The following is a 230,686-nucleotide window of genomic DNA, read 5'->3' as shown; positions in this document are numbered from 1 at the left end:
GCGAGCTGATTTGATTACCCGAATCAATACTAATGCCTTATCTTTTATTCTTCAGAAAAACGAATTAAAAATCAATAAACTTCCTTTAAAATTCACTGGTTTTTTCACCATTTTAAGAGATGGATATAAAATAAATATCAAAGCAGCCTCAGAAAACACAACGGTAAAAGATTTATTTTCTGTGATGCCTCCTGAATATTTAACCTGGATGGATGAAACTGAAATTTCAGGTAAAAGTGATTTGCTTTTTACTTTTAGGGGAAATTATAACGTATCAAAAAATCAAAAACCAGATTTGGCATTTAATTTAAAAATTGATGAAGGTGCAATCAACTATCAGAATGCTCCTGCTCCATTGAAGGATTTTCAAATGAATTTAAATGCTGTTCTGCCTTCGCTTGATGTCGAAAAATTGTTGATTAATTTAAGAACCTTAAAATTTAAAGTGGGTGAAAAGGATTATTTTAATGCTTATTTACACAGTAAAGGCTTCAACGAAATGACCGTAGATGCAAGCGTAAAAGGTGCTTTGGATTTGGCAACCGTCGATGCGGCCTTAGGTTTGACCTCAATTGAATTAAAAGGAATTCTGAAAACCAATATTCAGGCAAAAGGTGTTTTTAGTACGTCAAAAAAATTATTTCCAAAGACAATTGGCGGAATTTCTTTACACCAGGGCTGGCTTAAAACGGACTCCTATCCTAACCCAATTACCGATATTACTTTTGTTGCCAATGTATTGAATAAAGCCGGAACTTTTAAGGATTTGATTATTGCCGTTGCCCCTGCATCTTTTGTTTTTGAAGGAAATCCGATGTATGTCAATGCAACTTTATCCGATTTTGGCGATCTGGCTTATAATGCCAAAATAAAAGGCGAATTGAATGTGGGCCGAATCTATCAGGTGTTTTCTCAAAAAGGACTTGATGTTACCGGTTATGCAAAAGCAGATCTTTCATTAAAAGGAAAACAAAGTTATGCCACCAACGGAGAGTATGATAAATTGGATAATCGAGGAACTCTTTTGCTGAGAAATATCAAAGCAACATCAGAGCTATTTCCAAAGTCTTTCTTTATCAAAGAGGGAAATTTCCGTTTCCAAAATGAAAAAATGTGGTTTGAAAAATTCTATGCTTCTTATGGAAAATCGGATTTTGATATTAACGGATATCTTTTAAACACCATAAATTACTTTCTGGAATCGCAAGGAACTTTGAACGGAAACTTCAACATGAAATCAAAATTGATTAATGTAGATGAATTTATGGCACTTGAAAAAGGCGAAAATAAAGATCGAAATATTGAAGTACAATACGCCAAAGAAGATCATCCAAAAATGAGTGGTGTTGTTATTATTCCAAAAAACTTAAATGTGGCCCTTACCGCAAATGCGGATAAAGTAGAATATAACGGACTGGTTTTTCACAAACTTTCCGGTAAGGTCGGCATTGCAAAAGGCGGTTTGTTTTTAGAAAATACTACTTTTAATATCATCGATTGTATTTTAGGTATTGCTGCTTCATACAAAGATGAAACGCCAACATCTGCCCATTTTAATGCTCATTTTACAGCAAAAGATTTTAGTGTACAAAGAGCCTACAAAGAAATTCCGATGTTTCATGATATGGTAACTGCAGCTGAAAAAGCACAAGGAATCATTTCTGTTGATTATAACGTAAAAGGAGATTTAAACGGAAATATGGGACCTATTTACGAATCTCTTGAAGGTGGCGGAACTATAACTTTGCGCGATGTACAAGTTAAAGGCCTTAAATTATTTGATGGAATTAGTTCACAAACCGGACAAAAGGTTTTAAATAACCCCGATATGAAGGGAATCGTAATTAACTCGACAATTGACAATAATTTAATTCATATTGAACCTTTTACATTTAGTGTAGCAAGTTTTAGGCCTACCATAAAAGGCACAACAAGCTTTGACGGATTATTAGATTTAAGAATGCGATTAGGTTTGCCACCTGGCGGACTTGTCGGTTTTCCAATTGTAATTACGGGAACGCATGAAGAACCGAAAATCAAAATTTTCAGTAAAACAGGACAAAAAATATATGACGCCATTTATGATGAAAAAAATAATAAAGTGGTTCGGGAAGAAAAAGTAAGCAAACGAAAAAGTTAAAGAAGATGGATAAGAAAAAAACTAAAGGCAATAGTGCCTTCGAAAAATTTGCTACGCATGTCTCTAAAGCTGCCGGAAGTACAACCGCTTTTATTGGCGCCTTTTTAATTGTTGTGGCCTGGGCAGTTTCAGGTCCGGTTTTCGATTATTCTGAAACTTGGCAATTGGTAATCAATACCGGAACAACGATTATTACCTTTTTGATGGTTTTTTTAATTCAGAAAGCCCAAAATAAAGATTCGCTTGCTATTCAATTAAAGTTAAACGAATTAGTTGCCTCAAATGAACTATCAAGTAATAGTTTAGTTGATATCGAAAGCATGACGGAAGAAGAAATGATTATCGTGCAAAAATATTATCAAAGACTAAGTGAATTGGCAAAAAAAGAGGAAAGCATCAGAACTTCGCATTCCATTGCTGAAGCACAAGATCAACACGAACGAAAAGGTAAAAACAGAAGCCAACAAAAATCCGCCAGAAAACCTGCTGAGACTGTAAAAACTATTAAAGCTGCAAAAAAACCAACTAAGAAATGAAACTCCGGTCAACAGAAACCTTCTGGCCTTTAAAAAGTGCCATGAGATACAGTTATCCGTCGATCGACCAAGATGTAAACACCGAAATTTTAATTATTGGCAGTGGTATAACGGGCGCCCTTATTGCGTATAAATTAATAAATGAAGGTAAAAAAGTTGTACTTGTAGACCGTAGAGACATCTGTAACGGAAGTACAGCTGCAAGTACCGCATTACTTCAATATGAAATTGATGTCCCATTACATGAACTCATTACATTAAGAGGACTGGAATGTGCTGTTGATAGTTATAAAAATGGAAAACAAGCCATTTTTGATTTGCGAACGATAATAGATGATATTAAAAGCGACTGCCAGTTCGAATTCAAGAAAAGTATTTATTACTGTTCTTTTAAAAAAGATATCCCATATCTAAAATATGAATTCAAAACCCGAAAACAATATGGATTCAATGTCAATTGGCTTGAAGAATCAGATTTAAAAAAAATGGGGTTACACGCTATGGCGGCCATAGAATCTAATACTGCCGCTGTGATGGATCCGTATCGTCTGGCAAATGATCTACTCCATTATTGCCAACAAAAAGGAATGCAGATTTATGACCGTACCAATATTACTTCCATCCAAAATCAAAAGAGAAAACTTATTGCCCATACTGAAAACAGGCATCTGATTACTGCAAATCACATTATACACTGCAGCGGTTACGAAAGCACCGAAACGCTAACCGAAAAAGTGGTAGATCTTAAAAGTACATACGTTATTGCTTCTGAAGCCTTACCGGATGTTCCAAATTCTTTTAAAAATGCTATTTTTTGGGATACCTCAAAACCCTATTTTTATTTTCGCGTCACCGAAGATAACCGAATTATTATGGGTGGCGGCGACGAAGAATTTAAAGACCCTGTTAAACGAGACAAATTATTACCAAAAAAAGAGCAGTTTCTCTTAAGACAATTCCAGAAAAAATTCCCCGATATTAATTTCAAAATAGATTATTCCTGGGCAGGAACTTTTGGGGAAACAAAAGACGGATTACCTTATTTCGGAAAACCAAATCCCCACAAAAACGAACATTATGTTTTAGGTTTTGGCGGCAACGGAATCACCTTTAGCGTTTTGGGAATGAATTCTATTTTGGATTCGATTAATAATAAGAAGAATAAGGATTTGGAGTATTACAGGTTTGGAAGGTGAATTTTAAGGTGCTGAGATTCTAAGATTCTAAGGTGCTGAGAGAAAAACTTAGGGCCTTAGAATCTTAGAATCCTAGCAACTTATCCTATGCAGTAATTGCCAAAGGATTCAAATTAAATTTATACTCTTTTGGACTACAATTGAATTTTTGTTTAAAGATTTTTGAGAAGTAGCTTCTGCTTGTAAAACCTATGCAGTATACAATTTCAGAGATATTTAAGTCGGAAGTTCTAATTAACAGCTCGGCTTTTAAAACTCTCATATGGGTGATATAATCGTTTACGGTGCGATTGTGGATCATTTTAAAGCCTTCCTGTAATTTATTTGGAGACAAACCTGATTTTTTGCTTAATGATTTAATGGTAAAAGGTTCTTCCGGAGAATTTTTTATAAATTCAGAAAGTTCTTTTATTTGTTCCATTTCTCTCAAAGTAAGGCAATTTGCATCTTTTGAAAAAGCATTCAAATCGTCGGTATGTTGTTGAATTTCCATTGCCAGAATAATCCTTAAAATACCTTCTTTCAATAATTTTTTAACAATTCCGGTTTGCGATACCGCGCTTAATTGTTCAATTTTTTCAGCAATTTGAAGGTTGTAAGAACCTAAATAAAAGAAATCCTGGATATTATTATTTTCAAAAAAGGTCTCTTTTACTTTATCGCTCAAAGAATTATCCAGAGCATAAAGTTGGTTTTCAGTGGCCTGAGTTCCAACAATAATTAAAGTGAATTTTGTGTTTTTTTCTTTCTCAAAAAACAAAACATTATCCTGATTTGCTTTTGAAATTGCAATAGCTGTCTGAAAGGTTTTAAAAGTTCTCTCTTCACCCAAAACTCCAAAACTATGCGACAAACTTCCCTGAGAACAATACGCAAAATAAATTGGTGCCGATTGTACATTAGTAATATCAATTCGAACATCAACAGCAAAATTCATGTCGAATTGCACGTACGAAATATTGTCATTAAAAGAAGCTCCAATAATAGATCCTCTTGCAGTACTATTATTAATTTCTAAAGTAAATTCATCTAAATCAGAAGTTACTTTACCACCAAAACCGGCGTGTAACTGTTCAAAAATAGCGCTTATTTTTTCTGTATTAATAGTAACTGTTTTCATTTGCCTGTAATTAAAATTGAGATTCTACGTTGATAGATTTCCGTTGATAGATTTCCAATAAAGCGAATTCTTGTAAGGAAGCAGAATTCTAAAAATCTACGATTCAAAGTTCGTCACACAATAGCCAAATGCGTTATATAATTTTTCGTTTTTGTTTTATAATTCCCTATAAATGATTATTTTAACATTTACTAATCTTGATTAAATCAAAATCCTTAAAGCATGAAAAGTTTTTCATTTGCCCCGATCACTTCACAGAACGCTAACATTTTGATTTTAGGCACAATGCCTGGAACAAAATCGCTAGAACTAAATCAGTATTACGGACACAATCAGAATAATTTCTGGAAATTTATGTTTCTTATTCTGAAAGAAGATTTCTCAAATGATTACCAAACCAGAAAAGCACTTTTACAAAAAAACAACATTGCGTTATGGGATGTACTTCAGTTCTGCGATCGCGTAGGAAGTCTGGATAGCGCCATAAAAAATGAAATAGCCAATGATTTCGAAACATTCTTAGAAGAACATTCAAACATAAAAACAATCCTTTTCAACGGTCAAAAAGCCGCCGCCTTTTTCAAAAAATATGTTCATCTAAAAAAAGAATATCAGCTGAGAACTTTACCATCAACAAGTCCGGCAAACGCAGGAAAATCGCTTCAATCAAAACTTGAAGAATGGGAAAAAGCTGTAAGCCATAAGCTTTAGGTTATAAGCTTTTCTCTTTCATCTTGCTTCTTGCGTCTTTTTCAACTTATAACGCAAAACTCATAATTATATAACAATATCCTCTTAAAATATAACGAGAAACTATGCCAATCAATCTAATTTTACTTTAAAGAAATAAAGCCATTTGAAACTGATACATGCAATTGAGGCTTTTTTAAAAATACAGATATCACTAAGAAACTCCAAAGAAAATCTTTCGGGTTTATATATATAGAAACATTGGTTATGTTAGTTTATTTTGAAAAAAAAGCTATTCTATTCATAGGGTAGCTTTTTCTTTTTTAACTTTAAACCTAAATACAAAAACTATGAAAATTCAAACCTATTACAACCACATACGTTTTTACACTCCTCACCATTTTGTTTATTATCCCATTTTAATTATTTTTTTAATTGCCAGTATTTACTTTGCGTTCAATACAGATCAGCCCTTAATTTGGTCCTTTATAAGCGTTGCTTTTATTTTTCTATTTTGTCTTGCCTATATGTTGCGCCAGCATTATGCCTTAACATTGCAAAACCGAATCGTAAGACTAGAACTTCGCTATCGCTATTTCACCCTAACGGGAAAAAGATTCGAAGAATTCGAATACAAATTAACAGACGATCAAATATTCGCCCTGCGATTCGCACCCGATAACGAATTGCTCCCTCTTATAGAAGACACCTTAAAAAACAGCTTAACAGGCGATGCTATAAAAAAAGCAATCGTTCATTGGAAAGCGGATTATAATAGAGTTTAAAAAAAGTTATGAGTTATGAATTATGAGTTATTCAAAACTCATAATTCATAACTCAATCGGGGCGATCCAGTTTTCATAAGTACAATCATTGATTTATAAATTTCAAGATCATTTTAATTACAAAAAAAAGACGCACTGCTTGTGCCTCTACGTGTACCTTATGTAATATCTGAACAGTTAATTTGGCTAGAGCCCTCAAATATCTTCTTATATAACGCCAGCTAAAGCCGAAGGCAATTCAAAAAACCTTTGCCCCTTTGTCCCTATGAACCTTTGAACCTTCAAAAAAAACCTTAGAATCTCAGAACCTCAGAGCCTTTACTTAACACTTTCAAACCCCTCCTTAACAATCTCCTTCTCCACCTTATCAATTAACTTATTTGTTTTTCCGGTTAAGCGTTCTTTTTTCCAGTCCCCTTTTGCATAAATAATTAAAGTAATCAATCCCGTTAAAACAGATGAAATAGGAAAAGCCCACCAAATTCCGATTTTACCAAGCGAGGTATTATGTGATAAAATATAAGCCAGGGGAAACTGAATTACCCATTGCGAAACCAAAGTCAAAATCATTGGGAGCGTTGTATTTCCAACTGCTCTGAAAACTCCGGTCAGACAAAGCTGCAAACCAAGAAATCCCCAGGAGAGACAAGTGATTCTTAACAGCTGAGTTCCGCCTTCTATTACGGCAGGATCATTCGGAACAAAAAATGCAATTAAAAACGGTGCAAAAGCGTAGGCAATAATTCCAAGTCCGCTAAGCAAACCGAAACCTAAATAACCTCCCAGTTTTCCAATTTGTGCCGCACGGGCAATATTTCCGGCACCAATATTTTGACCCACCAATGTCGCGATCGCCATAGAAAGCCCCAAGGCCGGAATCAAAATCAACTGAATTAAATTAGATCCTGCTCCGTACGAAGCAACCGTTGTCGTTCCGAAATGCACAATTAAAAAAGTAATCGCCATCATTCCAATTGCACGCATCGATTGCTCAATTGAAGATGGAAAACCAATTTTAAAAGCTTTTTTAATATGTTTATAATCGGGTTTAAAATCTTTTAGTTGTAAATGAATTCCGTGTTTTCCTCTGAACAAAATGAAAAAACCAATCACTATCGCTAAACTTTGAGTGGATAGGGTCGCCAAAGCCGCACCTTTTACTCCCATTGCCGGAATAAAATTCCATCCAAAAATAAACAACGGATCTAAAGCAAAATTCAGAATCACAGTTCCCAAAACAATATAAACCGGTAAAGTCACACGCCCCACCCCACGCATCACCGACTGGAAAATCATAAAACTAAAACTAAAAACCAGACCAATAAAAGCGATGCGCATAAAACCCAATGCATCTTTATAGACCTCTGGCGTTACATTTAGGACATGCAAAAAGTACGGACTCAGCCAATACCCAATAATCGATAAAACAACCGAAACGGTAATCACCATCAGTAAAGTTTGCGCCGCCACATGATTGACCATTTCCTGTTGTCCGGCGCCAAAATACTGTGCAATTAAAATAGAACCTGCAATAGCAAGACCCGTTCCTAAAGCAATCGTTAAAAATATAACCGGTGTGCTCACAGATACTGCTGCCACAGCATCTCCACCCAAACGACCTACCCAAAAAGCATCAACCAATTGATAAGCTGCCTGCAAAAGATTGGCAATCATTATAGGCACAGCCAATTTTAATAACGAGGAAAGTATGGGCCCTTCTAATAATTCTTTTTTATTCATTTGTCTATTTTATAATTTGTTTTGCCATAGATTAAAAAGATTTTCACTGTGAAAAATTTTTGAAAATCCGTTTATCTCCAGCTTTCTTCTTTCTTCTATGTGTTCTATATTCTCTCCAATCTATCAGCATAACTTTTTATAGTTTCCAAAGCCTGAATTCTTTCTGTAGCAGAAAAAACAGAAAGCACCTCATCTTCGGACTTTTTCATTAAAGAGCGAATGTTTTTAGCTAACACAATTCCTTCTTCCGTAAGGCTTACTACATTTTTTCGCTTATCGGTTTTATCTTTTCTGACCACAAGCAAGCTCTTTTTTTCTAAAGCATTAATACTTCTTAAAATAGACGATTTGTCACGCATTGTTTTATCAGAAAGCTCTCTTTGAGAAAGTTCTTTATGTTGCAAAATCATGATTAACGGCAATTGTTCTAACTGCAGCGTAATTCCTGCTTCGCTCATTAAAGCATTCGTACGACGAAACAGCGCTTTTTTAATTCGGTGTATCTGAAATAAAAAACTGTCTGCAATTTCAGCACTAAAAGCTTTATCAAATGGTTCTGAATTTGTATTTGTATCTGTCATGATGCAAAATTACAAAAAAGAGTGACATGTCAACTAAATCTACATCAAAAAAAACGTACTCACTTGATAATCAGAATGATTATTAACAATAAAACGAAGAAAAAAAAGAAATGAATGATTTTTTTTGTTAACTTTAATGTTAAAATCAGCTAACAAAATCTAAAAATAAATCTTATGAAAAAATTATTTTTATTGATTATTTCCCTTTTTTGGTTTTCAGCACAATCACAGACTACAGCTGAAATCTCTTCTGAGAATACTTTACCTGCTGTAGAAAATAATTCTGATCGACCTCAGGATTACCCTGAAGATCTTCCCTGGCACGCAAGACGTTTTAAAGTTAGTGCCGGCGTATTTTTCCCTTTAATAATACAGAAGTGGAATACGGTACTAATAATGGTCAATTTGGAGATTTAATTGATTTTGAGAAAGATCTTGGATTTGATAAAAATAGTACATCATTTGCAGGTGCATTTGAATGGAGAATTTCAAGAAGATCAAGACTTGGGGGTGAATTTTTCTACTTAAAAAGAACCTCAAGTAAAACCCTACAGAGAGATATAGAATTTGGCGATCATACTTATCCTGTAGATGCGCGAATTTCAGCTTTTGCAGACAATCAAATTATTCGAATTACATACGGTTATGCTTTTATCTCAAAGCCAACATATGAAATTGGAGCTCTTATAGGAAGCCATGTTTTATTGGGAGATATGGGTATAAAACTTGAAGCGGGAACTGCACAAGCTGAATATAGAGATAATTTTGATTTTACCGCACCATTACCAGATCTGGGACTTTGGGGAGAATTTGTATTAGGAAAAAAAGTAGGGCTGTATGTTAATGCCAATTATTTTGCTCTTAAAGTCGATAATATTGATGGGCGAATATTAAGCTATAACCTTTCTGTTTTATATAATGTTTACAAAAATTTCAGTCTGACAGCCGGATATACCGGATTAAACATAAGAGTAGATGTTGAAGAAGAGAGACTGAAAGGCTTTTTAAAATGGGGATATAATGGCCCAAGTTTAACTGCCACTTATTCTTTTGGAAATCATGTTAAGCTTTATAAACATTAGAAAATTTCAATTTTTTAAATTGCAAATTCCAATTCTACACAATACTGTCATTTCGAGGTAAGGAGAAATCACAAAAAACACGTGAATATCTTACTACCCATCTTATATGATCTAAAAGATTCAGCATTCACAATCAGACTAAAATGAGCTTATATCACTTATATGGTAAAAAATTAACAAGCCCGATACCTTTACAGCTATCGGGCTCATCAGTCCAAACTTAACTTAAAATAAACTTCAACTAACTCAATTATTTCTGTATTGGAGAGAATTTTATTGCTGTTCCTCCGCCAGCTGCGAGTTTGATATCTAAAACTGTTTTGCTGTTTACTTTTTGTTTAGAAATGGTTACCGGATATGGATTTGTTTTGTAATTCGCTCCTGCTCCATCAGCATAAATTTGGGCTTCGTATTCTTTTCCTACATCCAAAAATGACAACTGAACTTTAAGGTTTCTTGATTCTTTATTTGTAATTGAACCTAAATACCAATTTTTCTCGTCCCAGTCTTTACGAACAATGGTGGTATATTCTCCAATTTCAGAATCTAAAATTTTGGTATCAGACCACGTACACGGCACCTCTTTTATAAATTGAAATTCCGGTTTGCCAACATAGTTTTCAGGCAAATCGGAAGCCATTTGCAACGGACTGAAAATAATGACATATAAGGCCAATTGATTCGCCAAAGTCGTTTGTACTCTCGCTCCCGAAGGGGTTTTATAATCAAAATTGAAATTCCCCGGTGTATAATCAAAAGGGCCTGATAACATTCTTGTAAAAGGCAAAGTTGTCAAATGTTCCGGAGTATTTCCGCCATCAACAGACCAGGCGTTATACTCTTGACCTCTTCCGCCTTCCTGAGTCATAAAGTTCGGATATGTACGTTGAATTCCGGTTCCTTTCATAGGCTCGTGGTTATCAATCATAATATGATATTTAGCCGCTGTTTCAATTACTTTTCTGTAATGACGTGCTCCATACTGGCTGTCGTGCCATTCTTTTTTGTCTAAATATTTATTTACATAACCTGTTTTAACCGAATTCACGCCCATTTTCTGATAGAGTTTAAAAGCATCTTCCAATTGGCTTTCATAGTTTTTCGTAGCCCCTGCCGTTTCATGATGCCCAATTAAACGAACATTTTTAATGGCCGCATATTTGGTTATTTCTTCCAGATTAAAATCGGGATAGGCTTTTACAAAACTAAAGGCGCTTCCATCGGCAGTCCAGTCGCCGTCCCAGCCCTCATTCCAGCCTTCTACCAGAACGCCGTCAAAATTGTTTTTAGCAGCAAAATCAATGTATTCTTTTGTATTCTTAGTTGTAGCCCCATGTTTTGCACCTTTCCCCCAGGTGAATTTCTCCAAATGCATTCCCCACCAAATTCCGATATATTTAGAAGGTGTAATCCAGGAAAGGTCTTCAATTTTTGAAGGTTCGTTCAGATTCAGCATTATGGTAGAAGTGGCAACATCACCAGGCGTTTCCCCAACAACAATAGTTCTCCATGGCGTTTGAAAAGGCGCTTCAGCATATACTTTTACCCCATCTGCCCAGGGCACCAACTCGCTTTTGTATTGTTTGGAACTTGCTTTTAAAAGTGTCATAGAGGCAAAATCAGTTAAATTGGCTTCGTGAATGGCAACGTACAATTTCTCTTTGGTTTCAAAAGTGGCCGGAGTATTGATTGTGTCGGTTTTACTGATTGGCGTTTTGCGATAGGTACTTTCGTAATAACTATTTTCGCGATGCACCGGAATCCACCAAACATCATTATCAGACTTAAAAGTGAACTCTGTAATTTCATTTGAGATTTTCACTTTACCCAAATGAGGTTGTTTCGGAAAAGAATATCTAAAACCTACTCCCTCATCAAAAACCCTGAAAATAATATCAACCAAACGCTCATCTCCTTTTGCTTCTTTCAAATGAACTATCAATTCGTTGTGATGATCTCTCACTTTTTTAAATTCGCCCCAAGGCTGTTCCCATGTTTTATCTGATGTTTTTTCTTCGGTGGAAACCACTTCAAAACCCTCTGTCATTTTTTGGATTCCCTGAAATTCAAATCCCATCAAAGAAGGTTCGATAACCGATTTCCCGCTAGAGGTAAAACTGTATTGGGGCTGACCTGAAGCTGTTAATTCAAAAACTAATTGGGTGTTTTTCCCCGGAGAGCTGATTTTGTATGTTTTTTTAGTACTGGCACTGCAGGCGTAAATCAAAATCGATGCAAAAAGAATCAGACAGTAGCTATATTTTATGTTTTTCATTATTTAATTGTATTAATTACAACTCTTATTTTATTTCGCTTATTACTTGTTTTGCTTTTGCAGGCTGCATAGAAACAAAATAATTAAAAGCCTTGTCTAATTTTTTCTGGGCATCGGTATTGCCTTTCTTTTCTACTCGCAGATTGTACATTTTGCTAATCTCCGGAAAAACAGGTTCGGTATTTTTTACACCGGCAAAGGCTTTCACTTTTTCGATGTATGTATATCCAAATTCTACTGTTGGCTCGAACATGGTTCCTTCACCAAAGTCATTCCATGTGATGAGTTGCAGGTAACTCAGATTGGCATTTTTAGCCAGTGCAAGTGTTTCATCAAGTGTAACTCCATTGTTATGTTCAATTGTCCAGCCGATGGCGGAACCGCCTCCGCCTTCGGCATAAAAATCTTTAAAACCAGGATAAGCACTTCCCATGGCAACAGAAAGTTTTGGTTTTGTATTGGTATAAAAATTAGTCAGATAGGTACTGTTTTTATATACCCAGGCATATTCACCCGAAGCATTTGCACCAGCCTCAACAGATTGATCCCAAAGGGTTAAAAAAGTAGGTTTTGCCCTCAGCGTGCCAAAAACATTGGCCCATTCGGCTGGCGTCTGCAAAACAATTGGTCCGAAGTTCAACAACAATGGTTTTCCATTTATTTTGATATAATTGGCATCATCAAAATAATTTTTCTCCATATACGCCAAATCGGTTTTGGCTGCGCTGGTTACCGAAATTGCTTTTCCGGCATTGACCACATTGGTTGTTACTCTGTCCTCATAAACAATGGCGTAGTCCAGTCCCACTTTGTCTAACATGGCAATCAATTGCTCTGTGTTTTCTTTTACCATTCTGTAATCATTCACATCATAAGTGCCATACCAATCGATCAAAACACCATCAATTCCTGAATATTTCATCAATAATAAATGATTTTCAATCACATTTTTATCGCCTGAATGATAAGGACCAATTAGTGGGTAATAATACGATGCGATTTCTCTTCTATTGTTGGCGCCTATTGTATTGGGATTTTTGTTTGCCATTGTCCAGTGATAGCCCCATTTTTTATCGGCACTGCTTTCGTTGGTTTCAAACCAGGGCATGTAATGCACATAAATTTTGGAGCTATTTGTTTTTTCAATCGCAACAGGCTGAATTGTTTCTGGTTCTGTGGGTTGATCTGCACCCTTGTCGTCACTGCTGCAGCCAGCGGCGACTAAAACATTCATGACACCAAAAAACAATAATGTGATGTATCTTTTCATATAGATTTATTTATTTTTTATAGAATAGGAATGTTTTTCCAATTCACTATGTGCAATTATTAAACACATAGAAGCATAGTTTACATAGCCAAAAAGGCGTTTCACTTGCATCAAAACACATAGCTATGTGTGAGAAACTAGTTTCTTTTTATTCTCTTTTTTATTAATTTTTAAATATAAAATCTATGTTTCTATATGTTTAAAATAAACATAAAACATGTCAGCCTTCCGCCACTAACCAACATGAAAGACTGAACATCCAATAACCTAATACCCGGGATTCTGTACCAGGTTTTTATTTGTAGTTAAAACACTGCTTGGAATAGGGAATATTGCTCTGTATTTTTCTGTTGTTCCTTTTTCCCACCATGGCAGGAAGAATGTTCCAAAACGAATGTTATCCGTTCTTCTTCTTCCCTCAAAAGTGAATTCTTTAAGCAGTTCTTTATCAATAAAATTAAGATCTATCGTTGCAGGCATTTCTTCTCCGGCACGCGCTGTTATTTGTTGTATAAATGGTTTTGCCAAATCTGCAGATCCCAAACGAACGTAACATTCTGCCTGCATCATTAAAATTTCAGCATAACGAATCACAACTAAGTCATGATCACGCTCCCATTGCTCTCCCGCTTTCATTTCATATTTACCTAAACGTACGCCCTGATTTTCTTTTGCATCGGCAACACTATTTACTTCTTCAGTATAAGTCAAAGGTTCTCCGCTATCCATTATGATAACCTGCCCGTTTGCTAAATTGATCTGATCTCCGGCAATCATACATTTCTTTCTTTTGTCTGTGTCTGCAAAAGCAGAATAAACTCCGGGCTGTGCGCACATTCCGTTAGCACTCCAAGGATAATCTCCAACTGGCGAAAGCGTTAGTTTATGCAAGTAATGACAGGACATGGATGACATATAGTTTCCTACTGTTCCTGCTTTTGAATCGTATGGAATGGCAAAAATGATTTCAGGTGATTTCTGATTTTCAGTTGCAAAATTGGCAAAGAAATCAGGCGATAACGTATAACCTGTTACCTTCTGACACATATTAATACAATCCTGCCAACGCGCCGTTCCGATAAAAGCCTGAGAATTTAGATACAATCTTGCCAATAATGAATAGGCCACATTTTTTGTGAATTTAGAATACACCACATTTGCCGTTAAGTGCGGAATAGCATCCAGCAATTCTTTCTCCACAAAATCATAAACTTGTTTACGGGTAGAATTGGATGGCAATGCCGTATCTTCAAAATTGGTTACGATTGGCACATTTCCGAATAAATCCAAAAGATTATAATAGTAATACGCTCTTAAGGCTTTTAATTCGGCATAAATTGGAGCTTTTGCAGCAGCTGTCAAAGATGATTTGTCTATTTGATAAATGATCGAGTTGATCTTTGCAATTCCGGTGTAATTGTAACGCCAGGCCGAAAGAATCATACGGTTATCTGCTTTCCAGGTGTGTTTTTGCGCATCCTGGTATTGACCTCCATCGTACCAGTTTGTTCCTCTGGTAGGAATTGTAGCTTCATCAGAAACCGTTTCGTTTAAAAAGAATACATACTCGCAGGTTGGATAATTATTGGATATCGCATCTGCAAATCCTCTTAATGAAGAATACGCGCCCCCAACTAATGCATCAATTTCTTTGGGTGTATTTCCAAAATCCCCGTCTTCTACCCTATCATATAATTGTTCATCCAAATTGGTACATGATATCGTAAAAAGCATGCTTATTAATAGTGCTGCTGTTATTTTGATTTTCATTTGTTCTATTTTTGAGTTAATCGCTTAGTTATTAAACGTAAAATTTAATCCAACAGAAATCGTTGTTGGTCTAGGATAATTATTATACTTATCGATTCCCGGTGCTGCCAATCCGGTTTGATCGACACCATCTTGTGCATTTAAACCAATTTCCGGATCAACCCCTTTATAACCTGTAATTACAAACAGATTCTCTGCCATAGCATACACTCTGAATTTGGAAGATTTAGATTTCAAAGGCAAAGTATAACCAACTGACAGTGTCTGAAGTCTGAAGAAAGAGGCGTCTTCTATCCAGTAATCTGAGTATTTTGGAGCTGAAGTAATGCCGCTGTTTAAGAAATCATCCGGAACATTGTACGCTGGTAATCTGTTAGGATCGTTCAGCATCATATTGGTTGCATTTAATGCTTTTTGACCAAACATTCCGTAACCCGAAATTCCTAAATCAAAATTTCCGTAGGTAAAGTTCATACCGATTCCTAAAGTCAAATCTGGCTGAATATTTCCTAAATCTGTTTTATCTGCATCTACTAAAGCGTTTTCTGCCACTACAGCTCCAGCTGCATTGTAGTACTGAATTTTTCCTTCAGCGTCAAGACCTGCGTTTTTAAATCCCCAGAAAGTTCCCACTGGATATCCCTCAGCAATAATTTGAGCATATTGTCCTGACATACCCGCTAATCCGTGTAAAGATCCACTGTAAATTACATCTGTCTCATAAGTTGTATTAGACAGTTTTTCGATTTTCTGAATGTTGTGTCCTAAAGTTAAATTGGCATTCCATGAAAATTTATCTCCTTTAATGATGTCAGCATTCAGGGTAAGCTCAACTCCTTTGTTTGACATTTCACCAACGTTTGCCAACATATTCCCTACTAAATACGGAGGCTGAGGCACTTCATACGTGTACAATAAATCTTCTGTGTTTTTTGAATAATACTCGAATGAACCTGTGATTCTGTCAAACAAAGTAAAGTCAACACCAATATTCAATTGTTTTGTAGATTCCCATTTTAAGTCAGGATTCGGATTTTGTTTTGGGGAATAGGCCAAACTCCAGGTTTGGGTAACCGGATCGTAATAACTATCATTTCCAACTCCTAAGATGGATAGCGATTTGTATTCGCCAATCCCATCCTGATTTCCTGTAACTCCATACCCTACTCTTAATTTTAAATTACCCAGCCAGCCTTTTGTAGCACTCATAAAATCTTCGTTAGAAATTCTCCATGCTGCAGAAGCCGATGGAAAAGTTCCCCATTTATTGTTTTCTCCAAAACGGCTTGACCCGTCTCGTCTTACTGTTGCAGTAAATAAATATTTGCTGTCAAAACTATAATTAGCACGGGCATAAAAAGAAACTAAATTTGATTTTCCTTTATAAGAATACACGTCTCCCAAACGGTAATTGTATCCGGCCCCTAAATTATTATAGCTAAAAGCATCGGTTACAAAACCACTTCTTTGTGCACCAAAACCTTCGTAAATATTCTCTAAATAAGAATATCCGCCTAAAGCACTAAGAGTATGTTTTCCAAAAGTTTTATTGTAATTCACATAAAGTTCTCCCTGGGCGTTGGTGTATTCTGCATATGTTTTTTGCGCATAACCATCTTCTGTTCTTCCTTCCATAACCGCGTAACTTGGTTTGTAGGTATTGCCCTGAACCGCATTATGTTCTAATGAAATATTAGCAACAGCAGTAAAATCATTTAAAAACTTAACCTCTGTTTTAAAATATCCTAAAAGTCTGTGTCTTTCGTTATCAGTTGTTCTGTTGGTTAAAATTTCTACCGGATTCTCATAAATTGTTCCTCCAACCGATGTAAATTCACCATTGGCATCGTATACCGGAATCGTTGGGTTTAAATTATAGGCACGCTCAAAAATTCTGTAATCCAGCGGATGCCATTTGTCGATATTGGCAAATAAACCCATATCAAATTTCACCTCTTTATTATCTCCAAGATATTGATAGCCACTAACGTTTCCGCTCAATCTTTCAAGACCTGTCGTTTTGATCACCCCTTCATTGTTTAAGTAGGAAAGTGATGCCCTGAAACCGCTGTCTGTTTTACCAGAATTAATACTTAATGTATGTGATTGTGAAATAGCCGTTTGTTCGATTGCTTTTTGCCAGTCTGTAGTGCCACCGTAATCAATGGCGTCCTGATTTCCGGTTTTACGCACATAACCTCTCCATTGATTGGCTGATAAAAGATCTAAATTATCGTTTACATATCCAATGCTGGATAATCCGCTATAGGTAACCGAAACACCTTTTGTACCCGATTTTGTTGTAATAATGATAACTCCATTTGCTCCTCTTGATCCATATATGGCTGTCGCCGAAGCATCTTTTAAAACGTCTATCGATTTAATATCAGAAGGCTGAACGACATTGATATCAACACCCGCAATTCCATCCACCACAATAAGCGGACTGTTGCTTGCTGTTAATGAAGTTCCTCCACGCAAACGTAAACTAGAACCCGCTGCAGGATCGCCCGAAGGACGAATAACATTCAAACCCGCAACTTTTCCCTGCAAAACCTGTTCTGTAGAGGAGATTGTTCCTTTTACTAAATCTTCTGCTCTAACAGTGGAGATTGCTCCTGTTAAATCTGATTTCTTTTGGGTTCCGTATCCAACAGCTACAACCTGAACTTCTGCCAACTGGTAACCATCGTTTTGCAGGCGAACATCTATATTAGATTTGGTTGCTGATGTGATCTGTACTTTTTGAGTTGTTGATCCTATAAATGAAACTTCAATCGAACCTCCTACGGCTACAGACAAAGTAAATTTTCCGTCAAAATCTGTTGTGGTGGCATTTTTAGTTCCAGCCTCAATAACTGATGCACCCGGCAATACAGTTCCTGTATTGTCATAAACGGTACCCGATACCTGCTTTTTTTCCTGAGCAAACATTCCTGCCGAAAGAAAAAGCATGAAAATCATGTATACCACAGTTTTAGTAGTCCACAGATGCTGCAGGACTATTTTTTTATTTTTACTGTTCATTAGAATTGATGTTTTAATATGATAGTGAATTATTTGTCTAAAGTTTTAAGAGGAATTGTGGTATCCGAAATTGTTTTGTCCTTATTGTCTTTTACCAAAACATGAATTTCAGTTAAACCGGGAATTCCGTTTAATTCAGTAACTAAATTGACAAATCCTTTTATCTCGGCAGTTCCACCGGCAAATTCACCCGAAATTACTTTACTGCCCGCATTAATTGTATAAATTAATTTATTTACACCCGGCTCGTTATTTTTGCGTGACATTCCCAGAAAATCTTTCTGACTGATTTGTAAAGGGAAAAATCCAAATACCGGTGGCGGTGGCGGGATATATTCTCCTGCATATAAAACCTGATCTGCAATAGTTCCGGCCCAATCGTCTTTCACCATCAGGAAAACCAGATTTTCCATTACATAACCCTCCGGTGCATTGTAATACTCTTTTGGAACCAGATCCATTTTATAAAAACCGTTTCCTAAATCTTTTAGTTTTGTTTTTTCTACGATATCCGGAAGCCAGGATTGGTATTCTTGTTTAATATCCCAATTGTTTAAACCACTATGCATGTGAACGCTTGTCGCGCCTGCAAAACCCGGAGCTAAATTGGCATTAAACAAAATACTAACTCCTTTGTCGATTGTTGGTTTTGTAGGATAGGCTCTGATCAACTCATTTGCCGTATAAAAAGAAGAGAAATCAGTATACGCTACATTAGCAACACCACTTTGCTTTGATCCGGTTTTGTTTTTTAAACGAAACCAAAATCCCGCGCTTGCCGCAATTTCAGCTGGTGTTTTAGAAAAATAAGTAGTTGGAGTTAAAGTAAAACTCCAGATTTTGTCCTTTACGTGAGTTAGTTTTGCAAAATCTGATGAGTTTTCCCAATGCCCGGCATCTGGTTCAGATGGGGACCAAATCCAGATATAAAGATCTTCATTTTTAGCAAATGTGGTTTCAGAAAGATCAAAGTACCAGGTTACTTTTTCATCGTATTTGTACACGACAGGAAATGACGTTATACTGCCTACAGCTCCGGCTTCTTCCTGAGCCTGAATAAAATTGGGAGCCATCAAAAGGGCAAATAAAATTGTATATATAAACTTTTTCATATGTATTTAATATTTGTTTTTTATCGGAATATGGTATCGCCATTCTTTGTTCCTGTTTATTAATTGGAATCATGGCGATTTCATATTACTTAATTAATAGCATTTAATTTGAATACATAAGACACAAAAGGAGTTCCCCCGGAAGAATGCACCAACTGAAATTCCATTTCGTCACTACTTCCCGGAACTGATGTTAATCGAAGTTCATCTGTTTTTTGTGTTTTTTGAGCATCGCTGTACAGATAAATCCTTACAGCACTTGCATTTGTCTGCTGAAAATCGGAGCTTAATTTCCAATATCCTTTTGGAGCAAATAAGGGAGGAACATTGCCCATAACCTCGTAACTTGTTGGCTGATTCTTTTCGTCTACGCTGAATCTGATTTTAAAATCCTCGTAGTTAAAATACGTGCTCAGGTTTTCTTCGTGTGGCTCAATGGCATTTGCTTTCGCAGATTCATCTACCATTTTCAAATTTGTTAATCCCCAATCTCCATTTACTTTCTCATAAATGGTAATCGGATCAACATAGCTTCCGTCATCAATAGTGTCACAGCCAATGGCAACCAGACACATCATAACAGCTAACCAATAAATACTTTTACATCTCATAAATTTGTGGTTTGTTTGTTAGTTTTTCATCCCTTAAAAGGACAAGGCGAAGCTAGATGTTAAAAAAACCTAAAAAAAAATATCTGATAAAAATCAAGATGCAATTCAAATATTTTCACAATCAATTAATTGACAATCAAATATTTAAAACATTTTTATAAATGCAAAAATCAAGGTGTTGTTTAGATGAAAATTGACATCTAAATAATAGAATTTATGATAATATGTAAATTAAAGTCTATATTTTTTTCACTATACATACACATCATTGCTTTTTATTGTATAATTGCAAATTATTAGACTACATTTAACATTTAGATCTTATTTTTGTTTGATGCTCTAAATTTTACAGCTTTGTTATGAAGAGAATTACCAAAATCTAAAAGCTATTTAATGATCATCTATTATCATTTTGTCCTGAAATTAAAAAACGAATTAACTCAAACTCACCAAAACTTTTTTACCTTAAACCAAAAACAAAACCATGCGAAGAATCTACATTCTGTTTTTTTTTATTGCAGGTTTTTCTCTCACTGCCAAAGAGACAAGTCCTGTTCTGGAAGAATTAGATAAAGTGCTTCTTAAAAAAGATATTTACTTAAAACAGAAGTATCGAAAAATAGAAGTTTTAAAAAAAGATATATCAAAATTTACCGTTAGTCAAAACAACGAACAACTCTACAATACATACATGTCATTGTTTGATGAGTACAAGTCATTCAAATATGATTCGGCTTATTATTATTTGGAAGAAGCCAAAGCCAAAGCAATTGTTTTAAAAAAGCCTGAATATCTGGCCAAAAGCCGGATTAAGGAAGGTTTTGTGTTGCTTTCTTCCGGACTCTTTAAAGAAGCCATTGATACCCTGAATGTAATTGATGACAAAAAGCTCGATCAAAAGAATAAATTCGAGTATTATTCTATAAAAGCCCGGGCTTATTATGATTTAAGCGATTATAATAAAGATCAGCGTTTTAGTATTCATTATGTACAACAGGGAAATCATTTCCTGAAAAAGGCATTGGAATTGATTGGAACCAATACCAATGAATATTGGGCCGCCGAAAGTTTAAAAAGATTTAAGCAATTGGATTGGCGAGGCGCCGAATTTGCCTTCAGCTACTGGATTAACAATTACAAATTACCGCCTGATTATTATGGAATTGCAACTTCAAGTCTCGGTTATATTTATTCGGAAAGAGGATATACAAAAAAAGCCATTTATTACCTGGCACTTGCCGCTATTGCAGATGTTAAAAATGCGACCAAAGAAACAGTTGCACTTCGGAATTTAGCCAATGAACTCTTTAAAATGGGTTACTTGGATAAAGCCAACGAATACATCAATATCGCGATGGATGATGCGACTTTCTATAACGCCAGACATCGAAAAATTGAGATTTCGTCCATCTTGCCGATTATCGAAAAAGCACAATTAAACAATGTAAAAGAGAAAAATGATAAACTCGAAAGAATCATTATTTTATTGACCATTCTTACCATAATCATTATTTTGTTTTTAATTATCATCTTCAAACAATTAAAAGAAAGAAACAAAGCCAGAAAAATAATGGCTTCGTCATACGCGCAGCTTCAGGAAATGAATATTAGCCTGAGTGAAGCCAATGCCATTAAAGAAGAATATATTACGTATTTCATTAAGGCAACATCGGCTTTCATTAATAGAATTGATCATATTCAGAAAACTACGCTTCATAAAATTATTACCAAAAAAACTGATGAAGTTATTGCGAGTTTAAAACGCTATAATGTAAAGGAAGAACGCGAGAATCTTTTCCATCAATTTGATGAAATCTTCCTGAAATTATTCCCCACTTTTGTGAGCGATTTTAATCATTTATTCCCGAATGATCATAAATGCATCGTTAAAAAAGGGGAACTTTTAAACACAGAACTTAGGATTTTTGCCTTGTACCGATTAGGAATTCAGGACAGCAATCAAATGGCAGAATTCCTGGAACTTTCTGTAGCTACCATTTATACGTATAAAACAAGAATCAAAAGCAAATCTGATTTTAAAGATACTTTTGAGGAGAAAATTATGGCTATTAAGACGATTTAGTAAAAAAAATAGCCACGAATTCACGAATTATTATTCTCATTTGGTAAATAAAAATTCGTGAATTCGTGGCGGAAAACTTTTATTCAGATTCTAATTGCAATATCACATTCTGATAACGTTTACTAAGCGAAAACAACTGCTCGGCAAAAATCATAATCGCTAAGGGAACAAAGAAAAATACCGTCAAATCTTCTTCATATAAAAAGTAAGTTGTGACCATAAAAATTCTGCCATATTCCAAATAGTAAATCCATTTTCGCTGTTCTAATAATGCTCCGCAATTAATTAAAGTTATCAGAATAAAAGCTAATACAAAAACTTTATCTAAATCATTTAAATACTCAAAATAATAAGTGAAAACGGTTAAAAACAAAGTGCAAACTCCTAATTGAATATAAAGATAGTTTCTGAATCGAAGTCGTTGATGTGGGTTCTGCTTGTCTTGCAAAAAACGTTTTTCTAATGTTGGCCGAATATCCTGATCCATATGAGCGGGACTTCCAAAAACGGCTTTCCATTTGGCTTTAAATCCAAGGGAGCGTCTCCATAATTCATAAATCTCAAAATAATAATGAAAGTGCTGCCAAAGAAAACTGTAGCTTTTTAACGGATGCGTTAATCCGTATTTTGGTTTCTCTTCTTCTTGCTGGAAAGTTCCAAAAAGACGATCCCAAAAAGTGAACATATCTCCGTAATTTTTATCCAGGTATTTTTCATCAGAAGCATGATGGATACCATGAACCGAAGGCGTAACAAAAACATATTCCAGCCATTTTATTCTGCCAATAAGCTGTGTATGCGTAAAAAAGGAATATGCTCCATGAACAATGAGCATTGTATTTACCATGGTTGGATGAAACCCAACAAATGGCAAAACACACCAAAATCCCGTTCGAATAACTGCCTGAAAAGTAGTAATTCTGGCCGCAGCCGTAAAATTAAATTCTTCGCTATGATGGTGCACGATATGTGCGGCCCAGAAAAAATTGACCTCGTGACCTAATCTGTGGTACCAATACCAGACAAAATCGGTAGCGAGAATTAAGGCAAACCAAATAAAAATGTTACTTGGAATATTAAAAAGCCTGTAGTTGTCATAAATCAAATAATACAGTTGATAAAAACTGGCTGCGATAAAAAGATTAATTAATCTTTCGGCAATACCAATGCTAATGTTTGAAACAGAACTTTCGTAATTGAAAATCTCCGGTCTTTTTTTGCGTTGTGCCAGCTTATATTCCAGAAATAAAAAAAGAAAAAAAGCAGGCATTGCGAAAGCTAGAAAATTAATATGTCTCATTTTAAAGATTACTTTATAGTGATTTGATACAAAACGAAAAAAGAGGTTTTCATCAATCAAAAAATTGCACTCGCAAGTTTGTAACTGATGAAAATAATCTTAATCTTATTAGAAAAATTTAATTCTGCTTGAATTTTGGTTCTTCCAATGCTACCTCTTTTACAGCTTGTGTATCAGCCACTTTTTGTAGAGCAATAATATAGGCTGCGATTCTTGGCGTTACGTTATGTTTTAGGGCAGTTCTGAAAACAGTTTCAAAACCTTTTTCCAGAATATCTTCCAAACGTGTATTGATCTGATGAATTCTCCAGGACTCTAAAAGCGAATTCTGAAGCCATTCAAAATAAGAAACCGTTACACCACCGGCATTTGCCAGAATATCCGGAACAACCAAAACATTATTGTTGTGCAGTATTTGATCTGCATCTGAAGAAACAGGTCCGTTAGCGCCTTCCACGATGATTTTGGCTCGAATATCTTTTGCATTCTTTTGTGTAATTACATCTTCTTTAGCAGCCGGAATCAATACATCAACATCTAAGAGCAATAAGTCTTCGTGTTTAATAGCAACCGAATTCGGATATCCTTTGATGTTTTTATTGTTCAGGTTGTAATACAGGATTAACTCTGGAATATTAAGTCCGTCAGGATTATAAAAAGCTTCTGAAACATCACTAACTGCCACAATTTTTAATCCTTTTTCATATAAAAACAAGGCCGAATGCAATCCTACATTTCCGAATCCCTGAATCGCAGCGGTAGATCTTGCAGGCCTTAATTTTAATTTTTGAAGAGCCAATAAGGTAATAATACTCACTCCCCTTCCGGTTGCTTCTACTCTTCCTAAAGAACCGCCGGAATGTAAATGTTTCCCAGTTACCACGGCATGAATTGGTTTGCCGTGAAGTAATGAAAATTCATCCATGAGCCAGCCCATTTCGTCAGGGCCTGTTCCCATGTCTGGTGCCGGAACATCTTTATTCGGTCCAAAAATATCAGCTAATGCCTTGGTATATCCTCTGGTAATTTTCTCTAATTCTATCGTAGAATGTTTTCTCGGATCACAAATAATACCGCCTTTTGCTCCCCCAAAAGGAATTCCCGTTACGGCAGATTTCCAGGTCATCCAGGCTGCAAGTGCCTTAACTTCATCCAGATTTACGGCTGTATCATAACGAATTCCACCTTTTGATGGGCCTAAAGCTGTATTGTGAATCACGCGATATCCTTCAAAATTTTGCGTTTTTCCGCTGTCTAGCACAATTGAGAAATTAACGACAATTTGTTTTTCTGGACGTTGCAATTTTTCTCTGATCGATTCTTCTAAATTAAGAATATCAGCCGCTGCATTAAAACGGTCAATCATCGATTGAAAGGGGTTCTGTTTAATTATTTCTGCGCTCATAGTATATATCTTTTAAAATTTGAATATTTGATTTTGTATTTTTTTCTCATTAAAATGCCTTTTCATTCTTTACGAAAAGCATTTATTTATTCCACATGCACATTCGACAACATGGAATTTTTATCAGACAACACTGCATCATAATATTCGTATTTCTATTTGATCTCATTTTCTTTATTTTTTAATAGTTCTAAAAAAAGCCTTTCATGGTGCATGAAAGGCTAAAAAAAAAAATAACTAACAAGTGATTTTCTATTAACGCCATTTCACTGCATAGTTCAACATGCAACACAACGTGGTGCTACACATGAGCTGAATGATATATTGACTAGAGTATTTCATTGTTGGGACAAATTTATAAATATATTTCTTAAATTCTATAGAATTAGTAGAGTTTATTTTAAATAATTTTAAACTTAACATTGAAGAACCTGTAAATTAACGAATTATGCTACAGAAAAAATTTACTTAAATTGTGAAATAACGATAAGAACAATAGCAATTAAGGCTAAAAAGAGGCCTATGAAATTAATTTTGGATAATTTTTCCCTGAAAAAAAGCAAGCCAACAAGACTTCCTAAAATAATAACACCCATATTCATTCCGGCAAAAACAGTTGACGGATTATCTGAAAATGCTTTATGCGCTTTTAGGTAAAACAATATATTTCCGAAATTAAAAAGTCCGACCAAACCTCCTAAAAGAATATTTTTAGCTTCCAATTTTACCTTTTTCAAGACGGTTTCATAAACAACAACCAATAAGGAAATGGCCAAAGAAATATCAAAAACTACAAATAATGAAGTGGTATAAGGCAAAGTGGTATAAAGCGCAATTTGCTTAAAAAGAATATCAATCACACCAAAACCAAGTAAAACAATCGCTGGATAAATCCACTTGTTTGCTGTGTTTGCTGATTGCTTTTTGAGAATGAATAAAAGGGCAACAAAGCCTATTAAGAGTCCAATAACCTTATAAGAATTAAATTCTTCTTTAAAAATAAACCAGGCAGCCAATATCGGAATAAAAAGAGACAAACGCTGTGCAGCATCTGTTTTTACGATTCCCATATGTTTAATGGAAGCAATTAAAAACAGGAAAACGATTGGTAATAAAATACCAATGGCAATGTAAATATTCCACGGAGCACTTCCATCCACCTGAGCTATATCAGGTTTAAAAGTAAAATAACAAAGCAGTAAGGCAAATACGTAATTGAAAGCTACAATTTGAATGGGATTAGCATTGTATTTTCTGGTGATTTTGAATATCACACCAACAATCACACTGCAAAGTATACTTAAGATAAGGAATAACATAAGCTCAAATTTTGAATGCAAAAATAAGGTTTATCTACTTCTTATTATTCCTGCTCATTATATTTCTTGAGATGATGTCTAAATTCCGTTTGCATTAATTCAGATGAAACTCCGGAAAATTCGATTTTAAATTCATCTGAATCCATTCCTTCAATTGCTCCTCCCCAACCCTGCAATTGATTTCCATTTTGCAAAAACACTTTTAATTGAGGAATTATATAAGTAGCAATTAATTGATCCTTTGGTAAATCAGCAGTTATTTCAACATTAAACTTTTTACAGTGATTTTTAAAAAGGTCATACGGAGAGTCAATCTCCTCAAATATTATTTTTCCATGCACTACTCCCATTGGTGGGTCTGCATATTCAAATTCTGTATAACCTATTTTCACACCGTCGAGTTCTAAAATATATTTGATTCTCATTTTTTCATTTTTATAAAAAATCAAAAATAACATTTATAAATTTAATCACTTTTCAACCAACCCGTAATACTCATTCTGGTATTTTGAGTAACCAAAACTTCATGAACCAATTCATTACTTTTAAAAAAAACGGTTTTGCCCTGAGTAGGTGAAATTTTTTGATTATTATTTTCCTGATGAATCATTAATTCACCACCATCGCTTTCCTGCCAATTATTGTTGAGATAACTGATCATAGAATATTTCCGACTTGGATTATTCTTGAATTGATCTAAATGTTTCAGGTAAAAATCACCTTTTTCATATAATGAATAATGGAATTCGTAACCCGTGATTCCGGCGTAACAGCTTTCGTTTAAATAAAGAATGAAGGCCTCAATTTGAGCGAAAAAGGCATTTTCAAAAACATTATTATGCTTTTTATCCAGCCAATAAATAGAATCGCTCCTAACTGCACCATCATACGAGAGTTTCTCCGAATTCCCTATTCCGGCTTCTGACAATAAACTTCTCTGATTTAAATCAAGTAGATTTTGTTTAAGATTATCTGCCAATTCCCTGCTTAAAAAATGCTCCGAAATACCTACTTTATTTTCAATAAAACTTGCAATCAAATCTTCAAAACCATCTTCCATTTTGTTTTTGGGAAACTGCAAATACAGCCAACGGAGCAAGGTAGAAGAAATAAAACTGGTAATGGCTTTATATTCAACAAATAAAAAACAAAAATTTATTAATAGAGGTAGAAACTACTAATAAAACTTTTATTTCCTTTTTCTGCTTTATAATAATAAAATCCAATTACAAATTTAGTGTTATCAACGACTTGATTTTTTACTTGTAATTGACTATTACTTGACCATTTAGTGTTTTTTAAAATAGCAACAAGTTCTTCATCAATAGGATTATCAAATCCACTAATTTCTTTAACTTCTTTAATTTCTAAATTTGAAGCAAAAGTTATTTCATAAATACCATAACTCTTTTTAAGTTGAATTCCTTTATATTTTTCCAGCTCAAGACTTGAATTACTTATTTCACGATACTTAGTTTTATCTGTGAAATTTATTCTTTCTAATTTAAAAGTTTTTAGTATATCTAGTTCAGGATTTGGTTTTACTCCTTTTTTATTCAAATAAAAAAGTCCTGAACACATACCTACCTCATAAAAACCTTCTTGGTTTTTATGAGCATAGGCTATTAATTTTGTATTCACTGGAATAAAGATATCACAAGATGTCCCCATACCTCCATCACTTCTTCCATTAACATATATGGACTTTAGTTTAACACCTTTAAATAGTTCATTTATTTTTATATCTGCTTTATAACGATATGAATTCTTATCATTTGGATAGATTTTAATAATCGTAATATTTGCAACAAAATCAGATTCAATGTATTTTTCAGTAATGTTTTGAGATGCACAAACACATGCAAATGAACTGAATGTCAAAAAGAAAATAAGGAATGAAAGAAGATTTTTTTTCATAGTAAGAAATTATAGTTTACTAATATAACTTCCGTACATATCTTTAAACTGATGCCCTTGCGCAAAACGATCTTTGCTTAATTTTTTATATTCGACCAGAGCCCATAAAATAAATTCTTTCATGAAATAGTGGTCTTTTTTATCTAATTGAGGCTGATATTTTTTCAATAAAGTATCTAACGGCGTTACTTCATCTAAAATATTTTGATATTCTGCATCCGAAGCATCGTCTAACAATTCGAAACCGCTTTCTGCAAAAAACCATTCTATCAAATCAGAATAAGGCGTTTTTTCTCCCGGTTTTTCCAATTTTTCAATTTTCGGAAACAAATCCGGAAACAAAGTTCGAATCGCAGAACCAATTAAATTTTGTGCCACAGCAGCCGCTCCCTCCTGCTCTCCTTCATAAACCAATTCTACTTTTCCAGTAATTGCCGGGATAATTCCGATGAAATCAGACAAACGTAAAATCGTATGATCCACTCCGGCTTTCAAGGCACGACGCTCTGACGTACTGATTAAATTCTCAAAAGCCGTGATGCTCATTCTGGCACTTACACCGCTTTTATTATCTATATATTCGCTGTCTCGTGCTTCGAAACTAATTTGCTCTAAAATATCTTTAGCCAGACTTGGCACATAAACAATTTCACTTTGCGTTTCATCCAGTTTCGCTTCCTGCTCTGTAATAGTTCGTGCAATGGCAACACTCTCGGGATAATGCGTTAGGATTTGAGAACCAATTCTATCTTTAAGAGGCGTTACAATACTTCCTCTATTGGTATAATCTTCCGGATTGGCTGTAAATACAAATTGCATATCCAGCGGCATTCTCAACTTAAATCCTCTAATCTGAATATCACCTTCCTGTAAAATATTAAATAAAGCCACCTGAATTCTGGCTTGTAAATCGGGTAATTCGTTGATTACAAAAATAGAACGATTCGCTCGTGGAATCATCCCGAAGTGAATCACACGATCGTCAGCGTACGACAATTTTAGATTCGCTGCTTTTATTGGATCTACATCTCCAATTAAATCGGCCACCGTTACATCTGGCGTGGCTAATTTTTCGAAGAAACGTTCGCTTCTGTGCAACCATGAAATTGGCATTTCATCTCCTTTTTCAACAATCAAATCTTTTGCAAAACGCGAAATCGGGTTTAATGGATCGTCATTAATTTCTGAACCCGTAACAAACGGAATATATTCATCTAATAATTCGATCATTTTACGCGCCAAACGGGTTTTCGCCTGACCTCGAAGTCCCAATAAATTGATGTTATGACGAGATAAAATAGCGCGTTCCAATTCTGGAATTACCGTGTTTTCAAAACCATGAACACCTTCAAAAATGGGCGTTCCAGATTTGATTTTTTCACGAAGATTATTTCGCAATTCATCTTTAATGCTAATGCTCTTATATCCTGAAGCCTTTAATTGACCGAGTGTTTTTATATTATTTATTTCCATTTTTATGAAATATCTGTTTGTTGTTTGTTTTATTTTTTTCTTTAGAAGAAGCTAAGCATTGAGTCATTATTGTGTGTAGACGCACCGCTGTGCTCCTCTACACCGAGACTGCGACTGAAAACTACCTCACTCTCTTTTTTCTATTTGTTTCATAATCTTCAAAAATCATTTCACCCAAACCTTTCAGTCCGGTATAAAATGCTTTTCCCTGGTTGGCTTCTGTAAAATGATTCACAAAACGCTGTAAATAAGGATCGTTTGCAATCATAAAAGTCGTAATTGGAATATGTAATTTTCTGGCTTGCTGTGCCTGTGTGTAACATTTATCGACTATATACTCGTCAAGTCCGTTACTGTTCATGTAATAGGAACCGTCGCGTTCGCGCACGCAACTTGGTTTTCCGTCGGTAATCATAAAAATTTGTTTGTTGGTATTTCGCTTTCTGCGCAAAATATCCATCGCTAATTGAAGTCCGGCAACCGTATTGGTATGATAAGGACCAACTTGTAAATAAGGCAAATCCTTAATTGGAATCGTCCAGGCATCGTTTCCGAAAACCAAAATATCCAATGTATCTTTTGGATAACGTGTTGTGATTAATTCGGCCAAAGCCATAGCCACTTTTTTGGCCGGCGTGATTCGGTCTTCGCCGTACAAAATCATACTGTGGCTAATATCAATCATCAAAACCGTGCTCATTTGAGCTTTGTATTGCGTTTCCTCTACAACCAAATCATTTTCGGTCAGCATAAAACTTTCTACGCCATTGTTGATCTGTGCATTACGCAAACTTTCAGTTAACGCAATACGCTCTAAACCGTCGCCAAAATTAAACTCACGAAATTCTCCGGTATGTTCATCGCCATTTCCGGCATGTTTGGTTTTATGATTTCCATTTCCGGAGCGTTTCAAATTGCCGAAAATCTGATCCAGGGCTTGTTGTCTGATCGCTCTTTCTGTTTTAGCAGTAATTCCAAAACCAGACGTGCCATCGGGTTTTGCTTCATCTTTTATGTAACCTTTCTTTTTTAAATCTTCGATAAAATCATCGATACTGTAGTTCTCATCGGTCAGTTTATATTCCTTATCTAACTCCCGAAGCCAATCTATAGCTTCATCAAAATCGCCCGAAGTATGGGTGATAAGCTCTTTGAAAATGCCAAAAAGTTTTTCAAACGGAGACTGAAATGGGGCTTCGTACGACTTAAAATAAAAACCTTTTTTAAATTCGTTTTTCATAATTCTAAAATTACACTATTTTAGAATTACGAAAAAAGAAACGTTTATTAATTTTTAGTTAAAATATTGGGGAAAAAGCAGTTAAAACCGAGGCAAATTCTGTCAATTATTCAAACTTTCCATCAACATAATACCATGCATTATTCTCCTGTTTAAAAGTCGAAAATTCATAATGCGTTTGAGGTCTTCCATTTGAATCTAAAAAATAAGCTTTAAACTCCACTGTATTTTCGCTAAAACTTAGAACTTCTAGTTTTTGCCATTTATTGGAAGTTGCCCATTTTAGAATTTCTGTTTTTGAATAATATGGTCTTTCTGAAATATGAGTTGTTTCGAGAAGGTAATCGGCATTATGAGTGGCATACGCCGAATAGCGAGAACGCATCAATGCCAATGCAGTTGGTGCTTTTTGATTATTTTGAAGATACAATCCACAACAATTGTCAAACAACAAACCAGTATCGCAAAAACACTTTTTATTCTCCATCAACTGCCTCTTCTCCATTTATCTTAACATGCAGCTGATTCAATAAAACCTGATATCTGCTGATTTCCCTTAATTCTTCATCTTCTTCGGCATGATCCAGCATTTCGTCTAAAACATCGCTCACATCAAGCAATTTATTATTAGCTTCCCTGTCTTGTTTTGCAGCGATTAAATCAATGATTTCCTGCACACTTACTTTTAAATTTTCAAATTTCATATATATTGTTATTTTTTGTTTCAGGTTTCAGGTTTCAAGTTTGCTTTACCAATTCAGCTAAAGACTCGTATCAGGTTTCAGGTTTCCACAACTTGAAACTTGAAACAAAGAAAACTTGATACTTTTTTATTCTTGCGCTTTATCTTCGTTGAACTTTTTTATAATTTCTTTCAGCTTTTCTTTACGTGCAATTTCAGCCTGTTTTACTTTGTTTTGGGCTTTGTGCAATTTGTCGTTGTGTTTCTTGATATTTCTTTCGTTGTTGCGTCCCATTATATTTTTCTTTTAATTTCTTCTAAAGTTTTCTCGGTATAAATCAATTCCGTAATAATCGTTCTCCTCAAAACATCAATATCTTCATCAAAATGTTTTGCCCAGGAAGTTAATTGCTGCAAATTCCGAATTTGCTTAATGCGTTTTGTGGTTTCAAAACTTGTTCTCAGAATTGCTTTATTATCATAGAGCGGATTATCTTTATGCTGATAGAGTACCGTGTTTTTATCAAAATCAGCTTCAATATAATATAATTTTTCTTCGGCATTATCCGGATGAAATTCGCTCCAGGCTGCAAAACCAATTTTAGTTTTCGAAGGAGTTTCAGGTTCCATGGCAACCAAACGCCATTTACTGTTGGCTAATCTTCCCCAATGATTCGAAACCCGATACATTCCTGCCTCAGTATAATAATAGGCACTTCCCGCTTTACTTTCGAACTGTTTTTTTAAACCGGCAATTTCATCTGGAAGCACTTCATGAAAAACACAAAAGGTATTTTTAAATGAATTTGGATGTGGCTTAAAGTTTTTTTGCATATGCAAATATACTGAGATTGTCGCGAACTCCCTAAAACAAACATAAAATGCTTAACTTTGCTGCATCAATTTAAATTTTAAAAGTTATGTCTAAAGATTCACAAGAAAAAATGCCTCAAAAAGGAGTGTATACCGGTATCATCGAAAAAGATGAAAACAACAATTATTTTTGTGGGGAATATCTTTTAGATTATAAAATGGCGCATTCCAATTTTAATCTTGGAGACTGGGTTACCATTAAATCGGTAATCGAAAACCCAAGTGATATCAGTTATGATAAATATCCAAAGAAGTCTAAAAACTTCGATAAGGCCAATCATAAACCGGAAAATAAGTAAATTTTGTTTCAGGTTTTTCTTTTCATGTTCAAGTTGAAATGTGAACAAATTTAACCACAAAGAACACAAAGGTTTACGCAAAGTTCGCAAAGCTTACCATACAGCTTTGCGAACTTTTTGATTTATGAAACATTACAAAAGCAAAAAAACTTTGCGCACTTTGCGGTAAAATCAACACGCATACTTTATTTTTTTGAATATTTTTTGCTTCAAAAGTAAAAAGTTAAAAAAAAGTGTACCTTTGCAAAAAATTTGTCGTTTTGAAGTATAAAACACTCATTTCAAACTAATAGACAATACGTTACCTTTTATTTATGAAAAAAATAGTTGAATACCGCAAGTTACTAAACGTAGAAAAAACTGCTGAGTTAAAAGATTTAAAAACCATTTACCGTAATGCAATGAAAGAATCTCATCCTGATAAATTTCAAGGTGATGATGCTGGTTTGAAAGCAGCTGAAGAAAAAAGTAAAGCGATTATTGAAGCTTATCACTTTTTGGTAAGTATTAATCCTGAAACGATTAAAGCAAATTTACCTGAATATACAGAAACGATTTCAACTTGTTCAATTACTGATTATAAATTTGTTGAAGGCCGTTTAATTATCGATTTCTCTAACGGAAGTGTTTATGAATACATCAGTGTTCCTAAAGCAACTTACGTAAAAATGGTTAACGCTGACTCTCCTGGAAGATTCGCAAAAAGACACATTTTGAACTCTTTTACCTGGAGAAAGAAAACAAATCAAGAATAGTTTTTTACTATTATATACCCAAAAGCACTCTGATAATAGAGTGCTTTTTTTATGCCTAAAAATTAAGAAATCGTCGGTTTTTTATCAAAATAAAAATATATTTAATAGTTTTAAATGGAACAAAACAAACAAATCCCTTGATATTAGGGACATTAAGGTCATAAAAACTATAACAAAATTTTAGGTTACAAAATTCTTTCTGTTTTATATTTTTAGATACTTTTGTTGCACAAATCAATTAACTAATTAATATTTAATAATGAAAAAAATATTTTTTTTACTTACAGCTTCTGTAGCGATTATTTCATGCAGCAAAGTTAAAGACGGAGAGTACCTAATTACAGGAACTGCAAAAGGAATTGCGAACGGAAAAACAATCATTCTTCAAGGTCAGGACCCAACAACAAAAATGACAGTTGCCCTTGATACAGTAAAAGTTGAAAACGAAAAATTTGAAATAAAAGGAAAAGTAGCTGAACCAGCTTTCCATACATTAATTCTTCAGGATGCACAGGGACCAATTCCTTTCATCTTAGAAACAGGAGAAATCACTGTTGCAATTGATAAAGACAGTATTCACAAATCTAAAATTGCAGGTACTTACAGTAATGAAGAGTTCGTGAAGTTTCAGGATGAACTAAACAAAACTCAAAAGAGATTGGTTGATTTTCAGAAAAATAACACTCAGAAAATGCAACAAGCTCAACAAGCTCAGGATACTGCAACTATCAACGGTTTGATGAAACAATATATGGCTATCCAAACGGAAGTTCAGACAGATTCTAAAAAGAAATATCTTACTTACGCTGAAGGTCACCCAAAATCGTTCATTTCTGTATTGATCATTCAAGGTATGTTAGGTGATCCTACAACAGATATTAAAAAGGCAGAAAGTTTATATAACTCATTAGATGAGTCATTGAAAAGCACTACGCCTGGTAAAGAAATCAAAACAAAAATCGGTGCAGCAAAATTGCCTGCAGTTGGTGCGACAGCTCCTCCTGTTGGCAGCGCTAAATGAAGATCAGATTTTTCTGCTCCAAACCCTGAAGGCAAAGCAGTTTCGCTTAAGGAAAGTTTAGGAAAAGTAACTATTGTTGATTTTTGGGCTTCATGGTGTGGACCATGCAGAAAAGAGAATCCGAATGTTGTAGCTATTTACAAAGAATTACACGCTAAAGGATTAAATATAATTGGGGTTTCTTTAGATAAAGAAGCTGGCAAGTGGAAAGAAGCTATCGCAAAAGATGGTTTAACCTGGACACATGTTTCGAACCTAAAATTCTGGGACGAACCAATTGCTGCCCAATATGGAGTTCAGTCAATTCCGGCAACTTTTATTCTTGATGCATCAGGAAAAGTGGTTGCTCAGGACTTAAGAGGTCCTGAATTAAGAGCCAAAATTTTAGAGCTTTTAGCCAAATAAGTACAATATTCAGCATAAAATAAAAAAATCTCCCTAGTGGAGATTTTTTTATTTTATTCAATACCAACTAATTAAAAATTAATTCAAAAATAACTTAAAATTAAGTGCGATTTTAGTTTGTAAACATCAAAAACGTTTATATATTTGCAACCGCTTAGAACAACAAAGCGCATCAATGCTGAGATCGGGGAGATACTCAAGCGGCCAACGAGGGCAGACTGTAAATCTGCTGTGTGAACTTCGCAGGTTCGAATCCTGCTCTCCCCACTAAAAGGTAAAAGAAGTAAAAAGGTCATTTTTTCAATCTTTTCAAAAACCCATAAAAAACGTGGTAAAACCTGCAAATCCTAGGATTCGCAGGTTTTTTGCATTTAAGGCAGTTTTCAATCTTTATAAAAATGCCCAAAGTTTTTTTGCCACAAAAACTTAAGGCGTTTTAACGATATTCACCAGTAAAGTTTTGTGGTGCAATCGTGGCAAAAGGCATTTAAAGAATTAAAATCTCAGCAAAATCACGACCTTCAGAATTTGGGTTCGAAACTTTAGATCATCCAAAATAATTCACTTATTACTTCGACATAATTTCTCTGGTAATTTGAGTAGAAAAATATTTCATCTTTGTATTGTTTACGATTTTCATTATATTTGTATTACATTTACTTTCTTCCATATGAAACCATCTAAATTATTCAGAAACGATATCAGACAAACTAGATCACTTGTAGATGCTGGAATAACCAGTGCCAAAAATGCTATACGTCAATCAAAAGCTTTAGATCTGCCGGTTACCTATATTAAAAATGATGTAATTTATGTTGAAGATAAATCTGGCGTGAAACAGCAAGGTACTATTGTGCGAAAAGAGCAGCCTAAAAATTTAATTAAAGGAATGATTCTTCGTGCCAAACAATAAAAAAATACGTGTTTTTGCTGGCCCAAATGGATCTGGAAAAAGTACTCTTCAAAAAGAGCTTTCCAAAACTTACTTTTCCGAAGTTTTTGTTAATGCAGACGAAATTGAAAGAAAATTAAAAGACTTTAAGCTTATTGATTTAAATGATTATGGAATAATTGGGTCAGAAGATAGCTTAGCTGAATTTAAAGATTTGCCGGACTCAATCTCATTGATAGAAAAAGCTACTGCTGATAATCATAAAATCAACATCACCATAAATGAAAATTGCATTGTAGATTATTCAGATTCTAAGCATACTTATGAGGGGTCGTTTATTGCTTCCTATATTAGACATCTCATGGTTAAGCACAATAAATCTTTTGTATTTGAATCTGTTTTTAGTCATCCATCAAAAATTACACAACTTCAAGATGCAATATCCAAAGGATATAGAATTTATCTATATTTTGTGTGCATTGACAGTCCAGAGGTAAATGCAGCACGTGTTGAAGATCGCGTTAATAAAAATGGACATGATGTGGAATACACAAAAGTAGTCCAGCGTTATTACAGGACGCTTGAATATTTGCACCAAGTATTACCTTTATGCTACCGGGCTTATCTATTTGATAATTCAGGAACTAAACAAGAATTAATTGCTGAATTATATCATAACGATATGGAAATTAAATCCGAGAACTTTCCTAACTGGTTTTTGGATTATGTACTGCCATATTACACAGCAGAATAATTATTCTTTATATCGATTTGAAAATATAAAACTCTCACCAGTGTTGAGAGAAATTCACTCTAAAGCAACTAAAATCTAAATGCCGACTTTAAAATTGTACTGTGTTTGTCAAATTTAAATTCTAATTGAAAACTGAAAAAGTCCTAATCTAGCGATTAGCGGTGGTTTTTATTATAATCAATACTATTTACAATTTCAATTAATGCTTTTTCTATTTTATCTATACTCTTTTCTGCACTGAGTGCAATTCTTATAAAATTTTCTCCTTTTTGTAGATTGTCCACTAAAAAGTCCCTACCATTAGGAACAATTATATTATTTTCCAAGAGGTAATTAACAAGAATATCACTTTCTAATCTTTCAGGTAATTTTATCCAAATATGAAAACTTGTCTTAAATGTTTGAAAAGATAAGTTCCTTATGATAGGCGTAAGTCTCTCTTGAAGTTCAATTGCCATATGTTGCTTTTGTAAAATTATATCGTTCAAAATGTTGTTTTGCAAAATATAGGCAGCCGTTCCTCATAGGTCACTAAAAAAGACGTTAATTCAAAGAATTAACGTCTTTTTATGCCTTATTGGTTCTTATTTAACCAGCTTAATTGAAGTAATGCTATTAAATATTGAACACGTTTTTTGCTTATTGAGGCTGAGCATCATTTGCAGCTGTAGCATACAATCCTACCAAAGCTCCGGTGAATCCGCCTGCCACATTAGTGGATAAAATATCTCCTGAAACTGCTCCCCCCAGATTTTCAAAATCAGCGCCGTTAACAGCATAACTAAACTCATAACTGTCACCGTTTGCTTTTACCTGAAGGCGTACGGGTTTTTTCATGTCAACTTTTTTGCTCGCAATAATTTTTGAGGTACCTTTTTCTGTTCTTTCTAACAAAACATAGGTGTCGTTTCCTTTTTTGGTGATACCAAATACATAATTGAATTTTTCATTTTGCAGACAAACAATTCCCGCCAAATCTTTTTGGGAAGCTGGTTTGTAATCAATAGTTGCAGCAAAAGAAAATGTGTTATGCTGTTGTCTGTAAAAAAGTGTCGAGGTTGGCTTTAATTCTTTAATACATACTGCAAATGGGTTAATCTGCAATCCTTTTTTGGTAACCGCAGCAAAATTTTCGCGAGGTCCTCTAAGGCCAATCCATCTGTAATCTAACTTATCTGAAGTGAAATTTTCTTCGAAAGTGAAATTGCCATTAGGAAAAAATCCATTCGTCCCGGTTTTGTTCTCCGTTACGCCCATTGGCATTTTTAATTTGGGCTCCATTGGCACTAATCCATTTTCAAACACAGGAAAAGTACCCGACCAGTCTACAGGCAGCATAAACGTTTCGCGGCCTATATTGACCCTGTCTTTATCATTAGGACGCACTCCTAAAAACACACCATAATACTTATTATCCGGTCCCAGTACCAAATCAGCATGTCCGGCCCAATCTACTTTGTTTGGTCTGTCTTTTGGAAAATGTCTTTGAGTCAAAATCGGATTATTTGATGAAGGTTTGAAAGGCCCTTTTGGGCTATCGCTAATAAAAACTACTTCACTATGGTTCCCTCCTGTACCGCCCTCGGCACACATTAAATAATAATGTCCGTCTTTTTTGTATAAATGCGGTGCTTCGATCCATATTGGTTTTTTGGAAAGATCCACTCCACCATCAACAATAATTTTATCTGTTCCCGGAATTACCTTATCAGTGGCAACATCATATTCCCATACTTTAATTACACGATGTCCATTGTATAATTCTTTTCCTTTATCGGGAGCATCATTGTGAACAATATATCCTTTTCCGTTATCATCAAAGAAAACACTGGGATCGATCCCGCCAAAATCAAGTTTTATAGGACTACCCCAGCCTTTCTTAGGGTCTTTTGTTTTTACTATAATGTTTCCGAGTCCACCTGAAAAGGCTGTTACAATCATATAGAAAGTATCGTTATGCGGATTATACGTTATCCCTGGAGCGTAAACTCCCTGACTAATACCGGTATCATGAGGATTAAATTCGTTTACATTGTTTAAAACCCCTCCTAAATCGGTCCAGTTCACTAAGTCCTTTGAATGAAAAATGGGCACTCCGGGAAACATCGCAAAGGAAGAACAAACCATATAATAATCATCTCCTTTTCTGGTAATGGCCGGATCAGGGTAGCATCCCTGCAAAACCGGGCTATAAAATTCCCCTGCTTTTAATGGATTTTTTTTATAAATTTCATCATCGCCACTGTAAATAACATTTGAGAATACGGGTGGATTGTTTGCTGCTTTTTCTTTTGGCTTGTCTTTGTCTCCTATTGCTGCAAAGGATAGCAAACCTAACATTAGAGAGGATAAAAATAGTAGTTGTCTCTTTTTCATTTTTGGGTATTTATTATTATTTATTGATATGATTTTGGTTTTGATTTATTTATTGAAATAAAATCCAATCCACTTCCATTAGACTATCACTTTTAGCAATAACCTGCAGATTCTGAATTCCGGATTCCAATTTTAATAGCGGTGCTTTTATTTCATCCCATTTGCCACCTTCAGGGATGCTAATTTCAGCTATAACCTTTTTATCGGTTCCTTTGGTACAAACTTGCAAGATCCCTCCTTTCTCTGACCAGGCTTTTATAGTTATTGTTTTTAATTTGTTTTTGCTAAAATCTACCTTATAGTATTGTATCCAGGAATTTGATTTAGTGAAGGTTGTTTTCCAACCCTTAAAAGTATTTAAGCTGTCTAAAAAAGATACTGAAACTCCCTTATCACTTATTTCTGAATACCTGTCTATCTGAATTTGATCTGTTGCTTTTGTAATTCCAACACCTCTTAGTGTTGGAATAACTTTTTGAATCCTCCCGTCCGCATTAAAATTCAAAAAGTCTGCTCTAATAGACCGTGCCTTATCAAACTGAGGTGAAAAGTCATTATGGTGATAAAACAAATACCACTGATTTTTGAACTTCAAAATAGAATGATGGTTTGTCCAGCAGCCTGTTGGCGATTCATCCATGATTACACCCGTTACTTTAAAGGGTCCCATAGGATTATCAGCCGTGGCGTATTCTAAGCGTTCAATCTTTTTTTCAACATGAGGATAGGTCAAATAATAAATTCCATTTCTTTCAAACATGTACGGGCCTTCTTTTAGGCCTTTCCCAGGAAGATTTTCGATTATTTTCACCTCTGAATCTAATTCGGTCATGTTTGGTTTTAATTTAGCAACAAAAATATTTCCTCCGCACCAGTACAAATAAGCCTGTCGGTCTTTGTCAATAAAGACATTAGGATCGATTCCGCTAACACCCTTTATGGGATTGGGTTCCGTTTTATAAGGCCCTTCGGGTTTATCAGCAATAGCCACACCTATTGTAAAACCTTTTTTATAAGTAATGGTGTCTTTTGGAATGCTTGGAAAATAAAAATAATACTTGCCATTTCTTTGGATGCAGTCCGGAGCCCACATACTGTAGCTATCGGGCTTTACCCATTCCACCTTATTTTGCTGTACAATAAGTCCGTGATCTGTCCAGTCTGTCAGGTTAGCTGAAGAAAATACGTGATAATCTTCCATACAAAACCAGTCTTTGCGTCCTTTACCTTCTGTGGCTATTATATCGTGTGAAGGAAATACATACACTCTCTCACCAAATACCCGCGCGGAAGGATCAGCTGTAAACTGATCTCTGATTAATGGGTTTTGAGCAATAGACTGAATGCCAATTAAAAAAAACAGTATTGTTTCTTTTTTTAATATTTTAATAAAATTCCTCATTTATTTATGATTTAAGTAAACTCTAAGTTGACACTCAATAAACGACTATATAGTAGTATTGAGCAAATAGTAATTATCATTGGCAAATGCTCTGTTTTCCCCATAAAAAACTACGCTATACCTCTTGCCCAATAAGGCATATCATAATGCCGCCTATATGACAAAAAAAATGCCCGGACTAACTCGGGCATTAGTTGCGCTTTGAGAACCTAAGTTACTCAAATACACCTGTATACTCATTTTTTACCTGCAAAAGATTGTCCTGTTGACAGTCCTTAAAACCAGAAGAAATAAACTAACTAAGAGTATGAAAAAGCTTAAAGTAAAAATATTTTAAAAAAATAAATAAAATTTATTTTAGTGTAACAAATCATTTACACTACGTTACACGGTGGCCAGAAAAACAAAAAAACAGTTCTTAAATTTTGAGCGGCAAAAAAATTTTGCCACTATTTTTATATAAATTACTTTTTTTAAGATTTATGAAATTTTCAATAAAAAAGGAAAAATCCGCACAATTTAAGTGTGCTTTTTACATTTATAGCAGTATTTTAAATTATTCTCAACAAAGCCATATGTTTTTTACTTTAAATAAATTAATTAGCGATTAAAACTAGTTCAAACGCAAAATATTTTGGTTATTTCAAAAAATAAATTTGTTGATTTGAATTATATCTCCTAAACTTGTATTGAGGTAACTGCCATAATATAAAGATACTATTTACGGTTTTAGCTTACCTGGTTTACTGCCTAAGAGCGCATTATGTTGGTTATTTTACGCTTATTGGTTTTTTCTGCCATTAAGCTCATATAAAAATAATTACAATCTATATTTTACAGCATTTCTAACAAAAACTGATATAAAAACTGCAGCTAGTCATTTTTGATCATAAGTTTAACCTATTCTCATTTTATTTTGAAAACTCTAAAAATTATAATCCTAATTCTTTTGGTGATGCCTGCTGGTATTAGATCCCAATCTGGAAGGCTTTACACTTCAGATTCACAATTGTCAAGCAGTTTGATAAACAGTATATATCAGGACAGTAAAGGTTATATCTGGATTGCTTCTGAAGATGGTTTAAACCGATATGACGGTGCAAAATTTGTCACATACAAACACCTGAAAAATAATCCTGAAACTGCCTTAAATAATTACGTCAAAACAATTTTTGAAGACCGAAACAAAAACTTATTTTTTGGATTTATTAACGGCTTACAGATTTACAATCATGCCACCGACTCCTTTAGTAACATCTTAATGACAACTGATGGTGTTACAAAAATGTCGGCACATGTAAGCAGCATGTTACATAGAAAAAATGGGGATGTGCTGGTTGCAACCTCTGGTTATGGAATTTTTAAAATTGAATTTAAAAAACAAAATACTATTGCCCGACAAATTAAAATTTCCATTCCCACCTATATGATCCATGAAATCTATGAGGATAAAAAGAACAATTTATGGATTTTAACACAAGATCGCGGACTATGGAAACTCAAACCTGATAACATGGCCCAACAGGTTTTTCTTTCAAAAGAAGATGTTGATAATGTTACCAGTATTTGCGAAGACAGAAATGGAAACCTTTTTGTGGGAACGCTTAACCATGGGCTCTATATCTATAATAAAGACCAAAAGAAATTTATATCCTATAGTCCTTCAGTCTGGTTGCCAATAAAAAAGCTTTTTTTAGATAAAAACAATAAAATATTAATTGGTACCGACGGAACGGGACTTCATGTATATGATCCCAGGGAAAAGAAAATAACATCAGCCAATTTTAATGTCTCCAATTTTGATTTTTCGATGTCCAAAGTCCATTCTATTATTGAGGATAAATCTGGAAACCTTTGGATGGGGCTGTATCAGAAAGGGATATTATTATTGCCTCCCAAAGAGAATAATTTCAATTATTTAGGCTATCAATCCATGTCCAATAATGTTATTGGATCGAGCTGTGTACTGGCTGTATATAAGGATAAAAAGGGCATATTGTGGGTCGGTACAGATGGCGATGGCTTATATGGTATTTCATCACAAAATAAAAAAGAATATCATTATAATATTGATAAAAAAGGAAATAAGCGACTCACCGTTATGTGTGTGTTTGAAGATTCAAACGGCAATTTATGGATTGGGACTTATATGGATGGGCTTGCCAAACTTAATCGAAGTACCAATAAATTTGATTTTATAGATACACTACTTGATCAGGAAAACAAACCTGTAAAAAGCATCTTTACCATTACCGAAGACCAAAATAAAAATCTCTGGATTGGTTCGCTCGGGGCCGGACTTTTTTCTATAAATCTGAATACGAATAGAGTAGTCAATAATGATTCAAATGCAAAAGACAGGAAAAATGTCTTAGGCAACCTGTATGTCAATTGTATTTTGCCTGCCCAAAACAACAGACTTTACGTTGGAACGTATGACGGCTTATATTGTCTGGACCTTAAAACCAAAAATTATATTAAAACAGGAGGTTTAAATCATATGCTTCCGCAAAAAATTATCTATTCCATAAACGAAGACGCTCAGCGAAATTTATGGATTGGAACATCGGAAGGCCTAATTTATCAGCCAAAAGATGGGAAAAATACAGTGACTTATACAACTGATAATAATTTACCGAGTAACATCATATGTGCCATAGAAAGGGATAAAAATAATAATCTGTGGATGAGCACCAATCACGGCATCTCCAAATTCAATTCAAAAAGCAAAAAATTTTCCAATTTTTATTTTAACGATGGGCTGCAAGGGAATGAATTCAGTAAAAACGCTTCATTTACAGATAAAAACGGTACCGTTATTTTTGGAGGAATGAAGGGTATTACGTATTTCAATCCCGAAAAAATAACCTATAATGCCAAGAGCTCCAATGTGTATATCACTGGTTTTTATATACAGGATAAATCTGTTAAAAAAGGAATGAAATCTGATCAGTTTGAAATTGTCAATAGTGCTCTTATAGATGCCAGTTCGGTAGATTTAAGCCATGATGACAATTCATTCAGTATTGAATTTTCTACCCTGGATTTTACCAATCAGCAGCATATCACTTATTTTTATTCTCTTGAGCAAAACAAATGGAACAAATTACAGCAGGGTGTTAATACAGTTACATTTGACAATCTGGAACCAGGTACCTATAATTTTAAAGTCAAAGCAGAACTCTACGGCAAATATACCAGTGTACGCCCTCTCATTATTACAATACATCCGGTTTGGTACTTTTCATTTTGGTTAAAATGTTTGTATTGGGTACTTTTTATAGCGATTGTGTATTTTGTTTCGGTGCAGCTTAAACAAAGAAAATTAACGCAGAAGAAAATTCAGGAACATCTACAAAACAAGCAGATAAATGAGGCAAAATTGCAGTTTTTAACTAATATTTCGCATGACATAAAATCCCCGATATCACTGGTTATTAATCCTTTGCTGAAATTAATGAATTCAGATCCCGACATTGCAAGACAGAAATGGTATCAGGTCATGTACCGCAATTCAGAGAAAATCCTACAGCTTGTGAATCAGGTTATGGATGTACGAAAAATTGATCAGGGGCAGGTTTTTTTAAACTTAAAAAAAACAGACATTATAGCCTCTATCCGGGAACTCAGCCTTTTATTTGAAGAACCAATTCAGGAAAAAAATATCCAGTTAGAATTGCATCATAAAAAACCACAATTGTACGGGTGGGTTGATCCAAAGTATTTTGACAGAATAATTCAAAATGTAATTTCCAACGCTGTTAAGTTTGTACATAATGATGGAAGAATTGATATTTTTATTGCAGAAAATACTATACCTCATCTCCACAGTAAATCATTATCAACATTTACCGTGACTATTTCTGATAATGGAACCGGCATACATGAGAAAGACAGAGCCAAAATATTTGACCGATTTTATCAGGCCAAAAATGGCAAAAAACAACATCATGAGGGAACCGGTATAGGTCTGCACTTAACAAGATCGATTGTTGAACTTCATAATGGAACAATAACTGTCGAAAATAATCCTGATAATTCCGGCTGCCGCTTTATTATTAGCATACCAATAGGAAACGATCAGGTAAAAGATGATTTAGAAGATAAAAATCAGGAAACAGACACCCGTGATTTTCAATCCGGCATACCCCCTACTGCATTAGAAAAACCTCAGGAATATGTTAGCTCGGGGACAACTGGTAAAAGAAAAATTTTGGTTGTTGATGATAATGAAGAAATCAGGGAGTATATTTTTAAAGAATTAGCCACTCATTACAAGGTCCTTACCAGTTCTAATGGAAAAGAAGCTTTGGAACTCGTTCTAAAAGAGCCGTTGGATCTTATTATCAGTGACGTTAAAATGCCGATAATGGACGGTATTACATTTTGCCGAAAAGTCAAAAAAAATATAAATATCAATCACATTCCCGTTATACTGCTGACAGCACAATCGCACAATAATAACCAGCTTGAAGGTCTTGATATCGGTGCTGATGCCTATATTACTAAACCTTTTAATATGGAAATATTGAAAAAAACGGTTGTGAATCTTATTAAGACAAGAGATTTATTGAAAAACAACTTTAGCGGTAATCAGGGCCAAGAGGATAAAATAAAGAAAATCAAAATGGAATCAGCCGATGAGAAGCTGATTTTGAAAATAATGAATTTTATAAATAACAATCTAAGCAACCCTGAACTGAATGTAGAAATGATCGCCTCTGAGATTGGAATCAGCCGTGTACATCTGCACAGAAAATTAAAGGAACTTACGAATCAGTCTTCAAGAGATCTGATTCGAAATGTCAGACTCAAACAAGCCGGGGAATTATTGGCTTCCAAACAAACTAATATTTCTGAGGTTGCCTATTTAGTAGGATTTTCTAATATTTCTAAATTTTCAACAAGCTTTAAGCAATTTTACGGTATGTGCCCAAAATCATATATGGAAGAGCATTTGAGAAAAAATGAGGCTAATGAGGACAATAATGAAGAAAGAATAATGACGAAAAATTAAGGTTTTACGATGTCATTTTATTATCTGAACTAAATAAAAAAAGTTTATTGAAACTAATTTCAATAAACTTTTTTTTATTTAATGTTTAGCTTTAAAGTTTGCTGAGGCCACTATATAGCAACCTCAACAGCAGCTGTTTCTCTCATAAACTTATCATACTATCCACAACTTAAAAATACAAGACAATTATAGCTGTGACTGGAAGTTTAAAAGAAATACTATTTCAGTCCCATAAGCCCGTCAGCAAATCCTTTATAGGAAGACTTACGGGTAAAGTCAACATTCCATAAACTTTGATGCTGTCCCGGCAACCAGGAAGAATCAGACTTACTGTCTGTTACTCCCCATACCGTGATTCCGTAGCGCTGGTTTGCGGGGATATATTTAGTGTACATATCCACCACATATTTGTACATATCTGCCTGCTTTTGAAGATCAGCTGCTGTTGGGTTTAGTCCGGCCGCAACATCAAGCTCAGAAACTTTTATAAGTTTGCCGCTTGCTGCAAGTAATTGGAACATGGCCGCAATTTTATCTTTATCAGAATTGATGGTAATATGCATCTGAGTACCGATACCGTCTACTTTTTGTCCTTTACTTTCAATGTATCCAACATATTGTATAAGTCCTTTGCATTTATCAAGACTGTATTCGAGATTGTAATCATTTACAAAAAGTTTATCGGTTGGGTTGCCATATTTTCTGGCCAGTTTAAAAGCTTCGACTGCATAGTCCTTGCCTAAGTAATCCTGCCAGTAAAATTCATCTGATTTCAAAGTCTTACCCACTCCTGTTTTTAAATTATAAGGACTTCCGTCGTCCATCGGTTCATTAACCACATCCCAGGCCTTTACATACGCTTTAGTGCCCGTTACCATTCCAGAGATCCATTTATCAAGGGCTTCAGTAATAAGAACTTTCTTTTGCTCAGCTGTTTTCTCAATAAAAGTACTTCCTCCAAGGGCATTGTACTTTTTTAAGGCAATGTTGTCAAAATAATAGGTAGTTGCGCCTTTACCCAGATTAAAAGCTATGGCACCACAAGTTGCCATTTCTGCAGAAACAGTAATCTCTTTGGTATACGTTGTCCAGGTAGGTGTTGAAGGAATTGTACCAAAGAAATCCCAGTGCTTATATGCTCCCGGAGTAACATGTGCCTGAGTAGGATACGATATAGCGGCATCTGAACGTACATCCATAGTCAGCTGATACTTTTCGCCTACTTGTACAGCTGGAGAAAATTTTAGAAAAAACTGCACATCCCAATCATTGGTTCTCACAGTTGCATTCATTATCTTTAGTGCTCTTCCTGTCCCGCCTTTCCCTTCACCATTTGCAGAAAAGCTTGTTACACCACTACCATTAACCTGATAATTTGCATTATTGTCCGTTTCAAAATCTGCTTGCGTTACCACATCCCATCCCGGACCATTTCCTGGTATTATTACCGGAGCAATCAAACTTTTTAAATAAGCAGCATTTTGATTGGCGTGCCAGCAAAGTGTATGCCCGAAAACGGAAACATTAGCTTCATTAGCCAAAGCCAATAGTTTAGTAACATTGTCAAGATTCAGACTCCCGTCTGCCTGAACAACTGCTCCATGTTTCATTTCATACCCTAAAGTGATCTCATCAAAATTTTTGTTAACCAGTCTGTAGGTTACGCTTTTACTTGTATAGTCTGATAAAGAGATACCGGCACCTAGTTTAAATGCAGGGTTAGCCTCTCTGTTTACATACATATTCAAATCCTTATAAGCGTCAATTTCCTCCTGATTCGCAATACTATGGGGTTTTTCATACCTGTACCCCAAAGTACTGTCATTTGCACAGGATGCCGCCATCATCAAAACTGAAGATAGTAGCCAAATTTTATATAATTTATTCATCTTCTTTAAATTTATATTTTAATAAAAATCCAGCTATTTTAAGACAGGACTAAAAACTTGTGCCGTAACGCCTCTGTCACGCAACACCAGGGTATCTTTTGTTGTTACATTGAAATCCTGGAAATTTACTTTATAATCAAGATACAATGCATCACGATCTTTACTGCCCCAGCTTTGCTTTTCGCCTTTCTTTACGAATTTACCAGTACCTGTAGCCGTAAATACCGAATTGCTTCCCGAGACAGTACAATTATTATTTGCATCAAAGGTAAGCGTTAAATTAAAATTGATGTTTACACCAGCAGCATCTTTAACCGTAACAGGAAAATCGATGGCACTCATTGATTTTGTGTTAATTCTGTTAACTTCATCAGATTCTACGTATTGTTTGTGTCTGGTAATTACTTTATCCAGCGTTGTATTTCCATTATTCCCCTTAACAATGTCCTGTCCTCTTCTCAAATAAAAACCGTCCCAGGGATTTACATACTTTACAGCATACAGAACATAATCTTTGGGAGCCACACTCCAATTGGTACTTAAAGGCTTTAATGGGTTAGACACTAATGCCTTTCCTGACAAAATAGAATCGGCATTGACTACCTTTTTCATTTCAATTGGAATAACATACGTCTTTTTTACTGATAGCGGATCTGCGAAAAAAGCATCCGTTAACTGCACTTCCACGCCTCCGATAATCTGCCCTTTCGGAATAACAATTTTATCGCTCAACAGTGTATAATAATTACTGGGCATGGCCACTATCTCATCTTGCCCGGCATTAAATAAGAACCCGGCAGGCAATGTGTTTGCAACGGCAATATCAATGGTCACGTCCTTATCATTATTGTAAACACCACTTAAAGTTCCCATTATTTTACACTTATGCTGATTGTCTAAAGTAGTATCAAATATATCCTCTCCTAATGTTATGGTTCTAACAGGGAACTGATAGGCAAAATAAACAGCAGTATGATCGAAATTATCAAACTCCGCATCCTGATTTGTACAGGAAGCCATAGAGATAAGTACTACTACTAACATTAAAAATATCTTGTTTTTCATTTTCTTAATTAAATTAAATTTCTGTACACATTAAATAGAATTGCTATGTTCTACCAGCCCTTGTTTTGCAATAAAGCATTAAATTTAAGAGCCTCTAAATATGGGATTGGGCCATATTGCATATAGTCGGCGTAAACTCTGTTTTCGACTGTGATTTTTTGGTGAACGCCTCCCTGTATTTTATCCCCTTCTGCCGCAACATTCAAAGGGGTATTCCACCTGCGTAAATCCCAAAATCTAAATCCTTCAAAACATAATTCCAGACGACGTTCGTTTCTGATCAAATTACGCATCTCAGTTTTGTCCGCTTTAATCGATTCTAAGTAGGGATCTGTTGTGATACCTGCCCTAACCCTTAAAGCTTTAATAACATCATAGGCAGAAAATCCTATGGTACCGGTAGCAATTGGTCCCCATGCCTCATTGGCCGCTTCAGCATAGATAAGATATAATTCTGTGTATCTCATACGAGGTTTATAATGTCTCTGATTATTGATGGAAGTTGGATTTAAATTTACATCCTGTCTCAGTAATTTTCTCATATAATAGCCTGTTCTGGTTGAAGTACCTACTTTGTTTAATGCATCGTTTGTAGTACCATCACTGGCGGTTACTATTACCGTGTTACTCACACCTGCAGTGGACTGATTTACCAGAATAAATTTTTTCAGACGCGGATCACGATTTTCATACGGATTTGCAGCAACATAATTACTACTGGCATGATTAATCGGGTAACCATTGGCCATAGGAAAAGCGTCAACTAAATTTTGAGTTGGATTGATACGTCCTCTTCCAAAAAGGGTTGGAGGGAAATTATCGGCTTCTAAATTATTACTGTCTCCAATATCTCCTCTCCAAATAACTTCAGGAGGATTAACACCTGCTCCCAGAGCGCTTAATTCCGCTACATCACTATACCAGTTTAAACCATTAGGAGCTATCCCTGAGACTCCTCCTTTTAAATTTAATAATTGGCCGGCATACTTCGCAGCATCTTCCCAGGTTGTGGTATTGCCGGCACTATAAGCCGGACTGGCAGCTAACAGGGCCGCTTGTGCTCTTACAACCTGCGCAATTCTGGATGACATTCTTTGTCTGGCGTATTGGCCAAAAACACGATTATAATCACTTAAATTATTGTAACCCGGAGGTAATGCTGTAGCATCTTCAAAATCTAATGGCAATAATTTTGTTGCCTTTTCTACATCACTATACAATTGTTTCATGCAATCTTCGAACGTGGCACGTGCTACATTGAAGTTTGAAGCTGATGTTTCGGGTTCTAAAAGTATCGGCACCCCTAATAATTGGCCGTTTGCAGCAGTACCTGCATGAGCTTTTAATAAATGATACATATACAAAGCGCGTAAACCATAAGCCTCACCCATTAAACGGTCTCTAAACAAAAGACTTATTTTTTCATCCTTTGCCCATTGCACTTTACCGGCCTCAGCAAGAAAGAGGTTTATGTACTGAATAGCCGATCTTGAATTGGACCATTGATCAAACGGATTAAAATTAGAGGTCCATTGCCCCGTCGCTGCTTTAAGATACCCATTTGAAATATCATTGGATACAGCATCATCTGTTGCTACATCATTAAATGACCAGCTATTTTCAGGTAATCTTGTATAGGCATTCAATAGAATTCCCTGAGCAAATTCGGCCTCAGCGTACATATCTTCTATTCCTCTATTATTTTCTATTGCCGGTTCTGTTAAATCTTCACAGCTATAAAAAACAAACAGAACTGATATAAATAATACTATTTTTACTTTCATAATAATTAGATTAGGTGTTTTTTAAATTTAAAATAGAGCTTTAAATCCAAGATTATAATAACGGGTGCGCGGAGCACCTCCAATATTTAATTCCATGACATCTCTGTTCTCCGATATAGTTAACAGATTACTCCCAAGTGCATAAACACTAAGGTCACTGAAAAAAGTTTTTTGAAGGGCTTTCTTTGGAAAATCGTAGGTAAGCTGCACTTTGGCTAAATCTATTCGGTTAGTGCTATACATCCAGAAATCTGACGAACGGAAATTGTTATCGCTATTTAATGAAGTTAATCTTGGATAGGTGGCTGTTTCTTTGGTTTCTTCTGTCCAGCTGTTTCGCACATTGACAGAGTATTTATCCTCTCCATCCATCCAGAAATAGGAACTGTTTTTCATTGCGTTTGCCCCCCTCTGACCTGTAAACATGGTAAAAAACGTAAAATTATTCCATTTAGAGGTAAAATTAATTCCAAATGTAAACGGAGCTCCAACCCAGCCTGCTTTACCTAAGTAAACTTCATCTTTATTATCTATTATACCATCACCGTTTTGATCGATATATTTTAGGTCTCCGGGTTTAATCTGTCCAAAAGTTTGAGACGGTGAGTTCGCAATATCAGCTGCATCGGTAAAAAAACCATCACTTTTAAGCCCCCAAAGCGCATCCAAAGGTTTGCCTTTTCTGTTTTGATAACCGTCTTCAAATAGTTCAGCCCTTTTAGTGGCTTCTGAATTTACATAAGTGCCTGTAAATCCAAGTGCTAAATCTACACTTCCCACTTTTTTATTGAATCTCAAATCAAAATCAAGACCAGTACGTTTGTCATCATTATAATTGATGAATGGTAAAAATGAAGTATTGGGCCAATTCGTAGCAAAATAATTTGGATATAAACTGGAAGGCTGGATCACATTTCCAGTAACCGTATTCATAAAAAAGGCACTTTTTAGGGTGATGAAATTTTTAAAGAAACTGCCTTCTAATTCGAAACTTAACTCGTTTCTCTTAGCAAAACCTAAATCTAAATTTTCTCCTCTTCTAACATCCGTGCTTCTGTTAAGGGCGCCATCTCTCCAGCTGAACCAGGCACCATCGGTCTGACTGTATATACTCTCGTACATATAATAATTATTAACTTCTAAATCTGTGTTTAATACCCCTGCTGAAACGGTTAACTTTAAATCGTTAATAGCCGTCAATCCTTTCATGAAATCTTCCTCAGATAGTTTCCATCCTAAGGACGCGGTAGGAGAAAAAGCGCCACGGTTGCCCTCTGCAAATTTCGCAGAATGCACATAAGCACCATTAAATTCTGCATAATATTTTTGATCCAGGTTATAAGCCAAATTTAAACCTATAGAAGCATTACTTGTTTTATGGTAAACACCAGATTGCCCTTGTTGAAATCCTGAAGCAATCAGCATTCCTGACAAATTGTGCTTTTCATTTATTTTTCTCAAATAATTAAACTGTCCTGAAAAGGCAATCGTTTGATTAAAAGCACTATTATTAATATTCTCTATACCATCCTTAGCATCTTTACCGTATTTTGTTAAGGATGAAATCTGGTCATATCCTGCATACGTATTCCACTTTGCTTCGTAAGTAGCATAACTGTTGTTATAGGATTGGTTGTAAGAGGTGGCATAATCGACTGCTAAATCGGTACGAAAACTCAACCCTTCAATTACATCTCCTAACTTGATATTTACACCTGTATTAAACTGGAACTGGCGACTTGCAAAAGTATTATAGCCACCCGCATAAATAGCCGCAAAAGGATTGGTCGGATTCAGCTGTGTACCCCCTAACAAGTATTTATTATCTACCAGGTAATTACTATTTTTTATAACCGCCAGTGAAGCATCATCTCCTTCTTCAATCATGCCAATAGGCACTAACGGACTAAATAAATGTGGACGTAAAGTTGCTGCACCATTCCAGTAGTCTGTATTTACTCCCCTGGAATTATTGTATATGGCGTTCGCCCCAATTGTTGCAGAAACCCTCTCGCTAATCGTAACATCAACATTTCCTCTTACATTAAATCTGTTGCTATTATTATTTGCTGCTTCTCCAAAATCTTGTAACGGATCCTGTTGCGAGCTAAAATTTACCACAGAATAATAACGTGCTGTTTTGTTTCCACCTGTAAGCTCAACGTTGGCATCATAATTAAAATAAAACTTCTTAATATACTCAGGTGCATAATAATTTACATCTGCATATCTAAAGGGATTTTTACCTGAAGCATAGTTATAGATTGTTTCATCTGAATAGGTCGCATCTAAGCCATCATTAGCACGGGCCTGGTTATAATAATGCATATACTCTGCAGAGCCCAGATATTCAGGCATGCTTTTAGGTATGAAGACTCCGTTATCAAATCTTGTTGAAATTTGCTGTTTTTGTACTTTACCCTTCTTCGTTGTAATATAGATTACGCCCCTTGCAGCGCGGCTTCCGTAAAGCGCAACTGCAGAAACTCCTTTTAGGAAAGTGATTTGGTCAATTTCTGTAGACAATACTGTGGTGGCATCACGAGGAGCACCATCTACTAATACTAATGCCTGGCCCATTCCCCAAAGTGTTCCATTAAATCCGCCAATAAGAGCAGTATTTGTACCGTCCAAACTATAAGTAGTATAGTTTTTTGCTACTATTTCCGGCAGATTTATATAAGAAACGCCTCCCATCAAATACTCGCTTTGTTCTTTTTTGAAAGCAACCTGTACTAAATTTGATTCCTTTTCTTTTAAATTAATATCATTTGCAGCCGGTGAAGCTTTTATGACCATTGTTTCATAGCCAGCTGCACTGACCTCTATGTCTGTATTTTCAGTTACATTCATTGAGTAACTTCCTGCCAAATCAGTAGTTACTGTACTATTATCTTCTTTACTACTAAGTGTTGCATTTTCCAGCGCTTTACCATCTGCTCCCGTAACAATTCCTGAAAGATTTATTTTCTGATCAATCTGGGCAATAATCTTGGCAGGCAGGAAAGCAAATAGCACAAAACATAACACTATTTTAAGTTGTATATATCTCATTATTCTATGATTTTTTTTTATTTTTAAAATAATCTTTTTAATTACCATCCAGGATTTTGTGAGAATTCCAAATAAATACTTGCATCAGCATTCTTTAATGGTAACCAGTAATGTTTCTCACTAAAATTTCGCACTAAAATTACTTCCTCACGAATATTAACAACTCTGTTTTCACTTGGTTTTGTAGGGTCAAATGAAGGTGCACGATCAAATTCTATAGATTTTTTTATGGTATATGGACTTGAGATTAATAGTAACCAGCGACGTAAATCATTAAAACGATGTCCCTCAAAACTTAACTCTACTGCACGCTCACGTCTCACTTCATTCATAAAAGAATCCAGTGAACCCAAGTACTCCGTTGCTACATGTCCGACACCTGCTCTGTCACGAATTACATTTATAGCATCGACTGCTGTTCCTGCATATTTTGGATCTTTTCCTGCTGCCGAACCATAACCCTGTGCCGCTGCTTCAGCATACATTACATAAATATCAGACAAACGCATCCATGGCAAGTGAATGTTTAAGTTGTTACCGTATCCAAACCCGTCATCAAACTTATTTGCAGTTCTGGGAATGAATTTATACAACAGATAACCTGTTCTGCTTCCGGTACTTATATTCCTGTAACTTCCGCCAGTGTAAAGGTTTGCATAACGATTTGCTTCTTCTGCTGCGGGCATGGAACCTGCCACACATTTTGCACCATCAAATACAATATCATTGTAAAAACGGGGATCACGGCCCTTCCATGGATAGTTTGGATCATAACCTGAATCCGGATCTGCTTTTGTAATGTCTTTGATGGGTTTCCCGTTTGCCATTCCGTAATAATCAACATAGTTAGCGGTAGGCAAAAATTTTACATCGCCGTCACATATTTGAGGAGCTGGCTGGTATTGTTTTGAAGTCCCCCAGTTCGATCCGTTTGCTCCCCAATAAGGGCCTCTAAAAATAGCTTCGGTACCTCCAGGTATTTTCCAGTTGCTACCTGTAGTATAAAAATTATCACTATATTTTGCGAAAGGCATTAATTTGTACTGAGATGCTCCACTTTCTGTAATTGTCAATAATTCTGCAAAAGCTGCTGCAGCCTTTTTACAATATTCAGCATTATAAGTTGCATTTCCAGTAGATACTTTATTCATTAACGGACTTGCGGCCCATAAATAATTTTTGCCTAAATAGCCCAAAGCCATTATTTTATTTACACGAAGCTCATTCTTTCCAAGAGTACGTTTACCAATAACCGTATTATCCCAGTTAACAGGAAGTAAGTCGGCAGCAGCTCTAAAATCTGCTGCGGCCTTATCGGCGCACTCCTGATAGCTAAGTCTTGGCAATCTCAGTGGTTCATCACTTGGAAGCACCTGATCAATATAAGGAAGTCCTCCAAAGTATTGCATAAACTCAAAATGAAACCATCCTCTGAAAAATAACAGCTGACCTTTGATCATGTCCTTTTCTTCCTGTGTATATTCAGTCATTTTATCAATATTGGCAAGACCAATATTTGCTTTACGAATACCCCTCCAGCCCAGTGTCCATAAATCTTTATGCATACGGTCATTGTCTGTACTAACATTATTTCTGTTCATCCAGCCAGCCTGCCATCCGTCAAATCCCGATTGCCAGCCCCAAAAATCACCTTTATCGATTTTTACTCCAAAATGGAAATCACGGGCCGTAGACTGAATTTCATCTTCTCCCCAATTCCAGGAATTTGTCCAATAGGCGTTCGTAAAATCCGGAACACATTGATACAGTTCCTCTGTAAATCCTTGAAAATTTTCGAAATTTTTAAAAGCTTCTTCAGGAGAGATTACAGAATCGGGTGATTTTTCCAGATAATCTTCACATGATCCTGAAACCATAAGTAAGCCCAAAATAAAGCTGTACTTTACTATTGTTTTAATATACTTGTTCATAATAAAAATTTTAGAATATAATGTTTGCCCCCAAATTGAATCTTTTTACAGTTGGATAAGCACCTTGTGATGCCCAGCCTGTTCCTGCATAATTTGCCTCTCTGTCGTCAGGCATTTTTGACCACAAAAACAAGTTATTTCCATTTAAATAAAATCGTATGCTCTGAAGTCCGGCCGATTTCATCCAATTTGTTTTACGATCGAAAGTATATGCGATTTCAGCATTTTTTAAGCGAAGGTAGGATCCGTCATACATGTATCTGCTGCCGCTATTAAAATCACTTGCGGTGGCAAGCCAGCGTGGCATAGGCAAATCTGCATCTGTATTATCTTGTGACCAGTAAGATCCCTGATCGTAAACAACATGATTCTGAGAACCTAAACTGGTAAGAACTACTTGTCTGGTAACATTATTTACACCATAAAACTGTACAAAGGCACTGAACCCTTTCCAGTTAACACCAAACGAATTGTTATACGTATTCTGTGGTGTTCCGGTGTATCCATACGGAATATTATCCTTAGCGTCAATGACGCCATCTGCATTGTAATCCAGTATATTATAATTCCCCGGCAATTTTGTAGCGTCATTTGTACTATGAATTGTACTTGCATATAATTCATCCCAGGTATTATAGTAGCCCTGGCTTACATAGGAATGAGCCTGATTCACTGAATATCCTTCTTTTTTTTGATAAGCCGGGAACAATTCCGGATCATCTGCATCTAAAATTTTATTTTTTGAATGAGTGAAATTTGTGGTCCACCATACATTAAGACCATTTCCAAAAGTGTAGTTGAACTTTAACTCTAACTCATACCCTCTATTTTCAACCTGTCCTAAATTAGCAATTGGTGCTGTAGCTCCAAAGTATGGAGGAATTGCTCTTTGGTTTCCCGGTAATAAAACATCTGTACGATCTTCGCTATACCAATCAAAAGTACCCGAAACAAATCCTTTAAATAAACCAAAATCAACCCCTGCGTTAATTTTCTTAGCTATTTCCCAATGTATTTGAGGATTAGCAACTGATAACTCATTATACCAAACATAAGGGCTTGGTTCAGCACTTTCTCCAGTGGTTCCTAATGGTGAAGTTCCTCCATATCCCCATTGAGATTGATAAATAAATCTTTGGGAAAGATTTCTCTGATACCCCCCGTCATCACCTACCTGACCATAAGATCCCCGGAATTTTAACAAGTCAAGAAAAGAAGCTGTTTTTTTCATAAAATTCTCTTTGGAAACAATCCAGCTTACACCTCCTGAAGAGAAAAATTCAAAACGATTTTCCGGGCCAAATTTTTCAGAACCATTATAAGCTCCGTTATATTCTATAAAGTATTTATCTGCATAATTATAGGTAGTACGGAATACCCAGTCTTCTCTATAATGTGGTATTTCACTTCCAAGTGCATCTTTATCCCGGCTAAAGAGTCCCATAGCCGAAATATTATGCTTCTCCGCAATTTTTGTTTGGTAATTTAATTGTAACTGATAAAAAAGCTTACGATAGGTAGCCCAGTTTCGCACAGCACCTCCAGTGGCTGTCCACTTTACACCCTCCTGAAAATCAAATCTATTATTATTATCATACGTCTTTTTGTAAAGAACCAATCCTGTAAGTGGATCTATATACTTTTCCTGCACATCGTTAAATAAATCACTGATACCCCTGTCTCCTTCAACAAAGGAATTATCTAATGCAACTAACCCTTTGAAATTAAGCCCCTTTATCCATTTGTCAAAATTTTGTTCGAGTGTAAAGTCGGTATTCAATTTTGTAGTGGTTACAAACTGAACACCGCTAATAGCAAGGTTTCGTACCGAATTTGAAGCTTTACCTTCATTTGGTGCAAAATACCCCCAAGAGCCATCCTCATAGTAAGGAAGAAAAACATCAGGTGCGGTAGAATACGCTGCATCCCACATCGTATATTCTCCTCCGGAAGCTCCCCAAGGACTTTTTTTCTCTCCGCGGGAACCCGCAAGCCCTATTTTAAAAACAGTACTTGATGTAACCTGAAAATCTAAATTACTTCTGACATTCAAACGGTTATAACCATAACCAGGATCATATCCTCTGTTATTATTGTATTTCTTAAATAAATCCCCTTCACTTAAAAAGTCAGCAGTTGCAAAATACTTTACGGAGTTCGTTCCTCCACTTACATTTAAACTGGCATTATACGACATTGCATAGTCATTGAATAAAACATCCTGCCAATCGACATTGGGATAGCGTTCAGACTCCGCAACATTTGCGGGATATCTGTACTTATCAATAATTGCCTGAGGAATATAATCATTCCAACTCGATGGGCTCAACGCCAGTTCATTTTCAATGGCTCTGTTTTTAACTAACAAGCCGTCATACGAATCAAGTTTTTCCGGCAGTTTAGAAGGCACTTTTACGGTGGAATTAAAAGTAGCCCTGATCAAGGCTTTACCTGACTGACCGCGCTTGGTCGTAATAAGGATTACACCATTTCCTCCCTTGACTCCGTACACTGCTGTTGCAGACGCATCTTTTAATACGGTAACCGATTCTACGGAAGTAATCTCAACACTATTCATTGGCCGCTCTACACCATCCACTAAAATGAGGGGCTGCGCATTGTTCCATGTGCTGGCACCACGAATAAAAAGTTGAGGATCTTCCTCCCCTGGCATCCCGGAACTGGCAGAAGTTACTAACCCGGGAACATTGCCGGTTAATGCCGCTCCAATACTTTGGACACCACCTGCACGCTCAAGAGTTTTACCTGTAACCTGGGTAATTGCGGCAACTAAACTTGCTTTTTTCTGTTTGCCATATCCAACAATAACGACTTCCCCCAGATTAACCTGATCCTGCTTCATTGCCACGTTAATCTCTGAACCAGTACTAACAGGCCTTTCTACAGTTATAAAACCAACACTGCTAAAAACAAGTACCGCATCCGATGAAGGGACCACAATAGTATAAAACCCGTCCATATCAGAGGTAACCACTATTTTTGGATTTCCTTTTACCGAAATATTGACACCTGGTATTGACACCTTATCATTTGCCGAATATACTCTTCCTGTAATAATAATTTCCTGATTAACCTGAACAGTAACATACGAATTCGACGATATATTCATTCTTTCAGCAGCTGCTATTTGTCCCGTAAACAAACACTGAAACAAAACCCCTAAAGGCAAATACTTTGTCCCATTTAAAATTTTACATAATTTTATTCTCATATTATTAAATGTTTGAACCTTATCTACTTATTACCCTTTATAGACACCGCTAATAATTTAGACTTTAGATTGATTGAATTGATTTTTGAACCTTTATACATAAAACTAATCGCGGATTTATCAGATAAAATCCAGCCCTTATCAATTTTTTTTCTGTAGTATCAACTTCTAATTTTAGCTGATGAATTACAGACCATGATGGTCTATAATACCCACAGCATACATTGTTGCCAAATTTGAAGTGTTTATCTTTTTTAACAGATTGTTAATTGGCCGTGCTAATCTATCGGGCAGGTTTAGTATGCTACTTCTCCGATGCTCTGTAGGAACTTTAACAGAACCCGTCTGTAAAAAGTTTTTCCTGAATAATAGGATTTTAATCATTTTTAGTTGCTTTGGTTAATTTTGGTTAATTGGATAATTAATAATTCTTTATGTCTAAAAACATTTTGATTTATCGGATTGTAACTAAGGAATAGAAGGCATAAATAATGGTGCTATACACAAAATGGTGTTTAGTATCATTATTGTCTTAAATCATAAAAAATTAACTATTATTTCACATTTATGTAAAAGTATTTGTTAAAATAAAACAAACTCCGTCTGAATGTTACAGATACTTTACACTACGTTACATAGAGGATAAAAACAGAAGAAAACAGGAAAAAAAGTATCATTCTAATTATTTTAACCCTGAAAAATAACGGTTATCATAAATAGTAAATTAATAATTGGATGACTGTGAAGATTTTTCTCTTTCAATTTATGATGCTGTTAAAATAACTTTATAGCTATTTTTTTTTAAGTAAATCAGAATACGTATTAAAAGAGAGGTTTATGACTACCTAATATTTTAGAAGAAAGAGCTTTCTAACTTATCTAATAGATTTGGAGTTTAAATTAAAGTAATTAACGATTCGTTCGAAAAGACATGTTTGTTCTTTACTGCTTACTTCTGGTAAAAGTGGATATCCAGCCAAATCATTGATACTGCTCTAATGTTTAATACAATTAATGAGACAAGAAAGGTTCGAGTCCATTTCCCGCTACAAGAATGAGTAAAAAGCCAGAGAAACCTATATCTTTCTGGCTTTTTTTGTGATTCTAAAATCTTGATTAATTTTAAAAAGAACGTAAACAGCCAGTGTTTTCAAAGGTAATTGGTTCGAGTCCTGTTAAGTTGTTTTGGAATCGAGTGTACACCAAACGCTATAGGATTATAGCAGGTCTGGAAATAAATCAAGCCCATTTTTCGCATTTGCAGAGCGATAGCAAATAGCCGAAGTAAATTATCCAAATACAAACCCAACTTTTCATTAGGCTAATTGCCTAACTCCATTGTAATATTTTGTTCAATAAAGAAACATATAGAAATGCTTTTGGGATTCTCGATTGTCACTTTTTTTATGTAGTCAGCCATCAATTAAGTTCTATAAGTATATTGGTTTTATTTATCTTGCTTCTTGTGAATATGTCGCACAACGTTCTGGGATTACAGCAGGTGTGGGACTAAATTAATAACTATTCTCAGATTTGACAAATTCATCACAAATACAAAACCAAATTTTCCATTACCATATTTCCCAAACCCGTTGTAGCTGTTGCGCGTTATTTTTTATCTACAGTGTTTTTCAACTTTATTAGCGCAAAATTGATAAAAATCACTCATTTTATCATCATCTTGTAGTATTTCTGCTTTTTTGAATTGTTTGATGATTTCCGAACAATTTCTATTTTGATTAAAATACACTACCGTTAAGTGCAAGTTTGCAAGAGCAACAGAATATTTAGAGCTATTATTTTTTATAACTTTTATTAAATATTTTTCCGCAGTTTCAAGTTCTTTTTTAGAAATATAACACTTTGCCACATTCAAATAATTTGTAAACAAGTAGTGTCTGCCTTAATTCCAAGTTTGTAATATTCAATTGCCTTATCTGTATTTTTCTTAAAATCTTCACAAACTCCAATTTAATTATAAGTTAATGTGTTTTTTTCAAAATTCAGTGATTTTTTATAGTTAATAATTGCTGAATCAAATTTTGATTCAGCTAAATAATTTTCGCCTTTATCAAAATAGATCAATGCATTTTCATTTACTACTTTCTGCGTAATATTGTCTTCCAAATCGATGTAATTCAGTTTTTTATTTTTTTCACAAGATGAAATAATATATAGTAGAATTAATAAGTATGTAATTTTCATTTACTTTTCTATTTTGATTTCTTATTCTGTTACTTGAAAATGACGCACAAAGTCAGTCTGTGAAAAAACTAAACTCAACCTCTTGAGAATCTAATAATTGATTTTTTTCTTTGGTAGCCCTCCGAGTACTTTCAAATTTGAGGAGGTTTTTTTACAGCCATACGTTCTGGCACTACAGGGGGCTTGGGACTAAATTAAGCACTATTTTCGGGATTAAATCAGCGTTAACTTTCGGATTTGCCAAATCTTCCAAATACAAAACCAATTTCAAATTAAGCCAAATCCCCAAATTGCTTGTAGCGTGTGTTGGCAGTAGCTTGTTATTTAGTTTTTTTTCTTAATTCGGCTATTTCATTTTCTAAATCGGATTTAGCTCTTAATTTCCAGTTAGATTGAACTTTCATATTTTGAGATTTTGTTTGATTTAAGGGTGGTGGATTTGGTATTTTTGTTGCCGAAATAATACTTTCAGGGTTTTTAAAACTTCGAGTTATTCCGCAAGCTCTTATTTGAATTAGATTGTCTGATTTACGATTGGCATAAATCAGCCACTTTCCACTTTTATCAATTATAGGTCCGCACGATTGATTATAAATTCCTCTATAAACTTTTCCGTTTAAAACACCTTTAAAGGATTCAATAACTTTAATTTCAAACGTGTGTTTTTTAGAATCAATTTTCAAAATTTCTCCAATAAAAATATATTTTGATTCCGTAAATTCTCTTTTTTGAATATCTTTTAGATTTTTAGAAATTTTGCAATCGCAAGCTAATGATTTACTTGAAATCAAGAAAGTCCAAAATAATATTGTTAAAATTTTTATTCTCATTTTTTTCGGTAAGCTTACTGCCAACTTATTTATATGTGTGACAAAACCACACAAAGCCATCCAAATTTGGGCCGATATGTGTGATAAATTTAACATATTATTCATTTTCAAATATATAATTTTTCCACTACAAACTGTCAAAAGCACTTTAAATTTGATTGATGCTTTTTTAGCACTTATATGAGTAGCTACGCAAACAAAAAGCAGAGAAAAAATTAAGATGCACATGCTAAAATATTGTAATAATCCAAGATGATCTGGTTAGATATTTGAATGCTTCCCGCTACTAAGATCAAGCTTCAGAGAAGTTTGGAGCTTTTTTGTTTATACCCTATTTAAGCAATTATGACATTTCGGGTGAGTCAGGAGGCATTCGCCAGTTTTTCATGAGAACTCTTCGGAGAGCGAGGGTATCTTAACCTGTTTGACCGCAAAGTTACAGGCTGGTCGTTAAGTTTGGAGTAAAAAATAAACCACTACTTTAATCTTAATTTAAAATAGTGGTTCTGCAATGCATAAATAATGATGAATAAAATTATAAAGTTAATCTCAAAATCTATATGTATTATTTTAAAATAGGCTATTCAATTAATATCTTTTTGGTTGTTGTAGTTGAATTTTGAGAAATCATAGCCAAATATAAACCTCTGGGAAGTTTAGTTCTAATAACCTGATTAGTATTAGATTTTAGATTTTTTGCTTCGTATAATAGCTCGCCGCCAACTGCGTATATAGTTAGAGAATAATTTTCGTCTGATTGTGAAGTGAAATAAATATTAAACTCTCCTCCCTTTGATGGATTAGGATATACTTGGACATCAGTATCTATTTTAATATTATTTATTAAAATATTTTCCGCCTCTACACTTTTTAAAGTATTCCCTATTTTATTGAATTTAAATAATTGACATGAAGTCCCGTAATATTCCCAAAGTTGAAGATTTGCTGTGCCATCCATATTACAATTAGAAATGTCCCAACTTTTTGATGTATCTACGGCTGATTTTATGCTATAATAACCATTACCCACATCGGTTACTAACCATTTTTGAGCATCATTACTATAATTATCCCAAAGTCTTATCGATTTTCCATTTGTCGGATCTGCGCTCTCAAGATCTATTACACGTCCTGTAGCACTTGCATTTGATTTAAAACGCCAATAGCCGTTTCCAGCATCAATAGCAATCCATTGTTGTGCCGTTCCTCCTACCCTATCCCACGGGTGAATTACAGCACCATTTGCATTAGTCCCATACTTAAGATCTATTACTTTATTTGAATTTGTTTTAAATTCAATTTCATAAACACCATTGTTTATTAGTGAAGTAGTACTACAGTTTTGCGATGGTATATTATTATTTGCATATTCAGAGAACCACTGCTTGGTTGGCGCAGCACAAGACTCCCAACTGTTGTTGAAAGCAGTTGTAACATTATATGGATCTGCCTTAGTTATCAACCCTTCTGGTGCAAGTAAATTCCAACTACAATTTCCGGTAGCATCGATTCTACCTTTCAGATTAAGGCCAAAACCGCTTGTTGTACCAGTACCCCATGTTTCGGCACCAGTAGGGGACCAATCCGTTTCTGTTACCATAATAGGTGCCAGGTTAGCAATCGGTTGCACGTTAGCATTCCAGGCATTATTAAAACTAGTGGAATTTTCTGCATTAGCTCCCCAATATCCCGGATAAACATGAACAGCATAACCTATATTGCCTCCCGTTATCAAATGGTTTGGATATCCCTGGTAATGAGATTGATATCCCGTTCCTGGTATCCAACAAACGTTATTTGCACCATTAGTCTTGATTATATTTACTAAATCCTGAAAATAATTATGTAAAGCGGCAAAATGCTCATCACCCGTTGCACCCCAATTTCCATTTGTCCCAAGTATTTCTACAGGTTCATTGGCTATTTCAAACATTACATTATCTACATTCTTTAAATTTGGATGGTTCGATAGATATTTCCATACAGTTCTTAAATAATTATGGTAATTGTCCCCAAAAGCAATTCGGTTAGGACATACGCCAGGAGGACGAAGCACAACATAGAGTCCCCTGCTTCTGGCATGATTAATTAAAGGGATTATAACTTGATTTACGTACGTTACCAATCTATTGTAATCAAAGCATGCGATACTATTTTCTCCTGCTGAACAACCAGGGGTATTGGTCCAATAGGGGTCAATATGAAGTCTTATATAATTTAATTTCCATCCGTTATTTGTATCTGTGAGCGCATCCATAACTGCATTATTATAATTTAGACAACCCTGGACATTATAATTATCCCAACGACATTGATTATAAGAGCAACCATTAAACCAGGGACTAGGAGTAATGGCAACGCCATGTAGTAAAATGTTTTTTCCGCAAGGATCCTTTAAATTTTTGCCTTCAATATGCAGGGCAGGCAGTGGCATTCCTGGCCATGCAAATAATTGTATTAGAGGAATAAACACTAAAAATAGAAAAAGTAATTTTTGAAATCTTTTCATAACTTAAATGGTTTAATTAATAATATACTCTTAATATTTGAGTAAGATTTTTATTGCTAATTTAACAATAAAACATTATAAAACAACCGATTGCGTTATTTATTCTTTTGATCTCTTTTTAAAATATAATTTGATTTGAAAATCTTTTTAAGGTAGGCTCTCACCACATTTTACTTGACCTGGAAACAGCGGAAAAAACGAATTTTTACAACATAACTTTATAGCTACATAAAATATCAAGTGTTATATTAGGTCTGACGCGCGAACAAAAATTTCACTTCCGCCATTTTTGGTATTATAAATCCAAAACTTTTTCTTCATTGAAGAATTTTACTATTTGCTTCTTGCATCCTACTAATTATTAAAGTATTGAAGTTAATAAAATACAATTACTTCTTATAATCCTAGAATATGACTATTTAAATGAGTGCCTGAAAATTATACAATATTCATTTGAAATTATATAAACAAATCGTGATCTTGATTCGCAAATTTGAAATTATTATTTAAGTATGGTAAGCTGGAATAATTTGTAATAACAAAACAAATAAATGGAAATTCCCTAATAATTAAAAGATAATAAACCATCTAAATCTACTAATTTCTAAAAACGTTAAGAATGCTTTTTCAGAATATTACAAAATACAAGATAATTCCTTTACTGGCATTTATATTTTGCTCAATTCCTGTCTTATGCTATCCGCAGGCGCAAACATACTCGCCTAAAATTAGGCTAGCCATTGAAACATACGCTTTTGTCAAGGGACAAAGCTCAGCTCTTGAAACTATAGCCAGGCAATTTCCCGCACTAAAACCAAAAATTTTAGCGGCAGAGAAGAATTCAGAAATTTCTATGGCAAGAGCAGAACGAAATATTGAGCGTTTTTTACAAGATGAGCTCACCGGCTCAGAATTTGCTATGCTACAACAACGTATAGATTCTCTACTCGATGAGCAATTGAAAAATCCAATTGAAAAAGAAAAATATGCACTTGATTTTCTTAATAAAATCAGCAACAGACACCGCTCTATTACCGATACAATACTATCAAAAAGTATCCTGTCATTTGTTTATCATGATAATCCACAGGAGGAAATTATCGATGGTCACATTACAACTTTTACAACAAAAGGCCATTCCAAGGCAGATCAAACCACTCTAAAAGTGCCAATACCGAAGAGTTGGCTGGCAGAAGAAGCGCAAATGCGCGAGACAGTGCAGCAATTTACCAGTTATTCTGGAAAGGGTAATGAAAAAATACTAATTGTAGTTTACGATCTCTCTGACGAACAGCATGAAATAGTTCTAAACGAAAAGTCGATTGCACAAATGATACCTCCCCAGTCTAGGCTGATCCGAACAGATGAAGTAAAAATTGATGGCATTCCCGGCATGATGATCGAAGTCGAACAACACCTTAACTATACTGCAAATCCAATGAAAGTACGAATGCTTCAATTTATGTTCACCCAAAATCAAAAAATATACTGCCTTCAGGGAAGTATTGGACCGGTGGGGGTAAGCCAAAATTTGGATCCCCAAATAAAAAAATATGAGCCTCTTTTCCGGTTAATCGCCTCCAAATCTGAAATAGATTAATACCCCGACTGCAAAAAAGATTTTAATAATTATAAGAGGATAAAAAAAAATCATTTTTGAAATGTAATAGGTACATAGAAAATCCAAAATGTCAATTTCATTTCCAGAAATTAAATTTAAAGCCTTGACTAATGAAAATCGGATTTCAGGTACTATTAAGATACAAAATTGAAGAAGCACATTGAAACTCTAGAATCAAACCTTAATCTCGCAAAAACAAAGCGTCCGTTTTGACCAAATTGAGATACATTTCTGGAATACACAAATTGATTTTGATTGGATAAGTCGATAGCAAACTTTGCCTTGGTTGGTGCAGCTGCTACATTATCTGCTTCACTTTTTGCCCCCCTTAACTTCTTTAGTTTAGATAGGTAATCAAGCTAATAATTGGAATAATCACCAAAATTTTAATTGTACATAAAGTATATAAAATGCTTAAAATAATTTATCTATCGTATCTGATACCAGTTAGTGCCATCACTCTGTACTTCAACACAGCTTGAAGCATTGATTGTGTTAACGGAACTCCCGTCTAACTTAATATAACTACCTATGGTTTTTGCAACTACAGCATTATTGACAATGCTATAAATTCGACTCGGTACTGCTGCTGCTACGGGCAGCGTAATGGTAAATAGAGACACAAGTGGAATGATTACTGTTTTATGGGTGTCATTTAATGTCAGGTCTGCGGAAATCACTGTCATGCTATTGGCAATACTGCCATTGACCTGCAAAGTAGAAGTTGGTGCATTAGTAGCAATTCCAAAATTTCCCTCATTAGTAAACCTTCCATATTCAGTAAAAGCGGTAGCAGTAGTATATTTACCAAAAGCGAGATGTGCCGATCCAATATTTGATGTAAACACACGCAGCGCATCGGTCGTACCGGTTTGGGCAGCTGAAACTTTCTCCATACCAAAAGCGTCACCTGTGGACGCATCATACACTGCTGCAATTCCCATGCGTGTATCTTTAGCGAATCCTATCCCAACCGGAGCTTGGAATTCAGGTCTTCCCGAACCCGAAAAAGTAAGATTATTAGCTCCCATCGTTACTGTGCGATTGCCAGTCAGGGTACCATTACTATTATAAATATTGGTTGTCGTTAAAGTTGACCCTAATGTCGTCTTCCATGCTCCGTTAGTATAGACAAAAATTACGGCCTGCCCATTGAGAATAGTAGTGCCTGCAAAGGTTGCATTAAAACCGCCTGTAGTATTATTTGAAATGGTTAATATATGCCCATTTATAGTCGGCGTATAAGCCGTTACCGCAACCGTATTTGTAGCAGTACCCGTAATATTGGCCAGTGAAGTTTGTGTATTAATATTGGCCGCATTAGAAGCCACAGTAAAACTTACCTCCCTGCGGGTAACCGCTCCGTTGACATCTAATGTTGTTCTGGGGTCGGTGGTGTTTATTCCCGTTTGGGCAAAGGAGAAATATGTGATAAAAAACAGCAGCAGAATTTTACTTTTCATTTTAATTGTCCTCTAAGATTATGTAGTACTTTAAAGCAAGTTTTTTTTATTGTATCTGATGCCAGCTGGTAGTACCATCACTCTGTACTTCTACACTGCTTGCTGCACCGATAGTGGTTACAGTAGCCCCGGCTAAATTAATATAACTACCTATGGTTTTTGCCCCAACGGTATTATTGACAATGGTATAAACTCTCCCGCTTGCTGTGTTAGCAGCCGGCAACGTAACGGTAAATGCAGATCCAAGCGGAATGATTGCTGTTTTATGGTTCACAGCTAATGTTAAATTTCCGGAAATAACCGTGATACTAGTGGCAATACTCCCATTTACATGCAAGGTAGAACTTACTCCGTTACCAGTCCAAATACCAAAAAAACCGTTAGTATGAAATCTGGCGTATTCAGTAAAAGCGGTTGCAGTAGTATATTTACCAAAAGCGAGATGAGCTGAAGCTGCATTTGCAGTAAATAAACGCAATGCTGCAGTTGTACCACTCTGAACACCTGAAACCTGGTCCATGCCATACGAATCACCTGAAACAGAAGCATTAGGATATAAAGTCGATATCCCCTTGTATGTGTCTTTGGCAAATCCAAACCAATTTAGAAATTCAACTCTTCCTGTACCTGAAAAAGTAAGACTATTAGATCCCAGTGCAACAGTACGATTGCCTGTCAGAGTACCATCACTGTTGTATAGATTGGATGTTGATACAGTCGACGATCCCATTGTAGTTTTCCATGCGCCATTGGTATAAACAAAACCTATTGCCTGGGCATTAGGAATTGTTGTTCCTGAAAAAGTCGCACCAAAACCTCCTGTTGTATTATTGGAAATGATTAATATATGGCCATTGATAGTTGGAACAAATGCAGTTACTGTTACAGTACCTGTAGCCGTACCTGTAATATTGGCCAGCGAAGTATCTGTATTAATGTTGACTGCATTAGAGGCCACAGTAAAGCTTACTTCCCTGTGCGTAACTGATCCATTGACATCTAAAGTTGTTCTGGGATCGGTAGTATTTATCCCAATCTGGGCAAAGGACAAACAAGGGATAAAAAAAAGGAGTAAAATTTTACTTTTCATTTTAGTCATTTTTGATTATTAAATATTTTAAAGTAGTTCTTTATCAAGTATTTTATTTTTAAATAACACTGGTTCTCTATAAAATTTAAGTGATATATTGACTTGTATTAATCCCAGCTTTTCAGATGATACATATAATTTATTTACCTAAATTAGAAATAAAAATTTTCTTAATGGCTTTTGACCCCTCAACAGTAACTAATTCGATAATCAATATATATCCATTCTCAATCCATTGGTTGAAAAAGAATAATGAGGGCCTGTTCCGGTTTCTTCTTTGACAAAACTACTTTACCTGACATATCATACAGTAGCTGACTTTAAATTTAGCTGCTTTTCATTAAAAATTGTCAACAATTGCGGAGCGTTGTTTTGAGTTATGATAAGACCATTCTTTTTCAAATTTTCTTTTCATTTTGACCATTAATGATTAATTCTACTGATTTTGGCATTTCTGAGATAAACTACAATGTTTTGAGACTTTTACAATTTACTAATTCGTATAATAAATTAGTTAATAAAATTAGAATGTATAGCCATTATTGATTTTATACATCTTTTAGCCTTTCTTACATAATTACCATGTCTGGCTACTCTTTTACTTTTCTTTTCAAAAAATCATTTAAATAAAAATATTATGCCAGTAGAAAAACTAAAAAACACAAGATATGATGGTAAAGCTCTTGAAAAGCAATCAAAAATTCCGCAATGTTATTTATATGTCTCGCAGACAGTAATGGGGAGGGTAACCGCCTGAAATGTTTGTGCGAAAACATTCTGCTTTAGTTGTTGGGCAAAGGTTTGCGTCATTTCTTGCCAGCAAAATTGTTATGACGCTCAGGATAACTCTCAAAATTTTTGACTCCATTACTTCATTTATAAATTAAGATTCCAATAGTGACATTTAATACAGCTTAATTGGATTGATAGTGGGTTCTTTTTGAATAATGACTACCTTTTCAAAACTAGTTTTTTAGGAATATATTCTCTGATCTTGGATTGCCTGATAAGTGGGTAACATTAAATTTTAATTCTAACAATAAAATAAGATCATCTTGGCATTACTATTACTACACTTATAGATTTAAGCATCAAGAATGGTGCAAATACATTAGTTAATATTCAAGATTTTACAGGAAACACAAAAAGACCTCCAATTCACCTAGATGCATCATTTTTAGCAAATGCAAATACAGCTTGGCCAAATAGAGGAGCTTCGACTCATGTTCTTTAACTTTTCGATTGAATAAATAGAGAAAGCCTGTTCATTTTGACATGCCCAAAAAGTCAGACACTATTTGGGGCATTTTTTATGGAAAGAAAAGTTTGGGGTTGCTACCTTTTTGCCACAAAAAGTTAAAGCTGCCATTTTCAGCTTTTTTATTATAAAGTTTTATTAACATTTGATTTACAAAGTAAATTATAGCATTCTTTTTAAACAAGTTAAACATTCAATATTTATAAAAACACTTAAAAATTCCATGGCAAAATCGTGGCACACTAGATTTTGAACCTGACATAAATATTGAAAATTGCAGTATATAAAGGAGGTGTTGGATTTACAGTTCGAATCCCTCTTTCTCCGCGAAGGGCAGCCTTATTCTAATTATCTTTTTTTATTAACAGCTTCGAGTCTTGTTCCTGCTCTTTTAAGGTAAAGCCTGAGAAATCTAGATTTCTAAGGCTTTTTATGGTTCGATAAATTTATTGTAAACCTCTGATTTTGTGAAAATAATAAATGAAATAATTAACCACCAACACATCTAGTTGAATACCAAAAAGATTAAACTGACACATTTTCACCACTAAAATGTTTCATTTACATTTTACTTTTTCAAAAATAGTTTTTAATTGACCCATAACAGATTCCGATTTAAAATCTTCTTTTTCAACTGCTTTAATAAGTTTTGGGCAATCTGCAAAAGCTTCTTTTGACATTTTTCTAATTAATGAATCTGTTCCTATGGCCAAACCGTTTGATGCTGTAGTAGCATAACCAAATACTAATTCTTCGCTATTTTTTTTGCCAAAAAAATAAGCGGTATTGGCAATAGTAACTACATTACTTGTACCACCTGCATTTGGCCGGCTGCCACCTTCCGAGGCAATGCCACCTATTTTTACGTTTTTATCATAAACGATGTAGAACCACTTTTTTTTCTTAGATCTTGAAAACTTGCCTGTTAAAATGTTGGCTGTTGTGGCATATAATTGTTCTGCAATATATTTTTTGCTTTCACCATCTGCGTATTCTATTTTTTTGATGTTGACACTTTCAATTTTTTCTTTTTTAGCTTCTTCATCTGTTTTGAAATAGACCTTAGAATCATCGCTTTCAACCATTTCAGCAAGACCTTTTTTTGTTGATCCGTCTTCCATAAATAAAACAGCTTTAATAAATTTAGCATGTCCAGTTGTTGCAAATAATAGTGTAATTATAAGTAATATTATTTTTTTCATATTTAAATAATTAAACAGTAATTATATAATATAATTACAATTTTCAATGCTAATGAAATTTAAAACGTTAGCATCCCAAACATTTTCCCCATTACGTTAGTCTTTTTTGACTATGTTGCCTTCTTTGTCTGTTATATATGGTTTATGCAATTCATGCCATCTTTTCACAAAAGAGTCAATATTGGCCATATCCTTTTTTATCAAATCTCTTAATTTACTGACTTCTTTTTCAAGGCTACTTTGACTATTTATTTTTCCTAGTATATATTCTGGTAGAAATAACATATAAAACAAAGGAGGCCCCTTATAATCGTCGCTTCTTAATTGCATGCTCGTTGAATCATTAGGCGGAAGATGAAAGTTTATTCCATCACAATCCTTCAAGTCATCAACTGAATTTAATTTTTCGTTGAGTTCAAAAATATTTAAGCTGATTTTTAAACGTTTCTCGCCTTTAAGCATACTTACACTAATAAAATGCAACTGATTTTGATCTGTCAGCTTGCATAATTCATAGGAGTATCCACGAATATTCGAATCGTATTGTCCAAACCAAGAAGTTTTAAATGGCGATTTTACATAGCCGTTCTTTTCCAGCTCAGGAATACCATAATTTTTAAAAATAGCATTCCTTGCATCTAGAAGTTCCTTATCTGATATTTTAAAATTATCTTTCATATTAATCTTTTTTATTTCTTTGAGCAGCTACACCTCCTCCAGCGCCGACGGTAGCTGTTTTGGCAGCATTTCCAAGACCCTGACTGGTGGTTCTGTCTATTATAACATTAGCACCTCTGTTAATGGCAGTTCTCTGATTTCTTGTTAATCCAGATGTGTTAAATTTACTTTCGACTGTTATTTTTCGTCCTGTAAATATATTTTTCATATCATGGTCAAATAATGCTTTAGCTTGTCTGCCAGTCGGAGTTCTGCCCCCGGTCAAAACTTCAGCTTTACCCTGACTAACATAACCTCTACCTTTATATTTTATTTCGGTAATAGCTTCTCCTAATTTTCCTTTAGCACTTCTGGACAAATTGTTTGTTGAATTTTTAACAGCGTTGCCCACCAGTTTGCCTCCAGCTCCTAAAACAGCACCTACAGTACCATCAATAACTACATCTCTAACAGTTGTTTTTTGCCCCTGAATTGCTCGGCTTGCAGCACCTCCAACAGCATTAGCCCCTCCTGAAACACCCGCTGTCACAAGCAAACTAGCACCTCCTGTAAATCCGGCGGCGCCTCCTACAACAGCACCTTGTACAGCTGCACCTCCAACGGCTCTCCAGTTATCTACTTTCCCGTTTTTATATAATTGAGTTCCTGCTTCTATTGCCCCGCCAATAATTCCTCCTATTAAGGCACCTGCTGCTGCGGTTGCACAATTTGGGCATTCTCCATCAGGGTCTATATATTTTACAGGATTATTGTATGAGAACGTATAGGATGCTAAGTTAAATGAATTAAATGCACCTCCATTAGTAGATTCAGGCTCATCAAAAAAGTCTTCCTTCATCATTAAAGGATCGGCACTCAGCCATAAACTAGCCTTCATGTCCAGATATCTCGCTCCATAATAACTTAAGTTTGTTTCTCTGTCCAGCTCCTTACCATTGAACAAATAAGGAGAAGAAAACGAACTTGAATGCTCCTCAAACAAAATCTCGCCAAAAGCAATATACTCTACGTGCTGTGAAATTGAACCATTTTTGGCTGTAATATAGGAAGTACTTCCCAGATGATCGGCATGAAAATAAAAAATATCATTCTCAGGCATTCCGATACCTGTAAAACCTTCTCCAGCTTTTACCGTTGTTGGCTCTATAGGCGGGCCAAATTGCACAGGCGGTCCAGGCACATCTCCCGGCGAATTAAAAACAGGATTTCTCGGCCATCCTTCCGGAGGTTCCTGATTTTCCTCAACAGGTTTAAGCACCTCACTCGGATATGGATTTCCTGTAAATTCCGGTGTAGCATAAATCCCTTGTTGTGTCGGAGGTCCCGGCGGTAATCCAAGACTTCTCACATAGGCATCTAAGGCTTTTTGCTGTTCAGCGGTAAGATTAGTGTAATTAACTCCTCCCGCTGTTAAACCTAACGGCTGGGCAAAAGCTCCGTTACCCAGTTTACTGACAATCCGCCCGCTTCCTTCAAAATAATGTTTGGTAAATTTACCTTTTCTTATAACAAAATAAGGGCTTACATAACCCGTATAATCGTCCGTATGTATAATTGTCGCGGCAGTTTCTCCATTGATTGCCACGTTCTGAGAGTCTCCTGAACTTTTAATTACACGTTCTCCGTTACTATCATATGAATATTGGTAAATTCTTCCATTATCGTTAATTCCCATTAAACGGTTTTCTTCGTCCCAAGTCATTTTTCTGAAACTTTGGGTCTCAATATAACTGGTTGGATTTCCGTTTCCATCATATACATATTCACGCGGATCTTGTTTTGCAGTTTCTGCAATTTTACTCGGCGCATGCGGATGCAGTTCGTTATCGTAGCTGTAATCCAAAACATATCCTTTTTGCTTGTTATTTACAGTATGCAGCAAATCTTTTTTCGTAATACTATGTATTTTATTATACGTCATATTAAGCTCATAATTTGCTTTTGTAAATTCACCCTGATAAGTTCCTTTTGCCGATTTTAATCTATAAAAATCATCGTACTGGTATTCCTGCAAAGATGTTCCTCCTAAGGTATTGTTTACTATTGGAGCTGTATTTTTAATGTTCAATACGTTTCCAACCAAATCATAACCGTATGAATTGTTTATGACTTGTCTAACACCGCTTTTTACCTGTAGCTGTTGTAATCTTCTCATTACGGCATCATAGGTATAGTTGGTTTCGGTATCATTACCGTACTTTAAATATTTACGTTGTTCGAATTCATCATAACTTAATTGTTTGATATAATCGTAGGTATGACTTTCTTTTTTACCCTGCATGCTTTGCAGGTTTCCTGCGCGGTTATAGGTATATTCTACAACCTCCCCATCCGGATAAGTCATTTTCTGAACTCGATTCCATGTATCATATTCAAATTGCGAAATATACGTCTGCACATCGGTAGCCGTAATACGAAGTGTACGTATTTCTTTCTCTATCTCGCCCAGTTTTCCAAAGAAAAATTCCTGCCCTCCCGTTGCATCCTGAACAAACCATAACCTGCCGCGTCGAGATGGAGTTCCGTCGGCTTTGCCATAATTATACTGTACATTATTCTGAGGATTTTTAGGATATTTTATAGTTTCCAGACGGTTATAATTATAAACATATTCGATCGCACCGCCATTTGGAACCGTGTTTTTTAAATCTTGTGTCATACGTTTGGTTAAGTTACCTGCCAAATCATATTCCATGGTCGTTGTTCCCGCGTCAGGATGTGTAAACTCTATTCGTTTTCCTATCCAGTCGTAGCTAATTTTGGTAGCATGATCCATAGCGTCAGTTACCTTAATTGTTTCTCCTAACGCATTAGTTTCAATCTTTGTAATTAAATCATTTTGTATAACGGCGACATTTTGCCCGGTAGCATCTGCATAAGTCTGACTTGTTTTGTTTAAAGCATCTCTTTGCGTGGTGCTTAAAACCGGCAGGCCATCATAATTTACAATAGTATAAACAGTGGTATTAGTACTTCCGTCTGGCAATGTCACTTTTATAGGCCTGCCTACTTCATCATAATCGGTTTTAGTTGGAGCTACATTTGAGAGCGCTGTACTGAAATTGTTATCTATAGTCGTCGTCGCTGTTGGATAATAGGTTGCTATTGGTCTCTCTAATCCATCATAAACTATTTTTCCTGAAACTACATGCGCTTCCTGATCCGGACTGCCTGGCTGAGTAAATAAACTTGCCGTTTTTTTAACCTGTAAAGGTCTTCCTAACCCATCTGTATAAGTATACGTCTCAATGTCTTTGTCTAGTTCAGGATCATAATTTCTGGTTTTGGCATACGGAACTTTTGCTTCCGGAAAATATTCGTAAGCAATTGTATACGGTTTACCAGAAGCAATTTCATAAGGAGCCTTTATAGTCGCAGGACGTCCTTTAGCATCTATCGTATAAATAGTGCTTTGATCATTACGATCTGTCGTTTTAAGCGGTGTCCCAAAACGATAATCAAATTCTACTTTATTTTGGTAGCCAAATGCATCTTTTATCTCGGTCATGTATTGATGATTATCTGCATCATATACATACTCTAATGTCATACGCTGCCCTTTGTGATTTACAGGCCCTGTAATTTTTTCGAGGTTTCCGTAACTATCATAGGCGATGTCGGTAACGGCAATTTTATCTGCTGCACTATAATTTCTAATTTGCGTTAATTCTGCCGTCGTGGTATTAATTGTAGTGGCCCTTTTACGACGTAAACCTTCCGTAGTAAAAACTTCTAATTGTTTTGCTATACCACCATAATAGGGTGTTGTACTTTCATAATAGCTTATTTTTGCTGTTACCTTATCAGCAGCAGAGCCGTTTCCTAAATCTTCGTACTGAATAATATTTCCATTAGCATCATAGGTATTAAAAATATTTGTTTCTAAATAATCACTGCCTGCCTCGTATACTTTTTGATTGGCATGAACGAGTCCCACAAAAATGCGTTTGGCATCACACGAAGGCAAATTCAATTCTGAAACCGGGATATTTACCTGCGTAGTCACATCAATCAAACTGTACTGGTTTTCAGACTCTTTGCGCATTTTTCCGTTCTTGTCTAAAGTATAACTATGTTTTAAAAGATTCTTTCTGAAATAATCCTGATTGTAAAATTCCTGAACGGTTGTTGAGAAAAGCGAATTATCGGCCGCATCAATTTCTTCCTCAATTACTTTTTCAAAACCATAAAATTCCCTTTCACGACGATCATGATAACCATTTTCGTATCTAAATTTAACTATCGAGTGATCGATACCATCACCAACATGCCCATCGAAAACGTCAACAGATTGTAAAACCCATTTTGCAGAAGGATTGTCATAACTTGGCTTTAATAATTCATAATCTACAACATAACTATTTCCTGCACCGTTTGTAACACTTTTTAGTTTGTTGGTTCTTTTGATATTTGATAATTGCGCCGTTAAGTGACCATCATCTTTAGAAACGACATAATCCAAATTTCCGTCACCATCAATATCCGTAAAAGTACCTTCAGAGCGGTTTGTGCTCCATCCTTTATTTCCTCCAATAGTTGGTGTAATACGAAGTAGCCAAACAATAATATCAAATGAAAAATTTGCATTCATTCCGTAGCTTACTCCTTTGTTTTGGTTCATTTCGGCAAATCTTGGGTACACAATTGGTGCATCAAAAGAATTTCCTAAATTTAAGGAAACCAACATGGTATTGCCCACATATCTTATTTTATCAGCGAGCCCGTCCCCGTTAATATCCATAAAAGATTCATCACTATCTGATTGAGATCGGGCATAATTAGCCCCTCCGGAAATCGAACCTTGTTTGATACTAAAACCTAAACCGGCGCTCCAATCGGTTGAATTACCTTTATTTATAGTATTAAAATTCCAATTTTCGACTGGTAAAAAACCATATCCTGTATTTAAAAATACATCTCCGGAATCTGCTATTTTATCAGGTAATCCGTCGCCATTAATATCACTATGCACCATTGTCGAGCGGTCTTCACCTTTTCCCTGCGAAGCGCTTACAGAAATGCTGTTTCCTCCTTTTTCAGCTTCTTTTGAGGCTGTGCCTTCTGCTGAATCTTTTTTAACGCTGGCCTTCCCAATAGTTACACTCAATGAGTTGGATGGTGCACCGTGGCTATAACTTCCGCCAAAATTAGGTCCTTCAGAACTTGTTTTAGAATGACTGAAATTATCTCCTAAATTAATTACTTCATCAGAAACAGCCCCAACAGGTATTGTCAACTGTACATTTCCGCCCCTAATATAATCCGGGAATCGGTCACCGTTAAAGTCGCTCATGGTCTGGGTTACATATGAATCTCCATCAATAGATTTACTGTAACCTAAATTACCCGGACCTACAGAAACCCCTGCTGAGATACTTTTACTCTTGCTCTCGCTGATCATATCAAGCGCCGAGGTGCTACCACCCACCAAAGTTGGTAAAGAAAAATCCGTATAATCTGAAATGTCATCTTCTCCTAATCTTGAAGTTCCAATGGTTGGTCCTTTTATAAAAATAGACTCTTCCAGACCTTCCCACTTCATTTTTGCATACGACGGATTCAGGGAAACAAAATAACTATCGGCAATTTCGTATCCTTTTCCGTCATAATTTTCAGGATCGGTATTATTCAAATCAGGCTCTGTATTGTAAGCATCTGATTGTTTTAGTTTGGTCTGGTCAATTGTATTAGTGGCAAGATTTCCGTTTATAACAAATCCTCCCCAATTGCGCTGATACAATCCTAAGGTTCTTTCATCAGGATTTAAAAGGCTGTATATCGCAAAATCATCTGTAGCAGCATTCCATACCACATCATCTGTCAGATCCGCTATATTTTTTAAATCCGTTGCCTGAACCTGGATATTCAGGGCATTCAGCTTTGGATAATTTCTAAGAATAGTTACCGATTGCGGATTTGAAACCGTAACCTCTAATTGAATAGAAGCTCCCGCTATTGCCGATGGATAATCAACCGAATTATCAAAAGTATTGATTATTTCTGTCAATGTTCCCGCGGTAAGCTGGTAGCGTTTGCGCGCTAACAGCACATTATTTTGTTTGGCCGAAATAATTACCTCTCCGTTATAATTATCAACCGTTCCCGCAGGAAAAGGAGATGCCAGCACTAAATCCAGTGGCAATATGCTTAATTTTATTTTTCCGCTAACTGTTGAAGTAACACCTGGTATGTTGTAATTCCCTTCCCTTTTGTTATACAGCAAATGAGAAACTTCCATTGGAACTTCCTCCGCAACTCCACCGGGAATGGCTGGTACTATAACGGTTGGTGTAAAAGAAATGCTTTGCCAATTGATATTGGTTTGTGTTTCTAATGCCATGGTCACCTGCGTTTGAGCTTCGAAGGCAGGCAGATTTATCGATGCTAAATTAAAAGCAGCAACTTCATTTGCTAAAAAAGTCTTTTCAAATAAAACTACCGGCGGATTGGTTTGTTCCAAATAATTTTTGGTTATCACCAATTTAATATGATCTGACGTAACGGGTTTATTTAATATTCCTTTAAACAAAACATTTCCGGCTACCGGAATAGCTTTTCCAGCCATAGAACTGCTAAAAAAATCAGTACTCGCCTGATAGGTTGCCAATGAATATAAATTAGCATCTTTTAGCGTTCCAGGAACCGTAAAATCACTATCCACTACATTTCCATTAACGTCTCTGTCGAATTGTTTTACCTGTGAATAGGTAATAATCGGGTCCCAAATAACCGCATCAAAATTCCCGTCTCGCAGAGCGCTTACCCTAAAATACAGTCGCTCTCCTTTTTCGACAGCAATTGCAGTATTTTGCCTGGTTTTGATATTGTAATCTGTTGCACCAATGGCTTCGTTCCAAAGTAGCTGAGTTCCTTTTTGAAAGTATAAACGAACACCGTCTGCTTTATCAGCGCCTGCATTATTGACGTATTCTGCACGGGCTTTTATTCTTTCCGGTGTTGATTCCTGCACTAATTGATATTGATGCGAAATGGAAATAATTCCTTTTACAGGAGCTTCCCACATACGCACTACATCATGCAACGGATTTTGTTTTTCTATTTCCTCAATCGAAATTGTACTGACACCGGGAATTGTCACGTTTCCACCTCCAAAAACAGGTGATGGAGTTCCGGTACTGCTAGTTTTAAAAGTCGGGATTCCGTTTTCTAGTCGGTTATAATATACTTGTCCATTACGAACGAAATCTATTAATCCATCTCCATTAAAATCCATGAAATATGCCTTGGTTTTATTGGTCGAACGCTGCTGGTCGTAACCGATGTTTCCAAATTTTAAATTTAAATCGACACCCCAATTGAATGAAGTCGATTTTGAGAATCCAACATCGCTAATATTAATCTCCTGTAACTCTCCAAAAGCCAATTGCCCTGAGCCTGCAAGATTTTTTCTGTAGTAAACTCCATTTTTATTTTTGAATACTTTATCGGGTAATCCGTCACCGTCTAAATCTTCTAATGTAACTGTAGTGTCAGATGTCCCCCAATTGTTTCCTCCATGCCCTCCAACGGTAAATCCTTTGAGGCTTCCTGCATTGGTTGCTAAACCTATACCAAGTCTATAACTAATACCTGTTGTTGATCCCTCGGTGCTGCTTACTAAGGAATGTTTTCCGGAAAACAATGCATCACTGAAAGATGGGATTGAACTGTTTCTTAAATTATCGTTCGGCACATTCCAACTCTGTTCAGGCCCAAATGGATTGTATTTTCCTGAAGCATCTCGAATATCATCAAAATAATCTAATTTATTTGTATAAAATAAGTTTGACTCCGAATCATATTCTGAAATCGATTTTAGCAAAGTCTTTTTAAAAGCACCTTCTTTATACTGCAGTTCATAACTGCGAATCATATCATTTTTATAGCGTATTTCTATTTTTCGCAGTAATTGATTGTATAACTGTTTGAAACCTAATCGTGCTGAAACCTGAACGTCAGGGCGATTTGCTTCTCCTAAATCCCCATTTTTTACAAACGTAACACTGTAATTTCCTTTTTGAGAACCAAAACCGGTATAGTATACTTTTTTAAGATAAATCCCTCCATCGCGTTTGTCATACTCGTATTCTACAGTATTTCCATTTAAATCGACCTGAAGGCAAAGTGCCCAATATCCGACATTTCCGTTTCCATCCTGCAAAATACCATTTGTGGCAAGTCCTGAAGTTGTACCACCGTAATAACTCGCAGTACCGCTTTTATCTTTTACCACCCAATAATAGTTTTTAGGTGAAGATCCTTTACGGATAATTTGCTGAAAAGCACCTTCACGTCTAGGATAAAATTGTTTGTCTGACGTTCTTCCGATCCATTCTGCTCTGTGTGAATTCGGAATCAAAGCTTCTCCGGCAACTGTATAGGTTTCGGTTTCTTTGGCTGTATCATATCTCGGTGCTCCCCAACGGGTTTCTATGCTTACGGCTGGTGCTGAAATATCCCAGCCCATTCCTGCCCAGCTGTGCCCGCCGTCACTGTCATATTGAAGATTTAATGATGGCTGCATTCCGCTTCTTCCGCTGGGAAGTACAATAGAAAAAGATGTACTTGCTGTTCCTCTTCCATTTGCTGAGGGCGTCTCTATAGACTGAATCCCGAGCAGTGGACTAGCCGCTTTTAAATCTTTAATACTCGTTGAAGTATAACCAGAAGTTTCGGGAGATTCAGGCATTTTTACAATTCCAGCGATAAAATCGGTAAAATGCGTTGTTTTTGCCTTAATGATTCCTTGTTTAATGTCCAGTGAATCTTTGGCAAGTTCTTGCCATAGTCTCTTATTTTCATCAAAATAAAATACATTGATATCTTTTTCTGTATAACCTTCAGGAATTATTTTTTTGTCGTATGGTAATGATAAGGTTATGGCTTTTTCAAAAATAGTTCCGTGTGGCAATAATCTAAAACCTGCATTTATTCCGGTAACATTCACCATTGCTGAGTTTAGCGGCGCAATGTCTATCTTTCGTAAACCGCTAACAGAGACCGTTACATTGTTTTTTAGAGCTCCAACTGGAAAAACAGCTGAAAATTCTTTGTATGCTAATTTGTTTTCGGTTTGAAAATCAATTGTTTTGAAAGTGCACTCTTTTGCATTTTCAATAGGTCTGAAAGTAGCAACTTTTAAAAAATACTTTAAATCTAACTTTTCATTGATGCTAACTCCGCTTGTTGTTTCTTTGGTAACAACAATAGAATTTCCAGTGGTTGCAGCGTCTAAAACTAATTCGAATTCAGGCTGGTTCAGATCAATAGCAATTCCGCCGATGCTTAGTTTTTTAATTTTTGAGGGGAAATTAGCCCCTTTAATATAAAGTTTTTGCTCTGATTTTAATAATGTAAAATTGGTTGAAGCAAGAACAGATTTGTAAACAATGCGGACATTTTTGATTTTATATGAATTTGAAGCACCCTCAGGAGCCGTAAATAACAAAACATTATCTCCTTCTCGCAATGATTTTTCCGAAAGTAATTCAGATTGTTTGGTCCAATTTTTATTTTGGGATAAAAATTGTCCTCCAATACTGGGCTGATTGTTTAAACTTCTTGAAATTGAAGCCGCCTGATCGTATCCGTATAATTCATATTCCAAATAAGCATTTTCTGCATTGGATGGCAATACATCAACTTTAAGATGAAAAACGTTATCATAAGCTTCATCAATTTCAGAATCGTCGGCAACACCAATTATTCCCTCTGCAATATCTGCAGAAAATGATTTTGTGCTTTTAGTTTCGTTTTTAGCAATAGCAATCGAATCTGTTTTTGAAACAGCCAATTCTTTTTCAGAAATACTTTCAGTAAATAAAGAAGCTATTTTATAAGGTCCAAAATTTGCTGCGAACAAAAATGTACCTATTAAAAACACAAGTATTATAATTTTATTTTTCATAAAGCAGGTAATCGATTAAAAGGATCGTCTTATTTTTAAATTACTTCACAATAACTTTAAAAGTTTTTGTGCCAAATTCTGAACTAACAGATACCAGATACATTCCCGTTGAACTACTAATAACATCATCATACAAATAAGTTTCTATTTGAGTGAGGTATCTTTGTTTTATAAGTGCTCCTGTTGGGGAGTAAATATTAATATTTGCATCTGTCTTGTGTGGATATTGCATCGCAACAGAAAAATGACCATCAGGCGTTGGGTTTGGATATAAAATAATAATACTTGAATCTGTAATTTCTTTTCCGTCTGTCCCAACTGCAATTTTAGTAGCAGTTTTGCATTGCTGACCGTTTAACAATCGAAGCTCATAAGTACCAGCCTGATCAATCATAATTTTAGGATTATTATCTATAAAATCTCCTTCATAAAGCCATTCATATTGATAGTATCCTTCCGGTAAACCGGCACTGGCGTCTAACACCAAAGCGTTTCCGTTCGTTAAAAGATAATCTGATTTTAACTTAGGAAATGTTCCTTGTTTATCAGCCACAAAAACGGTTTCAGAGTATAAATTTCCTTTTCCGTCTCTCACGATATAATCATAAGTTCCAGATGAAAGCTGCAATCCTGTACTGCTTTTGGCAGCCTGATTCCATTGTTTTACAACCGCTTCGCTTCCTTCTTTTTTAACCGTTACTGTAAAAGGCGCTTCACCGCCTTCTATCGTATAATTCAATTCTCCAGATCCGGCTACCCCACAAGTTGCTTGGGTAATCCAGACTCTGCTAAACATTACAGGCGCTACTTTTAAAGTAAATTTGGCTTTGCCAGATTTTTGTTTATCCCAGTTAAAATCATTCAAAACCAACTTTTCTGTACTCGAAGTGCTGGTCAAACGAACGTATTGCGAATCCTTTTCATCATAAGTTCCTTTACCGGAATAATCGACCAAAAGCCAGTAGTAAGTATCCTTTGGAAATGTTCCTTTTATAAAATTAGGGTTCAGCGACCAATCCAGACCTAGATCGCTTGGATTTGTAAAATCCAATTGCCATTCTCTCGCAATTCCTATTGGTTCTCCTTGTTCTTGTTTTTTGACTAAGAGATTTTTTCCGTTATCACTCCAAAAAGCAAAGTAGTTATTGGGAATTGTACCCGATTTACTTTTCAGTTCCATCGTCAAGAATCCTTCTTCGATCATGTTGCTGCTCTTTAACTGCAGTAATCCGCTGGCATCATCTCTTCCAACTCCGGTAATGGAGGAATCAAAGTTCTTATGTTGGTCGATATCCCAAATAATTTCCCCCTGACTGTTGAGATAGTTTTTACTTTCAAATTGCGAAAGCGAAATTCCATATTTAATACCGAGATAACTGGCTACTTTTTGGGTTTCTTTGCCCGATAAAACCCTGTTGTAAACCAGAATTTCACTTATATTTCCTTTAAACTCTTCAGGAGGTAATTTCTCGAATTTAGATTTTTGTCCAATAGTGAGTGAAGATAACTTTGCAACACTATCAGTAATATTCTGTTGAAAAAAATGAATGTTGGCTTTATGGGGTTTTATTTTTTCCTGATAGGACTGGTACGAATATCTTTTTAAATCGACTAATCTTTTATTGGTTGCCACAGAGAGTGTTTTTTGAGGATCATTGATCGTCCACAAAAATTGCTCTTTCAAACTATCTTTTACTTTATAGACCATAAATAAAGTCTGACGCCTTTTACTCTCTACGCCCAAAGGTAAAATCAGGGAGTCCTGAGCTGTATCAAAAACAATACTAGGATTAAAATTAAAAGTCGCTCCGGTCTGCTTTTTTGCTGATATTTTCCCTTCCTTATTAGTAAGGCTTTCCCAGTAATAGGCATCAGCGTTGTTTCGGGTTTTAATCCAAAAAGAAGGATCTTCGACTGCTCCGGGCAATACTTTTTGCTGAGAGAACACCAGATTACTTGCCGATAAATTTATAAAAGTCAATGCTAAAAAAATCTTTCTATACATAATTCTTTATGTTTTAAAATGAAATCTACTCTTAGAAATTGGCCAGATCATCAAAGTTAAAAGAGTACCCAATAATCAATGAAATACTATTGATTTTGTTTTTGTTTTCGCTGTAACGATGCCCGTTTTCTTCTGTTGTCAAAGCATCTGTAAGCCCTAAAGTATAACGAGCACCGATTGAAAAATTCGAACTAAATTCATATCCTGCTGATAGCATTCCGTAGAAATAATTCTTCCCTGTCAAGGACTCCTTCAATACTTTTTGCACGTTGGCATCCGGCTCAAAATAAGTGCCTGAATCAGCAAATATTTCCTGTGCATTAGAAGTGTATTTGATATTATCACTGGCAATATTAAATCCAACATACGGTCCCGCGCCTATATAGAATCCTTCAACGGGATAATATTTAAACTGTGCCCCGACGTTAATATAACTGTAACCAAAAGTCATTTTGTATTTTAAACCTTTTATATCTTCATAATTCAAATCAGTTCCCTGACCTGAATAGGAAATTTCAGTCTGAATACTTACTTTGGCATACGGATATTTCCAGTTGATTACCAGACCTGCCGTACCTCCAAATTTGCCTTCTTCCTTTAACGTATATCCTTCATAAATTCCTTTTGGAACTATTACATCGGGAAGATTTGACATTTTAGAATAAATGCCGCCACCAAAAAGGCCGTATGTTATTTCTCTGTCACCTTGTGCAAATACTGTTTTTGTGCTAACTAATACTAGTAGCAGAATAATTTTTTTCATGTTTTTTATTGAAATTACCATTGATGAAAACTGTAGCCTAAAGAAAAACTAAATACCCCGCTTTTGTTTTGATTTTCGATAAACTGAAAAGAAGATGCATTACTTTTTACCACATCTTTTACCCCTAAATAATAGCGTAAATCAAAGTGAATACTTTGGTGCAATTCGTAGCCTAATGCAAAACATAACGAGAAATCGTCAGCACCGTCAAGACCATCCTGATAGAACTGCCTAGTGGCAACGTCATACATTCCACCGGCCTCGTTAGAATTATAAGTAATATTGTTTGGAGATAAACTGATGCCGTAGAAAGCACCAAATCCTAAATTTAAACCTTCATAGGGATATACTTTATATAAAGCACCAATCTGCAGGTAGGCATACTTTAATCCTAATTCAAATTCCTTACCTGTAGTATCGTGATAATTGACCGTTTGAGAAGACTGTCTGAATAAAAGTTCTGGTTGAATGGCAACACGGGTATCGTAAAGTTTGCAGTTTAAAAAGAAGCCACCTTCGATTCCGTAGCCACCTTTGCCTTCCATAACACTATTATCAAAAGTGTTATCCCTGCCTTTAATACTTTCAGGTAAATTACTGATTTTAGAATAAATTCCTCCGAGTTTTAGACCATAGGTAATATTAGTTTCATTTTGAGCGTGTAAAGACACATTAAAAAAGCAACTTAATATTAATAAGTGTAATATTACTTTCATTCACAAAAATTTTTGCGAATATATGTATTAATTTCTGATTTTTATCTTTAAAAAATCGACAAAAGTAAATTAATCCGCTGATCAGAAACATCATCTATTTAAGGCCTATAAAGTTGTTTGCCGATTCATGGTTCGATAAATCTTATACTATTTCTATTCAAATATAAAAAGCCTATATTCTCTAGAAAAACTGGTTCGAGTCCCAATAACTTAAACTATTATTAAGTTATTCTGATTACCCTGAAAATATAATAGAAAAATCACTCTTCCGCCAATTATAGCCTATTTAAATGGGATTTATTTACTTTTTTGTTTTATAAAGCTATCTAAAGCTATTGCAACCTCATATGGCTGTTCTTCGAATGTGAAATGCCCACTATTGGCAATTGATTCGCCTGTTATGTTCTTTAGCCCGCTTTTCTTAAATCCTTCAATATAGTTTTTAATATCTCCAAAATCTTTGTCTCCTTTTAGATACAAAACAGGAATATTAACTTCAATGTAATTAGCATTGTCTTTCTCATCTTTCGGAAATGCCCGATACCAATCAAAACTTGTTTTAAGGGATAAAGGATTAGAGTACGCATCTGCATACGATTTTCTTTTATCCACACTAAAAGCATCCTTAATAAAAGTTAGGGAGTCAAAATAATAATCGAAAAGTAAACGTTGTTTGCCTTCAATTAAGCTTTCAGGTAAATTAGGGATAGCATAAAAAGCAAAATGCCATATATGAGGATTCCTCTTAACCTCTTCCCAAGGTTCGACGGCAGGAACAGCTGTACTGGTAATTATAGCCTTGGCTATTTTGTTGGCAAAGTGTCTGATAAAAGAATACGTTATCATACCGCCACAGTCGTGACCAACTAAAATAATATTTTTTAAATTTAATTTTTCAATTAAATCATTTAGGAAAGCAGCAATAGAGAGTTTGTCGCTTGAAGTTATTTGTTCCGATTTTCCAATACCAGGCAAGTCGATTGCTAAAAGATGGTAGTCATTTTTTAAAATATACATTATGTTTTCAAAAGCTCTCCAATTTTCCGGATAACCATGCAAAAACAAAATAGTTTGTTTACTCTTGTTCCCTGACTCAACTAAATGTATCGAAATACCCTTTACGTCTATCTGTTGATGTTTGAAGGAGTTAAATGCTGTATCCATATTTTTCGATTTAGTAAAAGTTAGATATTCGGCGTGCTCTGTTTTGTCACGATTAATAATTACAGTTCTTAATTTGTTTTTTCCTTTTAATTTATCCTTATTCCAATTGTATCTGCTATATTTATCTGCCAGAAAACCAATAGAATTTATTTTTTTTTTTTGCTATACGGCACGGCACTATTAAAATTGAAGTTCTTTTTATTAGTCACTCTAAATAAAACAATAACTTTTTTACCTCTCAAATTATACCAAACGACTACTTAACTTCTGTTCCTGGCTTTTCTCCTGGAGCAATTTGATGTAGTAATCCATCTCCAATAAAAGGATTTCCCCAACCATTTCTGGCTGTTGGATCAACAACAGTTGCGGCCATTACATTCACCATAAGTTTAGTATACGAATTAGTGGGTATCAGATTCAATCGATAATAAGCGTGATAAACCATATTACATACCGAGCCTTGTTGTATAGGCTGACCTCTACCTGTATCAGAAATTCTAGACCATGGCCCCCATCCAGCTCTGCATCTGTAAACGGATACATCAAAAGGCATGTCTTGTCCTAAATTATACCCGCACCAATATTCTACACCAGTCAATAAACGATTTGAACCCAAAGTATATGGCTCTAATCCTTGATGATATGCAATTTCAGCAATCCCTGCCAACATTTCATAAGATGACCAACTATGCACTTGATCACGCCCTGATTCTACATTTTGTCCATTTGCTGCAATATTCTTATAAATTGAGTAATCATTTGGGCATCCACCTTTTGAATTAAAAGCTTTCCATGCGTCATTGAATTTTGTTATATTATTAGTAAATACTGCCATTGCCATTGTAGCATACATACACGATGTACTAAAATTCGCTCCATCGGCAGGGTCAAAGCCATCAATAGCAGGGAGGAATATATTGGTCATCATATTCTTGGCTCGTATAATATCTGATTCTTGCCATCCAGAATTGGTATATGAAAGGATTTCACCGGCCTGTGCCCAAAGTGGAGCTTGAATTCCTACAAGGAGTTCTACATCTGCGCCTCCAACAGAAACTAGGGTATTTGACCAGGAATTAATGATGTTTATTGCATTTTGAGTATATTTAGTATCTCCTGTGATGTATCCCAACAATGCCTGTACATAACAAGCTGTAGCATCTTTTCCATGTGCAGCCCAACCAGTAAGATTACTAGTTTCTCCTGAACCGGTACGAGAAATATTTGGGAAAGGCCCTTTCATCGTATAGTTTAAACTACCTGATGCAGATGCTTTAAGTGCTGCTAATTCTGATTTCCAAGGATCAATGTTTTGGTTTTCCTTAACAATATTTAATTCATCAAGAGTGGTTAACAAACCAAGATGAACAATTTTTGTTATTGAAGTTCCTCCTGAGTTAACCCCACCTTTGGTGTTACCATTATCTGTTACTTCATCATTGTTTTTCTCACAATTGAGAAAAACAACAAGTAAGCCTGAAAAAAATATCGTTAAAATCCTATTCATAAATATTTGTTTTATATGTTTTATTCTATTTGTTATTTAAAAATTCCGACCAAAGTATTTGGCTCTTTCGCATCTGTTTTATTAAAACATAATTTAATTCCACTAAGGGTTCTCTTTGCAGATTCAAAACTTTTAAAGCCTAAGCCATTTTGATGGTCTTAGCTCAACAATACTGTTGAGATATTTACATTGTCGGATTGTTATTTTGGAAAACGAACGTTTGTTATAAACTCTAATAGCACTTATATTTGAACCACTTTTATCAATATTTATTATATCTGGTTTACAATAATTTACAAAGTTTTGATACTTTTAAATATTTTATATTGTGTTTCTACAACTGATTGATTAAAACCATGAGCCGCTTTTGGTAACAAAAAGTATTCTTTTTTAGGTGCTTGAATTTTATCAAAATATTTTTTGGAGTTTTCTTTTGGCGTCATAATATCTTCATTGCCTTGTATTAAATATACTGGAATTTTAAATTCTAAATTGTCTCTCATTAAGTTAATGGTTCTACTTATTGATTGAACTCCTAATTTATCATCACCAACATAATTTACAAACGAATAATCATCACCATCTTCTCTGTTTTTTCTGTCAATATCGTTGTCGTAAGCTGGAGCCAGTACAAACCAATTGTCCGGAGCAGGTGTTGAATTTGCTCTTTCATATTTTTTTAAAATTCTAAATAACAAGCCTGTATTTTTTGCTCTGCTATACGGAGGTTTACCTATAGAATTTAATATGTCAAGAGCCTCTTTGTCATTTCTGTCTTCCGCCATTTTATATACTTTAGAATAAAATTCCATATCAATACTAGGATTAACAATTTGAGAATGTCCAACATACGCATAAAAAAGATCTGGTTGTTTTGTAACTATTTTTACTCCAAGTGCCGAACCCCATGACGTTCCGGCAAGAATGATTTTTTGTTTCCCTAAATGTTTCAAAAGATATTTTGACAATTCAACTCCATCGCTAGTCATTTGTTCAAGGGTCAAAGGGTTATCTTTTAAATATTCTGAAGTTAATTCCTCTGGAGGCGTGTTGCGTCCATAAGTTCTTCCAGCTCCTCGCTGGTCCCATTGAACAATAACAAAATCCTTTTCCAAATTTTTATATAAAACATCAATATAAGGACTTATTGTACTTCCTGGCCCTCCGTGAATAAATAAGATAATGGGTTTTGAAGGGTTTCCTTTTATGGTAACCCATTGTTCAATACCATTTATTAAAACGTATTTTTCTTCAGAAATTTGATTTTTTAGGTCAGAATCATTTAAGATGGTTTCAGTTTGTGGGTTTGCAGACGCCAACTGAGTATTACTACCTTTTATGTTTTCTTTTAATTGTGCTAAAGATAAGAATGGGAGTAGAAATAAAATAAATAAGGATGCAATTTTCATGATTTCAAATTTTTAATTGTTAGTATTAATTTGAAGCAAAATTGCATTATAAGCTTAACGTTGGCGACCGAATGAAAAAAGTCGAACCAATTTACAGCAATTAAATTGGTTCGACTTTATTTTAGAAACGTTCGACTTTTTACAAACACTTAATAATTAGCATCTTAAAAACAAGACAGATGTTTGATTAGTCTACTTTTGAAAGTAGTATTAAAAGATGGTTTCGAATTAAAACCCATTTCTTAAAGAATTTCTAAAATAGTAAGTTATTTTTTATACAGGTTTTTTAAAAATTCGCATAGTATTCTTGCAAGCCAGTATCATTTATATCTTCGAACGGAATCAGGAATGATTTAATGCTTAAAATGATCTTGTGTCAAAATTATTTTATTATACTATTCAAATCTTCTCTATTTTAAGTTCTTCAAAAAATCAACAATCAAATCCTACAACCTTCTCAGATTGTTCCTGCTGCACCCAGTGTTCAAGGTCAGACCTCTTCAAACCGCCAGTGGTGCAGCGATACCAGTTTAAGCCACCCTGGAAACCGGTACGTTTAAATTCCTCTGTATAGACATCAAGCTCGCTTTCTGGGAGCCATTTGCAGGAGTTTATATGCACTGACCAATTTGAACAATCCAATATCCCCCTTTGATAATAATCGAATACCTTCTTTAATTTCAATTGGATAAAGATTCTTCATATTTTGAAGAAGTTCAACTTTTATAACTGATTCTTTAGAAATCACAATAAAAAATCTCATAAAAATAAACTGGTCATCAATATCACAGGGATTATCAAATCGAATAACTTTATCACCATAAAACACAGATACTTCATCCTTTATTCTATTAAAACCTTTTCTTCCAATTATATTGGGACAAAATAAATAAATAAATATCATCAGATACTCTATGATTATACTGCATAGCAAGATTGGTCCCTCCTCCCAAGGCAAATTCTGAGAGCGAAGGCAAACTCTGTAATTCCAAAATAGTTTTTAATATTTCCGGAGACACAGCATTCATTTATAAAGAATATTAAATTGGCAGTACAAAACGCTGAAAAGGCTTCACGTGATATCGATCAGCAACACTCAGACATACCTTAAGACAAAGCTTCAGAGAAATCTGGAGCTTTTTTGTTTATATTAAAACTCTACTTGATACAGATTGTGCTTGCGAAGTCAGAAGACGTTCGCCTTTACAGCCAATTAAATAAGAAACCGCATAAACAATGGGTGAAATATTTTAGATGTTTCATATTAGTTTTCATTTGAAATGTAAGGTCCGCCTGTTTCTCCCCAACCCCATTTAGGCATAGGCTCATTTGATGCCATTGAATTTTCTGTAAGTTGTGAGTTGATAACTGCAAGCCGTGTTCCCCATTCAATGTAACCTACAAATGCAGAACGAAACTCTGGGTCGCTTTTTAAACCTACTTCATCTGCTGTTTGCAATAAAAGATGTACCCAACGCTGGCGTTTTTCTTCGGTCAGCATTTTGCCAATATGTTTGCCAATCATAATAGAATGACTTCCTTTATCTTCGGTTGTATAAAGTTTGTCACCACCAAATACTTCTGCGACAAAATGTGAAACCTGTTTTACATGCTCTTGTGACATATTTATAAAAACTTCGCCTAATAAATCATCTTTCAAGACCTTGTCATAAAACTTTGTAAACAAAGTTTCAAAGGTTTTAATATCACCTGCCCATTGATAAAGTGTCGGTATATTTTTCATTTCTTTAAAATTTTAGAGTGTCTCACTAACAATGAACGCTAACGTTCTTGCGCATTGCCGTGTTTGGGAATTTTGAAACCGAGTATGCTCGACTAAACAAAAATACGAATTAAAACGATAATTCTGACAAAACCCAAATACGGCAAAACATATGTTATAGGCTAAAAAACAGCTCTCTTTCTTATACGATTTTTTTATAGTAACCTTGATGGAATTTGAACCAGAAAACTTAATATCGAAAATTATAAGCTTTTTCTCTTCAAACAAAATATTGCAAATCTTCAAAATCAAATTTTGCGGTGCACATGCTATAATTCTAATATAATCTTCAATAAACTGGTCAGGTATTTCAATGCCTCCCCTTACTAAGACAAAAGCTTCAAAGAAATCTGGAACTTTTTTGTTTTAAGTTAAATCGTAAAAGTGAGGAGACTTTTATAAGGTTTAGAATTTCTAAGAAACAAAAAAATGCGCAAAGTTCACAGTGAACTTGGCGCATTTTTCATGGGAACATTTCGCAGAGCGAGGGTTACCAAATTGTTATTCTGTCTTTCTTCGGCAAAAACATTTTATCTCCGGGTTGTACATTAAATGCTTCGTAAAAAGGTGTAGTATTCATCAGAGGACCATTAACACGCCAAGCTGGTGGAGAATGTGGATTATTGTTAATCCACAAACGCAGGAATTCGTCTTTCATTTTTACTCTCCATATTTTGGCTATAGAAATAAAAAAGCGCTGGTCTGGAGTAAAACCGTCAATTTTTGTATTCCCTTTTCCTTGTTGGGTCATTTTAAAAGCATCATAAGCAACAGCTATTCCGGCAATATCCGCCGTATTTTCACCAACTGTCATTGCGCCATTAATGTGTAAATCGCCTAAAACAGTATAGGTGCTGTACAAATTGATCACCTGTTGTATTCTTGACTTAAACTTTGCATAATCTTCTTTTGTCCACCAGTTTTTTAAGTTGCCATCCTTGTCATATTGAGCACCCTGATCATCAAAAGTATGGGTTATTTCGTGACCTATAACCATTCCAATACCTCCATAGTTAAGTGCATCATCTGCATTATTATCAAAATAGGGAGGTTGTAAAATACCTGCAGGAAAAACAATTTCATTTGCAGTAGGGTTATTATATGCCGTAACTGTTGGAGTTGTAGTATACCATTCTGATTTATCGACTGATTTTCCCAATTTTGCCAATTGAAATTGATATGCAGCTGTAGCGGCCGAAACCATATTCTCAAAATAGGTATCTCTGGCTATTTGTACCTTGCTATAGTCTCTCCATTTATCCGGATATCCTATTTTCTTAGTCATGGCTGCCAATTTTTCTTTGGCTTTTTGTTTGGTACTTTGACTCATCCATTCCAATTTATCAATTCTTTTGGCATACGCTTTTTGCAGATTATTCACCAGGATTAACATCCGTTTTTTGGCATCCTCTGAAAAATATTTCTTTACATACAATTCACCCAGCGCTTCTCCTAAATAATTGTCAAGGACATTAGCCATTTTTTCGCCACGTGATTTTTGAACAGCCTGACCAGAAAGCACTTTGGTATACTCAAATGAGGCATCTGCAAAAGGTTTACTTAAATCATCTGCATATCTTTCTATAGAATTTGCTTTTAAGTAAATTTTCCAATTAGTAATGGGGATGGTTTTTAAGAGTTTATTAAGGGCGTCATAATAGGCAGGTTGTCCTACATTAATGGAATCGGTTTGAGCACCTAAATTATTTAAAAAAGTAGTCCAGTTTATGTTGGGATGCCTTTTTGCAAGATCTGTCACAGCCATTTTATTATAATTTGCCTGCACATCACGAAGTTCAACTTTTGTTTTATGCGAAACGGCGAGTTGTTTGTCAATATCGTAAACCAAATTAGCATTCTTTTTAGCCTCTTTAGCATCGTTGCCTGTTTGTTGGAATAATGTAGCAAGGTATTTTTTGTACGATTCCTGTATGGCAACAGTTGATGAATCTGATTTGAAATAATAGTCCCTGTCAGGCAAACCGATACCCGTTTGATAGATTTGGGCAATGTTCATACTGCTGTTTTTATCATCGGGTCCCACTCCAAAACCTATAATAGAAGAATTGTACACTTTTACTTCATTAACCACAAAGTTCATTAAGGACGGTAAATCGCTAATTGCTTCAATTTTGGCAAGTAGGGGTTTGATAGGCGCATAACCGCGTTTGTCAATAGTTACAGTATCCATACCTGATGCATAAAAGTCTCCTACCTTTTGTGCTATACTTCCTGCTGGATTCTTGCTTTGCGAAATACTGTCCAATATTCCTTGCAGGCGCATTCGTTGCGGGTAATTCATAAACATATAGGCACCAACTCCGGACTGGGATGCAGGTATTGCTACAGAATCATACCATTTGCCATTTACATATTTAAAAAAATCATCACCAGGTCGCAATGTGGAATCTATTCCAGTGATCGTAATATTTTTTTTATCATGATGTTTTGAGCACGCTGTAAAAGCTAAGAATGCAAGGAAGAGCATTAATGATTTTTTCATAATCTGGATAATTTGTATTAAAATGAACTGAAAACGTTTGAAAGCAGATATTTTAAAATGTATATGCTTGGCATAGTCAATTTTAGCAGAACAATATACGAATTCAGTTTTTAATTCTGAGGTTTTTGTTAGAATTACTGCTTATAAAAATCAGAATTAAGCAGTATTTATCGTTAAAAATCAATACTATATCTCTAAACTGTAGTTGGATTTAATGGTAGGAATTGGAACACTATATATTTTGGGTTATTACAAGAACTTATAGGTGAAACGTTTTATTTTTAGCTAAAAATCTATCCCGAAGGTTTAATTATTTTGCGGTCACTCATTAATAAAATAAAAGTTACTCTATTTTTTAATAAAATAAAGTTGCCGAAATTCCGCAAAATCAGGTTGTAAATTTCATTCTCCAAACAGGATAATATTTAAAAGAAGATTAAATATCCTGAATAAGACTTTATTGTCCTTCTTTGATAATTGTTTGAAGAAGAAGCTTAAATAAATTTGATACAAAAATACTTTATGTTTTCACTGTTTAAATCAAATTTTTATCTCAAAGAAATAGTACCTGATGGCTATATTGATATTCACAATCATTTACTTGCAGGTATTGATGATGGTGCTAAAACACCTGAAGAAACGAGTTATCTAATAGCCCAAATGAAGGCACTAAATATCAATGCAGCTATCGCTACGCCACATACTTTTAACGGGATCTGGAATAATACTTCTGAAAGTATAAAACAGGCTTATGAAGTAGCTCTTAAAAACGATACCAATAAGATGTTTTTAAAAGGGTATTCGAGCGAGTATATGTTAGATAATACTTTAATTGTAAAAAGCAATCATGAAAAATTACTAGGCTTACCACATAATTATCTTCTGATAGAATTTAATTTATTTAATAATCCTTTGAATCTGTATGAAATGCTATTTGAGTTAAAAACAAAAAATTATAAAATAATTATAGCGCATCCTGAGCGTTATCTTTATCTTCATAACTCGATGGGTAAATATCAAAAATTAAAGCAATATGGAGTCTTTTTTCAACTAAACTTACTTTCATTAACAGGGTATTACGGAAAAAGTATTCAACTCCAGGCGATAGAATTACTTAAAAATGATTTGTATGATTTTACAGGATCAGACATTCATGGTGAAGCTGAAATCAATCAATTTAAAACTGTACCTCTTAAGATTCATAACAAAAAGAAAATGGACCGTTTACTGGAAAATAATAAAATTTTTCTTTAGCCTAAAATTCCAGGTTCAACATAAAAAGTCTTGAATAATCTTGAATAGTCAATAAAAAAAGCTGTTCAAAATTGAACAGCTTTTTCATTAACATAACTAAATTGCATTTTACTTTTGACCCATAATCTGTAACCTTAAATCAAACTAACTCTTTAATTAAAGAATACTTATATCTTTTTTTTTAGCATTAATTTGTTTGTTTTTCTAATTGCATCGAAGTGCTGATATTTTTTATTCTTTCATTCAGCATATCTTCAATAACTTTAAAATTTTCTATTGTATCTAATTCTTGATTCACGCTGATGTAGAATTTAATTTTTGGTTCGGTTCCGCTTGGTCTGGCGCAAATTACAGAACCATCTTCGGTATAATAAATCAGGACATCTGCCTTGGGCATGTTTATAATTTCTGATTCGTTATTCAACAAATTTAATGATACCGATGATTTATAATCCTCAACCCTCACTACTCTTTGATGGTTAATTTCCTTTAGAGGATTTTCTCTTAAATTCACCATCATTTTATTGATTTCAGCTAATCCCTCGATTCCTTTTTTGGTAATAGAAATTAAATGTTCTTTATAAAAACCAAAATCTACATAATGCTGCAATAATTCTTTATATACAGAACTGTTATTCGCTTTGGCCTGGGCAGCGACTTCGCAAATTAATAAACTTGCTCCAACCGCATCTTTATCACGAACGCTGTCTCCTACCATATAACCAAAGCTCTCTTCTCCTCCACCAATGAATTCGAGTTCCGGAAAATCTTTAATCATTTTGGCGATCCATTTAAAACCTGTTAAACCACTTTTATAGGCAACGCCATAAGCTGCTGCCAGTTCACTAATCATTGGAGTTGAAACAATAGTTGAACCAATGAATTGTTTCCCGTTTATTTTTCCCGCTTTTTTCCATTGCTCTAACAAAAAGGCGGTCATTAAAATCATAGATTGATTTCCGTTCAGTAAAGTCATTTTTCCGTCAGTATCACGAACAGCTACTCCTAAACGATCACAATCAGGATCAGTACCAATAACAATATCAGCATTCGTTTTTTCTGCTAATGCCAAAGCCATTGTCAAGGCTTCGGGTTCTTCGGGGTTTGGAGATTTTACAGTCGGAAAATCTCCATTTGGTACTCTTTGCTCTTCAACAATATATACATTTTTATATTCTGCCAACGCCAATGTATCTGGTACAACGGTAATTGAAGTCCCGTGCAATGACGTAAAAACAATCTTCAGATTATCTTTGGCCTCAGAGGAGGTATTAAAACTGGCATTTTGAACGGATGATTTCACAAAAGCCTGATCTATTTCGGTATCGATATATTGAATTAAATCATCATTAGCTTCAAACTTAATTTGGTCGTATTTTAAGTCTTCGATGGCTTTTATAATTTCTGCATCCTCAGGGGGCACAATTTGGCCTCCATCTTCCCAATATACTTTATACCCGTTGTATTCCGGTGGATTATGAGAAGCAGTAAGTACGATCCCGCATTGACAATTGAGGTGTTTTAAAGCAAAAGATAATTCAGGTGTAGGCCTGAGACTGGAAAACAAATATACCTGAATACCATTGGCTGAGAAAACCTCAGCGACAGTTTTGGCTAGTGTATCACTGTTATGGCGGCAATCGTATGCAATAACCGCTTTAAGTTTTTGATCCGCAAACACCTTATACAAATAATTAGATAATCCCTGGGTGCTTTTTCCTAAGGTATATTTGTTAATACGATTATTACCAACCCCCATTACTCCGCGCATTCCCCCTGTACCAAATTCAAGATTTTTATAAAAACTTTCTTTTAATTCTTTCGGATTTAAAGCAATCATTTCATTTACTTTATCTTGTGTTTGCTGATCAAAAACAGGCGTTAACCATTCCTGTGTGTTTTTTAAAATACCTATTGCTAAATTCATTTGGATTGCTGTTGCTTTATTTTTTTAGAGTTGTGTTTCTTTCTATTACATTTTAATCATTTTTTTTTCCACTTTTTAAACCATGATTCTTTTTCAACTTCTTTTCCGTAACCATAGCCATAACCGTAATTATACCCATAACCATAACTTGAACTAAAATCAATATCGTTAAGTACATATCCCATATTGATGATTTTTTTATCCTTATAAAGTTTTTTAGAATAAGATATCAGATTTTTTTCTGTAACCCCGGACCGTACAACAAATAATGTTGTTTCAGCATATTTAGAAACCATAAGAGTATCGCTAACCAATAAGGTTGGAGGCGTATCAAATATAATAATGTCATATTCTGCTTTTACTTCATCAATAAAACTTGCAAAACGCTGATTGGATAATAACAGGGTTGGGTTTGGAGGTATAATTCCGGACAAAAAAAGATCAAAAGAAAATTCATTATCTCCATTAGTAATCAATAAATCTTTCCATTGTAAAGTACTATCATGCAAATAATTACTAAATCCTCTGGTGTCTTTACTTACATTGTCTAAGTTTCTATGCAGTTGTGGATTTCTAAAATCAGTACCTATAACAATTACTTTTTTATCAAGATGTGAGTAAGCGGTAGCTAAATTGTACGAAACGAAAGTTTTTCCTTCTCCCTTTATAGAGGAAGTAACAAATATTACTTTACCCTTTTTATCATCGGTATATGGAGTAATAAAATTAGTATTGTGCGCTAAAGTTCTAAAAGCTTCTAAATTTTGCATTTGCGAATCTTTATCTTCTTTTAGCGAAGGCAACTCTACTAAAATAGGTATATTGTCGGCTATATTTTCAACATCTGCTGCAGTATATATTTTATTATCTAATTTAAAAATTATAAATAAAATAGTAAACGGGATAACCATTCCTAAAAATAAGGCTATCAAAATAATCTTGCCTCTTTGTGGAGAGACAGGATAAATATCTGTAATGGCGTAATCTATAATTTTAGTATTAGCTACTGTAACGGCTAAATTGATAGATGCCTCTTCACGTTTTTGAAGTAGCAGCAAATACAAACTTTCTTTTAGGTTTTGCTGACGTTCAATACTTCGTAAAACTTTTTCTTTTTCAGGTATAGAAGCAAAACTTCCCTCAGCTGCTTTTTGAGCTGATTCGCTCTGAACAAGAGTTGTTTTCAATTGCTGCTTGAAACCATTTACCGAATTAATAATATTGTTTTTTAAACTCACTAATGTGCTAACCAAAAGCTGAATAGCGGGATTATTACTCCCTGCGCTTGTTTGTAGTTTTTGATAGGATAAAACCGCAGTATTATAATCGGCTACCAATTGATTGATAGTAAGATTTTGTATGCCTATGTCTGCCGGTAAAAGCTCAAATGCTTTTTGAGATTCGATACTTTTTTTTAGTAAATCTGCTAATAATAATTGAGATTCTATGTCAAATGACGCTTGCTCCTTTGCTGTTTTCTGGAGAATACTTGAACCGGCATCTTCCTGAATAAAACTTAGATTATTGTTTTTCTTGTAATTTTTTTTGGAACTTTCTATAGAGTCAAGTTCTTTTCTTAAATAAACAAAACGATCGTCGACAAAATTAATTGTTCTGCGTGAAACCTCTTGCTTATCGGTAATACCATCAGCCTCAAAAACATGAATTAAATTATTGATAATTGCTTCTGATTGAGGCCCATTGGTTCCTTCTAATGAAATAGAAAGAATGTCACTGTCTTTTCCTTCGGCATCAACCTCGAATGCATTACTGAGTTCTAAAGCAGTTTTATCTAGTGGTTTTAGCACCACATTATAGTTAATATCTATACTTTTTGTGATGACTGATCCTAAAGCTGGTTTTATACTTATTGGCAAATGGGCAATTTTTTTATCTGAAGTATATCCCTTGATTTCAAACTTTTGCCCAGATAAAACATCTAAAATAGTATATCCTGTTGGCGTTACTTTTATTGAGTATTCCAAGTCATCTTTTAAGTTTGTTATATCGTCATGGTAGCTCACAACAAATGGGGCATTGTATATTTGTTTAGATCTCACTGTAGAATTATAATAATATTCTACATTCAGTTTTAAATTCTTAACTACTTGTTCTGATAGGTGAACGGACTTAAACAAAGCAATCTCATTTTCTAAATTTATGTTTGATTTATTAAATAATTTCGTCACATCTAATGTAAAATTAGAGCTTTCCTTATCAACTAATAATTTTACTTTCGCTTCTGATTTATAGACCACGTCGGTATATCTCAAATAGGTAAAAACAATAAAAAGTGCTATTATAATTGTCGCTAAAAACCAGGGCCAATACCCTAAATATTTACTCACAATCTGTTTTAATTTTACGGAATTCTCGTCTTCTATTGGGTCAAAATATTCGTTTTTATCTGTATGCATGGGGCTTTTATCTAGTTAATAATATAATAGAGCTTAGTATCAATGAAGCAATTGTAAGTACAGTACCTGTATTGCCTATATATCCGGCCGTTTTTACTTTTGCATTATTCGGGTTAACAACCAATACGTCATTTTGACGAATCTGATATTGCGGATTGTTCATCCAGTTTACTGTTGTCAAATCTATATTCATCATTATTCTTTTGCCTTCTGATTCTCTAATTAATAAAATATCATTTCGCTTAGCGTTTATGGTTAAATCTCCAGCATAACCTAGGGCTTGCGGAACCGATAGTGATTGCTCTAAAAACGTATAAGTACCAGGTGCTTTTACCTCTCCCAGAACTGTTACTTTAGCATTCAAAATTCGAATCGCAACTGTAGGAGCTACTAAATGCCCACCTTTTTCGAGCTCTATTTTAATCTTTGTTTCTAAATCGGTTACAGATAGTCCTGCTGTACTAACAGATCCTAAAATAGGCAGCACAATTGTTTTCTCAGGAGACACTAAATAGCCCTGAACTTTTAGCGCATCTAATGTAGAATTGGTTGCCTCGCTTCCTGTTTGTATATTATAAGGTAATGCTGTCTCAGGAACCAACGCACCAATTCGAATATTCAATATATCATTTGGCTGTACCAAAACAGCTTTGACAGAAGTTGGAACTGAAGCATAATTAGCAGCATCCTGAAAATAAATAATATCTTTTTTTGATGCACAGGATGAAAATAGAATAACGATAAGAAATAAAATGTGGGGTAGACGATTCATATAAATTGTATAAATAATTAATTTAAAAATTACAGTAATAATAAATTATGGGTTAAAAAGACAGAACTAGTATTGCAATTTCAGAATACTTAGACAAGTATAGATTCAATTGATTAGAATTTACTAATCAATTAATTTGGTTCTAACTGGAATTTTTGTTTCTCTTTTATGTGGTCATTCAATTGAGACAATCGGTGCAGCTGTTTTTTTTGCACTTTGTCTTTTACATAAAAACGATATAATTCCTTGCCAATAAAATAACCGGCAATAGAAATGCCAGAAATGAAACCAGCTAAATAAGAGGCAATTGTAATATTCATAATATTTTTTTTTTAAGGTTTAAAAAGCATTTTTATCCCCTTTCAGGGTTACAATTATGGTCAATACACAAATTTTAATATCTTTAATGAGACTCCAATTTTGTAAATAATCGATATCTGCCTTTACTCTTCGCTGCATATCAGAGACTTGTTTAGTTTCTCCTCTTAAGCCTGAAACTTGAGCCAAACCAGTAATTCCCGGTTTTACAAAATGGCGAACCATAAAATTATTAATCTGTTCGTTGTAGTCCTGTGTATGCTTAAGCATATGAGGACGAGGTCCTACTACGCTCATGTTTCCTAATAAAACATTAAAAAACTGAGGTAGTTCATCAATACTAGTTCGTCTAATAAATTTTCCTATGGGTGTAACTCTTGCGTCTTCTTTTTGAGCCTGCAGACTATCACTTTGACTATTGATAGTCATGCTTCTAAATTTATAACACCAAAAAGCTTCATTTTTTTTCCCTGTACGAAGTTGTTTGAATAAAACAGGCCCCTTACTTTGCTTTTTGATTATTATAGCCATTAATGGATACAGCCATGATAAAATAAAGAGGAGCACTAAGAGACTAAAAACGATATCAAATACCCGTTTGACTAATCGATTATATGCGTTTTGCAAAGGTTCGTAACGGGGACGTATTACATGAAAATTTTCGAAATTAGAACTGCTGAAAGAAGATTTTGAAATTGTAGATAGATCAGGAACAAATTTCAAACGCATACAATAGCGGTCTGCCAATTCAAAATAGCGATGCAAATCATCTATGAATTGTGGTTTTACTACAATATACAACTCCTGAACACCGTTTCCTGAAGCTCTCAGAATAGCATTTGACAAGGCTTGTCCAAAAGTTGCTTTATCTGTAAAAAGCTCTTCGTTGATATCATTTATAATTCCTGGAAAATCATAAAAATAAGCATTGCTCTCTAGTTTTGACGCTAATTGTATACTTGTGGTATTAAAACCCCAAATGGCTACTATAAAAGGTTTTTTTATAAACTTTTTAATATTATTTAAAACCAGCGTGAAGATAATCCTGGACAAGAAAAGGTAAAAAAGCAAATAACTAAATTGCAACAAATTAGCATCAACTGCCATTCGATACTCATTGGCACCCTGAAAAACCAGAAGGTAAACTTGCCATAAGATACATTGACTCAAAAATACACTCCAGCTGTTGTGATAAAAAGTAGTCAGGATAAAAATAGTATCCAGTCGGTATAAATTAAAATATAACGCTGCCAATAACCATCCCACTATAGCATAGAGATAACTGTTTTCAACAACAAAAATATTCCATTGCACAGAAGCTTCTTCGGTAAAGCTAAAAAAAAGAAAGATGCCTCCGATTATCGCAAAGAAATCAGAAATGATACTGCAAAAAATAAAAGTAAATTTATGTCTATTACGCATTTTTACTAAATAAAAAGTTGATTTTTTGAATTAAATGATACATTAAATAACCTAAAACACCTCCTGAAATTCCAAAGAAAACATCCCTAAAATCCGGTTGACGCGTTGCTATAAAAAACTGTCCGCCCTCTGCCAGGCAAACCACCACAGCAATTATTATTACGGTTTTTAATCGAAAAGCAAATCTGTTTGCCCTAGCTGCTGTATTAGAAAGCCCTTGCCATACTTCTAATAAATAACCCAGAATTACAAATGGAATGGCAGTTCGTAAATTATAATATTCATTACTCCATTTCCTTATCCAAAGAGGCAAGTAAGTTTCCGTTTCTAAACCCGGATTATGAATCCATGAGTAGTAAAAAATACTACCGATACATACAAGTAAAAAAACAATAACGATACTCATTCTCCACACATTTTTTATTTTCATTCTGAGATAATCGGATAATTGAAAAATTAGTAGATATATTGTTTCAGAGCTATTAATTTCTTCAGAAAAACGGCCCTAAATGCTGATAAACCATGATGTTTATAAATACGATAATCTTCATACAATACTTCAAAAGCTCTTTTATAAGATGTGCTTAATCCGCCCATTCTCATTTTGACAACATACGCACTGAGGTACATTAATTTTACTTTGTTCACAAATAAATAGCGAAGCAGTAATTCAGTATCTGAAGCAATTGTAAAGTTCAAATCATAACCTCCTAATTTTTCTATTACAGATTTTCGCAAATAAACAGTAGGATGTAAAGGAAGCCAGCCTACTTTTAATTTTTCGAAAACAAAGTCTCCCCCTATTCTATTGCGAACTACTTTTTCTTTGGCATCGTTGCTAACATATATGCCATCTCCATAAACTCCTTCAGTCTGAGTATTTCGTTGAAAAGCGCTTACTATTTTACTGACAACATCAGCATCATAAAACTCATCATCAGAATGCATTAAACCTATAATATCTCCCGTAGCCATTTTCAAACCTTTATTGATGGCATCATACATTCCTTTATCGGGTTCTGAAATGTATTGGCTGATCTGGCTAGAATAAGATTGAATAACATCCTTTGTACCATCTGTAGAATTTCCATCGATGACAATGTATTCAATATTGGTATAGTCCTGATTTAAAACACTTTCTATACATTGGGCAATAGTATTTTTTCTATTGTAGCAAATAGTGATTATAGTAGCTTTCATAAGTTATATTATTATTACAAATTATTAACTGAATGCCTGATGCGCACCAATAGTTGACAAGCTTTCTTAATAAAAAAGCTTATAAATCGTAAATTGAAAAAATGTATTAAGAAATTGGAATTGTTATTATATACTATAATTAGCAACCATCCAGTCTACTGTTTGTTTAGTTCCTATATTTCTGGATACAGGTAAATGAGGAGCTAACTTTTTGATCTCAGATAAGTCAAAAAAATTATTTGTAGTCATGTTTTTTAATCGAAAACTGGTCATGGGGAATTTAATTCTCACTAGTTTCAAACAATCACCAAAAAAAGCTGCTATTACAAAAACAGAATATGGAATATTATGGATTTTTATATTTTTGGTACCTGCAATTTCATCTGCCCAAGAGGTAATAGTATAAGGTTCATAATCTCCCAGATAAAATACTTTATGATCTACCAGATCTTTATTTGAAGTAATAATTGATTCTACCTGATAAATAAAATTATCGATATAACCATACGTTTTTTTGCAAGCCTTACTGCCCATATGAAAGTACTTTCCGGAAAGTACTATTTTAAAAAAAAGATTGTACGGTTCATCAAAATAAGGTCCCCAGATAGAAGTTGGTCTTACAATAGTCCAGGTATATTTAGGATTCCAGTCTATGATGTTTTTTTCAGTTAAAACCTTACTTTCTCCATAAATGGTGTGAGGCATAAAGTCATTAAAATCTTTAGGTACATAACCCGGCTGGCAAACATACATAGAGGAAGCAAAAATGACTTTTTTAAGATTTTTTAATTTATCTAAAACAAAAAGCAGATTTTTTACACCGCCAATATTAGCATCATAATCCTCTAATGTTTTACCATTTAAGTCTGTTCTGGCTCCTAAATGAATTACATATGCCGGATCATATGAAAGTATTACGCTCTCTAATTCTTGCCTGTTGCATAAATTTACCTTTCTAAAAATAGTATTATGTTCCTTCGATTTAGGTTCCTTAATATCGATACTCACTACCTGATGATTATCGTTTAGTAACTTATTGATCAAATTGGTACCAATAAACCCTGATCCGCCGGTAATTAAAAATTTTGCCATTTTTGTAATTTTAAATTCTGTCTTTTATTGCAATAGCCGGAGTTCCTACACATATTTTACCACCTGGCATACTCTTTAATACTGAACTTCTTGCGGCGATTATTGAACCTTTACCTATAGTTACTCCCGGAGCAACATAAACATCAGTTGTTAGCCAGCATTCATCTTCAATAACTACCGGTTCGCAAAAAATATCAAAAGAGGTTTTATCATACTCGTGTCCGCCCGTATTGATGTAGACTTTATGTGCTAAGGCAACATTACTGCCTATTTTAATTTTCCCAAGACTGTACAAAACATTGTCCTCACCTATCCAGCTATAATCTCCTATTTCTATATTCCAGGGATAAGTAACCTTAACAGTTGATCTTAATAGTACTCCTTTTCCAATTTTGGCCCCAAACGACCGGAGAAGAAAACGACGCCATCCATAAAAAAATTGAGGGGACAGTGCGAAAAGTGTTCCTTGTACCATCCACCATAATTGTACAGTAATTTTAGATTTTCCGCGAAATGTTTTGGGAACAGTAAATTCTTTTAAATTCTGATAAATCATTTTAAATAAGTGATTTTAAAACCTTGTTTAATCTCTCGGCAGTACTTTTTACATCAAAATGTTGTTGATATAATAAAAATGCATTTTTACCCATTTCTGTTTTTTCATTTTTACTCAATGCTTCCCATTTTTTTAGAATTCCAAGAACGCCATTAAAAGTATCAGCACCAACAAAACCTCCACCACCATCTTCGATCTCCCGATAAATATTAACCTTATCTGTAATTAAGACTGCTTTTTGGCAAGCCAGTGCCTCGACAATAGCAATACCAAAATTCTCCTGATGACTGGGTAATAGATACGCCTGGCAATTGTAGAAAGCTCCCCATTTTTCGTCACCCTGCAGCATTCCTGAAAAATGAATTTTTGAATTCCCGGCAGCCATTTTTATCATTTCTTGTCCGTACGCAGATTCATATGGACCGGCAATTACTAGTTCGGCAAGAGCGGGATTGTTTATAGAAAGCTCATTGTATGCCTGAATCAATAAATCGACTCCTTTTTTTTCGTGAATCCGGCTTAAAAAAAGCCAATATTCCTTGTGTAATACTTTGGGGCATTTTTTATAGAAAGCAGTATCAAATTCTGGTTTTCTAATTGGTGGCGCCTGAATTCCATAACTCACATTAATTGCCTTTTTAGGGCTATATCCTTCAAAGGTTGTTGCTGCCAGTTGCAATTCTTCCTGGCAAGTATAAAAAATGGCATCGGCCCGGTTAATACATTTTTTTTCTATAAAATACCAAACCACTTCATTTCTCAGGGCCTTCCATTTTCGGTCAGCTGCAGTTTGAAAATAAGGATCCAGCATACCATGTGGCATGACAACCACTTTTGGCACTTTTTTATAAGACTTCTTTAAAGAATTAATTGCCTTGTAAACCACTAAATTGTAATGCTGCCAAAGTCCGTGAACCATTACAACATCATAACTTAAAGCGTTTTTTATTAACCACTTATACAACAATGGCTGATATTGATAAGAGGTCTTCCCTTTTCCTATTTTATGAATAATAAAATCATCTTTTGTAGCATACTCTTCCTCTGCATTATCCAAACATACTACTTCGACCTCTGTACCTAATTGCTTAATAAAAGGGTTTACATTACGTATTCCCTGGCAAGGACCTCCAGTTTTTGGATTCATGGAGGTTATAACTCTGAGTACTTTCATATCTTGTTTATGATTGTTTATCTTTAAATCGTGGTGATGCATTGTAAATCTATTCTGCAACAATAACTGTTTCTTTATTATTGCTTTTTTTACCTGAAGGGTAAAAACGATCTCTCAAACTCAACGAAGGCCATTCGATAACAGTTGATGTTAAATACCCTAAGAATACACTTAGAAATAACTGAAATAGCACTACTGTAATTAAAATGGTCAGGTCATTATAATCTTGATTAAAAAGTATCTTTTGGATTTTTTTTGAAGGTCCAACAGAGATCGAGTGCCATAAATAAATTCCATAAGAATAAATTCCGATCCATGCTATAAAACGATAAATTATACTGTTCTTAAGAATAGATTTAGAAGTTACAACCTGTACAATTAGTAATGTAAAACCAATAGCCTGAACTAAATACCCTATGCTTCGGTCGAGATATGGATTATTTACAGTTAATAAAATTGTTGCCACTAAAACAACAAATGAAATATTTAGTAATAATCTATTAGAGGCCAGACGATCAAATGATTCTTTATAATAAATATGCACTACTGACAAAATAACGCCAAACAACAAACTATCCATTCTATATTGTGTTTGACGAAAAGTCGCGTCTAAATAGCCATAATTTACAGCAATTAAACGTAAGCTCACAGATAGTACAATGACTATTAATAAATTTAAAATTATTTTCTTTGGTGGATTTTTTGCCTGATACGATATAAAAAAGGCAAGAAATAGATAAAAATGTTCTTCTACTGCCAGGGACCAGGTTTGATTAATTGAAGTGCCAAAATAATTTTGTACATGAAAAAGATTTTGCCACAAAAAAGTATTAATAGGATGGTGACCTGAGAAGGTATGCACGATCAAAAGAAAATAAAGCGGAGGCCAAATTTTTATTGCTCTTCGAACTAAAAATCTTGGAGCATTGATTTCTCCAGTGGTCTTTAACTCTTTCAACAATAATCCTCCTACTAAGAAACCACTTAGAGAAAAGAAAAGATTAACCCCAGTCCCTCCAAAGGATTTAATAATTAAGATCGCCTTATCTAAAAAATATATGCCTGAATTTGGTGTATTAAAATGTAATCCTAAAACCAACAAAATGGCTAAACCTCTAAGGAAATCCAATTCAATTCTTCTATTGGCTACTTTAGGCTGATTGAACAATTTTATTTTCATTATTTTCATCACTTTCAATATTAAAAAAAATGCAAAAAAGAAATAAACCCTCTTATTCTATTATTAATTTGTACTGTTCTTCCAATTGATTTAAAAAAAATTCAGTATCAAATTTTTTAATCGACTCTAACCCTTTAGTAATACATTGCTGCCTTTCTGCATCTGAAAGATTTATAATTTTGGTAATTTGATTGCAGGCTTTTTTACTCCATTCTTCCACTAATAAAGTATTAAAAGGCCGGCGTTGTATTAGAAAAAAATCAGCAATACCAAGGATTTCTGTCATTGGAGCTCTATTTGTAGTAACTACCAGACACCCACATGCCATTGCTTCTGCTATCGGCCAGCCAAATCCCTCATCGAGCGATGGAAACAATAAACAAGTTGCCCCGCAATAAGCTGCATTAATATATTGGTCATCAAGGTCTGTTACGAAATGGATATCTTTTTTGTATACAGATTTTTCGTATACCTCTTTTAGTTTTTCTGTAGGTTTGGCTCCTACCAATAAAAGTGGTAAAAAAACACCTGACGAAGCTCTCCAGGCATTGTAAATTTCTATTACTCCTTTTCTGTTCTTATAAAACTGATTGCCGCCAACATGAAGAATATAACCTGCTGATAAATCAATATTCAAAAGATTGCCCATAGAATTGCGGGAAGAATGAGCGTCTAAAACCTTAAACTCCCTGTTTAAACCATTATAACAAACTACTGAGGATGAAATTTTACCTTCGTGCAGTTCATGCAAATCTTCCTGCGTTTTTTTTGATATCGATATAAAATGCTTTCCTTTAGAAAATCCTTTTCGAATGAAATCCTGATAGATTTTTCCCGTTCCGCGAGTGGGATTTTCCGGAATTTTTCCTAAAGCTGAATTCAATGCTAAAAAATCATGACAATGAATCACATGTGGTTTTGTTTTTACTAATGGTACCCAGGGGCCTAAAGCCTGATCGGCAAAAACAAAAATGGTATCCTTGGAACAATGTTTGAGCTTTGCTCTTACTTTTAAAGGAAAAACAAGATACTGATCGATATATCCTAGCCATTTTTTAATGGGATAAAAAGGCAATTTATGAAAGAAAGCCTGAGGTTGCCAAGTCAACACTTCGTAGCCTTTTCTCTGCATCCCTTCGGCTAACATTTTGGCATACCTGGGCATACTTTGTGATCCTAAAAAACTAGGATGGGTAAATAATACTATTTTCATGATTATCTTGTCTATAAGCTTACTTCGCCAATATTTACTGCTTTTTAAAAGCTATAAATATTTTTTTTCGCTGAATTATTTTAGAAAAATTTGACCACTTATATACGGTCTTCGATATAATTATCTTCTGTTTTTTTTAGGTATTTGTAGTAGTTTAATAAAAAAAACCAATATCCAAAAAATAAAACATTGCTGCCAAAACCCTCTCAATATGTAAGCTAGCGGAACGATACTACTAATAGAATTCCTAAAAATACCCAGGAAACCAAATATATTTATTAACCCTAGAGTAGAGAATACTATTGCGCCGTTTTTGAACAACACCAGACTATCCATTAATGTAAATGATACAAATAATAATACAAACACTATAGGGAAACACCAATAACCAAATGTCGCCAGGCCATCTCCTACCAGACTTGTAACCCGGAATCCGCCTAATGCAGAAGGGGTATGTGTACCGGTAAAATAAAGCTTATCACCGGGGGAATACTCCAATTCTTCTTTATCAATAGTAATTCCTATTAGAGATAAAAATGGAAGTGGATAAATCGCTACAGTCTTTTCATAAAAACTTTTCTGCATTTTTTTATTACCATAACCAATTTTATTGGCATAATATAAGGTTTGATCAATAATCCTTGCATTACCATATCTGTTTATCATAAAATTATTCAAATAGGTTTCGTCCCAGCCCCGGCTATAGCTAAATACATTGTCCTGTACTTCTATTGAGGTATTTCTAAGCTTTTCCATCAGCTTATCATTTTGCATGGTCTCGATAGTATTATCCAAGAGTTCACTTCGACTCACATCATTGCGAATTTTTCTGTTAGCAAGCATCGCTAAGGAAATATCAGATAGAAATCCTAATCCAAAAAATATTAAAAAAATAATTGTTCCTATTTTCCAGGGTGAAAGAAGGCTAAAAATAGAAATATTATCTTTTAAGAGATAAAGTATAAACAGTAAGAGAACCGTAAAAATGGGATAGATCATTTGTTGACGGCTGTTTGCAGCAAAGCTTAGAACAAAGGTAAATGAAGCATAAATGACTACAAGATTACTGCGGAGCTTGTTGTAAGGCAGTCCTGATAATGTAGGGAAAAGCATAATTATGGGAGCATACTGTAAATATGTTAATCCGTTTAAAAACTTGTTTCCCGCATCTCCATATTGCACTTCATTTACAACTTCAAGGCTTTTTATTCTGGCCAACAAACCTATCAATCCTAAAATCCATAACGTAGAGGCTTCTGTTTCGAAAAAATTTAGTGTGTATAATGTGCGCTGTATACTATTATTGCCCCTTCTTTTTTTGTAAACTGCTGCATAAAACGCTAATGAAGCTACAATGAAAATCAGTGTTTGATAAAAAAAAGTATCATAAGGATTTTGAAAACCATACGTTATGGGTTTTGATTCTATTAGTGTTGCCGGCAAAGGAATAAAGCTCGCCAGAAAAATAGATGAAAATGCTAAAAAAGAAAACGGATGTTCCAGCATTATTTTCTTTTTAAAGAAAAAAATACGAAAGATTAGCCAAACTATTACGGTCATTACACAACCCGAAAAATTATGCCAGGAAGGGAAAAAAAATATTTCGCCAATTACAGAAAGTACTACCAGTAAATCAATATACTTAGTCATTGATTGTAACGCAGTTCCTTCTCTTCGTGTTTTCAGATTATCAGTCATTTTCTAGTACCGTTTTTAGCATTCTTTTAACCGCTTCTTCGTTAGAATATCCAGAGGTTTTACATCTTTGTATTCCTGCTTCAATTATTCGCCTGCGCTCTTCTTCGTTATTTAAAAAATAGCGGCATTTTTCTAATAGTTCCTCATCATTAGAAAAAAAAACGGCTTCTTTATTTTCACTAAACAATTCCAAATGTTCTGCTGTTCTCTCGGCCAGCATAAAGCCGCCACATGCAGGAATTTCCATTGTTCGGGAAGTTTGAGTGTCAGAGTTCATTTTTCGTAAAAAACACAGGGAAATTTTAAATGCCTGCAATGCCTTAGAATAATCTTCAGAATAAATTCCAGGCTCTATTTCAAGGTTTTCACTTTTATAATCATTCCATTTTTTATCCCCAAAAACCTTAACTTTTATCCCATTCTTTGCTAAATACAAAATACTCTCACATCGTTCTTTTTCCCAGGCACCAATAAATCCTACATCGCCTCCTAATCGCTGCATTTCATTCTCGCTAAGAATTCTCGGATAATGAAAAGTTTGTTCGTAATGTTTGTTGGTAAATTCTATTTTTCTGGCACCAAGACGTTGCATGTGCTCAAGAATATAAGATTTCGTTGTAAAGTGTATATCATAAAGCGGAATACAATCGAGATAATTCTGACTCTGATTGTGCCGTAATGCCATATTATCGGGCGAATAACTAACAATCTTTGTATTAGGTGAAAATTTCCTGATATATGCCAAAGTTTTAGGGTTTATCGTAACCCCTTTGTCTATCCAGACAATGTCATAAGGAGTTTCGATAGCTTTACTTATAAACTTCTTTGTTTTTTTGTTGGCTGATGAATTATCCGGCAACCTGATCGCCAGACCAGATTGAAACAAACGGTATGCAACCCGATACCAGATCGAAAAGGGTTTCTCACGTGTATTAACCACATCAATTTGATCTGAAATCTTTTTTAACGCCCAATGACGATGCAGACATGTATTTGACAAGCCTGACATAGTTCCTATAGATAATATCTTCACTTTATTATTATGCATTGCTTTTTTTGTTAAAAAAATGAAAACGAACAAGTTTTAGAGTGTCGGTTATTTAGTTACTACTTATTTTCTATTAAAAATTTTATATCCCGAACAAATTCGTCAGTCAGAGTTTGACTTTCTTTTAATGCATCAGGATAAATTACAGCTTGAGAAATATCTTTGGCCAAATCTCCCGAAAACAAAACCGGGGGATATTTATAAAAATTATACTTTTCAGATCTTGGGGCAAACAGTACACATTTCTTTTTCATTAAAATACTCCAGTAAACGGCATGGTAACTGTTGGTTAAAACAACTTCAGAATTTCCTATAAATTCAATCATTTCCTTTAATGAGGCGCTGTTTGTAATTTTATCAAATTCATAAATTTCCCTAGGAAGATGATGCGGAACATCTTTATGTGCCACTACTCCAATATGTCTCTTAATTGGATACTTCTGGTTTAATTCTGGTAAAGCACAAGTAGCGCAAGGCACATAACGAAAGTCATTGTATTTGAAATCGCGAACTGCTACCAGATCAAAAGCTTCGAAATCGACTTTTTTATTGATTTTTTGTTTTGAATTAGAATTGAATCCTGCGGACCATACCACTGCTTTTCCAGCTTTTTTTGCCGCTTTATTGATATTATAATTCCATTCAGGCATAGCGTTAAGCAATCCTCCGCCCCCTACAAGTATCACATCATTCTTTTTAATCAATGAGAAATCTACTTTATTTACATCATGAACAATACACTTGTAATGGTCAAATTCCGGGAGAAAATACTGATAATATCCACAAACTTTGTCTCCCGTGTTATTGGTAATGTATCTGTGTATAAAATGAATAGTAGGAGTTGTTGTAACGTAATTGTGGTTTAATACTTTTGTGGTATATTTTTTTCCGGATCTCCAAATTTGGAACACGGTAAATAAATCGTACTTGTTTACTAAAAGCCTGTAGGTATTTTTGATTGGCATTTTTAAGGGTATTTAGTTGTCTTCTTTTCCTATAATTAGTCCGCTGTAAAAGTTGCTTTACTTTTTTTTAAAATAAATTTTGCCTGGTCCCATAGTCCGGCATACATTTCTTTAAGGCTGATGTTAAGAAACTTATTGTTATTCCTTAGTGTATAAACAAAAAGGGCAAATTCTGTAAGTACAAGTGCCAAAGGAATCAAATTCATATTGGGTTCTATTTTAAGAAACACATAACACAACACTACTCCGGCAACCTGAGAGATTAGAAATACTATCGTAAAGCGAACGTGTGTGTTGGTAGAAAGCGGAATTACACTTGACAATCCGGACAGGCATGAAATCAAGAGTACAAGCAACATTCCTAAAAAGAAAACTTCATTGAATACTATAGCATGTTTTGTCCACCCCATATAGATCGTTTTTCCTGTAAATACCAGTAAAATAATGCATAATAAAGTAGCCGCAAATGTGATTACCAGTGACTTGTTGTAGATGTTCAATATCGTTTTATAATCCTTTCTTCCATAAGCTGCACAAATTTCAGGATTGATGGATGTCGATAACATATTCATCATCTGACGAAGAAAATTAACAAGTGTTCTTGTTGTGGTAAAAACGACCAAAAAAGCCCCGCCCAAAAGTATATTAACTACAAACACCATCCCCTGGCTGGAAACGGCCTGCCCCAACGGAAAAAACATAAAGGCAAGAGAAGGTTTTACAATCGATTTAAATACTGCTCGGTCAAAATTGTGCAGATAAAGTCCTGATGCAAATGTTTTTCGGGAACTAAAATGCTTAAACAAAATCCCCGTTATAGAAGGAATCAAGTATAGGGTAAGCATTAAAATTATATCCATTTTAAAAAAGATCCCACAAAATAGTATAATTAATTCTGCCATACGTATCAGGTTATCTGCAACAATGACAATATGGGTTCGTGATATAGCCCTGAAAATACCATGATAAACTCTGCCATACATCATGGCAAAAACTTCACACAAGAGTAAAACAAAACCAACAGAGGTTTCCTTTTCTGTAAAGTGCTCTACTCCCAGTATCCCCTTAAACCCCCAAAGGGCGAAAATTAAAACAGATATCAGGAGAAATACACCAAATACAGATAAAACAAATAAGAAAGCATTCGTTTGCAATTTTAAGCACGTATCATAATCCTTTTGGTTGTACTTAATAACGAATTCATTGTTACTTGCCCGGTTGAGCCCCATATCAGTCATCGCAAAAAATGAGGAAAGAGCCGTAATTAATATCCAATCAGCATATTTATCTATTCCCCAGTACATAATAAATAAAGGCACCATTGCGATCTGGTTAAGAAAACTAACCCCCATTCCGAATATACTTGCCGCGAAATTTTTTACTATTGACTCATATACTGACATAATTGTGTATGATTTTAAGATTGTAATTAGTACTTAGACTAAAATGTATTGTTGGTTTGCAGTTAGAGAAGAACAATAAAAAGACCCAAAGGAATATCGTCATACTTATCATATAAATACAACATCTGTCATGCATTAACACCGTTTTTTAATTATCCCCCAAAACAATTAAAAGAAAACTAGATCTTACCATGAAGAAAGATTGATCTTTGTGTTAATGCATTCCAGACTGTATCCATTGGGTCTTGATGTTCTAATATGATTTTTGATTAGATTCTCTGATTAGACTAAAAAGAAACTTTTTTAACATTTTCTACATTGGCCAAAAACCAATTGTATGTTTGCTCAATTCCTTGTTCTAAACCTACCTGAGCTTTCCATCCTAATTGGTTCATTTTAGCACTACTCATTAATTTTCGTGGTGTTCCGTCTGGTTTTGTTTTATCCCATACAATTTGTCCCCGATGTCCAACTATTTGCTGTATCATCCATGCTAATTTCTGAATACTTAAATCTTCACCAGTTCCTACGTTGTAGAGATAATCCGGAAGTTGATTCTCTAAAGCAAACACAACGGCCTGCGCCATATCATCTACAAAAAGAAACTCTCTTAGCGGCGTTCCTGTTCCCCAAAGTGTTACAGGCGAATGATCGTCTTCTTTAGCTTCATGAAATTTGCGTATCATAGCAGGCAAAACATGTGAACTTGTCAAATCAAAATTGTCATGGATTCCATACAAATTAGTTGGCATCAGACTCACATAATCTTTTCCAAATTGTTTTCGGATTGCCTGGCAAGATTTAATTCCTGAAATCTTAGCCAGGGCATACCACTCATTAGTTGGTTCCAGAGCATCTGTCAGGAGATATTCTTCTAATAAAGGTTGTGGAGCCATTTTAGGGTAGATACAAGAGCTGCCTAAAAAAATAAACTTCTCTATTCCTGCCTGTAAAGCAGTATCAATAAGATTATTCTGAATCTGCATATTCTCCATAATAAATTGATATGGATAATCTTTGTTGGCCAGAATCCCTCCTACTTTTGCTGCCGCATCAATAATCGCATCGGGTTTTTCTTTGGTTATAAATGCCCTGACAGTTTCCTGATTGCGCAGGTCTAATTCCTGACTTGACTGACCTATTAGATTCGAATATCCTTTCTTTTCTAATGCTCTCCAAACTGCGGAGCCTACCATACCGCGATGTCCGGCAATATATATTTTTGTAGTTTTATCTAAACTCATTTTTATTCGTAATAGTTCATTATTTGATATCCCGCTTCTTCCAGATGGTGATCCTTTTTCATCAATTTCACATCTGATTCCATCATATCGGTTACTAAATCCTGTAGATCATATTCCGGAGTCCACCCTAGTTTAGTATTTGCTTTGGTGGCATCACCAATTAATAATTCGACTTCTGTTGGACGAAAATAACGAGGATTTACCGCCAAAACTTCTTTTCCTATCTCGATTTGATAATCAGGATTACGACAAACAGATACATAAGCTTTTTCATCTGCACCAGTGCCTGTAAACGCTAATTCGATCCCAACATGAGCAAAACTCATCCTAACAAATTCACGAACCGCAGTTGTAGTACCTGTTGCAATAACCCAGTCTTCTGGTTCATCTGCCTGAAGAATCATCCACATCATACGCACATAATCCTTAGCGTGTCCCCAATCTCTTTGTGCATCAAGATTACCCAGATAAAATTTATCTTGTAATCCTAAGGCAATTCTGGAAACCGCACGGGTAATTTTTCTGGTTACAAACGTTTCCCCACGAATAGGAGATTCATGATTGAATAAAATTCCATTACAGGCATACATTCCATATGCTTCTCTGTAATTAACAGTTATCCAGTAGGCATACATTTTTGCAACAGCATAAGGAGAACGAGGATAAAAAGGTGTCGTTTCTGACTGAGGAACTTCTTGCACCTTTCCGTATAGCTCAGATGTAGAAGCCTGATAAATACGGGTTTTCTTTTCTAATCCTAGCAAACGAACTGCGTCTAAAACCCTAAGTGTTCCTAAACCGTCAGCATTTCCTGTATATTCCGGTATTTCAAAAGAAACCTGAACATGACTCATTGCTGCCAGGTTATAAATTTCATCGGGCTGAATTTGCTGAATTAAACGAATTAAATTAGTGCTATCAGTCATATCGCCATAATGCAATATAAAACGTTGATTATTTACATGTGGATCCTGATACAAATGATCAATACGATCTGTATTAAATAAAGAAGTTCTTCGTTTTACCCCATGAACAATATAACCTTTTTTTAACAAAAACTCACTTAAATAAGCTCCATCCTGACCAGTTACCCCTGTTATTAGTGCTACTTTAGCCATAATTATTTATGTTTTTAATTTTACTTTTCATCTTCTATAAAGATGAATCCTGATTTTCTTTAATTCCGGTTTATTGTCAATACAAACTGATCAGCTAAATCAAACAAGAACCTGATAACTCTAGCTGCTGGTATACCTCTTTAACATCTTGCGAATACTTTTTTTGTAAAACCAAAAGAGCATCAGGGGTATGAACCAGTAAGCAATTTTCTAAACCTACAAAGGCCGTATGCACATCAGAACCAATTACAATATTTCCATTAAGATCTGCTGTATGTCCATTTTGCATCAAATAATCATATACTGCTTCAAAAGATCCCAAATCAGACCATTCAAAATGGGTTGCAACAACTTTTATATTTTTACTTCGTTCCATTACAGCATAATCGACACTGATAGAAGGTATTTGAAGCGATAATTCATAATTTAATAAACCATCGACATTATCTTGCCAAACCAATTGGGCATACTTATAAAGTTCCGGTTCCTGTGCTTTTAACTCTTGTAAAAAGAAACCAGCTTTAAAACAGAATAAACCACTATTCCATAAAAATCTTCCACTTTCTGTAAAAGATATTGCCTTTTCTAAGTTCGGTTTTTCATGAAATGCTACTACTGTATCTCCATCAAATTCAATATATCCATAGCCCGTTTCCGGTCTTAAAGGCTGTATCCCAAAAGTGACTAAAAAATTATTTTTCGCTAATCCTATAGCCTGATCCAATGCTGCCTTATATTGTACTTCTCCTTCTATGATATGATCAGAAGGTGTTACGACCAATACGTCATCCGACTGAGCATTAAATGCCGCAAAAGCAATCGCAGCGGCCGTATTTCTTGGCGTAGCTTCGATAATATGCGTAAAAGGAATAGCTAATTTTTTCATGACCTTCTCCGTCAAATGACTATTATCTCTGTTTCCAACAACCACAACATCATCGGCAACCGCGGCATTTCGTTCTAAAGTCAATTCAAATAACGATTTACCCTCAAATAAATCCAGATATTGTTTTGGCTGACTTTTACGGGACAGTGGCCACAGTCTGCTTCCTACTCCTCCCGTTAGAACAACATGTATTATTCTATTTGTTGAATTCATATTTTCTCATTTAATAATTCAATCTGAAAAACCTCTCTGCGTAAATTAGAACTCGAAAAACGATGGTCTCTGGTATTAAAATAAAGCGCAATACCTTTTTCTTCGCAATAGCTTCTGCCTGTAAAATCTCTTTCCTTATATTCATCACCTACAATTCGTACATCAATTTGAAAAGCTTTTAAGATATCTTCTAAATCCTGCTCTGTAGTGTAAGGCACAATTTCATCAACAAATTTGCACGCTTTCAATTGAATGTAACGTTCTACTACGGTCTGCGTGGGTTTGTTTTTTGTAGGTCTGTCTATCGTTGGATCAGTTTGTAAACCAACAATCAAATAATCACAATGTAATTTCGCTTCTTCAAGCATTTTCACATGACCCGCATGCAATAAATCAAAAGCACTAAAGGTTATTCCTGTTTTCATAATAATTAAATATTGGTTTTTACTTAGATAAATGAGTTCAAAAAACAAATCGGGTTCTAAAAGATATTTACACAAAATATTTTAAAATTGAACAAGGGTTCCCCGTGAATAGTTACATTTTTACTATCCCTAAAAAATAAAACTTATTATTTTTTTGACTTATTATGTTTAGAATGTTGGAAATTGACTACAAAAAAATGACTACCAACAAGACAAAATTAAGACAGACTTAGAATAATCGAAACTTAATTTAGTGGTTAAAAAGTCTTAATTAGGAATAATTACAATTGAAAAGAGAATGAAAAGAAATAAAACCCAATTAATTTCACTTACAAATATTAAACCTATTTACAACAAAAAGAAACTGTTAAGAGCATTGAGCTGAACAAAACCTTACAAATAATTAATATTCAAAATTTTACCAATATCCTATTAATATGTATTTAAAAAAAGTCAAGTATCAATAAATATCAATTTAACATTCTAAAGAAGAACAGATAAAATATTATGAAAACTAAAATCACTAAAATTTGCTGTATAGGTGCTGGTTATGTTGGTGGACCAACTATGGCAGTAATTGCTAAAAAATGTCCACACATACAAGTAACCGTCGTTGACTTAAATACAGAACGAATAGTCGCATGGAATGATAAAGATGTGGCAAACATACCTATATACGAACCAGGACTTAGTGCTATAGTAGAAGAAGCCAGAGGAAGAAACTTATTTTTCTCTATTGATGTTGAAAAAGCAATAGAAGAAGCCCAGATCATTTTTATCTCAGTAAATACGCCGACGAAAACGTACGGAAAAGGAAAAGGAAAAGCGGCCGACTTAAAATATATTGAACTTTGTGCCAGACAAATCGCCAAAATTTCAAAAGATGATAAAATTGTAGTAGAAAAATCAACACTACCGGTACGAACGGCTGAGGCAATCAAAAGTATTTTGGATAACACCGGAAACGGAGTGAAATTTCAAGTTCTCTCTAATCCTGAATTCCTGGCAGAAGGAACAGCTGTTAATGATTTATTAAATCCTGACCGGATCTTAATTGGCGGAGAAACAACAGAGGAAGGACAAGAAGCAATACAGGCATTGGTTGATGTTTATATGAATTGGGTTGCCGAAGAAAAAATATTAACCACAAATGTCTGGTCTTCAGAGTTGTCTAAACTAACTGCCAATGCCTTTTTGGCGCAGCGAATTTCTTCGATAAATGCGCTATCTGAACTTTGCGAAAAAACCGGCGCTAATGTTAATGAAGTGGCAAAAGCCATTGGGATGGATAGCAGAATTGGATCTAAATTTCTAAAAGCATCCGTTGGATTTGGAGGCTCTTGTTTTCAAAAGGATATTTTAAATTTAGTCTATATCGCGAAATCATACGGATTAAATGAAGTGGCTGATTATTGGGAGCAGGTTATAATTATGAATGATTATCAGAAAAAAAGATTCTCTACTAAAATAACACAAACCTTATATAATACGGTTGCCGATAAAAAAATAACATTTTTTGGGTGGGCCTTCAAAAAAGATACTAATGATACCCGAGAATCAGCGGCTATTTATGTCGCAGATGATTTAATCGATGAACAAGCCAAAATAGCTGTTTATGATCCTAAAGTAAGCAGAGAAAAAATACTGGCAGATTTAGATTATTTAAAAACCAGATCGCAGGAAGAAAACAAAGCGAGTTTGGTTTCTTACCAAAATCCTTATGAAGCTTGTGAGGAATCGCATGCAATTGCAGTTTTGACAGAATGGGATGAATTTACGACCTATGACTGGCAAAAAATATACGCCTCAATGCTAAAACCGGCTTTTGTATTTGATGGCAGAAATATTTTAAATAAAACTGAACTGGAATCTATTGGTTTCATTTATCAGGCAATTGGTTCTTAAAGTTTTATAAAAAAAGCTAAAAATTATCTTGTAAAATCCATAAACACTATATAAAATGAACTGGTACGTTATATATACAAAACCAAAATGGGAAAAAAGAGTCGTTGACCAATTGACACAGTTGGGTGTGAACTGTTATTGTCCCTTTATAAAATCTGTAAAGCAATATTCAGACAGAAAAAAAACGGTAGAAATACCGCTTTTTAATAATTATATATTTGTTCAACTGGCTGATAAAGACCGAAATTTAGTTTTTTTATCGCGTGGAGCTATCCGGTATTTATATTGGTTAGGAAAACATGCCATTGTAAAAGACAAAGAAATCAGCACCATAAAAGAGTGGCTTACTAAAGACGCAACTATTAGTATTAGCCAATACAACGCAGGTGAAACAATTAAACTAAATTCAGGGCCTTTTTTAAATCATTATGCTGTAATCAAGGAAGTAACTAATTCTCACTATGTCCTGATTTTAGAATCTCTGGGATATGTTTTAAAAATTATGCACAAAACAGAAAAAATTAAGACAGCCAACTAATAAAAATAGGTTGTCCTGACAATATCATTTAGAAAAAAACAAAATCTGGACAATTCTCTATGGTCGGGTTGGCGTAAAAACAAGTGATACTGATGAAGAAAAAGAACTTCAAATACTTAATCAGGGTCAATTTATTCAAATAAATAAGGAAGAAGTCGCTGTTTGACAGGATTGGATCTCTGAGGAATTGTTGCTGAAATTGACAACATACTGACCGGATCATCCTTCAGATGAAGATGAGTTGTTCGATTACAGGACGGTTTCGGGAGATGATATAAACGCCTAAAAAAATAAAAAATCATAAATCTTTATCAGAGTAAGATTTATGGCTAACAACTTAAAAAGATAGTAATAAATGTTTAATAATTTATTTATATTTAAACTGCATTATTATAATTATAAAACAGATTAGCCAAAATAATCCTGAAAATAGGCAAAAAAGATTTATCAGCATTTTTTAATTTGTTTTTTTTGAATGAAATTTGTTTTTCCTTAAATGTAATAAAATTTATTACGGTTTAAATGTAGTAACCTTTATTAACCGAATATTTGTTTTTTATACAACAATTCTAGTAATCAAATATTAGCTTTACTATTTTGTAATAAAAACACTTTTTGTTTTAATTTTATATACATATATCTCAAAATTAACAAAAAGAATATTTATTATTTTTTTTTATAACATTATATATAAAAATTTGAAGTAAAAAACTTTTTTTTATTATTTAGTCCCTGTCGAGTGTTAAAATGTCCTTTATCAGGAATTAAAATTACAGTTGTAACAAAAAAAAAAAAACGAAATATTTACTTTTGGAATTAATGTAACTAAAGTAAGTTATTAATTACAATTTTAACAAGATGAATCCTGCTGTGTACAAGAATATAAAAAAAATAAGGGAATTAAAAAACCTGACTCGGGACTATGTAGCCGATGAGCTTAAAATGAGTACTAGTGGTTATGGAAAAATTGAACGAGGAGAGGTTGATTTAACTGTATCAAAACTAGAAAAAATAGCAGATGTATTAGATGTGTCAATTGAGTTTATATTTAGATTTGATGTTTCGCTATTCTTTGAAAATAGAACAAATAGAAGAAAAGATCTTTTTTAAACAAAATCATCAGTTATTTCCCTCGACATAATAATCAAAGTATGGTGGTGTTTAGAGTATAAAATAAATACGCTCTACAGCTATAATATTGATTAAAAAACATAATACTTAAAAAACTCCGGAGGTTATAATTTAAAATATATACTATTGCCAAATAAAACAATTCCATTTTACTGTCTTGTTGTAAGGCATTATTTGGCAGATTTTTTAACTTTTACATCAGAGTGAATAAAAAAATCATCATTAGGATATGAGATTCCATTTCCTTAACATATTTCAGGTAAAGGGATCTCAATCTTCCTTTTAAATCTAATTCTGGAGACTATTAGGAGCATTTTTATTTGAAAGAATCCAAATCGAATTAAATTTTAAAAGGGTTCCTCCTTTTCGTAGATTTTACTTTTCAAATGTTTATATTCATACTTAATCTGTTTCTTTCAGATCCTCGAGTCAATACAGATGAATGGCGCAAAAGCCATTATGATGATTTTAAGATAAATAAATTTTCTCCATTTAGAGTACTATTGAAATACCTGATTCAAAAAATAAAAATTAAAAATTAGTAAATATTGCTTTTTGAAAAAAAAACATTTAGTCCAATCCCCAATTGGATGAAAGAAATCACGATCATAAGTAAATGAATATTTAGGCTTGATTGGATTTATAATTTTTTAGTATAATTAATGAAACGATAGTTCCTAAATATTCCAGTAATAAATGAAAGAAAAGTCAAACAGATATCAAATTAGATGCCGTGTAAATTTTAAAAAAAAGTATGTCTGAGCGTAAATTTATAATTCGTTAATAATTTGATAATTTTACGGCCTTTTTTTTTAAGTATTTTCTTAAACAATACCAATAAAATACTGAAAACCAAACGTTTATTTTACCACTATTATTGATTTTTTTTTTATATTTAGATATTAATTTATCTTTCTAATTAAGCTTTTCTAGTTTCAAAAAACATGCTGAAAATTTGAAATTTAAAAAAAAGTAGTATCACAGTGTTTTTTGATGAAAATTTTAATAAATAGATTGCTGCAAGTTGTTATAGACAATGATTTAAGTATTAATTTTTTAATTCATTTTAAGTAATATGGTCGGTATAAAAATTAAGGAAATTAGAGAACGAAATAAGTTAACCAGAGAATACGTTGCTATTCAAATGGAAATGTCGTTAAGTCAATATAGTAAAATTGAAACAGAAAATGTTGATTTAAAATTATCTAAACTTGATAAGATAGTAAAGATTATAGGAGCAAAAAAAAGTGACCTTTTTTCGGGCAGAGCATAATAGAATTGCTTTCTTTTTTTATCTACCCTGATAAAAAAAGAGCATTACTAAAACAAAGTCACACCCTAAATCCAAGGAGTAATCATATTTTTCTTTCCTAACATTTACCTTCAATTCTATTTTGTATTCTTGTGGCATATTCAAATTTTTCAAATTCTGGAGTTGCCCGTTAATTCGCTGCAAAATTGCCACAAAAGTTAAGGCGCTTTTTTGAAAACATCAAAAAGTTAAAAAAGGGAATTACTATTTAATGGCGTAAAAGACTTAGTTCCGACTATTTATAACTACATCATAAAAAACTGGTGGGCACGCTTAAAATTTCTTCAGCGGTCAGATCTTTAAAATAAAATCTATTACAAAAATCTGAACTTCTATCTTCTAACCACTTATGGTCAGGGTGTCTCTCCAGCAATGAAAGCTGCAGAAATTCTAAAAAATCATACCCAAATCCATCGATAAATTTTATTGGGTACAATACTTTTCGCCATTTGGATTCATCAAAAAGATATAAGGTTTGCAGTAATGGCAATGACACATAGGGTTTTTCATCGAAATATGTAATATAATAATCTTTATTATATCTCCCTTCAATTGAGTATCCGGGATCGATACGGAATTCCTCTATATAATCCACATTTTCGCAAAATTTCAAATATTTTGCTATTTCTGCATTATTACCTAATCTAATAAAGTTTCCCTGCCCAGAATAAATAAAAGCCTCTCCCGTTACTACGTTTTTAAACTTAGTTTTTCCAAGTCGGACTTGCAGCTGTCTCACAGATTCCCCGTATTCGGCATCGGACATCAGGTCAATCTGATCAATAACTTCTTCTACGCCGCTTTTACTTTTTTTATTTTTATAATACAAAAAAACAAGTACAATGACGACAAGTACTAAAATCAAAACAGCGTACATCTCTTTAAATTTAATCCCATTGGTATGGTTTCGGTTATTAATGCTTTTATTACCTAAATTTAAAATTATTAATCCAAATAAAGGTATTAAATAGCTTTTCAATAATACATTTTTTTTGTTAGCGAATATCTATATTATTTTAATCCAGATTTTGTTTTTGCCTTTTACTTATTTATTTGTATTTTTTCTACCTAATAAAATACATATCAATGAAAAAGTTTTCAAACGAACTTAACCACATCATAGAATTATACGATACCCTTGATTTTTCAAATGAAGATGATTTGTTGTCATCTATTGAAAACAAAAACACTTGCGAAAATATTCTGGAAATAATTCAAACTATACTAGATAAAGAGCCAAATCATCCTGAAGCATTATTATGGCGTATAAGAATAAATAACAGCCCCGTTTTGAATAATATATCTGCCATACAAGATGATTGCAGCCTTATACTAAATACGAGTAGCGATATAACCGGCAGACTTCAGGCGTATGATTGGTTGATTTTTATTTACCTGGAAAAATTATCGCTAAATGATCTTGCTATTGAAACCTTGCAGGATAAACTAATTGATATAGGCTGTATAAAAGATAACTGCTCTTTACAAGACCATGCCTTTGGTGATACTTATTACCAACTGGCTTGTCTCTATCAGGAAAAAGGAGATGAAACCACAGCGATAGATTATTACCTGAAATCATTTAAACATGCACCAAAAATGGCATCCAGAAATTTTGATGGTGGATTGCTTTTGCTTGAAGTAGAAAGATTTGATGAGGCAGAACAATTATTATCAGAGCATTTTGAATTAGCAGATCCTGTTCAATGTAAAGGCTATGCAGAAAAGATAGAACTGTTATTTAATGAAGGGAAGCTAAAGAAGCATTGGAATTTGTTTAATTTATTTTACCCCACAGCCTTTGAGATACCGACAGAATTTGGATACAAAAACCGAGACGAATTCGTGGCGAAATATCTGCCCCTTATTATTAATGAAACCGAGAAAAATCCAACAAATGCAATAGCCTGGAGGATGCTGAGTAATAACTATTACTTTTATGATAAGAATGCAAAAAAAGGTTTCGATAATTTGACCAAATATTATGAAATAGTTCAGCAGGTAAAAGACTTAGCGATTGAAAGATATTATGATACTGCTGAAAACTTAAATATTGATTTACGAAGTATCGATTTTCCAATTTATCCCGATGGTGCAATTTGCTATCATATACTAACTACCTATCTGGAAAAAGGCAATGAGGCACAGAGTACAAACGATCATTTTTCGGCTCAAATGTATTATGAAACAGCAAAAAAATATGGCTTAACCGGCTATCAGGCATTTGATACTTACTTTAATAGTGATAAGGGGTTATCGATTAACAATGATCCACACACTTTTGCAATGCTTTGCAATAATTTGGGTATTGTAATTAAACAAGTATCATGGTATCAGCATAAAAGCTATCTTAATGAGGAGTGCAAATTCGCTTCAGATATACATTGGCAAGGTTACCAGATTTCTCCTTTTTGGGAAAACTTAGAAAATGGAATGGAAATTTCATGGAGAAACGAAAGTGCCCTGAACCTTGAGAAATTCTGCCTGGAAGCACTTTCGAATTTCGATTATTACAAAAATATACTGGAAGCAGAAAAATGGTATCAGATGATGTTTTACCTCATAACTGCTTACTGTCAATTAGAACAATATGAACAGGCAAAAGAAATTTATAAGCAAACCATTCAAAAATTTGAAGAAAGCGGAGATGAACATAAAACAATAGTAAGCATAATTCTGGATACCGCTATTGTATACTTCAATTTTTTAATGGCTAAGGGCCTGCACGATCAAAGTATAAGCTATGTGAGTACTTTATTTAGTAATCCGGTTTATCAAAAAGTACAAAGTGAAAAAGCAGAGGTTTTTAATTATTATTTTATGGCTCATGCCCATCTGGGTTTAAACGATAAAAATGAAGCCCAAAAGTATTTTAAACTAATTACCGAGAAATTTGCAAACACTCAGCTAAGTTATATACGCGATGTAGTTAACGATGCTAAAAGTAATTTGAATATTATAAATGCGGGACAAAACTTTGATGAAATAATTGTTTTGCTCTATAAAACTGAACCTGCAAGACTTTTTGATTATCCTTTAAAGGCAAAAGAGGAAAATGCCAAATATTTAAAGCAGCTTTTAAATTTAGTAACCAACGATAAAATGCCTTCGTCGTCTGCATGGGTGGAGAAAGACATGTATATTGGTTTTGAGTTTAGAGAAAGACGAACTGAAACGGAGGAAATTTACGATTCGTTTTTTTACATCCATTTAAAATCTGAAGACTTGGGTATAAGATATGAGCTTGTAGAATGGAAAGATGTAGAAAGCGGATTTTTAGGTTTATCAAAAAAAATAGTGGAGCGCAGTACTTTTTATGTCTCCTTCTATACAGCTTATAACTCGAATGTATCTGATACACGAACGGAATTTGAAATGGCATCAGAACACCAGCAGCAAAAGGCTCAATATTTATGGAAAGAATGGATAAATAAACTACATTATTATAAGGTCAATACTAAATAGGTTTCATGCAGAATTAGCCAACAGATTTCGCCCTTTGACTGTTTTCTTCCAGCCAATTTCGCCATTCTTTTCTCGTTATGGCATAGAGGTTCGTTTTCCATCTTTTGTTTCATAGCTATTTACAAATTCTTTTGTTTTAAAATATCGAGATAATGAACATTCGTCATAATGCCGAGAATATTACCAAAAGGGTCAACTACAGAAGCTGTTACAAATGTTCCTTTTCCCTGGCTATGGTCTGTAATGGATTGATACGGGGTTGCTCCCATTGCAATTAACCGGTCAAGTGTAGCTTTTAAATCGTCAACGTGCCAATGGGCAATAGCTCCCGATGGTTTTATTGAATAACCTTCTGGTGCATAGCTACTATCAATTATTCCTAATTCTTGTTGGTAGTCGCCAATACGAAATTCAGTGTATCCCGGCACATTGAAGTAGGGCTCAATACCTAAAAATTCGCTATACCATTTTTTTGCGCTTTCATGGTCTGTTGCATAAAAGTTAACTGTTGCCAAACCTCTTAAAACTTGTTTCTTTTCCATTTCGATATTTTTTTAAATTATTTATACAACAAAGGTAAAATGGTGTTATGACAGCCTTATATCAGGAGTCATTTTTTTTTTCAGAAAGTGCAAAATATTTTGTCAAAGTCAGTTTATGTGATTCAAATTTTCATTTTGGATTTAAGTTTTGAATCTCATTTTACTTGGTTCTGTGAATAATAAAACTTCTATCTTCCTTTGAAAAGCCCACTTTCGGATAATACTCCATTGCAGTCGGAACGCTAAGCAATAAAACCATTGTCTGTTCTCCAACTTTTTCTTTTGTAAGCTCAATGAGTTTTTTTCCAATTCCTGATTTTTTATACTCTGGATTAACAGCAAGGTCAGCAAGATAACAACTCCAGGCCCAATCAGTAATAGAACGACTAACGCCAACTAATTTTTCATTGTCCCAAGCAGTAAAAATAAGATTTGAATTTTCATATATTTTTCTAATTCTTTCTTTGTCATTTGTTGGTCTGGGAAGCCCTGCTTTGTCATAAAGTTCAATTATTTGATCTACTGTTGGTTTTACGTCAAATTTATAAGTTATTTCCATTTTTCTTTGAGTTTGTTTTTTTGTTAGTCTTGTATTTGAGGTCATTAAAGTCCTTATTCTCTGCTTATTGCTTTATACTTCATCTTCTGATTTCAAAGTTTCGTTTAGAATAATGGTTTCTGCAATAATTGTTAATATTGCTGTATTTTTCTGAGTTTAGGAATTTAATTATTCAAAACGAAAATACGAATTAAAGCCGGAATTCTATTCAAAACCATTGCTGTTTCAAATTTTAACGCAACGCCTTTATTAAAAACTCCCTCTTCTACAATATATAAAAACGTATAATTATATAATTCAGCCTTTCAATTTTATAAAGTATGCCACGGTTTAAGAAGTAATTTTATTTTAGTCAATAAATTAAAATAATGTAATTATGGAAAACTTTATCAATCAGGAAAACCTTGAGGACATCAGGGAATTAATTGAAAGTAGAATTGCGGATATTCCCGGAGAAGCAATACTCATTGGAGCAATCGGCACTCTGCTTCTATCCACTTATCTTCATAAAAAAGGCAATACTCAGGCTGCCTCTCTAATCGGAAAATTGGCTATACCTATAGCGGGAATCGGCCTTGCAAAATACAAAGACCTTATAAAATCACAAATCGAAAGTTTTCAGGATTCAGCAAAGGAAAGCCTCTTAAACACTACAGACTCAGTGTTATAAATTATACTTTAAACAGAACCAATCAGTCTGTAAATGAGTCATTGTATAGAAACTTGAAAATAAAATACCTGAAACAGAAGCCTTTCGCTAGTGTTTGATGGTCTACAGCCAAAACGCTGTGATAGTATGGGATACAGGACAGGGAGCACGTAAAGGTTATTTAATAGTTATGAGTAAAATAGACGAAATATTGGCAAGCACAAGTAACAGGCATTATCCCCTTCCCGACAAAAAATGGAAATATTTTCAGCAATGGCATGATACTTTATTTTTTCATTGGGAAGTTCCTGTCTATTTTTTGCGGGAGCATATACCCAAAGAAATTGAATTGGATACTTTCAACAATATGTCGTGGGTTTCCCTGGTTGCGTTTGAAGTCAAGAATATGAGATTCCGTAATGCGCCCGCCCTGCCTTATATTTCTAACTTTCATGAAATAAATATTAGAACATATGTCATTAAGGATGAAATACCCGGAATTTACATGTTTTCTATAGAAACTGATAAATTAATTGAAGTTTTACTCACCAGGATTTTTATTGGACTTCCCTATCAAAGATCTGCAATAAAACGGAGCGCTAAAAAAATAGTTTCCAAAAATACCGCCAAAAATCAGCGACTTGATGTTACAATTGGCAATACAAGACCTCTTACGGAAAAAACTGCTTTAGATTACTGGCTGACTGAAAGGCATTCTTTATATGAAACCTGCGAGAATAAAATCTGCCGATTTGATATACACCACAAAGAATGGGACCTTAAAGATTTAAACGTTTCCATAAATGATATTTTGTACGATGCCGGAAAATTCAGCCTGAGTATTTTGCCAGATAAAATACACTATTCAAAAAAACTGGATGTTATTTTATGGGGAAAGGAAGAGACGTAATTTCAAAAGTTAAACATGTAATAGTAAAGACTATTTAAATAATATTTCATTTTATGGCAAATCAGGACATATGAGAATATAGTAATAATTGGAATGCTAAGATTTTATGACTAAATTGGTATTATGGAAACAAATTCAGATGTCGTGATTATTGGTGGCGGACTCGCTGGTTTGACAGCGGCTATTCATCTATCCCAAAAGAATTTGAAAGTAATCCTGATCGAAAAATCTCCTTATCCCCGACATAAAGTTTGTGGTGAATATATTTCGAATGAGATTTTACCTTATCTCAGATCGCTGGGCGTCGATGTTTCTGAACTTAATCCCACAAAAATCTCTAAGTTTGAATTTACCAGTACTACCGGAAAAACAGCAAAAGCAGAACTTCCGCTAGGCGGATTTGGTATCAGCAGATATGTACTAGATGCCTTTTTGTATCAAAAAGCAGTATCAGTGAATTGTACCATAATTAAAGAAAATGTTACTGATGTATCTTTCAGCAATGATATTTTCAATGTTACAACTGCAAATCAAATCTTAACGGCAAAAATAGTATTGGGTGCATTTGGCAAACGCTCGAATGTAGATCAGGTATTAGATCGTAATTTCTTTCATAAAAAATCACCCTGGTTAGCGGTAAAAGCTCATTATTGCGGCAATTTAGATAATGATTTTGTGGCACTGCACAATTTTAACGGTGGTTATTGTGGCGTTTCCAAGGTAGAGAATAACATTATAAACCTTTGCTACCTCGCCGATTATGCTACTTTTAAGCAATATAAAAATATTGAGGATTATCAGCAAAATGTTCTTTATAAAAACAAACATCTTAAATCTGTTTTTGAAAACAGTACACTTCTTTTTGATAAACCCCTTACCATAAGTCAGATCTCATTTGATAAAAAACAGCCCATTGAAAATCACATTATAATGATTGGCGATACGGCCGGTCTTATCCACCCGCTTTGCGGCAACGGAATGGCGATGGCTATTCATAGCGCCAAAATAGCATCAGAATTAATCTTAACCTATTATGCAAATAAGAGTATTTCCAGAGATCAATTAGAAAGAAATTATAAAAAAGAATGGAAAAAACATTTTGGAAAAAGAATATTTATGGGCAGAATTTTGGCGCGAATCTTAACCAACAAAACAATAACCAATATGTTCGTTTCATTAGTGGCATCATATCCTAAAATACTACCTGAGATCATTAAACAAACTCACGGTAAACCTATAGCAATCAATTAAATGGCCGTAAACACCAAATACAGAACACAGGAAGCCGAAATAATGGATGATTTTTCTCTGCAGGGAGAAGAATTAAGAAAGGCACTGGATCAAATTGCCCGCATCAATCAATTGCTTGGAGGCAATAAAGTAATTCTGCAGGGAATAAAAGGATTATTAAAACAATCCCACCATCCTAAAACTATTTCTATAGCCGATATAGGCTGCGGTAACGGAGATATGCTTCGTATGCTGGCAAAATTTGGTCAGAAAAACAAATTTACTTTTCAACTTACTGGTATAGATGCCAATAAATTTACGATCAATTATGCGAAAAAATTATCAAAAGAATATCCCAATATCGAATACAAATGTGTGGATATTTTTAGCGAAGATTTTAAAACTATGAAATTTGATATTATTTTATGTACCCTTACGCTCCACCATTTTACCAATGAACAAATATTAAAAATAATTAGTATCTTTAGTAATAATGCTGAAACTGGCATTATTATCAATGATTTGCATCGAAGTAAAACAGCCTACAGGCTTTTTGAAATGATCTGCGTTGTTTTTAATTTGAACAGCATGTCGCGTGAAGATGGACTGATTTCTATCCTGAGAGGATTTAGGAAGAAGGAACTTGAAAAATTCTCTCAAAAGCTAAATTTAAAAAACTATACCATAAACTGGAAATGGGCTTTTCGCTACCAGTGGATAATTACAAAAAAATGAGTGTAAAAATAGTAACGGTTGCCAAGCAACTCCCACAATATTCGCGTGCAACGGCTGATATACTTCCAATGTTGGATGGATGGCTGCATGAGCAAGATGATCGTTTCATAAAAAAAGTCAAAAAGATTTTTGAAGGCGCTGCAGTAGACAAACGGTATTCGATAATGGATCCGGAAGAAGTTTTTACCGCAACATCATTTGAAGAGAAAAACGATATTTATACGCGTGAAGTCATTATTTTAGGCGAACAGGTGCTGCAAAAAGCACTTGAAAAAGCAGATTGGGATCCGCAGACTTTGGATTATATCATTACGGTAAGCTGTACCGGAATCATGATTCCGTCCTTAGATGCTTACCTCATCAATAAAATGAAGCTGAGACAGGATATTGTGCGTCTTCCGGTAACCGAAATGGGCTGCGCAGCCGGAATATCAGGTATTATATACGCGAAGAATTTTTTGAAAGCTAACCCTGGAAAACGTGCAGCAGTTATAGCCGTGGAGTCTCCAACGGCAACATTTCAGCTAGATGATTTTTCGATGCCCAATATTGTAAGCGCGGCTATTTTTGGAGACGGAGCTGCCTGTTGTTTGTTATCTTCTCACGAAGAAGATCAAGGCCCGGAAATAGTGAACGAGGAAATGTATCATTTTTACGAAGCCGAACACATGATGGGTTTTAAACTCACTAACAACGGTCTGCAAATGGTTTTGGATATCGAAGTTCCGGACACTATCGCCTCTCATTTTGGAGATATTATACATCCGTTTCTGCAAAAGAACAATTTAGAAATCAAAGACATTGAGCATATGATTTTTCATCCTGGCGGAAAAAAGATCATTACAACCGTGGAAGCACTTTTTTCAGGATTAGGAAAAAATATTGAGGATACGAAAGAAGTTCTAAAACAATACGGCAATATGTCGAGTGCCACTGTATTGTATGTTTTGGAGCAAATTATGGATAGAAATCCAAAACAGGGAGAAAAGGGGTTGATGCTGAGTTTTGGCCCGGGATTCTCGGCACAAAGAGTTTTATTACAATGGTAATTATTTAGAAAAAAAAATATGGAACTGACTAATATTTTAACAAAACTGCCTTACAGCAAACCTTTTTTGTTTGTAGATGAATTACTTCACGTAGACGAAAATAGTATTAGCGGTACCTATAGGTATAGCGAAGAGCTGGATTTTTATAAAGGTCATTTTAAAGATAATCCGGTAACTCCCGGTGTGATCCTGACAGAAACCATGGCTCAGATTGGCTTGGTTTGTCTTGGTATCTATCTTCTGGGCGATAGTTTTACTAAAGATACCGTAATTGCTTTTACCTCTGCCGAAATGCAGTTTTTAAAACCCGTTTATCCTGGCGAAAAAATAACGGTTACCTCTCAAAAAACATTTTTCAGGTTTGGAAAATTAAAGTGCGATGTAATTATGAAAAACGAAGCCGGACTAGAAGTCTGCAAAGGTATTTTGGCTGGTATGATGACCAATAAATTATGAGTAAGCGAGTTGTAATAACAGGATTGGGCGTCGCCGCTCCAAACGGAGTTGGTATGGCAGCATTTAGCCACGCCATAAAAAACGGAATATCCGGAATTCGGCATGATAAGCAACTGCAGGAATTACAGTTTTCCTGCCAGATAGCCGGTAAACCTGAAATTTCTGAAGAACTTAAAGCCGAGTATTTTACCGAACTGGAACTACGCGGTTTTAATAGCACCGGTATTTTGTATGGCGTTATTGCAGGGATAGAAGCCTGGAAAAACGCCGGGTTACCAATAGAAATTAATGACGAACCAGATTGGGACAGCGGAACTATTTTTGGATCGGGAACATCCGGGATCGATAAATTCCGCGAAAGCATCTATAAAATTGACGAATTACAAACACGAAGATTAGGCAGCACTGTTGTGGCACAGACCATGAATAGTGGCATTAGTGCTTATCTTGGCGGAAAATTAGGCCTTGGAAATCAGGTTACCACCAATTCATCTGCCTGCGCAACAGGAACCGAAGCTATTATGATGGCTTATGATCGCATACAGGCGGGACAGGCAAAACGAATATTAGCAGGAAGTACAGGAGACAGCGGCCCTTATATTTGGGCAGGATTTGATGCACTTCGTGTCTGCAGTTCAAAATACAACGATAATCCGGAACAAGGTTCAAGACCTATGAGCGCATCAGCTGCAGGCTTCGTACCGGGAAGCGGTGCCGGGGCCCTGGTAATAGAAGATTTAGAAAGCGCTTTAGGACGTGGAGCAACGATTTATGCGGAAGTTTTAGGCGGAAATGTAAACTCGGGCGGACAGCGTGGCAATGGCAGTATGACCGCACCAAACAGCACAGCCGTGCAACGGTGTATTACAAATGCAATTTCTAATTCTGGCATTTCATCTGATGAAATAGATGCCATAAACGGGCATCTTACGGCAACGACAAAAGACAGCCTTGAAATTGAAAACTGGACAAAAGCGCTGGATCGAAAGGGAAATAATTTTCCCTATATTAATTCTTTAAAAAGTATGACCGGACATTGCTTAAGCGCCGCGGGAAGTATTGAAAGTATTGCAGCCGTGTTGCAGCTTCATGAAGGTTTTATATTCGGAAATACAAATTGTGAAGATCTTCATCCTGAAATTAGCGCTCTTATAGATCCTTCAAAAGTGCCTCTAAAAACAATTGAAAGTAATCCCAATATTATTGCCAAAGCAAGTTTTGGTTTTGGTGATGTAAACGCCTGTATAATTTTTAAAAAATTTAAAAAATAATAGTATGAACAAAGAAGAACTGATAGCTAAACTAAAATTGATTATAAAGCCCTATACTACCAATACAGAAGCATACGACAACCTTACCGAGGATACTGATTTTATTAATGATCTGAGTATTAATTCGGCTAACCTGGTAGACATTGTTCTGGATATTGAAGAAACCTTCGATGTTGTAATTGATAATACCGACATGGAACGCATGCTTGATGTTAAAACGGCGGTAGAAATTATTGAAGCCAAACTAGCCCAAAAATGATTGGCAATGACGTGATTGATATTATGCAATCCCGCAAAGAAAGCAATTGGCAGCGCAAGGGTTTTATCGAAAAAATATTTACCCTTGATGAACAATTGCTTATTTCAACTGCAACAGATCCGGAAAGTATGGTTTGGATACTTTGGAGCATGAAGGAAGCAGCGTATAAAGTGTACAATCGACAAACAAAAATAAGGGAATATATTCCCCAAAAACTGGTTTGCTCTATAGCATCACAAAACCACGATAGTATTACAGGAAATGTCATTTGTTCCGGCAAAACTTTCCACACCAACACCATTCTATCTGAGGATCATATTCATACTATAGCGGTTAGTCATTTTGACGATTTGAATAAAGTGATAGAAATTGAAAAAGAAGTTATCTCAAAAGACAAAAATGGTCTTCCGTATTTATCCACTGCTTTACAAAACACTATTCAGGATGTTTCTGTAAGTCATCATGGCCGCTTTGAAAAAGTGGTAACCATTAGCACATCTCCTATCTACAACTAAGAAAATTCAATACTGAATTAGACGGTTTTTATTATATTTATTACTAATAAAACTATGAACGTAAATATTTGGAATACAAACTACTGAAACAATTAAAAAAGTACTACTCGCGCTGCGCAAATGTCTCCGACTTTGCGCCATTTTAAACAAATATAATTCAAAAACGGAAACCTCTCAAAGTCTCCAACTTTACAACTAAATTCAATATAAATTATAAAGAGCGATTGATCTCGGATCCAATACATTTACTATTGGATTATCAACTTTTTCAATTTCCAATAATCCCGAATCATTAACATAATTTCCCGCACTAGAATAAATATACTCCGAAGCTTTTGCAACCAATCCTGCTCTCACAGGATTCAAATGTATATAATGCCGTTTAGACCACATAAATGCTGTTGAATAAATTTCTTCTGCGTGATTACCATATTGCCACCCGAGCCTGAAAGGCGAACTGACGAAGTAAAATTGATATTCTTTATTACGCTGATGTTTTTGAGCTGCAAGCTTAAAACGTTCCAGCATCCATTCTCTTCTGCTTTCAGGACTGTTTTGAATTTTATCTAAAATATTCTTTGCAATAAACTTTTTAAAATCTCTAATTAAATCTGACAATTTCCCTTCTTCTGACTGAACAATTAAATGAATATGATTGCTCATAATAACGTAGCCATACAAAATCATTCCTTTGTTTTTGATACAATAATCGAAACATTCAATAACAATATCTCTATAAGTTTGACGGGTAAAAACATCAATCCAGTCTACAACCGTCGGTGTGATAAAATGTGGTAAAGTTTGATCCCGAATAACATATCCTTCTTTCATTTAATTTTTTTTGCAAAAATAAAGATTTTTCGCACTTAAATTGTTTTTAAGAACGTATTCGTAAAAAGTCGGGAGACTTTTATCAGGTTTACAATTTCTAAGAAAAAAAAATTGCGCAAAGTCAGAGACGTTTGCGCAGCTTTTCATAAGGAAGACTTCGGAGAGCTGGGATATTATCTTTTTTTTGGATTAAAGTATGCATATACTTCGAGTAATAATAAGGCTGATAAAGTCAAATATATTGTGCTATTATTCATTTTTAGCAACTTAAAAGACACATAAAAAGAAATAAATGGATATAAGAAAATTAGCACATCCCAAATTTTGTTTTTTGTTTGTGTATCATATTCATCTAGTATAGTCCTATATCGACCGTTATTCAGAAAATAATAAAAATTAAACACCAAAATTATAGTTAAGAGTAAAAATATTTTATTTCGACCAATATTTTCAATTGATATATTACCTAATAATAAAACTGAAAATACATTCAAAAACATAATTACCGATAAAAAAATAATTGTTGCAATTTCAGGGGATAAATCATTTACTCTCGCTGTTGACTTATACATTTTATAAAAAACAAAGTTAAAAATATTCATATTATCTAAATTTTAAAGGACACGTTTCACATTCTCTATACATACCACTATCAGGTTTAATTGTTGCAGTGTGATTAACAGGATAACCATTTTTTTCAATAAATGCTTTCTGTCTACCATCCTGCATTCCCTCTTTGTAAGCCTCTGTTGTCGAAATTAATTTACCTAGACCAATTGTTAACCCTAAAACAGGATATTTTCTTCCAACACCAATAACAAATGAATTAAATGCCAATTCATTAGCTGCATCCGTTCTTAGTTGAGGGGAATTAGCCGTAGAAACCTTATAAAGTCCATCCGCTACCTCGTAAGCATCAAAAATGTTTCCTCCATATTTTCCGATTTTTGATAAATTACTTACGTCAAAGAACGTGTTATTGACATCTTTAAAATAATATCTTCCAGTAAAATTACCCTCATCAAGAATTCCCAAACTTAATGCCGAAAATTCAGTAGAAAAACTTGATTCATTACTTGGCAAAGCTCCTGTAACTCCAGAAAATGAATCTGTTTTAAAATTATTCTCTGTAGTAATAGGCTTAACCATAGGATCATTTTGAGCAACACCAGGAATATGATTTTTCGAATCATCATAACCAAAATCAGTAGTAAAGCTTGCACCAAAACTAATCCCTGCATTATTTGATGCGGCATTCCAATCTCCAGTTTTAGTATACTCAGCATATGCAGCACCAAAATGTGCCACTCCCGCCGCAATTAATATAGCCCCAACTGTCGCTCCAACCCCAGTTGCAGACAAAACTGTTCCAACAACTATGGCAACTCCAGCAATTATGTTATTCCAATTAATTTTAAACTCCCCAGTAGGATCTGTGTATTTTAGAGGGTTGTTTAATACATATCCATAACGATTATAGTTTTGAGTATTATTGGGATCTTGTACATAATTGTCTGGTTGCAGGAAACGATGGAGTTTAGGATCGTACAAACGCCCATTCATATGTATGAGTACTATAGTTTGCAAGTGTTCATGCCCTGTGTAACCTCTATCAAGAATAGTAAGACCGTTTAATAAATTACCTGCACCATCTTGTACTTTTACAATAGCTCCCCAAGCATCAAACTGTCTTTTTTCTAACATAGTTCCTGTCTCGTTGGTTATTGCCAAGATACTACCTTGATAATCTCTATGCAAATATAACGTTTGTTCTTGTGTAGCTCCCACGCTACTATATGTTTTTTTAGAAACAACCGATGCAGAGTATCCATTACCACCTATATAAGTCACAAACTCAACCTCTCCTGTCTGTGTATTTTCTTTGATCTCCATAGAACCATCGGCACTATAATGTTTTCGGTAGGTTCGAGTTTCCTTAAGCCCTAATCCGCCATAAAACATAACGCTACGATCATTATTGTCATTATATACAAAGCTTATTTTGTCTTTACCATCTTCCACTATTTCTACAGGACTATTAAAAGTATTATAGCTAACTGTTTGTAAGGGTTTGTTTTGATAATCAGGTAAAGCCGCAGAAGTTAGTGTTATCGAGGTATTTTGGTATTTTTTATTTGAATTGCCATAATTGTAGGTTCCCAATGTGTTAGATTTAATACGACCATCGTCTTCATAAGCCTGACTTTCCTGCACACCTTGTACATTAGGGTACTGTATAAGACGATCCTGGCTATCATAATCAAAATTCTCGGTAACATTTCCAAAAAGGCTGTTTTTGCGCCACTTAAGATTGCCTCGTTGCGTATCAAAATTAGTACCTAATTCCATGGTGGTGGTCATACCTAAAGTGTGCTTTATATTGGATATATAGCCGTAACTGTCATATATATTATTGATAGCAATTCCGTTACCTAGCGTCGCTTTGGTCAGCTGCCCTTGAGCATTTACCTCAGTTGTTTCCCAAAGAGTTTTGGTCTTTTGTCCATTTTTTACTTCATATATTTTATATGCATAACCATTTTTGTATTCATTTTGTGTAGCTGAGGTGCTGGTTTTCCCGTTTATAGATGCCGTGTTGGTTTCTTTTTCAACCCTGCCCCAGGCATCATATTCTAGTTTTTTTGTAAAAACAGCACCATAACCTGTAGTTTCCGTAGTAGTTTCCAATCGATTTTTAGAATCATAAGTATAATCGGTAACAATTGTTTTTCCTGCGTCCCCACCATCAGTATATACCATTTTTAGAAGTAATTTGCTGTCCGGCGTATAGGTATACTGAGTGGTACTGTTAGTATTACTACCTGCTATAGTTTTGGTTTCAATTTTACCCCAATCGTTCAACTTATAGGTGGTAGTGCCGTTTGGAGTTGTTTCTTTTGTGCTTTCGCCGAGTTCGTTATAGTCATACGTGTATGTACCGGCCGAAGGATCTGTTAGACTGATCTTGCGTCCCCACCCATCTTGTATTATACTTATTTTATTACCATTATAATTGGTTTCCTTAAGATTTCCATTGGCAAAATAATTGTAATTCATTGTACCTCCTATTGGACTTTCGAGCTGGCTAATAACTTTACCCATAGAATTTGTTGTAGATGTTTTGATCTGACCAGTGCTCCCATCTGTAATTGTAGTGGTTCGCTTATCATATTTTATAGACAATACTTTACCTTTATAGTCTGTAATGGTTTCGGGACGACCGTAAACATCATATAAAGTGGTATTCCATAATGGGCTTCCTGTATTGGGCTCGCTAAAACTAAAGTTGCGGTCGTAAATATCGTATTTGAAATCTTTGTAGGACATAATGCCTTGTACACCTTTTACACCAGTACGAATTTTTCTGCCCAATTCATCATATAGCTCTTCACTATAAGTATCGTCAGTGTTTCCAGTGAGCGTGATTTTAGCTTTTTCGTTCTCCCGTACATAACCATATGTATGGGTTTTACCCAAATAATCAGTAACAATAGTTTTTTTGAACCAGGAATCATACTCATAACCTGTTAACAAAGCATTATTCCAAGAACTAAGTTCACTTTGTTTGTTTTCTGATTTGAGCGTACCGTTAGGATAATACTCAAATGCTGTCTTGAATCCTTCAATATCAGTGGTTTCTTTTAACAAAATACCTGTTGGATCATATACGAAATTTGTTTTTCTATCCGCCACACCAGGTGCTGATAGCGTTTTTATTATAACATTCCCAAAAGTGTCATACCCATTGGTTTCTGTAATAGCGTTTGTATTGTTACCCCATTTTTGGATTACTTTTAATAAATTACTTTCAGATCCCGAGCCGTATTGATAAGTTTCTTTAGAATTCATACTATCGCCAAAAGCTGTGACAGTTTGTGTTTTGCTTTTAGGTCTGCCTATCATGTAAGGAGAATTTATAAGTGGTTCATAGACTATTATGCTAGTAGTGACTTGCTGGTTGGCTCCGCCTGCTCTAATTTTTGTTATAGACTCTATAGGATTGTTGAAATTATCATATACAATATTGGTTTCATCACTACTATCACTTAGAATATTGTAATTGTTGGATCTTACATTTTGGAGTTTAAAAACTTTGGATGAAGACAGGCTAGTTTCATAAAATGACAAGGATTTACTTATCAGATCATTAGGCGGGGTGGCATTTGTTTCTGTATAGCCATTAGCATCATAATCAGAAGTAATTTTGGCAATAAAAGTATTACCTGCTCCAGGGCTAATAATTGCACCAGGGCTAAACGTAATACTATTTGTTGCCAAAAGAGTCTCCGTTGCTGTTCTGGTGTTGTCTACGGTAATTTGGCTTGCTCTAGGAATGTTTGGAGCCGCAGTATTTAATGCAATTGAAGGACTAATTATCCCTAAATAAGTATAACTCTCAACAATAGCTCCCCGCAAATTTGGATCAAACTTTGACACGGTACTAATCGCCTTGCTATCATCTTCAAACCAATTAGTTCGCATTGAAGCACGAAACCCCATAAAGCCTAATCCTTCTAAATTGGAAGTTGCACCGGCATAGGTAAACAATTGTTTTTTATAAACAGAGGTGCTTTGTTTCTCTAATTTGGTAACTACCTGTACAGTTGCTGCAGATTCTATATCTATTTTGGGATAATTCTCCGTATATCCACTAGTATATATTGGCATATATCTCTCGTTATAAGAGGTCGTTGATAATGGCTGATAGGTAATTGATTCTCGAACTCCGTTTCCAGTGGTTATAGTTCGCAGTAATTGATCTGTGGTGTTATCTTTATTAGAATTAAAATAAAAAATTTTATTGTTACCCAAAAATGCAATTTCGAGAGTTGGATTATAGGGTTTGTCTTTAATTACGATTCCTCTTCCTGTGGGTAGGTAAATCGGCAGAATATTAAGTTTAATATCTGAAGTGAACGAACTCGCAGTTGTATATCTAAAATTAGGACTGAAAACACCATTTAAATTTGGATAATAGTTAACCTCTATTTGACCATTCCCAGCTTGATCTAAACGTGTATTAGTGCGAATTAAATCTGATTTACCATCTTTATTACAATCAGAAACTATATAATTATTAGTACTTGAAGTTGTGTTTTGTAAAAAGGTAATATTATTATTTTGAACAGCCTTAGTAAAATCAGTTCCTGTAGAACTATATTGATACCATTCTGTAAATCCGTATCCTTTGGGTATCATAAAATCGGTTTTCCCATCACCATTATAATCGCCCAATAAAATTGTTTTACTTGAATCTACCGAGATATTTGCATCTGGATAATTCCATAATAAAACTAATTGATTCGTACTATTGAGTGTATATGTGGTTACCTTTCCATTTTCAAAAACCATAAAATCTGATTTACCGTCTCCATTTACATCAGCTACTTCAACCTTAGAACTGGACGTTATAACTGAAGCCAATTCACCAGAATAGGTTAAAAAATTGGTAGTATTATCTCTTTTTAAATCTACAAAATATACTTTCTTGGAAGTTATTATTTCTGAATAGGATAAACAGCCATAATAATAATCATCAGTATAACTAAATGATTGAAGTTCTAGGTCAATAGCAATAACATCAGTTATACCATCACCATTAAAATCTCCAGAAAGTATTTTTTTCGGGAATATAGTTTCGACATCAACAGTTGTACAATAATCAGCATATCCACCAATAGATTGAGTTGGAAAATTTACAACTTTTTCATATTGGTAATAAATGGGGGACGATATTCCAGCAGAATAAACCGTAAAAGTATAATTGGTAGCCGACCGTTTTGCCACAGCCCAGCCTTGTTTTGTATAAAGCTTATTATTCCAAGTCAACCAATTAACAGGAAAAATAGTCTCAAAAGCCCCCACTTTATGCTCGAAACCCAAATTAGTCCCGCCAGAATTTATATCCGAATACAGCCAATACTTTGATTTAGTATCTGGACCAATTGTAGGATAGATCAAGAAATCCATTTTTTCATCACCACTAAAATCTCCCGAAACAGTAGCTGCATTTTGAGACGATATATTCCCCACGCTTAAATTTGTGGTAATATTTGCATATGATATTAATTCGCTGGAGTTTTCGTAATAGAATACCGTTGGGTTATAACTTTTAGTCCCATCGCCACTTAATTCAAATACTTTCTCTAAACGCTGGTATCCCAAAGAGCTAGAATTGTATGAAAAGTTATAATTTCTAAAACCTACTCCATTACCTTTTACTTGAATTTTTTCTAATATCTTGTTATTCACTATGCTTTTACCACCTATATAGGACTGTTCTGGCCTTGTACGAGTACCATAGACAAACTGAATTTCATTAATAGGAGCTGTCGTTCCTATTGTACCATATTTTATGCTAGTTATAGCAATACTGTTTTCTATTTTAGTATAGTTATATGAAATTCTTACTCCCTGTGCATTTTGCCAATAATTTATGGTCCATGTGGTAATTGATTGGGAGTCTAAAGTAGAACCAAACTCTGCAATAGAACCATCAGGGTATGATACTAAGAAAGAGGCAGGCCCATAATTAGCACCTAGTGGCGATACTCCGACAGCACTAATTTTAATATTGGAAAAATTCTCGGTTTCATACGTTGAACCCGCCGCGCCATACGCTGCACCAGTTTTTAAAATCAACCTTTGTCCATCTAAAGCAAAACGATCGTTAGCATCAAGATTTACTCCTCCGATGCTTCCATCATGAAATTTTGTTCTGGGAATTCTAGTAATAGCAGAAACACCTGCGATATTCCATCCGTACCCTGCAATTCCATTTCCCGCCTGACTACTATAAACTAAGCTTATCTGAGGAACGACACCATTAATTCCTGCAGGTACTGCAATTGGAATGGAATAACCCGCTACTCCGTTAAGTGAAACTGACAATTGCCCCTCAGTTACACCTACTTCTGTTGAATTTCCAGTAGGCCCAGGTATTGTATTTGCAACTAATAAGTTAGCGGTTTCGCTATTGATTTCAGTCTTATTAACTGTAGTTTTTAGTGTTTCATTGCTTCTCTTTATGAGGGTTATCCCTTCAACAGGTATTCCTCCTGAATCCTGAGCTGAAGCAAGAAAAGGTAAACTGATAAATAGGAATGTTAAGTAAAAATGTCTCATATATTATTTCTTGATGATTTTAATCGATTTTTGGTCGCCATTACTATAGTAAAGCATTACGGCATAAATTCCGGTTGGGTAATCCTGAAAGGCAATATTCTGGCTGTCATTGCGAACAGTTGGCTGATAGCTTTTGAGCAACTGTCCTGTCAAATTAAAAACCTGAATAGAGTTAACATAGTTGTTCTCTTTGAGTTCCCACTTTATATAGAGTTCTTCTTTAACGGGGTTTGGATAATAGGAAATGACATCTTCTTGCGAGAATTTCAGTAAATCTTCATCGACTAAAGCCTCAATTTCTTTTACTTCTTCTTTTGTAGGTTTAGCCAAGGGGTTACATCCCGAAAGGCATAATTCCCTTAGGATTTGATTCCCGGCGGAATCATAATTGAAAGTTATTTTTTGTTGGGCGTTTGAAAAAATGGTCATTCCAAACAGTATAAGGGTAATTATTTTTTTCATATTTATATTTTTAATACTTGGGTTATTTTCTTTCAACAACTTCTAATCTTTTAGCTAGTGTTTCAATAACTTTGGTTAAGTTTTCAGTATTTTTTTGTTGCTCTATTGAATACAAGGTCAATTCCTCAATTTTCTGTAAAAGTTTAATATTCATTTCAGATAAATTAATTCCATCCTTCTTCATTTGATCAGCTGAAGCAATTTCAGGTAAATGTTTATTTTCTTTAATGTATTTGTCAACAGCATCCAGAGAAGGTAAATTGTAGTTATTTTCAAATACAAAATCTGCTCCTGCATCAACCGTTACTTTTACTTCACGAGAATTGATGTTTCCGGCTACGGTAAGTTTTGACGTTGGGTTTGTTGTACCTATGCCAATATTGCCATTATCCATTATAGTAAAGCGATTATTGCACAAGCCTCCAGCGCAGCTTAAATTATCATATGCCCAAAATTGTAGGCTATTCCCATATGAACTAGTCATGTTATATATAGTCCATCTTACTGCTGTTCCTGAAGAACCCTTAGAAGTATTTATTAAACTTAAATATCCTCCAAGGTCTCCCGAAGCAGAACTGGCAATTCCGCCGTACACAGATTGATCACCGGTAAAAACATTTGCACCACGTGTTGCTAATTCATTCCAGGGATTCCAAGTATTAATATCTCCATTTTTAGTTCGATACGATATATGGCTTCCCCCTTGTGGACCATAATCTGAACTTATTTGAGTATCATAATTATTTGGTGCGAACCCTCCATAACTAAGCAGAGCTCCATTCCACGGTGTTCCAGATGTCGCATATGCAAAAGTATAGCCACCTTTGAATAAATCCGCAGAACCTGGTGCAGAGATACTTGATGTGGGATTCAAACTTTGTGCCTTTAATGTCATGAAACTTAACATCAAAAGTGTTATAGAAAGTAAAATTGTTTTTTTTAGATTTTTTTTCATTTTAATTTTTTTCAACTTTTTTTAATCTATTTTCTAAATCAATAATCTTTTTATTTTGTTCAATCATATACAAAGTCATCTCTTCAATTTTCTGTAAAAGTTTAATATTCATCTCCGATAAATTAATCCCTTCTTTTTTCATTTCATCAGCTGAAGCAATTTCAGGTAAATGTTTGTTTTCCTTGATGAATTTGTCAACAGCATCCAGAGAAGGTAAATTGTAATCGTTTTCAAAAACAAAATCAGCTCCTGCGTCTACGGTTACTTTTACTTCACGAGAATTGATGTTTCCAGCAACGGTAAGTTTTGAGGTTGGGTTTGTTGTACCAATGCCAACGTTTCCATTTATATACAATTTGTCGGGAGAGCTGTAAGATGGAGGATTAAAGCCAATACCCATTCCATAGGCATTAACCGCTAAAATATTTCCTTCCTCCGTACTTTGAATATCTATAAATCTATAATTACTTGCATATTGAGGGGTACCCCATGAACCTTGGTACATTATTTTTATTGCTCTGGGAATATTTAAGTTATGCGATCTTAAAACATCAACACCTGCTTGCGGATTTACAACACCTACACCAAGGTTTTTTGCTGTGAAATCAGTAGTTATATTATTTAAATTTCCTGAATGCCAAATTCTATTCCATCCTTGCCAGTTACCGGACCATCTTCCAAAGTATAATTCATTTGTTCCTATACTATTTACTAAGCTTGCATAATTATTAACGTCAAAACCAAAATTTAGACCTTGATAATAATTTGAACCTAAAGTGTTATTTGCAGGTTCCACAGCAACCCATTGCCCGTTTACCCCAGAAAAAGATTGTAAATTTGTTTCTATACTGCGCAATGGAAAGTACGATTGCGCTTTTGATGACGAAATAAATGATATAATAAATAAGAACAGGAATTTTGTTTTCATTTTTTTGGTTTTATTTTGAATTAGATTCTATTTTTTCTAGTCGTTTTTCTAAATCGTTTAATTTTTTGTTTTGTTCTTCAAGCTTATTGATTTTTTTGTTCTGTTCAATAGAGTAAAGTGTGAGTTCTTCAATCTTCTGCAATAATTTAATATTCATTTCAGATAAATTAATCCCATCCTTCTTCATTTCATCAGCTGAAGCAATTTCGGGAAGATGTTTATTTTCTTTAATGTATTTGTCAACAGCATCAAGAGATGGTAAATCGTAGTTGTTTTCAAAAACAAAATCTGCTCCGGCATCTACGGTTACTTTTACCTCACGAGAATTGATGTTTCCAGCAACAGTAAGTTTTGACGTTGGAAATTTCGTTCCTATCCCTACATTTCCACCTACAGGAGCTATAAGTATATTTTGTTGATCTGTTCCAGGTTTAACGCTTTGAATGTATCCTGCAGAAAATTGATCATCATAACCAAAATACATAAATTGATTTGATGTGCTACTTTTTAATTTTAAGGTTCCAATTTCATTACCTAGTTGAGACGAACCCATTATTTCAAGCCTACTATTTGGATTAGCTGTACCAATTCCAAGATTTCCGTTTAAAATATAACTACTATTAAATCCTTGTATTTTTAAATTTCCTGAAGATTCAACATCACTTTTGGAATCTAAAAGATAGCGCCAGGTCTCCCAACTATTCTGATTATAAAAAGCGCTTCTGTATTGTATTCTTCCACTTTCCCATGTACTGTTAAAATACAACTGAGACACAAGATGCCCCGCCTTTCCATAAATTTCCAATAATGATCCATATGTAGTAGGAGCATTAGTCCCTCCATAATTGTCCCATAATTTAATTGACATAGGAATAATCCCAACTCTTGGAAGAGCATTAAAATCTTTTTGTTCTGTTGCCCAGTTTAAACTTTGAGAGCCTAAATTGCCATTAAAAGTTTGACTTTTTACAACTGAATGAAAGAAGATAATAATCAATAGTAAAGTTTGTTTCATATGTTTTTATTTTAATTTTTCTTCAATTTTAGATAACCTATCTAAAATGTTTTTAAAAGATTCGTTTTCTTTTTTTAATGTTTCAATCTCATTTTTAGAATTAGCAATTTCATTTTTAAAATTTTCAATTTCTAAAGTTTGGACAGTATTTTTCTTTTCTTGTTGAATTAGATAAAGAGTAAGTTCTTCTATTTTCTGTAAAAATTTAGCATTCATTTCTCCTAAATTAATCCCATTTTTTAAAACCTCTTCCTCACTTGGGATATCTTCTAAATGCCCTTTTTTGTTAATGTGTTTTTCAACTTCCTGAAGCGTTGGCAAGTTATACTCTTTTTTGAAAACAAAATCTGACCAGCCATTCATGTCTACCTTTACTTCTTTGGAATGGATGGTTCCATTTACAGCTAATTTCGAATCTGGAGATGATGTTCCAATACCTATGTAACCATTTCGATCGATACGCATACGTTCACTACCAGAAGTTCCAAAAACAATGTTTCCGTTCATATCAGGCACCGTAGAATAGCCCGCTAAATCGATATAAGATTTAATTCCTGGGGTTGTCCCACCTCCAGCTGAAATTCTTAAAAAACCATCATCATAATCATTTCCACTATTACTATAACCTCTAATTTCCCCTGTTAGTAAGGTCTTACTAGTAATTGACGGCCTAGCCAAAGTATTTGTCAATCCTCCATTTATTGTTAGTGAGCCAGCAATAGATAATTTGCTAACGGGCGAGTTTGTGCCAAAACCTGCGTTTCCTTGTGTATCCAAAGTTAAAACCTCCTTATTTACACCAGAAGATGAAACAATACCAAAAGACATAGAATTATCTAATAACCTAAGATATGACCCTCCTCTTATAATATTCAACAAATGCATTCCCCGGCTTGTAGATACCGCTACATTATTACCAATACCCACTCCGGAATAACTTACTTCCGGTTCGCTAGACCAGAGCATTAAATCAGCTTGACGTGCATCGTCACCTCCTCCCAAAGAATGCAGCAAAATTTGAGAGTCATTATGATAACCACTTAAATGTAACCTATATAATGGAGCTGTTGTCCCAATCCCAACATTCCCTGAAACAGGGAAGGGAGATGTATTTTGGGCAAAATTTATTTGTGTAGTTAATATCAAAAAAAATACTATATACCTTTCCATAATTAATCCTTTACAAAATTTTTGATCTGCTTCTCTAAATCAATCTGATTTTTTTTGATTAAATCATTTTCGGTTTTAATCAAATTGTTTTGTTTCTTCATCTGTTCATTTTCCTTTTTCATTTCAATCATATACAAAGTAAGTTCCTCAATTTTTTGTAACAATTTAGCATTCATTTCTCCTAAATTAATTCCATGAATATTTTCTAAATGGCCTTTTTCATTGATGTATTTTTCAACTTCTTGAAGCGTTGGCAAATTGTAGTCTTTTTTGAAAACAAAATCCGACCAGCCATTCATATCTACTTTTACTTCTTTGGAATGGATTGTGCCGTTTACTGCCAATCGTGAATCCGGTGATTTAGTTCCTATCCCCACATTTCCACCTATAGGAGCTATAAGTATATTTTGTTGATCTGTTCCCGGTTTAACACTTTGAATGTATCCTGCAGAAAATTGATCATCATAGCCAAAATACATAAATTGATTTGCAGAAGAGCTTTTGAGTTTTAAAGTTCCTATCTCATAACCTGCTTGCGAAGATCCTAATATCTCAAGTTTGCTAGTTGCATTATCTATCCCAATACCAAGATTCCCTTCAGTATTTATACTTAGAGCTTGTTTCTGCATACTAGAAGATGATATTATATTAAATGTAATATAATTATCAAGTAATCGAATATATGAACCTCCTCTCGCTGGATTAAGTAAGTTCAGGCCACCATTAACAGTAGTAAAATTATGTATGTTATTACCAATTCCAACACCTGAATAAGTAAGTCCTGGTTCACTTGCCCATAGTACTAAATCAGCTTGATTTATATTACTGCCTCCTCCAGTTGAGTGGAGCAAAATTCTAGAATCACCATGGCCGCCTTGGATGCTAAGTCTATGTGCTGGTGCATCTGTAGTTCCAATACCAACATTATTATTTCCCGACGTACCTTGAATTACACCATTTGGTGTATAAATTTGAGCATTTATATATGATGTCGAAGAAAGTATTAAAAGGGCAAGTTTTATTTTCATTTTTATTGTTTTTGCAATTTATTTTCAAATTTAGAAATCCTACTCAGTACTGATTTGAAAGATTCGTTTTCTTTTTTAAGCTCTTTAATTTCCTTATTCTGTTCAATCATATATAAAGTCAACTCTTCAATCTTCTGTAAAAGTTTAGCATTCATTTCCCCTAAATTCACACCGTTTTTCAGAACTTCTTGAATATTTTCTAAATGGCCTTTTTCATTGATGTATTTTTCAACTTCTTGAAGCGTTGGCAAATTGTAGTCTTTTTTGAAAACAAAATCCGACCAGCCACTCATATCTACTTTTTCTTCTTTAGAATGAATGGTTCCATTTACATCTAATTTATTTGTTGGATTTGTAGTTCCTATTCCAACATTATTATTCGTAATAGACATTACCATAACTGCTGTTCCAAACATATCTGGATAACCTTGATTATAAAAACGGATTCCTCCATAAGAAGAATGGGCGCTAAAGGTTAGACCTTCATGCCAATTAAAAACATAAGGATAATGAGAACCAGCTCTTATATCGATTGGCTTTGAAGAAGAAGATTGTCCGAAACCATAAAAATTGTTTGCTCCACCGTTAATTTGAACGGTTCCATTTACATCTAGTTTTGCTTCTGGAGCTGCCGTACCAATTCCGATATTACCGTTTGTATTTATATTTAATTGATCAAAGTTTTCTATACCATTGATTTTAAAAGTATGCAAATCAATACTAGCATTCCAACCTTTACTTATTATTTTACAAATTCCATTAGTATTTAAATCAAAAACCAAATTAGAGTTTAATTTGGTTAATTCTAATGTGCCACTTGGTACTGCTGTACCAATACCTACATTTCTACTAAAAGCTACATCTCCGTTGTTATAAAACATGGTTTGATAATTAAAGTTGTAATTATTGTCAATTAATGGTGCAATGTGTAAAGTTGTCCTTCCATCATCGGGTGTATGAAATATCCAGCTATTTGATCCACCACTAAAAAGATCTTGTGAAAAACATATTGCATTTACCAGGAAAAGGAATAGAATAGGTAGTTTTTGTTTCATAAGTAACTTTTGTTTTATTTTTTAATTATTTTATAGTAAAGCAAGGTTAATTTTTAGATTTGGGGACAGTAAATTTCGCATGCAAATCTAATAGAATGATTTGTTAATTTTTTACGGGAAACCTCATTTTGGATTTTACTATTCTGACATCTCAACAAACATGCGGAAGACTTATTATATTTTTTATAAAAATTAAAAACCTCCAAAGTCAAAATTGATCCAGAGGTTTTGTATTTATTTAAAAGTGGAAATTCAAATATTATTATACTTAAATAATCAATATATTTAAAATCTTTAAATGATCAACTAAACGGTTCAAAAACTGTCCCGTTAGGGCTACCAAATAAAAATCTTCAGAGAAATCTCGAGCTTTTTTTACTTAAACCTATTAAAAAGAAGAAATGAATCTTTTACATTAAAGAAAAAACACTCCAACCACAGAGAATCAAAGAAATTATCATCAAAATTTTGGATATTTTTTTTAGATAAGCTGCCTTTTTAGATTCTGAAAAGATAATCGTTGCTACTGCTAATAGGGATATTTCAATGACAGTTAAGAGAAAAGCATTTTGAAGACACTTAGGAAACAAGCTAAGGTAAGCAACCTTGCACTCTTCAAACTCAGTGTATATGGTACATACATATAGCCAACAGAGTTTATTTAAAATACCAACTGCAAGTAATAGTACACCAATACTATAAATAATCGATTTGTATTTAGATTTCATAATCATGCAAATTAGACTTTAGAAAACCTCAAAACTCCACAGTGTTGTGAAAGTAATGAGGCTCCGCTAAAATATTATACAGTAATGGATTCAAATTGCTTAAGGTCTCGGGTATTTTTTTGTACAGCAAGGGCCGAAAACAATCCTAATACAAACGACATTCCGAAGAAACCTTTTTCACTAAGCAGTAAATCAGCATTCCACAGACCTATTATAAGCAATACTATAGAGGCAATAGTACTAAACCAGCTTATACTGTAATACAAATCAGTTACGGGTATGCCTTCGAGCCTGTCACGCACACTTTTTTGTACAGATATTACCGAGAAAAGTCCAAAAAGAAGAATTGTAAAATAATAGCCTTTTTCATTGTAAGCCATTTCCGAATTATAAAGACCAATACAATATGCGGTCATACCTATAATTAAGGTCATCCAGGATGCTCCCACAAAGGCAACACTTGGTTTTAAAGCGTCATATCCAATATTTAATCCTGCATTTTTTGATTCTGAATTGTTGTTTGATTCATTTGATTTTAGCGGTTCCATAATTTTATGTTTTATAATTAGGAGACAAATCTCAGAAAGAAGCAGGAGTTAGCAAAACTAATTTCTTTATAAAACTGACGATATAAAATTTGTTTTTATTATTTTTATCTCAGTAAAAACCATATTTATGAATGCACTACACGAAATATCAAATATGATGAATGAAAATGATAAAAAAGCATTCATACACTATTTATCAAAGAAAAACAAACGCAAGGATACAGGCAATATAGCGTTATTCAATTCTTTAAAAACTGACGATATAAAGTTTAATAAAAAAAATTTACAAGATAAAAAAAGTGTCGATGCTTATCATGCTCTGAGAAAAAGACTTTATGATAACATGATTGACTTCATGGCTAATCGAAATTTTGAGAATGATACTTCTCAGGAAAATGCAATACTTCGTCTTATTGTTGTGAGCCGTTTATTTTTCGAAAATAAACTTGAAAAAACAGCTTTTAAATGTTTAGCAAAGGCTGAAGTGCTCGCAGCGAACATTGAACATTTTAGTCTGCTTAATGAAATATATCTAACCCAGATACAATTTGCACATTTCGATCTGTCACAGCCAATTGAAAAAATAATACAGAATTTCAAAACAAATAAAAAACAGCTTGAATATGAGCAGCAGCTTAATTTGGGCTATGCTGTTTTGCGGCGTGAACTGGCTGCTATACTTCATGAAAGTCGAATTGTAGATTTCGAGTCGCTTATAAAAAACACTATTGAAACCTACGGAATATCATTAAAACAGGGATTAACTTTTAAATCTCTTTACCAGATATTATTTATTGCCAATGAATATGCCTCTATAAATAATAATTACTCACTTATAGAGCCATTTGTTGTTAAAAGCTATCGGTTTATTAGTAAAAAAGCAGATCTGACCGATAAGCATTTGTACTATCATATCTACATATTGTATTTTATAGCCAACTTCTATTTTCGTAATGGTCAGTTTACAACGTCTTTAAGCTATCTTAATTCTATGTTTACCGAATTAAAGAAACAGTCTGACAAATACTATTGGCGTTTTTGTTTGAGGTATTTCTTACTGCTTTCTTTCAATGAAAATTATCTTGGGAATTTTCAAAAAGCGATCGAGATTGCCGAAAAATCTTTAACGTTAAATAAAAAGACCGATCCTAATGACAGTAACGACATTCGTCTTATGCTTATCGTTTTTTATATACAGCAAAATGCCGGACGTAATGCCGTAAAAGAAATGGCAAAACTAAACCATACCGACAGCTGGTACGAAAAAAAAATGGGCATGGACTGGACAATAAAAAAATGTCTTGTAGAAATCTTACTTCATATACAGGAAGAAAATACAGAACTGGCAATATCCCGGATAAAAAGTTTTAAACGACGCTATAAAAAATACCTTTTAACTGTAAATGAAGAACGGGTTGTACACTATCTCTTGTTTGTAGAACAATATGTAATGAAACCAGAAATTATAAAAACTGAAAAATTTCAAAAAACAATAGAAGGATTTATAATTACGTCGCAAAACGGACCTAAGGACATTTTAATCATGAGTTTTTTGGGCTGGCTGCTAGCAAAAGTGCGACAGAAACCGATTTATGAGACAACCTTAAATCTTCTAACTACCTATTTTCCCGCCTCGCATTCGATATAAACTGTGGTATCTATAGGAAGAAATATGAAACTTTTATAAAAAATATAGTATGATAAATGACATTATCATCTTTCTATCTTAAAATAAGCGACTTCTGCTTCATTTCTTATTAAATTATTTAATCGTTCAAATCCGGCTTTTTGCAATACATTCTGTGATCCGATATTGTAAAGATCCGTTATAGCTACAACTTCTTTTGTATTTGTATTTGCAAAACTATATTGAGTTATAGCCTTACATACTTCTGTAGCGATACCTTTCCCCCAATATTCCCTACTAAGCACATACCCTATTTCTATCTGGTTTGTATTGTGTACAAAAATACGAGCGACACATATTCCTATAAAATTATTATTTATAGTATCGAATATTGCCCAGCGACTAAGCCTTTTCTTTTCATAATTTTCAAGCAATTCAGTAAACATCTCCACATATCTTTCCGGTGAAGTATCAGGTAAATATTCTGTAACCTGACTGTCCTGAAAGAGCTCTAAAAATGTTTGCTGTTCATGAGATAAAAATTCACGAATAATTATTCTGGGGCTTTGATAAAGAGTAGACATTAATTACGACAGTATTGAGATAAATAATTTAGAAGGTTTTTAGTTTTTTGCTAAAAACTTTCTTTTGCAAAATACAAACGAATTTAGACTAAAAAAATAAGCAGTGCAAACCTTATTAAAGTTCTGACTTTAAATTTATTTTACCTTTCTGAAGCCCTTTACCTGTTACTTCCAATTGGATTGTACCAACCGTTTTGACTGCTTTAACCAGGACCACCAATTTACCGCTGAAAAGCTTCATTTTATTTTCGTGAAATATTTCTAATGATGTAGCATCGCCATTACATGCTGCTCTGTACGTTGCAGCGCCGGTTACCTTAAACTGCAGTTCATTTACTGCTGTAGGACACGGAATTCCATTTTTATCTACCACTGAAACGGTTACAAAAGAGATATCCTCGCCATCGGCCTTGATTATTTTACGATCTGCTTCGAGAACAATTTTATAGGCATCTCCGGCCGTTTTAACCTCACTTTCGGCAGCGATTTTCCCGTTGGAACCAAATGCTACTACTTTTACAGTTCCTGGCTCATATTTCACATCATTCCACATTAAACGATAACGGTTTTGCGGACTTGAATTGTTTTTTTTCTGCACGCCCATACTTTTTCCGTTTACGAAAAGTTCTGCGCTGTCATAATTTGTGTAAACGAAAACGGGAGTAATTTCTCCTTCTCTTCCTTTCCAGTTCCAATGTGGCAGTATGTGAAGTGTTTTATCCTGTGTATTCCATCTGCTTCTGTACAGATAAAAACGGTCTTTAGGAAGTCCGGCTAAATCTGAAATACCGAAATAAGAACTTCTTGATGGCCATTTTTCATCATAAGGCGTAGGTTCTCCTAAATAATCAAAACCAGTCCAGACAAATTCACCAATAACCCACGGTTTGTCATCCTGAAGCACAAAATCTTCATCAGGGACATTTGACCAGCTGCAAGCTTCGAGATCATAAGAAGAACATTGAAGATCATCGTATTGTTTTTCTTTTTGCTGTACAACAGGAAATTTATAAATTCCTCTTGAACTCACTGTTGACGCTGTTTCTGAGCCTAATATAAATCCTTGTGGAAATGATTTGTAAGCTTCTTCATAAAGATGCACTCTGTAATTCAGTCCTGGTACATCCAATAAAGACCCAAAACCGGACGCCATAGTTTGTTTTACCTGATCCATTCCCACCGTTACCGGGCGTGTAGGATCTTCTCTATGGAAAATATCCTGCAAAAATTTAGCTCTGGTCAAACCTTCCGCTCCATATTGATCCGGAACTTCATTTCCTGAACTCCACATTACAATACAAGGATGATTTCGTGTGGCTCTCACTAAATTTACAATGTCTTTTTCTGCATACTCCTCAAAAAAGCGATGGTATCCGTTTTGTACTTTTGGTTTGGCCCATTCATCAAAACTTTCAGCCAGAAACATAAATCCCATTTCATCAGCCAGTTCAAGCTGTTCAAAAGAGGGCATATTATGCGAACTGCGAATCGCATTACATCCCATATCTTTTAGAATCGTCAGCTGTCTTCGAAGCGCCGCTTTGTTTACCGCAGCACCAAGAGGTCCTAAATCATGATGAAGACAAACGCCTTTAAATTTTGTTACTTTTCCGTTAAGGCTAAATCCCTTATTGGCTTCGTATTTAATAGATCTAATCCCGAATTTTATACTTTGTTCGTCCTTTAAAGTTCCGTCAGCTGCGTATAATTTGGTAATGGCCGTATACAAATAAGGCGTTTCCGGACTCCATAAATGAGGTTTTGCAACAGGAATACTTTGATGATATTTTCCGTCTATCAGTTCTGTCTCTTTTTGTGTTGCTACGATAGTATTAGTAGCATCTTTTATTTGGGTTACCATTGATAGCTTATCGCCATTAACCTCAGCTTTAAGATCAACAACAGCGGTATTTTCGTTAATGTCCGGAGTTGTAATAAACGTTCCCCATTGTACAAAGTTTTCTTCTTCTTTTATGACAATACTCACTTTTCTGTACAAACCGGCGCCGGGATACCACCTGGATGAAAATGGCATATTAGTCAATTTTACAGCCAATATATTTTCCGAACCTGCAAGAAGATCTTTGGTAATATCAATGGTAAAATAACTGTACCCATATCCCCACTGTCCTACTTTTTTTCCATTTAAATAGACCTGCGGTTCACTCATGGCGCCTTCAAAAATAAGGAGTGCTTTTTTTCCTTTTTTAAACTCGGGAATAGAAAATGTATTGCGATACCAGCCTGTACCAATATGTGGAAGTGCTCCCGTACGACCCGTTTTTTCGGTTGGAATTTTTTCTCCGTTTTGTTCAATTGCCGAAACCTGTTTGTCCCATTCTTTATCAAAAGGTCCGTAAATGGCCCAATCGTGAGGTACGCTGACTTTTTCCCATTTTGAAACATCAAAAGCTACAGAAAAGGCTTCTTCTTTTACTTCTTTAGAAAAGCGCCAGTTGTCTTTTAAAATAACTGTGGTTGATTGTGACCTCATTTTTCCAGAAGAAAAAACCAGAAGAAATACGAATAATATTGATCTAAAAATTAATTTCATTTTCTGTTTTATTTTTTCACCATTAAGATATTAAGATAATTTAGCTTTATGAAACTTAATATCTTAATAGTGAAATTTAATTTTAAATTTTTATTCTTTAAAAGCATCCAGTGCCGGTGATGGTTTTCCGTCAGGAAGCCAGGCGTTTAATTGATAACCGCTCCAGCTTTTTTCGCCTTGTGGTTCCCAATAAATAACGCCTAAACCTTTGTTATCAGGTACGCTTTTTACGGCTTTTATAGTAGCTTCCAGCATTTCTTTGGTGTTTTGTACTAATGTATAATCACCACCAACTTCGACCACCATCACTTCTTTGTTGTAGCGGGAAGCCATGTCTTTTAGATTATTTTCTAAATCTAAAATAGTGCTTTGATAATCGGTTTTGATCCAATACGGATAATACGACAAACCAATTACATCATATTGTACCTTATTTTCAGTGGCTTTATCAAAAAACCATCTAAATTTCTCATTTTTATTTCCTTCATCCAAATGAACAATAACTTTAATTTTTGGATCGATGGCTTTTGTAGCGTCATATCCTTTATTAAGTAGTTGTGCCAACTGATTAAAATTGTCTGTATGTCCTTCCGGCCAAAGCATACCACTCGGAATTTCGTTTCCAACCTGAACCCATTGCGGCGTTACTCCTGCTTTTTTTAACAGTTGCAAAACATCATACGTATGTTGGTAAACATCGGTTAACAATTCCGGAAAAGAATGTTTTGCCCATGCAGCGGGTTTGTTTTGTTTGCCGGGATCTGCCCAGGAATCGCTGTAATGAAAATCGATCATGATACGCATTCCCATTTTTTGCGCACGAACTGCCATGACAACAGTTTCTTCAGGACTGCAATGCCCACTTGCTTTATCATTATTTGGATTTACCCAGACGCGCAACCTGATGGTATTTATGCCGCGGTCTTTTAATAATTGCAGACAGTCTTTCTCAGCACCGTCTGCATCATAAAATTTATAGCCGGTTGCTTCCATTTGCGGCAGCCAGCCTACATCTGCTCCTTTTGAAAAAGAATATTTTTCACTTGCCATTTTAGATTTACAGGAAGTAAACAGAACGGCAGTTATCATCAAAAAAGATACAATTTTAAGCGATTTTTTCATGTTTTAATCTTTACTGAAAGCTTGCATTACGGATAAGGCGTTGTTATCAAAACTATATAAAGCCTGATTTTCGAATGTAGAACCGCTTGTAGATTGTGGTCCTTTAAAAGCAACCCACTCACCTCCCCAGTACGCAAATCCTTGTCCAAATTGGGATGTTTTTACTATGTTTTTAATATCCATAACAAAAGTTCTTTGCCCCGCCGGAGTTGCCGGATACCCAGGTACCAACTGATCGTTTGTTCCCACAATATTATTAGTCTGATCATTGTGTAATAAGGTAAAAGGATAAGCGGTTTCTGCAATCAGGACTTTTTTACTGAATTTCTTTCCTAAAGCATCAATGGTGTTTTTTACCACTGTTAAATCTTTACCATGCCAAACAGGATAGTAAGATAGCCCGATATAATCGTAATCAACCGTTTTCATTTTGGTAAAAAACCAATCTGTAGCACCGCCATTTACACCTGCATAATGAATCATTATTTTTGTGTTTGGTGCTTTACTGCGAACCGTTGCGCTTGCAGCACTTAATAAAGCGATACATTGTTGTTCATTACTGATTAGATTTCCTTGTGGCCACAATAGTCCGCTATTTATTTCATTACCAATTTGAATAATATCGGGCTTGATTTCTGTAATTATTGTAGCGGTATAATCAGAAACTGCTGTTTTTAAATCGGTAAAAGATAAATTTTTCCATTCTTCGGGAATGGTCTGCACTGCGGGATCAGCCCAATTATCAGAATAGTGAACGGTAAGCCAGACTCTTAAACCAGCCTGCCTTGCTTTTTGAGCCAGTTGCTTTACTTCGCTTAAACCAGAACGCCCATTTACAGGATTTTTCCATAAACGAATTCGGACTGTATTACAACCGGCATTTTTTAGTGTTGTAAGCATTTCTTCGGCTTTGCCGTTGCTGTAAAATTTAGTTCCCAAAGCTTCCATTTGAGGCAAAAAAGAAACATCTGATGCCCTGATAAAAGTATCACTTGCATCTGGCGGGCTAACTGCTTCTGTGTCTGCAGCATCATTATTGGAGCATGAAAATTGAATTGCCGTTATAGCCAGTAACCCAAGAATTTTTATATATTTTTTCATGAATATGAGTTATAATTAATGAGATTTTGAATTTAAAAATAAGTTCTTTTAATGTAAAGAAGAAGCCTCAAAATAAGCTTATTGAGGCTTCTCTTATTTTTTTAAATTCAATTTATGGAGTTGCTATGAACATGTAACGGCCATCTAAATCGTTGAACCAGATTTCATATTTTCCAGCCTCAACAATAATATCTCCGCCATTATCGCCCCAGCTTACATCCCAGCTGTTGTTTGCTTTGAATTTCATTTTTCCGGCTTTTAAGGTTTGAGTAACTTTCCAGATATGGCCATCAAATGCAGATTTCACTAAAGAAACCTCTGTGTTCCAGCCGGCATCATCGCCTGTTAATACAGATCCCGTCAAACCAATTGTCGCATACGTTGTCATTGGTCCTGTATAAGGTGTTATTTTGTATGTTAATTCTTCAATATTAATTTCAAAACTATAATAACCTGAAGCTGGCGTTGGAAACACACCCGGGTCAGTATCGCTTTCTGTTGCTCTGTATTGTACTTTAGCACCATTTGTTCCGTAAGCCGGAGCCCAGAAACCAATTTGCTCAATTAATTTAAAACCATCTTTATTAAAAAATCCAGTATAATAGAACTTTGCGTTTTCCTTTGTATCTCTGTAAATTGGCATGTTGTTGCTCGTTACACTCCATCCTGCAGCAGTGCCAGGTCCCACTAAAAACAAATCAATTCTAGGAAATACACCTCTGTAAGGAGTCAATGCGATTGTAATGGGCGTAGAAAGTTTTGGTTCTGAAAGTGTTGTTCCAACCGTTGATTTAATTCTAACATCGATTGTTCCTTCAACATCAGCCGTAAGGCCAAGTTCAAGTGCTTTTGCATTAAGCTCAGCTACTGAAATAGCGGCGTGAGTAGAAGTAGAAGACGTAATATCTACCGGAGCTGCAAACTCCGTATTACTGGCTGCAAACTGTACGGTATAGGTAACGATAGTAGGTGTTCCGTAATTCACTTTTTCCCAGGTCAAAGTCAGGGCGGTATTGTTAGGTGTGTCTTTATTTAAAATAGTCGAAGAACCATTCTCAGGTGTAATGATTGAAAAAGCCGCTTCCTGAGGCTCTAAGATCATCAAATCTGTTTCGTTTTCACAAGACCAAAGTCCTGTAACTAAAGCAATAGCTATAAAAATTTTATATATGTGTTTCATTTTTGTATCGTTTATGTTTTTAAAAAAGTTTTAGTAACCCGTGTTTTGAGTCAAATTTCTATTGGCTCCCAATGATCCTTCCGGAATAGGAAAAACGCTCATGTAAGAAGGAATAGAAATTCCTTTTGAAGAATTTCCTTTCCATGCCCAATTGTAAGATCCTCCGGTATATTTTCCAAAACGAATTAAATCTTGTCTTCGGTGTGCTTCCCAGTGCAATTCGCGCGCTCTTTCATCAATTAAAAAATCAAGTGTTAATTCGCTTAATGTAATGTTTCCAACAGTCGAGTTACTATTCGCTCTTTGTCTCAAAGCATTTACATAATTTAAAGCCTGAGTAGTTGTCCCGTTTCCGCCTCGTAAAGTGGCTTCTGCATACATTAAATAAACATCAGCTAATCTGAATAATGGAAAATCAGTATCTGCATAAGTAGAACTGATGCCGTTAACTCCCGTGGAAGTTTTATTAGAAAATTTAGATAAAATATAGCCTTGTGTTTTTACACCAATATCTTCAATATCAATAGATCTTTGTTTTGCCGGATCGCCCTGAACACCTTTTCCTATTGTATTTCTGGTATCCTGACTGAATTTTGTCCCGTCAAATTTTTGAGCAAATTCTTTTCTGATTCTAAGTGCTCCTGTCCAGCCGCCAATTCCAAAATCAGCACCATTGTTTTCCCATGCACCAATTTGTCCGTTTGTTAAAACCGTTGTTGCTCCCCAGTTTTGAGAAACTGCACCATCTGACTGGATTCCGAAAATGATTTCTTGAGAGGTGTTGTTGTCTGCTTTAAAGTTGTCAAGGTATTTTGGTTTTAAAGTATGACCGCCGGCAATAATTTCATTACACATTGTTATACAGTCATTAAAACGATTTTCCTGAACATATACCTGGGCATTCAAATACATTTTTGCCAAAATCATACGTGCCATAGATTGGTCCAGTCGTCCGTATTCATTTGTTCTGGCTGCTTTTAAATCGGGTAAAACAGCTTTAAGTTCCGTTTCGATAAAATCAAATAATTGTTTTCTGTTAAACTCAGGTCCGGTAAAATTTACAGGGTCATTTTCGGTATACATGGGTGCTTTTCCAAATAAATCCATCATGTTATAATAAGCATACGCTCTTAAAACACGAACTTCTTTACGGTAAAGTTCTATATCGGCCAAAGTTGCAGCATCAGTAATGCCTCTTGAACTTAGTTTCTCCGGTGTACTCTGACGTAAAAATTCGTTTGCATAAGAAACAGAAACCATCGTTCTGCTAAACATTCCTAAAATAACAGGATTTGCCGCCGTCCAGATATTGCGTTGTAATTCTGCGGTTCCTCCGTCATTTTCATAACTCCAAACCAATTCGTCTGTTGTTAATTCCTGCAGGTACAATAAACATCTTGTAAACTGGCTTGTTCCTGCATCTACACCTTCAAGCGAAGAATTATCAGGGCCAAGTACTCCTGTTAAAGTTAAATTTCCGTATACTCCTGCGAAAGCTTTTTTATATCCGTCCGGAGTCGAAAATAAAACATCAGACGAAAGAACGTCATCATCTTTAGACACTACATTTAAGTCATCAGTACAAGACTGAAAAACGGTAGTCACTGCTAAAATTGTTATTAAAATATATTTTTTCATCTTTATTAAAATTTAAGATTAAGACCAAATAAAACAGATCGTTGTCTAGGATAAATGGTTTTGTCTACACCATTATTCGTAATTTCAGGATCTAAACCGCTGTATTTTGTAATGACAAAAACGTTCTGAACTCCAGTCGACATTCTTAACGAGGCTTTGCTGTTTAACCAGTTGTTTAAGGTGTATCCTAATGTAATATTGTCCATCTTTAAGAAAGAGGCATTCTCTATATAAAGATCTGACAATACAACATTTGAGGTAGTCTGAAAATTAGTTTCTGTTACCTGAGATGGAATATTACTTAAAACCCCTCCGTTTTCCATAGCGTCATATTGCGCTCTGCTGGCATCTACGGCATTAAAAATTCGGTTACCAATACTGGCTCTTAAATTAAATGAAAAATCGAATTTTTTGTAATTCATATTGGATGCAAATCCTAAAGTAAAATCTGGATCCGGATTATTATAAATGTATTTATCTGAATCATTTTTGACATTATCGCCATTTAAATCTACAAAAGCGCCTTCAATTGGTTTTCCTTCATTGTTGTATAATTGTTTGTATACGTAGAAAGAATAAGGAGTGTAACCTTCTCTGAAAATCTGTCCCGGAGTTCCTGTTCCTGCAATGTTGTCTCCTAAAAAGATATCGCTTCCGTTTACCAGATTTTTGATTCTTCTTTCAAATTTGGATACATTAAAATTCATATTCCAATTGAAATTCTCTGTTTTTACCGCATTCGCATTAATCGTAAACTCGACCCCTTTTGTGGTAAAGCTGCCCACGTTTTGATACACGCGGTTAGAGAAATTACTACCATCAGATATGGCTGCATTTACTAATAAATCTTTAGATTCTTTGTAATAAACATCAAGTCCTGCAGATAAGCGATTGTTTAAAAAACCAAAATCAAGACCTGCATTATAGGAAGTGGTTTCTTCCCATTTCAAATTGTTTGTTCTTTTTGAGGGAAGTGCAACCGGAATTGGACTGTTTCCAAAATAATACTCAGAATTTCCACCACCCATCTGGTATTTTTGTAAATATCCGTTTGGCTCAGGAATATCTTGTTGTCCTGTAATACCATAACTTAATCTCAATTTTAAGTCAGATAATATTGTACTTTCTTTAAAGAAATCTTCTTTGATTTTCCATGCAAAAGCTACAGAAGGGAAATTCCCCCAACGATTTGCTTCTTCAAATCTTGAAGAACCATCTCTTCTATAAGACAGCGTTAATAAATATTTATCCCTGAAATTTAAATTTGTTCTGGCAAAGAATCCTAATAAAACAACATCTGTATCCAGAGTAGTTTCAGGAAATGTTGAGGGTAAATCCGGGTTTAAAATATTGCCGGTTTCAAATTTTGAGCTTTGAAATTTTTGATACGAATAACCACCCGTCATTTCAAAATTCAATGCATTAAAAGTTTTATTATAAACTAAATAAGTATCTAATAATTTGTTTTTTCTGGTTGCTTCTGTATATTCATTTGTCCCGTATGGAATGTTGTTATTTGATGGAGCAGAACCGGCATCAGCGCCAACCAATCTTCTTCTCTCTCCATTCGATTCATCATAACCAACATTTACAACAGCTCTTAAAGCAGGTAAAAAATGAAATTTATAATCGATTTCAAAATTTCCAAAAATTCGGTCATTTGTTCCTCTGTCATTTGTATTCAGCAATTGCGAAACAGGGTTTCTTGCTGCAGTCGAAACTAACGGATAATTTCCGTTGGCATCAATCCCGGTAGTATATTCAAAATAACCTCCGTAAGGTGCACCCTCCACTTTTATGGGCTGAGTTGGGTCAAAACCAATAGCAGCTCCTTCGACAGCATCTGTAAATCTGTTTTTTTCGTCAGTATAATTGGCCGAAAGTCTCAATTTTAAATGATTGTCAAGGAAAGTCGGATTCATTACTAAACCAACCGTGTTTCTTTTAAAATTATTGGTTAAACGCAACCCTTGCTGATCTGTATTTCCCAACGTTAAACTTGTTGGAATGATATTGAATAAACTTCCTCTAACCGCTAAACTTTGATCTACCGTTCCGGTGTTTCGGTAAATTGCTTTTTGCCAGTCTGTATTTGCAGTTCCCAGTTTACTTAGATCATCGCTTCTTCTGTCTGCAATAACACTTCTAAATTCATCTGCACTAAAAACATCAACCGTTTTAGTTAGCGTACCTGCAGCATATTGTACATTATAATCTACCGATAATGTTTTGCTTCCTTTTTTAGTCGTTATAATAATAACACCATTGGAGGCACGAGAACCGTAAATTGCAGAAGCCGATGCATCTTTTAAAACCGTAATAGATTCTACAGTTGCAGGGTTTAATGAGGCTAAAAAGGAAGAAGATCCTGTATTGGTAGTATTGTCAAGAGGTAATCCGTCGATAACAATAAGTGGATCATTACTTGCAAAAAGCGAACTTCCTCCTCGAATTCTAATTTGAGAACTAGACCCCGGAGCACCCGTTGAATTTACTGTTAAACCAGCTACCCTTCCGTTCAGCAGATTTTCTGTTGTAATATTATTTCCTTTGTTAAAGTCTTTGGTCGTAAGTGCGGTAACAGACCCTGTTGCATCTTTCTTTTTAACGCTCCCGTAACCTACCTGCACCACTACTTCTTTTAGTTGATTATTATCTTCTTCAAGATATACGGTTATGTTTTTTTGTCCGGCAACCGGAATAGTTTGAGTGGAATAGCCAGTATAAGAAAACGTAATTTTACTATCTGCTTTTACTCCGGATAATTGAAATTTTCCGTCAAAATCTGTAGAGGCACTGATGTTTGCCCCTGATACTTTTATGTTTACTCCTGGTATGGGCTGCCCGGACGCTTTTTCCAGTACAACTCCGCCAATTGTGTTCTGAGCAAAAACACAAAAAGGAAGTAAGAATAATAAAAGTAAAAATTTGGTTTTAATTATTTTCATACTTTTTAATTGGGTTGGTTTAAGTTAGTTTTTTTTAATTACTGTTGGTTTCGAAATGATTGAAAGAATATTAGTTTACTCTTTCTTTTACAATAAGAAAAGGTTTCCCTCTGTAAATTTTAATTGGAATGTTGGTCATGTTTACATTTTTTTTGGTTACAATAATTGGTTAGTTTGTTTTCATTGACTTACGCTGAACAAAAAAATAATAGATTATTACTCAAACGTTATAGCGTATCAACGCACTTTGCAAATTAAGTACAGAGCGTGATATTTAGACAGGGAAAAATTCATTTATAAAAGGGGACAATTTCGTAAAAGTGTGCACAGGCCACTTCATAAAAGCATATTCTTTATTTTTTTTGCTTAAAAAAAATGATAATAGGAATAATTAACCTTTATAATAATAGAATTATCAGAAATATAATTAACCTTGGTTGCAATTATTTTTAACACATAGAAACATAGAATCATTGGCCAAAAAAAAAGCGTTTCACTTGTATTAATACGCATCCTGATACTTCGGACAATGTCATTAAGTTAAGCTTTTAGGAAATAAAATTATTGCAAATAAAATCCGTTTTCATCCGCGTTTTTACGAAGTAAATCTGTTTTATCCGCGTCAAAATTATACGCTGATTTTACTGATTCGCTAAAGCGAAAACGCTGATAAAAACGGATTTTTCTAATTACTTTCCTGATTAAACAGTAGTAATTTTATAGATTTCCAATGAAGCTAATGACATTGTGCTTTGGGACTATTTGTGAGAAACTAGTTTCTTTTGATTTACCTTTCAAGATCATAAAATCTATGTTTCTATGTGTTTAATCTAATTTTTATACACAACCAACAGGTTGTCGCTAATCTAAAAAAACCAGTAGTGCTTTTGAACATTACATAATAATTGTATTATTTTCGCAAAGCATATAGATTTCAAATATATTCACATAAAAAATTGATCCCGCTTTCTGATTACATCCCTTTTGTTTTTCGTATATCAAAAAACAACATGCTTTTTTAAAAATTTTCTATGAATAAGTTACTGTCCTTTCTTGTTATTAGTCTTCTGCATATACATGTATCCGGACAGAATTACCCGATAAGACATCTTGATATTTCATCAGGACTTTCCAACAATTCTGTTGCTTCTATCTATCAGGATCAAAATGGCTATATGTGGTTTGGAACTTTTGACGGACTTAACCGATATGATGGAAATGATTTTAAGATTTACCGCCATATTCACACTGATCCAAATTCTATTCAGGGAAATGCCATTAGCTGTATCGAAGGTGATTTTGAAAATAATTTGTGGGTAGGAACAACTGCAGGACCAGTGGTTTTTAATGCAGAACGATCTTCTTTTAGTCCATTGGAATATTATGATGCGAACAAAAAAATCAAACCTTTAAACGTTACCGCCTACGAAATAATTGCTGTACATCCTATGCATATCATTCTCGTCGCTACAAAGGAGGCAATCGTCGTTTATAAAGAAGGTGAAAAAATTGGAACTGCAATACCCTTCAACGGAAAATTAAATTATATCGCAAGATCAATATCGTATAATGCAAAAAAACAAATCTTCTATGTTTTTATAACCGGGACCGGTCTTTGCCAATACGATATTAAATCAAAAAAACTAGCGCTTCTCAACCATACAATTACAGGTGCCAATTGCATTAAATTGACCAATGACGGACTCTGGATTGGATCAGACGAAGGCGCTTATTTATATAATGACCGCCTGAATACTTATTCTAAAAATTACTTTCCGGAAAAAACAGTCGTTCGCGATTTTTATCAGCAGGAAAACAGGCTCTGGATTGCCACGGATGGAGCTGGTCTTTACATCCTTACAAAAAATCAGACTGTTCCTGTTTTATATCGTGCCAGCGGTCCTGTTTCATTGCTTAACAGTAAATCACTGTATGATATATTCGAAGGAAAAACCGGAGAAATGTGGTTCGGAACCCTGCGTGGGGGCGTAAGTATGATGGGGAAAAATCCGCTCCATTTTAATCATTTTAAAAGCAAAGACCCGCTGACCCATAAAGAAGACGAAGATCCTGCCGCAAACTTTATGCTTTCTTTCTGCGAAGATGAAAAGAAAAATATCTGGATTGGTACTGATGGCGCCGGAATGCGATACTGGAACAGAAAACAAAATACCTACGACGCTTTCTCAACAACCTCAGCTGCCGGCAGAAAAATTCAGAGCAATTTTGTTACAAGCATCGTCAGGGATTCTGATAATGCCATCTGGGTTGCTATGTGGAAAGGCGGAGTCTGCCGTATTGATCCCAACTCAAAAGCAATTCAGAATTTCTCCATTTATAATCAATTCACTAAAAAAGCAGAACAGGAATCATGGCTGCTGTTTATAGATTCAAAAAAAACGTTGTGGCTTGCTGTTACTAACGGCGGAGCACTATATCAATTTGATAAAAAACAAAACAAATTCATCTGCTATAGTACCACTTTGCGAGATGTTACCTGTCTCTATGAAACCAAAGACGGAAAAATCTGGGGCGGTACATTCAATTCGTTTTTTGAGATAGAACCAAAAATAAAAAAAATAAAAAACTATCATTCAGCTTATACTATTCGATGCATAACGGAAGATCAGAACAAAAATCTTTGGATTGGTACCGTTGAAGGTGGTCTGCTTTTATTTAACCGAAAAACGGGCAGTTTCAAAAAGTATACTACACAAAACGGTCTTTCGAGCAATACCATACTTCGCCTTTTAGAAGACAAAAAAGGGGATTTATGGATGAGTACGTATCACGGGATTTCAAGATTGAATCCGAAGAACACTACTTTCAGAAATTTCGGGGTCTCTGATGGACTTCAGGGCAATCAATTTAGCTGGAATGCGGGTACGAAACTTTCTACAGGAGAATTTATTTTTGGCGGTATAAACGGATTCAATGTTTTTGATCCTGACCATATAAAAGACAAAAAAAATACAGGCAAATTTTTATTAAATGATTTGTTGGTAAACAATCAGTCTTTAAAATTGGACAGTCCTTATATCACAGAAAAAAAACTCGAAATGATAAGCGGTGCCGAACTTCCTTATGAAAAATCGGCATTGAGTTTTGATTTTGTTTACCTGGATTATGTCAATTCCGAAAAAATTAATACTGCTTATTTCCTTGAAGGATGGGACAAAGACTGGAATTATACCTCAAAAAATAACAGGGCCAATTATTCCAGGCTGACCGAAGGAACCTATGTTTTTAAAGTAAAAACAACCGATGTTTTTGGAAACTGGACCAATGAAGTAACGCTCGCAACGGTAAAAATCCTTCCGCCCTGGTACAGAACCTGGTGGGCTTATACCTTTTATCTCATTGCTGCTGCCGCTGCCATTTATGCCTACGTAGGGTATCATAAAAACAAGGAAAGGCTTCGTTATGAAATAAAACTGGCCCGTATGGAGCATAAAAAAGACAAGGAACATGCCGAGAAACAGTTCTCTATGTTTACTTATATGGCTCACGAATTGCGTACTCCCCTATCTTTAATTATAAATCCGCTAAAAAGTGCCATTGACAGAAAAAACCGTTCTGAAGATGATCTCGACCTGAATCTCGCCTATAAAAATGCCAAAAGATTATTGAGTCTTACCGATCAGCTACTGTTATTTAGAAAAGCCGAAACAGATCTTGATGAACTGAAAATTTCTAAGATTAACTTAAACAGCTTGTGCCGTGAAATCTATGAAAGCTTTACACAAATGGCAACGGTTAAAAGTTTAAATTATCAGTTTATTGAAGAAGAAACGTCCGTTGAAATATATGGCGATTATGAAAAAATAGAGATTACGCTGTTTAATTTAATTTCCAACGCGTTCAAATTCACCCCTAATAAAGGATCTATAAGTATTGAGATAATCGAGAAAGCAGCTGATGTTTCTATTATTATATCAGACACCGGCAGCGGAATTGAGGAGAATGATATCGATACTATTTTTGAAGAATTCAGACAGGTTAAGTCTAAAGCCAGCAATGGATTTGGAATCGGTCTTTATGTTGCCAAATATTTTGTGGCCAAACATCATGGCGAAATAAAATGTGAGAGTAAAGTTGGAAAAGGGACTTCGTTCACTATTACACTTCCGAAAGGAAAAAGTCATTTTGCAGAAATGAGTATCAATGAGAATCATCCGCAGATGTCGCCTCTTGTAGGTGAGCTTCTGGAAGGAATGCCGGCTGATAATCAGAACACATCTAAAAGCAGCAATCAGCCATCAAATCCTGAAAATATACAGTCAGCAATAATCAGTACAAAAAAAGTATTGCTAATTGTTGAAGACAATCCCGAAATGAATCATTATCTGGTACAGCTTTTCTCCAAAAACTATATTGTTTATTCGGCAGCAAATGGACTCGAGGGACTGAAATTGGTCGAAAAACACCTGCCTGATATTGTACTAAGCGATATTTCTATGGAAGGCATGAATGGTTTGGATTTATGCAAAAAAATCAAACAAAATGATGATTTTAGCCATATTCCGGTGATACTGCTAACAGCTACAACCAGCAATGACATTCATTTACAGAGCATTACTGAAGGTGCAGACGACTATGTTACCAAACCTTTTGACAGTGATATACTTCTGGCACGAGTTGATTCTGTTCTTCGAAACAGAGGGCAATTGCGCAAGTATTTCTTAGACAGTATAACGCTTCGTGAAAATACAAATAAAGTTCCTCTTGAATACAAAGAATTTCTTGATAAATGTATCGAAATCGTCGAAGCCAATCTTGAAAACAGCGAATTTAACCTAAAGAATTTCTCTGCAGCAATGGGTATGAGTCATTCCAGTCTTTACAAAAAGATTAAAGCAATTTCGGGACAAACTGTAAATGTTTTTATCCGATCTATCAGAATCCGCCGAGCCGCAGTAATTATGCTTACTGAAAATATTAATATCGCGCAGGTTGGGCCTCAGGTTGGTATAGAAGATCAGCGTTATTTCCGTCAGCAGTTCGTAAAATTGTTTGGGATGAAACCTTCAGAGTATATCAAAAAATATAGAAATTCTTTTAATAAGGAATTGAATATCATTCAGAAAAGAGATATTACATAATTAAAAATCTATATTAGCTATTACTAAAAAATGAAACTGATACTTAAATCTTTCCTAAGTACGGAGATTGAAGTAAGTACAATCAGGTTAACTGACATTTTAACAAACTCAATTATTTCATCAGTTCAAATGCAACATGCTTAATGTACTTTCTATTATAAGTATACAAGACATGAATTTTATGATCTGAAGTCTGAATAATAGCCGGATAACTGAATTCACCTTCCGATTGGTTTTCCAGATTAAATATCTTTTTCCAATGCACACCATCTTTTGAATATTCTACATCTAAAACATTTCGGCCATTAAACCAGTCTTTTCCCATTTTTAGAGGATTATTCACTAATAAAAATGATTTATTAGACAATGTTACAGCATCAATTCCTGAATTTGAGTTAACAACCTTAATACTATCCGTTCGTTGCCATGTTTTGCCGTAATCATACGACCAGCTTGAAATTAATTTATTATGCCTGCTTCGGGATAAAATTTGAATTTCTTTATCTGAATGAACCAGGAATGTTGGCTGAATAATATCAAAGTTTTTCTTATCCTGAATATCTGTTATACGCCAACTATCAGTTGCTTCTGTATAGGTTTCTATAAATACCCGCCATTTATTATCATTAATGCTTTCGGTACTGCTTCCACATAAAATAATTCCCGGACTTGTTTCGATTGGTTTATTTCTGATTGGCCCTAATATTCCTTTTGGTAGATATTTAGCATTGCTCCAGGTGTTTCCGTCATCTTTTGAAACGATCATAGCACCAAACCATTCTCTCGGATTTTTCCCCACTTTATAAAATAAATATAAATTGTGACTTTTACTTTTAAACAAAACCGGATTCCAACATGGCAGGGTATCACCTTCTTTTATTAAAGGATTTACTATTTTTTTAGGAGCTGACCATTTTTTTTCTTTATAAGATGAAATATAAATACCGACATCTTTTGCACCTTCATATTTCCCGCCAAACCAGGCTGCCAAAAGTATATTGGGTTCTAATTCAACTAATGTTGATGCATGACTAGCCGCCGTTACCGGATTTTCGGTAATATAATTTTGGGTAATATTAACTGCTTTAGGTTCGCTTTTAATTGATTTACAAGCTAGAAAAACAGAAACTAATAAAACAATCAAGCAATATTTTTTTAAATTCATAATCTAACTTTTATATAAAACAAAAGGAGAGTTTCCTCTCCTTTTGCGTTTTTAAGTAAAGAATGTGTTTGTCTTTACTCAACCAAATTAATTATTTAGTATCCCACCAAAGTTTAGTTCCTCCGGTATCGGGACCTTTAAGTTTTGTGATTGCGTCTGTAACAGCATCTTTATTAGAAGAATATTCATTTGTTGTATAAATAATTCTTTTCATTAGGCTTTTACCAACTCCGGCATCATTATTATCTGTATTAAGAACAGGATAGATTACTTTTGCATCACTTCGGCGTAAATCTGCCCAGGACTCCCAGGATTCAGGGAAAATTGCCAAATACTTTTGAACCGCAATTTGTGTACGTTGATTTGCAGCTGCAGCTGACCATGCAACAGGCAATTTTACAGGTATATCTTGTAAGTCTAAAGTTGGATAAACTGTTAAGATGTTTGGTAATGTTGGTAATGTATTTCCGGCCACATAAGCATTGATTGTTGCCGTATCTGTAATTCCCCATTGTCTTAAAGACATTCTGATACCTTCTTCATACAAACTTTGAGCACTTCCACCCATGTTCCATCCGTTCAAAGCACCTTCTGCTCTGCTGAAATAGTTTTCAGAAGCCATGAATACTTCAATATTTTTACTTTCACTAAGGTTTCCTGCAGCACCATTCCCCATAATATCATTGTTAAAAGCAGAAAATTTAGTAGTTCCAAACTGATCTTCTAAACCTCCAACAGGCTGACCACGATAAACACCCGTATCAATTTTAGCAAACCATTTTGCTAACCTTGGATCATTATATCCAACAAGTATACTTTCCATAGAAGCTGTCATCGTATAACCCCAGCTGTTTACAATCATGTTTAAATTGTTTGGAGTAATATTACTTGCTTTAAAGAAGGCCCCCTGCTCGTTAGTTTGCATAACACCTGCAGCTACAGCAGCTTCAGCTTGTGTTTTTGCTTTATCTGGCTGAATATCAGAAATTCTTAATGCCAAACGTAATCTTAAACTGTTTCCAAATACTCTCCAGTTAGCAACATTACCAGCATATAAACGATCATTTGGCTGAAAAGAAGCCACTGTTGTTAAAGGAGAACTACTTAAAGTAGTATTTGCTTCGTCTAGTAATTTAAAAAAGTCTTCGTAAATAGATTCTACACTATCATAAGGTACTTTTTCTTTACCGTTTCCTGCTTCAGTATATGGAATTGGCCCGTAAGCATCTACCATTTGATTGTACATGAAAACTTTCCAAATTTTAAGAATTGCCAAAGCTTCGGCGTTTCCTTCAGATGCTTTAACAGCATTGTTTAAAGCGGGCACAGCAACGGTATAAAATCTTGTCCATCCACGGCCTTCGTATCCATTTACAAACGCATTTCTCTCCGTACCATATCCACAATTTAAATAGTGAATAAAAGTTGACGATAAAATACCCGTTGCAATACCCCAGGTTCCCTGATCATCTATACCACTTGGTGATGAGTAAGATCCGTTGTGAATACCTGCATAAATTGCAGATGCAAATGATGGTCCTGCCAGCGTAGCATCTAACTGATCTTCAGTAAGCGAATTAGGATCTGTGTTTATTTCATCAAAATCGCTATTACAACCTGACAAAATAACAGCTGTCATTAATGCAGCTCCTAATGTTTTTATTTTAAAACTATATTTCATGATGTCTCTTTTTTTAATTAAAATCCGAATTTAACATTAACTCCATAATCTCTCGTTGAAGGAATGTTGAAAGATTCTATACCTTGTAAGTTTCCTGTACCAGCGCCCGCTTCCGGATCAAAATATTTAGCTTTATTTACAAAGAAGAATAAATTTCTTCCTACCAATGAAAAGTCAATACTTGTAAAACCTGTGTTGCCTAATACACGTTTTGGTAATGAATATCCAAAAACAAGCTCTCTTAATCTGATGTTTGTTGCATCATAAATAAAAGGTTCTGCCACAGGTGTTCTTTGTCCGATTGCTGTCCAGTATTGTTCAGATGTAATACTTGTTGTATTTGGAGTATAAGTTCCGCCTGCTCCTGCAACAACACCATCAACAATGATACCTCCTTCTCTTCCTGGCAAAGTAATATCACTAACCCCTAAACCTGCTTGTCTGGCCTGAGTATATGAAATAACTTCTCCGCCAATTCTAAAATCAACTAAGAAACTGAAATTGAAATCTTTGTATTTAAAGTTGTTTTTTAAACCTCCAGTCCAGTCTGGATTAAAGTTACCCGCACGAACATCAAAACCGTTTGTTGCTAATGGAAGACCTGCACTGTTTACAATAATTTTACCATCATCATTTCTTTGGAAACCTTTAATGTATAAATCACCGTATTCACCGCCTACAACAACTTTACTTCTAACTAAACGTCCTTCGCCAAGAACTAATTCATCTCTTCCTTCAAAAATAGATTTTACTTTTGATTTATAAGAAGCATAGTTTGCTGTAATATCCCAGCTAAAATTTTCTGTTTGAATAGGAGTTGCAGTAAGTGTAAGCTCAATACCTTTATTTTCAATATCCCCGCCATTTACGATAGCTCTTGAATATGAAGAAGACTCAGGAGTATTGATATAGAAAATTTGGTTATCTGTTAATGTATTAAAGTAGGTGAAATCTAAACCTAAACGATTATTAAAGAATCTAACATCTGCACCAAACTCTGTTGAAGAAGATATTTCTGGTTTTAAGTTAGGATTTGCAGCCGTTGTTTGTCCGTATAACATACCGCCATTTCCACCAATATAGGAGAATCTTTGTTGTGTTTGGTAAGGATCTGTATCGTTTCCAACCTGTGCGTAAGAAGCTCTTAATTTTGCAAAACTAATTACTTCAGGTAATTTAACCATGTCAGAAATGACAGCTGAAAGACCTACAGAAGGATAAAAATAATCAGTAGGCAAAGTAGAAGACCAGTCATTTCTGGCAGTTAAATCTAAGAATAAATAGTTTTTAAAACCAAGTTGGCCAAAGGCATAAACTGAATTAATTCTTTTTTCTGAAGATGTAGATGTAGATTGAATGGTCTGCACGTTAGACAAGGCAAAAAAGTTTCTCTTACTTAAAACTCCTCCTGAATTTAAAGCTGAACTGTTTTGCTGTAGTGAACTTGCACCTCCATTAAGTCCAACAGAAAAATCTCCAAATTTTTCATTGTAAGAAAGTAAAGCATCAATATTCAATTCGCTTACCGTTTCATACGATTCGCTGTATGAACCTAAGTTATTGTTAAATGCAACTGTAGCATATCGGTTTCTAACATTTTTGTTTGTCATTTGGTCTAAACCAGCTCTACCTTGTAAACTTAGTGTTTTTGTAAATTCATATTTAAGAGAAGCTAAACCAATAAATCTGTTTCTTTTATCTGTACGTGAATCATCTCTTAACGCAGACCAGAATGGGTTTCCTCCTGGCGCTCCAGTTTCATCGATAAAATAATTCATTTGTTTTTGTCCTGCAGCATCGGTGTATTCATAATTTCTGTAATCATTATACGCAATACTACGAGGCAGTAAATAAGCTGATGTACCAATAGATTCTTCTCCGGTTCTCAATAAATTATCGATATCCTGAATGATATAATTTGTTTTTACATCTAATGATAATTTATCAGATAGTTTACTTGTCAATCTTAAATTAAGATTATGTCTGTCTAATTGATTCCCGCCCACAATACCTTCAGCACGTGTATTTGTATAAGAGAAATAACCTTGCGCTTTTTCATTTCCTGCCGTAACAGTTAAGGTATTCGCTAAATTATAACCTGTTTTATAAAAATCAATAACGTTATTTGGTTGTGGAGAATAACTTTGTGTAGCCGGTCCTGCATAATTTGGATTACGAACTAACTGCCAGTTTGAAACCTGGCTTCCGTCTAATTTCCCTCCCCAGCTTGAACTGGAAGTTGGGTTGTAAACACCATTTGTTCCCTGACCGTATTCATTTTGTAAATTCATCAAATTATAAGCAGATGAGGCCATAAAATTAGTTGATAACGAAACCGATGTTTTTCCTGCTTTACCAGATTTTGTTGTAATTACGATAACCCCGTTACTCGCTCTGGAACCGTAAAGAGCCGCAGCAGAAGGTCCTTTAAGAACTGTCATCGAAGCAATATCTTCCGGGTTAATGTTTGAAATACCATCTGGCTGTGTAGTTCCTCCTGTATCAATATCAGGATTTGTTGTTGTTGTACCGTTACTAATTGGTACACCATCTACTACATACAGAGGCTGATTGTTTCCGTTAAGAGATCTGTTACCCCTTAATGTAATTCTCGATGAACTACCAACACCATTTGATGTTGTAGAGAAGTTAAGACCGGCAACTTTACCTGAAAGTGAGTTGGCAACGTTTAATGATCTCGCCTCTGAAAGTTCGTCTACGGCAACGTTTTGAGCAGAATACGTAATCGCCTTTTTCTCTCTTTTAATACCAAGAGCTGTTACTACTACTTCTCCTAACTGTTGTGTAGCTGCACCCAAAGCTACATCAATTGTAGTTTGTGTTCCTACTGCTACTTCTTGTGGTGCGGAGCCCACATAAGTAAAAATCAAAACTGCTGATTTATTTGGAACTGCTATACTATACTTCCCATCAAAATCTGATGATGCACTTGTATTTGTTCCTTTAACAATAACATTTGCTCCAGGAACCGGAATTCCGCTCGCGGCATCTGTTATCGTTCCTTTTACTGTTGTTTGTGCTTGCAGACCTGTAAATCCGAATAAGCATATCACAGACAGTAATTTTAGTACGTCCTTAATCATATTGGTTGTTTTTTAAGTTAATATCATGTTAAACTTAAGAATACCTTCTGTAAACAAATCATTATTTCGACAAATGACATATTTGAAGAGGTGTAGGTTATACATTTATAAAAAACTTGGAATTTTACTGTTAAAATTGTATCCTTTATCCTTAAGGGTGATGCATTGTAAATGTTCTGAGAAAATTAAAAAAGAGACATTAAAAAATCTTTAATTTGTTAGGGAGTTTCTTGGTGAGCGATAAGGAATTCGAACCATAAATTGATTTTAAGCTCCTTAATAATTTGAGAGTGTACCTAAATTATTGCACCTGTATATGAAGAAGTCTTAAAAATAAAAAAACGAATATCTTTACATTTATAAATTAATAATCGATTGCTATGACTTTAAAACATTTTATTTACATCACTCTGACCACCTTATTATTTATCTCGTGTGATAACGATAATGATACTCCTGTTGTTATTGATACAAATGTTACAGACTCTGTTTTAATCGAAATAAACAAACTTAGAACGACCGGTTGTAAATGTGGTGCTGATGACATGCCTCCTGTCCCCCCATTGGTGAGCAATTCGATATTAACACAAACTGCGGTCAATTATGCCCATGATATGAATGTACGAGATTTTTTTTCGCACATATCTCCGGAAGGTACAAGTCCCATACAAAGAGCTTTTGCTCTTGGCTATACCGGCACGTACGTTGGCGAAGTAATTGCCCGTAATTATAATACTCCTGCAGAAGTTGTAATAGGATGGAAAAATAGCGAAGACCATTGTAAAGCTATTATGAGCATCGATTATGTTGAGATGGGTGCTGGAAAATATGGAAATATATGGGTAGCCAATCTGGGAAAGTAAAACTATTTTTCTTCACCTAATCGTTATCTAACTACAACAACTAAGTGAAAAACAATTTTTCTCTCCACAAATAGTCAAATTCGTAGAACTATTCTTACTGTATTTAAGAATAAGTCCATTTTATTTTTTATAAATTATAATATTCTCAGTTTTTCATTTTATTTATAGTCATTTTAACCATAACTAAAAATAAATTTTACATTTTAATAGGTTATAATTATTTTTTATGATTATACTTTAAAAATATATAGGTTTTTTAATAAAAATTATGCTAAATATGTAATTATCAATATATTAGTATAACTATTTTAATTTAACCTTAAACTGAAATTTCATGAAAAAATCAATTTTATTTGTAGTATTAAGTCTTGTATTTATGAGTTGTGAAACAACTGAGACAAGCAAAGATTCAGAAGTTAAAGCTGCATGGTCATCGTCAGCTCAATATGCCAGCTGGTCAAATGGTGGTTATACCGTTTACAACAACATATGGGGTTCTGGCGCCGGAAGCCAATCTATATGGGCAAATAACTATAGTAATTGGGGAATTTGGGCAAACCATCCTAATACAGCAGGGATCAAATCATACCCAAATTCAAGCAAATATGTAGGTAAAGTATTGAGTACAATCAATACGCTTAGTACTAGTTTTAACGCTACTACACCTGGCGGAGGTGCGTGGGTATCTGCCTATGATCTTTGGGATAGCAATAAAGCGAATGAAATAATGTTGTGGTTGAATTATACAGGAAATTCAGATGGTTCGGGGAATGTAAAACCAATCTCTTATAATTATTCATCAACTGGTGCTGCTGTTCCGGTATATACAAACCAAAGTATTGGTGGTCACACCTGGAACGTATTTAGAGGAAACAATGGTTCTAATAATGTGTACTCCTTTTTGCGTACAACAAAAACCAATAGTGGAACCATTGATGCAAAAGCAATTTATAACTGGATAAAAAATAAAGGATGGTTTGGAAATATTACTGTTGGAGATATTCAATATGGGTTTGAAATTTCATCCTGTTATGGTACAAATGGATCCGGTGTAAATTTTACCTGTAACAGCTACTCTGTAACAAGCAATTAAGCAATTAATTTATACGACATTATTAAAACAGACTCAACTTAAAAAACTGAGTCTGTTTTTTTTAATTGGACAGCAATTTCAGCAAAAACAACAAAACAATATTGTTGAAGCTGTCAATTATCGATTGTATTTTTATCCTAAAATATTTGACAATGCTGATGTGAGCAAAGAAAACTGGTTTAAATTTAAAATTGAAACTTATAATGATCCTTCTGAAATTAGCTTTTCAAAAGCATTTTTACCATTATTGATTTTTAATTTAGCGTTAATTGGTTTGGGATGGATGAATTTTAGAAAGAGTAAAAATTATTTTTTTTAAGGGTATTAAATTATTGGGTTTTGAAATCAGTTTGAAGTTGAAATTACTGTTGTTTATAATTTTGTTTTATTATCACATTAATTGAGGTTCAGACCTTTCTTTCAAGGCCGGATATAATAATGAAGCGATTCAAAAAATTAAGAATATTACAATTTCAATTAGGAAGAATAGCTGGAAACTAAGAAAACTCCCAGAATACTTGATTGGTCAAATGTTTTTTATGGGAGTTTTGATAGTAATAATTTAATATTTTCTAAAACAAGATCAGGCTCATCAAGTTGGATAAAATGTCCTGATTTTATTGTTGAGATATGGGTAAAATCAGTTACCCCAGACTTTAGGTATTCCTTAGATTCATACCATAGTTGCCTGTCGGCAGTATTGTGTTCGGCATCAGTTTTCATACTTGTTATTGCAATAACCGGAACGTCAGGCAGATTAGATAATCTGGACATATATTTTAAATCCTCAATTAATTCCAGGGTTTCTAATGCAATTCCCGAATTTGCACCATAAGTTGTTTTATAAGTAGTATAAAACGAATTTATTTGTTCTTGTGAAAAATGATTGTACTTTTCATGAGTAGCATCGACAAATAGTAAGCCGCCAACTTTTGAAGGATTTTTTATAGCATAATCCCTAATAATCAATCCTCCTAACGAATGTCCAACAAGTATTACTTTTCTGTTATTTGCGAATTGATCTATTACTTTTTCAAGCTCAGTTCTTAATTTATTTATGTCGCGGGGTTCAGTATTGAAACCCGATTTTCCATAACCGGCTCGGTCGTATAATAAAACATCAGAATTTAGAAAATTGGATATTGATAAAATTTCTGAGGATTTTCCTGTGCTGTACCAGGATGTATGATCATTTCCGTGACCTGATTCAAAAACAACTAAATATTTTGTTTTTTTTGAAACAGTATAAGCCATCAGTTTATGGGTTTCGAGATCTACAGTTGTTTCCTGATATTCCGGGTTATCAATTTCATTATTGTCTGAGCAGGATACAAAAGAAACTGCATAAATAGTGAATAATAAAAGACTTGATAATCTAATTATACTGACTTTAGTATAACTGCTTTTTACAGCTGTTTTTTTTAAGATTGTTAATGACATTTTTAGATTTTTTAAAGATAAATTCCACGCAAATATCATTATTGTTTATACTTATAAAGTTCTGATTTATGAATCAGAACCTATTTTAAAATACCTCAAAAGATGCTATTACGATCCAAAATTGCATTATAAAAATTTTACTTTAATATTTAGAATTGTTTTTAAACTCAGATGGAGTTTGACCGGTGCTTTTCTTGAAAGTGGTATTAAAGACCGTCTTGGAATTGAAGCCAACTTCAAAACCGATTCCCATTAAGCTAAAGTGTCGCATGTTGGGATTCTGAATCATTTTTTTTGCTTCTTCGATTCTATACCTATTAATAAATTGATGAAAATTTTCACCACAGCTATTATTGATTATGTATGAAAGAATATGTGACGAAATATTCAGCTGAGAAGCCAGTTTAAATAAACTCAATTCAGGATCTAAAAAAGGTTTTTTATTGTCCATTAATTGAATTAAATTAGATTTCATTACTTCTAATTCATTATCTGAGATTAGTTTTTTCTTATTTTCTTCCAAACTTGAATTCTCAATTCTAATGGCGTCAATTTCTTCTTTTTCTTGTTTATCAAGATCAAACAGCTCTTTCTGTTTTAATGAAAAATAAGCAATGTAAAAAATTCCGACAAGATAAATCAGACTAGCAAATTGGTCAAAATAGACATTATTTCTGGCTAGTTTAAAAACATTGTCAATTAACCAAAGACCCGTTATGATTAATATACAAACTACCACTTGCTTTAACCATTTCAAATCGATTGCATCCATATTTGAAGTATACAAAAATAATTTTTTTTGATAGGTAATAATTTTTCTATACGACATTACACAATAGATAATCACTTGAAGACAAAAAACTAAATTGAAAGCATTAATGATTATTAATGCGTTTTTTTTATCGGCAACTGTAGGTGATTTTACGTCAATTAATAGGGAAATCAGAAGTAAAAATAACATTACAAAGGCAAAAACAAAATGAAGATTATCTTTTACTCGCCATTTTCTGCCGGGTTTAATAAAATAAGAAACACTAAAATAAAGAACCGGGGCTATAATAAAATCGATTATACCAATGAAATCATTTATTAGCATTCTGGTTTTCAAAGGACCGGTTTTTTCCAATAAGTCATTAAACTGAATAAGGAATATACACAAAAAAAAACAACCAAACCATCGATTAACTTTGCTGTTTGCCTGATTAAGATTTGCAAAGATTAAAAAGGCAAGCAATAGAGTTGTTCCCAGAATAAGGAAACCAAGTAGTTGATTCATTAAAAAACAAATTTGTAGATGATAAAATTACTAAATATATAGAAGTAAAGAGTACAGAACTAAGTATATTTTTGTAACTGACAACTATGAGTATATTGTATGGTTTACCATTTTTTTTTAAATTTTTCACGAATCAATACAGATAGCGAAAACATTGAGTTTTAGGAAATATTCTTATATTGCTTCAACAAAAATCTAATTATTGCACTAAACCAACCTAAAAAAGTTGTATGGGCGTCATCCTATTACCGACCGCGTGCAGCCATTGAACCGAATAACAAAAATGAAAAATCGAATATTAAATACAGATAATTCAAAAACGACAATCTTAATTAGACTTATGGTTGGAGTTGTATTTCTATCCGAAGGAATTCAGAAATTTTTATTTGTCGACACACTTGGAGCAGGACGATTTGAAAAAATTGGTTTGCCATCACCTGAATTTTTGGGAAGTTTTGTTGGCTGTTTTGAAATTGTTTGCGGAACGCTAATCCTCTTTGGACTTTTGACAAGACTTGCAAGTATTCCACTTATCGTTATTATGCTTGTAGCCATTGCGACAACCAAATTGGAAATTTTAACCAAAAAAGGTTTTTGGGAAATGTTGCACGAAAGCAGAACGGATTGGGCAATGCTTTTGGGAAGTATTTTTTTGTTGATTAGAGGTGGTGGTTTTTGGTCTGCGGACAAAGCTTTGACAAAAAATGGAGCATAAAGCGGATTTGAAAAATATTGCAAAACTTTTTCTAAAACTTGGTATTCTTGGTTTTGGTGGTCCTGCTGCACACATTGCAATGATGCAGGACGAAGTGGTTACAAAAAAGAAATGGCTGACCGAGCAACATTTTTTGGACTTAATTGGTGCAACAAACTTAATTCCTGGCCCCAACAGCACAGAAATGGCAATCCATATTGGATATGAAAAAGGTGGTTGGAAAGGTTTAATTCTTGCAGGTCTTTGTTTCATTTTACCAGCCGTTTTCATTACAGGAATTTTGGCTTTTCTCTACAAACAATACGGGCAAATTCCAGAAGTGCAACCTTTTATTTACGGAATAAAACCTGCCATTATTGCCATCATACTGAGTGCTATTTTTCCATTGGCAAAAAAATCCTTAAAATCGACAGCACTAATAATCATCGGATTACTTGTTTTGCTTGGTTCATTATTCAGCATCAATGAAATATATTTGATGTTTGGAGCAGGATTTTTTGCTTTGTTTTTGGCTTATTTACGAAACAATAAGCAAAATAATAGTAACCGTTTTCTGCCATTAACTTTATTGAAAATCACAAACACAACAATACTTTCCGCTACCAATGCCAACCTATTTTGGATTTTTCTGAAAATCGGTGCAATTCTTTACGGAAGTGGTTATGTTTTGTTTGCTTTCCTGGACACAGAATTGGTTTCAACAGGACTTTTAACAAGACAACAATTAATTGATGCCATTGCGGTTGGACAATTCACACCAGGACCCGTTTTTTCTTCAGTAACTTTTATCGGCTATCAAATCAATGGTTTGACGGGTGCAATTGTTTCGACAATCGCCATATTTTTACCTTCATTTATATTTGTGGCGTTACTAAACCCAATTGTAAAGAAAATGCGAAACTCAAAACTATTTTCGGCATTTTTGGACGCTGTAAATGTAGCATCAGTCGCAATAATTATAGCAGTTTGTTTTGATATGGGCAAAGACATCATTGCAGATTGGCGAACAATTTTGATTGCAGTTTTAAGTATAATCATTGCATTTGGATACAAGAAATTAAATAGTGCTTTTGTGGTTTTAGGCGGTTCATTAATCGGTTATTTATTGACCCTAATATGACGATCGAATAAGGGCGAACTCACAACAGCTTGACAAAATTGAGGTTTTAGTGGAATTACCCTTTTTTAATTCTATTTCGTTTTAGCCAAAACTACTCGTTATTCTTAACTTTTAAACGAAAAAATTTTTAGAACCTGAGAGGTTTCGAATCAATCTTTCCAGTAAAAACAGGTTGATAAATAGTAGGCGAATTGTAAATAAAATTGAATCTGAAAGAAATTTGAGTTTACATATTTTAAAGTTCAGTGACTTAATTACGGGATTGGGTTAGATAGATAAAAGATTATCATCCAGCGCTATCTATCTTGCGGGCTTAATCCTAAAAACTGATCTTAATGAAAAAGTTAAATACAATAATTTTGTTATTTTTCACAACGCTTTTAATGGCACAAAATGAAGCCGATTTATCAAAAAATTTCTCGATGGATTTTGGAGGTTCTTTTGGAGTGTTCTCCCCTTTTAAAAGTTCCAGCAAAGGTTTTCCGGATGATAAGAATCAGCTTGGATCCAATGGGGTAACTTTTCTTCAACTCAATTACAAAGAACATTATTTTGCAAAACTACAGTTTGGTCAAACTACTGTCTCTTACAAATCAATTCAGAATTCTAATGGTTTTAATTCTATAATCGATTCTAAGGCAAACAGCACTACAATTGGGATAATCTGGGGTATCAATACAAAATAAAAAGCTGGCAACCCTTTATAATGTTAGGATCAGGAACTTCTTTTATAGATTCTCCTAAAACCACCCTAATAAATGAAAACACAATAAGTTACACCACGAAAACCGGCAATTACTTGTATTTGTCCGGAAGCCTGGGTGTAAATTATATATTTAACCGGTATTTTATTGTTTCCCTGGAAGGACAAGCTTCTACACTTCCAACAGCACCTTCAGAGTCTGATACCCATTTAAGCGGTATGAGTATTCAGCTCGGTTTAAAATCATATCTTTTTAGTTTCTAAATAGTTTTCATGCATGATAGTTTCAGTCTACAAAACAAACGTTAATACAAAAATTAAGTTAAGAAAAGTAAAACCTGTTCTTAATAGAATACTTTTGAACTCGAAATGGAATTTCGATTTAGAAGACTGTGATAAAATTCTAAGAGTGGAGAGCCAAAAAAGTTATTCTGGTTTTTTAATAACGGAACTTCACAAAATTGGAATACACTGCGAAGAATTATTTTAGATTTAACGAATAGATTATTGCATTAGGGCATTATTTTTATTACTAGTTTTATGATGTACACAAGGCACTATAAATATTTACGCTTGTATGGATATCCTGTTTTTGCTGTTTTTCTCAATCTTATTCTTATCCTTTTGAATTCTGATGAGAGCAACATTAAGGGTTGGAAATTTTATAATAATACTGATTTTGTAATTGAAGGATTGTTCTGTCTGATCTTTACAATTGCATTATTTGAAACAGGATTATGGTTATCTAAAATTATTAACGCTACATCTGCCTTGAAAAAAACTGGCAGCCTGCGATTCATTTTTAAGTTACTATTGCATATTCTAATTGTAAGTGTTCTTGTTATTTTATTTTTCAACATCGATTTTCCGCAAAAATATGGGTATAATGACCTGGTTGTTCGGCGGGCATTAATTATTGGTTTCATATTCTCGATATTAATAACTACAGGTTTTACTGCCGAAGAACTTCTTATAAAATGGAACGAGAGTGAACTAGAAGCTAGTGAAAATAAAAAACAGGCATTACAATCTGAACTCAATGCCCTGAAGCTTCAATTAGATCCGCACTTTCTTTTTAATAATCTGAGCACACTTACTTCTCTAATCGAAGAAAATCAGGAAACTGCCGTACAGTACGTCACCAATCTTTCTGCAGTTTATCGTTATGTTTTGTCCAATAGAAACAAAAATATGATTGTTTTAAAAACAGAACTCGATTTTATCAAAGAGTATTTATTTTTATACCAAATAAGATATGGGCCGTCTATTGTTATTAATATTACTGGTGAAACTCATAATCTAAATAAATTTATAGCCCCCCTGACCCTACAGCTTTTGATTGAAAATGCTATAAAGCATAATTCCTTCTCTACAACTGCACCTCTTATTATTAATATAAATTATCAGAATGACTGGATAATTGTTGACAATAACAAATCGGCCAAATTCACAAAAGAACCCGGTGAAGGAATTGGTCTTGCACATATTTACCATAGTTACAAGCTTTTAGGCGACACAATTCCTGTTATACATGATTTGGAAACTACTTTTGAAGTTAGAGTTCCATTATTAAACAATTAAAACTATTTTATGATAACTGTTTTGATCATTGAAGATGAAGCTGCAAATGCTGCAAGATTACAAAAAATGCTTTTACAATCACAGGAAGAAATTGTAATCGCCGGAGTTTTACAAACCGTACGGGAAAGTATTTCATGGCTAGAAAAAGAAAACAGCCCTGATATTATATTTATGGATATACGACTCACCGATGGTCTAAGTTTTGAAATCTTTAACCAGGTGGATATTAAGTCTTATGTTATTTTTACAACGGCTTATGATGAATACGCATTGCAGGCATTTGAAGTAAACGGTATCGATTATCTTCTAAAACCTATCGAGCAAAAAAAATTGGAATCCAGTATAAAAAGAATCAAAAATTTTATAACTCCTCAACCTGATACCAGTATTATTGAGGTATTAAAAAATATGCGTTTACAAAACAACATTTACAGATCACGATTTTTAATCACCTATAAAGATTTGTTTATTACAATACCTATTACTGATATTGCCTATTTTAGTTCTGAAAATAAAATAGTATATCTCACCACTCATTCCAACCAAAAATATGTTATCAAACAGACACTCGATGAATTAATGCAGGAATTAAATCCCAGTGATTTTTTTAAAGTGACCAGAAATTATATAGTTTGCCTAAAAGCAATTCATAAACTATCCCAATCTTTCGATTATAAACTTAAACTTGAACTGACTCCCACTGTTAATGAAATTATATTAGTGAGCCGCGAACGTGGTATCTCTTTGAAAAATTGGCTTGACAGTAATTAAAAATTGATAACCTCTCTTTTCATGTTTAATTATTTTAAGTTTTGTTTAATTGCTTAAGTACATTTTTTTCTAAAATTCCATAAGCAAAATGCTGCAGGTTTATCAAGACAGAAGTGCCTTTACCCACAATATTTCTAAATTTAGGCTTATCTGTTTGAACTACTGTAAGCACTTTTTCTGCAACCATTTCAGGATCTTCAGCTTGTTCTACCAAATTGCTTGTAAATTTTTCAATCTTACCTCTTAACGTATTGTAATCTTCAATTTTATTTAAGGTTGATGATGAATTATCTAAAATACTTGTTTTAAAAGCAGCTGGTTCAATCATAGCAACACTAATGTTAAACTCATTTAATTCATAACGCAATGATTTGAAGTACCCTTCCAATGCGTGTTTGGAAGCGGCATAGTAGGCGGCGTTAGGGAAGGACACGAGTCCAATAATTGAACCCACAGTTATTATTTTACCAAATTTTTGTTTTCTAAAATAAGGCAATACTGCATTAGTTACCTTGATGGTTCCCCAAAAGTTAGTCTCTAATTGTTGTCTGCCTAATTCAATAGGTGTTTCTTCTGCAATACCTGATACTAAAAAGCCAGCATTATTGATAAGAATATCCAACTGACCTATCTCATTGAAAATTCTTTCTGGCAAAGTGTTTATTGATTGGTCTGAATCAAGGTCTAATGCTATCATTTTGAATGATACCGTCGATTGTATTCTTTCGGGATTTCGACTTGTACCAATTACATTGTAACCCTTTCTGTGTAGCTCGTTTGCGATGATTAAACCAAAACCGGAAGAAGCGCCTGTTATTAAAATATTCTTACTCATTTTTATTTGTTTTAAAATTTAAGTTGTAATTTTGCTTGCAAATTGCAAGTACAAATATACAAACAACTTTCAAAATGCAAGTTAAATTTCAAAATATTTTTAGTTTATTTTATGGAAACAAGTAAAAAAAGGTCAGACTGTCCATTGAGTTGCTCATTGGATGTGTTTGGCGATAAATGGTCTCTGCTTATTATCAGGGATTTAATATTTTATAAAAAAAGCACGTACAATGACTTTTTAAAATCAGAAGAAGGCATTGCCACCAATATTTTAGCCTCAAGACTAAAAGGACTTGAAGAAAATGGTATAATAGAAAAATCAGCACACCCTGACAGCAAGGCAAAAAATTTATACAAACTGACAACAAAAGGAATAGATATATTGCCTATAATTATGGAAGTTTACATTTGGTCGGAAAAATATTTAGCTCTTCCTGCTGACATAAAAGCAACAATAAAAGAAGCTAAAAAAGACAAAGACAAATTTTTAAGACAGATAACAAAAGAACTGAAATCAAAATAACGAAAAGAAAAGCGGTAAGCTGCAAATAACAAACGTTTGGCAAGATTGCAAATTTTGTGGTAAATTCACGTTTGAGTTTCGCAAGAAATATAATCTTATTGGAAACTAAACGATTACAAAGTTTGCAACCTCGCTATATTTTTTAATTAAAATCAAGTACTTTCTTTGTTCCATTATTAAATTGAATTGTAATAACACGCTCCGTTTTATCAAGAATTTTTATAGGAACTAATTCATTTTTCGTCCATTTTTCGCCGGATTTTTTCCAAAGCATTAAAGTGGCATAAATATTTGATTTTTCTGATTTGGAATCGCTTGTAACATTAATAACAGTACTTTCATTACTTTCGGGATGTAACCCTTTTGCTTTTACAACTTCAGATTTTCCCCATCCTAAAAGTGGAATCATGGCCAATTGATATTTTCCATTATCAATAATGGTTACCTCATATCCTTCAACGTTTCTTTTAGTCGTGATAATTTCTTTGTTTAATTTTGGTAAAGCATAATGCCCTAAGCGAATTGAAATTGGCTTGTTACTATTATTCTTATCAACTCTTAAAATTCCATTGGGCAACGGAATATCTGCTAAATTAAATTGAATCTTTTCATCGGTTTCTAAAACTACATTTCTGTAATAGATACCATTTTCAAATTTTTTAAAAGTGTATAATCTAAAGGCTTCCCAGAGATTATTTTTATTTTTAACAACATAATTCATGGCAACTTCTCCATTTTCGCCATCGGCCTGCCACGGAAAAGCGCTATTATAAGACAACCTGTTATAGTTTTCTGTTGATCTAAACTTTTGCCAGTCGCTGCTTACTTTTTCATGACACCAGGCCCTCACTTCCGAAGCTCCAATGTTAGGATAATCTGTAATTAAAATTTGTGAATCTCCCTGATACTTATTGTAAACGGTATCTTTTTTAAATTTCGTATCCCAATCACCATTATTTTCTTTGGCATTCCAAAATGCATTGTCATCCGGAACCAATAAACCTAAAAATATTTTGCCCATCCAATACACACTTCCCCTGCAGCTGTAAATTTGAACTGCTGGTTCAAACGCACCATAAAAACCAAGTGTTGGCACATTATCTTTCAGAAAATCAGGATGCGTTAAAAACTGTTTAATTACTCCTGATGAAATTCTTCGCATCCAGCCATAATTGGTATTTGGATCGTTTTGAAATCCCATCAATGGAAAAGGAACAACAGCGCCGGTTCTGTAACTTATGCTTCTTCCCCACATAATCATTTCACCATCTTTGCTAAACAAGTATGGGTAGTTGTCTTTTAAATCACTAAAATTTGCTGTAAACTTAGCAGCAAGTTCAGGATAATATTTTTTTCCAAAAAACTCTGACCAAATTGTACCGTACATCTGAAATGCCCACATACTGTAATAATCAAAAGCAGGACTGTCATTGTACCATCCGTTACCTCTGTAATGTTTGAGTGATTTTTCTAAATATTCAACAAGTAATTTTTCATTGATGCTATAGCCCTGTTCCTTAAAAAAACTCAACACAAAAATGTTGAAAAATTTCCAGTTAGAATCTACAGTCGGGCCATCGCCATAGCTCAGCATTATTTTAGCCAATTCGTCTTTCTGAGTTTGTGGCAAAGGTTTCCATAAAACATCCGGATTGGTAAGCATTGAAAGTGCTAACGCTCCAAATTCAACTAATTTTTGGCTTGGCCCTCCATTTTTAGCGCGAGGTTCAATATAGGACGGACTGGTTGGATCTGTTAATTTCCCTATTTGATATCTGTAATAATCTGCTACTTTGATATTATTGATGACTAATTCCGGATTCTCTTTTAATAATGGCGAGGCGATGAATAAAGTTCGGCAGAGCCCTTCCAGTTTTTCTGTTGGAATCTGGTTTTCATTTACAGGATAACTTTTCCCTTCTTGTTTAGGAAACTTCATCGGATCATCCAATGTATGAATATAACTAAAAGCACCTTCTAACAAATAAAGAGCAGCATCTTTCCAATGCTGTTTTGTCATTCCTGTATAAGGACTGATTTTATAATCTGGATTCTTTATCTGAAAAACATCAGACGTATTTTCTTTTTGTTGTGAAAACAAAGAAACACTGAAAATACAAGCTAAAAACAGTAACATTTTTATTTGATTCATTTTTTTTAGAATTTTGCAATGCTGGTTTTTACAAACAAAATTGTAGAAAATCTAATTTCAATCTAATTCAACCAACCTATTTTATATTTATTATACTGTACTTTTCCATTCTAATTTAATTCCTGACAACTGTTTCGAACCTATATTCTCCGGATTCTATTTTAAAAACAGCCTTATTATTTTCTATATTCAAAAATTTGATTCCGCTCTTTTTACCATTTATCGTCACATCACTTTCTTTTAAAGCTGGCAGGTAAAGCATTGCAGTTGTATTTGCCGGAACAACAAAATGAAAATAATAGTTGCCATTTTTTCTTTCCCAACTGCTTTCAATACGTCCGTACATCGAATCGTAATATCCATTTGCAAAGGTCATTTGTCCGGTAGTATCAGGTTCGGGCTGCAAAATAAAATGTTTAAATCCCGGAAAATTATCATCTCTTAGAATTCCTAATGAATAATTATACATCCATGCGCCAACAGCACCAAAAGCATAATGATTAAAAGAATTCATCCGATTATTTCCTCCAAACCCGTCTTTATGAGTATATGAATTTAATCGTTCCCAAATAGTCGTTGCTCCCTGACTAACCGGGTACAACCATGATGGATAAGAAGTTTGCTGCAATAATTGATAGGCAATATTTGAATATCCATTATCCGAAAGCGCTTTATTTACCCATGCAGTTCCAATAAATCCTGTCATTAATGAATAGGGCGGACACACAGTACCCTGATCTGTTTTGTTTTCTCTTTGTATAGCATTTACAAACTGCTTTATGGCCAGATCTGAATTCTCTTTATCCAAAACGTTAAAAGCAAAAGGCAACACATAAGAAGTTTGTGTATCTATAATTTTACCTCTAAATGAAGTTTTCCCTGTTGTTTTATCAATGTAGGTTTTATTAAAAAAGTCTTTTCGTTGCTTATAATATTCCGAAAAATAGTCTTGATCTTTCTTTTTATCTAATAACGCTGCCACCTTAGACATAATTTCCAAATCATAAATAAAATAGGCTTCCCAAAATAGTGTTTTTTCATTTTTAGAATCTTCTAAACTCAACCAATCTCCTAATGAACCCCAGGTATTTCTTTCTTTTTCTTTTAAAACACCCGTTTGCTTATCGATATCGGCTATTAGGTAATTGGCGTAACTTTTCATCGCATTATAATGCTCTTCTAATAAACTACGATCTCCATATTGTAAATAGTTTTCCCAGACCACAGTAATTCCTGCACTTCCCCATAAAGTTTCTCCAAATCCTACACCCATAGGAGCTACATCCGGAAAACGTCCATCTTCTCTCTGAATATCGCGCATTGCCAGCATGTGTCTTTTCAGAAATTGTTTAACATCTGATAAATGAACTGCAGTTCGGGAAAAAACCGAAATATCTCCACTCCATCCTAAACGTTCGTTACGCTGAGGACAATCGGTAGGTATTGACAGGAAATTTCCATACGTAGACCATGTTATATTTTCCCATAATTTATTTACCAAAGGATTTGAGGTTTGATAATGAGAAGACAATTGATGAATGGAACTTAATACCGTTCCTTTAACATCGATTAGCGGTAAAGGTTTTTCTATTCCTGTTATTTCTACATATCGATATCCATGAAATGTAAATCTTGGTGCTATGGTTTCGTTGCCTCCTTTGGTTATGTAAATATCTTGCGACATAGCCGCCCTAACATTTTCAAGCATCAGTAAATCTTCATTTCCCTTGTATTCAGGTAAATTGGGATACAAAACTTCGGCATAACGCAATGTGATTGTTTTTCCTTTTTCCAGATTGGTCAGCATAATTTTTGGCACGCCTACCATGTTTTGTCCCATATCGTAAACAAATACACCCGGGCGAACTTCTGTAACCGATTGGGCCGTTAATTCCTTTATTGGTTTAACCGTTGTACCAAACTGCCCTATTAACTGAGCATCGGTAAAATTATTAAAGTTGGGTAAATTGGCTGTTCCTTCTGAACTTACAAATCCATTTGTTCCTATGGCTACCGCCTGATGCCAATTGGATGCATCGTATACAGCTGTATTCCAGCCTTCAATTGCTTTTTCTTTTCCTGAGTCATAAACTTCACCCTGAAAAAAACTACTGTATTTTACGGGTCCATCATTAAAATACGTCCATGTTTCAGGATCACTTATGATGTTTTTTTCGCTTCCATCGGCATAAGTTATTACCAATTTTGCCAATATGGATTGACGATCACCAAAAAAATTCCAGTTTTCACCAGCATAGGTGCTTCCGCCACTCCACCAACCTTCACCAAGAATTGCCCCCAATACATTGTTCCCTTCCTGAATATTTGCCGTTACATCATACGTTTGGTACAAATGCGTTTTATTGTATTGTGTTAGTCCGGGATTAAAATAATCGTCTCCTATTTTTTTACCATTTAAATAAACCTCATAAATACCACGCGCCGTGACATACAATCGTGCTTTACTTATTTTAGGGGAATCGATTCCAAAAACGGTACGCAGCATCGGCATGGAATTCTGACTTGGATCTGCCAGAATAAAAGCCCCTTTGTTTCCGCCAATTACGGTATAGCGCTTATTTTTACTACTAACTTCTTTAAATGACGAAAATATACCTGAAGAATTACTATCATCAGAAAAAATTACATTCGATGGACTTCGGTAGTTTTTAATTTCAATTTTCGAAAACTGCGCTTTTTCTCCCTTAGGAACTGAAAATCCAATATCACCAACGACAGGAAAAGCTATAAAATCACCTCCGGATCCTAATGGATTTAAATTGATATCGGCCACCAGATTTTCTTTTAAATTCCCATCAATATAAATCTTAGTTAGTCCCAAACAGCTTTGAACACTTACAGTATGTGCATTATACTGGTTTTCTTTATTAATAATCGAATTCGGAATTGAAAAACTTTTAAAAGGGGTTTCTTTTTTATCATCTGGATGATAACCTACCCGATAAATATTCAATTTAGCCAGTCCATCTGAATTTAAGAGTGCGATATCCAATTCAACCTGAATATAGCCCTCGCTATTTTTGTTTTCCAGTTTATATTGATTTTTATTTCGGTTCATTAAACGCTGATCGTTAGCACCATAAATTAAAGATGCCTTTGTCGATTTTAGCTTTTTATCCAACTGAATCGTACTGTTGATAATAAAAACAGGAAGATATTGGGCATGCAAAACCATATCATTGGCATTACCACCAATCCATTTTGCTCCTGACCATGCGGTTGTTTCTTTATCTGAATCTTTATTCGTTACCATTTTGTGATTCAACAAACCCATTTCAAACCATGACTTCGAGGAGTACTTTTTTCCTTTTTGATCCCAAACGTTTACTGTCCAGTTATACAAAGTCGCAGGTTTTAATTCTGTGCCTTTATATTTAATATTAATAGATGCTCCGCTTTTAACTTTTCCCGTATTCCAAACCTCATTCCCCAGATTATTTGTTGCAATAATTTGATACTCATTTTGATAATGACTACTGTTTTTGTTAACTGTTTCCATTTGCCAGCTAAAGACAGGCTGAGCAACATCAAGACCAATTGGAGTTACTGCATTTTCTACTTTAAGATTACTAATTTGGATATCAGTACCTAAAAGCGATTCAGACAAAGCATTAGCGTTATTTTCTTTTTGTTGTGAAAACAAAGACATACTGAAAATACAAGCTAAAAACAATAACATTTTTAATTGATTCATTCTTAAAATAATTTTGTAATTCTTTGTATCTGCCTTTTATTTTTTTCCTGTAGATTGTATTTTAATTACGCTTTTGTTTAATCCTGGTGCAGTCACTTCAAGATTAATAGTTCCCGATTCTCCATTGCTTTTAATAATTACCATTGCACGTCCATGCCATGCTTTTCGGGTATTGGCAACGTATAAATCAGTATCTTTTAAATTTGCATTATCAACTCCTACTATTGTTCCTGCACCAGAAATCTTAAACGTAAGTTCATTCGCGGCATTTGGATTCAAAACACCTTTTTCATCTGTAATTTCAATAGTTACATATGCCAAATCCTGATTATCAGCTTTTATGGTTTTGCGATCTGTTGTTAATTTAATTTTCGCTGGCTGACTGGCCGTTTTTAATAAAACCGATTCAAGTTCTTTTCCATTTTCCAAACCAACGGCTTTTAGTTCACCGCTTGCATACGGAACTACAAAAGTGGCTTTAAATTCCTGCGCTTTGGTAGTTTCCTTCTCACCAATATTTTTACCATTCAAATACAATCTTACTTTTGGATATTTCGAATATACTTCAACTTCAATATTTTTGCCTTCATGACCAGGCCAGGTCCAGCTTTCCCATGTTGGCCAAACAGACCACAATGTCAATTTAATGGCTCCGCTTTCAGGATTTGGTTCCCGAACAGCCATATATATATTCTCATTATCATTATACAGCATACTCCTGTAATGCGAAATTGGTTTTCTCCAGCCCAATAAATCGACATCACCACAATAAGCACCATGCCATGGATATAAATTTCCTTCCCAATGTTCACCCGCGGGCTCATCCGGATATATATAGCGACCAATACCCGATTCACCTAAATAATCTATTGCAGTCCAAACAAAATCACCTAAAATATAATTGTGTTTTTGAACCAAATCCCAGTTGGAAAAAGCATCTTTTGGAAATGATTCGGTTTGCAGAATAATTCGGGATGGCACTCTTTGATGGTCTGATTCTGCATGATGCAGCTGATAATTATATCCTGCAACATCGTGGGCAGCCATTAAGGGATCGAAAATTTCCCATTCTTTATCCCAGGTCGTCATTGCCGACGTTACCGGGCGAGTAGCATCTATACTACGAATAGCACTTGCCAGCATTTTTGCTGTTTCAACCGCCTCAGGTTTGGCTCGTTCAATAATTTCATTACCAATGCTCCATATGATTATAGAAGGATGATTACGGTCTCTCAGTACCATGGATTCAATATCATGTTTCCACCATTTATCAAAAATTATGGAATAATCGTATGTATTTTTCTTTTCTCGCCATCCATCAAAAGCCTCATCAATTACGAGCATACCTAATCGATCGCAGGTATTCAGAAAGGCTTCAGAGGGAGGATTATGCGAAGTTCTGACGGCATTAAATCCGGCAGCTTTGAGTAATTCTATTTTTCGTTCTTCGGCGCGATCATAAGCAGCCGCACCCAACGCTCCATTGTCATGATGTACACACCCTCCGTTTAAGAGGATTTTTTTTCCGTTTAATAGAAAACCATTTTTGGTACTAAATTCAAGTGTTCGAATTCCAAAATCAGTGGTTAAAGCATCAATGCTCTTTGATTCTTTCTTAATTATTGAATTAACCTGATATTGATTTGGTAGCTCAACCGACCATAATTTCGGGTTCTCGATTGATATCGTTTGAATTACTTCTTTTTCTTCGTTTGGTTGCAATTCTATTTTACTTGCCGAATTTCCCGTATCTTTTCCTTTTTTATCAGCAATAACAGTTGAGAGCAAAAAATTTTGCGGAGCCGTACTTTCATTTTTAATTATAGTTTTAACCTGAATTGCAGCTTTGTTATTTTTCACCTCCAAAGTAGTAATGGCAACGCCCCAATTTTTAATATGAACCGGATTTTTTACTGTTAACCACACATTTCTGTAAATACCTGAACCGCTGTACCATCTGCAATTTTTTTGTTGAGAATTATCAACCTTAACAGCGATTACATTTTTTTGTCCTAATTTTAAATAAGGCGTTAGATCATACTCAAAAGAAGTATAGCCATACGGTTGTAAACCCACTGATTTTCCGTTGACAAATACCTCAGCATTCATATAAACGCCTTCAAAATAAATAGCAATCTTTTGATCTTTCCATTCAGAAGGAGCTGAAAATGTTTTTCGATACCAGCCTGTTCCCATTGGATAAAAACCTCCGTCTCCACCACTTACATTATTTTTTTCTGATTTTCCTTCAATACTCCAATCGTGGGGTAAATTCAATTTTCTCCAACTACTATCATTAAAATCTACTAAACTATAATCAGAGGAATCTCCTAAAGAAAATCTCCAATCCAAATTAAACCGTTGTTTTCGTTCACTATCTAAATTTTGTGCTATAGTTTTTGAAACACAAACAATTAATAAATGAATTAAGATTACTGTTTTTATAAATTTTCTCTTTTTAATCATTGGATGTACTTTTTTGACATTAATAAGTTGCAAATCTTTCACACTTAATTTATTATGCTTCTAATGTAAAGATTTTAATTAATAAATGTAAAATAAACACCTGCTATATTAACACGTTATTTTTCAAAAAAAGTGAGGTTCCATTCATCAAGCCATTTTAAAATTGGTTTCCCGTCTGTGAATGTTATCGGCAACCATACATAACTGCCATCAATAGGATTATCAGGTTTCCATCTATCAGCCATAAAAATAAATTGATCTTTTTTCCCCTGGACAGGAAGAATATAAGTGCTTTGCGAATGAAATGTAAGTTCGGCATCTTTACCAATACATGGATTTCCTAAAGTCTGCCATGGTCCCCAAATTGAATTAGATTTAAACGAACGTGCGGCATTAGGATCCCAACCGGTACAACCAGAAGTTATCATATAATAAACCTCATCTTTTTTAAAAATTGCAGGAGCTTCATTATGACCTGCCGGTGCAACTCTTGTCCATTTTCCGGTAAAATCTAAATAGTCGTCTGTAAGTTCTGAAATATGAAGTGTCAAATTTTCTTCTGAGGAGCAAATAAGATAAGCTTTACTATCATCATCAACATATACGGTCATATCTCTGGACATTTGTCCCTTATCAAAATCCTTACGAACCAACATTCCATTTTTTACCGCTGTAAGCCATTCAGGGCTCCAGGATTTCAAACCAGCCTCATTCGTTGAAGCTGTTTTAAAATCCTCTTTAAAATCTATTGGCCAAGCTCCTTTATTAGGGCGGTATGATTTTTTAAATTTAAAGGGGCCTTTTGGAGAATCACTTACGGCAACAGCCGCTCTTGCAGCATTATAACCTTGTCCTTTAAGTTCTAAATGAAACCACATATTATATTTACCTGTTTTTTTATTAAAAACAACTTTTGGACGCTCTATTACACAACCTTTTGTTATTTCAGAATTAGGATCTTGTTCCACTTTTAATACAATACCTTCATTTTTCCAATTGTATAAATCTTTTGAAGTATAACAACTGACGCCCTCTAAAGATGTATTTCCTTTGCGGCCCGAAGTCTTGTATTCTCCATACCAATAATAAGTTCCATCAACAAAAACAACACCGCCTCCATGGGCATTAATATGTACTCCATCTGTATCTTTCCACTGTTTTCCCGGAGCAAAATAATTGTTTTGCGAGAAAACAAAAGAATATACAAAGCTTATAATTATCGAAAATCTTAATTTCATTTTATTTATTTTTTTGATAAACCCTTATATAATCAATTGTGTATTTTGATGGAAGATCGGCTGTAGTAAATTCTCCTCCATTTATTCCTCCAACAGCCAGATTCACTAACAAATAATGAGCCTGTTGAAACGGAATTATCTTTTGATTTTTATCCCGAATTGTTTCTTCCAGATTAATTTCGTTTAACAGTTGATCATCAACATATAATTTAATCCACTTTGCATCCCAATCCATTCTCCAGATGTGAAATTTATCGGCCCAGGAATCATCTTTAAATTCACTCAGCATAACTGTTTTACTATCCCATGCGGTCTGCGGTTTATTTGATTTCCACGCTGCATTGGCTAATATTTTCCCTGTATAATATTCCATAACATCAATTTCTCCATTGGCAGGCCAGTTTCCTTTTACACCCAAAGTCCAAAAGGCTGGCCACATTCCTTTTCCAACGGGAATTTTAGCACGCATTTCAAAGCGGCCATATTGCCAGGAATGTTTTCCACGGGTAATTAAACAGGAGGAGGTAACTTTTATAGAATCTCTGCTTTTAGCCCAATCTTTATGGGTTTTAGATACAAAATCTGGATTGGCTCTTTTTTCGTTTCTGGCTTCAATAATTAGAAAACCATCTTTACAATAGGCATTTTCTTTTTGATACCACTGATTTTCCTGATTTCTCACAAAACCTGTTTCGTAATTCCAATTCTTTTTATCCGGACGACCATTTGTATTAAATTCGTCAGCCCAGATTAACTTATAATCTTCAGAAAATGAAGGTTTTTGTTTGAACTTTACAAAACTAAAAAGTAGCATCAGGACGACTCCTAACACCAAAAACTTACCAATAAATCTCATTTTAAATCTATTTTTTTTAATCCTAAATAATCTCAGGAAGTTTCTATTATAATAAGGGATCCCGAAAGATCCCTCATCATTTCTAAACTAATTAAAACCTAACTTTACTTGTATGCAATGCATTATTTTTTAATAATTCGGAATGTTATATCCCGATGCGATGGAATCTTAATCAGATAAATTCCCGGCGGTTGATTTTCAATATTCAAATGAATTTTACCACTTTCACTTCTATATTTTGATGTTGAAATTACTTTTCCGTCAAAAGCATATATTGCAACTGTAACTAAATCTTCATTTGCTGGTAAAACAATATCGAATTGACCTGTCGTAGGATTTGGAAACGCGCTAATCGTTTCAAAAGAATCTTTTTCTAATGTATTCAAAGCCAATGTATTTGCACTTTTCGCGGTTAAAGAACCTGTAGTTGTCAATGTTTTAACCTGTAAAGCTTCGGAATACTGACTTTCGCCTCCCGCATTTTCTGATGCAATTTTATAGAAGTAATCTTTATTTGCTTCTAAATTTATGTCGGCAAAAATGCTGTCTTTTACATAAGCTGATATAATTTCGTAAGTACCGTTTATAGTTACAGATCTTTTAATTTTATACGATTCTGCTCCTGCTACAGGTGTCCATTTTAAATTGATTGCCGATGCTGATATTGCCTCACCCTGAAAATTTGTTGGAACCGCAGAAATCGCAGGCTGATCATAAACCAATATTGCTGAATAAGCTGACTCAACATTGTCTTTACCAACAACTTTAATTCTATATTCAGCATGAGTACGAACCTGATCAATTTTTTCAATAACATTATAATTCGTTGATTCGTAGAAAACTGAAAATGCGCTTTCGCCACTTAGCTTTCTTTCCAAAACATATTTATTGACTAACTCCTGATTGGTTCCTTTCCATTTTACTGTAATATTTTTATAATCTGATGAAAGGGCATAACTCAACGTTTCTACTTTTGTTTTCCATAATGGAATGTATTCTTTAGCTGAATTATAGGCTTTCGCCGATGCATTTTTGGCATAATATTGCCCTGCCGGAGTTAAAACCGTATAATCAGTTGCTGTACTCGAAATTACTGGCGCTGTTTGCAGCCAAACATAATTTTGCCAGTTTGGGTTTCTTGTTTTAAACGCATCATTTATGGTAACATACATTGCTCTGGCATCTTGTACCCAATTGTAGATTGAATAGCGCTCTACATAATCGGCACTTTCCAGAACGTTTAATATCGCTGCCAGGTCATTTTTGTGTTTCGTTGCATTGGCATCAGTAAGTGTAGTAACAGCATCCGGGAAATTATTAGCTGTCCAGTTTGCGCCAATATTCCATTCTGTAATCCAGATTGGTCTTTTGTATTTATCGTATATGTTCTGCAAATCACTTTTCCATTGCGCTGCCGTTTTATACCAGTAACAGTGAAGCGCCACATAATCAACTCTATAATTATTAGCTTCTGCCTGTGTCATAAAATTAGCCATCCAGGGATTATAAGGATCTGACGTCGCCGGAGAGCCCACTCTTAATCCTGATTTCAAAAGAGCCGGCCAGGAACTTATTGCTGATTCAACTGTCATGTTTGCCTGATCAGGACGGTCTGGTTCATTAAATCCTAAAAGATGTGTGTAGCCTTCTTTAGTATAAGCAGGAGTAAATGACGGCCAATATTGCGTTTGGCGTATTGGTACATATTCTACGTTTGGTGTGGTATCCATTCCGGTGTTCCAATTGTAATACCAGGTAATATTGGTTGAATTGATCGCTTCTGTACTTCCACCGGCAAGTCCTTTTTTAGTGACCTGGTGCCATCTCATTGTTCTGACAAATGAAATTGTTCCTTTCAAATTAATTGGTAAAACCGGAATTTCAAGATCTTCATTTTCTGCTATATAAACTCTGCTGTAACCCGATCCGTCTGCACTTGTAGCAAAAGTTGCCATATAACCTTTTTTTAATCTAAAGGATTTAATTGCATTATCAAATGCCCCTAAATTATCAAATGGGGTTACCGTAATATATTGCTGAGAGGTTCCTGCAAAGTTTTCTTCCGTAAAAACCTGCAATGGCTGATAATCTACAACATAAGGCGAGACAACTGTACCTGCCCCATAATTTGTGACATTTACATTTGTACCATTGCTTGCCAGAACACCGTTTACTGAAACATATTGTAACTGCGAATTGATAACTTCACTCGGTTTAATATTTTCAAAATACAAGCGGTTATCTGCTGAACTTAAGTTTACTGTCGAATTGATTAAAGGATTGTATCCGTTTTTTAGATATAAAGCAACCGAACCATTTAAAACTACTTTTGATTTTGTATAAGCCGCGACATTTGTGTTGCTGGTAATATCAATAGTTTGTAGCGACGGACTAATGATTTTCTCCGGTGCATAAGCCACATTCTCAAAAGTAACTGAAGTAACGGCCATGTCAACAGCGCCAGTTGCGTAATTTTTACCAATAACAATGTTTGCTGTCTGCTGTCCCTGAACCTTTAAATCACCTATTCCAAAAAGCGCTTTTGCTCCGCTTACGTTGATATAATAAGTATCGGCACTTTGAGATTGAAAAGACAAATCTCCTTTTTTTAATTTATTAGCAGCTCCTGTGACAAAACTTTTTGTTGCCATAACTGTTCCTCCGCCATTTGCAGCTGTAGAAACTGATACGGTCATTTGAGAACCAGGACTTAAATTCGAAATGTATTCATATATCCATGAAAACTGATATCCTTTTGAGGCTTCTAACTGTACCGGAAAAGAATAAACTGAATTTTGAAGTGCAGTACTATCCCATCTGATGTACAGTAATCTTCCGCTGTAAACTGAATTATCGGATTCGAAAGTATGTCCGGAAGTTACATCCATAAGTCGAGTTCCGTTCGTACTGTTTGCTGTATTAAAAATGGCTGGAGAAGTAACATTGGTCCAACCATAAGCAGCAGGAGTTCCTGCATTATCATTAAAAAATCCGTCCCAGTTATTAATTAAATTTGAAGATTTAAGTTTTAAATCGGCAATCGCCATAAGTCCGTAATCACCGGTGATTGTCAAATAATAAATACCGTCAGAATTTGAAACAAAAGATAAATCTCCTTTTCTTAATTTGTTGGCATTACCAGTTGTAAATGATTTAGAAGTTATAACACCTGATCCGTCTGCACCTGATGAAATTGCTACATTTAATTTGGCGCCGGGGGCAGCATTAGATATATATTCGTAAATCCATGAAAATTCATATCGCAAACCCTGTTCCAGCTTAACCGGATAGCTGTATGTTGAAGTTGCATAACTTGCATTATCCCAACGAATGTACATTATTCTTCCGCTGTAAACTGAATTATCCGATTCAAAAGTATGTCCGGAAGTTACATCCAGATATCGAACCCCACTGGTTGAATTTGCCGTATTCCACGGAAGGCTTGCAGCGGTATTCGCCCAGCCATAATCGTTAGGTTCTCCAGCGTTATTTCCCGTTACCCCTGCCCATCTTCCTAGTAGATTATCAGCACCATATGCGATTGTTGTTCCTGAATTATCATTTAAAAAATCAAGCGTTTTAGAAGTTAAATAATTTCCATCCTGATAAATATTGGCAACGCCGTTTTTGATTGCATACCTGTAAGTTTGTTCCTGGGCATTATCTACAGAAGTACTTAAATTATCAGGTACTGATAAAATTGTTGTGTTATTAAAAGTAGTTTTATCTAAAGATGTTCTAAATCCGAGGCCAATTGTATTCTTAACCTCAACATCCAGTCCTCTGCCTACAGCAGCATTAACTTTGGCTTTTACTTCTAAAGTAAATTCAGTTTGACTGCTTAAAGGAAAAGATATAGTATCTGGATTCGTACTATTAGTAAAAGTCTTAGAAGTGCTTAATGTTGTGGCCAAATTAACCTTGACAGGCAAATTAGGGGCTTGCGCAAAAATTTGGTGTACAAAGACCGATAACCATATAAATAAAATTGTGTAGAGCTTTTTCATATGAAATTCTGTTTTAAAAGTTATTTTAAAATTTGATCAACACTCTTTTAGTAACTGCCACAATTATTTGCTTCAGTCGCTAAAACATTCTTTTTTAAAACCAAATAAGGATGCCATCTGATTTTTTATTACTGCAAAAATTTTAATGGAATTTTATATTATCATTTTATACATTGTAAAATCCATGATTCTTCTTTTAAATTATAGGATCACAATATATTTTTAAATCGAAATTATTCATGCGAATTATAATGACTACCAGTATTATCCCTTATAACCAAATCAGGGATAATACTTAGTCATCAACACACACACTTATAAAAACTACTAATTAAGAAGTTGGAAGTTTAAAATCTTTATGAATGTATCTTCAGCTGCAGTAAAAGAAACAATTCAAATACTGCAGATGAAGATCTTTTTTTTAACTGTGAGCTAATTAAAGCTGGCTTTCATCTGCAACAGCATCCTGCCATTTATCCCAAACCTTAACGTTAGGATCGTAACCATCATAACCGAAGTTCTGACTTAATTTACCTTTAATATTAGCCGTTATAGCACTATTTGGAATAGGCCAGTAGTTATTACGTTTGTCCATCGTATAAAACTTAGTACCATTTGGAACCACAATTCCACTTGGATATTTGTTGTAAAGCGTATAATGCGAAATACGCTGGTACCAGTAACTACCTCCAGCTGCATCAGTTCCGGATTGTTTATCCCAATTGGCTTTATTGTAAGTCTGCCCCCACTCATCTGGTTTTCCACTCAGTGCGAGACAGTGCGAAATACGTTTTAACTCTGCATTTCTCCATTCTTCCAGGTAAAGCTCTCTTCCTCTTTCTGCACAAATATCACCAATAGTTACCTGCCCGTACATTTGAGAAGCTCCGGCTCTGGTTCTGATAACATTCACGTCCTGAGTTGCTCCACCTACATTACCCTGATAAAAACGCGCTTCTGCTCTTAACAAATAAGTTTCAGCTAAACGATATAAGTACCAATGCGCTTTACCTCCGGTACTAGCTCCCTGAAAATCAGTTGCATTTGGATTGGTTTCATTTACAACATCATGCAAATAGATTTTATATAACGGAAAATCAAACCATTCACGAAGGGTATCTTTTGACAAAAAAGTGGTACCATTTTTTAATCTAAAATTTTGTTGGTAGAACGCAGAGCTCTTATCACTGTATTTAAGATCTTCCATATTTACCCAGTTACCAACAGCACTGTTATGTCTAAGATCTTGTTTATCCTCAACACCATTCACAACCCACATAGGATGCTGTGAATAATAGGAAGCACTAATAGTAGCAATACCACGCCCTAGTGCTCTTGCATAATCATATTTAGCCTGATAATTAGCATTATTTGAAGCAAAACGACCTGCTGCCTGTTTACCATCAGGAGTGGTAAGAGTACCCGAATTCCAGTTTGGACCAAAAATTCTCATCGAGGCAAAAGGTAAAAATGATTGTACTCCGCCGTTCGGCATAACCAATATGGCTTCTCTGTTACCAGCAATAACCTTATTTTCAGGTCTGTGTAAATCCCAAATCACATTTCTGTTAATCGCCCATGTTGTTGGGTTTCCTCCCGGGTCAAAAGTTCCAAAGGAACCCTGCATTAAAGAATAGCCAGATTGATTAATCAGTAAATCTGCCTGTGCTTCTGCATCTTTAAATCTTCCCGAAGCCAGGTAACACTTAATCAATAACTGACGACATGCCCCTTTGTTCACCATACCTACATAAGGTAGTTTGGACTGATCCGGTACCCATTCTACTGCCTTTTCCATATCTGCCGTAATCATTTCAATGATAGCTTCTTTTTTGGTAGAATAATAACTCTGCTTTGGAACCTCCAAAATTTTTGTAATTAACGGAATATCTCCAAATTGATATACCAGATTAAGATAACGGTATGATCTGTGAAAATAAGCCTGCCCCATATATTTATGTTTAACTTCTTCAGTTAAACTTGTCACATTATCAATGTAGGTCAATACAGTATTAGCATTTTTAATTCCTGCATAAGCTTCACCCCAGTAAAATCCGAGGTAAAAATCATCGTTTGTTGCTGTTTTAAAGCTTCCGGTAGGCACTATAGTATTAGCAAAATCAGAAATAGTACTACTATTATCTGTTTTTCCATATTTTGCCATATCAGAGAAAACATACTCCGTACCGATCGGCACACTATTACCGGCAGCATTATAATGAATATAATTATTACGCAATTGTTTATCGGCACTTGCTAAAACTGCCTGTAATCCAGATTCAGTACTAAATGTAGTTTCTGGTTCGTAAAACGAAAGCGGGTCCGGCTCCAGAAAATCTTCTGAACAAGAAACCAAAAGAGCAGAAGCCACTACTAAAGGTGCAAGTATTAAAATTTTATTTTTTATATATCTTTTCATTGTTGAGTAATTTTTAAAGTGAAACGTTAAATCCTAAATTAAACATTCGCGTAGCAAGTCCACTATTATACGATCCATCTCCATTTCTTCCACCTGTTTCCGGGTCCCCGTAATATTTCCATTCACCAGAAGCTCCCCATGTTGCAGCGTTCTGAACTGAAGCATAAATTTTAAAATTTCTAACATGCAAACGATCTACAAGGTCTTTAGGAAGCGAATAGGCTAACGAAATATTGTCTAAACGAATAAAACTACGGTCATATAATTTTTGTGTTCCGGCTCCTGCAGGACCTCTCGCATCAAGACGTGCCCAGTCATTGGTTGGGTTGTCAATTGTCCAATATGGATTTACAAACGGATTATAGTTGTTAGTATACAAACTACCATCGTTATACGTATTCATATAACGTCCATCAAGCGATTTGTGCCCCATGTAGGAATACATATTAATTGCCAAATCCCAATTTTTGTAAATTTTAAATTCATTACGAAGCGACCAGTTAATTGGCGGTGCTGTCTGGCCTAAAAACTGCTTATCTTTTTCATTATAAGTAGGTTTTCCGTTCACATCGTCGGCAGTGTAACTGTTTTCCACTTTTGGATCACCAGGACGTTGTCCGTATTTTGCAGCTTCCTGCCACTCATCCTTTTGCCAAATTCCTGTTACTTTGTAATCCCAAATTTGAGAAATAGGTTTGCCAATAAACCATCCATTGGTTTTGTCATCTGCCTCTTTAGTTCCAACAACATTCCCATTAGCATCCTTAACATCTTCCATATTACCATACAATGCATTAATGGTATTCTTGTTGTATGAAAAAGCTACCATAGTAGTCCATTCAAAATTTGGATTTTTTATATTTAAAGTAGTAAGGCTTATTTCAATACCTTTATTTTCGACCTCTCCCAAATTGGTTGCAATTGATGTAAATCCAGTAAAATCAGGCAGACGCTGACTCATAATCATATCATTAGTAACAGATCTGTAAATATCGATTGTACTTGTGATTCGGTCATTTAAGAAACCAAGGTCAAGACCAATATTTGTTGCCGTTGTTTTTTCCCATTGCAAATTTGGATTTGCCATACGATCAATTGCCAGGTACTTCATATCAACAATATTTCCTGAAGCATCTATATATCCCATTGTTGCGCCGGTACCTGAACCTAAATTTGCCAAAGCTAAGTATGGATCAGCAAGTGATCTGTTTCCGTTTTTACCCCATGACAAACGTAATTTACCTGTGCTTAAAGGATCCCAATGTAACCAGCTTTCCTGATTAAAGTTCCATCCCAAGGCAACAGAAGGAAAAGTTGCGTAAGGGTACGAAGCTCCAAATGCCGAATACCCATCGCGACGTACAGTTCCTGTTATCATATAACGATTATCAAACGAATAAAAGAGTCTCGCCATCAATGCATCGGCTGTTTGATGTGTATCTGTACTGGAAAATGTACTATTTAAAAGCGTTGCATTAGCAATATTGTGAAAACCTAAGGCATCTGAAGGCTGAATATTACGTGCATAAACAATATCTGACCATGTTTTAAGATCTTCAGCTTCCTGAACAAAAGTGGCTATGATATGGTGTTTCTCATTAAAGGTATGATCCCATGCTATTGTATTGTTCAAATTCCACGTAAATTTTTTACCATTACCTCTATCTACTCCTATGTTAACAGGATTCCAATTTTTATTACCTGCTGACTCAAAATAACGATTGTAAAAGAACTCATAACGTGGTGAAGCATTAAACGAATACGTAATACCTAAAGGTAAAGTTACCTTTGTATTGAAAATGGTATTCAATACCGTATACCCTTTTTCAAGTTCCATATATTGGCGATCATAGTAATAATTATACCCTCCAATTGTTGGTCCCATTGGTTGTCTCGTAAAATCACCATTTGCTTCTTTAAAGTTAGAGAACGGGCTGTTTCTTAACATATTTGCATTCCAATAATTAGTACCGGTACCGACAGCTATGTCTCCATCTGAGCGATCCTGAAAATTAACGTTTGCTCCAAATTCAAGCCAGCTTGTAATTTTAGCATCTACTTTCATATTGGCACGAACTGCAGAATAATCATTACCCTGAATAGCTCCTTCTGAAGTTAAATAACCCAAAGACATATAATAATTTACTTTATCACTTGCTCCGGAAACACTTAAATTATTGTCGTGATTTATTCCTGTTCTAAAAGTACTATTATACCAATCGTGTGTTTTTCCTTCTGTAAAATTCTTTAAAAGTGAAGCATCAGTAATACCCAAACGCAGTCCCCATACTTCATTCAAACTTTTTCCTTGTATTTGTCCAGCTGGCTGATAAGCTAACCATTGGGCCTGAGATATACCATACTGATCTAATTGATTAGGGTTTGAAAAATACCCTACCTGACCAACACGAGCTGCAATGTAAGGCTCGTATTGCCCCGTTGTTGTATTTGGACCATATGTTTTAGCAACTTCCCAATCTTCACGATATTTTACATACCCTTCTGCAGAATACACATTGCGATAAGCGCTTTCATTAACAACCGTCGTGTTCGTGGTAACATTAATAATAGGCTTACCCGTTTTTCCTTTTTTCGTTGAAATAACAATAACCCCTGCTGCTGCTTTAGATCCATAAACAGCTGTTGCAGACGCATCTTTCAAGACATCTATCTGGCCAACATCATCAGGATTAATTTCTGAAAGCTCACCGTAGAATTGCATTCCGTCTAAAATAATAAGCGGTGAATTATGATTGGCACCATCAGGATTGTAAACAGAAGTCTGCCCACGAATCTGCAAAGATCCTCCTCCTTTTGCATCGGCTGAATAGCCAACTTTCAGACCAGGAACGCCTCGCAATAAATCCTGAACGGTTTGTGGGTTTTGATTGGCTAAAGCTTCGGGTTTAACCTGAACAATTGCGCCCGTTAAATCCTTTTTCTTCATTTTACCATATCCTACAACTACCACTTCATCTAAAGAAGCTGTACTTTCTTCTAATACTATGATAATATTTGTTTGTCCATTTACAGGGACTTCCCTAGTTACATAACTAACAAATGATACTACTAATATTGAATTCTCATTTCCTGCCAGCGTAAATTTTCCGTCAAAATCTGTTACAGTTCCTTTTTTGGTACCTTTTATCATAACTGAGGCACCGGGAAGCGGAATCCCTTTGTGATCTTTAACCTGCCCGGTTATGCTAGTTTGTGGCTGTACTTTTTCTGCCCGTTTTGTACTGGTAGAAGTACCAGTGTATGCGTGTACCTGAGATAATGAAACCAATACGCAAAGTATTGTAAGTTTCTTTTTTAAATCAAATCCAGATGCATAATCAGGAGCCTTAATCTTCCTAATAAAGTTTGTCATGTTGGTTGTAATTTTTTGGTTAATTGATTAGGTTAAGTTCGCATAATATTGCAACAGCAAGTAAATAAGTGTGGTTTTTACAATTTTGTTTTTCAAAATTTTTTAAGCACCAATTTAGTATGTGTTAACATATAGTTTGCAATGCAAATCTAACGTAAGACTAATAAGCAAGAGGGGGTAATTACGACATTATACAAGGGGCAAATCAGCATTTTTACATGAATTACGCCTTATTTTTATAAGTATGATAAAAAAAACATATTTAAAATATACTATACACAATTATTTAAGAACTAATTATGACATGCAAAATATTATAATACATTACTATTTTAGTGAAAATTAAAATAATTACAAATCTTACTTTATAGATTGATTTAATAGAATGCTCTCAAACAATTGTTTATTTATGTGAACTTTCGTCGCCTCAAAACGATATCATTTGATACGAAAAAGCAATAAGAACCAAACTTATATAAATGCAAAGAGGCAGTCTAAAATGACTGCCTCTTTGCACAATAAAAAAGAATAAAATTATTTAGTATAGCGATACACCTCAGCAGCAGCTAACAAAAAAGCACCTACCCCAAAATCAGACGTAGAATTCTTATCTACTACTTGTCCCGGAATAGCTTTTTCGCCTATCGGCTGGATATATCCAATTGTACCATCTGCCTGAAGAGCAAATGTTGTTAAGTAATTCCATGACTTTGCTGCTACTGGCAAATAAGTCTTTTTATCTAAAATTCCATTGTTAATTCCCCACATAAAACCATAAGTAAAAAAGGCTGTACCGCTGGTTTCTGGCCCTGGTGCATGTTCCGGATCCAAAATGCTTCTTGTCCAGTACCCTTCTTTTTGCTGCGCATCTGCCAGGGCTTTAGCCATATCTTTAAAACGGCTGATGTATTCATTTCTATGTTTAGCCGTTTTTGGTAAGTCCTGAATAATTTTTGCATAACCGGCAAAAATCCAGCCATCTCCCCTTGCCCAAAAATCCTTCTTGCCATTGGCACTTTTATGCTTCGGATAGATATATTTTGCATCACGAAAATATAATTTTGCATCGGCATCGTACATAATACCATTGGCATACGTTAAATAAGAATGTAATTTCTCTAAATACATTTCGTTACCAGTCACGTTGTACAACTTTGTCATCACCGGCATTACCATATATAATCCATCAACCCACCACCAATAGTCATTAGCTGTAGTACTCATTTCATATTCCATGACTTCACGTGCGCGTGCAATTTTTTGCGGATCATTCTTTCCTGTAAAATTGTACAAATCAATATAGGTTTGAAAACAAATCTGCCAGTCTCCAAACAGTACGTGTTTATCATTCTCACCGTAATTGTATTTCCATTCCGATTTGTCATTGGATTTGGCGCCCATCCATTGATTTTTTTCGGCCCAGGCCAATGAATAATCCAAATACTTTTTGTTTTGGGTTACTTTATATGCTTCCATATTTCCGGTATGATATGCCGCAACATTCCAAAAAGCATTTCCCAATTCCGGATGCGAATTTTGCCAATGATTATTTACTTTCTCAATAATTGCAATGACTTCCTGCTTAGATTCTTTTATTGCAGTTCCCTGCTTTACCGCACCGCTTTTACAACTTACAACTGTAAGTGAAACAAAAGCCAGTATTATAAAAAATGAGTTCTTAAAATTCATCATTATATTTAAATTAAAATGTTTATTATTTTGATGCATGATCAATTGAAATCTCTTGTCCGGACCAAATCTTCTTTTGTGTCCAGGGCTGATAGGCATCACTCCAAAATGAATCAGTTGATGGTAAACCAAGGACTAAAAATGCTTCTGCACACAAGTACAAACTTCCCGTTGATATATACCCTTCCCCAATATTAGGCTGATGTCCATATAATCCTATTTGAAGCCAACCGTTTTTATCGAAAGTTCCCGGTACATTAATTTGATTAAAAATCATAGCATACAAGGCCGAACGAACCTGAGCCGGAGCAACTTCTTTTGGCAATTCTTTCCAGAGTGCTATTTGAGATAACAATTGGAAAGCGCCAAAACGATACGCTAGAGATCTTCCGATAGGTGGATAAGTTCCCTCAGGAGAAATTAATCTTTCCTGAATGGCAGCATAGCGTCTGGCTCTATTTAACTCTGTAGTATAATCCGTTTTGTAATCGTTATTTTTTTCTTTAAGGACGTTTAATATGTCCAGTTGCATAGGATGAATCACGAAACTATTATAATAATCCCAATGAAAATCGGGGCCATCACCATAAGTTCCATCACCTAAATACCATTTTTTGTGTTCTTCTAAAGCATAATTCAGGCGATTATTATCTGGATCTTTATCAAATTTAATTATTGCTGCTTCGACCATGCCTGCAAAAAGAAGCCAATTGCTGTGATAAGGTTCGATCTTTCTGGATGATTTTAATGCATTGATTACATTCTCTTTTGTAATTGCATCCAGGGGTTCCCAAAGTTGTTTTGGAGCACGAAGCAATGCCTGGGCAAAAAAGGCCGCATCAACTAAAGGTTGTTTGTCATTTACAAAATTCATAAAATCGGGAGCATTTGGATCAGTTGCATTGTGAATGCATTTTTGAGCCAAATCAATATACTTTGCCCTTAATTTTCCTTCGGAGGTCTCGTCTTTACCTAATTCTAGCCAGGGCGCCATTCCTGAAAGTAATCGCCCAAAAGCCTCTAGGTAAGTCACATGAGTTCTATCATCCCAGGCACCTGGCGATTTTTCTACAGGCATTAGTTGTTTGAGTTGATTTTTACTTAACGCATTCAAAACAGGATCTCCAATTTTAATTAAAGAAGACACAAAAAATTTCCGAACCTTTTGCGGTGAATCTTTTTGAAGTTTTTTTGATTGTGATTGTATGCCATTAATGGCTGTAAAATAAACAAACGCTACTAAAACAGCTTTTTTCAGATAATAATTCATACGTTTTTTTTTCTTAATTTTTTCTTCGACTAAGCTTATAATCAGGTTGATTTCCAAAAGCTTTCGTTTAATATATATTTGTTATCCTTGACATTTTGGTACTTCTTTTTAAACTCAGAAGGATTTAGATTATAAAACTGCTGAAAATGTTTTCTGAAATATTTAATATCACCAAAACCTGCAATTGACGCAGCCTCGCTTATCTGTAGATCTGTTGTAATCAGCAATGTTGCTACTTTTCGTAATCGAACATTTCGGGTGAATTCAGAAACCGATTTACCGGTAATTTTTTTAATTTTTTTATAAACTAGAGAATAACTCATCCCCAAGTGAAATGCCAGATCATGCACATTAAAATTTTCTACATCTAGATTGGCATCGATCACTTCTACGATTCTTTCGATAAGTTTTTTATCCTCATCAGATAGCTTTAGACTTGCCTGTTTTTTCGTAACTGAATTAAGCAGATAATTCTGCTCACTGTCGCGTCGGGTTAATATTCCGCTGATTCGGGCCAGTAAATACTCGTTATCAAATGGTTTTGTAATATAATCATCGGCTCCTACCTCAGCACCTTTAAGTTTTACACCTTCCGAAGTTCCTCCCGTGAGTAATATTACAGGAATATGCTTTAATTCTTCATCCGATTTTATATGTTTACAAAAGGCTACTCCATTCATTTCTCCCATTACAACATCAGAAATAATTAAATCGGGCTGCACTTTTTTAATTATGGTTAAAGCTGTTTCGGCATTTTCAGCCAGCGTAACATGATATTTTGGAGTTAATATTCGCTTTAAATAATTTCTTATTTGTGGATTATCGTCTACAACTAAAATACTTTTTGCATCTTTAATTAAATCGTTACCATTTTCAGGTTCATTAATTGTCTGCGATACATTTTCCTGTATTACTGTATCCTCTAAAGCCTCTTCTAAAAATAAGGTTCTGTCGCTTAAATCTTCGCGAATTTCTATATCCCCGAAATGTTCTTTCCCTAGTGGCAATTTAACCTCAAATATTGCTCCTCCATTTTTATTATCCTGACAGCTGACCTCTCCATGATGCTGAGTAACAAACTGTTTTACCAAATAAAGCCCAATACCAAATCCCTTGCGGTTGTTTTTTATGTTATTATTTGACTGATAAAACAAATTAAATATTTTGTCTTTATCTGCATCCAAAACACCTTCTCCGTTATCTATAACTTTTATAATAACTTCATTATCTGTGCATCGTAAATTGACGGCAACTTTTCCATTTTCTTTCTCGGTAAATTTTAAGGCATTTGCAATCAAATTAAACAGAGCCATTTCTATTTTTTCGCGATCGACATAAACCAATAGTCTTTCTTCAGAAATACTAAAACTGTAATCTATTTTTTTTGTTTTGGCATGATGTACAAAACAGCTAAAAACCTCTTTGGCCAGTTCTACAATATCAATTTGACCAATTTTAAGTTTTCCGGTCTCAGTTTCTGTTTTTCTAAAAAGAAGCAACTGATCTACCAGGCTCAATAATCTTCTGGAATTGCTGTAAACCATTTCAATAGCACCCGGATCAATTTGCTGGTCGGTTCCGTAAATTATATCTTTTAAAGGATTAATAATCATTGTTAAAGGCGACCTGAACTCATGAGAAATATTTGTAAAAAAGGTTATTTTTTTCTCATTCAGTTCCTTTTCCTGCTTTGCCAGATTCTGCGAAAGCTGTACTTCGTATTTTAATTTCGCCTGTTCACGTTGGTATTTATCTACCACATAAATTATAAAACCAAATGCGAGAAAATAGATAAAATAAGCCAAACTGGTTCTATACCATGGCGGTAATATCGTAATAGGCAATGAAATAGATTTGGTATTCCAAACTCCTTCGGCATTAGTAGATTTAATTTTTAGCACATAATCTCCTTCTGTTATTCTGGAATAATTGGCACTTCTGACATTATCAACATAATGCCATTGTGAATCCCATCCTTCTAAAAAATAAGCATACGATATTTTTTCAGGCAAACTGTATTCTAAAGCTGCAAAATCAATGTTTAGCATTGATTCATCATAGGGTAGTTTTAATTTATCAATTCCAAAAGATGTCAAATGAGATTGGTCATAAACCTTATTATTTACTTTTATTGAAGTTATTACCAACTTTGGAAAGTCATGAATTTGACTGTTAATTTTGGTATCTATAATATTAAAGCCTTTAATTCCGCCAAAAACTATTTCTCCTGTTGAAAGTTTGAGAGCCGCATTGTAATTAAACTGATTACTCTGAAGTCCGTCAGCATCATGGTAACTTGTAATTTTTCCGCTAACTGCATTATAAGTAAATATTCCATTATAAGTACTGCCCCAAAAAGCGCCCTGATTATCTTTAACAATGTTTAAAACTGAATTATTTGGAAGCCCATTTCGCTGCGTCAGGAATTTTTTTGTTGAAGTTTGGGGATTAAAAATCATCAATCCCCCTCCTTCGGTACCGGCAAGTATTTTTGTTTTAGAAATAGAAATAACAGACCGAACAGGATACTTTACATCAATCTCTTTCTTTTTCATTGTTCTGGGATTGAACTGAAACAATTTTGTAAAATTTCCTATCCAAAGATTCCCATTTTCATCTTCTGTAATTGAAATAATTCCCCTGATTTTTGCATCTACAAAATCGAATTGATCACTTGTTCTATTATAGCGATACAGTCCCTCATCATCTGGAGAACTGGCCCATAAGACATTATCTTTGCCACGAAACAATACCCAAATATTCTTTTGAAATGATTTGTATTTTGGATTAAAAAAACTGTATTTTTTAAAAGTATGGGTCTGGGAATTAAACAGACAAACACCGCCTCCATAAGTAGCAAACCAGGTTCCTTTATTATCCTTTACAATTGCTGAGACAAAATTATTTGAGATCGAATTCGGATTATTTGCATTATAAGAGTAATTTGTAAATGTATTATTCTTTTTATTCCACAAACTGGCACCTGCTCCGTCTGTTCCTATCCATAAATGTTCACCATCCTGCTCAGATAAGGAAAGAATAAAATCACTTGGCAGAGTATTTTTTATTTTCTCATTTTTAGAAATTGTAATAAAAGGGCTTTTTCTTTCTTCAATCTTATTGACTCCTCCTCGTAAAGTTCCAATCCAAACCCTGTTTTCATTATCTAAAAATAACGATGAAATAGCGTTACTATTCAATTTTTCTTCATCTGAGGTTGCGTTAAATAGAGAAAAGGTATCTGAAGTATAATTGTATTTAACTATTCCATTACCATTTGTAGCAATCCACAGTTCTTTTTTATCGGGTTTACACATTAAATCAGAAATGGGATACTGAATTTCCTGATTCGTATAATTACGGTATGTTCTATTTAGAATATTGTATTTCAGCAAACCTCCTTCAATTCCTACCCATACATTCGAAAATTTGTCACATAATATAATATCCCCATTAACAAAATCAGAAAAAACAACAATAAGTTTCCTGGCTGCTGTGTCCATGGTTACAAGACCTATTCCCTGAACAAAACACCACAATTTACCTGTTTTATCAAAATCCATTCCCTGCACATGATACTCCCACCGCAATTTCCCTTTTACATAAAGTGGTATCTGAATGATTTTTTCCTGATTATCTGCACAATAAAGCAAACCCTGTCCTGCGGTGCCGATATACATATTTGCTTTATAATCTATAATTTTATTGACAACAAAATCTATCGGCTCACTTTTAGAAGTTTTAGCATTTAAATAATACTTTGTGTTAAACCGATTGCTCAAATAATTATAAACACTTATTCCGCCCTTTGTACCAATCCAAATCTCATTTTTAGTTCCACAAATACTTACAACCCTGTTATTATTTAACGAATTAAGATCATTAGGTTCATTTCTAAAGTTCAAAAAATTATACCCATCATACCTGCTTATTCCGTCATAAGTACCAAACCACATTAAGCCCCTTTTGTCTTTATAAACAGAGGTTACAGCATTATTAGCAAGTCCATTTTTGATGCCGATGTAACCAATGCTATATTCTTCCTGCCCAAATTTTGAAACAGACGATCCTGCAACCGACTGTGGTTTAGACGGAGAACAAACTAAAAGCATTAAAAACAATAGGATTCTATTTTTCAAAATATATTGTGCCTGGAATTACGTATAAAATTTTTCAATAAAATTAATTCTTAAAAATCAGAAAAACCTATGACTAAATATCATAGGCCCTTCTGTACAAACATAACGAAAAACGCTAAACTAATTAACTAATGAAATTGTATATGAATAACTGTATTGCTTATCTAATAATCGATAAGGATCATGAGGAGGACGTCCCCAACTATCATCGCCGCCCAAACCTCTTTGCTTATAATCTAAATGCAGGTACACTGCTTCTTTAGAATCTAAATCTAAATCTGAAGGATGGCGTTGTGCCTTAGTTTTTCCAGGATCCAAATCTTCTGTCGAAATATTCAATGCGCTAAAACTAACCGCTTGTTGGCCTTCAATTTTTATGCCTTGTCCATTATCATTTTTTAAAGCCAGCCAACGAACATCTGTTTTGTAACCTGATTCCTGAGGACGAATATAATTTCTCGCATATTGATTCATTACCTTATCTGAATATTCTCCAACAAATGAAGCCGAATTTCTATCTGAATAATTTTCCCATGGACCTCTTCCATAATAACTCAAATTATCATACGAACCATTTAATTTCAAACGCATTCCGAAACGCGGTATTTCAGGTAAATCTTTTCCAGTCAAATCAATAGATGCGGTAAGTTTTATAGCTCCATTATTTTGAATCAAATACGCAACAGTGTAAGGAACATCAGCCTGAGCTAATTTATAAGCCACTTTTACAAGTAAACCTTCTGCAGTATTTTTATCCATAGTAACACTTACTACAGTCGGATTTTTCGATGCTTCTTTCCAAATTGCCAATTTATTTGGCATTCCGTTTCCAAAATCATTATCAGTTGGAGCACGCCAGAAATAGGGAGTTGGAAAATTGGTAATAACTGTATTATCGCTATTTTTCAGATTGTATTTCAGAATCTCTCCTTTTTTCAAATCAAATTCTCCTGCACTATTTTCAGTCTCAAAAGACAGTACATTATTTTTTACAGTGTACTTCAATTTTGTCCCACTTTTGGCAACGGTAGTAGTATTGAAATAAGAACCTTTTCCAACTTTAAATTGCTCTCTTGCAAATTCATAACCTTTAGCAACCAAAGGCGCATCGTATTTTGAAACTGCAAAAACATTTAAAAAACACTCTGAATTCTCATCAAGTGATCCTAAATCTAAAGCGACTTTTTTACTTTCTTCGGGAGCTGCCTCTAAATTAAATTCTCCGGATTTTGTTTTCAATCCGTTTTTAATCAGTTCCCATTTAAAGGTATAATTAGAAAGATCGGTAAAATTATAATGATTTGTTACCACTAAATCTGTTTCATTATTGAATTGAAACTGAATGTTTTGGTATACTTTTTTCACTTCATTTAATGCTGGTTTTGGAGTTCTGTTAGAAAACACAAGACCATCTGCACAACCATTCTCATCATTTTGTAAATCGGCACCTCCTAAATCTCCGCCATACGCCCAAAATGTAACTCCTTTTTCATTTTTCGTTTTCAATCCCTGGTCAATCCAATCCCAAATAAACCCGCCTTGCATACGTTTACTGTTATTTATAATGTCCCAGTACTCCTGAAAGTTTCCACTACTATTTCCCATAGCGTGTGCATATTCACACATAATATAAGGGCGTGTTTTGTCAGAATTTGCGTAGTCCTTCATACTTTTAATGCCCGGATACATTGGAGCTACGATATCTGTATTTTTATTTTCTCCTGCCTGCTCAGACTGAACCGGGCGGGTAGAATCTGCTTGTTTTAGCCAATCGTAGGCATCATAAAAAACAGGGCCATTTCCGCATTCATTTCCTAAGGACCAGATTATAATAGAGGGATGATTTTTATCCAGTGCAAACATTCTTTTTATGCGATCCAAATGAGCAGGTGCCCATTCTGGCAAATAAGCAGGATGTTTTGTTTTGTCAAACCAATTTTGCCACTCTGCGCCCATTGCATGCGATTCGATATTAGCCTCATCAACAACATAAAAACCATATTCATCACATAAATCGTAGATATGGCTATCATGCGGATAATGACTCATTCTAATAGCATTAATATTATATTCCTTCATTAATTTAAGGTCTTTCAGTGTTGTTGCTTCAACAGGAACATGTCCTTTTTGATCGTCATGCTCGTGTATATTAACTCCTTTTACAAAAATGACCTTGCCATTAACTAACAATCTTGCATCTTTAATTTCAATTTTTCTAAAGCCTGTTTTTTTAGAAACTATTTCTAGTGTTTTTCCTTTAATATCCAATAATGAAATGGTATATCGATATAAATTTGGCGTTTCGGCATTCCATTGTTTTACATTTTCAAGTGTTTTTTCAAAGCTGATTTTTTGCTCTTTAGTGTTTACTTTTTTATTTTCGGAATAAACAACATTTCCTTGATTGTCAAACAATTCAACTTTGACAGAAGGATTTTTAATTGTATTGTTTTCAAAATATTTTAAAGTAACATCAAGACTGAAAATTCCGTTTTTATATTGATTGTCCAAGTCGCTTTTTACAAAATAATCCCAGATAGTAGTTTTAGGCATTGCCTGCAAATAAACATCGCGTTCAACACCACTTAATCTCCAAAAATCCTGATCTTCTAAATAACTTCCATCATGCCAGCGAAACACCTGTACTGCAATCAAATTATCGCCTTTCTTTAAAAAAGAAGTAATATTAAATTCGGCTGGCGTTTTTGCTGCTTTTGTCATTCCCACTTCTTTTCCGTTTAAGAAGACTTTCGCATAACCACTTATGGATCCAAAATGAAGTATAATTTCTTTGTCTTTCCATGAATCAGCAATGGTAAAAGTGCGTCTATAACTTCCTACCGGGTTATAATCACCGTTTATAAAAGGGGGATTTTTAGGAAATGGATATGTAATATTGGTATAAATAGGAATATCATACCCTTCTATTTCCCAGTTAGAAGGCACCTGAATGTTTTTCCAATTGGTATCATCCAAATTTACGGCATAGAAATCTACGGGTCTTTGAGAAGGATTTTTAACAATATTGAATTTCCAGTTTCCATTCAAACTCTGATACAATTCTGATTTTTGAGGATTATTGCCTTTCACTTCCGATTCATTACTGAATAAAAGAAAGGAACTTCGGCCTGCTTCTTTTCCTCTGTCTAAAATTTGAGGATTTTCCCATTCATTATTCTGGGCATAATTATTTTGCAGGCTCAAAAATAAAGCAAGTGCTAATACAATTTTTTTCATTTAATTATTTTAAAAAATGGAAATTAAAAATTTAATACTCCTGGATTTTATTTCAAATTAACCTTATCAATAATCATTAAAAAACACACTAAAAAAGAAATGCATTTGTCCCAATAAAAAATAACAAGGCCCAACTCAGAAATAAAAAACAACTTCACAAATTTAGATAACGACATATAAGACAAGAGGGGCTCTACAATAAATTAGAAGGGGTATATCAACATAAACAGCCAAAAAAATATTGACAAGCCAATACTCTGCATTATCCATAATTATTAAATTAAAAAATGTTGAAGGGAAAATTTACGTTATATGAAAAAAAATTAAGTTTTTTTTGATTTGTGAATTACTACATTGGCATTCGTTTTACTTCTAAAATTTGTACAGGCTGAGGATCTGCTTTACTTAATCCTTCTGCGTCTGCCTGAGTTACATTTTGAGAGAAAATATGCAATTGCTTTTGATCTCTCCAGAGTTCTTTATCAAAATTAGGTTCCCATTGTCCGACAGAAAAGCGGCTGAGATCTTGTGCCTTCCAGTTTGTTTTTTGCAAATTTGCATAACCTAATGTTATTTTATTTTCCCTTTCTTCATCTCTAAAAAGCAAATACAACATCGATTTATCTACTAAAATTTCAGGGCGTGAAATAGGAATTCTTTTGGTGCCTCCTCCCCCTAAAGTAAAGGGTTTGACATGAAAATCGGTAGTAATTAAATTCCATTTCCCGCCAGATAAATACACTACTTTATATTGTGGCACTCCGTTAGTATCCCAATAAGTGGCAATAAACGGATTTCCCTGCTCATCAACCGTCATCGCCGTCTGATTGATTAAACTGCTGTTTTGGGGTACCTCCCAGGCATGTTCAGCGGTTGCTTTTGTAATAGGAAGGGTGTATTTTTCTCCTGTAGATTTTTCCCATGTTTTTCCTCCATCAGCAGAAAAAGCATAACAAATATCATGGTTGGTAGATACATCCCAGCTTTCTCTCCAAACCCACGAAATATAAATTCCTTTATCACCTACGCACATTTGCCAATAGGCACTGCGTTGATTTTCGCCGTCAATTAAATTATTTTGTAGGGAAGTCCATTGCTGCGTTTTTACATCATACCATTTCATAATCATATTTCCTTGTCCGGAAGCCCCCGAACGATAGCAAAACAATAAATTGCCATTAGGTAAATTATGAAATTCAGGATACGTTACTTTAGCCTCATCCTGCCCTGTCATTGGTTTTTCTTCCCCCAGTTCTAAACTAAATGGTGTTTTACTTCTGGCATAACGCAAACGGGTATCATGATGATCCCAACTCACATGAAGGTAACCATCAGAATCTATTGCTATGCTGATATCATTATGAGCATCTTTTACATTGCCACTGTACGGACTGACAACTTTGTCCCATTTTTTTGAATTTAATTTGCGCTTCGCTAAAACCATTCGACCATCAGGATCATAGTATGCCGTATATTGATTTCCTTTAAAAGAAGTCAGCGTGCTGTTTCTAAAAATAACGGTATTAACAGAATTATTGCTCCACCCTAAACCGATTTCACTCTCGGTAGTTTTTAACTGAGCGCTGACACTGAATGAAAAAAATAACATCATTAAAAACAAACTTTTAACCATGACTAAATTTCCTTTTAATTGACTATTTAAATCGATATTCATATTCTTTTTATTCTAAAATCATTATTATATCAGCAAACTCCTAAAGATTATTTGAGATCCAATTTCTTTATTTAATGTTACCATTCCAGTTTTACCAAAGCCACTGCCTGACGCTCCATTTTTAAAGTTACAACTGTTTTGTTGGCCCTTATTTTTATTTTTTTTGCAGATATCCTTTTTAGTTTTCCCGATTTCTCAAGTATCTCGATCTGTTGTTGCGTAGGATTTTGCGGTGATCCCATTTTTTTCCATACTTCATAAGAATTGCTGTTTTCCTTATCGATTAAATAAATATTCATAGAAGCCTTTTTAGCCGAGATATTTTCAATAGAAAGAGTAACAATTTCTGTTGGTCCGGGTTTGTCATCATCGTGATAATTCCAAACCATTATAGCTACAGATTTTGAGTCTTTGGAAGCCAGTGCGCCAATATCAGATTGAGCACCACGAATACTAGATTTCAGCACCTCTTCGACCGGATACATACGATTGCTAACAACATTTAAACGTGTGCCGGACATCATTCCAAACATTCTGAAAACATTTAACACCGGTTTGTCAACTCCATTGGTTGCAAGATCACGAAAACCATAAAACCAAGGTTGGTTTTCAAACTCAAAAGACCAGGAAACCGCGCCGAGAAAATTGGCTTTTGTCTGATCTGCCAATATATATTTGCGTGCAAAAGAAGCCGCTGTATAACTTGAATACATAGTACCGTTTCGATACGCATTTTCCGGATTGGTTGCCATTCCGCAAGCGGCACAACCTTCAGGATCCGACTCCCCTATAATAATTGGAAGATCTTTAGTTTCCGGATAGGACATCGTGAGCTTAAAACCAGTTTCGATATCATTTAATTGCGGGGCCATATCCATTCGTACTGTTCCATCCACTAATTTAGGCCATCCTTTAGCATGAAAAAGTATAGCATCCATCGGTGAACCTTTCTTACCTGTAGCATAGTTGATACCACTGATACAATGTTTAATAAAGTCACTAGTCCATTCCCGAGCGCCCTTACCCCTTGTTCCGGCAATATTAATACCTCCAATTTTTGCTGTTGGCAACGCTTTTTTAAGTCCGTCTGCAGCATAATCATACATCTTAAAAAATTCTTCACGAGTACCTTTCCAGTAATGTCCGTTTGGTTCATTCCAAACCTCCCAATACCAGCTTTCTACTTCTTTTTGTCCGTAACGCTCTACCGAATGTTTAACCCATTCATATACAAGATTTCTCCATTTATCATAATCTTTAGGCGGATAGGCCCATCCGGTAATAATATCAGTGTAAGGATCTCCGGGTTTCCAATAATGTCTGTATGGAACAGGATGTGTAGATAAACCTTCAGGCATAAAACCGATTTGAGCCAAGGGTTTCATACCACGCGAAACATAGGTATCAAAAATACTATCAATAATTCTCCAATTGTATATCGGATTTCCATTACCATCTTCTGTATAAGCATTGGTAGAACCCCACTTCAAAGCGGCAGTACCATCACCCGTTACAAGCAAACTATGTGTACGCACATAAACTGGCACGGGGCTTAATGCAGCAATTTCACTAAGAAGTTTTTTACCATCCTTCATATAAGTATAGTTGGGTTCGTCATACCCAAACCATGCCCATACTGGTTTCATAGGACCTATTTCTTTATTAAGGTCAATTTTAATTTCAGGACTCTGACCGTATGAGGTCACACAAAATTGAAGTGAAATAACTGTCAGCCAACACTTTATTACTTTACACATAATATGGTTTTGTTTTATTATTAAGTATAATTGTAAAACCCACACTTATAAAAAAGTCAAATTTTTTTATAACCTCTACTATTTTATTTTTAACTAATTTATATAAAATTTTATCAAATACAGATTATCTGCAAACAATTTAATTTACTGCAATATACAGAAATAATAAATTTAGCAACTCATTCAAATCCTTTGCTATCATAACATTTTATCTATTCTAATTGAGCATCTTTGCATTAAAATAAATTTACAAATGATCAGAATTACAAAAGAGCTATCATTCCCATTAGAGCATATATTATTTTCATTTGCACTGCAATCTGAAGCAGCGGATGTATTTGATGAACATAACACGCTCATTACCGGAATTGGAAAAGTAAATGCCGCTTATGAATTATCCAAAGCCATTCAACATAAAAAACCATCACTCATTGTAAATCTTGGATCGGCAGGAAGCAATTACTTTCAGAAAGGTGAGGTCATTTGCTGCACTAAATTTATTCAGAGAGATATGGATGTCAGAGGCTTAGGCTTTAAACAATATGAAACTCCGTTATCAAATTTGCCCATACTTCTTGAATACGGGTTTGAAATGGAAGGTTTGCAGACAGGTATTTGCGGAACCGGGGATAATTTTGAAATGGGTCATAATAGTAAAATATATAATGTCGTAGATATGGAAGCCTACGCATTGGCCATGATTGCAATGAAAGAAAATATTCCATTTTTGTGTTTAAAATATATTTCAGATGGTGCAGATGATAATGCTGCAGATGACTGGGTGATTCAGGTGCACAAGGCTGCAATAGCGTACGGGACTATTCTGAATTTGAACAAAGATGAAATTTCTATTTAGTTGTTTAAATCTTCACTTCAAATATAGAAGAAGGCCATTGAAGGCCTTCTTCTAAAATAAAATTTATTTTTTTCAATTAGTTCTCACCCCAGCCATATCTTACACGAAATACACCAGAACTGTTAACTGTATTAATTGTAATATTAGTTCCGCTTCCACCTCTGGTAAACAAACTATAAGAATCACCATCTCTTAAACCAGGCCAATAAACGCTGGCAATTTGATCTGTTCTGCATACATCACTGGTTGCTACTATATAAGCAATTTCATTGTCAGACTGATTTCCGTTTTGATAATCTTTACCGGAGTTCATTCCGGCACCAAATTCAGTAATTACTGTTCGACTAGCATAACTTCCTACCCTGCTGCGCCAATCTGCTCTCCATTGTGTAACTGATCTGGTGGCCCAAAAAGCATAATTATGCAATCCTAATAAACATCCATTAAAACGAGTATCTGCCCCAACTCCGGTAACAGTTTCCGAATATCCTGTTCCTCCCAAAATTATTCGTCCTTTTGGAACATTCGGATAAGTGGAAAGAAACTGAGCATAAATAGTTGTTAACTGAGCTAAAGTATATCCATGAGGCTCGTTGAATGGCTCAAAATATACATTTGAGTTACCTTGATATTTATTTACAACGGTAGTCCACATACTCCAAAAAGCAGTTGTATTGTCAATAATTCCATCTTTTGATGATGAAGACTCCCAACACGCAATAATTACTTTCCAGCCTTTACTGGTCGCCTTATCTATCACTCCTTGATAACTAGCCCACCAACTCTCAGAAACAGAGGGTGGATTAATTGGAATACGAATAGTATTAACCCCATTTATTTTACTTGTAAAACCATTTAATATTGCATCTGTTTTTGCCACAACTGTGGCATAATTATCACCTGATGCTAAACCTGATGGAATAACCCAGCCATCCACAAAATTATCGCGTCCGTCTGCCCAATTCAGTCCTGCAATCGATGCCGCTCCTACTTTTGCAGTAAGATTATTATTTTTCACCGTATTTTCAATTACGGATTCATTTTCTGTTAGACTTGTCTGATTGATTTCAGTAACTTCATCTTTTGAGCATGCACATACAATGATGCTTAACATAAGTAAATACCTTTTTTTCATTAACATACAATTGTTTAAATTATTAAATTAATATTCTGAATCTATTCCGACTATTTATATAATATCTACATTCTATTTCTATAGTTTGCATAATAGTCAGGCAACGCATTAAAATAACGGGACCGCTTTTAATTTGAAATTATTTTTAAAAATTAGCAGGAGGCCCGAATTATATTTAAAATGCATTTTTACAATTAATCATAAGGTCGGTTCATGGGTTTGTTTGGTTTTAGTTAGTAAAATATAGAATTGTAATTGTAACCTGGTAATAAAGCAAATTAGGTAACAATAATACAAAGTAATGCTTATCTTACATATTACGGCAGGGGTAAATTGGAAAAAAAAGAAGGTCATAATGGTAATTTGATATTTTTTTAGCATTAAAAAAACTTAATACTTAAAAAAAGACCTGTTTTTTTACTCAATAAATAAATATTAAATTATCATTACCTGTAAGACACGGCTAAAAATTCAAAAATGTAGCATGGGGCCCAGGGCTTCTGGCGATTGGTTGAATCTTGCTCTCACATGAAAAATTATAAAAGTTATAGTTTTGAGAAAACCCTTCAGGATACAACAGGATAGATACGGAGTCGTATTTTTTTATTTTTGGAACTAACCATTAAAAACTAAGTAGTTACATAACTAATTAGAATAAATATACTCCATCTGTCAACAGCACCTCTCAATAGCGAAAAAAGGGTATTGAGAACTCTTGGACACTGACAACTTTATAACAACAGAAAATATGTATTTGAATAAATTTACTTTCTCCTCATTAAGCATTTTACTTGTATGTACCTTCAATCTTTTTAGTCAGGTTACGCTCCCGAAAATTTTGGGACACAACATGGTTTTACAGCAACTAAAAGATGTTCCCGTTTGGGGAACCGCCAGTCCAGGCGAAAAAATATCGATAGATTTCGCGGGACAAAACAAAACAACGATTGCTGATAACTCTGGCAAATGGTCAGTTAAACTCAAGCCGATGAAGGCATCATCTACACCACGTGAAATGACCATTAAAGGAACAAATACAATCATTCTGAAAAATATACTGGTGGGAGAAGTCTGGCTTTGCTCTGGCCAGTCAAACATGGAATATGCCATGCGAAAATACAGTAAATTCGAATCGGCAGTGAAGGGATACAGACCTCCTGAGGATGATTTGAATAAAGCAAATAATCCCAATATTCGCATTTTTCTGGATCGCAGAAAATACATGGATCCAAGTCCTGAGCACTTGGGCTGGGACTCAGCAATGGGAAGATCGTTAGTCGATTTTTCGGCTGTGGGGTATTATTTTGCGAAAGATTTATATTCTAAATTACACGTGCCGATCGGAATGATTTCTGCGGCAGTGCCCGGCAGTAGGATTGAACCCTGGATTGAGGCTTCGAAAATGGAAGTGTCACCTACAATGAAAAACGGAAAAACACTGGATAAACTTAGTGCCGATGGTGGCGATCCCGGTAAATTTTATGACACGATGATACAACCGCTAATCCCGTATGCATTGAAAGGATTTCTATGGTATCAAGGAGAATCAAATTGTTTTCTGAATGAAAATATCCGATATGCCTACAAGTTTAAAACACTAATTGAAAGCTGGCGAAACGACTGGAACGACAAAAAACTACCTTTTTACTTTGTTCAACTTGCTCCCTACGCTTATTCGACTACCAAAGATGATCGTCCTCACACTACCGAAAATCTTCCCGAATTCTGGGAAGCACAACAGCTTGTCCTGCATTTGCAAAATACGAATACTATTGCCATTACCGATTTAGTCGACACTATCGCTGATTTGCATCCGGGATATAAATGGGAAATTGGTCGCCGATTGAGTCTTGTTGCCGCAAATAAGGCGTACGGGCAAAAAAATGTCGTTTATTCCGGCCCTGTGTATACAAAAATGAAGACAATGGACCACACCGTTGAAATCACTTTTTCAAATACTGGAAGTGGTTTGGCAAGCCGTGATGGAAAACCACTTAGCTGGTTTAGCATAGCCGGAACTGATGGAAAATTTACCCCTGCAAAAGCAGAAATAAAAGGCAGTAAAATAATCCTTTCTGCACCTGAAATTCCAAATCCGGTTTCGGTTCGTTTTGGCTGGAACGAAGCTGCCCAATCCAATTTCATTAACAAGGAAGGACTTCCTGCAGTTCCTTTCAGAACCGATAATCCGTGGGACAAACTTTTTTGATCAAACCAGGTGTAAAATCACATAGTCTCACAGAAGATAAAAAATGGTTCTTATCGGGTTACGGTACTACTGGTCTATATAAATCGTTTTAAAATACTTTTCTCTAATTGCTTAGTCACTGAGTTTAGATTTCTGAATTTATAATCAGGAATAAAAAACAAATTCTAAAAATTTATATCAAATTCTAAAAAATGAATTATAATTTCAAATGAATGTATTGTTTACAATTGATGCCTTTTGATTTGTAATAAATCATGGTCTAGTTTATTATTAATCAAAAATAAAAATAAGATTCTAACCTAAATTGATGCAAATCCTCTGCAAAAAAGCCCTAATTTTTTAGGGCTTTTTTTTATGAGAAACTCCAAAACTTTAATAGTAAAACTTAAAAATATAAGCAGCTAAAAATTAGTAGTTTTTCACACAAAATTTATAAAATTTAAACCAAATGATATAAAATTTAAACCAAATGATGTAAAATAAACGCTTGTCAAATTAATAAATTTGACAATGTCTAATGTTAATTAGTATAAATGATTATTGATTATATTAAAAACGATAATAATCACGCAAATACACGTATTGTAAACACTTATACCGGTATTGGTGCATTTATTACTTTCAAGTTAAATGCTCTAGATAAATATCTAGTATTAATCAATGTTTCTGTACTTTCTATTTTAATATACACCATTTTTTTTATCAAATAAACAACTGATAGTCACTATTTTAAAAAATGTACTTCAGGCCTAAATTGTATTGTAGAAATAATAAAAAGAAAGCCATGACCCCTATCAACGCCGTAATCATATCAGAACAAAAAGAGACTTTTCTAATTTTAAAAAAATTTGAAGAAGAGAACTCCATGATAATGAAAATAGTTGGGGATACTAATTGCGTAAAAGAGGCCGCTGTACTTATAAAAGAAAAGAAACCGGATGTTATTCTTTTGGACATTGTTCTTGAAAATAATCTTTTTTTTGAGATACTTGAACGATTGGAATTTCTCATTCCAAAACTCGTATTTATCTCCGCACATAAAGATTATGCTATCAAAGCTTTTAAACATGATGCTGTTGATTTTTTATTAAAACCAATTGATTTTAATGCCCTTATTATAGCAGTATATAAGGTTATTAAAAGAAGAGCAATGGAACTCTCTTATCAAAATCAAAAAGTTAATAATATCATTATAAATACTGCAAATCAAACAAATGATTATGTTGCCGTAGCATCTTTAGAAAAAATAGAACTTATACCCATGGCAGAAATCATTTTTTGCAAAGCAGACGGAAAATATACTGTTTTTATGCTTTCTAACGGAAGCAGCATAATGTCAAGCAGAAATCTTGGCGAATACAGTACTATTCTCGACAGCAATTATTTTTTTAGAATTCATCATTCCTACATCATCAATCTTCGCCATATCGTTAAAATTTCAAAAAAAGATGGTTATTTCTGTGAACTTTCCAATGGGGTAATTCTACCGGTTGCCAAAAGAAGACAAGATGACTTTAACAAATTCATAAAACTTAAAGAATAAAAAAGGAAATATCCCTTTTACATTAATTCAATTCCTATATCAATGAATGGAAATAATAAAATAGATAACACTGCGGTAAGCGATAAAAACAATTGTAGTAGTACTAATTATTTTGAGGAACCACTACATGAACTTGGTAAAATTTTGGATTTTTCAATGGATCTGATTTGTTCTTGTGATAAAGAAGGAAAGTTTGTCTGGGTAAATAAAGCCTCAGAGCGTATTTTATGCTACCAACTTGAAGAATTAATTGGCAAAAAATACACTGACTTCGTACTTCAGGAGGATAACGATAATCAGATAAATGAAGATTTTGATTTTAAAAGCGGGTCACAGGTTCCTATATTTGAAAAAAAGTTTATACACAAAAACGGAAATATTGTTTATTTGCAATGGTCAGCTGTATGGGATGATGTAAAAAACTTATGCTACTGCATAGGCAGGGATATTACCGAGAAAAAAAACATAGAAAACGCTTATGAAATTGAGAGATTGCGGTTCTATAATTTATATTCGCAGGCGCCTTCCTGTATTGGAATTTTAAAAGGCCCAAACCATGTCTATGAATTGGCCAATGAGCTTTATTTAAAATTAATTGATAAAAAGGATGTTATTGGCAAGACGATACGAGAAGTTTTACCGGAACTTGAAACACAAGGGATTTTTGAAATATTGGATAATGTCTATCAAACAGGTGAAACCTTTACTGCCGATGAAATGCTGATTAAACTTGATCGTGATGGCAACGGAAAACTAGATGATGTTTATTTAAATTTCATCTATCAGGCACATAAGGATGCCAATAATACTATTGACGGTATCTTTTTCTTTGGAAATGATGTAACGGAGCAGGTTTTGTCACGGAAAAAAATTGAAGAAAGTGAAAAAATGTACCGGGATCTGATCCATAAATTACCTGTCGCCACATACTCCTGTGATGCTGAAGGACGAATAGTGCTCTATAATAAGGCTGCAGTTGCCCTATGGGGAAGTGAGCCTGAATTAGGAAAAGATTTATGGCATCATTCATGGAAAATTAACAATAATAAAAAAAGCTCCATGACGTACAATTTATGCTCTATGGCTAAAGCGCTAAAGGAGGGCGACCCTATCCTTAGAGAGGAAATAATCATCGAACGCCCTGATGGAGACAAGCGTTCGGTCTTGCCATACCCAGTTCCTTTTCGTGATATCGAGGGTCAGATAACCGGAGCTGTTATTGTACTGGCTGATATTACGGAAATGAAACTGGTCGAAAAAAGACTAAAAAAAAGCGAAAAAAAATACAGATACCTTTTCGACAATAATCCAATGCCGATGTGGGTGATCGATTTAGTAACTTTTAAATTTCTGGATGTAAATAAAATGGCCATTATGAAATACGGATATAGCCGGGAAGAATTCCTTGCCATGACTGCTTTGGACATACGACCAAACAATGAGAAAATTAGTTATATAAAATCCAACGATATTTTAGAAATTAACCAATCAAATTACAACAGAGGAAAATGGAATCATTTAAAGAAAGATGGAACTCTTTTTACAGTTGAAATCATAGCACATGATATTATGTATGAAGGAACTCGGGCAAGATTAATTCTTTCCAATGACATCACAGATCGTATAAAAGCAGAAATAAATCTGGAAAAAAGAAATAGAGAACTCATCAAAACCAATTCAGAACTGGATCGATTTGCGTACAGTGTATCCCACGATTTACGTTCCCCTCTGACTTCGATTCTTGGCCTTACCGCTTTTATTGAAGCGGAAAGTCAGGAAACCGATACGCTTAAACATGCCAAATTGATTCGAAGCAGTATTAATCGCCTCGATGAATTTATTAAAAACATTTTAAGTTATTCGCGAAATAACCGTACAGGACTTGAAGTACAACAGATTGCGCTAAATGAAATGGTGCTTGATGTGATAGAATCGCTCCAAAGCATGAAAGATGCAGAAGGAATTCGTTATGAAGTTGAAATCAGTGAACAGCATCCTTTTTTTACAGACAGATTGCGTTTTACTACCATTGTGAGGAATCTTATTTCCAATGCGATAAAATACCATAAAAAAGAACAGGCTGACAGATTTGTAAAAATAGTCGGATATTCAGATCAGGAGAATCTTCATTTATACATACGGGATAACGGAATCGGAATTGCTCCGGAATATCATCAAAAAATATTTGAACTGTTTTTTCGACTCTCGGGCAAAGATGGCTCCGGTATCGGATTATATATCGTAAAAGATGTCGTAGAAATGTTGCAGGGCACTATAGAAGTTCAGTCAGAAAAAGGGGCTGGAACCACATTTAATATCATACTAAAAAATTTGAAACCATGTTAAAAGAACCAGACCCAAAATTTGAAACCGTTATGATTATTGATGATAACCTGGTAGATTTATATATTATATCACGGATGATTACTAAAAATAATTTTGGGAAATATGTGTTGCATTATACCGAAGCAGAAGAAGCCATAAAATATTTGCAGGAGAACCAGGACAATATTTCCAAATTGCCGCAAATAATATTTGTAGACATCTATATGCCTCTAATGTCCGGATTTGAATTTCTTGAAGCATATGATAAGCTATCAACTACCTTAAAAAATTATTGTAAAACTTATATTATATCATCCACAATTGATAACGAAGATATAGCCCGGTCAAGCAGCAACAAGAATGTAGTTGCCTTTCATGTTAAACCAATTACCAAAGAATTTCTTGACCGAATAGTTTAGAGATTTAACCTAATTACAGAATTAACCGACAGCTCCCGAAGGGCAATTTTGCAATGATTTTTAGAATTATTTGTAATTACTTCTTTTTTAACTCCGGCTTTATAAAAATATAAAAGTCCACTTATCTCAAATTGCATTCAATTTGGACGGATTCTTCATGCCCCATCCGAAATGAATCCCCATTTTTTTCTCATGAACTTATAGAAATCTATTCATTATCTTAAGATACGTGAGACAGTATAAAAAACACCTGCTTATATTTCTTTTTTTACTCTCAAAACTCCATTCTTGAATTCATTATTAAAATGGAGCCGAATTAATACCTCATAGAATTCAAATCACTGTCTTAAATACATTACAGCTGTTGGCAGATATTTCTTTTTTGCCAGTTCCAAAATAAACAGTTATACCCTATAGCTGTCAGTTATTACTTCGTTCTTTCTATTCGTAAGTAATTTCTTTTAATTTGCAATACAAGCTATTAAAAAACAACGCCTTACACAATCTGCCGATTTCCCTTATCTTAATTAACTGTTATTTACAATGATGAAAAAACTGGCTTTCTATTTAATTTTTCTAATACCAGTAATAGCCCTGTCACAGAATCCCCCACCCCCAGGTTTACCCGATGATCCAGTTGCAGCACCTATTAACTCAATGCTTTTTATACTGTTTACAGCAGCTATTTTGCTTGGGAGCTATACCATTTTCAAAAAAAAATAGAGGTGCCCTTTAAGCTCAAAATTAACTGTATTAATTAAATTCAAAAAAATATGAAAAAAACTTTACTATTAATTTCGATTTTATTTTCATTACAAAGTTTTTCTCAAATATATGTCGGTTCCAATACACCTGTTTATGTTAAGAATCAGGTACTCTATGTAGGTCAGGATATAAATCTGGCCTCCAACTCTATTCTTTATTTAAGAAACAATTCTCAATTGGTTCAGGGAACAACTAGTACGTCTGCAAATACCGGAACAGGAGTTTTATCCCTTTACCAGGAAGGTAGCTCAGATAATTTTGATTATAATTACTGGTGCTCTCCTGTTGGTAATACCGCAGTATCTACAGGCAACAATAATTTTGGAATTACTTTATTATATCAGCCTACCACTGCAATCGCTTCTGCTGGTGCAACTATACTTCCTATAGGGAGTTATAATGGCATCGCGAATCCATTGACTATAGCATCACACTGGATTTATAAATTAACCAATGCCAACAATTATTCCCAATGGGTACAAGTTGGAACCTCTACTATGATTGCTCCGGGTGAAGGATTCACAATGAAGGGAACAAGTGGTTCTGATTCTGCAGATCCGGAGGGAACCGGTATAGTAAACAATCCCGGAAGTGCCCAAAGATATGATTTTAGAGGAAAACCAAATGATGGAAATATTACCGTTACCGTTGGTTCTAATAATGCGGCAACCCTAACAGGAAATCCCTACCCGTCTGCATTACATTTGAATGCTTTTCTTTTGGATCCAACAAATACTGCTGCAACCGGTATTGCTTATTTTTGGCAGCAGGACAAAAATGTAAACTCCCATTACCTCTCGGCTTACAGAGGAGGATATGCTGCCTACTCTCCAATTGACCTGGCATCAAATGGTATTTATACCGCGGCGACATTTAGATCTTACAACAGCGATGGTAGCGTCAATAATAATCCACCAGCAGGAACAAGTCCGATTGTAGCTCGAAAATATCTTCCGATTGGTCAGGGATTCATAATAAACGGAACTTCAAATGGAACAGTAACATTTAGAAATTCTCATCGTGTATTTTATAGGGAAGACAATATTTTATCACAATTTGAAAAACCGTCAAAAAACTTAAGCTCTAAATCAAATAATAATACAGACTTAGAGGATGGTCCTCCCCCTCCTCCTTCTCCTGTCCCTTATTTTAAGCTAAATACCATAATAAATAATGAGTTTACAAGACAGTTGGCTTTGGCGTTTGTTTCAACAGCTACCGATGGCGTAGACAGAGGTATTGATGCCAGGAATATGGATGAAAGCCTACCTAACGATGTTTCTTTCTGGATAGAAAATGGAAATTATGTAATTCAGGGCGTTACTTTCGATTTAAATAAAAAAATTCCGCTGTCGGTAAAAGTGACTACCAATACAACCTTTAAATTTTACATTTCTGAAATTTCAGATTTTGATAATTCGCAGCCTATTTATCTTTATGATCTCCTTGACAACTCGTATCATGACATTAAAAATGCCAAGTACGAAGTTGCAGTTGCTCCCGGAACCTACAGTGAACGTTTTAAAATCAGTTTTACAAACAAAACATTAGGCACAGATGAGATCAGTAAAACTGATTTTCTTATTGCACAGGACAATAAAAATCAAGTTTTAAAAGCACTGAATCCGAATAATTTAATAATCAAATCATTTACACTCTATGACATTCTTGGCAAAAAAGTGCTTGCTAAAAACAATTTAGCAGTAGATCAGAGTTATAATTTTTCAACTTCAGGACTGAGTTCTGGAATTTATATTGCAGTGTTCCTTACTGACGATAATACAAAAATTACTCAAAAAATAATTATCTCAAACTCCGGAAAATAACGTCAATCCAATAAGAATATATACTCACACGTACATTTAAAAAAAAATCCTCAATTAATATTAAATTATGGTAACTTACTCTACTCCGCAAAAAAACAAAACCGTATTATTATTTTTTTCTTTGTTTTTAACATTTTTGGGGCATGCACAAATTGGTATTGGTACTGTTACCCCAAATGCAAGTTCAGTTTTAGATATATCTTCCACTACTCAAGGTATACTGGCACCCAGAATGACCACAGTACAGAGAAATGCAATTGCAACTCCTGCCGATGCATTGCTTGTTTATGATACTGATGTAAAATCATTTTATTATTATAATTCCGCTACTTCGTCCTGGGCAATTCTAAGCGGTGGAACCCCTCCACGATTAAATTTCAAGCGTATTAGGGCCGGAGACAACCTGGCTGTTGTTCTTGCTGCAGAATTAGCAGCTGGTGGCGGTGCCAAGTATGTTTTAACAGCCAATACATTGTATGAAATTAATGGCCAGATTGTGTTTAATTTGCCTATAGATTTAAATAACGCTTATCTGGACGGTCTGGATGCTAATGAAGATATTATAGTCAAAACATCAGGCGTTCTTTTTGATGGCACTACAGGGGGAAGCATTAGAAATCTTACTATTACGACCCCAGGCGCAACTGTATTTAATTTAAATGCTGCGTCATCGACCGCAACCTTTTTGCTTAGAGATACCATAATTGCAAATGCAACAAGTGTTGGAACTGTAGCAGGTTACGGATTAGTTTTTTTGAGTATCGTTAATTTTTCAGGAAATACAAATGGTATTACTTACTCGAATATCGGCCAGTTGCTATTGAGTAACCAGGCATGGTTTAGCAATAATGCAGGTACCTATGAGAAATTTACAGGAACTTTTAATTTGATAGAAAAACAAGGAGGTTTCTCTAATGTTGGCACTGGTGCCTTTGGTGTGGATGTATCTACATCGGGTCTTACAATTACCAGCGATGCTGTTTTAGAGTCTGTTGTTTTTACCGGGCCGACTCCTGCTAATTATGTTAAACCTTACACTACAGGAACTTACACAGGCTATAATTTTAACAACAGCTGGTCAGTTAGGGCTGCAGGGATTCCGAATGAAGCAGATGCATATGCTGTAGGAGATTTAGCTATTGACTACGCTGTAGGTACTGGTATTGGTGTTTCTTTTACAAACAATTTAAATCCCAGTAATACTGTAAGGGTCGGAACCGGAACTACAGTCTCGACAGCATCAAATTTATTTCGCTTTTCTACAGATGGCGTTCCTTACCGTCTGAAATATCTAGGAAAAAAGAAAAGAATTTTTCAGGTTATAGGTTCTATTTCTTTTCAGGTTCCAGCGGCAGGGATTTATATAATTTATATTGCTAAAAATGGAACCATTATATCTGAGTCTAAAATTTATGGTAGAGGTGCGGCCGCACAGGACATTGTAGTCCTTCCGTTAAATGCATCAGCTGAATTAACTACCAATGATTATATTGAGGTATTTGCACAGCGTTATTCCGGAGGAAATGGAGATATTATTGTCCCAAATATGAATCTAATTGTTAAATAATTAGAAAAAAGATATCCCGTTTCTGTTATATATTTATAATAGATTGTCACCATAAAAATATAATTCACGGGATTCGTAATTATAGTAAAAGATTTTGAAGTAAACATAAAATGGAAGATTATGTTTATTATGGACGCCCGCCTTATACGCAAATATTTGGCGGGTTATTTCATTAAAAAGCGTTACTTGCTACTGGAGTTGCTTCCTAATTTGCAACAAAAAGAGGATCAAGATCCTCTTTAAAACATCAGGAGGTTTTGTCTTGATCCGTTATAAAGACTTACCATTTAATAGAGTATAATTATTTCCTTAATTAAAACCGACCAAAAACAAAAGACCCCTTATAAAAACAAGGGGTCTTCTTGTACTCAGAGCGGGACTTGAACCCGCACGAACATTGCTGTTCACTGGATTTTAAGTCCAGCGTGTCTACCAATTTCACCATCCGAGCATTTATGTGGTACCTCCAGGGATCGAACCAGGGACACATGGATTTTCAGTCCATTGCTCTACCATCTGAGCTAAGGTACCTTATATTTATATAATTATACAAATAAAGAATAAAAAACCCCGTTTCGATAGAAACAGGGTTTTCAAAAGAAAGGCGATGACATACTCTCCCACATAACTGCAGTACCATCTGCGCAGGCGGGCTTAACTACTCTGTTCGGGATGGGAAGAGGTGAGCCCCGCCGCAATAACCACCTTAAG

General features: G+C 34.6%; 159 protein-coding genes, 3 tRNA genes, 1 rRNA gene and 1 pseudogene (1 of these 164 cut by a window edge). 50 read left to right on the top strand and 114 right to left on the bottom strand.

Annotated features, from left to right (window positions below):
* The 3 genes in view from ASC72_RS15400 to ASC72_RS15390 are tightly spaced (at most 5 nt apart) and all read left to right on the top strand, a layout consistent with a single transcriptional unit that may run on beyond the window.
* Window positions 1–2,140, top strand: partial view of an AsmA-like C-terminal region-containing protein gene (locus ASC72_RS15400; RefSeq protein WP_241775719.1) — the 3' portion only. Its footprint begins 629 nt before the window's first position; 2,140 of the gene's 2,769 nt are visible here — the last part of the coding sequence; the start codon falls outside the window, past its left edge; it ends in the stop codon at window positions 2,138–2,140.
* 5 nt (window positions 2,141–2,145) lie between these two features.
* Window positions 2,146–2,676 carry a low affinity iron permease family protein gene (locus ASC72_RS15395; RefSeq protein ID WP_056192458.1) on the top strand — a complete coding sequence of 177 codons (531 nt, stop codon included), beginning with the start codon at window positions 2,146–2,148 and terminating at the stop codon, window positions 2,674–2,676.
* Entirely contained in the window at window positions 2,673–3,872 is a 1,200-nt protein-coding gene (locus tag ASC72_RS15390) for an FAD-binding oxidoreductase (RefSeq protein ID WP_056192455.1), read from the top strand. Before ASC72_RS15395 ends, ASC72_RS15390 begins: the two co-directional genes overlap by 4 nt.
* An 85-nt stretch (window positions 3,873–3,957) precedes the next feature.
* Here ASC72_RS15390 and ASC72_RS15385 read toward each other — a convergent pair whose 3' ends face one another.
* A complete protein-coding gene (locus ASC72_RS15385) occupies window positions 3,958–4,992 on the bottom strand; it encodes an AraC family transcriptional regulator (protein WP_056192452.1) in 1,035 nt (344 codons plus the stop codon).
* Between the two features lie 222 nt (window positions 4,993–5,214).
* On the opposite strand from ASC72_RS15385, the gene ASC72_RS15380 reads away from it, so the two are divergent.
* Both ASC72_RS15380 and ASC72_RS15375 read left to right on the top strand, forming a co-directional pair.
* Entirely contained in the window at window positions 5,215–5,703 is a 489-nt protein-coding gene (locus ASC72_RS15380; protein ID WP_056192449.1) for a DNA-deoxyinosine glycosylase, read from the top strand.
* 329 nt (window positions 5,704–6,032) lie between these two features.
* Window positions 6,033–6,467: a DUF6526 family protein gene (locus ASC72_RS15375; protein WP_056192445.1), complete on the top strand. Its 435-nt coding sequence runs from the start codon at window positions 6,033–6,035 to the stop codon at window positions 6,465–6,467.
* A 318-nt stretch (window positions 6,468–6,785) separates the two neighbouring features.
* Here the strand turns inward: ASC72_RS15375 and ASC72_RS15370 are convergent, their stop codons facing one another.
* Together ASC72_RS15370 and ASC72_RS15365 are read right to left on the bottom strand one after the other, a co-directional pair.
* Window positions 6,786–8,207, bottom strand: coding sequence for an MATE family efflux transporter (locus tag ASC72_RS15370; protein WP_056192442.1), 1,422 nt, complete (start codon window positions 8,205–8,207; stop codon window positions 6,786–6,788).
* Window positions 8,208–8,311: 104 nt separating this feature from the next.
* Window positions 8,312–8,788 (bottom strand): MarR family winged helix-turn-helix transcriptional regulator, encoded by a 477-nt coding sequence (locus ASC72_RS15365; protein WP_056192439.1) that lies wholly within the window; start codon window positions 8,786–8,788, stop codon window positions 8,312–8,314.
* Between the two features lie 174 nt (window positions 8,789–8,962).
* Here ASC72_RS15365 and ASC72_RS24550 point away from each other — a divergent pair, with 174 nt between their 5' ends.
* Together ASC72_RS24550 and ASC72_RS15360 are read left to right on the top strand one after the other, a co-directional pair.
* A complete protein-coding gene (locus tag ASC72_RS24550) occupies window positions 8,963–9,205 on the top strand; it encodes a hypothetical protein (RefSeq protein ID WP_241775718.1) in 243 nt (80 codons plus the stop codon).
* Window positions 9,166–9,870, top strand: a complete 705-nt coding sequence (locus ASC72_RS15360; RefSeq protein WP_241775717.1) for a hypothetical protein — start codon at window positions 9,166–9,168, stop codon at window positions 9,868–9,870. Before ASC72_RS24550 ends, ASC72_RS15360 begins: the two co-directional genes overlap by 40 nt.
* Before the next feature lie 250 nt (window positions 9,871–10,120).
* On the opposite strand, the gene ASC72_RS15355 is transcribed toward ASC72_RS15360, so the two are convergent.
* The 6 genes from ASC72_RS15355 to ASC72_RS15330 all read right to left on the bottom strand — a co-directional run bounded on the left by ASC72_RS15355 (window position 10,121) and on the right by ASC72_RS15330 (window position 19,935).
* Complete coding sequence (locus ASC72_RS15355; RefSeq protein ID WP_056192434.1) at window positions 10,121–12,145, bottom strand: glycoside hydrolase family 97 protein; 2,025 nt, start codon at window positions 12,143–12,145, stop codon at window positions 10,121–10,123.
* A gap of 25 nt (window positions 12,146–12,170) precedes the next feature.
* Window positions 12,171–13,415 carry a glycoside hydrolase family 71/99-like protein gene (locus ASC72_RS15350; RefSeq protein WP_056192431.1) on the bottom strand — a complete coding sequence of 415 codons (1,245 nt, stop codon included), beginning with the start codon at window positions 13,413–13,415 and terminating at the stop codon, window positions 12,171–12,173.
* A gap of 267 nt (window positions 13,416–13,682) precedes the next feature.
* Complete coding sequence (locus tag ASC72_RS15345; RefSeq protein ID WP_056192428.1) at window positions 13,683–15,185, bottom strand: RagB/SusD family nutrient uptake outer membrane protein; 1,503 nt, start codon at window positions 15,183–15,185, stop codon at window positions 13,683–13,685.
* Between the two features lie 24 nt (window positions 15,186–15,209).
* Window positions 15,210–18,212, bottom strand: a complete 3,003-nt coding sequence (locus ASC72_RS15340; protein ID WP_056192425.1) for a TonB-dependent receptor — start codon at window positions 18,210–18,212, stop codon at window positions 15,210–15,212.
* 29 nt (window positions 18,213–18,241) lie between these two features.
* Complete coding sequence (locus ASC72_RS15335; protein ID WP_056192423.1) at window positions 18,242–19,324, bottom strand: hypothetical protein; 1,083 nt, start codon at window positions 19,322–19,324, stop codon at window positions 18,242–18,244.
* 89 nt (window positions 19,325–19,413) lie between these two features.
* A complete protein-coding gene (locus ASC72_RS15330; RefSeq protein ID WP_056192419.1) occupies window positions 19,414–19,935 on the bottom strand; it encodes a DUF5004 domain-containing protein in 522 nt (173 codons plus the stop codon).
* A gap of 484 nt (window positions 19,936–20,419) precedes the next feature.
* Here ASC72_RS15330 and ASC72_RS15325 point away from each other — a divergent pair, with 484 nt between their 5' ends.
* Complete coding sequence (locus ASC72_RS15325) at window positions 20,420–22,018, top strand: DUF6377 domain-containing protein (protein ID WP_056192415.1); 1,599 nt, start codon at window positions 20,420–20,422, stop codon at window positions 22,016–22,018.
* Between the two features lie 79 nt (window positions 22,019–22,097).
* Here ASC72_RS15325 and ASC72_RS15320 read toward each other — a convergent pair whose 3' ends face one another.
* From ASC72_RS15320 to ASC72_RS15270, 12 genes are all read right to left on the bottom strand, one after another.
* Window positions 22,098–23,318 carry a sterol desaturase family protein gene (locus ASC72_RS15320; RefSeq protein ID WP_056192412.1) on the bottom strand — a complete coding sequence of 407 codons (1,221 nt, stop codon included), beginning with the start codon at window positions 23,316–23,318 and terminating at the stop codon, window positions 22,098–22,100.
* A gap of 118 nt (window positions 23,319–23,436) precedes the next feature.
* The gene (locus tag ASC72_RS15315; protein WP_241775716.1) at window positions 23,437–24,723 is read right to left on the bottom strand and encodes a Glu/Leu/Phe/Val dehydrogenase; all 1,287 of its coding nucleotides are present in this window, start codon (window positions 24,721–24,723) and stop codon (window positions 23,437–23,439) included.
* Window positions 24,724–25,187: 464 nt separating this feature from the next.
* Window positions 25,188–26,042, bottom strand: a complete 855-nt coding sequence (locus ASC72_RS15310; RefSeq protein ID WP_056192409.1) for a DMT family transporter — start codon at window positions 26,040–26,042, stop codon at window positions 25,188–25,190.
* A 44-nt stretch (window positions 26,043–26,086) separates the two neighbouring features.
* Window positions 26,087–26,467 (bottom strand): hypothetical protein, encoded by a 381-nt coding sequence (locus ASC72_RS15305; RefSeq protein ID WP_082564352.1) that lies wholly within the window; start codon window positions 26,465–26,467, stop codon window positions 26,087–26,089.
* Window positions 26,468–26,508: 41 nt separating this feature from the next.
* Window positions 26,509–27,102, bottom strand: a complete 594-nt coding sequence (locus ASC72_RS15300; protein ID WP_056192403.1) for a 2OG-Fe(II) oxygenase family protein — start codon at window positions 27,100–27,102, stop codon at window positions 26,509–26,511.
* A gap of 98 nt (window positions 27,103–27,200) precedes the next feature.
* Complete coding sequence (locus tag ASC72_RS15295) at window positions 27,201–27,959, bottom strand: hypothetical protein (RefSeq protein WP_056192400.1); 759 nt, start codon at window positions 27,957–27,959, stop codon at window positions 27,201–27,203.
* 9 nt (window positions 27,960–27,968) lie between these two features.
* Window positions 27,969–29,432: a sigma 54-interacting transcriptional regulator gene (locus ASC72_RS15290; protein ID WP_056192397.1), complete on the bottom strand. Its 1,464-nt coding sequence runs from the start codon at window positions 29,430–29,432 to the stop codon at window positions 27,969–27,971.
* A 121-nt stretch (window positions 29,433–29,553) separates the two neighbouring features.
* A complete protein-coding gene (locus tag ASC72_RS15285) occupies window positions 29,554–30,672 on the bottom strand; it encodes a VWA domain-containing protein (RefSeq protein ID WP_056192394.1) in 1,119 nt (372 codons plus the stop codon).
* A gap of 106 nt (window positions 30,673–30,778) precedes the next feature.
* On the bottom strand, window positions 30,779–31,159 hold the full coding sequence (locus ASC72_RS15280; protein ID WP_056192391.1) for a YchJ family protein: 381 nt from the start codon (window positions 31,157–31,159) through the stop codon (window positions 30,779–30,781).
* The gene (locus ASC72_RS15275; RefSeq protein WP_056192389.1) at window positions 31,149–31,376 is read right to left on the bottom strand and encodes a hypothetical protein; all 228 of its coding nucleotides are present in this window, start codon (window positions 31,374–31,376) and stop codon (window positions 31,149–31,151) included. Before ASC72_RS15275 ends, ASC72_RS15280 begins: the two co-directional genes overlap by 11 nt.
* Window positions 31,377–31,502: 126 nt before the next feature.
* A complete protein-coding gene (locus ASC72_RS24275; protein ID WP_089069566.1) occupies window positions 31,503–31,649 on the bottom strand; it encodes a hypothetical protein in 147 nt (48 codons plus the stop codon).
* Window positions 31,649–32,188: a hypothetical protein gene (locus ASC72_RS15270; RefSeq protein WP_056192386.1), complete on the bottom strand. Its 540-nt coding sequence runs from the start codon at window positions 32,186–32,188 to the stop codon at window positions 31,649–31,651. The genes ASC72_RS24275 and ASC72_RS15270 overlap by 1 nt, the downstream gene beginning before the upstream one ends.
* Window positions 32,189–32,274: 86 nt before the next feature.
* On the opposite strand from ASC72_RS15270, the gene ASC72_RS15265 reads away from it, so the two are divergent.
* The 7 genes and pseudogenes from ASC72_RS15265 to ASC72_RS15240 all read left to right on the top strand — a co-directional run bounded on the left by ASC72_RS15265 (window position 32,275) and on the right by ASC72_RS15240 (window position 36,353).
* Complete coding sequence (locus tag ASC72_RS15265) at window positions 32,275–32,526, top strand: hypothetical protein (RefSeq protein ID WP_056192384.1); 252 nt, start codon at window positions 32,275–32,277, stop codon at window positions 32,524–32,526.
* A gap of 314 nt (window positions 32,527–32,840) precedes the next feature.
* The gene (locus ASC72_RS15260) at window positions 32,841–33,281 is read left to right on the top strand and encodes a KTSC domain-containing protein (RefSeq protein ID WP_056192381.1); all 441 of its coding nucleotides are present in this window, start codon (window positions 32,841–32,843) and stop codon (window positions 33,279–33,281) included.
* Between the two features lie 259 nt (window positions 33,282–33,540).
* Window positions 33,541–34,302 carry a DUF4369 domain-containing protein gene (locus ASC72_RS15255; RefSeq protein ID WP_056192378.1) on the top strand — a complete coding sequence of 254 codons (762 nt, stop codon included), beginning with the start codon at window positions 33,541–33,543 and terminating at the stop codon, window positions 34,300–34,302.
* Window positions 34,303–34,320: 18 nt separating this feature from the next.
* Window positions 34,321–34,707: pseudogene (locus ASC72_RS24835) on the top strand (peroxiredoxin family protein); the annotation flags it as partial.
* Between the two features lie 186 nt (window positions 34,708–34,893).
* Window positions 34,894–34,974: transfer RNA gene (locus ASC72_RS15250), tRNA-Tyr, on the top strand.
* Between the two features lie 403 nt (window positions 34,975–35,377).
* Complete coding sequence (locus ASC72_RS15245; protein ID WP_056192376.1) at window positions 35,378–35,620, top strand: hypothetical protein; 243 nt, start codon at window positions 35,378–35,380, stop codon at window positions 35,618–35,620.
* A complete protein-coding gene (locus tag ASC72_RS15240; protein ID WP_056192373.1) occupies window positions 35,607–36,353 on the top strand; it encodes a zeta toxin family protein in 747 nt (248 codons plus the stop codon). The genes ASC72_RS15245 and ASC72_RS15240 overlap by 14 nt, the downstream gene beginning before the upstream one ends.
* A 155-nt stretch (window positions 36,354–36,508) precedes the next feature.
* Here ASC72_RS15240 and ASC72_RS15235 read toward each other — a convergent pair whose 3' ends face one another.
* The 3 genes from ASC72_RS15235 to ASC72_RS15225 form a co-directional block, all read right to left on the bottom strand.
* A complete protein-coding gene (locus tag ASC72_RS15235) occupies window positions 36,509–36,811 on the bottom strand; it encodes a hypothetical protein (protein ID WP_131725830.1) in 303 nt (100 codons plus the stop codon).
* 181 nt (window positions 36,812–36,992) lie between these two features.
* Window positions 36,993–38,729, bottom strand: a complete 1,737-nt coding sequence (locus ASC72_RS15230; RefSeq protein ID WP_056192367.1) for a glycoside hydrolase family 43 protein — start codon at window positions 38,727–38,729, stop codon at window positions 36,993–36,995.
* A 49-nt stretch (window positions 38,730–38,778) separates the two neighbouring features.
* Entirely contained in the window at window positions 38,779–40,131 is a 1,353-nt protein-coding gene (locus ASC72_RS15225) for a family 43 glycosylhydrolase (RefSeq protein ID WP_056192364.1), read from the bottom strand.
* A gap of 955 nt (window positions 40,132–41,086) precedes the next feature.
* On the opposite strand from ASC72_RS15225, the gene ASC72_RS15220 reads away from it, so the two are divergent.
* Window positions 41,087–45,148 (top strand): two-component regulator propeller domain-containing protein, encoded by a 4,062-nt coding sequence (locus ASC72_RS15220; RefSeq protein ID WP_056192361.1) that lies wholly within the window; start codon window positions 41,087–41,089, stop codon window positions 45,146–45,148.
* 218 nt (window positions 45,149–45,366) lie between these two features.
* On the opposite strand, the gene ASC72_RS15215 is transcribed toward ASC72_RS15220, so the two are convergent.
* The 10 genes from ASC72_RS15215 to ASC72_RS15170 form a co-directional block, all read right to left on the bottom strand.
* Window positions 45,367–47,037: an endo-1,4-beta-xylanase gene (locus tag ASC72_RS15215; protein ID WP_056192358.1), complete on the bottom strand. Its 1,671-nt coding sequence runs from the start codon at window positions 47,035–47,037 to the stop codon at window positions 45,367–45,369.
* A gap of 33 nt (window positions 47,038–47,070) precedes the next feature.
* Window positions 47,071–48,102 (bottom strand): DUF5627 domain-containing protein, encoded by a 1,032-nt coding sequence (locus ASC72_RS15210; RefSeq protein ID WP_056192355.1) that lies wholly within the window; start codon window positions 48,100–48,102, stop codon window positions 47,071–47,073.
* Between the two features lie 50 nt (window positions 48,103–48,152).
* Window positions 48,153–49,886 (bottom strand): RagB/SusD family nutrient uptake outer membrane protein, encoded by a 1,734-nt coding sequence (locus ASC72_RS15205; protein ID WP_117595800.1) that lies wholly within the window; start codon window positions 49,884–49,886, stop codon window positions 48,153–48,155.
* A 27-nt stretch (window positions 49,887–49,913) separates the two neighbouring features.
* Window positions 49,914–52,940 carry a SusC/RagA family TonB-linked outer membrane protein gene (locus ASC72_RS15200; protein ID WP_056193543.1) on the bottom strand — a complete coding sequence of 1,009 codons (3,027 nt, stop codon included), beginning with the start codon at window positions 52,938–52,940 and terminating at the stop codon, window positions 49,914–49,916.
* A 41-nt stretch (window positions 52,941–52,981) separates the two neighbouring features.
* Window positions 52,982–54,871 carry a RagB/SusD family nutrient uptake outer membrane protein gene (locus ASC72_RS15195; protein ID WP_056192351.1) on the bottom strand — a complete coding sequence of 630 codons (1,890 nt, stop codon included), beginning with the start codon at window positions 54,869–54,871 and terminating at the stop codon, window positions 52,982–52,984.
* Window positions 54,872–54,881: 10 nt separating this feature from the next.
* The gene (locus ASC72_RS15190) at window positions 54,882–58,103 is read right to left on the bottom strand and encodes a TonB-dependent receptor (protein ID WP_056192349.1); all 3,222 of its coding nucleotides are present in this window, start codon (window positions 58,101–58,103) and stop codon (window positions 54,882–54,884) included.
* A gap of 1,615 nt (window positions 58,104–59,718) precedes the next feature.
* The gene (locus tag ASC72_RS15185; protein WP_206743215.1) at window positions 59,719–59,979 is read right to left on the bottom strand and encodes a hypothetical protein; all 261 of its coding nucleotides are present in this window, start codon (window positions 59,977–59,979) and stop codon (window positions 59,719–59,721) included.
* 95 nt (window positions 59,980–60,074) lie between these two features.
* Entirely contained in the window at window positions 60,075–60,308 is a 234-nt protein-coding gene (locus ASC72_RS15180; protein WP_056192343.1) for a hypothetical protein, read from the bottom strand.
* Between the two features lie 320 nt (window positions 60,309–60,628).
* The gene (locus ASC72_RS15175) at window positions 60,629–61,234 is read right to left on the bottom strand and encodes a hypothetical protein (RefSeq protein ID WP_131725829.1); all 606 of its coding nucleotides are present in this window, start codon (window positions 61,232–61,234) and stop codon (window positions 60,629–60,631) included.
* Window positions 61,235–61,718: 484 nt separating this feature from the next.
* Window positions 61,719–63,647, bottom strand: coding sequence for an RICIN domain-containing protein (locus ASC72_RS15170; protein WP_056192338.1), 1,929 nt, complete (start codon window positions 63,645–63,647; stop codon window positions 61,719–61,721).
* A 619-nt stretch (window positions 63,648–64,266) separates the two neighbouring features.
* On the opposite strand from ASC72_RS15170, the gene ASC72_RS15165 reads away from it, so the two are divergent.
* Complete coding sequence (locus tag ASC72_RS15165) at window positions 64,267–65,247, top strand: hypothetical protein (RefSeq protein ID WP_056192335.1); 981 nt, start codon at window positions 64,267–64,269, stop codon at window positions 65,245–65,247.
* Window positions 65,248–65,696: 449 nt separating this feature from the next.
* Here the strand turns inward: ASC72_RS15165 and ASC72_RS15160 are convergent, their stop codons facing one another.
* From ASC72_RS15160 to ASC72_RS15095, 14 genes are all read right to left on the bottom strand, one after another.
* On the bottom strand, window positions 65,697–66,731 hold the full coding sequence (locus ASC72_RS15160) for a hypothetical protein (RefSeq protein WP_056192332.1): 1,035 nt from the start codon (window positions 66,729–66,731) through the stop codon (window positions 65,697–65,699).
* Window positions 66,732–66,777: 46 nt separating this feature from the next.
* Entirely contained in the window at window positions 66,778–67,821 is a 1,044-nt protein-coding gene (locus tag ASC72_RS15155; RefSeq protein ID WP_082564351.1) for a hypothetical protein, read from the bottom strand.
* Window positions 67,822–69,636: 1,815 nt separating this feature from the next.
* A complete protein-coding gene (locus ASC72_RS15150) occupies window positions 69,637–70,281 on the bottom strand; it encodes a hypothetical protein (protein ID WP_056192326.1) in 645 nt (214 codons plus the stop codon).
* Between the two features lie 96 nt (window positions 70,282–70,377).
* Complete coding sequence (locus ASC72_RS15145) at window positions 70,378–70,959, bottom strand: hypothetical protein (RefSeq protein WP_056192324.1); 582 nt, start codon at window positions 70,957–70,959, stop codon at window positions 70,378–70,380.
* 1 nt (window position 70,960) lies between these two features.
* Window positions 70,961–80,866 carry a SpvB/TcaC N-terminal domain-containing protein gene (locus ASC72_RS15140; RefSeq protein ID WP_056192322.1) on the bottom strand — a complete coding sequence of 3,302 codons (9,906 nt, stop codon included), beginning with the start codon at window positions 80,864–80,866 and terminating at the stop codon, window positions 70,961–70,963.
* A gap of 40 nt (window positions 80,867–80,906) precedes the next feature.
* Window positions 80,907–82,871 carry a T9SS type A sorting domain-containing protein gene (locus tag ASC72_RS15135; RefSeq protein ID WP_056192320.1) on the bottom strand — a complete coding sequence of 655 codons (1,965 nt, stop codon included), beginning with the start codon at window positions 82,869–82,871 and terminating at the stop codon, window positions 80,907–80,909.
* A 31-nt stretch (window positions 82,872–82,902) separates the two neighbouring features.
* Window positions 82,903–83,634, bottom strand: coding sequence for a porin family protein (locus ASC72_RS15130; protein ID WP_056193540.1), 732 nt, complete (start codon window positions 83,632–83,634; stop codon window positions 82,903–82,905).
* Between the two features lie 14 nt (window positions 83,635–83,648).
* Window positions 83,649–84,350 (bottom strand): outer membrane beta-barrel protein, encoded by a 702-nt coding sequence (locus ASC72_RS15125; RefSeq protein WP_056192318.1) that lies wholly within the window; start codon window positions 84,348–84,350, stop codon window positions 83,649–83,651.
* A 297-nt stretch (window positions 84,351–84,647) separates the two neighbouring features.
* Window positions 84,648–85,514 carry an alpha/beta fold hydrolase gene (locus ASC72_RS15120; protein WP_056192314.1) on the bottom strand — a complete coding sequence of 289 codons (867 nt, stop codon included), beginning with the start codon at window positions 85,512–85,514 and terminating at the stop codon, window positions 84,648–84,650.
* A 256-nt stretch (window positions 85,515–85,770) separates the two neighbouring features.
* On the bottom strand, window positions 85,771–87,021 hold the full coding sequence (locus ASC72_RS15115; RefSeq protein WP_056192310.1) for an alginate lyase family protein: 1,251 nt from the start codon (window positions 87,019–87,021) through the stop codon (window positions 85,771–85,773).
* Window positions 87,022–87,314: 293 nt separating this feature from the next.
* Entirely contained in the window at window positions 87,315–88,430 is a 1,116-nt protein-coding gene (locus tag ASC72_RS15110; RefSeq protein ID WP_056192307.1) for a S9 family peptidase, read from the bottom strand.
* 577 nt (window positions 88,431–89,007) lie between these two features.
* Window positions 89,008–89,334, bottom strand: a complete 327-nt coding sequence (locus ASC72_RS24135; protein ID WP_157849286.1) for a hypothetical protein — start codon at window positions 89,332–89,334, stop codon at window positions 89,008–89,010.
* Window positions 89,335–89,694: 360 nt separating this feature from the next.
* Window positions 89,695–90,174, bottom strand: coding sequence for a group II truncated hemoglobin (locus tag ASC72_RS15100; RefSeq protein ID WP_056192301.1), 480 nt, complete (start codon window positions 90,172–90,174; stop codon window positions 89,695–89,697).
* A gap of 529 nt (window positions 90,175–90,703) precedes the next feature.
* Window positions 90,704–92,716, bottom strand: coding sequence for a M13 family metallopeptidase (locus ASC72_RS15095; protein ID WP_056192297.1), 2,013 nt, complete (start codon window positions 92,714–92,716; stop codon window positions 90,704–90,706).
* Between the two features lie 522 nt (window positions 92,717–93,238).
* On the opposite strand from ASC72_RS15095, the gene ASC72_RS15090 reads away from it, so the two are divergent.
* The gene (locus ASC72_RS15090) at window positions 93,239–93,970 is read left to right on the top strand and encodes a tyrosine-protein phosphatase (RefSeq protein WP_082564320.1); all 732 of its coding nucleotides are present in this window, start codon (window positions 93,239–93,241) and stop codon (window positions 93,968–93,970) included.
* A 187-nt stretch (window positions 93,971–94,157) separates the two neighbouring features.
* Here ASC72_RS15090 and ASC72_RS15085 read toward each other — a convergent pair whose 3' ends face one another.
* The 20 genes from ASC72_RS15085 to ASC72_RS14985 all read right to left on the bottom strand — a co-directional run bounded on the left by ASC72_RS15085 (window position 94,158) and on the right by ASC72_RS14985 (window position 116,241).
* Window positions 94,158–95,897 (bottom strand): phospho-sugar mutase, encoded by a 1,740-nt coding sequence (locus ASC72_RS15085; RefSeq protein WP_056192295.1) that lies wholly within the window; start codon window positions 95,895–95,897, stop codon window positions 94,158–94,160.
* Between the two features lie 56 nt (window positions 95,898–95,953).
* Complete coding sequence (locus ASC72_RS15080; RefSeq protein WP_056192292.1) at window positions 95,954–98,314, bottom strand: tyrosine-protein kinase; 2,361 nt, start codon at window positions 98,312–98,314, stop codon at window positions 95,954–95,956.
* Between the two features lie 7 nt (window positions 98,315–98,321).
* Complete coding sequence (locus ASC72_RS15075; RefSeq protein WP_056192289.1) at window positions 98,322–99,086, bottom strand: polysaccharide biosynthesis/export family protein; 765 nt, start codon at window positions 99,084–99,086, stop codon at window positions 98,322–98,324.
* A gap of 131 nt (window positions 99,087–99,217) precedes the next feature.
* Complete coding sequence (locus ASC72_RS15070; protein ID WP_056192286.1) at window positions 99,218–99,406, bottom strand: hypothetical protein; 189 nt, start codon at window positions 99,404–99,406, stop codon at window positions 99,218–99,220.
* A gap of 19 nt (window positions 99,407–99,425) precedes the next feature.
* Window positions 99,426–100,826, bottom strand: coding sequence for an exopolysaccharide biosynthesis polyprenyl glycosylphosphotransferase (locus ASC72_RS15065; RefSeq protein WP_056192285.1), 1,401 nt, complete (start codon window positions 100,824–100,826; stop codon window positions 99,426–99,428).
* Window positions 100,819–101,232: a VanZ family protein gene (locus ASC72_RS15060; protein ID WP_157849285.1), complete on the bottom strand. Its 414-nt coding sequence runs from the start codon at window positions 101,230–101,232 to the stop codon at window positions 100,819–100,821. The genes ASC72_RS15065 and ASC72_RS15060 overlap by 8 nt, the downstream gene beginning before the upstream one ends.
* A gap of 50 nt (window positions 101,233–101,282) precedes the next feature.
* Window positions 101,283–102,026: a glycosyltransferase family 2 protein gene (locus ASC72_RS15055; protein ID WP_056192277.1), complete on the bottom strand. Its 744-nt coding sequence runs from the start codon at window positions 102,024–102,026 to the stop codon at window positions 101,283–101,285.
* Window positions 102,027–102,152: 126 nt separating this feature from the next.
* Window positions 102,153–103,118, bottom strand: coding sequence for an NAD(P)-dependent oxidoreductase (locus ASC72_RS15050; protein WP_056192274.1), 966 nt, complete (start codon window positions 103,116–103,118; stop codon window positions 102,153–102,155).
* 10 nt (window positions 103,119–103,128) lie between these two features.
* Window positions 103,129–103,674: a WcaF family extracellular polysaccharide biosynthesis acetyltransferase gene (locus ASC72_RS15045; RefSeq protein ID WP_056192272.1), complete on the bottom strand. Its 546-nt coding sequence runs from the start codon at window positions 103,672–103,674 to the stop codon at window positions 103,129–103,131.
* 1 nt (window position 103,675) lies between these two features.
* A complete protein-coding gene (locus tag ASC72_RS15040; RefSeq protein ID WP_056193534.1) occupies window positions 103,676–104,848 on the bottom strand; it encodes a glycosyltransferase in 1,173 nt (390 codons plus the stop codon).
* A gap of 49 nt (window positions 104,849–104,897) precedes the next feature.
* On the bottom strand, window positions 104,898–106,028 hold the full coding sequence (locus ASC72_RS15035; protein WP_056192269.1) for an acyltransferase: 1,131 nt from the start codon (window positions 106,026–106,028) through the stop codon (window positions 104,898–104,900).
* Window positions 106,029–106,080: 52 nt separating this feature from the next.
* Window positions 106,081–107,241, bottom strand: coding sequence for a glycosyltransferase (locus tag ASC72_RS15030; RefSeq protein ID WP_056192266.1), 1,161 nt, complete (start codon window positions 107,239–107,241; stop codon window positions 106,081–106,083).
* A gap of 120 nt (window positions 107,242–107,361) precedes the next feature.
* On the bottom strand, window positions 107,362–108,939 hold the full coding sequence (locus tag ASC72_RS15025) for a hypothetical protein (protein WP_131725828.1): 1,578 nt from the start codon (window positions 108,937–108,939) through the stop codon (window positions 107,362–107,364).
* Window positions 108,932–109,987: a glycosyltransferase gene (locus ASC72_RS15015; RefSeq protein ID WP_198528511.1), complete on the bottom strand. Its 1,056-nt coding sequence runs from the start codon at window positions 109,985–109,987 to the stop codon at window positions 108,932–108,934. Before ASC72_RS15015 ends, ASC72_RS15025 begins: the two co-directional genes overlap by 8 nt.
* Window positions 109,988–110,046: 59 nt before the next feature.
* Complete coding sequence (locus ASC72_RS15010; RefSeq protein ID WP_056192254.1) at window positions 110,047–110,952, bottom strand: polysaccharide pyruvyl transferase family protein; 906 nt, start codon at window positions 110,950–110,952, stop codon at window positions 110,047–110,049.
* Between the two features lie 35 nt (window positions 110,953–110,987).
* Window positions 110,988–112,355 (bottom strand): lipopolysaccharide biosynthesis protein, encoded by a 1,368-nt coding sequence (locus ASC72_RS15005; RefSeq protein ID WP_056192252.1) that lies wholly within the window; start codon window positions 112,353–112,355, stop codon window positions 110,988–110,990.
* Between the two features lie 287 nt (window positions 112,356–112,642).
* Window positions 112,643–113,599, bottom strand: coding sequence for a GDP-L-fucose synthase (locus tag ASC72_RS15000; protein ID WP_056192249.1), 957 nt, complete (start codon window positions 113,597–113,599; stop codon window positions 112,643–112,645).
* A gap of 2 nt (window positions 113,600–113,601) precedes the next feature.
* Window positions 113,602–114,717, bottom strand: coding sequence for a GDP-mannose 4,6-dehydratase (gene gmd, locus ASC72_RS14995; RefSeq protein WP_056192246.1), 1,116 nt, complete (start codon window positions 114,715–114,717; stop codon window positions 113,602–113,604).
* 94 nt (window positions 114,718–114,811) lie between these two features.
* The gene (locus ASC72_RS14990; protein ID WP_056192243.1) at window positions 114,812–115,816 is read right to left on the bottom strand and encodes a mannose-1-phosphate guanylyltransferase; all 1,005 of its coding nucleotides are present in this window, start codon (window positions 115,814–115,816) and stop codon (window positions 114,812–114,814) included.
* Window positions 115,813–116,241, bottom strand: a complete 429-nt coding sequence (locus ASC72_RS14985) for an adenylyltransferase/cytidyltransferase family protein (RefSeq protein ID WP_056192240.1) — start codon at window positions 116,239–116,241, stop codon at window positions 115,813–115,815. The genes ASC72_RS14990 and ASC72_RS14985 overlap by 4 nt, the downstream gene beginning before the upstream one ends.
* 507 nt (window positions 116,242–116,748) lie before the next feature.
* On the opposite strand from ASC72_RS14985, the gene ASC72_RS14980 reads away from it, so the two are divergent.
* The 4 genes from ASC72_RS14980 to ASC72_RS14965 all read left to right on the top strand — a co-directional run bounded on the left by ASC72_RS14980 (window position 116,749) and on the right by ASC72_RS14965 (window position 121,088).
* Window positions 116,749–118,146 (top strand): UDP-glucose 6-dehydrogenase, encoded by a 1,398-nt coding sequence (locus ASC72_RS14980; RefSeq protein ID WP_056192237.1) that lies wholly within the window; start codon window positions 116,749–116,751, stop codon window positions 118,144–118,146.
* A gap of 55 nt (window positions 118,147–118,201) precedes the next feature.
* Window positions 118,202–118,684 carry a UpxY family transcription antiterminator gene (locus ASC72_RS14975; RefSeq protein ID WP_056192235.1) on the top strand — a complete coding sequence of 161 codons (483 nt, stop codon included), beginning with the start codon at window positions 118,202–118,204 and terminating at the stop codon, window positions 118,682–118,684.
* Window positions 118,685–119,542: 858 nt separating this feature from the next.
* Window positions 119,543–119,794, top strand: a complete 252-nt coding sequence (locus ASC72_RS14970) for a helix-turn-helix transcriptional regulator (RefSeq protein ID WP_056192232.1) — start codon at window positions 119,543–119,545, stop codon at window positions 119,792–119,794.
* A 1,096-nt stretch (window positions 119,795–120,890) separates the two neighbouring features.
* Window positions 120,891–121,088 carry a helix-turn-helix domain-containing protein gene (locus ASC72_RS14965; protein ID WP_056192229.1) on the top strand — a complete coding sequence of 66 codons (198 nt, stop codon included), beginning with the start codon at window positions 120,891–120,893 and terminating at the stop codon, window positions 121,086–121,088.
* A gap of 289 nt (window positions 121,089–121,377) precedes the next feature.
* Here the strand turns inward: ASC72_RS14965 and ASC72_RS14960 are convergent, their stop codons facing one another.
* A complete protein-coding gene (locus ASC72_RS14960) occupies window positions 121,378–122,106 on the bottom strand; it encodes a hypothetical protein (RefSeq protein ID WP_056192225.1) in 729 nt (242 codons plus the stop codon).
* Between the two features lie 107 nt (window positions 122,107–122,213).
* Between ASC72_RS14960 and ASC72_RS14955 the strand changes: the two genes are divergently transcribed.
* On the top strand, window positions 122,214–124,592 hold the full coding sequence (locus ASC72_RS14955; RefSeq protein WP_056192222.1) for a lipopolysaccharide assembly protein LapB: 2,379 nt from the start codon (window positions 122,214–122,216) through the stop codon (window positions 124,590–124,592).
* Window positions 124,593–124,711: 119 nt separating this feature from the next.
* Here the strand turns inward: ASC72_RS14955 and ASC72_RS14950 are convergent, their stop codons facing one another.
* Together ASC72_RS14950 and ASC72_RS14945 are read right to left on the bottom strand one after the other, a co-directional pair.
* Window positions 124,712–125,134 carry a VOC family protein gene (locus ASC72_RS14950; protein ID WP_056192217.1) on the bottom strand — a complete coding sequence of 141 codons (423 nt, stop codon included), beginning with the start codon at window positions 125,132–125,134 and terminating at the stop codon, window positions 124,712–124,714.
* Window positions 125,135–125,294: 160 nt separating this feature from the next.
* A complete protein-coding gene (locus ASC72_RS14945; RefSeq protein WP_056193527.1) occupies window positions 125,295–125,693 on the bottom strand; it encodes a GNAT family N-acetyltransferase in 399 nt (132 codons plus the stop codon).
* Between the two features lie 376 nt (window positions 125,694–126,069).
* Between ASC72_RS14945 and ASC72_RS14940 the strand changes: the two genes are divergently transcribed.
* The 9 genes from ASC72_RS14940 (at window position 126,070) to ASC72_RS14900 (ending at window position 132,767) form a co-directional block, all read left to right on the top strand.
* A complete protein-coding gene (locus tag ASC72_RS14940; protein ID WP_056192214.1) occupies window positions 126,070–126,363 on the top strand; it encodes a hypothetical protein in 294 nt (97 codons plus the stop codon).
* A gap of 118 nt (window positions 126,364–126,481) precedes the next feature.
* Window positions 126,482–127,252, top strand: a complete 771-nt coding sequence (locus ASC72_RS14935; RefSeq protein ID WP_157849284.1) for a YqjF family protein — start codon at window positions 126,482–126,484, stop codon at window positions 127,250–127,252.
* A 123-nt stretch (window positions 127,253–127,375) separates the two neighbouring features.
* On the top strand, window positions 127,376–128,503 hold the full coding sequence (locus tag ASC72_RS14930; protein ID WP_056192212.1) for an NAD(P)/FAD-dependent oxidoreductase: 1,128 nt from the start codon (window positions 127,376–127,378) through the stop codon (window positions 128,501–128,503).
* Window positions 128,504–129,217, top strand: a complete 714-nt coding sequence (locus ASC72_RS14925) for a methyltransferase domain-containing protein (RefSeq protein WP_056192209.1) — start codon at window positions 128,504–128,506, stop codon at window positions 129,215–129,217.
* The gene (locus ASC72_RS14920; protein ID WP_056192206.1) at window positions 129,214–130,266 is read left to right on the top strand and encodes a type III polyketide synthase; all 1,053 of its coding nucleotides are present in this window, start codon (window positions 129,214–129,216) and stop codon (window positions 130,264–130,266) included. Before ASC72_RS14925 ends, ASC72_RS14920 begins: the two co-directional genes overlap by 4 nt.
* Before the next feature lie 18 nt (window positions 130,267–130,284).
* Window positions 130,285–130,722, top strand: a complete 438-nt coding sequence (locus ASC72_RS14915; protein ID WP_056192203.1) for a 3-hydroxyacyl-ACP dehydratase FabZ family protein — start codon at window positions 130,285–130,287, stop codon at window positions 130,720–130,722.
* On the top strand, window positions 130,719–131,993 hold the full coding sequence (locus tag ASC72_RS14910) for a beta-ketoacyl synthase (protein WP_056192201.1): 1,275 nt from the start codon (window positions 130,719–130,721) through the stop codon (window positions 131,991–131,993). The genes ASC72_RS14915 and ASC72_RS14910 overlap by 4 nt, the downstream gene beginning before the upstream one ends.
* Window positions 131,994–131,997: 4 nt before the next feature.
* Entirely contained in the window at window positions 131,998–132,252 is a 255-nt protein-coding gene (locus ASC72_RS14905) for an acyl carrier protein (protein ID WP_056192198.1), read from the top strand.
* The gene (locus ASC72_RS14900; protein ID WP_056192195.1) at window positions 132,249–132,767 is read left to right on the top strand and encodes a 4'-phosphopantetheinyl transferase superfamily protein; all 519 of its coding nucleotides are present in this window, start codon (window positions 132,249–132,251) and stop codon (window positions 132,765–132,767) included. The genes ASC72_RS14905 and ASC72_RS14900 overlap by 4 nt, the downstream gene beginning before the upstream one ends.
* A 201-nt stretch (window positions 132,768–132,968) precedes the next feature.
* Here ASC72_RS14900 and ASC72_RS14895 read toward each other — a convergent pair whose 3' ends face one another.
* From ASC72_RS14895 to yiaA, 12 genes are all read right to left on the bottom strand, one after another.
* Window positions 132,969–133,598 (bottom strand): transposase, encoded by a 630-nt coding sequence (locus tag ASC72_RS14895; protein ID WP_056192193.1) that lies wholly within the window; start codon window positions 133,596–133,598, stop codon window positions 132,969–132,971.
* A 173-nt stretch (window positions 133,599–133,771) separates the two neighbouring features.
* Window positions 133,772–134,200: a hypothetical protein gene (locus ASC72_RS14890; RefSeq protein ID WP_056192191.1), complete on the bottom strand. Its 429-nt coding sequence runs from the start codon at window positions 134,198–134,200 to the stop codon at window positions 133,772–133,774.
* Window position 134,201: 1 nt separating this feature from the next.
* A complete protein-coding gene (locus ASC72_RS14885; protein WP_056192188.1) occupies window positions 134,202–140,723 on the bottom strand; it encodes an RHS repeat-associated core domain-containing protein in 6,522 nt (2,173 codons plus the stop codon).
* Between the two features lie 3 nt (window positions 140,724–140,726).
* The gene (locus ASC72_RS14880) at window positions 140,727–141,185 is read right to left on the bottom strand and encodes a T9SS type A sorting domain-containing protein (RefSeq protein WP_082564349.1); all 459 of its coding nucleotides are present in this window, start codon (window positions 141,183–141,185) and stop codon (window positions 140,727–140,729) included.
* 22 nt (window positions 141,186–141,207) lie between these two features.
* On the bottom strand, window positions 141,208–142,140 hold the full coding sequence (locus ASC72_RS14875; protein ID WP_131725827.1) for a hypothetical protein: 933 nt from the start codon (window positions 142,138–142,140) through the stop codon (window positions 141,208–141,210).
* A gap of 1 nt (window position 142,141) precedes the next feature.
* Window positions 142,142–143,068 (bottom strand): tail fiber protein, encoded by a 927-nt coding sequence (locus ASC72_RS14870; RefSeq protein WP_056192181.1) that lies wholly within the window; start codon window positions 143,066–143,068, stop codon window positions 142,142–142,144.
* A 10-nt stretch (window positions 143,069–143,078) separates the two neighbouring features.
* Window positions 143,079–144,083, bottom strand: coding sequence for a pyocin knob domain-containing protein (locus tag ASC72_RS14865; RefSeq protein ID WP_056192178.1), 1,005 nt, complete (start codon window positions 144,081–144,083; stop codon window positions 143,079–143,081).
* A gap of 6 nt (window positions 144,084–144,089) precedes the next feature.
* On the bottom strand, window positions 144,090–145,253 hold the full coding sequence (locus tag ASC72_RS14860; protein ID WP_056192174.1) for a hypothetical protein: 1,164 nt from the start codon (window positions 145,251–145,253) through the stop codon (window positions 144,090–144,092).
* A gap of 2 nt (window positions 145,254–145,255) precedes the next feature.
* On the bottom strand, window positions 145,256–146,281 hold the full coding sequence (locus ASC72_RS14855; protein ID WP_056192171.1) for a hypothetical protein: 1,026 nt from the start codon (window positions 146,279–146,281) through the stop codon (window positions 145,256–145,258).
* Between the two features lie 2 nt (window positions 146,282–146,283).
* Window positions 146,284–147,336: a DUF4200 domain-containing protein gene (locus tag ASC72_RS24270; RefSeq protein WP_056192168.1), complete on the bottom strand. Its 1,053-nt coding sequence runs from the start codon at window positions 147,334–147,336 to the stop codon at window positions 146,284–146,286.
* Window positions 147,337–147,746: 410 nt separating this feature from the next.
* Window positions 147,747–148,064 carry a hypothetical protein gene (locus ASC72_RS14845; protein WP_131725826.1) on the bottom strand — a complete coding sequence of 106 codons (318 nt, stop codon included), beginning with the start codon at window positions 148,062–148,064 and terminating at the stop codon, window positions 147,747–147,749.
* 74 nt (window positions 148,065–148,138) lie between these two features.
* Window positions 148,139–148,612 (bottom strand): inner membrane protein YiaA, encoded by a 474-nt coding sequence (yiaA, locus tag ASC72_RS14840; protein ID WP_056192161.1) that lies wholly within the window; start codon window positions 148,610–148,612, stop codon window positions 148,139–148,141.
* A 154-nt stretch (window positions 148,613–148,766) separates the two neighbouring features.
* Between yiaA and ASC72_RS14835 the strand changes: the two genes are divergently transcribed.
* Window positions 148,767–150,260, top strand: a complete 1,494-nt coding sequence (locus ASC72_RS14835) for a hypothetical protein (RefSeq protein WP_131725825.1) — start codon at window positions 148,767–148,769, stop codon at window positions 150,258–150,260.
* A 65-nt stretch (window positions 150,261–150,325) separates the two neighbouring features.
* Here the strand turns inward: ASC72_RS14835 and ASC72_RS14830 are convergent, their stop codons facing one another.
* From ASC72_RS14830 to ASC72_RS14800, 7 genes are all read right to left on the bottom strand, one after another.
* Entirely contained in the window at window positions 150,326–150,823 is a 498-nt protein-coding gene (locus tag ASC72_RS14830) for a GNAT family N-acetyltransferase (protein ID WP_056192155.1), read from the bottom strand.
* A gap of 115 nt (window positions 150,824–150,938) precedes the next feature.
* The gene (locus ASC72_RS14825; protein ID WP_241775715.1) at window positions 150,939–153,317 is read right to left on the bottom strand and encodes a DUF4982 domain-containing protein; all 2,379 of its coding nucleotides are present in this window, start codon (window positions 153,315–153,317) and stop codon (window positions 150,939–150,941) included.
* A gap of 150 nt (window positions 153,318–153,467) precedes the next feature.
* Window positions 153,468–154,499: a glycosyl hydrolase 53 family protein gene (locus tag ASC72_RS14820; protein ID WP_241775714.1), complete on the bottom strand. Its 1,032-nt coding sequence runs from the start codon at window positions 154,497–154,499 to the stop codon at window positions 153,468–153,470.
* Between the two features lie 3 nt (window positions 154,500–154,502).
* On the bottom strand, window positions 154,503–155,600 hold the full coding sequence (locus ASC72_RS14815; protein ID WP_056192148.1) for a glycosyl hydrolase 53 family protein: 1,098 nt from the start codon (window positions 155,598–155,600) through the stop codon (window positions 154,503–154,505).
* Window positions 155,601–155,712: 112 nt separating this feature from the next.
* Entirely contained in the window at window positions 155,713–156,780 is a 1,068-nt protein-coding gene (locus ASC72_RS14810) for a SusE domain-containing protein (RefSeq protein WP_056192145.1), read from the bottom strand.
* A gap of 30 nt (window positions 156,781–156,810) precedes the next feature.
* A complete protein-coding gene (locus ASC72_RS14805; RefSeq protein ID WP_056192142.1) occupies window positions 156,811–158,418 on the bottom strand; it encodes a RagB/SusD family nutrient uptake outer membrane protein in 1,608 nt (535 codons plus the stop codon).
* Between the two features lie 5 nt (window positions 158,419–158,423).
* On the bottom strand, window positions 158,424–161,366 hold the full coding sequence (locus ASC72_RS14800; RefSeq protein ID WP_056192138.1) for a SusC/RagA family TonB-linked outer membrane protein: 2,943 nt from the start codon (window positions 161,364–161,366) through the stop codon (window positions 158,424–158,426).
* A gap of 1,031 nt (window positions 161,367–162,397) precedes the next feature.
* Here ASC72_RS14800 and ASC72_RS14795 point away from each other — a divergent pair.
* Window positions 162,398–166,468: a two-component regulator propeller domain-containing protein gene (locus tag ASC72_RS14795; protein WP_056192136.1), complete on the top strand. Its 4,071-nt coding sequence runs from the start codon at window positions 162,398–162,400 to the stop codon at window positions 166,466–166,468.
* Window positions 166,469–166,580: 112 nt separating this feature from the next.
* Here ASC72_RS14795 and ASC72_RS14790 read toward each other — a convergent pair whose 3' ends face one another.
* The 3 genes from ASC72_RS14790 to ASC72_RS14780 all read right to left on the bottom strand — a co-directional run bounded on the left by ASC72_RS14790 (window position 166,581) and on the right by ASC72_RS14780 (window position 172,418).
* The gene (locus ASC72_RS14790; RefSeq protein ID WP_056192133.1) at window positions 166,581–167,633 is read right to left on the bottom strand and encodes an exo-alpha-sialidase; all 1,053 of its coding nucleotides are present in this window, start codon (window positions 167,631–167,633) and stop codon (window positions 166,581–166,583) included.
* Between the two features lie 91 nt (window positions 167,634–167,724).
* Window positions 167,725–169,314, bottom strand: coding sequence for a SusD/RagB family nutrient-binding outer membrane lipoprotein (locus ASC72_RS14785; protein ID WP_056192130.1), 1,590 nt, complete (start codon window positions 169,312–169,314; stop codon window positions 167,725–167,727).
* 17 nt (window positions 169,315–169,331) lie between these two features.
* The gene (locus ASC72_RS14780) at window positions 169,332–172,418 is read right to left on the bottom strand and encodes a SusC/RagA family TonB-linked outer membrane protein (RefSeq protein ID WP_056192127.1); all 3,087 of its coding nucleotides are present in this window, start codon (window positions 172,416–172,418) and stop codon (window positions 169,332–169,334) included.
* Between the two features lie 380 nt (window positions 172,419–172,798).
* On the opposite strand from ASC72_RS14780, the gene ASC72_RS14775 reads away from it, so the two are divergent.
* Both ASC72_RS14775 and ASC72_RS14770 read left to right on the top strand, forming a co-directional pair.
* Window positions 172,799–173,281, top strand: a complete 483-nt coding sequence (locus ASC72_RS14775) for a CAP domain-containing protein (protein WP_056192124.1) — start codon at window positions 172,799–172,801, stop codon at window positions 173,279–173,281.
* A gap of 334 nt (window positions 173,282–173,615) precedes the next feature.
* Complete coding sequence (locus tag ASC72_RS14770) at window positions 173,616–174,374, top strand: glycosyl hydrolase (RefSeq protein ID WP_056192121.1); 759 nt, start codon at window positions 173,616–173,618, stop codon at window positions 174,372–174,374.
* A 537-nt stretch (window positions 174,375–174,911) separates the two neighbouring features.
* Here ASC72_RS14770 and ASC72_RS14760 read toward each other — a convergent pair.
* Together ASC72_RS14760 and ASC72_RS14755 are read right to left on the bottom strand one after the other, a co-directional pair.
* Window positions 174,912–175,814, bottom strand: a complete 903-nt coding sequence (locus ASC72_RS14760; protein WP_082564316.1) for an alpha/beta fold hydrolase — start codon at window positions 175,812–175,814, stop codon at window positions 174,912–174,914.
* Between the two features lie 142 nt (window positions 175,815–175,956).
* Entirely contained in the window at window positions 175,957–177,090 is a 1,134-nt protein-coding gene (locus tag ASC72_RS14755; protein WP_056192113.1) for an AraC family transcriptional regulator, read from the bottom strand.
* Between the two features lie 283 nt (window positions 177,091–177,373).
* Between ASC72_RS14755 and ASC72_RS14750 the strand changes: the two genes are divergently transcribed.
* The 6 genes from ASC72_RS14750 (at window position 177,374) to ASC72_RS14720 (ending at window position 181,980) form a co-directional block, all read left to right on the top strand.
* The gene (locus ASC72_RS14750) at window positions 177,374–177,805 is read left to right on the top strand and encodes a DoxX family protein (protein WP_056192109.1); all 432 of its coding nucleotides are present in this window, start codon (window positions 177,374–177,376) and stop codon (window positions 177,803–177,805) included.
* Window positions 177,795–178,925: a chromate efflux transporter gene (gene chrA, locus ASC72_RS14745; protein WP_056192107.1), complete on the top strand. Its 1,131-nt coding sequence runs from the start codon at window positions 177,795–177,797 to the stop codon at window positions 178,923–178,925. The genes ASC72_RS14750 and chrA overlap by 11 nt, the downstream gene beginning before the upstream one ends.
* Before the next feature lie 335 nt (window positions 178,926–179,260).
* On the top strand, window positions 179,261–179,611 hold the full coding sequence (locus tag ASC72_RS14740; RefSeq protein WP_056192104.1) for a hypothetical protein: 351 nt from the start codon (window positions 179,261–179,263) through the stop codon (window positions 179,609–179,611).
* 20 nt (window positions 179,612–179,631) lie between these two features.
* Window positions 179,632–179,892 (top strand): hypothetical protein, encoded by a 261-nt coding sequence (locus ASC72_RS14735; protein ID WP_056192101.1) that lies wholly within the window; start codon window positions 179,632–179,634, stop codon window positions 179,890–179,892.
* Window positions 179,893–180,168: 276 nt separating this feature from the next.
* Window positions 180,169–181,209: a sensor histidine kinase gene (locus ASC72_RS14725; RefSeq protein ID WP_082564315.1), complete on the top strand. Its 1,041-nt coding sequence runs from the start codon at window positions 180,169–180,171 to the stop codon at window positions 181,207–181,209.
* Window positions 181,210–181,218: 9 nt separating this feature from the next.
* Window positions 181,219–181,980: a LytTR family DNA-binding domain-containing protein gene (locus ASC72_RS14720; protein ID WP_056192092.1), complete on the top strand. Its 762-nt coding sequence runs from the start codon at window positions 181,219–181,221 to the stop codon at window positions 181,978–181,980.
* A gap of 34 nt (window positions 181,981–182,014) precedes the next feature.
* Here the strand turns inward: ASC72_RS14720 and ASC72_RS14715 are convergent, their stop codons facing one another.
* Complete coding sequence (locus ASC72_RS14715; RefSeq protein WP_056192089.1) at window positions 182,015–182,815, bottom strand: SDR family oxidoreductase; 801 nt, start codon at window positions 182,813–182,815, stop codon at window positions 182,015–182,017.
* A 111-nt stretch (window positions 182,816–182,926) separates the two neighbouring features.
* Between ASC72_RS14715 and ASC72_RS14710 the strand changes: the two genes are divergently transcribed.
* Window positions 182,927–183,337 (top strand): helix-turn-helix domain-containing protein, encoded by a 411-nt coding sequence (locus ASC72_RS14710; RefSeq protein WP_056192086.1) that lies wholly within the window; start codon window positions 182,927–182,929, stop codon window positions 183,335–183,337.
* Between the two features lie 142 nt (window positions 183,338–183,479).
* Here the strand turns inward: ASC72_RS14710 and ASC72_RS14705 are convergent, their stop codons facing one another.
* The 14 genes from ASC72_RS14705 to ASC72_RS14640 form a co-directional block, all read right to left on the bottom strand.
* Window positions 183,480–185,489 carry a DUF2264 domain-containing protein gene (locus ASC72_RS14705; protein WP_056192083.1) on the bottom strand — a complete coding sequence of 670 codons (2,010 nt, stop codon included), beginning with the start codon at window positions 185,487–185,489 and terminating at the stop codon, window positions 183,480–183,482.
* A 115-nt stretch (window positions 185,490–185,604) separates the two neighbouring features.
* Window positions 185,605–189,204 (bottom strand): family 78 glycoside hydrolase catalytic domain, encoded by a 3,600-nt coding sequence (locus ASC72_RS14700; RefSeq protein ID WP_082564314.1) that lies wholly within the window; start codon window positions 189,202–189,204, stop codon window positions 185,605–185,607.
* Between the two features lie 36 nt (window positions 189,205–189,240).
* Window positions 189,241–191,670, bottom strand: a complete 2,430-nt coding sequence (locus ASC72_RS14695) for a glycoside hydrolase family 2 TIM barrel-domain containing protein (protein WP_056192077.1) — start codon at window positions 191,668–191,670, stop codon at window positions 189,241–189,243.
* A gap of 116 nt (window positions 191,671–191,786) precedes the next feature.
* On the bottom strand, window positions 191,787–192,908 hold the full coding sequence (locus tag ASC72_RS14690) for a glycoside hydrolase family 43 protein (protein WP_056192073.1): 1,122 nt from the start codon (window positions 192,906–192,908) through the stop codon (window positions 191,787–191,789).
* A gap of 1 nt (window position 192,909) precedes the next feature.
* Window positions 192,910–193,764 (bottom strand): family 16 glycosylhydrolase, encoded by an 855-nt coding sequence (locus ASC72_RS14685; protein WP_082564313.1) that lies wholly within the window; start codon window positions 193,762–193,764, stop codon window positions 192,910–192,912.
* Window positions 193,765–193,886: 122 nt separating this feature from the next.
* On the bottom strand, window positions 193,887–197,771 hold the full coding sequence (locus ASC72_RS14680) for a glycosyl hydrolase (protein ID WP_056192066.1): 3,885 nt from the start codon (window positions 197,769–197,771) through the stop codon (window positions 193,887–193,889).
* A gap of 436 nt (window positions 197,772–198,207) precedes the next feature.
* Window positions 198,208–200,190, bottom strand: coding sequence for a RagB/SusD family nutrient uptake outer membrane protein (locus ASC72_RS14675; protein WP_056192062.1), 1,983 nt, complete (start codon window positions 200,188–200,190; stop codon window positions 198,208–198,210).
* A gap of 13 nt (window positions 200,191–200,203) precedes the next feature.
* Window positions 200,204–203,563 (bottom strand): SusC/RagA family TonB-linked outer membrane protein, encoded by a 3,360-nt coding sequence (locus tag ASC72_RS14670; protein WP_056192059.1) that lies wholly within the window; start codon window positions 203,561–203,563, stop codon window positions 200,204–200,206.
* 534 nt (window positions 203,564–204,097) lie between these two features.
* Window positions 204,098–205,255 carry a glycoside hydrolase family 88 protein gene (locus tag ASC72_RS14665; protein ID WP_198528510.1) on the bottom strand — a complete coding sequence of 386 codons (1,158 nt, stop codon included), beginning with the start codon at window positions 205,253–205,255 and terminating at the stop codon, window positions 204,098–204,100.
* 22 nt (window positions 205,256–205,277) lie between these two features.
* On the bottom strand, window positions 205,278–206,579 hold the full coding sequence (locus ASC72_RS14660; RefSeq protein WP_241775712.1) for a DUF2264 domain-containing protein: 1,302 nt from the start codon (window positions 206,577–206,579) through the stop codon (window positions 205,278–205,280).
* On the bottom strand, window positions 206,564–210,661 hold the full coding sequence (locus ASC72_RS14655) for a two-component regulator propeller domain-containing protein (RefSeq protein ID WP_131725824.1): 4,098 nt from the start codon (window positions 210,659–210,661) through the stop codon (window positions 206,564–206,566). The genes ASC72_RS14660 and ASC72_RS14655 overlap by 16 nt, the downstream gene beginning before the upstream one ends.
* A gap of 120 nt (window positions 210,662–210,781) precedes the next feature.
* Window positions 210,782–213,898, bottom strand: a complete 3,117-nt coding sequence (locus tag ASC72_RS14650; protein WP_056192053.1) for a glycoside hydrolase family 2 TIM barrel-domain containing protein — start codon at window positions 213,896–213,898, stop codon at window positions 210,782–210,784.
* Window positions 213,899–214,247: 349 nt separating this feature from the next.
* Window positions 214,248–215,573: a BNR repeat-containing protein gene (locus ASC72_RS14645; protein ID WP_056192050.1), complete on the bottom strand. Its 1,326-nt coding sequence runs from the start codon at window positions 215,571–215,573 to the stop codon at window positions 214,248–214,250.
* A 77-nt stretch (window positions 215,574–215,650) separates the two neighbouring features.
* Window positions 215,651–217,330: a beta-xylosidase gene (locus ASC72_RS14640; protein WP_056192047.1), complete on the bottom strand. Its 1,680-nt coding sequence runs from the start codon at window positions 217,328–217,330 to the stop codon at window positions 215,651–215,653.
* A 253-nt stretch (window positions 217,331–217,583) separates the two neighbouring features.
* On the opposite strand from ASC72_RS14640, the gene ASC72_RS14635 reads away from it, so the two are divergent.
* A complete protein-coding gene (locus ASC72_RS14635) occupies window positions 217,584–218,186 on the top strand; it encodes a nucleosidase (RefSeq protein ID WP_117595799.1) in 603 nt (200 codons plus the stop codon).
* Between the two features lie 76 nt (window positions 218,187–218,262).
* Here the strand turns inward: ASC72_RS14635 and ASC72_RS14630 are convergent, their stop codons facing one another.
* Entirely contained in the window at window positions 218,263–219,300 is a 1,038-nt protein-coding gene (locus ASC72_RS14630) for a cellulase family glycosylhydrolase (RefSeq protein WP_082564312.1), read from the bottom strand.
* Window positions 219,301–220,075: 775 nt separating this feature from the next.
* Here ASC72_RS14630 and ASC72_RS14625 point away from each other — a divergent pair.
* The 6 genes from ASC72_RS14625 to ASC72_RS14600 all read left to right on the top strand — a co-directional run bounded on the left by ASC72_RS14625 (window position 220,076) and on the right by ASC72_RS14600 (window position 229,975).
* Window positions 220,076–221,530 (top strand): sialate O-acetylesterase, encoded by a 1,455-nt coding sequence (locus ASC72_RS14625; protein WP_198528508.1) that lies wholly within the window; start codon window positions 220,076–220,078, stop codon window positions 221,528–221,530.
* Window positions 221,531–222,314: 784 nt separating this feature from the next.
* Window positions 222,315–223,073, top strand: a complete 759-nt coding sequence (locus ASC72_RS14620; protein WP_056192044.1) for a LytTR family DNA-binding domain-containing protein — start codon at window positions 222,315–222,317, stop codon at window positions 223,071–223,073.
* A 42-nt stretch (window positions 223,074–223,115) separates the two neighbouring features.
* Window positions 223,116–225,419, top strand: a complete 2,304-nt coding sequence (locus ASC72_RS14615) for a PAS domain S-box protein (protein ID WP_056192041.1) — start codon at window positions 223,116–223,118, stop codon at window positions 225,417–225,419.
* Entirely contained in the window at window positions 225,413–225,817 is a 405-nt protein-coding gene (locus tag ASC72_RS14610; protein WP_056192038.1) for a response regulator, read from the top strand. Before ASC72_RS14615 ends, ASC72_RS14610 begins: the two co-directional genes overlap by 7 nt.
* A gap of 773 nt (window positions 225,818–226,590) precedes the next feature.
* Window positions 226,591–228,408 (top strand): T9SS type A sorting domain-containing protein, encoded by a 1,818-nt coding sequence (locus ASC72_RS14605; RefSeq protein ID WP_056192035.1) that lies wholly within the window; start codon window positions 226,591–226,593, stop codon window positions 228,406–228,408.
* Between the two features lie 67 nt (window positions 228,409–228,475).
* Window positions 228,476–229,975, top strand: a complete 1,500-nt coding sequence (locus ASC72_RS14600; RefSeq protein WP_056192032.1) for a hypothetical protein — start codon at window positions 228,476–228,478, stop codon at window positions 229,973–229,975.
* A gap of 365 nt (window positions 229,976–230,340) precedes the next feature.
* On the opposite strand, the gene ASC72_RS14595 is transcribed toward ASC72_RS14600, so the two are convergent.
* The 3 genes from ASC72_RS14595 to rrf all read right to left on the bottom strand — a co-directional run bounded on the left by ASC72_RS14595 (window position 230,341) and on the right by rrf (window position 230,684).
* Window positions 230,341–230,426, bottom strand: a tRNA-Leu gene (locus tag ASC72_RS14595).
* 7 nt (window positions 230,427–230,433) lie between these two features.
* Window positions 230,434–230,506 (bottom strand) — tRNA-Phe (locus ASC72_RS14590).
* A gap of 68 nt (window positions 230,507–230,574) precedes the next feature.
* Window positions 230,575–230,684 (bottom strand): 5S ribosomal RNA (gene rrf / locus ASC72_RS14585).
* Between the last annotated feature and the right edge of the window lie 2 nt (window positions 230,685–230,686).

The organism is Flavobacterium sp. Root420 (assembly GCF_001427905.1).
GTDB lineage: Bacteria > Bacteroidota > Bacteroidia > Flavobacteriales > Flavobacteriaceae > Flavobacterium.
The sequence above is the reverse complement of the archived record's forward strand: the minus strand, read 5'-3'. Positions and strand labels throughout refer to the sequence as shown.

Bases quoted from the DNA above. Each gene is read 5' to 3' on its own strand.
- ASC72_RS14880 (WP_082564349.1), bottom strand. From the start codon at position 141,185: ATGAAAAAAATAATTACCCTTATACTGTTTGGAATGACCATTTTTTCA.
- ASC72_RS15200 (WP_056193543.1), bottom strand. From the start codon at position 52,940: ATGAGATATATACAACTTAAAATAGTGTTATGTTTTGTGCTATTTGCT.
- ASC72_RS15345 (WP_056192428.1), bottom strand. From the start codon at position 15,185: ATGAAAATCAAAATAACAGCAGCACTATTAATAAGCATGCTTTTTACG.
- ASC72_RS14990 (WP_056192243.1), bottom strand. From the start codon at position 115,816: ATGAATTCAACAAATAGAATAATACATGTTGTTCTAACGGGAGGAGTA.
- ASC72_RS14830 (WP_056192155.1), bottom strand. From the start codon at position 150,823: ATGTCTACTCTTTATCAAAGCCCCAGAATAATTATTCGTGAATTTTTA.
- ASC72_RS15280 (WP_056192391.1), bottom strand. From the start codon at position 31,159: ATGGAGAATAAAAAGTGTTTTTGCGATACTGGTTTGTTGTTTGACAAT.
- ASC72_RS14805 (WP_056192142.1), bottom strand. From the start codon at position 158,418: ATGAAAAAATATATTTTAATAACAATTTTAGCAGTGACTACCGTTTTT.
- ASC72_RS14620 (WP_056192044.1), top strand. From the start codon at position 222,315: ATGACCCCTATCAACGCCGTAATCATATCAGAACAAAAAGAGACTTTT.
- ASC72_RS15115 (WP_056192310.1), bottom strand. From the start codon at position 87,021: ATGAATAGGATTTTAACGATATTTTTTTCAGGCTTACTTGTTGTTTTT.
- ASC72_RS15310 (WP_056192409.1), bottom strand. From the start codon at position 26,042: ATGTTATTCCTTATCTTAAGTATACTTTGCAGTGTGATTGTTGGTGTG.
- ASC72_RS14640 (WP_056192047.1), bottom strand. From the start codon at position 217,330: ATGTGTAAAGTAATAAAGTGTTGGCTGACAGTTATTTCACTTCAATTT.
- ASC72_RS14775 (WP_056192124.1), top strand. From the start codon at position 172,799: ATGACTTTAAAACATTTTATTTACATCACTCTGACCACCTTATTATTT.
- ASC72_RS15125 (WP_056192318.1), bottom strand. From the start codon at position 84,350: ATGAAAGTAATATTACACTTATTAATATTAAGTTGCTTTTTTAATGTG.
- ASC72_RS15190 (WP_056192349.1), bottom strand. From the start codon at position 58,103: ATGAGAATAAAATTATGTAAAATTTTAAATGGGACAAAGTATTTGCCT.
- ASC72_RS15235 (WP_131725830.1), bottom strand. From the start codon at position 36,811: ATGGCAATTGAACTTCAAGAGAGACTTACGCCTATCATAAGGAACTTA.
- ASC72_RS14965 (WP_056192229.1), top strand. From the start codon at position 120,891: ATGGTCGGTATAAAAATTAAGGAAATTAGAGAACGAAATAAGTTAACC.
- ASC72_RS15225 (WP_056192364.1), bottom strand. From the start codon at position 40,131: ATGAGGAATTTTATTAAAATATTAAAAAAAGAAACAATACTGTTTTTT.
- ASC72_RS14885 (WP_056192188.1), bottom strand. From the start codon at position 140,723: ATGAGACATTTTTACTTAACATTCCTATTTATCAGTTTACCTTTTCTT.
- ASC72_RS14980 (WP_056192237.1), top strand. From the start codon at position 116,749: ATGAAAACTAAAATCACTAAAATTTGCTGTATAGGTGCTGGTTATGTT.
- ASC72_RS15375 (WP_056192445.1), top strand. From the start codon at position 6,033: ATGAAAATTCAAACCTATTACAACCACATACGTTTTTACACTCCTCAC.
- ASC72_RS15330 (WP_056192419.1), bottom strand. From the start codon at position 19,935: ATGAGATGTAAAAGTATTTATTGGTTAGCTGTTATGATGTGTCTGGTT.
- ASC72_RS14930 (WP_056192212.1), top strand. From the start codon at position 127,376: ATGGAAACAAATTCAGATGTCGTGATTATTGGTGGCGGACTCGCTGGT.
- ASC72_RS14650 (WP_056192053.1), bottom strand. From the start codon at position 213,898: ATGAAAAAAATTGTATTAGCACTTGCTTTATTTTTGAGCCTGCAAAAT.
- yiaA (WP_056192161.1), bottom strand. From the start codon at position 148,612: ATGGAACCGCTAAAATCAAATGAATCAAACAACAATTCAGAATCAAAA.
- ASC72_RS14755 (WP_056192113.1), bottom strand. From the start codon at position 177,090: ATGAATCAACTACTTGGTTTCCTTATTCTGGGAACAACTCTATTGCTT.
- ASC72_RS15045 (WP_056192272.1), bottom strand. From the start codon at position 103,674: ATGATTTATCAGAATTTAAAAGAATTTACTGTTCCCAAAACATTTCGC.
- ASC72_RS14955 (WP_056192222.1), top strand. From the start codon at position 122,214: ATGAAAAAGTTTTCAAACGAACTTAACCACATCATAGAATTATACGAT.
- ASC72_RS14735 (WP_056192101.1), top strand. From the start codon at position 179,632: ATGTTAGGATCAGGAACTTCTTTTATAGATTCTCCTAAAACCACCCTA.
- ASC72_RS15075 (WP_056192289.1), bottom strand. From the start codon at position 99,086: ATGAATCGTCTACCCCACATTTTATTTCTTATCGTTATTCTATTTTCA.
- ASC72_RS14945 (WP_056193527.1), bottom strand. From the start codon at position 125,693: ATGGAAATAACTTATAAATTTGACGTAAAACCAACAGTAGATCAAATA.
- ASC72_RS15080 (WP_056192292.1), bottom strand. From the start codon at position 98,314: ATGCATACAGATAAAAACGAATATTTTGACCCAATAGAAGACGAGAAT.
- ASC72_RS24135 (WP_157849286.1), bottom strand. From the start codon at position 89,334: ATGATATTTATTTATTTATTTTGTCCCAATATAATTGGAAGAAAAGGT.
- ASC72_RS14665 (WP_198528510.1), bottom strand. From the start codon at position 205,255: ATGATGAATTTTAAGAACTCATTTTTTATAATACTGGCTTTTGTTTCA.
- ASC72_RS15110 (WP_056192307.1), bottom strand. From the start codon at position 88,430: ATGAAAATTGCATCCTTATTTATTTTATTTCTACTCCCATTCTTATCT.
- ASC72_RS15010 (WP_056192254.1), bottom strand. From the start codon at position 110,952: ATGCCAATCAAAAATACCTACAGGCTTTTAGTAAACAAGTACGATTTA.
- ASC72_RS14970 (WP_056192232.1), top strand. From the start codon at position 119,543: ATGAATCCTGCTGTGTACAAGAATATAAAAAAAATAAGGGAATTAAAA.
- ASC72_RS14675 (WP_056192062.1), bottom strand. From the start codon at position 200,190: ATGAAAAGATATATAAAAAATAAAATTTTAATACTTGCACCTTTAGTA.
- ASC72_RS15285 (WP_056192394.1), bottom strand. From the start codon at position 30,672: ATGAAAAACGAATTTAAAAAAGGTTTTTATTTTAAGTCGTACGAAGCC.
- ASC72_RS14630 (WP_082564312.1), bottom strand. From the start codon at position 219,300: ATGTTAAGCATCATTGTATGTGCATGCTCAAAAGATGAAGTTACTGAA.
- ASC72_RS14875 (WP_131725827.1), bottom strand. From the start codon at position 142,140: ATGAAAAAAAATCTAAAAAAAACAATTTTACTTTCTATAACACTTTTG.
- ASC72_RS14705 (WP_056192083.1), bottom strand. From the start codon at position 185,489: ATGAATCAAATAAAAATGTTACTGTTTTTAGCTTGTATTTTCAGTGTT.
- ASC72_RS15175 (WP_131725829.1), bottom strand. From the start codon at position 61,234: ATGTTAAATTTATCACACATATCGGCCCAAATTTGGATGGCTTTGTGT.
- ASC72_RS15220 (WP_056192361.1), top strand. From the start codon at position 41,087: ATGCCTGCTGGTATTAGATCCCAATCTGGAAGGCTTTACACTTCAGAT.
- ASC72_RS14700 (WP_082564314.1), bottom strand. From the start codon at position 189,204: ATGAATCAATTAAAAATGTTATTGTTTTTAGCTTGTATTTTCAGTATG.
- ASC72_RS14750 (WP_056192109.1), top strand. From the start codon at position 177,374: ATGAAAAATCGAATATTAAATACAGATAATTCAAAAACGACAATCTTA.
- ASC72_RS15255 (WP_056192378.1), top strand. From the start codon at position 33,541: ATGAAAAAAATATTTTTTTTACTTACAGCTTCTGTAGCGATTATTTCA.
- ASC72_RS15265 (WP_056192384.1), top strand. From the start codon at position 32,275: ATGTCTAAAGATTCACAAGAAAAAATGCCTCAAAAAGGAGTGTATACC.
- ASC72_RS14710 (WP_056192086.1), top strand. From the start codon at position 182,927: ATGGAAACAAGTAAAAAAAGGTCAGACTGTCCATTGAGTTGCTCATTG.
- ASC72_RS14835 (WP_131725825.1), top strand. From the start codon at position 148,767: ATGATGAATGAAAATGATAAAAAAGCATTCATACACTATTTATCAAAG.
- ASC72_RS15095 (WP_056192297.1), bottom strand. From the start codon at position 92,716: ATGAAAAAATCATTAATGCTCTTCCTTGCATTCTTAGCTTTTACAGCG.
- ASC72_RS15230 (WP_056192367.1), bottom strand. From the start codon at position 38,729: ATGAAAAAGAGACAACTACTATTTTTATCCTCTCTAATGTTAGGTTTG.
- ASC72_RS14790 (WP_056192133.1), bottom strand. From the start codon at position 167,633: ATGAATTTAAAAAAATATTGCTTGATTGTTTTATTAGTTTCTGTTTTT.
- ASC72_RS15365 (WP_056192439.1), bottom strand. From the start codon at position 8,788: ATGACAGATACAAATACAAATTCAGAACCATTTGATAAAGCTTTTAGT.
- ASC72_RS15325 (WP_056192415.1), top strand. From the start codon at position 20,420: ATGCGAAGAATCTACATTCTGTTTTTTTTTATTGCAGGTTTTTCTCTC.
- ASC72_RS15120 (WP_056192314.1), bottom strand. From the start codon at position 85,514: ATGGATACAGCATTTAACTCCTTCAAACATCAACAGATAGACGTAAAG.
- ASC72_RS14670 (WP_056192059.1), bottom strand. From the start codon at position 203,563: ATGACAAACTTTATTAGGAAGATTAAGGCTCCTGATTATGCATCTGGA.
- ASC72_RS15205 (WP_117595800.1), bottom strand. From the start codon at position 49,886: ATGAAAGTAAAAATAGTATTATTTATATCAGTTCTGTTTGTTTTTTAT.
- ASC72_RS14825 (WP_241775715.1), bottom strand. From the start codon at position 153,317: ATGAGGTCACAATCAACCACAGTTATTTTAAAAGACAACTGGCGCTTT.
- ASC72_RS14890 (WP_056192191.1), bottom strand. From the start codon at position 134,200: ATGAATATTTTTAACTTTGTTTTTTATAAAATGTATAAGTCAACAGCG.
- ASC72_RS15295 (WP_056192400.1), bottom strand. From the start codon at position 27,959: ATGAAAAAAAATCTTCTTTCATTCCTTATTTTCTTTTTGACATTCAGT.
- ASC72_RS15380 (WP_056192449.1), top strand. From the start codon at position 5,215: ATGAAAAGTTTTTCATTTGCCCCGATCACTTCACAGAACGCTAACATT.
- ASC72_RS14780 (WP_056192127.1), bottom strand. From the start codon at position 172,418: ATGATTAAGGACGTACTAAAATTACTGTCTGTGATATGCTTATTCGGA.
- ASC72_RS14925 (WP_056192209.1), top strand. From the start codon at position 128,504: ATGGCCGTAAACACCAAATACAGAACACAGGAAGCCGAAATAATGGAT.
- ASC72_RS15085 (WP_056192295.1), bottom strand. From the start codon at position 95,897: ATGAATTTAGCAATAGGTATTTTAAAAAACACACAGGAATGGTTAACG.
- ASC72_RS15355 (WP_056192434.1), bottom strand. From the start codon at position 12,145: ATGAAAAACATAAAATATAGCTACTGTCTGATTCTTTTTGCATCGATT.
- ASC72_RS14975 (WP_056192235.1), top strand. From the start codon at position 118,202: ATGAACTGGTACGTTATATATACAAAACCAAAATGGGAAAAAAGAGTC.
- ASC72_RS14810 (WP_056192145.1), bottom strand. From the start codon at position 156,780: ATGAAACACATATATAAAATTTTTATAGCTATTGCTTTAGTTACAGGA.
- ASC72_RS15245 (WP_056192376.1), top strand. From the start codon at position 35,378: ATGAAACCATCTAAATTATTCAGAAACGATATCAGACAAACTAGATCA.
- ASC72_RS14815 (WP_056192148.1), bottom strand. From the start codon at position 155,600: ATGAAAAAATATATAAAAATTCTTGGGTTACTGGCTATAACGGCAATT.
- ASC72_RS15150 (WP_056192326.1), bottom strand. From the start codon at position 70,281: ATGAAAAAAATAATATTACTTATAATTACACTATTATTTGCAACAACT.
- ASC72_RS14800 (WP_056192138.1), bottom strand. From the start codon at position 161,366: ATGAAAATAATTAAAACCAAATTTTTACTTTTATTATTCTTACTTCCT.
- ASC72_RS14895 (WP_056192193.1), bottom strand. From the start codon at position 133,598: ATGAAAGAAGGATATGTTATTCGGGATCAAACTTTACCACATTTTATC.
- ASC72_RS14685 (WP_082564313.1), bottom strand. From the start codon at position 193,764: ATGAGATTTATTGGTAAGTTTTTGGTGTTAGGAGTCGTCCTGATGCTA.
- ASC72_RS15135 (WP_056192320.1), bottom strand. From the start codon at position 82,871: ATGTATAGAAAGATTTTTTTAGCATTGACTTTTATAAATTTATCGGCA.
- ASC72_RS15060 (WP_157849285.1), bottom strand. From the start codon at position 101,232: ATGAGTATCGTTATTGTTTTTTTACTTGTATGTATCGGTAGTATTTTT.
- ASC72_RS15335 (WP_056192423.1), bottom strand. From the start codon at position 19,324: ATGAAAAAGTTTATATATACAATTTTATTTGCCCTTTTGATGGCTCCC.
- ASC72_RS14915 (WP_056192203.1), top strand. From the start codon at position 130,285: ATGGAACTGACTAATATTTTAACAAAACTGCCTTACAGCAAACCTTTT.
- ASC72_RS24270 (WP_056192168.1), bottom strand. From the start codon at position 147,336: ATGAAACAAAAACTACCTATTCTATTCCTTTTCCTGGTAAATGCAATA.
- ASC72_RS15270 (WP_056192386.1), bottom strand. From the start codon at position 32,188: ATGCAAAAAAACTTTAAGCCACATCCAAATTCATTTAAAAATACCTTT.
- ASC72_RS14845 (WP_131725826.1), bottom strand. From the start codon at position 148,064: ATGAAATCTAAATACAAATCGATTATTTATAGTATTGGTGTACTATTA.
- ASC72_RS14795 (WP_056192136.1), top strand. From the start codon at position 162,398: ATGAATAAGTTACTGTCCTTTCTTGTTATTAGTCTTCTGCATATACAT.
- ASC72_RS15370 (WP_056192442.1), bottom strand. From the start codon at position 8,207: ATGAATAAAAAAGAATTATTAGAAGGGCCCATACTTTCCTCGTTATTA.
- ASC72_RS14940 (WP_056192214.1), top strand. From the start codon at position 126,070: ATGGAAAACTTTATCAATCAGGAAAACCTTGAGGACATCAGGGAATTA.
- ASC72_RS14950 (WP_056192217.1), bottom strand. From the start codon at position 125,134: ATGGAAAAGAAACAAGTTTTAAGAGGTTTGGCAACAGTTAACTTTTAT.
- ASC72_RS15070 (WP_056192286.1), bottom strand. From the start codon at position 99,406: ATGAATATTACAATTGCCTCTTATTTAGCTGGTTTCATTTCTGGCATT.
- ASC72_RS15320 (WP_056192412.1), bottom strand. From the start codon at position 23,318: ATGAGACATATTAATTTTCTAGCTTTCGCAATGCCTGCTTTTTTTCTT.
- ASC72_RS15140 (WP_056192322.1), bottom strand. From the start codon at position 80,866: ATGAAAAATAAAATTATAATACTTGTGTTTTTAATAGGTACATTTTTG.
- ASC72_RS15195 (WP_056192351.1), bottom strand. From the start codon at position 54,871: ATGAACAAGTATATTAAAACAATAGTAAAGTACAGCTTTATTTTGGGC.
- ASC72_RS15160 (WP_056192332.1), bottom strand. From the start codon at position 66,731: ATGAAAAGTAAAATTCTGCTGCTGTTTTTTATCACATATTTCTCCTTT.
- ASC72_RS24550 (WP_241775718.1), top strand. From the start codon at position 8,963: ATGAAAAAATTATTTTTATTGATTATTTCCCTTTTTTGGTTTTCAGCA.
- ASC72_RS15300 (WP_056192403.1), bottom strand. From the start codon at position 27,102: ATGGAAGATGGTTTTGAAGATTTGATTGCAAGTTTTATTGAAAATAAA.
- ASC72_RS14740 (WP_056192104.1), top strand. From the start codon at position 179,261: ATGAAAAAGTTAAATACAATAATTTTGTTATTTTTCACAACGCTTTTA.
- ASC72_RS14865 (WP_056192178.1), bottom strand. From the start codon at position 144,083: ATGAAACAAACTTTACTATTGATTATTATCTTCTTTCATTCAGTTGTA.
- ASC72_RS15385 (WP_056192452.1), bottom strand. From the start codon at position 4,992: ATGAAAACAGTTACTATTAATACAGAAAAAATAAGCGCTATTTTTGAA.
- ASC72_RS15100 (WP_056192301.1), bottom strand. From the start codon at position 90,174: ATGAAAAATATACCGACACTTTATCAATGGGCAGGTGATATTAAAACC.
- ASC72_RS15315 (WP_241775716.1), bottom strand. From the start codon at position 24,723: ATGAGCGCAGAAATAATTAAACAGAACCCCTTTCAATCGATGATTGAC.
- ASC72_RS15395 (WP_056192458.1), top strand. From the start codon at position 2,146: ATGGATAAGAAAAAAACTAAAGGCAATAGTGCCTTCGAAAAATTTGCT.
- ASC72_RS14920 (WP_056192206.1), top strand. From the start codon at position 129,214: ATGAGTGTAAAAATAGTAACGGTTGCCAAGCAACTCCCACAATATTCG.
- ASC72_RS14680 (WP_056192066.1), bottom strand. From the start codon at position 197,771: ATGAAAAAGCTCTACACAATTTTATTTATATGGTTATCGGTCTTTGTA.
- ASC72_RS14900 (WP_056192195.1), top strand. From the start codon at position 132,249: ATGATTGGCAATGACGTGATTGATATTATGCAATCCCGCAAAGAAAGC.
- ASC72_RS15170 (WP_056192338.1), bottom strand. From the start codon at position 63,647: ATGAAAAGATTTCAAAAATTACTTTTTCTATTTTTAGTGTTTATTCCT.
- ASC72_RS14715 (WP_056192089.1), bottom strand. From the start codon at position 182,815: ATGAGTAAGAATATTTTAATAACAGGCGCTTCTTCCGGTTTTGGTTTA.
- ASC72_RS24275 (WP_089069566.1), bottom strand. From the start codon at position 31,649: ATGGGACGCAACAACGAAAGAAATATCAAGAAACACAACGACAAATTG.
- ASC72_RS15000 (WP_056192249.1), bottom strand. From the start codon at position 113,599: ATGAGTTTAGATAAAACTACAAAAATATATATTGCCGGACATCGCGGT.
- ASC72_RS14615 (WP_056192041.1), top strand. From the start codon at position 223,116: ATGAATGGAAATAATAAAATAGATAACACTGCGGTAAGCGATAAAAAC.
- ASC72_RS15340 (WP_056192425.1), bottom strand. From the start codon at position 18,212: ATGAACAGTAAAAATAAAAAAATAGTCCTGCAGCATCTGTGGACTACT.
- ASC72_RS15025 (WP_131725828.1), bottom strand. From the start codon at position 108,939: ATGACTGATAATCTGAAAACACGAAGAGAAGGAACTGCGTTACAATCA.
- ASC72_RS14910 (WP_056192201.1), top strand. From the start codon at position 130,719: ATGAGTAAGCGAGTTGTAATAACAGGATTGGGCGTCGCCGCTCCAAAC.
- ASC72_RS14820 (WP_241775714.1), bottom strand. From the start codon at position 154,499: ATGAAAAAATCGCTTAAAATTGTATCTTTTTTGATGATAACTGCCGTT.
- ASC72_RS14645 (WP_056192050.1), bottom strand. From the start codon at position 215,573: ATGAATATCGATTTAAATAGTCAATTAAAAGGAAATTTAGTCATGGTT.
- ASC72_RS14690 (WP_056192073.1), bottom strand. From the start codon at position 192,908: ATGAAATTAAGATTTTCGATAATTATAAGCTTTGTATATTCTTTTGTT.
- gmd (WP_056192246.1), bottom strand. From the start codon at position 114,717: ATGGCTAAAGTAGCACTAATAACAGGGGTAACTGGTCAGGATGGAGCT.
- ASC72_RS15305 (WP_082564352.1), bottom strand. From the start codon at position 26,467: ATGAGAATCAAATATATTTTAGAACTCGACGGTGTGAAAATAGGTTAT.
- ASC72_RS14860 (WP_056192174.1), bottom strand. From the start codon at position 145,253: ATGGAAAGGTATATAGTATTTTTTTTGATATTAACTACACAAATAAAT.
- ASC72_RS15145 (WP_056192324.1), bottom strand. From the start codon at position 70,959: ATGAAAGATAATTTTAAAATATCAGATAAGGAACTTCTAGATGCAAGG.
- ASC72_RS14905 (WP_056192198.1), top strand. From the start codon at position 131,998: ATGAACAAAGAAGAACTGATAGCTAAACTAAAATTGATTATAAAGCCC.
- ASC72_RS15215 (WP_056192358.1), bottom strand. From the start codon at position 47,037: ATGAATAAATTATATAAAATTTGGCTACTATCTTCAGTTTTGATGATG.
- ASC72_RS14985 (WP_056192240.1), bottom strand. From the start codon at position 116,241: ATGAAAACAGGAATAACCTTTAGTGCTTTTGATTTATTGCATGCGGGT.
- ASC72_RS14605 (WP_056192035.1), top strand. From the start codon at position 226,591: ATGAAAAAAACTTTACTATTAATTTCGATTTTATTTTCATTACAAAGT.
- ASC72_RS15035 (WP_056192269.1), bottom strand. From the start codon at position 106,028: ATGAAAATAAAATTGTTCAATCAGCCTAAAGTAGCCAATAGAAGAATT.
- ASC72_RS15050 (WP_056192274.1), bottom strand. From the start codon at position 103,118: ATGGCAAAATTTTTAATTACCGGCGGATCAGGGTTTATTGGTACCAAT.
- chrA (WP_056192107.1), top strand. From the start codon at position 177,795: ATGGAGCATAAAGCGGATTTGAAAAATATTGCAAAACTTTTTCTAAAA.
- ASC72_RS14855 (WP_056192171.1), bottom strand. From the start codon at position 146,281: ATGAAAATAAAACTTGCCCTTTTAATACTTTCTTCGACATCATATATA.
- ASC72_RS15260 (WP_056192381.1), top strand. From the start codon at position 32,841: ATGAAAAAAATAGTTGAATACCGCAAGTTACTAAACGTAGAAAAAACT.
- ASC72_RS14770 (WP_056192121.1), top strand. From the start codon at position 173,616: ATGAAAAAATCAATTTTATTTGTAGTATTAAGTCTTGTATTTATGAGT.
- ASC72_RS15030 (WP_056192266.1), bottom strand. From the start codon at position 107,241: ATGAAAATAGTATTATTTACCCATCCTAGTTTTTTAGGATCACAAAGT.
- ASC72_RS15015 (WP_198528511.1), bottom strand. From the start codon at position 109,987: ATGCATAATAATAAAGTGAAGATATTATCTATAGGAACTATGTCAGGC.
- ASC72_RS14785 (WP_056192130.1), bottom strand. From the start codon at position 169,314: ATGAAATATAGTTTTAAAATAAAAACATTAGGAGCTGCATTAATGACA.
- ASC72_RS15165 (WP_056192335.1), top strand. From the start codon at position 64,267: ATGCTTTTTCAGAATATTACAAAATACAAGATAATTCCTTTACTGGCA.
- ASC72_RS15130 (WP_056193540.1), bottom strand. From the start codon at position 83,634: ATGAAAAAAATTATTCTGCTACTAGTATTAGTTAGCACAAAAACAGTA.
- ASC72_RS15065 (WP_056192285.1), bottom strand. From the start codon at position 100,826: ATGCGTAATAGACATAAATTTACTTTTATTTTTTGCAGTATCATTTCT.
- ASC72_RS14635 (WP_117595799.1), top strand. From the start codon at position 217,584: ATGATCAGAATTACAAAAGAGCTATCATTCCCATTAGAGCATATATTA.
- ASC72_RS15005 (WP_056192252.1), bottom strand. From the start codon at position 112,355: ATGTCAGTATATGAGTCAATAGTAAAAAATTTCGCGGCAAGTATATTC.
- ASC72_RS14760 (WP_082564316.1), bottom strand. From the start codon at position 175,814: ATGTCATTAACAATCTTAAAAAAAACAGCTGTAAAAAGCAGTTATACT.
- ASC72_RS15390 (WP_056192455.1), top strand. From the start codon at position 2,673: ATGAAACTCCGGTCAACAGAAACCTTCTGGCCTTTAAAAAGTGCCATG.
- ASC72_RS15275 (WP_056192389.1), bottom strand. From the start codon at position 31,376: ATGAAATTTGAAAATTTAAAAGTAAGTGTGCAGGAAATCATTGATTTA.
- ASC72_RS15210 (WP_056192355.1), bottom strand. From the start codon at position 48,102: ATGAAAAACAAGATATTTTTAATGTTAGTAGTAGTACTTATCTCTATG.
- ASC72_RS15155 (WP_082564351.1), bottom strand. From the start codon at position 67,821: ATGAAAAGTAAAATTTTACTCCTTTTTTTTATCCCTTGTTTGTCCTTT.
- ASC72_RS15040 (WP_056193534.1), bottom strand. From the start codon at position 104,848: ATGAAAGTACTCAGAGTTATAACCTCCATGAATCCAAAAACTGGAGGT.
- ASC72_RS15180 (WP_056192343.1), bottom strand. From the start codon at position 60,308: ATGAAAATTACATACTTATTAATTCTACTATATATTATTTCATCTTGT.
- ASC72_RS14610 (WP_056192038.1), top strand. From the start codon at position 225,413: ATGTTAAAAGAACCAGACCCAAAATTTGAAACCGTTATGATTATTGAT.
- ASC72_RS14720 (WP_056192092.1), top strand. From the start codon at position 181,219: ATGATAACTGTTTTGATCATTGAAGATGAAGCTGCAAATGCTGCAAGA.
- ASC72_RS15055 (WP_056192277.1), bottom strand. From the start codon at position 102,026: ATGAAAGCTACTATAATCACTATTTGCTACAATAGAAAAAATACTATT.
- ASC72_RS15090 (WP_082564320.1), top strand. From the start codon at position 93,239: ATGTTTTCACTGTTTAAATCAAATTTTTATCTCAAAGAAATAGTACCT.
- ASC72_RS14695 (WP_056192077.1), bottom strand. From the start codon at position 191,670: ATGATTAAAAAGAGAAAATTTATAAAAACAGTAATCTTAATTCATTTA.
- ASC72_RS15290 (WP_056192397.1), bottom strand. From the start codon at position 29,432: ATGGAAATAAATAATATAAAAACACTCGGTCAATTAAAGGCTTCAGGA.
- ASC72_RS14600 (WP_056192032.1), top strand. From the start codon at position 228,476: ATGGTAACTTACTCTACTCCGCAAAAAAACAAAACCGTATTATTATTT.
- ASC72_RS14725 (WP_082564315.1), top strand. From the start codon at position 180,169: ATGATGTACACAAGGCACTATAAATATTTACGCTTGTATGGATATCCT.
- ASC72_RS14870 (WP_056192181.1), bottom strand. From the start codon at position 143,068: ATGAAAACAAAATTCCTGTTCTTATTTATTATATCATTTATTTCGTCA.
- ASC72_RS15350 (WP_056192431.1), bottom strand. From the start codon at position 13,415: ATGAAAAGATACATCACATTATTGTTTTTTGGTGTCATGAATGTTTTA.